Origin of the sequence: Deinococcus arcticus, from assembly GCF_003028415.1 — a bacterium.
In the GTDB taxonomy this organism is placed as follows: domain Bacteria; phylum Deinococcota; class Deinococci; order Deinococcales; family Deinococcaceae; genus Deinococcus; species Deinococcus arcticus.
The window spans coordinates 1-230,686 of record NZ_PYSV01000005.1; the positions used below are offsets into that span (position 1 = coordinate 1).

At 68.2% G+C, this 230,686-nt stretch carries 170 protein-coding genes, 1 tRNA gene and 3 CRISPR repeat arrays (1 of these 174 cut by a window edge); of the genes, 69 read left to right on the forward strand and 102 right to left on the reverse strand.

What is annotated here, in order from left to right:
• Window positions 1-165 precede the first annotated feature (165 nt).
• A CRISPR array of direct repeats spans window positions 166-562; the repeat unit is 37 nt; unit sequence GTCACAGCCCGCCTTCGGGTGGGCTGAGGATTGAAAC.
• 45 nt (window positions 563-607) lie between these two features.
• The 4 genes from kynA to C8263_RS06565 form a co-directional block, all read right to left on the reverse strand.
• Window positions 608-1,450 carry a tryptophan 2,3-dioxygenase gene (kynA, locus tag C8263_RS06555; protein WP_107137332.1) on the reverse strand — a complete coding sequence of 281 codons (843 nt, stop codon included), beginning with the start codon at window positions 1,448-1,450 and terminating at the stop codon, window positions 608-610.
• On the reverse strand, window positions 1,447-2,697 hold the full coding sequence (gene kynU / locus C8263_RS06560; protein ID WP_107137333.1) for a kynureninase: 1,251 nt from the start codon (window positions 2,695-2,697) through the stop codon (window positions 1,447-1,449). Before kynU ends, kynA begins: the two co-directional genes overlap by 4 nt.
• A gap of 52 nt (window positions 2,698-2,749) precedes the next feature.
• The gene (locus tag C8263_RS19250) at window positions 2,750-2,923 is read right to left on the reverse strand and encodes a hypothetical protein (protein ID WP_158263754.1); all 174 of its coding nucleotides are present in this window, start codon (window positions 2,921-2,923) and stop codon (window positions 2,750-2,752) included.
• Between the two features lie 100 nt (window positions 2,924-3,023).
• Window positions 3,024-4,235, reverse strand: coding sequence for a S8 family peptidase (locus tag C8263_RS06565; protein ID WP_107137334.1), 1,212 nt, complete (start codon window positions 4,233-4,235; stop codon window positions 3,024-3,026).
• A gap of 907 nt (window positions 4,236-5,142) precedes the next feature.
• Here C8263_RS06565 and C8263_RS06575 point away from each other — a divergent pair.
• The 4 genes from C8263_RS06575 (at window position 5,143) to C8263_RS06590 (ending at window position 11,086) form a co-directional block, all read left to right on the forward strand.
• The gene (locus C8263_RS06575) at window positions 5,143-6,261 is read left to right on the forward strand and encodes a GGDEF domain-containing protein (protein WP_158263755.1); all 1,119 of its coding nucleotides are present in this window, start codon (window positions 5,143-5,145) and stop codon (window positions 6,259-6,261) included.
• A 394-nt stretch (window positions 6,262-6,655) separates the two neighbouring features.
• Entirely contained in the window at window positions 6,656-8,950 is a 2,295-nt protein-coding gene (locus C8263_RS06580) for a putative bifunctional diguanylate cyclase/phosphodiesterase (RefSeq protein WP_107137337.1), read from the forward strand.
• A 36-nt stretch (window positions 8,951-8,986) separates the two neighbouring features.
• Window positions 8,987-9,616: a hypothetical protein gene (locus C8263_RS06585; RefSeq protein WP_107137338.1), complete on the forward strand. Its 630-nt coding sequence runs from the start codon at window positions 8,987-8,989 to the stop codon at window positions 9,614-9,616.
• Between the two features lie 585 nt (window positions 9,617-10,201).
• The gene (locus C8263_RS06590; protein WP_107137339.1) at window positions 10,202-11,086 is read left to right on the forward strand and encodes an N-acetylglucosamine kinase; all 885 of its coding nucleotides are present in this window, start codon (window positions 10,202-10,204) and stop codon (window positions 11,084-11,086) included.
• 52 nt (window positions 11,087-11,138) lie between these two features.
• Here the strand turns inward: C8263_RS06590 and C8263_RS06595 are convergent, their stop codons facing one another.
• Both C8263_RS06595 and C8263_RS06600 read right to left on the reverse strand, forming a co-directional pair.
• Window positions 11,139-12,275 (reverse strand): HD-GYP domain-containing protein, encoded by a 1,137-nt coding sequence (locus C8263_RS06595; RefSeq protein WP_107137340.1) that lies wholly within the window; start codon window positions 12,273-12,275, stop codon window positions 11,139-11,141.
• Window positions 12,276-12,291: 16 nt separating this feature from the next.
• Window positions 12,292-13,272 carry a sugar-binding transcriptional regulator gene (locus C8263_RS06600; protein WP_107137484.1) on the reverse strand — a complete coding sequence of 327 codons (981 nt, stop codon included), beginning with the start codon at window positions 13,270-13,272 and terminating at the stop codon, window positions 12,292-12,294.
• A gap of 126 nt (window positions 13,273-13,398) precedes the next feature.
• Here C8263_RS06600 and glpK point away from each other — a divergent pair, with 126 nt between their 5' ends.
• On the forward strand, window positions 13,399-14,901 hold the full coding sequence (gene glpK / locus C8263_RS06605) for a glycerol kinase GlpK (protein ID WP_107137341.1): 1,503 nt from the start codon (window positions 13,399-13,401) through the stop codon (window positions 14,899-14,901).
• Entirely contained in the window at window positions 14,898-16,478 is a 1,581-nt protein-coding gene (locus C8263_RS06610) for a glycerol-3-phosphate dehydrogenase/oxidase (RefSeq protein WP_107137342.1), read from the forward strand. Before glpK ends, C8263_RS06610 begins: the two co-directional genes overlap by 4 nt.
• Here C8263_RS06610 and C8263_RS06615 read toward each other — a convergent pair.
• The 11 genes from C8263_RS06615 to C8263_RS19255 all read right to left on the reverse strand — a co-directional run bounded on the left by C8263_RS06615 (window position 16,459) and on the right by C8263_RS19255 (window position 32,347).
• On the reverse strand, window positions 16,459-19,308 hold the full coding sequence (locus C8263_RS06615) for a sensor domain-containing protein (protein WP_107137343.1): 2,850 nt from the start codon (window positions 19,306-19,308) through the stop codon (window positions 16,459-16,461). The two genes, C8263_RS06610 and C8263_RS06615, sit on opposite strands and share 20 nt — an antisense overlap.
• Window positions 19,309-19,431: 123 nt before the next feature.
• Window positions 19,432-20,229 carry a CopD family protein gene (locus tag C8263_RS06620; RefSeq protein WP_107137344.1) on the reverse strand — a complete coding sequence of 266 codons (798 nt, stop codon included), beginning with the start codon at window positions 20,227-20,229 and terminating at the stop codon, window positions 19,432-19,434.
• Window positions 20,230-20,513: 284 nt separating this feature from the next.
• The gene (locus C8263_RS06625) at window positions 20,514-20,912 is read right to left on the reverse strand and encodes a copper resistance CopC family protein (RefSeq protein ID WP_107137345.1); all 399 of its coding nucleotides are present in this window, start codon (window positions 20,910-20,912) and stop codon (window positions 20,514-20,516) included.
• Between the two features lie 57 nt (window positions 20,913-20,969).
• Window positions 20,970-21,416 (reverse strand): DUF1775 domain-containing protein, encoded by a 447-nt coding sequence (locus C8263_RS06630; protein ID WP_107137346.1) that lies wholly within the window; start codon window positions 21,414-21,416, stop codon window positions 20,970-20,972.
• A gap of 721 nt (window positions 21,417-22,137) precedes the next feature.
• The gene (gene pstB / locus C8263_RS06640; protein ID WP_107137347.1) at window positions 22,138-22,896 is read right to left on the reverse strand and encodes a phosphate ABC transporter ATP-binding protein PstB; all 759 of its coding nucleotides are present in this window, start codon (window positions 22,894-22,896) and stop codon (window positions 22,138-22,140) included.
• Window positions 22,897-22,921: 25 nt separating this feature from the next.
• A complete protein-coding gene (pstA, locus tag C8263_RS06645) occupies window positions 22,922-23,839 on the reverse strand; it encodes a phosphate ABC transporter permease PstA (RefSeq protein ID WP_107137348.1) in 918 nt (305 codons plus the stop codon).
• Window positions 23,839-24,855 (reverse strand): phosphate ABC transporter permease subunit PstC, encoded by a 1,017-nt coding sequence (pstC, locus tag C8263_RS06650; RefSeq protein WP_107137349.1) that lies wholly within the window; start codon window positions 24,853-24,855, stop codon window positions 23,839-23,841. Before pstC ends, pstA begins: the two co-directional genes overlap by 1 nt.
• A 195-nt stretch (window positions 24,856-25,050) precedes the next feature.
• Window positions 25,051-26,076, reverse strand: a complete 1,026-nt coding sequence (pstS, locus tag C8263_RS06655; RefSeq protein WP_199188336.1) for a phosphate ABC transporter substrate-binding protein PstS — start codon at window positions 26,074-26,076, stop codon at window positions 25,051-25,053.
• Between the two features lie 558 nt (window positions 26,077-26,634).
• Window positions 26,635-31,212: a beta strand repeat-containing protein gene (locus C8263_RS06660; protein ID WP_107137351.1), complete on the reverse strand. Its 4,578-nt coding sequence runs from the start codon at window positions 31,210-31,212 to the stop codon at window positions 26,635-26,637.
• A complete protein-coding gene (locus tag C8263_RS06665) occupies window positions 31,149-32,057 on the reverse strand; it encodes a hypothetical protein (RefSeq protein WP_107137352.1) in 909 nt (302 codons plus the stop codon). The genes C8263_RS06660 and C8263_RS06665 overlap by 64 nt, the downstream gene beginning before the upstream one ends.
• 131 nt (window positions 32,058-32,188) lie before the next feature.
• Entirely contained in the window at window positions 32,189-32,347 is a 159-nt protein-coding gene (locus tag C8263_RS19255) for a hypothetical protein (RefSeq protein WP_158263756.1), read from the reverse strand.
• A gap of 309 nt (window positions 32,348-32,656) precedes the next feature.
• Here C8263_RS19255 and C8263_RS06670 point away from each other — a divergent pair, with 309 nt between their 5' ends.
• Both C8263_RS06670 and C8263_RS06675 read left to right on the forward strand, forming a co-directional pair.
• Entirely contained in the window at window positions 32,657-33,043 is a 387-nt protein-coding gene (locus C8263_RS06670) for an HU family DNA-binding protein (protein WP_107137353.1), read from the forward strand.
• Window positions 33,044-33,223: 180 nt separating this feature from the next.
• Window positions 33,224-33,427 carry a hypothetical protein gene (locus C8263_RS06675; RefSeq protein ID WP_107137354.1) on the forward strand — a complete coding sequence of 68 codons (204 nt, stop codon included), beginning with the start codon at window positions 33,224-33,226 and terminating at the stop codon, window positions 33,425-33,427.
• A gap of 15 nt (window positions 33,428-33,442) precedes the next feature.
• Here the strand turns inward: C8263_RS06675 and C8263_RS06680 are convergent, their stop codons facing one another.
• The gene (locus C8263_RS06680; protein ID WP_107137355.1) at window positions 33,443-33,874 is read right to left on the reverse strand and encodes a response regulator; all 432 of its coding nucleotides are present in this window, start codon (window positions 33,872-33,874) and stop codon (window positions 33,443-33,445) included.
• Between the two features lie 311 nt (window positions 33,875-34,185).
• Between C8263_RS06680 and pucL the strand changes: the two genes are divergently transcribed.
• Window positions 34,186-35,577, forward strand: a complete 1,392-nt coding sequence (pucL, locus tag C8263_RS06685) for a factor-independent urate hydroxylase (RefSeq protein ID WP_233218683.1) — start codon at window positions 34,186-34,188, stop codon at window positions 35,575-35,577.
• On the forward strand, window positions 35,574-35,924 hold the full coding sequence (gene uraH, locus C8263_RS06690; RefSeq protein WP_107137357.1) for a hydroxyisourate hydrolase: 351 nt from the start codon (window positions 35,574-35,576) through the stop codon (window positions 35,922-35,924). Before pucL ends, uraH begins: the two co-directional genes overlap by 4 nt.
• 236 nt (window positions 35,925-36,160) lie before the next feature.
• Here the strand turns inward: uraH and C8263_RS06695 are convergent, their stop codons facing one another.
• The 4 genes from C8263_RS06695 to C8263_RS06710 are packed head-to-tail and all read right to left on the reverse strand — an operon-like array spanning window position 36,161 to window position 40,089.
• A complete protein-coding gene (locus C8263_RS06695; protein ID WP_107137358.1) occupies window positions 36,161-37,174 on the reverse strand; it encodes a serine hydrolase domain-containing protein in 1,014 nt (337 codons plus the stop codon).
• Window positions 37,162-38,091, reverse strand: a complete 930-nt coding sequence (locus C8263_RS06700; RefSeq protein ID WP_107137359.1) for an N-acetylmuramic acid 6-phosphate etherase — start codon at window positions 38,089-38,091, stop codon at window positions 37,162-37,164. The genes C8263_RS06695 and C8263_RS06700 overlap by 13 nt, the downstream gene beginning before the upstream one ends.
• Window positions 38,088-39,275 (reverse strand): anhydro-N-acetylmuramic acid kinase, encoded by a 1,188-nt coding sequence (locus tag C8263_RS06705; RefSeq protein ID WP_107137360.1) that lies wholly within the window; start codon window positions 39,273-39,275, stop codon window positions 38,088-38,090. The genes C8263_RS06700 and C8263_RS06705 overlap by 4 nt, the downstream gene beginning before the upstream one ends.
• 40 nt (window positions 39,276-39,315) lie before the next feature.
• Complete coding sequence (locus C8263_RS06710; protein WP_107137361.1) at window positions 39,316-40,089, reverse strand: GntR family transcriptional regulator; 774 nt, start codon at window positions 40,087-40,089, stop codon at window positions 39,316-39,318.
• A 152-nt stretch (window positions 40,090-40,241) separates the two neighbouring features.
• On the opposite strand from C8263_RS06710, the gene C8263_RS06715 reads away from it, so the two are divergent.
• From C8263_RS06715 to C8263_RS06725, 3 genes are all read left to right on the forward strand, one after another.
• Complete coding sequence (locus tag C8263_RS06715; protein WP_107137362.1) at window positions 40,242-42,005, forward strand: ABC transporter substrate-binding protein; 1,764 nt, start codon at window positions 40,242-40,244, stop codon at window positions 42,003-42,005.
• 134 nt (window positions 42,006-42,139) lie between these two features.
• Window positions 42,140-43,111, forward strand: coding sequence for an ABC transporter permease (locus C8263_RS06720; protein WP_107137363.1), 972 nt, complete (start codon window positions 42,140-42,142; stop codon window positions 43,109-43,111).
• Entirely contained in the window at window positions 43,111-44,232 is a 1,122-nt protein-coding gene (locus C8263_RS06725) for an ABC transporter permease (RefSeq protein WP_107137364.1), read from the forward strand. The genes C8263_RS06720 and C8263_RS06725 overlap by 1 nt, the downstream gene beginning before the upstream one ends.
• A gap of 74 nt (window positions 44,233-44,306) precedes the next feature.
• Here C8263_RS06725 and C8263_RS06730 read toward each other — a convergent pair whose 3' ends face one another.
• Both C8263_RS06730 and C8263_RS06735 read right to left on the reverse strand, forming a co-directional pair.
• A complete protein-coding gene (locus tag C8263_RS06730; RefSeq protein WP_107137365.1) occupies window positions 44,307-45,176 on the reverse strand; it encodes a ParB/RepB/Spo0J family partition protein in 870 nt (289 codons plus the stop codon).
• Window positions 45,173-45,949 carry a ParA family protein gene (locus tag C8263_RS06735; protein WP_107137366.1) on the reverse strand — a complete coding sequence of 259 codons (777 nt, stop codon included), beginning with the start codon at window positions 45,947-45,949 and terminating at the stop codon, window positions 45,173-45,175. Before C8263_RS06735 ends, C8263_RS06730 begins: the two co-directional genes overlap by 4 nt.
• Before the next feature lie 727 nt (window positions 45,950-46,676).
• Here C8263_RS06735 and C8263_RS06740 point away from each other — a divergent pair.
• The 3 genes from C8263_RS06740 (at window position 46,677) to cobU (ending at window position 50,062) form a co-directional block, all read left to right on the forward strand.
• Window positions 46,677-48,077, forward strand: a complete 1,401-nt coding sequence (locus C8263_RS06740) for a replication initiator protein A (protein ID WP_107137367.1) — start codon at window positions 46,677-46,679, stop codon at window positions 48,075-48,077.
• Between the two features lie 67 nt (window positions 48,078-48,144).
• On the forward strand, window positions 48,145-49,479 hold the full coding sequence (locus C8263_RS06745; RefSeq protein WP_233218684.1) for a cobyrinic acid a,c-diamide synthase CobB: 1,335 nt from the start codon (window positions 48,145-48,147) through the stop codon (window positions 49,477-49,479).
• 73 nt (window positions 49,480-49,552) lie between these two features.
• Entirely contained in the window at window positions 49,553-50,062 is a 510-nt protein-coding gene (gene cobU / locus C8263_RS06750) for a bifunctional adenosylcobinamide kinase/adenosylcobinamide-phosphate guanylyltransferase (protein WP_107137486.1), read from the forward strand.
• A 167-nt stretch (window positions 50,063-50,229) separates the two neighbouring features.
• Window positions 50,230-54,221: a CRISPR direct-repeat array (repeat unit 29 nt; unit sequence CGGAACATCCCCGCCTGCACGGGGAAAAC).
• A 68-nt stretch (window positions 54,222-54,289) separates the two neighbouring features.
• On the opposite strand, the gene cas2e is transcribed toward cobU, so the two are convergent.
• From cas2e to casA, 7 genes are read right to left on the reverse strand one after another with little or no spacing between them, the layout of a single operon-like run.
• Window positions 54,290-54,622, reverse strand: coding sequence for a type I-E CRISPR-associated endoribonuclease Cas2e (gene cas2e, locus C8263_RS06755; RefSeq protein WP_107137368.1), 333 nt, complete (start codon window positions 54,620-54,622; stop codon window positions 54,290-54,292).
• Window positions 54,603-55,550, reverse strand: a complete 948-nt coding sequence (gene cas1e / locus C8263_RS06760; RefSeq protein ID WP_107137369.1) for a type I-E CRISPR-associated endonuclease Cas1e — start codon at window positions 55,548-55,550, stop codon at window positions 54,603-54,605. The genes cas2e and cas1e overlap by 20 nt, the downstream gene beginning before the upstream one ends.
• Window positions 55,551-55,553: 3 nt before the next feature.
• Window positions 55,554-56,201, reverse strand: coding sequence for a type I-E CRISPR-associated protein Cas6/Cse3/CasE (gene cas6e / locus C8263_RS06765; protein WP_107137370.1), 648 nt, complete (start codon window positions 56,199-56,201; stop codon window positions 55,554-55,556).
• Window positions 56,201-56,872, reverse strand: a complete 672-nt coding sequence (cas5e, locus tag C8263_RS06770) for a type I-E CRISPR-associated protein Cas5/CasD (protein ID WP_107137371.1) — start codon at window positions 56,870-56,872, stop codon at window positions 56,201-56,203. Before cas5e ends, cas6e begins: the two co-directional genes overlap by 1 nt.
• Window positions 56,873-56,875: 3 nt before the next feature.
• On the reverse strand, window positions 56,876-58,048 hold the full coding sequence (gene cas7e / locus C8263_RS06775) for a type I-E CRISPR-associated protein Cas7/Cse4/CasC (protein ID WP_107137372.1): 1,173 nt from the start codon (window positions 58,046-58,048) through the stop codon (window positions 56,876-56,878).
• Window positions 58,045-58,659 carry a type I-E CRISPR-associated protein Cse2/CasB gene (gene casB, locus C8263_RS06780; protein ID WP_233218685.1) on the reverse strand — a complete coding sequence of 205 codons (615 nt, stop codon included), beginning with the start codon at window positions 58,657-58,659 and terminating at the stop codon, window positions 58,045-58,047. The genes cas7e and casB overlap by 4 nt, the downstream gene beginning before the upstream one ends.
• A complete protein-coding gene (gene casA, locus C8263_RS06785) occupies window positions 58,634-60,364 on the reverse strand; it encodes a type I-E CRISPR-associated protein Cse1/CasA (RefSeq protein ID WP_107137373.1) in 1,731 nt (576 codons plus the stop codon). The genes casB and casA overlap by 26 nt, the downstream gene beginning before the upstream one ends.
• A gap of 169 nt (window positions 60,365-60,533) precedes the next feature.
• Between casA and C8263_RS06790 the strand changes: the two genes are divergently transcribed.
• The 3 genes from C8263_RS06790 to C8263_RS06800 are packed head-to-tail and all read left to right on the forward strand — an operon-like array spanning window position 60,534 to window position 64,021.
• Window positions 60,534-60,785 carry a type II toxin-antitoxin system Phd/YefM family antitoxin gene (locus C8263_RS06790; protein ID WP_107137374.1) on the forward strand — a complete coding sequence of 84 codons (252 nt, stop codon included), beginning with the start codon at window positions 60,534-60,536 and terminating at the stop codon, window positions 60,783-60,785.
• A gap of 11 nt (window positions 60,786-60,796) precedes the next feature.
• A complete protein-coding gene (locus C8263_RS06795; protein ID WP_269845133.1) occupies window positions 60,797-61,195 on the forward strand; it encodes a PIN domain-containing protein in 399 nt (132 codons plus the stop codon).
• A gap of 24 nt (window positions 61,196-61,219) precedes the next feature.
• Window positions 61,220-64,021, forward strand: coding sequence for a CRISPR-associated helicase/endonuclease Cas3 (locus tag C8263_RS06800; protein WP_107137376.1), 2,802 nt, complete (start codon window positions 61,220-61,222; stop codon window positions 64,019-64,021).
• Here the strand turns inward: C8263_RS06800 and C8263_RS19805 are convergent.
• From C8263_RS19805 to C8263_RS06865, 14 genes are all read right to left on the reverse strand, one after another.
• Entirely contained in the window at window positions 63,994-65,013 is a 1,020-nt protein-coding gene (locus C8263_RS19805) for a helix-turn-helix transcriptional regulator (protein ID WP_107137377.1), read from the reverse strand. The genes C8263_RS06800 and C8263_RS19805 overlap by 28 nt on opposite strands.
• Before the next feature lie 53 nt (window positions 65,014-65,066).
• Entirely contained in the window at window positions 65,067-66,683 is a 1,617-nt protein-coding gene (locus tag C8263_RS06810) for a tetratricopeptide repeat protein (RefSeq protein WP_233218686.1), read from the reverse strand.
• Between the two features lie 924 nt (window positions 66,684-67,607).
• Window positions 67,608-74,408: direct repeats of the CRISPR family, unit length 29 nt; unit sequence GTTTTCCCCGTGTGGGCGGGGATGTTCCG.
• Window positions 74,409-74,709: 301 nt separating this feature from the next.
• Window positions 74,710-75,828 carry a hypothetical protein gene (locus C8263_RS06815; protein WP_107137378.1) on the reverse strand — a complete coding sequence of 373 codons (1,119 nt, stop codon included), beginning with the start codon at window positions 75,826-75,828 and terminating at the stop codon, window positions 74,710-74,712.
• A 40-nt stretch (window positions 75,829-75,868) separates the two neighbouring features.
• Window positions 75,869-76,384, reverse strand: coding sequence for a phage tail protein (locus C8263_RS06820; protein ID WP_107137379.1), 516 nt, complete (start codon window positions 76,382-76,384; stop codon window positions 75,869-75,871).
• Between the two features lie 146 nt (window positions 76,385-76,530).
• On the reverse strand, window positions 76,531-77,055 hold the full coding sequence (locus C8263_RS06825) for a phage tail protein (protein WP_107137380.1): 525 nt from the start codon (window positions 77,053-77,055) through the stop codon (window positions 76,531-76,533).
• A gap of 13 nt (window positions 77,056-77,068) precedes the next feature.
• Complete coding sequence (locus C8263_RS06830) at window positions 77,069-77,578, reverse strand: phage tail protein (protein ID WP_107137381.1); 510 nt, start codon at window positions 77,576-77,578, stop codon at window positions 77,069-77,071.
• A gap of 16 nt (window positions 77,579-77,594) precedes the next feature.
• Window positions 77,595-80,258 carry a VcbS gene (locus C8263_RS06835; protein ID WP_107137382.1) on the reverse strand — a complete coding sequence of 888 codons (2,664 nt, stop codon included), beginning with the start codon at window positions 80,256-80,258 and terminating at the stop codon, window positions 77,595-77,597.
• An 11-nt stretch (window positions 80,259-80,269) separates the two neighbouring features.
• Window positions 80,270-81,286, reverse strand: a complete 1,017-nt coding sequence (locus tag C8263_RS06840; RefSeq protein ID WP_107137383.1) for a hypothetical protein — start codon at window positions 81,284-81,286, stop codon at window positions 80,270-80,272.
• Window positions 81,276-81,449, reverse strand: a complete 174-nt coding sequence (locus tag C8263_RS19260) for a hypothetical protein (RefSeq protein WP_158263758.1) — start codon at window positions 81,447-81,449, stop codon at window positions 81,276-81,278. Before C8263_RS19260 ends, C8263_RS06840 begins: the two co-directional genes overlap by 11 nt.
• 95 nt (window positions 81,450-81,544) lie before the next feature.
• Window positions 81,545-84,952: an efflux RND transporter permease subunit gene (locus C8263_RS06845; RefSeq protein ID WP_107137384.1), complete on the reverse strand. Its 3,408-nt coding sequence runs from the start codon at window positions 84,950-84,952 to the stop codon at window positions 81,545-81,547.
• The gene (locus C8263_RS06850; RefSeq protein WP_107137385.1) at window positions 84,949-86,181 is read right to left on the reverse strand and encodes an efflux RND transporter periplasmic adaptor subunit; all 1,233 of its coding nucleotides are present in this window, start codon (window positions 86,179-86,181) and stop codon (window positions 84,949-84,951) included. Before C8263_RS06850 ends, C8263_RS06845 begins: the two co-directional genes overlap by 4 nt.
• 1 nt (window position 86,182) lies before the next feature.
• Entirely contained in the window at window positions 86,183-87,232 is a 1,050-nt protein-coding gene (locus C8263_RS06855; protein ID WP_107137386.1) for a TolC family protein, read from the reverse strand.
• Window positions 87,229-88,698 (reverse strand): TolC family protein, encoded by a 1,470-nt coding sequence (locus C8263_RS06860; protein WP_233218687.1) that lies wholly within the window; start codon window positions 88,696-88,698, stop codon window positions 87,229-87,231. The genes C8263_RS06855 and C8263_RS06860 overlap by 4 nt, the downstream gene beginning before the upstream one ends.
• A 134-nt stretch (window positions 88,699-88,832) precedes the next feature.
• On the reverse strand, window positions 88,833-89,426 hold the full coding sequence (locus C8263_RS06865; protein ID WP_107137388.1) for a TetR/AcrR family transcriptional regulator: 594 nt from the start codon (window positions 89,424-89,426) through the stop codon (window positions 88,833-88,835).
• A 292-nt stretch (window positions 89,427-89,718) separates the two neighbouring features.
• Here C8263_RS06865 and C8263_RS06870 point away from each other — a divergent pair, with 292 nt between their 5' ends.
• The 6 genes from C8263_RS06870 (at window position 89,719) to C8263_RS18875 (ending at window position 96,322) form a co-directional block, all read left to right on the forward strand.
• Window positions 89,719-90,942 carry a polysaccharide lyase domain-containing protein gene (locus C8263_RS06870; RefSeq protein ID WP_158263759.1) on the forward strand — a complete coding sequence of 408 codons (1,224 nt, stop codon included), beginning with the start codon at window positions 89,719-89,721 and terminating at the stop codon, window positions 90,940-90,942.
• 34 nt (window positions 90,943-90,976) lie between these two features.
• On the forward strand, window positions 90,977-91,816 hold the full coding sequence (locus C8263_RS06875; protein WP_107137489.1) for an alpha/beta fold hydrolase: 840 nt from the start codon (window positions 90,977-90,979) through the stop codon (window positions 91,814-91,816).
• A 432-nt stretch (window positions 91,817-92,248) separates the two neighbouring features.
• A complete protein-coding gene (locus C8263_RS06880; protein ID WP_107137390.1) occupies window positions 92,249-92,536 on the forward strand; it encodes a PAAR domain-containing protein in 288 nt (95 codons plus the stop codon).
• Between the two features lie 137 nt (window positions 92,537-92,673).
• Window positions 92,674-93,375 (forward strand): hypothetical protein, encoded by a 702-nt coding sequence (locus tag C8263_RS19605; RefSeq protein ID WP_233218688.1) that lies wholly within the window; start codon window positions 92,674-92,676, stop codon window positions 93,373-93,375.
• Window positions 93,333-95,789, forward strand: a complete 2,457-nt coding sequence (locus C8263_RS06885) for an eCIS core domain-containing protein (protein WP_233218689.1) — start codon at window positions 93,333-93,335, stop codon at window positions 95,787-95,789. The genes C8263_RS19605 and C8263_RS06885 overlap by 43 nt, the downstream gene beginning before the upstream one ends.
• Complete coding sequence (locus C8263_RS18875; RefSeq protein WP_146160616.1) at window positions 95,786-96,322, forward strand: hypothetical protein; 537 nt, start codon at window positions 95,786-95,788, stop codon at window positions 96,320-96,322. The genes C8263_RS06885 and C8263_RS18875 overlap by 4 nt, the downstream gene beginning before the upstream one ends.
• A gap of 122 nt (window positions 96,323-96,444) precedes the next feature.
• Here the strand turns inward: C8263_RS18875 and C8263_RS06890 are convergent, their stop codons facing one another.
• Together C8263_RS06890 and C8263_RS06895 are read right to left on the reverse strand one after the other, a co-directional pair.
• Window positions 96,445-98,910, reverse strand: coding sequence for a putative bifunctional diguanylate cyclase/phosphodiesterase (locus tag C8263_RS06890; RefSeq protein WP_158263760.1), 2,466 nt, complete (start codon window positions 98,908-98,910; stop codon window positions 96,445-96,447).
• A gap of 567 nt (window positions 98,911-99,477) precedes the next feature.
• Window positions 99,478-100,080, reverse strand: coding sequence for a TetR/AcrR family transcriptional regulator (locus C8263_RS06895; RefSeq protein ID WP_107137392.1), 603 nt, complete (start codon window positions 100,078-100,080; stop codon window positions 99,478-99,480).
• A gap of 95 nt (window positions 100,081-100,175) precedes the next feature.
• On the opposite strand from C8263_RS06895, the gene C8263_RS19810 reads away from it, so the two are divergent.
• Complete coding sequence (locus C8263_RS19810; protein ID WP_269845130.1) at window positions 100,176-102,746, forward strand: YhgE/Pip domain-containing protein; 2,571 nt, start codon at window positions 100,176-100,178, stop codon at window positions 102,744-102,746.
• Window positions 102,747-103,514: 768 nt separating this feature from the next.
• Here C8263_RS19810 and C8263_RS06905 read toward each other — a convergent pair.
• The 3 genes from C8263_RS06905 to C8263_RS06915 all read right to left on the reverse strand — a co-directional run bounded on the left by C8263_RS06905 (window position 103,515) and on the right by C8263_RS06915 (window position 106,853).
• Window positions 103,515-104,531, reverse strand: coding sequence for a GGDEF domain-containing protein (locus C8263_RS06905; protein ID WP_107137394.1), 1,017 nt, complete (start codon window positions 104,529-104,531; stop codon window positions 103,515-103,517).
• Window positions 104,532-104,751: 220 nt separating this feature from the next.
• Window positions 104,752-105,600 (reverse strand): hypothetical protein, encoded by an 849-nt coding sequence (locus C8263_RS06910; RefSeq protein ID WP_146160617.1) that lies wholly within the window; start codon window positions 105,598-105,600, stop codon window positions 104,752-104,754.
• A 389-nt stretch (window positions 105,601-105,989) separates the two neighbouring features.
• Entirely contained in the window at window positions 105,990-106,853 is an 864-nt protein-coding gene (locus C8263_RS06915; RefSeq protein WP_269845131.1) for a DNA repair protein, read from the reverse strand.
• 169 nt (window positions 106,854-107,022) lie between these two features.
• On the opposite strand from C8263_RS06915, the gene nagA reads away from it, so the two are divergent.
• On the forward strand, window positions 107,023-108,144 hold the full coding sequence (gene nagA / locus C8263_RS06920) for an N-acetylglucosamine-6-phosphate deacetylase (RefSeq protein ID WP_107137397.1): 1,122 nt from the start codon (window positions 107,023-107,025) through the stop codon (window positions 108,142-108,144).
• 234 nt (window positions 108,145-108,378) lie between these two features.
• Here nagA and C8263_RS06925 read toward each other — a convergent pair whose 3' ends face one another.
• From C8263_RS06925 to C8263_RS07005, 17 genes are all read right to left on the reverse strand, one after another.
• On the reverse strand, window positions 108,379-110,124 hold the full coding sequence (locus C8263_RS06925; RefSeq protein ID WP_199188337.1) for an NAD-dependent malic enzyme: 1,746 nt from the start codon (window positions 110,122-110,124) through the stop codon (window positions 108,379-108,381).
• Window positions 110,121-110,882 (reverse strand): (S)-ureidoglycine aminohydrolase, encoded by a 762-nt coding sequence (gene allE, locus C8263_RS06930; protein WP_107137398.1) that lies wholly within the window; start codon window positions 110,880-110,882, stop codon window positions 110,121-110,123. Before allE ends, C8263_RS06925 begins: the two co-directional genes overlap by 4 nt.
• Complete coding sequence (locus tag C8263_RS06935) at window positions 110,879-112,270, reverse strand: allantoinase (RefSeq protein ID WP_107137399.1); 1,392 nt, start codon at window positions 112,268-112,270, stop codon at window positions 110,879-110,881. Before C8263_RS06935 ends, allE begins: the two co-directional genes overlap by 4 nt.
• Complete coding sequence (locus C8263_RS06940) at window positions 112,267-113,547, reverse strand: allantoate amidohydrolase (RefSeq protein ID WP_233218690.1); 1,281 nt, start codon at window positions 113,545-113,547, stop codon at window positions 112,267-112,269. Before C8263_RS06940 ends, C8263_RS06935 begins: the two co-directional genes overlap by 4 nt.
• A complete protein-coding gene (locus C8263_RS06945; protein WP_107137492.1) occupies window positions 113,544-114,986 on the reverse strand; it encodes an aldolase/citrate lyase/malate synthase family protein in 1,443 nt (480 codons plus the stop codon). The genes C8263_RS06940 and C8263_RS06945 overlap by 4 nt, the downstream gene beginning before the upstream one ends.
• A 36-nt stretch (window positions 114,987-115,022) precedes the next feature.
• The gene (locus C8263_RS06950; RefSeq protein WP_233218691.1) at window positions 115,023-115,784 is read right to left on the reverse strand and encodes an IclR family transcriptional regulator; all 762 of its coding nucleotides are present in this window, start codon (window positions 115,782-115,784) and stop codon (window positions 115,023-115,025) included.
• 62 nt (window positions 115,785-115,846) lie between these two features.
• Complete coding sequence (gene aceB / locus C8263_RS06955; protein WP_107137401.1) at window positions 115,847-117,409, reverse strand: malate synthase A; 1,563 nt, start codon at window positions 117,407-117,409, stop codon at window positions 115,847-115,849.
• Window positions 117,410-117,751: 342 nt separating this feature from the next.
• Window positions 117,752-118,180, reverse strand: coding sequence for a hypothetical protein (locus tag C8263_RS06960; RefSeq protein ID WP_107137402.1), 429 nt, complete (start codon window positions 118,178-118,180; stop codon window positions 117,752-117,754).
• 36 nt (window positions 118,181-118,216) lie between these two features.
• Window positions 118,217-118,960 carry an MBL fold metallo-hydrolase gene (locus C8263_RS06965; protein ID WP_107137403.1) on the reverse strand — a complete coding sequence of 248 codons (744 nt, stop codon included), beginning with the start codon at window positions 118,958-118,960 and terminating at the stop codon, window positions 118,217-118,219.
• 65 nt (window positions 118,961-119,025) lie between these two features.
• Window positions 119,026-119,415, reverse strand: a complete 390-nt coding sequence (locus C8263_RS06970) for a MerR family transcriptional regulator (protein ID WP_107137404.1) — start codon at window positions 119,413-119,415, stop codon at window positions 119,026-119,028.
• A gap of 152 nt (window positions 119,416-119,567) precedes the next feature.
• Window positions 119,568-120,809, reverse strand: a complete 1,242-nt coding sequence (locus C8263_RS06975; RefSeq protein WP_107137405.1) for an MFS transporter — start codon at window positions 120,807-120,809, stop codon at window positions 119,568-119,570.
• 1 nt (window position 120,810) lies between these two features.
• A complete protein-coding gene (locus C8263_RS06980; RefSeq protein WP_146160618.1) occupies window positions 120,811-121,287 on the reverse strand; it encodes a helix-turn-helix domain-containing protein in 477 nt (158 codons plus the stop codon).
• Complete coding sequence (locus C8263_RS06985; RefSeq protein ID WP_107137407.1) at window positions 121,284-122,531, reverse strand: M16 family metallopeptidase; 1,248 nt, start codon at window positions 122,529-122,531, stop codon at window positions 121,284-121,286. Before C8263_RS06985 ends, C8263_RS06980 begins: the two co-directional genes overlap by 4 nt.
• Window positions 122,532-122,534: 3 nt before the next feature.
• Window positions 122,535-123,215 (reverse strand): lantibiotic dehydratase C-terminal domain-containing protein, encoded by a 681-nt coding sequence (locus C8263_RS06990; RefSeq protein WP_107137408.1) that lies wholly within the window; start codon window positions 123,213-123,215, stop codon window positions 122,535-122,537.
• Entirely contained in the window at window positions 123,212-125,224 is a 2,013-nt protein-coding gene (locus C8263_RS06995; protein WP_158263761.1) for a lantibiotic dehydratase, read from the reverse strand. The genes C8263_RS06990 and C8263_RS06995 overlap by 4 nt, the downstream gene beginning before the upstream one ends.
• A gap of 77 nt (window positions 125,225-125,301) precedes the next feature.
• Complete coding sequence (locus tag C8263_RS07000) at window positions 125,302-125,487, reverse strand: hypothetical protein (protein WP_107137410.1); 186 nt, start codon at window positions 125,485-125,487, stop codon at window positions 125,302-125,304.
• Between the two features lie 56 nt (window positions 125,488-125,543).
• On the reverse strand, window positions 125,544-125,726 hold the full coding sequence (locus tag C8263_RS07005) for a hypothetical protein (protein WP_107137411.1): 183 nt from the start codon (window positions 125,724-125,726) through the stop codon (window positions 125,544-125,546).
• Window positions 125,727-125,843: 117 nt separating this feature from the next.
• Between C8263_RS07005 and C8263_RS07010 the strand changes: the two genes are divergently transcribed.
• The 3 genes from C8263_RS07010 to C8263_RS19265 are packed head-to-tail and all read left to right on the forward strand — an operon-like array spanning window position 125,844 to window position 128,274.
• On the forward strand, window positions 125,844-126,803 hold the full coding sequence (locus C8263_RS07010) for an MsnO8 family LLM class oxidoreductase (protein WP_107137412.1): 960 nt from the start codon (window positions 125,844-125,846) through the stop codon (window positions 126,801-126,803).
• Window positions 126,800-128,125: a radical SAM/SPASM domain-containing protein gene (locus tag C8263_RS07015; RefSeq protein ID WP_107137413.1), complete on the forward strand. Its 1,326-nt coding sequence runs from the start codon at window positions 126,800-126,802 to the stop codon at window positions 128,123-128,125. The genes C8263_RS07010 and C8263_RS07015 overlap by 4 nt, the downstream gene beginning before the upstream one ends.
• On the forward strand, window positions 128,122-128,274 hold the full coding sequence (locus C8263_RS19265; protein ID WP_158263762.1) for a hypothetical protein: 153 nt from the start codon (window positions 128,122-128,124) through the stop codon (window positions 128,272-128,274). The genes C8263_RS07015 and C8263_RS19265 overlap by 4 nt, the downstream gene beginning before the upstream one ends.
• Before the next feature lie 84 nt (window positions 128,275-128,358).
• Here C8263_RS19265 and C8263_RS07020 read toward each other — a convergent pair whose 3' ends face one another.
• The 3 genes from C8263_RS07020 to C8263_RS07030 all read right to left on the reverse strand — a co-directional run bounded on the left by C8263_RS07020 (window position 128,359) and on the right by C8263_RS07030 (window position 132,369).
• Window positions 128,359-130,845 carry a hypothetical protein gene (locus C8263_RS07020; protein WP_146160619.1) on the reverse strand — a complete coding sequence of 829 codons (2,487 nt, stop codon included), beginning with the start codon at window positions 130,843-130,845 and terminating at the stop codon, window positions 128,359-128,361.
• A 434-nt stretch (window positions 130,846-131,279) separates the two neighbouring features.
• The gene (locus C8263_RS07025; protein ID WP_107137415.1) at window positions 131,280-131,828 is read right to left on the reverse strand and encodes a DUF6428 family protein; all 549 of its coding nucleotides are present in this window, start codon (window positions 131,826-131,828) and stop codon (window positions 131,280-131,282) included.
• Between the two features lie 217 nt (window positions 131,829-132,045).
• Entirely contained in the window at window positions 132,046-132,369 is a 324-nt protein-coding gene (locus C8263_RS07030; protein ID WP_107137416.1) for an ArsR/SmtB family transcription factor, read from the reverse strand.
• Window positions 132,370-133,141: 772 nt separating this feature from the next.
• On the opposite strand from C8263_RS07030, the gene C8263_RS07035 reads away from it, so the two are divergent.
• Entirely contained in the window at window positions 133,142-134,995 is a 1,854-nt protein-coding gene (locus C8263_RS07035) for a cellulose binding domain-containing protein (protein WP_107137417.1), read from the forward strand.
• A 94-nt stretch (window positions 134,996-135,089) separates the two neighbouring features.
• Here C8263_RS07035 and C8263_RS07040 read toward each other — a convergent pair whose 3' ends face one another.
• The 3 genes from C8263_RS07040 to uvrA all read right to left on the reverse strand — a co-directional run bounded on the left by C8263_RS07040 (window position 135,090) and on the right by uvrA (window position 139,054).
• The gene (locus C8263_RS07040) at window positions 135,090-135,269 is read right to left on the reverse strand and encodes a hypothetical protein (RefSeq protein WP_107137418.1); all 180 of its coding nucleotides are present in this window, start codon (window positions 135,267-135,269) and stop codon (window positions 135,090-135,092) included.
• Between the two features lie 58 nt (window positions 135,270-135,327).
• Entirely contained in the window at window positions 135,328-135,993 is a 666-nt protein-coding gene (locus C8263_RS07045) for a phosphoribosyltransferase (RefSeq protein ID WP_107137419.1), read from the reverse strand.
• Window positions 135,994-136,519: 526 nt separating this feature from the next.
• Window positions 136,520-139,054 (reverse strand): excinuclease ABC subunit UvrA, encoded by a 2,535-nt coding sequence (gene uvrA, locus C8263_RS07050; RefSeq protein WP_107137420.1) that lies wholly within the window; start codon window positions 139,052-139,054, stop codon window positions 136,520-136,522.
• 128 nt (window positions 139,055-139,182) lie between these two features.
• On the opposite strand from uvrA, the gene C8263_RS07055 reads away from it, so the two are divergent.
• Complete coding sequence (locus C8263_RS07055) at window positions 139,183-140,310, forward strand: M42 family metallopeptidase (RefSeq protein WP_107137421.1); 1,128 nt, start codon at window positions 139,183-139,185, stop codon at window positions 140,308-140,310.
• Window positions 140,311-140,603: 293 nt separating this feature from the next.
• Here C8263_RS07055 and C8263_RS07060 read toward each other — a convergent pair whose 3' ends face one another.
• The 6 genes from C8263_RS07060 to C8263_RS07085 form a co-directional block, all read right to left on the reverse strand.
• Window positions 140,604-141,890: a DUF945 family protein gene (locus C8263_RS07060; RefSeq protein WP_233218692.1), complete on the reverse strand. Its 1,287-nt coding sequence runs from the start codon at window positions 141,888-141,890 to the stop codon at window positions 140,604-140,606.
• An 87-nt stretch (window positions 141,891-141,977) separates the two neighbouring features.
• Window positions 141,978-143,237, reverse strand: coding sequence for a glycerate kinase type-2 family protein (locus tag C8263_RS07065; RefSeq protein WP_107137422.1), 1,260 nt, complete (start codon window positions 143,235-143,237; stop codon window positions 141,978-141,980).
• Window positions 143,238-143,565: 328 nt separating this feature from the next.
• The gene (locus tag C8263_RS07070; protein ID WP_107137423.1) at window positions 143,566-144,801 is read right to left on the reverse strand and encodes a DUF790 family protein; all 1,236 of its coding nucleotides are present in this window, start codon (window positions 144,799-144,801) and stop codon (window positions 143,566-143,568) included.
• Window positions 144,788-146,182 (reverse strand): DEAD/DEAH box helicase family protein, encoded by a 1,395-nt coding sequence (locus C8263_RS07075; RefSeq protein WP_107137424.1) that lies wholly within the window; start codon window positions 146,180-146,182, stop codon window positions 144,788-144,790. The genes C8263_RS07070 and C8263_RS07075 overlap by 14 nt, the downstream gene beginning before the upstream one ends.
• 64 nt (window positions 146,183-146,246) lie before the next feature.
• Window positions 146,247-147,413, reverse strand: coding sequence for an acyl-CoA dehydrogenase family protein (locus C8263_RS07080; protein WP_107137425.1), 1,167 nt, complete (start codon window positions 147,411-147,413; stop codon window positions 146,247-146,249).
• Window positions 147,410-150,583 carry a GAF domain-containing protein gene (locus C8263_RS07085; RefSeq protein WP_107137426.1) on the reverse strand — a complete coding sequence of 1,058 codons (3,174 nt, stop codon included), beginning with the start codon at window positions 150,581-150,583 and terminating at the stop codon, window positions 147,410-147,412. Before C8263_RS07085 ends, C8263_RS07080 begins: the two co-directional genes overlap by 4 nt.
• Window positions 150,584-150,837: 254 nt before the next feature.
• Between C8263_RS07085 and C8263_RS07090 the strand changes: the two genes are divergently transcribed.
• The 4 genes from C8263_RS07090 to C8263_RS07100 all read left to right on the forward strand — a co-directional run bounded on the left by C8263_RS07090 (window position 150,838) and on the right by C8263_RS07100 (window position 154,926).
• Window positions 150,838-151,782: a DUF808 domain-containing protein gene (locus C8263_RS07090; RefSeq protein WP_107137427.1), complete on the forward strand. Its 945-nt coding sequence runs from the start codon at window positions 150,838-150,840 to the stop codon at window positions 151,780-151,782.
• Between the two features lie 157 nt (window positions 151,783-151,939).
• On the forward strand, window positions 151,940-152,182 hold the full coding sequence (locus C8263_RS18895; protein ID WP_146160620.1) for a cupin domain-containing protein: 243 nt from the start codon (window positions 151,940-151,942) through the stop codon (window positions 152,180-152,182).
• A gap of 616 nt (window positions 152,183-152,798) precedes the next feature.
• Complete coding sequence (gene trxA, locus C8263_RS07095; RefSeq protein ID WP_107137428.1) at window positions 152,799-153,212, forward strand: thioredoxin; 414 nt, start codon at window positions 152,799-152,801, stop codon at window positions 153,210-153,212.
• 262 nt (window positions 153,213-153,474) lie between these two features.
• A complete protein-coding gene (locus C8263_RS07100; protein WP_107137429.1) occupies window positions 153,475-154,926 on the forward strand; it encodes a GGDEF domain-containing protein in 1,452 nt (483 codons plus the stop codon).
• A 7-nt stretch (window positions 154,927-154,933) separates the two neighbouring features.
• Here the strand turns inward: C8263_RS07100 and C8263_RS07105 are convergent, their stop codons facing one another.
• Window positions 154,934-155,251: a GNAT family N-acetyltransferase gene (locus tag C8263_RS07105; RefSeq protein WP_107137430.1), complete on the reverse strand. Its 318-nt coding sequence runs from the start codon at window positions 155,249-155,251 to the stop codon at window positions 154,934-154,936.
• A 102-nt stretch (window positions 155,252-155,353) separates the two neighbouring features.
• Between C8263_RS07105 and C8263_RS07110 the strand changes: the two genes are divergently transcribed.
• Window positions 155,354-156,727: a DUF2252 domain-containing protein gene (locus tag C8263_RS07110; RefSeq protein WP_107137494.1), complete on the forward strand. Its 1,374-nt coding sequence runs from the start codon at window positions 155,354-155,356 to the stop codon at window positions 156,725-156,727.
• Window positions 156,728-156,776: 49 nt separating this feature from the next.
• Here the strand turns inward: C8263_RS07110 and C8263_RS07115 are convergent, their stop codons facing one another.
• Both C8263_RS07115 and C8263_RS07120 read right to left on the reverse strand, forming a co-directional pair.
• A complete protein-coding gene (locus tag C8263_RS07115; protein ID WP_107137431.1) occupies window positions 156,777-157,199 on the reverse strand; it encodes a MerR family transcriptional regulator in 423 nt (140 codons plus the stop codon).
• On the reverse strand, window positions 157,196-158,170 hold the full coding sequence (locus tag C8263_RS07120) for an NADPH:quinone oxidoreductase family protein (protein WP_107137432.1): 975 nt from the start codon (window positions 158,168-158,170) through the stop codon (window positions 157,196-157,198). The genes C8263_RS07115 and C8263_RS07120 overlap by 4 nt, the downstream gene beginning before the upstream one ends.
• A 107-nt stretch (window positions 158,171-158,277) precedes the next feature.
• On the opposite strand from C8263_RS07120, the gene C8263_RS07125 reads away from it, so the two are divergent.
• The 3 genes from C8263_RS07125 to C8263_RS07135 all read left to right on the forward strand — a co-directional run bounded on the left by C8263_RS07125 (window position 158,278) and on the right by C8263_RS07135 (window position 162,301).
• The gene (locus C8263_RS07125) at window positions 158,278-160,074 is read left to right on the forward strand and encodes an acyl-CoA dehydrogenase (protein ID WP_107137433.1); all 1,797 of its coding nucleotides are present in this window, start codon (window positions 158,278-158,280) and stop codon (window positions 160,072-160,074) included.
• A gap of 136 nt (window positions 160,075-160,210) precedes the next feature.
• Window positions 160,211-161,206, forward strand: a complete 996-nt coding sequence (locus C8263_RS07130) for a peptidoglycan-binding domain-containing protein (protein ID WP_233218693.1) — start codon at window positions 160,211-160,213, stop codon at window positions 161,204-161,206.
• A 3-nt stretch (window positions 161,207-161,209) separates the two neighbouring features.
• Window positions 161,210-162,301: a peptidoglycan recognition protein family protein gene (locus tag C8263_RS07135; protein WP_107137434.1), complete on the forward strand. Its 1,092-nt coding sequence runs from the start codon at window positions 161,210-161,212 to the stop codon at window positions 162,299-162,301.
• A 118-nt stretch (window positions 162,302-162,419) separates the two neighbouring features.
• Here C8263_RS07135 and C8263_RS07140 read toward each other — a convergent pair whose 3' ends face one another.
• Window positions 162,420-162,764, reverse strand: a complete 345-nt coding sequence (locus C8263_RS07140; RefSeq protein WP_107137435.1) for a hypothetical protein — start codon at window positions 162,762-162,764, stop codon at window positions 162,420-162,422.
• A 396-nt stretch (window positions 162,765-163,160) separates the two neighbouring features.
• On the opposite strand from C8263_RS07140, the gene C8263_RS07145 reads away from it, so the two are divergent.
• The 7 genes from C8263_RS07145 to C8263_RS07175 all read left to right on the forward strand — a co-directional run bounded on the left by C8263_RS07145 (window position 163,161) and on the right by C8263_RS07175 (window position 172,700).
• Window positions 163,161-165,461: an Ig-like domain-containing protein gene (locus C8263_RS07145; protein WP_107137436.1), complete on the forward strand. Its 2,301-nt coding sequence runs from the start codon at window positions 163,161-163,163 to the stop codon at window positions 165,459-165,461.
• A gap of 78 nt (window positions 165,462-165,539) precedes the next feature.
• A complete protein-coding gene (locus C8263_RS07150) occupies window positions 165,540-167,636 on the forward strand; it encodes a S8 family serine peptidase (RefSeq protein WP_107137437.1) in 2,097 nt (698 codons plus the stop codon).
• A 463-nt stretch (window positions 167,637-168,099) separates the two neighbouring features.
• Complete coding sequence (locus C8263_RS07155) at window positions 168,100-168,198, forward strand: aminopeptidase (RefSeq protein WP_332888932.1); 99 nt, start codon at window positions 168,100-168,102, stop codon at window positions 168,196-168,198.
• A gap of 113 nt (window positions 168,199-168,311) precedes the next feature.
• Window positions 168,312-169,310 (forward strand): Gfo/Idh/MocA family protein, encoded by a 999-nt coding sequence (locus C8263_RS07160; RefSeq protein WP_107137438.1) that lies wholly within the window; start codon window positions 168,312-168,314, stop codon window positions 169,308-169,310.
• Window positions 169,311-169,699: 389 nt separating this feature from the next.
• Window positions 169,700-169,770: transfer RNA gene (locus C8263_RS07165), tRNA-Arg, on the forward strand.
• Window positions 169,771-169,931: 161 nt separating this feature from the next.
• Window positions 169,932-171,536, forward strand: a complete 1,605-nt coding sequence (locus tag C8263_RS07170) for a TROVE domain-containing protein (RefSeq protein ID WP_199188338.1) — start codon at window positions 169,932-169,934, stop codon at window positions 171,534-171,536.
• Between the two features lie 399 nt (window positions 171,537-171,935).
• The gene (locus tag C8263_RS07175; RefSeq protein ID WP_107137439.1) at window positions 171,936-172,700 is read left to right on the forward strand and encodes a M90 family metallopeptidase; all 765 of its coding nucleotides are present in this window, start codon (window positions 171,936-171,938) and stop codon (window positions 172,698-172,700) included.
• A 22-nt stretch (window positions 172,701-172,722) separates the two neighbouring features.
• Here the strand turns inward: C8263_RS07175 and C8263_RS07180 are convergent, their stop codons facing one another.
• The 3 genes from C8263_RS07180 to C8263_RS07190 all read right to left on the reverse strand — a co-directional run bounded on the left by C8263_RS07180 (window position 172,723) and on the right by C8263_RS07190 (window position 177,418).
• Window positions 172,723-174,987, reverse strand: a complete 2,265-nt coding sequence (locus C8263_RS07180; protein WP_233218695.1) for a DNA polymerase domain-containing protein — start codon at window positions 174,985-174,987, stop codon at window positions 172,723-172,725.
• A gap of 37 nt (window positions 174,988-175,024) precedes the next feature.
• Window positions 175,025-176,305 (reverse strand): AMP-binding protein, encoded by a 1,281-nt coding sequence (locus tag C8263_RS07185; protein WP_107137441.1) that lies wholly within the window; start codon window positions 176,303-176,305, stop codon window positions 175,025-175,027.
• A 243-nt stretch (window positions 176,306-176,548) separates the two neighbouring features.
• Window positions 176,549-177,418 carry an EamA family transporter gene (locus C8263_RS07190; protein ID WP_442873430.1) on the reverse strand — a complete coding sequence of 290 codons (870 nt, stop codon included), beginning with the start codon at window positions 177,416-177,418 and terminating at the stop codon, window positions 176,549-176,551.
• 274 nt (window positions 177,419-177,692) lie between these two features.
• On the opposite strand from C8263_RS07190, the gene C8263_RS07195 reads away from it, so the two are divergent.
• Window positions 177,693-178,511 carry a GNAT family N-acetyltransferase gene (locus C8263_RS07195; RefSeq protein WP_107137443.1) on the forward strand — a complete coding sequence of 273 codons (819 nt, stop codon included), beginning with the start codon at window positions 177,693-177,695 and terminating at the stop codon, window positions 178,509-178,511.
• Window positions 178,512-178,539: 28 nt separating this feature from the next.
• On the opposite strand, the gene C8263_RS07200 is transcribed toward C8263_RS07195, so the two are convergent.
• The 8 genes from C8263_RS07200 to C8263_RS07240 form a co-directional block, all read right to left on the reverse strand.
• Window positions 178,540-178,749, reverse strand: a complete 210-nt coding sequence (locus C8263_RS07200; RefSeq protein ID WP_107137444.1) for a hypothetical protein — start codon at window positions 178,747-178,749, stop codon at window positions 178,540-178,542.
• Window positions 178,746-179,063, reverse strand: a complete 318-nt coding sequence (locus C8263_RS07205; protein WP_158263763.1) for an ArsR/SmtB family transcription factor — start codon at window positions 179,061-179,063, stop codon at window positions 178,746-178,748. Before C8263_RS07205 ends, C8263_RS07200 begins: the two co-directional genes overlap by 4 nt.
• 579 nt (window positions 179,064-179,642) lie before the next feature.
• Entirely contained in the window at window positions 179,643-181,364 is a 1,722-nt protein-coding gene (locus tag C8263_RS07210; protein ID WP_199188339.1) for a hypothetical protein, read from the reverse strand.
• 368 nt (window positions 181,365-181,732) lie between these two features.
• Complete coding sequence (locus C8263_RS07215; protein ID WP_107137498.1) at window positions 181,733-182,953, reverse strand: MFS transporter; 1,221 nt, start codon at window positions 182,951-182,953, stop codon at window positions 181,733-181,735.
• 493 nt (window positions 182,954-183,446) lie between these two features.
• Complete coding sequence (locus C8263_RS19620; RefSeq protein ID WP_233218696.1) at window positions 183,447-183,881, reverse strand: hypothetical protein; 435 nt, start codon at window positions 183,879-183,881, stop codon at window positions 183,447-183,449.
• Between the two features lie 571 nt (window positions 183,882-184,452).
• On the reverse strand, window positions 184,453-185,709 hold the full coding sequence (locus C8263_RS07230) for a vWA domain-containing protein (protein WP_107137448.1): 1,257 nt from the start codon (window positions 185,707-185,709) through the stop codon (window positions 184,453-184,455).
• A complete protein-coding gene (locus C8263_RS07235; RefSeq protein WP_107137449.1) occupies window positions 185,706-186,302 on the reverse strand; it encodes a MerR family transcriptional regulator in 597 nt (198 codons plus the stop codon). The genes C8263_RS07230 and C8263_RS07235 overlap by 4 nt, the downstream gene beginning before the upstream one ends.
• A 177-nt stretch (window positions 186,303-186,479) precedes the next feature.
• Window positions 186,480-186,728, reverse strand: coding sequence for a hypothetical protein (locus C8263_RS07240; RefSeq protein ID WP_107137450.1), 249 nt, complete (start codon window positions 186,726-186,728; stop codon window positions 186,480-186,482).
• Between the two features lie 399 nt (window positions 186,729-187,127).
• On the opposite strand from C8263_RS07240, the gene C8263_RS07245 reads away from it, so the two are divergent.
• Window positions 187,128-188,126, forward strand: a complete 999-nt coding sequence (locus C8263_RS07245; protein WP_107137451.1) for a helix-turn-helix transcriptional regulator — start codon at window positions 187,128-187,130, stop codon at window positions 188,124-188,126.
• Window positions 188,127-188,316: 190 nt separating this feature from the next.
• Here the strand turns inward: C8263_RS07245 and C8263_RS07250 are convergent, their stop codons facing one another.
• Window positions 188,317-189,576, reverse strand: a complete 1,260-nt coding sequence (locus tag C8263_RS07250) for a GH1 family beta-glucosidase (RefSeq protein ID WP_107137452.1) — start codon at window positions 189,574-189,576, stop codon at window positions 188,317-188,319.
• A 726-nt stretch (window positions 189,577-190,302) separates the two neighbouring features.
• Between C8263_RS07250 and C8263_RS07255 the strand changes: the two genes are divergently transcribed.
• The gene (locus C8263_RS07255; RefSeq protein WP_107137453.1) at window positions 190,303-191,571 is read left to right on the forward strand and encodes an MFS transporter; all 1,269 of its coding nucleotides are present in this window, start codon (window positions 190,303-190,305) and stop codon (window positions 191,569-191,571) included.
• Window positions 191,572-191,737: 166 nt separating this feature from the next.
• On the opposite strand, the gene C8263_RS07260 is transcribed toward C8263_RS07255, so the two are convergent.
• From C8263_RS07260 to C8263_RS19270, 3 genes are all read right to left on the reverse strand, one after another.
• Entirely contained in the window at window positions 191,738-192,181 is a 444-nt protein-coding gene (locus tag C8263_RS07260; protein WP_146160622.1) for a hypothetical protein, read from the reverse strand.
• A 214-nt stretch (window positions 192,182-192,395) separates the two neighbouring features.
• A complete protein-coding gene (locus C8263_RS07265) occupies window positions 192,396-194,069 on the reverse strand; it encodes a tetratricopeptide repeat protein (protein WP_146160623.1) in 1,674 nt (557 codons plus the stop codon).
• Between the two features lie 33 nt (window positions 194,070-194,102).
• On the reverse strand, window positions 194,103-194,252 hold the full coding sequence (locus C8263_RS19270; RefSeq protein ID WP_158263764.1) for a hypothetical protein: 150 nt from the start codon (window positions 194,250-194,252) through the stop codon (window positions 194,103-194,105).
• A gap of 388 nt (window positions 194,253-194,640) precedes the next feature.
• Here C8263_RS19270 and C8263_RS07270 point away from each other — a divergent pair, with 388 nt between their 5' ends.
• The 3 genes from C8263_RS07270 to C8263_RS07280 all read left to right on the forward strand — a co-directional run bounded on the left by C8263_RS07270 (window position 194,641) and on the right by C8263_RS07280 (window position 197,478).
• Complete coding sequence (locus tag C8263_RS07270; protein WP_107137456.1) at window positions 194,641-195,384, forward strand: hypothetical protein; 744 nt, start codon at window positions 194,641-194,643, stop codon at window positions 195,382-195,384.
• 443 nt (window positions 195,385-195,827) lie between these two features.
• Window positions 195,828-196,730, forward strand: coding sequence for a hypothetical protein (locus C8263_RS07275; RefSeq protein WP_146160624.1), 903 nt, complete (start codon window positions 195,828-195,830; stop codon window positions 196,728-196,730).
• A 352-nt stretch (window positions 196,731-197,082) separates the two neighbouring features.
• Entirely contained in the window at window positions 197,083-197,478 is a 396-nt protein-coding gene (locus tag C8263_RS07280) for a hypothetical protein (RefSeq protein ID WP_107137458.1), read from the forward strand.
• Between the two features lie 135 nt (window positions 197,479-197,613).
• On the opposite strand, the gene C8263_RS07285 is transcribed toward C8263_RS07280, so the two are convergent.
• The 4 genes from C8263_RS07285 to C8263_RS07300 are packed head-to-tail and all read right to left on the reverse strand — an operon-like array spanning window position 197,614 to window position 199,600.
• Window positions 197,614-198,108 (reverse strand): hypothetical protein, encoded by a 495-nt coding sequence (locus C8263_RS07285; RefSeq protein WP_146160625.1) that lies wholly within the window; start codon window positions 198,106-198,108, stop codon window positions 197,614-197,616.
• Window positions 198,105-198,500, reverse strand: a complete 396-nt coding sequence (locus tag C8263_RS07290) for a hypothetical protein (RefSeq protein WP_146160626.1) — start codon at window positions 198,498-198,500, stop codon at window positions 198,105-198,107. Before C8263_RS07290 ends, C8263_RS07285 begins: the two co-directional genes overlap by 4 nt.
• A gap of 15 nt (window positions 198,501-198,515) precedes the next feature.
• Complete coding sequence (locus C8263_RS07295; RefSeq protein ID WP_233218698.1) at window positions 198,516-198,959, reverse strand: radical SAM protein; 444 nt, start codon at window positions 198,957-198,959, stop codon at window positions 198,516-198,518.
• Window positions 198,960-198,991: 32 nt separating this feature from the next.
• On the reverse strand, window positions 198,992-199,600 hold the full coding sequence (locus C8263_RS07300) for a hypothetical protein (protein WP_107137462.1): 609 nt from the start codon (window positions 199,598-199,600) through the stop codon (window positions 198,992-198,994).
• Window positions 199,601-200,193: 593 nt separating this feature from the next.
• Between C8263_RS07300 and C8263_RS19885 the strand changes: the two genes are divergently transcribed.
• From C8263_RS19885 to C8263_RS07375, 16 genes are all read left to right on the forward strand, one after another.
• Window positions 200,194-200,610 carry an excalibur calcium-binding domain-containing protein gene (locus C8263_RS19885; RefSeq protein ID WP_107137463.1) on the forward strand — a complete coding sequence of 139 codons (417 nt, stop codon included), beginning with the start codon at window positions 200,194-200,196 and terminating at the stop codon, window positions 200,608-200,610.
• Window positions 200,611-200,884: 274 nt separating this feature from the next.
• Window positions 200,885-202,150 (forward strand): hypothetical protein, encoded by a 1,266-nt coding sequence (locus C8263_RS07310; protein ID WP_233218699.1) that lies wholly within the window; start codon window positions 200,885-200,887, stop codon window positions 202,148-202,150.
• On the forward strand, window positions 202,151-202,480 hold the full coding sequence (locus tag C8263_RS07315) for a hypothetical protein (protein ID WP_107137464.1): 330 nt from the start codon (window positions 202,151-202,153) through the stop codon (window positions 202,478-202,480).
• A complete protein-coding gene (locus tag C8263_RS07320; RefSeq protein WP_107137465.1) occupies window positions 202,481-205,693 on the forward strand; it encodes a tubulin-like doman-containing protein in 3,213 nt (1,070 codons plus the stop codon).
• 2 nt (window positions 205,694-205,695) lie between these two features.
• Window positions 205,696-206,937, forward strand: coding sequence for a MotA/TolQ/ExbB proton channel family protein (locus C8263_RS07325; protein WP_107137466.1), 1,242 nt, complete (start codon window positions 205,696-205,698; stop codon window positions 206,935-206,937).
• A 36-nt stretch (window positions 206,938-206,973) separates the two neighbouring features.
• Window positions 206,974-207,585, forward strand: coding sequence for an OmpA family protein (locus C8263_RS07330; protein ID WP_107137467.1), 612 nt, complete (start codon window positions 206,974-206,976; stop codon window positions 207,583-207,585).
• Complete coding sequence (locus C8263_RS07335) at window positions 207,582-210,152, forward strand: hypothetical protein (RefSeq protein WP_107137468.1); 2,571 nt, start codon at window positions 207,582-207,584, stop codon at window positions 210,150-210,152. Before C8263_RS07330 ends, C8263_RS07335 begins: the two co-directional genes overlap by 4 nt.
• Window positions 210,145-212,751: a right-handed parallel beta-helix repeat-containing protein gene (locus C8263_RS07340; RefSeq protein WP_107137469.1), complete on the forward strand. Its 2,607-nt coding sequence runs from the start codon at window positions 210,145-210,147 to the stop codon at window positions 212,749-212,751. The genes C8263_RS07335 and C8263_RS07340 overlap by 8 nt, the downstream gene beginning before the upstream one ends.
• A 557-nt stretch (window positions 212,752-213,308) precedes the next feature.
• The gene (locus C8263_RS07345) at window positions 213,309-214,337 is read left to right on the forward strand and encodes a replication initiator protein A (protein ID WP_233218700.1); all 1,029 of its coding nucleotides are present in this window, start codon (window positions 213,309-213,311) and stop codon (window positions 214,335-214,337) included.
• A 39-nt stretch (window positions 214,338-214,376) separates the two neighbouring features.
• Complete coding sequence (locus C8263_RS19630; RefSeq protein WP_233218701.1) at window positions 214,377-214,718, forward strand: hypothetical protein; 342 nt, start codon at window positions 214,377-214,379, stop codon at window positions 214,716-214,718.
• A 338-nt stretch (window positions 214,719-215,056) separates the two neighbouring features.
• Window positions 215,057-217,747: a PD-(D/E)XK nuclease family protein gene (locus tag C8263_RS07350; protein ID WP_107137470.1), complete on the forward strand. Its 2,691-nt coding sequence runs from the start codon at window positions 215,057-215,059 to the stop codon at window positions 217,745-217,747.
• The gene (locus tag C8263_RS07355; RefSeq protein ID WP_199188340.1) at window positions 217,744-221,037 is read left to right on the forward strand and encodes a UvrD-helicase domain-containing protein; all 3,294 of its coding nucleotides are present in this window, start codon (window positions 217,744-217,746) and stop codon (window positions 221,035-221,037) included. The genes C8263_RS07350 and C8263_RS07355 overlap by 4 nt, the downstream gene beginning before the upstream one ends.
• A gap of 58 nt (window positions 221,038-221,095) precedes the next feature.
• The gene (locus C8263_RS07360) at window positions 221,096-221,542 is read left to right on the forward strand and encodes a hypothetical protein (RefSeq protein WP_199188341.1); all 447 of its coding nucleotides are present in this window, start codon (window positions 221,096-221,098) and stop codon (window positions 221,540-221,542) included.
• Between the two features lie 2 nt (window positions 221,543-221,544).
• Window positions 221,545-222,498: a helix-turn-helix transcriptional regulator gene (locus tag C8263_RS07365; RefSeq protein ID WP_107137472.1), complete on the forward strand. Its 954-nt coding sequence runs from the start codon at window positions 221,545-221,547 to the stop codon at window positions 222,496-222,498.
• Window positions 222,499-222,579: 81 nt separating this feature from the next.
• Window positions 222,580-229,992, forward strand: a complete 7,413-nt coding sequence (locus C8263_RS07370) for a sacsin N-terminal ATP-binding-like domain-containing protein (protein ID WP_146160627.1) — start codon at window positions 222,580-222,582, stop codon at window positions 229,990-229,992.
• Window positions 229,989-230,686 carry the 5' end (the start) of a DEAD/DEAH box helicase gene (locus C8263_RS07375; protein ID WP_107137474.1) on the forward strand. It continues 1,933 nt past the right edge of the window, so the window shows 698 of its 2,631 coding nt (coding positions 1-698); the start codon lies at window positions 229,989-229,991; the stop codon falls past the right edge of the window. Before C8263_RS07370 ends, C8263_RS07375 begins: the two co-directional genes overlap by 4 nt.

Below are 230,686 nucleotides of genomic sequence, written 5' to 3' on the forward strand. Positions count from 1 at the left end.
GGTGGTCGAATTCTGTAGGACTCAGCCCGACCAGCCGCTCAAAGGAACGTGCTCTGGACGTCAACTTCTCCAGCCGCAACACGCCTCAAGCTACCCACTTCCACTCCTACTGCGCAACAGGTCTTGAAACCTGCATACAGTCCTCCAGGTCCTCCAGATGGCCGGGTCACAGCCCGCCTTCGGGTGGGCTGAGGATTGAAACCCGGCGCCACCCGTGCCTGCTGCCGCGACCGCCGCTGTCACAGCCCGCCTTCGGGTGGGCTGAGGATTGAAACGTAACCGTCTGCACCGTGGGGGAGGGGAGGGTGGGGTCACAGCCCGCCTTCGGGTGGGCTGAGGATTGAAACACCGCGCACTGTCCAGCGCCGCCCGCAGGCCATGTCACAGCCCGCCTTCGGGTGGGCTGAGGATTGAAACCACTGTGAGGGTCAGCAGCCGGTTTCCGCTGCCCCGTCACAGCCCGCCTTCGGGTGGGCTGAGGATTGAAACTGGAAGCAGGCCCTCCGGGAACAGGAGATGGCCGAGGTCACAGCCCGCCTTCGGGTGGGCTGAGGATTGAAACCTGACGGCGGCTGAGGTTACCGACGTCTGCCGCTGTCAATGCCTCTCACAGCCGGGTTCGAATCTCCCACAGCTCCGGGAAGAGCACCGTGTCCAGGGCGCGGCGCAGGTAGGCGGCCCCGCTCGTGCCGCCTGACCCCCGCTTAAAGCCAATCGTGCGCTCCACGGTGGTCATGTGGTTAAAGCGCCAGCGGCGAAAATTGTCTTCCACGTCCAGCAGCTTCTCGGCCAGTTCGTACAGGTCCCAGTAATGCGCGGGGTCGCGGTACACCTGCAGCCACGCGGCCAGGACGTCCTCGTTCAGGACGGGCGGCTGACTCAGGTCGCGGTTCAGGACCGCCTGGGGGATGGACAGGCCACGCGCGGCGACCAGGCGCAGAGTCAGGTCGTACACGCTGGGGGCCTGCATGGCCTCCTGCAGGGGCCCATGCAGGTCGGGGCGGTGCTCGTGCGGCCGCAGCAGGGCCTCAAAGCGGTTGCCCAGCAGAAATTCCACCATGCGGTAGGCAGCACTCTGAAAGCCAGACGCCTGCCCGAAGGCGTGGCGAAACTGCAGGTAGTCCGCCGGGGTCATGGTTTTCAGGACCTCCCAGGCGTTGGTCAGCTGCTCCTGGGCCCGCACCACCCGGGTCAGGCCCTTGAGGGGCGCGTCGGTGATGCCGGCTTCCAGCTGCGCCATGGCGGCGCGCAGCTCACGGATAATTAGCTCCAGCCACACCTCGCTGACATGGTGCACGGCAATAAAGAGGTGCTCGTCGTGCGCTGTCGTCACCGGGCGGTGGGCGCTTTTCAGGGTGTCCAGTTGCAGATAATCGCCGTAGCTGAGGCTGCGGGTAAAGTCCGTGTACGCCTGCTCGGGGGCGTCGGGGTGGTGCTCGGGGCGGCTCATGCGCGGGCCTCCAGGATGGTCTGCACGCCCCGGGCCGCGCGGTACACATCGGCAAACGAGTGATACAGCGGCGTCAACCCAAAGCGCAGGATGTCCGGCGTGCGGAAGTCGCCCACCAGACCCGCCGCAATCAGCTCGGCCATCACCTCGCGCGCCTGGGGGTGGCGGTAACTCACCTGAGAGCCGCGTTCGTGGTGGCCACGCGGCGTGACCAGCTCCAGGGACAGCCGCGCGCACGCGGGGTCCAGCCACCCAATAAAGGCGTCGGTCAGGGCCAGGGACTTGGCGCGCAGGACCTGCAGGTCCACGTCGGCAAAGGCGTCCAGGGCCGCGTCCAGGGCGCTCAGGCTCAGGACCATGGGCGTGCCGGTCACGAAGCGGCGGGCGCCGGGGGCCGGCACGTAGTCGCGCGCCATCTCGAAGGGGTCGGCGTGCCCCATCCAGCCGCTCAGGGCCACCGGGGCGCGGTCATGGTGCCGCCGGGCCACGTACAGAAAGGCTGGGGCCCCGGGACCGCCGTTCAGGTACTTGTAACCGCAGCCCACGGCAAAGTCGGCGCCCGCCGCGTTCAGCTCCACCGGAAAGGCCCCGGCCGAGTGCGCCAGATCCCAGACCGTCAGGACCCCCGCCGCCCGGGCCTGCGCACTGATGGCCGCCAGGTCCAGGCAACGGCCGGTGCGGTAGTCCACCTGGGTCAGCAGCACAGCGGCCACGTCGGCGCCCAGGTGGGCGCCCACCTCGCCGGCCGGCACGCGGCGCAGCTCAAAGCGGCCATCCAGCAGCGCGCTCAGGCCCTGGGCCACATACAGGTCGGTGGGAAAGTTGTCGGCGTCGGTCAGCAGCACGCGCCGTTCGGGGGGCGCCACGCCCAGGGCCGCCGCCAGCGCCTTGAAGGTATTCACGCTGGTGCTGTCGCCCACCGCCACCTCGTCGGGCTGCGCGCCGATCAGGCGGGCGATCTTGGCCGCCACGCGGTCGGGCAGCGCCATCCAGTCCCGGCCCTGGGCCGCCCCCAAGGTCCACGAGCCAATCAGGGCCTCACCCCACTCCTGCTCGGTCACCCCGCGCACGCGCGCTGCCACGCGGCGGCTCAGCGCGCCCAGGCTGTTGCCGTCCAGGTAGATCACGCCTTCTGGCAACAGAAAGTCCCCGCGCTTGTGGGCCAGGGGGTCACGGGCATCTAGGGCCAGCACTTCAGGGGGAACGGGCAGGGTCTGCAGGTCGGCCAGGGCCGTCTGGGTGGTCATGGTTCACTCCTTAGCAACGGTGCAACAGTGGGGCGGCGGGGCGAAATGCGGCCTACAGAGGGGCGCGCATCGGGCGGCCCAGATGCGCGCACCACCACGCATGCAGCACGCAGGCAATGGCGTTGGCCACCGCGTGGCGGCCGTGCCCGGCCAGAAAGAGACGACGTGCCCCTGGCCGGGCGGCCAGGCAGCGGCTTCCCACAGCAGGGGGGCACAGTCGTCTCACGCTGACTTCAGGGTACATGACCCGCCGCCACAGGGCCAGGAAACGGCCCAGGGAAAAGGCCCCCAGCCACAGGGGCCGGGGACCGGGGGCAGAGCTGAATTCAGTTGCCGGTGTAGAGCAGACGGTTGGGGCTGCCGGTGCCCGCGCCCGTCACCTTGCCGGTGGTGGCGGTATTGATGATGGCACTCGTGACGCTGCTGGTGGTGCTGTTGCCAGCGGCCAGCTTCAGGACAGCGGCGCCGGCCACGTGGGGAGAGGCCATGGAGGTGCCGGAGATGGTGTTGGTGGCGGAGGTGGAGCCGATCCAGGTGGAGGTGATGTTGCTGCCGGGGGCGAAGATATCCACGCAGCTGCCGAAGTTCGAGAAGGAGCTGCGGGCGTCCGTGTTCGTGGTGCTGCCCACGGTGATCGCACTGGCGGCACTGGCTGGCGAGACGTTACAGGCGTTCTGGTTCTCGTTGCCTGCGGCCACCACCATCACCAGGTTGCGGCTGGCGGCGTTGTTCACGGCGTCGTTCACAGCCTGACTGTAGCCCCCGCCCAGGCTCATGTTCGCCACGGCCTTGGCCGTGCCCTTGTTATTCAGTGCCCAGTTAACACCGGCAATGACGCCGGAGTTGCTGCCCGAGCCCTGGCAGTTCAGCACTTTGACGGCGACGAGGGTCGCACCCTTGGCCACGCCCCAGGTGCTGCCCCCCACGGTGCCGGCCACGTGCGTGCCGTGCCCCTGGCAGTCGGAGTTGTTGCCGTCCCCGGTGGTGTTCGTACCCCACACCGCGCGCCCACCAAAGTTGCTGTGCGCCGTGTTGATCCCCGTGTCAATGATGTAGGCGCGGATACCGCTGCCCGTGGCGTTGTACACATACGACCCGTTGAGGGGCAGGCTGCGCTGGTCAATGCGGTCCAGGCCCCAGGTGGCGCCGGTCTGGGTGGCGGTGGCGTGCATCACGCCGTCCTGCTCGATGTACTTCACGCGGGGGTCTGCCTGCAGCTTCTGCAGGTTCTCGGGGTTTAACTTGGCCGCAAAGCCGTTCAGAGCCACGCTGTAAAGGTGCTGAATCGTCACGCCCTGGGGGTCAAGGTTCAGACTTCCAATCAGGCCGCTGGCGTCCTGAGCGCTGAGGTCGCTGGCGACGTCATCCTTGAACACCACGATGTACTGCCCAGGAATGGCGTCGGGGTTGGCCGTGCCCAGCACTGGCGTACCGGCATTGGCGGCAGGCTCAGTGGCTTGGGGCGTGGTCGTGCTGGTTCCGCACGCGGCGAGGAGAAGGGTGAGCGCAAGGGCAGAGCTGGCAAGACGTGCGTTCATGGTGAACCTCCTGGGGTATTCCTCGGCCTCGCACAGCCATGTCTGCCCCAGAGACACAGAAACGTGCGCCTGAACAGAAGCATTGAGGTCGATCAGCTGTAGGAACGAAACGAATGATAGTCAGCGCACGATGCTGCCAACATGAGAATATTTTCCTTAGTGCCCAATCACCCCGGGCCAGATATTCAAATGTCAAGTTTTCCTGCACCAAAACGACCATTTTTATCGTCTTTTATAGTGGGACATCTTCCACTGGCAGCAGGGTCAGATGAGGACTGCTTTATCTCCTTCACGCTTTAGGACCGCCTGCATTGAAAGCAGGGGCTGGCAAAACGGGAAGAGATCCAAGGAGGTCAGCACCCCGGACAGGTGGCGTACCCCTCGCAGGAAGCTGCAGGGGCAGCCGCGTGCGTTTTCCTGCTCCCCTTGCCAGGACTGGGACCTCATGGTGAACCTCCTGGGGAATGGGGATGCGGCCCCTCGGTAACGCGCCGTGTTTGCCCGAACTGGCGCCGGGGCCAGCGGTGAGGGGTAAACCACGATCAGGTTGTGAGGTCGCCTTCCATGACAGCCGGCCCTGAGCATCCTTCAGATGAGGTTCAGCCTTGTCCCCTGCCATCTGGCAGGCATGGGACACCCAGGACGGTCCAGTGCGCCTGAAGAGCCCCATGGGCCCCGGCGTTCGGCTCCGCTGTCTGACCGAACAGTGAGGAGGATTGACGTTTCTTCATGAGGAATCTGATGCCCGGGTGCAGATAAAGGTGTGATGTCCCCCCTGCCGGGGGCATCCTGGTTTCCGGCGGTCAGGCTGGGCAAATCTGTCAGAGTACGGCTGACCTTTGTTGTCCACCTGGCCTCCGCTTCCCGTCCGGCGGCTCCCCGTCACGGAGCCTGTGTCCCGCCTGCCTTGAACGCGCTGCTGCACAGCCTATTTGTGAACCTGAGCGTGCTGATCACGTTCGCGTTTCTGCTGAGCCAGACCTACCGGGCGTGGCCGCCGCCCCCGGGCTGGCGCCTGCCCACCCTGCGGCTGCTGCTGACCATGCTGGCCACGGTGACGCTGTACCTGATGGCCACGCCCGAGCCGTCGGGGACCCGCATTGATCTGGCGCTGGTGCCTATTGCGATCATGGCGCTGCGCTACGGGGGCTGGGTGGGGGTGCTGTGCGGCCTGCCCGCCGCGCTGCTGCCGCTGGCCGGGCACGCCAGCGACGCGCTGATCAGCGTGCTGAACCTGCTGGCGGTCGCGGCCCTGGCGCACTCGCTGCGCTGGACCCTGAACATGCACGACGCCCAGGGTTCGCTGCGGCGCTACGGCTGGGCCGGCAGCCTGATCTTTCTGCCCAACGAACTGCCGCTGTGGCTGCTGGGCGACACCGAAACCCTGCTGCGGGTGTACCTGCCGGCCCTGGCTTTCCACATCCTGGGGTTCTGGGCCGTGGCGGTCATGATCACCAGCCGCGTGGCCCTGCTGCAAAGCACAGACCAGTTCCGGTTGCAGGCGCTGCAAGACGCCCTGTGTGGCCTGCCCAACCGCCGCCAGTTTGAACAGGACCTGCCCCTCACGGCCCCCGGAGACGCCCTGCTGCTCATTGATCTGGACCATTTCAAGCGCGTGAACGACGAGTTTGGCCATCCGGTAGGCGACGAGGTGCTGGCCGCCGTGGGCCGGGTGCTGGCCGACACCCTGCGCGGGCGTGACCGCGCCTACCGCTACGGTGGCGAGGAATTTGCCGTGATTCTGCGCCGGGTGCCCGCCGAGCGGCTGCCCCAGATTGCCCAGCGGCTGCGCGAGGCCGTGACCGGGCTGCGCTTTGCTCCGCCCCTGGGCGGCGTGACGGTGTCGATTGGCGGCGCGTCCTTTGGACCGTGGTCCAGCACCCGCACCCTGTGGCAGGCCGACGACGCGCTGTACCGGGTCAAGCAGTCGGGGCGCAATGGCGTGCGCATTGCCGCCCCGGGCGCCGCCCTGCCCGACAGCGGCCCCCTGCAGGCCCTGCTGGAAGCGGCGCCCCCGGTGCGCTGAAGCGGGGCCCACCCCCATCCCCCCCGGCCAGCGCGCGCAGACAGCGCGGGCATTGCAAGCCGGATCAGCTTCGGTACAGAACCTGGGGCTCACAATGGGCCGGTGGCCGAGCTGTGGGGCTGTGGCGCCCCAACCCAGCGCCCCAGATGCCTAAAGCCCAGTCCTCATGCTCCTCATCCAGCGCGAAAGCCCGCGCGGCACCATGACCCTGTTCCTGCCTCTCACCGCGCCTCCCCGTCGTCTTCCCCTGGCCTCTGGTGGGCCATAGCCTGAGCTGCGGTCCCTGGCTCACCCTGCCCCACTGCTGCGCGCCAGCCCCGGACGCGCCAAAGGACGGTGTTTGTCTCTCCGTGGTTCGCCTTCTGTTCGCTCTCGCCGCGTTCGCCCGGCCCATATGACCACGCCCCCGCTGGCACCTTCTCCCAGTGCCCAGCACCTGCAGCCCCAGTCCCTGCGGCTGCAGGTGCTGGGGCTACTGCTGGCGCTGTTTGTGCCGCTGGGCGTCAGTGCCCTGGTCCTGATTCCCGGGGTCATGAACGCCCGCTTTGCCCAGATTGAACGCGCGCAGTTGCAGCAGGCCGCTGAAATTGCCGCCGCCAACCTCAAGGCCGAAGAGGACCGGGTGGGCCTGTTCGTGCTGAATTTCAGCCTCTGGACCGAAACCTTTGAGTTCGCGGCTGGGCGCAATCCGGAGTATCTGGCCGCCAACCTGGTGCCCGGCACCTTCAAGGGTGGGCGGGTGGACTACTGGGGCATACAGGCGCCAGACGGCCGGGTGCTGTCGGCCGCCACGCTGCGCGGCGAACAGGTGGTGCCCGCCACCGGGGTGCTGCGCGCACTGTTTGCCCAGTTGCCCCAGCCGCTGCCGCCAGAGGGCCGCAGCGGCGTGGTGGCGCTGGAGGGGCGCCCGGTGGCGGTGGCCGCGCGGGTGATCACGCGTGACGATGGCCAGGGCCGGGGCGGAGTGATGCTGCTGGCCCGCGAACTGACCCCCGGGGTCCTGAGCGCCCTGATGTACGACCAGCGGGCGTTTGGCGCGCGCCTGAGCCCTGGCCCGCCGGCCCGCGTCACCTACCGCTTTGGCGCCGACCAGAGTCTGGCCCGCGCGCCGCTGGCGGCCCCCAGCGGGCCCCCGCAACTGGCCCTGGAGGTGCGCCAGACGCGCGCCGTATCGCAGGCGGGCGAGGTCACCACGCAGCAGTTGCGGCTGGCCGTTATTCTGGCGAGCCTGCTGACGGGCACGGGGCTGCTGTGGTTTCTGAACCGCCGGGTGCTGAACGTGGTCGAGGGCTACAAGCGCGACGTGCAGCAGATCGCCCGGAACCCGGTCCACCGCCTGGACGGCCGCGACCGCACCGAGCTGGGGCTGCTGGCCGGCACCATCAATGACCTGCTGGACCACCTGCAGGCCCGCGAGGCGCAGCTGCGAACCCGCGCCCAGCAGGACGAGCTGACCGGCGCCTATACCCTGGCGGGGCTGCTGGAAGAGCTGGGCGACCAGACGGTGTGCGGCGCCCTGGTGGTGGAGGTGCCCCGGCTGCAGGAGTGGACCGGGCTGTACGGCGAACACTTTGTGGACACCCTGATTGCGGCCCTGGCCGCCCGGTTGCGCGCCGCCGGACCGCAGCAGCTGTGCGCGCGGCTGTCGACCAGCACCCTGGCCCTGGTCACCCGCGCGCCGCAGGGCCTGGAGCCGGCGGCGCTGCTGGCGCAACTGGAACAGCCCTTCCGGCTGACCGAGGGCGAGGTGATGGTCAAACTCACGGCCGGCTCTGCCGGGGCGCCCGGCGGCCTGCCCGCGCAGACCCTGCTGCGCCACGCCGGCATTGCCCTGCAGCACGCCCTGGACCACCACGAGCCGCTGGGCCTGTTCACCGAAACGCTGCTGCGCCGCAGCCAGGAAGCGCACCTGCTCGAAACGCTGCTGCCGGGCGCAGCGGCCCGGGGCGAACTGTTTCTGGCCTACCAGCCGGTCATGGCCGTGCAGAGTGGCGCCTGGGTGAGTGTGGAGGCCCTGCTGCGCTGGACCCACCCGGTGCATGGCCCGGTATCGCCCGCCACCTTCGTGCCCATCGCCGAGCGCAGCGGACAGATTTACGCGCTGGGCGACTGGGCGCTGCGCGCGGCGGTGCGCGAGGTGTTGCAGGCCCGCGCGGTGTGGCCACAGGCGCGGGTGAACGTGAACGTGAGCCCGGTGCAGCTGCTCACGCCTGACTTCGCGGCGCAGGTCATGGCGGTGCTGGACACCCTGCAGGCCCCGGCTGACCTGCTGACCCTGGAAGTCACCGAATCCACCGTGATGCAGAATGTCTCGCTGGCCTGCACCCACCTGCGCCAGCTGCGCGAGGCGGGCGTGCGCGTGGCGCTGGACGACTTTGGCAGCGGGCATTCCAGTCTGGGCGTGCTGACCGAGCTGCCGCTGGACGTGGTGAAGCTGGACCGCTCGTTTCTGCGCGCCTCCCTGGGCGGCACCCAGCGCGCTGCCCTGCTGCACGGCTCTATTCGCCTGGCCAGCGACCTGGGGCTGGCGGTGGTGGCCGAGGGCGTGGAAGACGAGGCCATGCTGCAGCGCCTGCGTGACCTGGGCTGCACCTACGCGCAGGGCTACCACATCGCGCGCCCGCAGGCGCTGGCCACCCTGCTGGCGCAGCGGCCCGGCGCATCCCTGGGCCGACCGTCAGAGGTCTGAAAGAAAGCTGTGCGAACCGGGGGGTAAGCTGGGACCATGACACAGGTGGTGCCGGCTTCCCCCTCTTCCGCCCACTACGGGGCGTCCAGCCTGTCCGACGCCTGCCCGGCCCTCCTGCACAACGATGAACACCTGTACCGCCTGGGCCAGTCCCTGACGGTGCTGCACGCCCACAAGGGCACGGGCGCGCGCCTGCGCATCCTGATTCTGAAAGATGATCCGGTCAATCCCATGGTGCTGCAGGGCGACCGCCTGCTGCGCCCCAGCGCCACGCTGGGCCTGAAGGCCGAGCTGCGCCACCAGCAGCACCTGCAGGCCCGCTGCGCTGCCCCCCTGGGGGCGGACCCCACCCCGGTGGACCTGCTGGTGCGCGACAATCAGGTGCTGGAACTGCAGCTGGACTCGCTGGGCGACCCCCCCCGCATCAGCAGCGCCACGCTGGCTCTGGCCGCCGCCATTGACAGCGCTGCGCGTGCGCCGGCCCCCCGGGCGGCCTCCGGGCTGGGCCGCCTGTTCCGGCGCAGTCAGGACGAAGCGCCGCTGCACACCGACCAGGGCGCCGTGACCCGCACCATTCAGGAACTGCGCGCGGCCGTGCAGCAGTTGCTGGTCACGCCGTTCGCCACCCTGACGCTGGAGTGGGACGACGTTCCGGACATGACCTGAGCGGCAGCCGGGGAATCCTGGTCCGGGGTCTGATACGGGACGCCTCTGATGCCAAAGCCTCCTGGGAAAAGCGCAGGAGTGCTGTTTCATCGCCGGAGTCCCGACTTTTCTTGCGTTCGCTCTGCGAGGCAACTCTGCGAGTCTGCTCACTCCTCGCCTTCGGCTCACCTGAGTTTCGTGTAATACGGGTTCCGAAAAGTTCCGCAACGTGTTACGGAACTTTTGCGACCAGAGGGAGCAGGAAAGAAGGCGGATTTCCGGGAATTGAAGGAACATCCGGCTCTTTCCCGGATGTGACGGAAATGGACGGCAGTCCGTATAATGTCCCTCTCCGGAACATCCGTTCCTGTTCCTGCCGTGCTCCGCAGCTCCGCAAGGCCCCCGGTTGGCACCATTGCGTCATACGGCTTGCGGAAAGTTCCGTAACGCCTTACGGCATTGTCCGGACCGGAGGGAACGAGGAAAAGAGGATTCAAACCGAACAGCCTGCGGCCGCGGCCCAGCACTGTTGACCGGCGGCAGGCGAGACCGGCCCGCTGTGCCCGGCCGCCGCTGTCAGAATGGGGGCATGACTGCTGGGAACTGGTGGACCGCTTGACCCTGACCCTGGGCCTGGACGCTGGGGGCAGCGCCACCAAATGGGCGCTGTGCCGCGCGGGCGTGCCTGTGGCGGCCGGGCAGGCGCCGCCGCTGACGGCTGGCCTGCTGCGCACCCCCCAGGGCCCGGCCAGCCTGGAAGCCCTGTGTGCGGCGCTGCCGGGGCAGCCGGCGGCCGTCCACGCGGGGCTGCCCGGCCTGGGCAGCGGCACGCCCGCCGCCGAGGCGGTGGCCGACACCCTGGCGCACGCCCTGGGTGTCAGCCGCCGCGCCCTGAGTGTGGAAAGCGACCTGGATCTGGCCTACCGCGCCCACCTCGCGCCCGGCGCGGGCGTGCTGCTGTACGCCGGCACCGGCAGCGTGGCCTACCACGTCACCCGGGGCGGTGAGGTGCTGCGCGCGGGGGGACGGGGCTTTTTAATTGGCGATGACGGCGCGGGCTTCAGCCTGGGGCGCGCGGCGCTGCGGGCGGTCACCGATCAGCTGGACGCCGGGGAGCTGCCCGGCGGCCCCCTGGCCCAGGAAGTCGCGGCCGTGGCTGGCGGCCTGGACTGGGACACGCTGCGGGCCTTTGCCTACGCGGGCCCGGGCGCGGGCGCTGTGGCCCGGCTGGCCCCCGCCGTGGGCCGCGCCGCCGACGCCGGTGACCCGGTGGCCACCGCCCTGCTGTACGAGGCGGCCCAGGCCCTGGCCACCCTGGCGCGGCGGGTGCAGGCCCGCACCGGCCCCCTGCCCGTCACGGCCACGGGCGGCGCGCTGCGCATTTCGCCGCTGTTCACGGCCGCCCTGGGGCGCGCGCTGCCCGGGGTTTCGGTGCAGCAGCGCGACCACGCTCAGGCAGCGGCGCGCTACGCCGAGCGGCACCTGGGCTGAGGAAGGGGAGATGAGCAGGGAAGAGGGGCCGGAGCTCCTTGCCCCGGCCCCTTCAGTTCAGCAGCGCCCGCCCCGCGTCCTCTGGGCCCGCACCCTCGGCGGCCTGGATCACCACCTCCACCAGTTCAGGGTCAAACTGCTGCCCGGCCTGGGCCCGCAGCTCGGCCACGGCGGCCTCGTGGGTCCAGGCGCGCTTGTAGGGCCGCTCACTGGTCAGGGCGTCATACACGTCGCACAGGGCGAACAGCCGCCCCTCCACGCTGATCCTCTCAGCCTGCTTCCCCGCCGGGTAGCCGCGCCCGCTCCAGTGCTCGTGGTGGTCCTGAATGACGTTCAGGGCCACTGGAGGCAAAAAGGCCAGGGCGCGGGCAAAGCGCTCGCCGGCTTCCACATGCGAGCGCATGGTGGCCCACTCCTCATCGGTCAGTCGCCCGGGTTTGAGCAGCACCGCGTCGGGAATGGCAATCTTGCCAATGTCGTGCAGGTAGGCGCCCCAGCGCAGCGCCTCCAGGTGGTCGCCTGCCCAGCCCAGGCTCTGGGCGGCGCGCAGGGCCAGCCGGGTCACGCGGTCGGTGTGGCCGTGGGTTTCGCCGTCGCGCGCTTCGAGCATCAGGCCCAGGGCGCGCAGGGCCGCCTCGCGGGTCTGCCGGGCGTCCTCCTCGGCAGCCAGTCGCCCGGACAGCGCCGCCACCGTGCCCGACACCAGGGTGAACAGCGCCACCTCGGCCGGCTGCCAGCAGTGTGGGCTGAGGGTGTGCATCAGGAACGCGCCCAGCAGCCGGCCATCGCTGGCCCGCACCGGGGCCGCCGCCACACTGGCCACGCCGAGTTCGGGAAAGCCGGCGGTTACGGCGCTGGCCCGCGTGTCGTCCACGAACAGGGGCGCCCCGGCGCGCAGCGCCTGCAGCAGGGGCGTGTCCACCGGCAGGCCGTGGGCGGCAATGGCCTCCATACCGGCCGTGGCAGGCATCTCGCCCGTGGCGGCGCGCACCCGGTACGCCAGATCCAGGCTTTCCAGCTGAAAGTACGCCGAGCCCACAGCGGCCGTGTCGCTGACCAGTTTTTCCAGGGTGGGGGTCACGCCGGCCGCCAGGGTGCGCGCTGCCAGCACCAGCCCGGTCAGGTGAAGCATCTCTTGGGCGGCGCGTTCGCCCGCCGGGGTGTGGTCATAAGCGGCCGGGCCCGTCATGGACAGCAGTTTAGATTCAGCGTTCTTTCAGAACTCCTTCACCTGGGGCCTGCAGCAGGGCCTGCGCCGTGCGGTCATCCACGATCAGGGTGCGCAGCAGCCCGCCCGCCAGCGCCGCGCGCAGCGCCGCCACCTTGCCCAGCCCGCTGACCACGCACAGGCTCTGGGGCGCGCGCCGGATCAGGGTCAGGGCGGGGCCGCTGCTGCGCGCATTGATGGGCAGGCCAGCCGAGGTGCCGTCGGCCCGGAAGAACACGGTGGCAATGTCGCCTGCCACTCCCTGGGCCTGCAGTTCGTGGCGGTCGGCGGCCGTCAGCGCGCCGGCAGCGTACACGTGGCTGGGCACCTGGGCCGCTGGCGAGCCCACCGAGTACAGCAGCACGTCGGCGCGGGCCTGAAGTGCCAGCACATGCTGCACGCTGCGTTCGCGCCACATGGCCGCGCGGGTGGTGGGGTCGTCGAAGAAGGTGGGCACGGGAAACAACCACGCACGCGCTCCAAACGCCCGGGCAAAGCGGGTCATGGTGTCGGTCACCAGGCCATCGTGAAAATCCAGGGCGCTGGCGCTGCCGTTGAGCTGCACAATCTGCAGTTCGGGCACCGGGCGTGGGGTCAGGGCGCGCGACACGGCGCCCACAGTGGTGCCCCAGGCCAGCCCCAGCACCTGCCCCGGGCGCAGGGTCTCTTCCAGTCGCCGCGCGGCGGCCACTGCCACCCGCTCCAGCCACGCGGTTTCGGGGCTCTGCGGCGGCACCGGCACCACCTGCGGGGTCAGGAAGGGGTAGCGTGCGCGCAGCTGCGCCTCCAGGGCCTGCGGCGCGCCCTGTGGGTCGTGAATACGGATCTCCACCAGCCCGCTGCGCCGCGCGTGCGACAGCAGCCGGCTGACCTTGGGGCGTGAAAGCCCCAGCTCACGGGCGATGGCCCCGGTGGTCAGGCCCTGGTGGTAGTACAGCCGCGCCACGCGCACCGCCTGAACCTCCAGCGCATCGGTCATGCCCGGCAGCATACGGCAGCGGACCTCAGGGTGAACAGATGTTCACCAGCATTGACATTCTGTTCAGCCGGTGGTGTGATCGGGCTCTGTTCGCCTGTTGTCTCTCAGTGCTGTCACAGGAGCCGCATGACCCAGTTCATTCTTGCCCTCGACCAGGGCACGACCAGCAGCCGCGCCATCGTCTTTGACCACCAGGGCCAGATTCGCCACCTGGCCCAGAAGGAATTCACCCAGCACTTTCCCCGCCCCGGCTGGGTGGAGCACGACCCGCGCGAGATCTGGAGCACGCAGCTGGGCGTGGTGCAAGAAGCCCTGGCGGGCGCCGGGCTGCGCGCAGGCGACCTGGCCGCCATTGGCATCACCAACCAGCGCGAGACGGTGATCGTGTGGGACCGCGCCAGCGGCGAGCCCATCTATCCGGCCATCGTGTGGCAGGACCGCCGCACCGCCGCCGAATGCGAGGCCCTGCGCGCCGCTGGGCACGAGGACCTGATCCGCGAGAAGACGGGGCTGCTGCTGGACCCCTATTTCAGCGGCACCAAGCTGGCCTGGATTCTGGACCATGTGCCCGGCGCCCGCGTGCGGGCCGAGCGCGGCGAGCTGGCCTGCGGCACCGTGGACAGCTGGCTGCTGTACCACCTGACGGGCGGCGAATGCCACCTGACCGATGTCTCCAACGCCAGCCGCACCCTGCTGCTGAACATCCACACGGGCGAGTGGGACGACGAACTGCTGGCCCTGCTGCGCATTCCGCGCGCGCTGTTGCCCGGGGTGCGGCCCAGCAGCGAGGTCTACGGCGAGACGGCGCCGGGCCTGCTGGGCGCGCGGGTGAAGATTGCGGGCATGGCCGGCGACCAGCAGGCGGCCACCTTCGGGCAGGTGTGCCTGCGGCCCGGCATGGCCAAAAACACCTACGGCACCGGCTGTTTCATGCTCATGAACACGGGCCCGGGAGCGGTGCGCAGCCCCAGCCGCCTGCTGACCACCGTGGCCTGGGACCGGGGGCAGGGGCGCACCTACGCCCTGGAGGGGTCGGTGTTCGTGGCCGGCGCGGTGGTGCAGTGGCTGCGCGACGGCCTGGGCCTGATCCGCGACGCCGCCGAGATTGAAGCCCTGGCCACCGGGGTGCCGGACAGCGGCGGGGTGTATCTGGTGCCCGCCTTTGTGGGCCTGGGCGCCCCGTACTGGGATCCCTACGCGCGCGGCACGGTGGTGGGCCTCACACGCGGCACCACCCGCGCGCACCTGGCCCGCGCGGCGCTGGACAGTGTGGCGTTTCAGGCGGCCGACCTGCTGGGCGCCATGGTGCAGGACAGCGGCGTGACCCTGTCCGAATTGCGGGTGGACGGCGGGGCCAGCCGCAACAATCTGCTGATGCAGGCGCAGGCTGATCTGCTGGGCGTGACGGTCACGCGCCCCAGGGTGACCGAAACCACGGCGCTGGGCGCCGCCTTTCTGGCCGGGCTGGCGGTGGGCTACTGGCAGAGTGAAGCCGAACTGGAAGCCCTGTGGCAGGTGGACCGCTCCTTCGAGCCGGCCCTGGGCGCCGACGAGCGAGAGCGCCGCGTGCGTCAGTGGCGCCGCGCGGTGGAACGTAGCCGCGCCTGGGCCCAGGAGGACGAGGCATGACGGACGTGGTGACGGGCGCGGGCGCCCGCCGGGTGAACCTGCATGCGGCGCTGAATGAAGGCGTGTGGGACCTGCTGGTGATCGGGGGCGGCGCCTCGGGGCTGGGCACGGCGCTGGACGCCGCCACGCGCGGCTACCGGGTACTGCTGCTCGAAGCGCGCGACTACGCCCAGGGCACCAGCAGCCGCTCGACCAAGCTGGTGCACGGGGGCGTGCGCTATCTGGCACAGGGAAACGTGGCCCTGGTGCGCGAGGCGCTGTATGAACGCGGCCTCCTCAAGCGGAACGCGCCCCATCTGGTGCACGATCTGGGCTTTCTGATCGCCGCCTACCACTGGTGGGCCACGCCCTTTTACGGCATCGGGCTCAAGCTGTACGACCTGCTGGCCGGGCGCCTGAACCTGCGCGCCAGCCGCCCGGTGGGGGCCGCCGAGGCCCTGCGCGGCATTCCCACGCTGGTGCGCCCGGGCCTGAAGGGCGGCGTGCTCTACTTCGACGGGCAATTTGACGACGCCCGGCTGGCCATCACGCTGCTGCGCACCCTGCAGAACTTTGGCGGCGTGGCCCTGAACCACGCCCCCGTGCTGGGGCTGGTGCAGGAGGGCGGTCAGGTGCGGGGAGCCCGCTTTCGCGACGAGGAAACCGGGCAGACCCATGAAGTGCGCGCCCGCATGGTGGTCAACGCCACCGGGGTCTTCGTGGACGAGGTGCGGCGCCTGGAGCGCCCCGACGCCCCGGCGCTGCTCTCGCCCAGCCAGGGGGTGCATGTGGTGGTGCCCCGGCGCTTTCTGCCCGGCGGGCACGCCCTGATGGTGCCCCGCACCGATGATGGCCGGGTGCTGTTCGCCGTGCCCTGGCACGACCGCGTGGTGATCGGCACCACCGACACGCCGGTGCCCGGGGTGGGCGCCGAGCCGCGCGCCCTGCCCCAGGAAGTGGACTTTATTCTGGAGACCGCCGCGCGCTACCTCTCGCCCGCGCCCGGGCGCGACGACGTGCTGAGCGTATTTGCTGGCCTGCGCCCGCTGGTGAAAAGTGGCGGGCGCGGCGAGACCAAGAGCCTCTCGCGCGACCATACCCTGCAGCTCAGCGAAGGCGGGCTGCTGACCCTGACAGGCGGCAAGTGGACCACCTACCGCCACATGGCCGAGGACACCGTGAACCGCGCCGCCGCCCACGCCGGACTGCCCGCGCGCCTGAGCCTGACCCGGGGCCTGAAGTTGCACGGCGCCTGCGCCGAACCGCGGCCTGCGCCCTGGCAGGTGTACGGCACCGACGCCGCGCGCGTGCAGGCCCTGCCCGGCGCCGAGGTAAAGCTGCACCCCGATCTGCCGTATGTGGAAGCCCAGGTGCGCTGGGCCGCGCGCATGGAGCAGGCCCGCACCGTGGAGGACGTGCTTTCGCGCCGGTTGCGCGCCCTGCTGCTGGACGCCCGCGCCAGCCTGGAGGCCGCTCCACGTGTGGCCGAACTGCTGGCCGAGGAACTGGGCCAGGACCACGCGTGGCAGGCAGCGCAGGTGGGGACCTACCGCGCGCTGGCCCAGGGTTACCTGCTGCCTAGTCCCTCAGCGAGCTGAGGTCCGCGTCCTCGGCGCTCTGGGCCCGCCAGTCGCGCAGCCACGTCAGCAGTTCAGCCGGGGGCATGGGGCGGGCAAACAGGTAGCCCTGCATGGCGGCGCAGTCCAGGTTCAGCAGGCTGCGGGCCTGCTCGGGCGTTTCCACCCCCTCGGCAATCACGCCCAGGTTCAGGCTGCGGCCCAGGGCCACCACGGCCTCCACCACCGCCAGCGCCTGGGCATCGTCCGGCAGGGTCTTCAGGAACGAGCGGTCAATTTTCAGGGTGTTGACCGGAAAGGCGCGCAGGTAGCTGAGGCTGGAATAGCCGGTGCCGAAGTCGTCAATGGACACGCACACGCCCAGGGCCCGCAGCGCGCCCAGGGTCTGCTGCACCCGTTCCAGGTCGGCCATCAGCATGCTCTCGGTGAGTTCCAGTTCCAGCAGGCGCGGGCTCAGGCCACTGCCCTGCAAGCAGCGCTGCACTGTAGCCAGAAACCCGGGGTCGGTAAATTGCAGCGGCGAGATATTGACTGATACCGGCACGTCGTGGCCGCACTGCTGGGCCCAGGCGCGGCTCTGGGCGCAGGCAGTTTCCAGCACCCAGGCACCCAGCGGCACAATCAGGCCGCTTTCCTCGGCCAGGGGAATGAAGTCCATGGGCGACACCGCCCGGCCGTCCGGGCGCACCCAGCGCAGCAGCGCCTCGGCGCCCAGCACCTCGCGGGTCCAGAGGTTGACCTTGGGCTGATACACCAGCGAGAATTCACGGCGCTCGAAGGCCTGGCGCAGTTCAGTCTGCAGGCTCTGGCGCGCCAGGATGGCCTCGTGCAGCGCGCGCGAGAAGAAGCGGTGGCGCCCGCGTCCCTCGGCCTTGGCGCGGTACATGGCGGCGTCGGCGTGCTGCAGCAGCACGTCGGTGCTCTCGCCGTCGTCGGGGTACAGGGCCACGCCCACGCTGAAGCCAATGTCCAGCTGATGCCCGGCCACGTGGTAGGGCACGGTGAGCGCCTCGGTCAGCTTGGCCAGCACGTTTTCCACATGGTCGGCCTCGCGCATGTCGGGCAGCAGCACGATAAATTCGTCGCCCCCCTGGCGGCTGACCGTGTCCGAGGCCCGCAGCGCTCCGCGCAGGCGCCCGGCGATGGCCCTCAGCAGTTCGTCGCCCACATGGTGGCCCAGCGAATCGTTGACGTTCTTGAAGTGGTCCAGGTCGAGAAACAGCACCGCAAAGCGCGTGCCCTGGCGCTGGGCGCGGCCAATGGCCTGTGACACCCGGTCGCGCAGCAGCACCCGGTTGGGCAGGTCGGTCAGGGCGTCGTGCTGCGCGAGGTGGGTCATGCGCACGGCCATGGCCCGGGCCTCGGAGACATCGTGAAAGACCAGCACGGCGCCCAGCAGCTCGCCCTGCTCGTTCAGGATCGGCGCCGCTGAATCCTCGATGCTGAAATAGGCCCCGCCCTGACTGCGCAGCAGCGTGTTGGCCGCCAGCCCCAGGGTTTCGCGCTCGCTCAGGGCGCGGCGCAGCGGATTGGGCAGCGGCTGGCGCGAGCTTTCTTCCAGCAGCGGCATCACCGTTTCGATGGGCTGCCCCGTCGCCTCGGCCAGCGCCCAGCCGGTCATGCGCTCGGCCGTGGGGTTCAGGAAGGTGACCCGGCCTTCAGGGTCAGTGGTGATGACCCCGTCACCAATCGACGCCAGCGTCACGCGGGCCAGTTCCCGCTGCTCGGTCAGGGCACGCTCGGCGGCCTTGCGCGCGGTGATGTCGGTGCCCAGCGAGAAAAAGCCCCGGACCTCGCCCCCCTGCAGGTCGGGCACGTACACCAGCTCTATGAAGCGCAGCTGGCCGCTGGCCCGGGTCAGCTGGCGCTCAAAGCGCATCGTTTCACCGGCCAGGACCCGCCTGATCATCGGCTGGTTCTGGGCATACAGCGCCTCGCCAATCACGTCCCGGATGTGCTGGCCGCGCACCTGGGCGGGCGTCAGGCCAAACCAGTCCAGGTAGGTGGGGTTGCCAAAGCGGTTGTGCAGCGTGGTGTCCCAGTACCCGATCAGCGCTGGCAGGTTGTCCAGCAGCAGCTGCAGGTCCTGGGTGGTGCGCACCTGCGCAGTGATGTCGGTCTGGGTGCCCACCACACGCCGGGGCTGGCCGGCCTCGTCCCACGCCGTGACCCGCCCGCGCACCTGAAAGACGTGCCACTCGCCGCTGGCGGGCCGGGCGCGGTACTGCGCATGCAGGGGCCGGTCACCAGTCAGGTGGGCGCGGTAAGTGGCCTGCAGCGCCGGCAGATCGTCGGGATGCACCTGTGCCAGCCACGTTGCCAGGCTCACCGGCTCGTGGGCCGCGAGCCCCAGCTGCGCCCGGAAGGTGTCCGAGACAAACAGCTCGCCGCCCGGCAACTGCCAGTCCCAGATGCCGTCCTCGGTGGCGTCCAGCGCCAGTCTCAGCCGCTCGTTGACATCCTGCAGCTGGGCCTCGCGTTCCACCTGCGCCGTGATGTCCTGAATCTGCGAGACAAAAAAGGCCGGCGAGCCGTCCTCGTGCACAATCAGCGAGACGTGCAGTTCTATCCAGATCAGCTGTCCGTCCTTGCGCCAGTAACGTTTGCGCAGTTCGTACTGGTCCAACTCGCGCGCCAGCACGCGCCGCAGCAGCGCCAGGTCGCTGTCCAGATCGTCCGGGTGGGTGATGTCCTGAAAGGTCAGGGCCTGCAATTCGGCGGGGGCGTAGCCCAGCATGCGGCTCAGGGCGTCATTCACCTGCAGGAAACTGCCTTCCAGGGACACCAGCGCAATACCCATGGGTGAGCGCCGGAACATGGCCGCAAACAGCTGGGCCTCGTGCTCAGGCATGACGCCGGTTCCAGATCAGCCCGCAGTGCGCCTGACCAGCGGGCACCAGACCGGCACCGGAAAGCCGGACAGAGACGGCATCCGGAGAAACAGACTGCCCGGACAGACGTAGAGAAGGGGCCATTAAGGAAAGTCTAATCCGGCGGCGGCGTGCGTGGCATGTCCCGCCGGTGGGGGTTGCGTGACCAGGTGGGCCGTGAGCGCCAGCACCACCAGCAGCGCCAGGGCCTCGCGCCGCAGCGGCCAGGTGAGCGGGCGCCCCCGCGCCAGGGCCCGCCTGACGCCCAACGCCAGCAGCAGCGCCAGGGCCACTGTGCCCAGTTTCAGCGCCAGGGCCTGGGTGTAGGGGGTACCGGGCCAGACCAGCGGCCAGCGCAGATGCTCGGCTGCCATTGCCAGCCCCGTCAGGGCCAGGACCGCCACGCACAGCGCCGCCACCCGGGAAAAGCGCCGGGCCAGCCCCGGGGTGCCCCGGCGCAGCAGGCTCAGCACGCCGCCCAGCCACAGGCACATGGCGGCGGCGTGCGCGGCGTGCAGGGCGCGCATGCCCACGCCGTGCCCGGCGCCGTGACCCACGCCTGCCGCGCCCCACAGCACCACCCCCGCCGCCAGCGGCAGGGCCGGCCAGGGCCAGCGCCCCGTCTCGGCGGCCAGCAGCAGCGCCGCGCCCAGCAGGCCCGTCAGGATGGCCCGGCCCGGCCCGGTGCCCGTCAGGTAGGCCAGCACGTCCCCTGGCGCGGTAAAGCCCAGGGCGCCCAGCGTCAGCCCCACCTGCCCGCCCCAGCCCAGCAGCAGCAGCCCGGCCCCCAGGGCAGGCACCCACAGGCGGGGCCAGCCGGGGGTCAGGGCGCGCCGCGACAGCACGCCCCCCAGCAGCAGCACCAGCCCCAGGTGGGCGGCCCCGGTCAGCAGCGCCCGCACGGCTCAAGTCTCTCGCGGTTGCTCTGAAGATCAACCGAGCAGGGCAAGGAGCGAACAAAGGCCCTCGCCCTGGGAATGGGAATAATACGGGTTCCGAAAAGTTCCGTAACACGTTGCGGAACTTTTCCGACCAGAGGGAGCAGGAAAGAAGGCGGATTTCCGGGAATTGGACTGGCACAGCGCCGAAGGCGGGGAACATGCGGCTCTTTCCCGGATGGTACGGAAATGGACGGAATCCGTATGACCTGGCGCGCTTCTGAAGCGTTGACAGAGGAGCGAGGCACCTAGCGCACCCGGAAGGTACTGAGGCCGCTGACCGGGTGCCCGTCCCCGGACAGCAGCTTCCAGGCGATCACGTACAGCCCGGGCCTGAGGCCGGGTTTCAGCGGCACGCTCAGCCGGGCGGCCAGCCCAGAACCGCCCGGGGGGCGGCTGGCCAGCGTGGGGGCGTCCGGGCGCGCGGCCAGGGCCAGCTTCGCGGCGGCCGCCGGGGTCTGGCCCGGGGCCACGGCCATTACGCGCACCGCGCTGAAGCGCAGTTCCACCGGTTCACTGAAGGTCAGGGTCACGGCGCCGGGCGCCGCCACCACCGCGCCCTGGGCCGGCACCACCCGGGTGACCGCCGTGTGGGCCAGGGCCGCGCCCGGCAGCGCCAGCAGGGCCAGTATCAACCATCGTTTCATGTCTCACCTCTCTACAGGATGGAGCGGGGCCCCGCTGGGTGGCCCCGCGCAGGCGGTTTATTTCACGGCTGTTTTGCTGGCCGGGCCCCTTGCCGGGTCTGCGTCGTCCCAGGCCACCACCGAGCCGTCACTGTAGGTCTGGTAGACCTTCCAGCTCAGTTCGCCGGGCGCGGCCGGGTTGCGGGCCTGGAAGAAGAAGCGCGCGTATTCCATGGGCGCCACGCGGCCGGTCCAGAGCACTTCGGTGACCAGACCCGCCTCGTTTTTCTTCACCGTGCGGGTGAAGCCGGGCGTGACCTGAAACCGGGTGATCGTCAGCCCGGCCGGCACCACCAGCCGGATCTGGGTGGTGCTGATCTCCTTCTCGGTGGGCACGTTCAGGCGGTAGGTTTCGCTGGCACCCGCGCGGCTTTCGCTCAGGCCGCTCTCCGTGCGGACGGTGGCGTGGGCGGCGGCGACAGACAGCAGCAGGGCGCTGGTCAGGGCCAGCAGGTGGGTCAACATGGAAGAACCTCGGGTGACGGCTGGGGGCGGTCCCCAGCGCGAAGAAGGACGGTGCGCCGACCGCCAGAACGCGGTGCGGGGCTGGGCTTCCGGTCAACCGGGGAAAAGGGGGGCGCGCGGGCCTGGACATGGCGCACAGGGGCCAGCCAGGGCCCGGCCCAGCGGTCGGCCGGGGCCAGGCGCGCCGCTGCCGCCTGCGCCAACACCAGCGCCCCTTCTGCTTCCAGCGCAAAGGCCGCTGTGAAGCAGAAGGGGCAGTGGGCACCGTGACCGGTGCGGTGAGAATCAGGGCTGTGGGTCGGCCCATGCGGCGGTGCATTGGGGGCGGCCTGGGTCAGCGGGAGGCGGGCGGCCACGGCCGGGCCAGCGGTGTGGGTTTGGACGGGCTGGGGGTCAGCGGTGTGGGCGGGGTGGCCCGGCTGGCTGTGGCCCGGCTGGCTGTGGCCCAACTGGCTGTGGCGCAGGGCCGGGCGGTGGGTGGGCCCCGCCTCCGGAGCCCGGTTCCCCACCAGCCACGCCCCCCACAAAGGCGCCGGCCGCGCGCCGATCCCGCCGGGGCCCGTCGCCCGACCCAGAAACGCGAACGAGGCCAGCAGGCACAGCGCCGCGAGCAGCCACCGCTGCCCTGCCTGTGCCAGCCCCGCGCGCCTTTTCACGCCGGCAGGATAACGGCTGGGGCGTGGCAGGTGTCCCGCCACGCCCCAGGATTCCCGGGTGGCCCTCAGCCGAAGCGGCCCGTCACGTACGCCTCGGTGCGCTCGTCACGCGGGGCGGTGAAAATCTGGTCGGTCACGCCGTGTTCCACGAGGTCGCCGTTCAGGAAGAACGAGGTGGTGTCCGACACGCGCGCGGCCTGGTGCATGTTGTGGGTCACGATGATGATGGTGGTGACCTGCTTGAGGCCGGTCATCAGTTCCTCGATCTTGGCGGTGCTGGCGGGGTCCAGCGCGCTGGTGGGCTCGTCCATCAGCAGGATTTCCGGCTCCACGGCCAGGGCGCGCGCAATGCACAGGCGCTGCTGCTGCCCGCCGGACAGGCCGGTGGCGGGCATCTTCAGGCGGTCCTTGACCTCTTCCCACAGCGCGGCGCCCCGCAGCGAGCGCTCGGCAATCTCCATCAGGCGGCGGCTGTCGCGGATACCCGCCAGCTTCAGGCCCGAAACCACATTGTCGAACACGCTCATGGTGGGAAAGGGGTTGGGCTTCTGGAACACCATGCCCACGCGGCGGCGCATGACCACCGGGTCCACGCCCGGGCCATACACATTCTCGCCGTGCAGCAGGATGGTGCCTTCCACCCGCGCGCCGGGGGTCAGGTCGTGCATGCGGTTGATGGCCCGCAGAAAGGTGGTCTTGCCGCAGCCGGACGGGCCAATCAGGGCGTTGACGGTGCCGCGCTGCACGGTCAGGTCCACGCCGCGCACGGCCTGCTTGTCGCCGTAGTAGATGTTGACGTTCTGGGCACTCAGAATAGGGGTCACGGGGAGCACTCCTTGGGGTTCGGGATCACTTGCGGCGGCTGGCGCGGCGCGCCAGCAGGCTGGTCACAAAAATCAGGATGATCAGCAGCAGCGCGCCCGCCTTGGCGAGGCGCTGGTTCTCGTCGTAGGCGCTGGTGGCCCCCCGGTAGATTTCCAGGGGCAGCGCGCTCATGGGCTTGGTGGGATCCAGGTTAATGGCACTGTTGCCAAAGGCCGTGAACAGCAGCGGCGCCGCCTCGCCGGCCACGCGGGCCAGCGCCAGCATCACGCCGGTCACGATGCCGCCGGCAGCGGCCGGCAGCACAATGCGCAGGGTGACCAGCCACTTGGGCAACCCCAGCGCCAGCCCGGCCTCGCGCACGGTCTGCGGCACCAGTTTCAGCACTTCCTCGGTGGTGCGCACCACGATGGGAATCATCAGAAAGCCCAGGGCCACGGCGCCCGCCAGCCCCGAGAAGCCGAACTGCAGCACGATCAGGCCGTAAGCCACCAGACCCATCACGATGGCGGGAATACCGGCCAGCACGTCACTCACCATGCGAATGGTGGGCATCAGCGGGTGGCGGGGGTATTCGGCCAGGAAGATGCCGCCAGCTACCCCCACCAGCACACCAATCACACTGGCCATCGCCAGCATCTGAATGCTGCCCAGAATGGCGTTGGCCAGGCCGCCGCCCGTCTCGCCCTCGGGGGCCGGGGTCTTGGTGAAGAAATCCAGGTTGGCGCCGCTGAACACCGCGCCCAGCCCTTCCCGGGCCCGCGCGAAGTCCAGGTTGAACATGGCCCCAAAGCCCTCGCGCAGCAGATACAGGAAAATCAGGATCAGGGGCGCGACCACCAGCAGGGTGGACAGCAGAATCAGGCCGCCCATCAGCAGGTTACGCGCGCGGCGGGCCGGACTCAGGCCGTGGCGCCCGGCGGCCGGGGGGGTGGCGGCGCTCATCACTGAATTCCCTTGGGCGTCAGGCGGGCAATAATCACGCGGGCCACGAAGTTCACGGCCACGCTCAGCACAAACAGGGTCAGGCCCAGGGTCACCACGCTGGAACGGTGCAGGGCTTCCTGCGCGTCACCAAACTGGTTGGCAATCACCGAGGCCATGGTGCTGGCGTTGCCCCACAGGCTCTTGAGGATGTCCTGGCTGTCGCCAATCACCATGGCCACCGCCAGCGTTTCACCCAGGGCGCGGCCCAGCGCCAGAATCACGCCGCCCAGAATGCCCGCACGGGCGTACGGCAGGATGGCGCGGGAAATCACTTCCCACTTGGTGGCGCCCAGGGCGTACATGGCCTCGCGCTGGTCCTGGGGCACCAGCCGGATCACGTCGCGCGCCACCGAGGCGGTGTAGGGCAGAATCATGACCGTCAGGATGATGATGGCCAGCGCCAGCCCGCGCCCGCCGCCCGCACTGGGCACGAAAAAGCACTGCAGGGTGGTCTGGTTCTCGGCCCACAGCGCGGCGCATTTGGTGTACAGCTCCACGCGCTCGGGGTGGGTTTCGGGATTGAAGAAGGTCAGCTGCCACTGGCCCAGCATGGGCGCAATCACGAACAGCGCCCACAGGCCGTACACCACGCTGGGCACCGCTGCCAGCAGCTCAATCAGGTAGCCCACCGGGTTGGCCAGCCACTTGGGCGCGTACTCCGCCACAAACAGCGCGCTGGCCACCGCCAGCGGCACGCTGATGGCCAGCGCGACCAGGCTGGTGACCAGGGTACCGGCGATCATGGCGGCGGCGCCAAACACGCCTTCAACCGGGTTCCAGGTGCGTTCGGTGAAAAAGCCCAGGCCAAAGCGCGACAGGGCCGGCCACGATTCGCGCCCCAGCTGAAAGATGCTCAGCACAAAGACCAGCACAATCACGCTGGCCAGCAGCAGAATCAGGCCCTGGAACAGGCGGTCTGACGCGCTGCTCAGGGCAGCGGGGCGTGGGGGACGGGTCTGGGTGGGTTCGCTCATGAGTTCATGACCCCTCCGGGGCCGTAGCGCCCAGTTCACAGGGCGTTTGTCAGTGCGGCGTCAGCTCATGGCTCTTCACGCTGCTGGGGGCCGCCAAAGGAGCGGCGCTGCATAACCGCGCAGCGCCGCCCGTGGAAGAAGAGAGGAAAAGGGGAGAAGGACGAAGGAAAGAGGAGCCCCCTGCCTCAGCCTGTCTTAGAGCTTCTTCCCGTCGAAGGTCATCTTGTTCAGGATGCTCTTGGCCTTGTTCGAGGCGCTGGCCGGCAGCTTGGCGTAGTCCAGCGCCTCGTTGTAGCCCTGACCGGTGGTGACCATCCAGCTCAGCAGGTCCTTCAGGGCCTTGGCCTGGGCCTGGGTACGCCCGGCGTACTTCTGCTCCTGGTAGAAAATCACGTAGGTGAAGCTGGCAATCGGGTAGGCGTCGGCGTTGGCGCTGTTGGTCAGGCTCACGCGGGTGTCGGCGGGAATCACCACGCCCAGGGCGGCGGCGGCGGCGGGGCCGTTGTCGGCCAGCACGAACTTGCCGGCGCGGTTCTGCACGCTGCCAAAGGGCAGTTTGTTCTGCTTGGCGTACACCAGTTCCACGTAGCCAATGGCGCCGGGGGTGCTCTTGACCACGCCCGCCACGCCGTCGTTGCCGCGCGCGCCGGTGCCCACAGGCCACTGCAGCGAGTTGCCCACGCCCACCTTGCTCTTCCACTCACTGCTGACCTTGGCCAGGTAGTCTGAGAACACGAAGGTGGTGCCCGAGCCGTCACTGCGGCGGGCCACCGTGATGGGCAGCGGGGGAATGGTCACGCCGGGGTTCAGGGCGGCAATCGCCTTGTCGTTCCAGGTGCGGATCTTGCCCAGGTAGATGTCGGCCAGCACCTTGCCGGTGAACTTCAGCGGCGTGGTGACGCCGGGCAGGTTGTAGGCGGGCACCACGGCGCCGATGGCCGTGGGAATATGCAGCAGCTTGCCGGGGGCGTCTTTCATGGCCTCGTCGCTCATGGGGTTGTCGCTGCCGGCAAAGTCCACGGTGCGCTCCAGAATCTGCTTCTGGCCGGCGCCGCTGCCCACCGACTGGTAGTTGACGGTGACGCCCTTGTCTTTCTTGTATTCGGCGAACATCTTGCTGTACAGCGGGAAGGGAAAGCTCGCGCCTGCGCCGGTCACAGTGGACTGTGCGGCGGCCGTGGTGACGGCGAGGGCAACAACCAGAGCAAACATCTTCTTCATGCGGGCAGTGTGCCCGGCGATTGTCAGCGCGGCGTCACGCCACCAGCGCAAAGCGTGGCCTGCTTCTGCGCTTCCCGGAGGCCAGGGGCCAGCAGCAGGCCACGCGGCCGTTTGGGACCAGCACCCCCTGACAGCCAGCGAGAACGACTGACGGCGCCTGTAGAACCGCGAGGCCCTCTCTAAGTAACTCGCTGTTGATCTTTAGATCAACCGAGCGGAGCGAGTATCGAAAAAAGTACGTTGCACCGGGAGTGGAGACTTTGCGGTGCTCTCCTGCAAAGTCGTAACGTGAGGTGCAACGTACTTAATCCAGGAGGAAACAGACAGCCGCTCAGCCGGGCTTCAAGCCCACCCTCTGGCACAGCGGCGCAGCAGACCGAGGGGGAGCACCGCGCCCCTCCGGGCATAGCGCAGGCACCTCGGCTTTGTTCCAGCTGATCGTGGTGCAGCAGGCCGGAGTGGAAGACAGGCCGGCAACGAGAGAGGCGGGACACCTGAAAGTCAGATCTCCCGCCTCTCTTTCACTGAAGTTCCAGCTGCCCTGGGGCGCCCAAGTGACTACGGCGTGGGGCAGGCTGCCGTTGCGGCGCGAACAGTGCCCGTGGTCTGCGCCATGATAGGTGCCGGGGTGTTCGTGGTGGCGCGCGCCGATGAACCCAGGAAGGCTTCAATCTGGGCCAGATTGTTCGCGGCGCCGGCGTACCCCTGCAGCTCCACCGTGGGATTGGCCGACGTTCCGCTTCCTGTAAAGCCCGAGGTCACCATGTACACGCCCGCGAAGGTCGAATGACCGACGAAAGCGGTATTGCTCTGCATGTTAACGCACAGGGTCGGGTTATCACCGATATTCGGAATGGTGCCGGCCACCAGTTCCACCCCGGCCAGTGCATTGACTGACGCCGTATTCACCTGGAAATCGTTGCCCGTCAAGGTGAGGTTCAGGCGTGGGCTGGTGGCCGCTGTCGCCGTGCCCTTGGCCACCTGGCCGTAGAACGCCGACTCCTGCTTGATCTGGCGCACCGTGTTCCCACTGACCAGCGCCGTGCTGGTCCCCGCACCCGCCGCTTCAATGAAAATGCCGCGCCCCAGGTCAGACCCCGAGTTCGCAATGGCCGCGTTCCCCACCTGATTGCCCTGCACGGTGCCCCGCATGATGGTGCTCGCGGTTGAGGTTCCGCCCTGGTAGATGTTGATGGAGTTGCTGGAGCCCGCCCTGAACTGCTGACGCGTGGTGTTGTTCAGCACGCTGTAGGTCACGGTTCGGCCTGCACCCTGGTGTGCCAGGGAAATATCCACCACCTGCCCACTCAGCGTGTTCTGTTCCACCGTGACAGCGCCGCCAGAAGCGTCGTTGGTGGCGTACTGAAGGCCCGTGGACGAGTTGTTCAGGATGGAACTGCCCTTGACCGTCAGGTTTGCCGTGGAGGTATTGAAGGCGCTCAGGTTCACGCCGTTGCCTGCCGTGGTCCCACTGACTTCGGCATTCTCAATGTTCAAGGTGCCGGACGCAGCGTTCTTCTGGGACCAGCCAATCGTCATTTCCCGGCTGTTCTGGAACAGGGAATGCTTGAACGATGAGGTGCCGGACAGGTTCTCAAGAGCAACGTTCCAGATGTCTGTGGCCTCGACCCCGGCGGTGGTGGCGTTGTTCTCCCACTGCGAGTGCATGATGGTGATATTGCCGCTGTTCAGCGCACGCAGCCCGAAATTCCCGGCATGGCCAGACACCAGCAGGTTGTCGAGGTCCAGTTGCGGCACACCTTCGGCCCAGATGCCCGCCCGGGTTGCGTCGGCGCCCGCCGAGCCGTTGTTCTGAAGGACCATGTTGCGCAGCACCACGGGCCCCGTGTTGGTCAGTGACACGCCGCGCGTGCTGGCCCCCTGAATGATGCCGCCAGAGCCAGGCGCAAGGGTGCCGCCGCCAGCTGCGGCGGTGATACGCCCACGGGTGGTCGTCGCCGTATTGGACGCGCCGTCACCCAGGACGGTCAGGCCCGCTGTGCTGCCCGTATTGTTCAGCAGGATGCCGTGGGTGCCGCCGGTGGCGTTAATCTGCCGGAAGTTCAGCCCACCGGCGCCAATCGTCGTGTTCTGCACGATCAGTGCAATGCCGCCCGCGCTGGTGATGGTATTGGTGACGCCTGTAACGGCCACCGTTCCGCCACCGGTCACGGCAAGTCCATTTCCGGTGGTGGTCGTGATGGCCAGGCCGCCGTTCGGCATCAGCAGTGTAGCGCCGGTGTTGTTCACCGCTATGACCGCTGGGTTGGCACCGGTATAGAACGACTTGGACGGCCCGCTGAAGGTCACGCTGCCGCCCGTGTTGTTCTGGAGCAGCACCCCCCGGCCGGTGGGCAAGGCGGCGGTGCCACTCGTGACGGTGCCGGAGACCATGACACTGCCTCCCGTAAGGTTTTGCACGGACACCACCCGGCCCGCGTTGTGCGTCAAGGTTCCACGGTAAGTCAAGGTGGGCGCGCCGCCGTTCACATCTAGGGCGATGTTTGCCGTTCCCTGCCCTGTGACGCTTGAGGTGTCCGAGAACAGGACCGTGCCACTTGAACCGTTGACCACATCCACGCCGCTGCCGCCACTCAGGGCCGTGTTGCCTGTGAAGTTCACTGTGCCGTCCATATTTGATAGCAGAATGCCGTCACCGGCTGTGGCAGTCAGGGCTGGGGTAGCACCACCCGTCACCGCGCCGCCGCCAAAGGTGACGGTCCCAGACGGCATGTCGGTGATGTCCACAACCCGGCCCGCACTGGCTTTGGCGATGGGCCCCCGCATGGTCACGGTGGGGGCGCTGCCATTGATCCGGAAGGCCGTGCCGGTGGGATTGGTGATCGCCACTCCCGGGCCGAACGTGAAGGTTCCGGCTGAATCGCTCAGAATGTCAATGCCCGCGTCGCCGCCGTTCAGTGCGGCCGTGCCCGACACCGCATTCAAGAGGTAGGTGCCGTCGGCGTTGTCGAACTGAAGACCAGTGCCCGCCGTGGCGTTGAGGTTCCCGGTGAGACTCAGCGTGCCGGTATGCCCCCCCGAGACGCTCAGCAAGGCGCCAGTGGCCGCTTTGGCCAGGCTGCCGCCGTAGGTCAGGTTCAGCGCGCCACCACTGATATTCAGCCCTGTACCCACCGCGTCCGTCACCGAACCAGACGTGCCTGTCAGCGTGCCGTTCACGGTGGTGAACGTCAGACCCGCCCCCGCACTGGCGGTGCTCGAAAGCGTGCCGATGGTGCCGTTGACCGTGCCGGTGGTCAGATTCAGCGCCGGGCCACCCGTGGTGCTCACAGACAGGTCCGCGACAGTCAGGGTTCCGAAGGTGGTGCCGGCGATGCCCTGGGCGCCCGTTCCGCCCGCATTGATCGTCAGGCCCCGGATCTCGGTGGTGCCCGCAGCGCTGCCCGGAAGGGTTACGGCGGCGCCGGTGGTGTGCCCGATGGTTGGGGCCTGACCGGCAGGCTCAACCGCCGTGCTGCCCACAGTCAAGGGAACCCCCTGACCAATCAGTTTCTGGTTGGCCTTCAGGGTGATGCCCGCGTTCTGGTTGGCCGTGGTGCCGTCTCCCCGGTAGACATAGATGATGTCCCCGTCACCCGAAGCGGTCTGGGCCGCCGCCAGGGTGGCAAAGGGACCAGATCGGCGGCCATCACCGGCTGCGGCGTCATTTTTGACGTACCAGACACGCTGACCAATGTTAATAGTGGTGTTCAGGACTCCGGCAGGGGTGGTGCAGCTGCCGTCCGAGACCGTGCCGGAGATGGTGTCGGCCACCCCGCCGTCCCCGGCTTTGGGGTCAAAGGCCACGCTGCCATCCGGATTGGCCGTGACATTTCCGCCCCGGGCGCTGGTACCCGCCACGGTGGCGCTCAGGGTGGGCGCCGGCTGGCCCTGCGTGGGCACTGCCTGCACCCGGGCCAGCAGCCCCTGACTGGCCGGGACCGTCAGGGCCGTATTGCCGATGGCCGAGACCGCTGGCGCGGCGTACTCGGTGATGATGAAGTCGCCGCCCAGCTTGGCCCGCCGCACGGTATTGCCCGCCGTGGTGACCGAGGGAATGAATTTGAGCCCGGGCCCGGTGGAGGTCGTGCCGCACAGCGCGGCGATCTCGGTGGCATTCAGGGCGGCGGCGCGCGCCGCCGCCTGACTGCCCAGCGCCTGTTCCTCGGCGCTTTCGGTGACGCGGGTCAACGAATCGTCCACCGCTTCAAACATCATGCTGAACGAGAACGGGTCCTCGGCCGGGGTGGCCTGCAGCGGCACCTTCATGGCGAAGGTCACCAGTCCATCAAACTGACCAGCGGCTGGATTGGGCGGCAGGGCCCGGCTGCCCGGCGTGTTCACGTTGCGCACCACGAAGCCGTAGGGAAACAGGCGGGTCACCCCCAGGGCAGCCGGCGTGGTGGGCGTCTGAAAGCGCGCCGGATCCACTTCCTGTTCGGTAAAGATCTGCAGGTCCTCGCCGCCCGGCAGCAGGCGCGCGCCGCCGGACAGGGGATCGGGCGCCATCCCGTGCGTGGGCAGGATGGTGGGCGCAATGGCCGGGTTTGCAGCGGTGCCGTCAAACTTCAGAAACGAGCTCATCGGCGTCTCGCCCACGGTGCCCGGGGTGCTGGCCGCAATGAACGTCAGGTTGGACCGGGCCTGCGGCGAGGCCACCCCGGCACTGGTGGCATTGCGCACACGGAAAGTGGCGTACAGGTGCCGGTGGCCGCCCGCACCCCGCGTACCCGTGGTAAACGAGCCCCGGGAAGCCAGTTCCAGCTGCACCCCACCGGCCGTGGTCAACCCCTGGCCTTGAAGGCCCGAGCGCACCGACTGGGCTGAGGCGGTCATCGTCTCTGCGCCAATGTTCTCGAACCGGATCTCCACCAGTCCCAGGGCATCTCCCAGACCGGGTGTGGGGGCAGGAGCAGGCGTGACCGGAGGGGCCGGCGGCGTGACCACAGGCGCGGCCACTGGCGGCGCTGGGACAGGGAGGACCGGCGCCTCCACTCTGGTGCAGCCGACGAGCAGGCCAAGCCCCAGCAGGGCCGTCAGCGAAGTGCGCCGCATGGTGTTCTGGTAGGTCATCAGCAGGAACTCCCCAGGAAGGTGGTGGGGGCCGCCGCCGTGCCCGCCGTACGGACGCGGCACACCGCTACAGGACTGGCCCCGGCGTAAGTACTGCCCGACAGCGTGGCCACCTGCACCGCTGTGCCGGCAGGAAGGGTGCCCTGCAGCGCGGCGGCGCGCTGGCTGACGGTCTGGGCGCCGGGCGTGGTCTGTTCTTCCAGGCTTTCGCTGACCCGGGGGGTGGTATCTTCTGCCGCCTGCAGCAGGATGCGCACCTGATAGGGATCATCGGCGGCTGCGCTTTGCAGTGGCAGGCGGTAGGCAAAGGTCACCCGGCCGTCAAACTGACTGGCCCCGGGATTTGCCGGCAGCGTGCGGCCCACGCCACTGACATGGCGCACCACGAACCCATACGGAAAGATGGTGCTCACCCCGGCGTCTGTCACGGCGCTGCCCTGAGCCCAAGTGGCCGGATCGGCCTCGGCCTCGGTAAAGAATTGCAGGTCCGCCGCGTGGGGGCGCACCAGGGCCCTGCCCTGCAGGGGGCTGTAATCCATGCCGTGGGTGGGCAACAGGTTCAGCGCAATGGTGGGATCGGCCGGGGAAGTGTCGAAGCGCACGAGCCGGGTGATGGCCGTGCCCTGAAGGTTGCCCGGCGCGCCTGCAGCAAAGAACGTCAGCTGCTGCCGTGCGTCCGGGTAGGCAGCCTGCGCGGTCTGACTGGCATTGCGCACCTCGAAGGTGGCCGAAAGGTAGCGCTGGCCCCCCGCGCCACGCGCACCCACATCAAACGCGCTGCTGGCCAGCGCGCGCACCTGAATGCCCCCAGGCAGGGTGGTGATGGCCTGGGGCGACAGGGCGGCCCCCAAGGGGCGCAGCGACGCCGAAACCGGGCCCGTGCCCAGCCCACTGATCGTCAATTCCATCAAACCCAGAGGCTGCGGCGCCGGGGCGACCGGTGCCGGCACACCCGCGCACCCCGCCAGAAGCGCGGTGGGCAGGAAGAACAGCGTCGTGCGGCCACGGATCAGGACTCGCGCGCCCAAAGACCCGGGCCTTACCACTCCTGCTGTCCAGGGTCAAACAGGCCTGTACCGGTGATGGCCACGCTCTGGGCCAGGGTGACCACTGTCCATGGGCCCAGTTCACGAACCATGGGCGGCTCGTAGGGCATTAGCAGCGGGACGAGGGGCTGCTCATTTTCTAAAGGCTTCATCAATATAACTCTAATCTCCATGCCCTCTCTGAAACCTGACTGCTCACCCAGAAGACAGGCCTTCTGTCTGTCAGAGGCGCCGGTATGGCAGCCGTCCCACTTGCTTGCTGCGCCTGCAAAACCTGCCGGGCGCCTCCCAACCGGTGGCCACAGGGGAGCAATGGCAGTTCTTCCGTGCAGCACGGCATCCATGAGGACTTGATCAAATTGCCGTCCAGGACAACGTTTTTTGGACCCCTCCTTGCGAAAGGGCGTGCTGGTGGGCGTTCCTGGTTCTGGTCCCTCTTCCCAAGCGCAGCGTCATATGTCATGCTGCTCACCATGACGAAAAAGTCTGCGAAAGCCCCCGCCAAGAAGACTGCGGCCAAGGCCGCTCCCGCCGCGAAAGCTGCCGCTCCCAAGCGCGCCGCTGGCGAGAGCAACAAGGTCGCCAAGACCCAGCTCGTGGAAATGGTCGCTGACCGCACCGGTCTGACCAAGAAGCAGAGCGAGGAAGCCGTGAGCGCCATGCTGGACGTTGTGGTGGGCGCCATCAAGGGCGGCCAGAGCGTGGGCCTGCCCGGCCTGGGCACCCTGAGCGTCAAGGCCACCGCCGCGCGCACCGGCGTGCGCCCCGGCACCTCCGAGAAGATCCAGATTCCCGCTGGCAAGAAAGTGGCCTTCAAGGTCGCCAGCACCCTCAAGGGCAACCTGTAATTTCAGGCTCCTTGCCAAGCGCGCCCGTCTGGGCGCGTTTTTTTGGTTCCCCCTGACCCGCAGGTGAGGGGCGCGGCGCGGCCCCGTTCATGGTGCAGGGATGCGGCTGTCATGTCCGGCAGGCACAGTGGGCAGCACGAGGCGTGGGCAGGCCAGCCCCCTTTTTCCCGGAGGTGATCCATGATTTCCATTCGCCGTGACGATGCTGCCGCCCTGACTGGAGAGGTGCTCAGTAGCGACGACCCGCGCCTGCACCCGGGGCAGCCCGTGCGGCTGACGGTGCGCACTCTGGGCGGCAAAACCTGCCTGAAGATGCAGGGCCGCCCTGTGACGCTGGCTCCACCGGCTGACACAGACCAGGCCCTGAATGTGGACCTGAGCTGACCCTCTCTTCTGGGCCTAACGGTGGAGCCGCTTGGGCCAGTTGATGGTGCGGCTCTGGCGCCAGAATCCCACAAAGGCGTCCACCTGTTCCAGAAAGGCTTGAAAACTGCCCGATTTCACCATGTACGAGCTGGCGTGCAGGGTATAGGCCCGCTCAATGTCCCCGGGCTGCGAGGACGTGGAGAGCATCACGACGGGAATGCAGCGCAGCCGCGCGTCTTCCTTGAGGGCTTCCAGCACCTCAAAACCCGACATCCCGGGCATGTTCACGTCCAGCATCACCACGTCGGGCAGCTCGGTGTGCTGGCGCAGGGTGGCCAGGGCCTCGGGGCCACTGCGGCAGGTTTCAATCTGCAGTTCGCCGCTGTGCTCGGCAAAGACTTCCTGGGCCAGCAGCAGGTCGGCAGGGTTGTCGTCCACCAGCAGCACATGAAAGGGGCGCGTCATCGCTGCCAGGTGCGCCGGGGCGGATGGCCAGCGCAAAAGTCAGCGCGGACCGCAGCGCAGAGAAGAGAGACACGGATCATGGCCGCACTATACGCACTGGCCCGATCTCCACTGTGGAAAACCCCACCAGGAAGGGGCAGCGCCCAGCGCTTCCAGCCTTTCGCTGCGTGCCCGGCCCTGCTGCCCGGCCCCGTCGCCCGGCCGGGGCGTTCGTCCGCTATCCTCGGGCCACACAGAACTTGTCCTGTCCTGGTTGCGCGGCCTGCCCTGGTCTGGGGACCGCCCAGCCGACAACTGGAGTGTGCTTTCTGGTGCCCGAAGCCCTGCCCCTGTCCACCCTGAACCGCCTGAGTCCCCAACAATTCGCCGCCCATTTTGCGGGCGTGCTGGAACACTCGCCGCATTACGCCGCGCAGGTGGCGGCCGCACGGCCCTACAGAGACGCCGAGAGCGTGGCCCAGGCTTTTGCCCACGCCGTCCAGGCCAGCGCCCCGGAAGAGCAGCTGGCCCTGATCCGCGCGCACCCCGATCTGGCCGGCAAGGCTGCCCTGGCCGGCGAGCTGACGCCCGAAAGCACCCGCGAACAGGCGGGCGCAGGCCTGGACCGCCTGAGCCCGGAAGAATACGCCGAGTTTCAGGCCCTGAACGCTGCCTACCACGCGCGTTTTGCCCTGCCCTACGTGGTGTGCGTGCGCGAACACACCAAGGCCAGCATCTTTGAGGGGGCCCGGCGCCGCCTGGGCCACACCCCAGAGGAAGAACGCGCGGCGGCCCTGCACGAGATAGGCCGCATTGCCCGGCTGCGGGTGCTGGACCTCGTGGCCCCCGAACCCCCCCACCCCCAAGGAGCCGCCATGACGGTGAAGGTCAAGCTGGGCGAGAACAATTACGGCAAGGCGGACGTGCGCCTGTTCAAGGTTTTCCGGGACGGCCCGCGCCACGACATCAAGGACGTACAGGTGCGTGTGGCCGTCACCGGGGACTTCGAGGCCGCCCACACCGGGGGCGACAACACCGGGCTGGTGGCCACTGACACCATGCGCAACACCGTGTACGCGCTGGCCCGAGACGGCCTGACGGAGAGCGTGGAAGCGTTCGGCAAACACCTGATCCGGCATTTCGTGACCCAGGGGCCCCGGGTGGAGCGCGCGCGCGTGACCTTTACGCAACACACCTGGGCCCGGATGCCCAGTGGCGGGCAGCCCCACGACCACGCCTTTGTACGCCAGATGCCCAAGCACACCGCCTGGGTGGAGGGGGACGGTCAGGGCTTCACGGTGGAAAGCGGCATAGAAGAGCTGTACATCCTGAAAACCACGGAAAGCGGCTGGGCCGGCTTTCACCGCGACGCCTATACCACCCTGCCCGACACGCACGACCGCATTCTGGCCACCGTGGTCAGCGCCCGCTGGACCTACGCCGCGCCCGAGTGCGATTACGACGCGGTGTGGCAGGCGGTGTATACGGCGCTGCTGGACACCTTTCCCGATCACTTTTCGCCCTCCATGCAGCGCACCCTGTACCGCATAGGCGAGGCGGTGCTGACCCGCTGCCCGGAGATTGAGCGCATTCACTTTTCCTTTCCCAACCGCCACCACATCCTGTATCCGCTGGAGCGTTACGGCCTGGACAACCCGGGTACCATCTTTCACGCCGACGCCGAGCCCTACGGCGTGATTGAGGGCTGGGTGGAGCGGGCGTGAGCGGCGCCGGGCTCAGCACCCATGTGCTGGACACCGCGCGGGGCCGCCCAGCGGCAGGCATCCGGCTGGAACTGTTCCGGGTGGGCGAGAGGCGCGAGCGGCTGTGCGGGGCCGTAACCAACGCCGACGGCCGCACCGACGCCCCCCTGATCGCCCGGGGTGCCCTGAGGGCCGGCACCTACGAACTGGTGTTTGAGGTGGCTCCCTATTTTGCCGACCTGACCGGGGGCGACGCGCCCTTTCTGGACGTGGTGACCCTGCGTTTCACCGTGGCGGATGCCGGCGCGCACTACCATGTGCCGCTGCTGGTGTCACCGTGGGCATACAGCACGTACCGGGGAAGTTAAGTCGCTCGCTGTTGATCTTTAGATCAACCGAGCGGTCGGGGACAGCGGCGCCGCAGCGCGAGTCTCGAACAAAGGACGTTGCACCGGGCGTGAAGACTTTTCGGTGCTCTCCTAAACAGTCGCACCATGAGGGGCAACGTCCTTAGGGAGGCAGGCGGGCCAAGAGGTCGAGACAGGCCCCCCCCCGACTTCCCGACCTCCTGACGGTATGCAGGCCCTCGCCCCTCTCACAGGCCCTACGCCACCCCGGCCAGCAGCGTATTCCCCACCGCCCGCCGCACCCCCTGAATGTCGAAGCCGCTGTGGCGCGAAGGGTGCACGCGGTTGGTCAGCAGCACCCAGGCGCGGCCGTGGCCGGGGTCCACCCACAGGCCCGTGCCGGTAAAGCCGGTGTGGCCAGCCGCCTGCGGGCTGCACAGGCTGCCGCCGCTCCAGCCGGGGCAGGCCTGCACAAAGGCCAGCGTGCGTTCGGGGGCCTGGGGCTGCAGGGCCAGGGCCTGCGCCGCGCGCCCCAGCCAGCCGCCGCGCAGCAGCAGTTCGGCCTGTGCCAGCACGCCGTCCAGGGTGCCGAACAGCCCCGCGTGCCCAGCCACGCCGCCCAGGGCCGCCGCGTTCTCGTCGTGGGTCTCGCCGCGCAGCAGGCGCTCGCGCCACAGGCAGTGTTCGGTGGCCACGCTCCGGGCCGGGTCGGGGGTGAAGCTCAGGCCGGGGTCCAGTGGGAACTCGCGCAGGGGCCGGCCGCGCAGCCGTTCCAGCACACGGCCCAGCAGCACATAGCCCAGGTCGGAATACACCACCGCGCCCGGTTCTGTTACCGGCCAGGGTTCCTGCAGGAAGCGGGCGCGGATGGTCGCCGCGTCGCCCCAGGTGTACAGCTTGCTCCAGGGCCCCAGCCCCGCCGTATGGGTGAGCAGCTGGCGCAGGGTGCGCGCCCGCAGCGGCGTGTCCTGCATCCAGGCGAGGTCGGGCAACCAGCGGCCCAGGGGATCATCCAGGTCCAGCAGGCCCTCTTCCAGCGCCCGCAGCACCTCACGGGCAGTCAGCAGCGGTTTGGTCAGGCTGGCAAGGTCCCACCAGCTGTCTTCGGGCAGGGGCTGGGGGTGCGGCTCGCGCTGGGCCAGCCCCAGCACCAGGGTCTCGCGCCGCCCAGTCTGGTCCACCACCCCCAGCGCCGCGCCGGACGGGCCCCCCGGGGTCTGCACGGCGGCAGCCAGCAGGGCGTGGGTGCGCGCCGGAATCAGAGGCCCCATTCCCCTTCTCCCAGGGCGGCGCGGGCGTGGCCTCCAGCGGCCTCCAGGCGACGCTGCGCCTCGGGTACGCCCACCCCCAGCCGCAGGCTCACCACCGCCACCTTCACCTGCCCGCCCGCCTCGCTCAGGGCGGCGCGGGCCACCCCCTCGGCCGCGCCGGTGGCGTGCATGACCAGCCGCAGCGCGCGGGCCTCTAACTTGGCGTTGCCCGCGCGCAGGTCCACCATCAGGTTGCCGTACACCTTGCCCAGGCGCACCATCAGCGTGCTGGACAGGGTGTTCAGCGCGATTTTCTGGGCGGTGCCGGCTTTCAGGCGGGTGGACCCACTGATGAGTTCCGGGCCCGTGTCCAGCAGCACCGGGCAGTCGGTGGCCGTCAGCAGGGGGGTCAGCGGGTTGTTGGCCAGCCCCACGGTCAGGGCGCCGGCCGCGCGCGCCGCCGCCACCGCCCCCAGCACCCAGGGCGTGGTGCCGCTGGCGGCCACGGCAATCAGCACGTCGTCGGGGGCAGGCTGCAGGCCCGCAATGGCCTGCCTGCCCGCCGCCTCATCGTCCTCGGCGCCCTCGGTGGCCTGCCGGATGGCCCGCTCGCCCCCCGCAATCACCGCCAGGGCGCGCTCTGGCGGCCAGGAAAAGGTGGGCGGCAGTTCCGAGGCGTCCAGCACGCCCAGGCGCCCACTGGTGCCGGCCCCGGCATACAGCAGCCGACCGCCGCGCGCCAGCCGGGGCAGGGCGGCGTCGGCGGCGCGGGCCAGCTGGGGCGCGGCGCGGCGCACCGCCTGCACCGCGTCCAGCTGATCGCTTGCGAAGGTCTGGGCCAGTTCCAGGGTGCTCAGGGCGTCCAGATGGGGGTGCAGGGGGTGAAGTCCCTCGGTGCGGCGGGGGTCGGCGCTGGCGGCAGGGGCGGGCTCGGTCATGGCAGGGCTCCGGTGGGCGGGGCGGGGGTCCAGGTGCCGCAGAGGGCCGCGTGGGCCGCGCCCGTGGTGTGCGGCAGGGTATTCGGCCAGCCCTGCGCGCGGGCGTAGCCCAGAAAGGCGAAGGCCGCCGCTTCCCGGCTGGCGTCGGTGAAGCCGTGGTCGTTCCAGCCCAGCTCGGCCGCCGTGCGCAGCGGCACGGGCAGTTCGGCGCGCAGAGCGGCCACCAGCACCGGGTTGCGCGCGCCGCCGCCCAGCACCACCACCTCGTCCAGGCCCCGGGGCAGCACCCAGCGGCGGTAGGCGCCGGCCACCGTGCGGGCGGTCAGGGCCACGGCGGTGGCGGCCAGATCCGGCAGGGACAGCTCGGCCAGTTGGGGCAGGCGGGCCAGCGTCCAGACCTCGCGCCCGGTGGCCTTGGGGGGCGGGGCGCCCAGTTCCGGGTGGGCCAGCCACGCGGCCAGGGTAGGTTCGTGAATGGTGCCCGCCTGGGCCAGCCGCCCGCCCTCGTCGTGTGTGTGGCCCGCCCGGCCAGCCACCTCGTCCAGCAGGCAGTTGGCGGGGCCGGTGTCAAAGGCCAGCACCGCCGCCGCCTCGGTGCCGGGCAGGTACGTGAGGTTGCTGATGCCGCCCAGATTGTGCAGGGCCCGGCGCACTCCGCTCTGGGCAAACAGCGCCCAGTCGGCCAGCGGCACCAGCGGCGCCCCCACCCCCCCGGCGGCCAGATCGGCGGGGCGGAAGTCGGCCACCACGGGCCGGCCGGTGTGGGCGGCAATTACAGCCGGCTCGCCCAGTTGCAGGGTGGCGGGCCGGGCCCAGCCGCGCGCCGGGTCCGGGCGAGGGTGGTGCTGCACTGTCTGGCCGTGGCTGGCGATCAGGTCGGCGTCCCGGGCCAGGGGGGCCGCTGCCCGGGCAAAGGCCTCGCCCAGCGCCCAGTGCAGCTGGGTCAGCTCGGCCGGGGTGCCCTCGTTCTGCGCGGCGCGCAGCACGGCGGCCCGCAGCTCGGGGGGGTAGGGCGTGAAGGTGTGGGCCAGCACCCGGCCACGCGGCGCCGGGCCGGGCAGCGGCGGCCAGGGCCCACCAGCACCCAGCGCGGGCCACCCGGGCAGTTCCAGCAGCGCGGCGTCTATGCCGTCGGCGCTGGTGCCGCTCATCAGGCCCAGCACGCGGGCAGGGCGGCCGGTCATGCACAGGCCCCCGGCCGGAGCGCGGCGCCGGGAACGCGCCTCATGCGCCGCCCTGCAGTTCCATCACGAAGTCGGATCGGTCGCCCCGGTAGTGGGCGCGGGCGTATTCGATGGGCCGCCCGTCTGCCAGCCACGACACCCGGTCGGTGGTCAGCAGCGCGGCGCCCACCGGCACGCCCAGCAGCGGCGCCAGGGTCAGGTCGGCGTTCACGGCGCGCAGGTGCCGGATGGCCCGCGCCGGGCTCAGGGCCCGCGCCCAGAGCAGGGCGTACAGGCTGGCGTCCTGCACGTCGGCCGGACGCAGCTCGCCCACCAGCGCCGCCGGCAGGGCAGAGTCCTCCACGGCCAGCGGCTCGCCATCGGCGGTGCGCACCCGGCGCAGCCGGTACACCCGTTCCCCAGGCGACAGGGCCAGGCTCATAGCCTCCTGGGGGCTGGGGCGCACGCGCTCGAAGCTCAGGACGCGGGCGCCGGGTATCTGCCCCCGGGCGCGCACGTCCTCGGAAAAGGAGGACAGCAGCCCCAGCGAGCGGCTGGGCAGTTCGCCCGGCCGGGGCGGCGGCGTGACGAAGGTGCCGCTGCCGTGGCGCCGGGTCAGCAGCCCCTGCTGCGAGAGCAGCGCCAGCGCCTGGCGCACCGTCACGCGCGACACGCCCAGCCCGGCGGCCAGTTCCCGCTCGGCGGGCAGGGCGCTGCCGGCGCGCAGGTGCCCGCTCTCAATGCGCTGGGTCAGCCCCTGCGCCACCTGGACATACACCGGGGTGGCGCTCGCCGGATCCAGGGGCAGGGCCCAGGGCAGGGAGGACGGAAGCATTGCCTCTGACCGTACCACCTGCAGGCCACTTTGCCCAGAGGTTGCAAGTGGACTGTGATTGGTCTTAGGCTGGGGTGTCTGACAACTTGCTGGCAGCGGTGGCACGCTGCCGGGTCCCCACCTGCCGCTTCACGACTGCCCGGAGGTTTTCCATGCATGTAGGCCGCATTGCCCGTTGTGTTTCCCTGGTCTCGCTGGCCCTGCTCGGCGCGGCCCACGCCGCCCCCAAGAAAATGACGGGCCTGGGCAGCCTGGGCGTGGTGGGCGGCAAGAGTGGAGGCACCTACACCCTGCCACTGGGCGATAGCCCCCAGAGCCTGTTCTATTACGGCGTGATTGACAACAACCTGGGGCTGATCTCGCAGCAGATGTTCGATGGGCTGGTGGAATTCAACCTCGCCACCTACAAGATCGAGCCGGCGCTGGCCGAGAGCTGGACCATCAGCCCGGACGGCAAGGTGTACACCTTCAAGCTCCGGGGCGGGGTCAAGTGGAGCGACGGACAGGCGTTCAACGCCGACGACGTGCTCTTTACCTACCGCAACATGATCATGAACCCGGAAGCGCGCGCCGGCGACCCAGGCAACTTCCGCCTGGGCGGCGAGGCCGTGACCATTGCCAAGGTGGATTCCATGACGGTGCGCTTTACCCTGCCGCGCCCGGCGCCCGCCTTCCTGTTGCAGCAGCGCTACTTCATCATGCCGCAGCACAAGCTGGTCAAGTTTGGCCAGGAGAGCGGCGCCAAACCCGCCGACATCAACGGCGCGTGGCCCACCAACGTGGCGGAAACTGAGGTGGTGGGCACCGGGCCCTTCAAGCTGGCCAACTACACGGCCGGGCAGAAGGTGGCGCTGACCCGCAATCCCAACTACTGGAAGGTGGACGCCGCCGGCACAAGGCTGCCCTACCTTGACCGCCTGGAATTCCTGATTATTCGCGACCCCCAGGCGCAGGTGGCGCAGTTCCTGGCGGGCAACCTGGACCAGCTGAACATCAGCGGCGCGCAGTTTCCCGACCTGAAGCAGAAGGAGGTGGCGGGCGCGCCCTTCAAGGTGATGCGCTCCACAGCGCTGTTCGGGAGCCCGCCCTTCGTGGCCTACAACTTCGACGCCAAGAACCCGGCGCTGGCCAAGGTGTTCAGTGACGTGCGCTTCCGGCGCGCCATGCAGATGGCGGTCAACCGCGAGCGCATCATTGATTCCGTGTACAACGGGCTGGCCAGCCTGCCCGGGCACGGGGTGGCCCCGGCCAACAAGGCGTTTTACGTGAACACCACCCGCCAGCTGGGCGAATTTGATCTGGCGGCGGCGGGGCGCGCACTGGACGCCATGGGCCTGAGCCGAAAGAACGCGGCGGGCATTCGCCTGCTGCCGGGCGGCCAACCCCTGGAAATTGACCTGACTTACGGCACTGACAGCGCCGTATACCCGCCCATGGCGACCATCCTGCAAAGCGACTTTGCCAAGGTGGGCGTGAAGGTGAACCTGAAGGGCATTCTCTCCAGCCGCTTGCTGGCCACCGGGCAGAGCGGCGACTGGGAAATGATCCTGCACGCCTTTGGCGACCAGCCTGACCCCGAACTGCGCCGGCCCATCTGGCAGCCCGGCGGCAGCCTGTACTACTGGCACCGCGCGCCCCAGCCCGCCAGGGACGGCGACGCCGCCAACACCGCGAAAATGGCCGCGTGGGAGCGGGAAATCTACGACATCTTCAACAAGGCGGCTGTGGAGCCCAGCGCCAGCGCCCGCAAGGCCCTGTACACCCGCTGGCAGCTACTGTTCGCCCAGAACCTGCCGGTGACCCCCATCGCCAAGCCTGAAAACATTGGCGCTGTAAGCAACAAATACGGCAACTATGTGTACAACCTGGGCGTAATTCCGGGCTACAACCCGGTGCCGCTGATCTACCAGAAGTAGAGCTTGGAGGGGGTGGGCTGCGGGTTGTGGGCTGAAGTGCTCCACCACCGGGCCACCCCTTTGCGCGTTGTCCCCCAGAAGGAGCTGCCTTTGCTTTTTCCTCCCACCCACCACCCACCTTCCACAACCCCCCCATGCTGACCTACGCCCTGCGCCGCTTGCTGGGCATGATCCCCACGCTGCTGCTGATCAGCGTGGTGTGCTTCGCCGTGATTCAGCTGCAACCCGGCAGCTTTCTGGACCAGTTCCGGGAAGATCCGCGCGTGACCCCGGAGTCGCTGGCCGCCATGACGCGGCAGCTGGGCCTGGACCAGCCGCTGTGGGCGCAGTACCTGAACTGGGTGCGCGGCATCGTCACCGAGGGAGACTTTGGGTATTCCTTTGCTAACGGGCGCCCGGTGGGCAGCCTGATCTGGGAGCGGCTGGGCTGGACCGTCTTTCTGGCCATGCTGACGCTGCTGGTGTCGTGGGTGATTGCAGTGCCGCTGGGCATCTACACCGCCATTCACCAGCACCGCAAGCGGGCCACGATCCTCAACTTTCTGGGCTATATCAGCCTCGCCACGCCAGATTTTCTGGTGGCGTTGCTGCTGATTGCCCTGGTGCTGAACCTGGGCGGCACCAACGTGGGGGGCCTGTTCAGCCCACAGTTCATTGACGCGCCCTGGAGCGGGGCCCGGGTGCTGGACCTGCTCGCGCACCTGTGGATTCCCGTCGTGGCCATCGGCTTAGAAGGCGTGGCAGGCCTGATGCGCCAGATGCGCGCCTCACTGCTGGACGTGCTGCATCAGGATTACGTGCGCACCGCCCACGCCAAGGGACTGGCCGCGCGGCGGGTGCTGTGGGGGCACGCGGCCAGAAACGCGGTCAATCCGCTCATCAGCCTCGCCGGCCTCAGCCTGCCGGGCCTGATCTCGGGGACCATCATCGCCTCCATTGTGCTGAACCTGCCCACCATCGGCCCCTTTCTGTATGACGCCCTGCTGAACAAGGACCAGTTCGTGGCCATGACCCTGCTGATGTTCAGCGCCCTGCTGCTGCTGCTGGGCAACCTGCTGGCAGACCTGGCACTGGCCTGGGCCGACCCGCGCGTGAGGTTCGACTGATGACGGCCGCGCCCGTGTCTGCCCCCGCTCCCACCGCCCGGCGCCAGAGCCCATTCGAGTTGGCTCTGCGCCGCTTTCGCCGCAACCGCGCCGGGGTGCTGAGTGCCTGGGTGCTGGCCGCCCTCTATTTGACCGCGCTGCTGGCCGGCTTTCTGGCGCCGTATTCCATTACTGCGCAGCACGAGGACGCGCCCTATCAGCGGCCCCAGGCCGTGCACGTGGTCCACAACGGCCAGCTCACGCGCCCCTTCGTGTACGGCGTCAAGAAAACCCGCGATCCGGTCACCTTTGCCAGCACCTTCACCGAGGACCGCAGCCGCCCGCTGCCCATCCTGTTCTTCGTGCGTGGGGAGGACCCCGCAGAGTTCGGCTACAACCTCCTGGGCGTGTTTCGCAGCCAGTGGCATCTGTTCGGCGTCCAGGAGGGCACTGTCTTTCTGCTGGGCACCGACCGCTTTGGCCGCGACCTGCTGTCGCGCATGCTGGTGGGCTCGCAGGTCTCCCTGACCGTGGGGCTGGTGGGCATTGTGATCTCGTTTGCTATCGGCATCGTGCTGGGCGGCGTCAGTGGGTACTTCGGCGGCTGGGTGGACAGCGTGATCCAGCGGCTGGTGGAAGTGCTGCTGTCGTTTCCCCGCCTGCCCATTCTGCTGGCCCTCTCCACCGTGATTCCGGCCAAGTGGCCGTCCACCTGGGTGTACCTGGGCATCGTGGCGGTGCTGGCCCTGATCGGCTGGGCGGGGCTGGCGCGCGTGGTGCGCGGGCAGGTGATGGGCGCGCGCGGCGTGGACTATGTGCAGGCGGCCCGCGCCCTGGGCGGCAGCGACCTGCGGGTGATCCTGCGCCACATCATGCCCAACCTGTCGTCTTTCCTCATTGTGACGGCCACCCTGGCCCTGCCCGGCTACATCCTGGGCGAGAGCGCCCTGAGCTTCCTGGGCCTGGGCATCAAGGAACCCATGACCAGCTGGGGCCTGCTGCTCAAGGACGCCCAGAACTTCGAGACCCTGAACCTTTACCCGTGGCTGCTGCTGCCCGGGGCGCTGATCGTGGTATCGGTGCTGGCTTTTAACTTCCTGGGCGACGCCCTTCGCGACGCCGCCGATACGCAGAGCCGGTAGGGGAGAGGCGCACAGTCAACCGGGGGCCTGCTGATTGGCGTCACTCCACCAGCAGGCCCCCGGCGTTCCTTTGCTTACTCCTGGGCCAGCAGCTCCTGCAGCTGTTGCAACAGTTTCTGCACTCTGGCCCGGCGGCGGTCATCCAGCCGGGCCAGAGTGCGGCGATCACGAAGTTGCTGCGCCACCATCTGGGACAGGTCAGGGGCGGCGCCCGGTCCGCGCACCCGCTCCCGGAGCTGCGCCACGGTAGCACCCTCCAGCGCCTCCTGAATCAGCCCAGGGCGTTCAGCGGCCCCGGCGCGGCCGATTACCAGCGCCTTGCGGTAGTCCAGGCCGGCGCGCACCGCTGCCTGCACCTCCTCGGGCAGGTTCAGCACCGCGGCGCGGTTGCGAATGAAGCTGCGCCAGGATTCCCGCCCCAGGGCGCTGAAGGCGGTGTCCAGGGCAGTCACCTGCGCCGGCTCGGCGTCAGGCGCGCGGTCCAGGGCGAACATCCGGGCCACGGCGGCGTCCTCGGGCACGCCCAGGGTCACGGCGGCCACCTGCAGTTTCGCGCGCACCTCTTCCATCACGTTCAGGTCCTCACGCTGCAGATTCTCCACGGCAGCGGCCAGCCGGGCTTCGCGGTCATCCAGCGTGCGAATCAGGACCGGCACTTCACTCAGCCCGGCCTGCTGCGCAGCGCGCCAGCGGCGCTCACCGGCCACGATCTCGTACCCCTCTGCCACGGGGCGCACCAGCAGCGGCTGCAGCACACCCTGTTCCTGAATACTGGCAGTCAGTTCGGCCAGGCTCTGTTCGCTGAAGTGCAGCCGGGGCTGAAAGGTGCCGGGGCGCAACTGGCCTACCGCCAGGGTGGTGGCAGCCGGCTGGGCCAGGGCGTCCACCCCCGCCACCAGCCCGCTCAGGCGTGCGCCAATCACCGGCCGGGTTTTGCGGGTCACGCCGTGGCTCCGGGAATGTCCACCTGCAGGCCAGTGGCGCGGGCAATCTCGGCGCTCACGCGCAGCACGTCGCGGTGAACAGGGCTGCCTGGGGCGTATACCCCCACGGGCTGCCCAGCACTGGCGCTGTCGTTCCACACTGCGCCCCGGTCAGCAATCGGGCTGGCCAGGGGCTGCAGCAATTCCTTCAGGGCCGCGTACGCCTCGCGGTCGTGGGAGCGCCGCGCGTCATAGAGGGTGGGCACATACAGGGCCACCGTGAGGTCCGGGCGCAGTTTGCGGTAGGTGGCCATCGCCTCACCCAGCCCTGCCAGGGCGTTCATGCCCTTCTGCCGGGTGGGCACGGGCACAATCAGGTGGTCGGCGGCCAGAGCCCCCAGAATGGACAGCTGCCCCAGGCTGGGCGGACTGTCAATCAGGACAACGTCGTAGCGCTCCCGCCACTCGGCCAGCGCCTGTCGCAGGTGCAGGTGCGCGCCCACCACGCCCAGCATCTGCCCTTCGGCCAGTGCCAGGGACACATCGCTGGGCAGGATGTCCAGCTCATGCACGCGGATGGGGGTGGGCAGCCCATCGCCGCGCGTGGCGGTGTTGAACACGGTCTGGTCCCGCGTCACGCCACTGACGCCCAGCCAGTCGGTCAGGTTTGCCTGGGGGTCCAGATCAATCAGCAGCACGCGTTGCCCGGCCGCCGCCAGCGTGTGCCCCACATCGCGGGTCAGGCTGGATTTCATGACCCCGCCGGCATGGTTAAAAAGCGTCAGTGTGCGCATTGGGCCCCAGCCTAGCGCGTTCAGAGTCGGGCTGTCGCGTGTCACTGATCCTGTGCTCGTCACATGACGAGCAGACCATGGAGGTATCGGACAACTTGCGCCGTTTCAGGCCAGGAAGTTTGATTGAGGCGACAAGGGTAGGGGCCAAGAAGGGCATGAGGAGGCCCCGACCGCTGGCCAGAGCCGAATGCAGCCGAGATCTAACTGGCTTATCATGTCTATAACATAACGCATACAAAGTATTACGCTAAAATACTTAAATCGACCTATCGGACAACTTGCGCCGTTTTTCAGAAGATCGCTATCGGACAACTTGCGCCGTTTTTTTGCCAGCTCCATCCAGGACGCCAAAAATCAATTTGAAACTGCTGATGCTCGACCTATCGGACAACTTGCGCCGTTTTCCTCCTAACTATCGGACAACTTGCGCCGTTCTGGATGCTGCCTATCGGACAACTTGCGCCGTTTGCAAGATCGACCTATCGGACAACTTGCGCCGAAAGTATCGGACAACTTGCGCCGTTTGCCCCCTCACTATCGGACAACTTGCGCCGAAATAGGGTCAAAACTATCGGACAACTTGCGCCAAACTATCGGACAACTTGCGCCGTTTTGCCCTGAAAATACCGTGCTGACGCGGGAACGGGTGGGGCGCTTGTTGTTGTCAACATATATCTTTTAAACAGAAGAAAAGATCTAAAAGAAAAACAACAACACGGGGGGGGCAGTGGCAGACAAGGGAATCAGACGCTTTGACGAACTCAACATCGCCCGGTTGAGTCTGATCAGCGTGCAAGAGCGCATCCCCGCTGACTACCGCGACTGGAGCGTGGAACTTGAAGACGGGGAGCGGCGCTACCGCGTCACCTGCCAGGCCCTGCCCGAGTACGGCGTGCCCCACGGGATTGACACCGACATCAGCGCTGCCCTGGTCAATCTGTACATTGACCAGGGCTCGCCGCCCGACGGCGTGGTGACCTGCACGCCCTATCAGCTGCTGCAGATGGCGGGTCTGGACACCAGCGGCCGGTACTACAGCGCGCTGGACGAAAGCCTCAAGCGCCTGACCACCACGACCTACTTCATTTCCGAGGGCTGGCGCGACCATCCGCGTGGGCGCTGGACGAATGTGAACTTCCGGTACATTGACCGCATCGCCTTCACCTCTGGGCAGGCCGATCAACTTGACGCCACCAGCGTGCTGCAGATCACGCTACCGCAGGAGATTGCCCGCAGTGTGCGCGCTGGTTACCTCAAGTCGCTGGACCTGTCGTTCATGCAAACTCTGCGCCGCCCGCCTACCCGCGCGCTGTACCGCCTGCTGGATGCCCAGCGCCGCGACCCCGAAAACCCGGACGCCGTGGCCATGGCCTATCAGGTGGGCCTGATGGAGTGGGCCGAAGCTTGCAAGATCGTCACCGACCGCCCCAGCATGGCCCAGCGCACCCTGGACGCCGCGCACGAAGAACTGCTGGAAAAGGGCTTTCTGAAAAGCGTGGAGTACCTGGGGCGCGGCAAGAAAAAAATGCTGCAGTACACCTTTGGTGAGGCGTTCATTCCCCCCGACCCGGCGCTTCTGCAGGACCTGGCTGAACTGGGCGTCACGCAAACCCGGGCGCTGCAACTTGTGCGCGAACATGGCGAGGGCGCTGTGGAAGACGCGGTGGCTCGCTGCCGTACCATTCTGGTCAGCGGGTACAAACCCCGTTCCAAACCTGCCTTCTTTGTGGACGTTTTGAAGAACCCAGGAAAGTATCTGATTCCAGAAGAGCCCATGGTGGCTCAGAAACCGGCCGGCAAGGCGCCGCGCAGAGGTGCACGGGGAAATCCTCAGCCTACTCTCTTCGAGGGCCCTTCTGGGCCGTCTGAGGAGGAAGTTGATGAAGACGCCCGGTTGCGGGCCCAGCCGCGCGAGAAACAGGTGGAGGAAGTGATGCGCACCCTGACCTTCCTGCTGCGCAACGACCTGAAGCTGCAGGAGCTGGACACACTGCGCCTGGCGCTGGACGAGGGCCTGGAAGACCCGCTGGAGATCAAGGCGTGGGCTATCAAGGGCATCAGCAGCGGGCAGAAGGGCGCGGTGGTGCGGGATCTGCGCGCCCGCCTGAGCCTGCAGCGGCCCACATGACAGGGGTGGACCTGCACCCGCTGAAACACGGTTCTGGCGGACCGCGCTGGGTGATGGCGCACGCACCATGGAAGGCCAGTTGAAGCGGCTGGTGATCGCCGCGCCGCATTCAGGCAGTGGCAAGACCACGGTGGCGGCGCTGCTGTGTCTGGCGCTGCGGGCGCGCGGGCTGCGGGTGCAGCCCTTCAAGCTGGGGCCGGATTACCTAGACCCCACCCACCTGGGGCGCGCTGCTGGCCAGCAGACCCGTAACCTGGACTCGTTTCTGCTGGGCCCGACGCGCGCCCGCGACCTGTTTGCCCGCGCCGCTGCGGGAGCCGACATCAGCATTCTGGAGGGCGTGATGGGCCTGTATGACGGCCGCGACCCCAGCAGTGACGAGCACTCCACCGCTGAACTGGCCGCGTTGCTGGACGCCCCGGTGGTGCTGGTGGTTGATGCGGCGGGCATGGCCCGCACCGTGGCAGCGGTGGCGGCGGGTCTGCGTGATTTCCGGCCGGGCCTGCGGGTGGCCGGCGTGATTCTGAACCGGGTGGGCGGCGCCGGGCACGCGGCCCTGTGCGAGGTGGCCCTGGCGCAGGTGGGGTTGCCGGTCCTGGGATTCGTGTCCCAGACCCCGGCGCTGTACCTGCCTGAACGGCACCTGGGCCTGCTGGCCGCCGAGCAGACCCAGTGGGACGAGGGGGCGGCCCTGGGCGCGGCGCAGCACCTGAGGCTGGACGCCCTGCTGGCGGCGGCGCAGGCCCCGGCGCTGCCCCAGGCCCCTGCGGCGTCCTTGCCTGCCCGGCGGGTGCGGCTGGGCTACGCGCTGGACGAGGCGTTTCATTTTTACTACCCCGACGCGCTGGATGAACTGCGGCTGGCCGGCGCTGAACTGGTGCCCTTCAGTCCGCTGCGCGACGCGGGGCTGCCGTCCGGGGTGGGCGGCCTGCTGCTGGGCGGCGGCTACCCCGAGGCCCACGCGGCCGCCCTGAGTGCCAATCTGTCCATGCGGAGCGCCGTGCGGGCGTTTGCGGCCTCCGGGCGCCCAGTGGTGGGGGAGTGCGGCGGCCTGATGTATCTGGGCGAAACACTGGAAGACGGTTCGGGCGCCTGTACCGAGATGTGCGGCGTGATTCCCTACCGCACCCGCATGGCCCCGAACCTGACCCTGGGGTACCGCGAGGCCACCACGCTGGGTGCCTCTGTGCTGGCCCCGGCGGGCACGGCGCTGCGGGGCCACGAATTTCACCATTCGGTGCTGACCCACGCACCCACCCGGCCGGCCTACCGCTGGACCGGGTGGGACGGCCAGGAGGTCACTGAGGGCTATGCGGCTGGCAACGTGCTGGCCAGCTACCTCCATCTGCATCTGGGGGCAGAGCCGCTGCTGGCCGCGCGGCTGGTGGCGGCGTGTTCATGAAGGGCCAGAAGCGGGTGGCCCGCTGCGCGGCCGTGGTTTCTGCTGGCCTGCGGTGGCCTCCGGGGGCAAGGGCATGACGCTGGTGGTGGTGACCGGCGGAGCCCGCAGCGGCAAGAGCGCCTTTGCCGAGCGCCGGGCCCTGGACAGCGGCCTGCCCGTGACCTATCTGGCGACCGCGCAGGCGTTCGACGAGGAGATGGCGGCCCGAATTGCCCGGCATCAGCGCGACCGGCCTGCAGACTGGCCCACCGTGGAAGAGCCCCTGGAGGTGGCCCGGGCACTGGCCGCCTTCCCGACGCCCGCCGCGGTGCTGGACTGCCTGAGCCTGTGGGTGAGCAACCTGATGCTGGCGGGCTGGCCCGACGAGGCGGTGCTGAGCGCTGCAGACGCCCTGCTGGCCGCTGCCCAGGCCCGGGGTGGGCTGACCGTGCTGGTCACGAACGAGGTGGGCTTTGGCATCGTGCCGGAGAATGCCCTGGCGCGGCGTTACCGCGATCTGCTGGGCTGGGTGAATCAGCGGGCAGCAGCCGCCAGTGACGAGGTGTGGCTGCTGGTGAGCGGCCGGCCGCTGCGCCTGCCGTAAGGCACCTTAGCCCGCTACTTTCTGCACACTCCTTAACCACAACACTGGCCGACCAGTCAGTGATGTTTCTCTGAGACAGACTGGTCGTATGTCATTTCATCCTGTAAAGGGGTGGAGATGGTCCTCATCTTCACCCACACGGGCAAAATTCGCTGGTCGCTCGCTGACGAAACATCCCCGCCTGCACGGGGAAAACCCCAGCGGGGTCACGGTGCGCTCGATGTTGGCCGGAACATCCCCGCCTGCACGGGGAAAACGCGGCCGAGGGCATCATCGTGGAACAGTTCGCCGGAACATCCCCGCCTGCACGGGGAAAACGACGTGACCGACCTGCACAGTGCCGCCCAGGACGGAACATCCCCGCCTGCACGGGGAAAACCGTGTCTCCGGGGTGGCCGCCGCGCTGCGCGCCGGAACATCCCCGCCTGCACGGGGAAAACACGGTGCCCACCGTGGGTTTCAAAGAGGCGCACGGAACATCCCCGCCTGCACGGGGAAAACGATGACGTGGTGTGTTATGACGCCGGGAATAACGGAACATCCCCGCCTGCACGGGGAAAACTCGTCATAAACGTAGCCGTCGAGTAGTTCAACCGGAACATCCCCGCCTGCACGGGGAGAACTGCTGCTGACCCTGCAGGCGGCGGGCTGTGACCGGAACATCCCCGCCTGCACGGGGAAAACTTGAGGACGTGCTGCGGGCCGTGGTGCCGGTGCGGAACATCCCCGCCTGCACGGGGAAAACGGCGACGCGCTGCACGCCATGGAGCGCGGCGACGGAACATCCCCGCCTGCACGGGGAAAACCTGTTCAACCCCACGAACGCCAGCTTCTACGACGGAACATCCCCGCCTGCACGGGGAAAACGTGTTTACAATCACCAAGCCCAGCGGCCACGCCGGAACATCCCCGCCTGCACGGGGAAAACGCCAGCCTCGCGGAAGCAGTTGGGCATGCAGTCGGAACATCCCCGCCTGCACGGGGAAAACAAGCTCCGACAAGCGCGTTATTGACGCACAGGCGGAACATCCCCGCCTGCACGGGGAAAACGTCAATCGCGCTCTATGGCAGATCAAACAGGTCGGAACATCCCCGCCTGCACGGGGAAAACCAGGGCGAGCGCGACGCGCCCGCCCGGCCCTGCGGAACATCCCCGCCTGCACGGGGAAAACGGCATCCAGACGGGCCTGGCGCTCCAACTGGCCCGGAACATCCCCGCCTGCACGGGGAAAACAAGCTCAAGCTGAGCAGAAGCTAGCAGTGCTGCGGAACATCCCCGCCTGCACGGGGAAAACCCACCACTTCCAGGCCGGCGCGCAGGGCCAGCCGGAACATCCCCGCCTGCACGGGGAAAACGGCTTGTGCAACTCTCGCAGCGTACTCAAGGCCGGAACATCCCCGCCTGCACGGGGAAAACGATCGAGCAGCTGGTGGCCCTGTTCTGCCTCCCGGAACATCCCCGCCTGCACGGGGAAAACATAGGCGTGAGGTTCGCGCCGTCTGCTGCTGCCGGAACATCCCCGCCTGCACGGGGAAAACAAGGCGTAGGCGCTCAGGTCCGCCTGGGGCACCGGAACATCCCCGCCTGCACGGGGAAAACCAACGCAGGCCGTAATAGTCGTATTCGCGCTCCGGAACATCCCCGCCTGCACGGGGAAAACAACATGCGGGCCAGCTCCGCAATCAGCACCCACGGAACATCCCCGCCTGCACGGGGAAAACGAGGCCACGAAGCGCGAGGCCATGGCCGCTTCCGGAACATCCCCGCCTGCACGGGGAAAACCATTTTCAGCCGCCTCACACCGCCTGCGCTGACGGAACATCCCCGCCTGCACGGGGAAAACGGCCTACCGGCAGTCGGCCGAGAGCCTGGAAGAGGAACATCCCCGCCTGCACGGGGAAAACCGAGGGTGGCGAGTTCATGGGCCACGGCGCACCGGAACATCCCCGCCTGCACGGGGAAAACGCCGGCATCTGGGGGCTGCTGCACCAGCACGGCGGAACATCCCCGCCTGCACGGGGAAAACCACGTTCTGCAATAGCACGGTCCACCTCCTCACGGAACATCCCCGCCTGCACGGGGAAAACCAGGGCGGCGGCTTTTTCTGGGGAAGGTTTTACGGAACATCCCCGCCTGCACGGGGAAAACCGCAGGGAGGCGTGGTGCAGGCTCCGGGCCTTCGGAACATCCCCGCCTGCACGGGGAAAACGGTGATGCCGTCCAGGGCCGCGCCGAGGAGTGCGGAACATCCCCGCCTGCACGGGGAAAACCAGAGTTTGCTCACATAGTCTCGCGCGCCGAACGGAACATCCCCGCCTGCACGGGGAAAACGGCACCCTCAGCCGCGCCGACGCCGACAACCTCGGAACATCCCCGCCTGCACGGGGAAAACGACGCGCCGTTTGTCGTGACCGAACAGGAGGTCGGAACATCCCCGCCTGCACGGGGAAAACGCGCCTGGGAGCACCTACATCAGCCCGGCGGACGGAACATCCCCGCCTGCACGGGGAAAACACCGCGCCAAGCTGGCCGGACCTGCTGCCCAGCGGAACATCCCCGCCTGCACGGGGAAAACACCGCGCCAAGCTGGCCGGACCTGCTGCCCAGCGGAACATCCCCGCCTGCACGGGGAAAACACCACCGCGATCAACGTGGCGCGCTCGGCCGGCGGAACATCCCCGCCTGCACGGGGAAAACTGCACCGAGACTCCGCCTTTGGCCCAGTCTCCCGGAACATCCCCGCCTGCACGGGGAAAACCAGGCCAGCCGGGCCCTCAAGAAGGGCGAGTGCGGAACATCCCCGCCTGCACGGGGAAAACTGGCCCTGGTAGCGGCCAGTCTCGGCATAGGTCGGAACATCCCCGCCTGCACGGGGAAAACGTTCGGTGGCGTGGTCAGCGGTCTGGTCAACGCGGAACATCCCCGCCTGCACGGGGAAAACTGCGCTGAGCGTCAGTGAGGGTCATGGGTGTCCGGAACATCCCCGCCTGCACGGGGAAAACGAGCGCTTTGGGAATCTGGCGCTCGCGCAGCGCGGAACATCCCCGCCTGCACGGGGAAAACTTGTGTTTCTCGTGTTTCAGGGTGCGGGGGTGCGGAACATCCCCGCCTGCACGGGGAAAACAGCGCATCAGACCACTTCAGGGAGAGGGTCCGCGGAACATCCCCGCCTGCACGGGGAAAACCCCCCGTGGCGGGTGAGTGTTGGGGCTGGGTGCGGAACATCCCCGCCTGCACGGGGAAAACGGCTCGGGGGCGGGCTGGGTGGGGGTCTCCACCGGAACATCCCCGCCTGCACGGGGAAAACGCAGTCTCAGCAGGCAGGCCAGGAATGGGCGGAACATCCCCGCCTGCACGGGGAAAACACGGTGTGGCCTGTGACTGGGTGCCCCTGCGCCGGAACATCCCCGCCTGCACGGGGAAAACCCCATAAGGGTAGCGAAACCCGGCATACGTTCCGGAACATCCCCGCCTGCACGGGGAAAACATATTGATGTTGATCTTTGTTGTTGCACCACCCGGAACATCCCCGCCTGCACGGGGAAAACATGCCCGCGATATCAAAGCCGCCGAGCTGGCCCGGAACATCCCCGCCTGCACGGGGAAAACGGAGCTTGCTGAGCGCACTTCCTGGGTGGACGCGGAACATCCCCGCCTGCACGGGGAAAACATCATCGGCGGGCGGGGTCAGGATCTGTAGCACGGAACATCCCCGCCTGCACGGGGAAAACCTCCTGCGGGTCGAGCGGGCTGACGGTCAGGCCGGAACATCCCCGCCTGCACGGGGAAAACGACGCCGGGGGCTACGCCTGGGCGACCCACGGCGGAACATCCCCGCCTGCACGGGGAAAACCACCGGGTCCTGATCGACGGCGTCAAGCGCAGCGGAACATCCCCGCCTGCACGGGGAAAACCGGAGACATGATCTAACAAAGTCAGATCATGTCGGAACATCCCCGCCTGCACGGGGAAAACCGGTGCTGATTCGCCTGGGTATCGCCAAGCAACGGAACATCCCCGCCTGCACGGGGAAAACCGGGTTATCCGGCGCGTATGTTCTCCCCTGCGCGGAACATCCCCGCCTGCACGGGGAAAACCACCAGAGAAGAAGATTGACACCAAGACCGTTCGGAACATCCCCGCCTGCACGGGGAAAACACTCTCAAACGACGCGCTGAACCCACCGTCCTGTCCCCTGAGGTCCCTTCACCCCAGGGTGATACACCTTACAAAGTTTCAAGCTCCTCGGAGAGGCCATGCTCCGCTTTCAGTGTGTCATACCGTGCGTCCTTGACGGCCACGAGGGCGTAGCCTTCCAGGTCCACCAGCGTGCGCCGCCCCTCGCCGTGCATGCGGATTGCAAAGCCCTGCTCATTGGCGCTGCGAAACATCTGGGTGCAGCGGCCCGCGCGGGCGTGCTGAACGGCCTTGTCCCACAGCAGGTCGCGGACGGTGGCGCTGACGTTGCCCACATATACGCCTGTGTGGACCTCGATGAGCCACCGCGTCAGCTCGCCGCGCAGGCTGGGCGGCACCCGTTCAAGGGTCATCACGATCATGGTTGATGCCTCCCTGCACGTTCCCTTCCGGGTCCCACAGCTCGCCCACGTCGTCGTCTTCGGGGTCCGTGGCGTGGCGGTCGTCCAGCAGGGTCAGGAGGTCGTTCGCCATGCGCTCCAGCAGCCGCAGCTGCTTCATGTGGTCGCGCAGGGCCAGGCGCACGCGGCGGTCAATCTCCTCACCGCCCCGCGCCGCTTCCTGAAAGGCGACCGGCATCACGACTTCCATCTTGTAGAGGTCCGCCACGTCATAGACGAAGCTGAGCTGCTTGCCCGTATGTACGAAGCCCAGCGCCGGACTGTACCCGCAGCTCAGGATCGCCGCGTGCGCCAGGCCATACAGGCAGGCCGTGCCGCTGCTGATGGCCTTGTTGATCGGGCTGGCCGCGTCCCAGTTGCCCCGGTTGTACTTGCGCTCCTCCCACTTGACACCGTGCGCCTTGCTGTAGCGGGCGTACAGGTCCCGCACCCGCGCCCCCTCACGCCCGCGAATCTGCTGCAGGGTGAGGTTCTCCGGCAGCCCTTCGGGAAAGCGCATGGTGTACATCTGCCGCACGATCCGCTCACGGCTGCGGGGACTGGCCCACAGCCGGGCCTGCCGCATCAGGCGGTCGGACTTGCGAGACTCGCCCACGCCGCTGGCATACAGCCGCACGCCCTGTTCGCCCACCCACAGCACCGAGCAGCCCGTGTCGGATAAGGCCTTCATGGCGCTGTGGCTCATGCTGGTGCCTGGCCCCAGCAGCAGCACGCCCAGGCTGGCACAGGGAATGGTGACCATCCCTTCGGGGTGAAAGGCTCGAATGCTGCGGCCGTCCTGCTCCAGGGTGCTGTGTTCGAGGTACAGGTAGGACGTGCCGTCCCTGAACTTGGGCAATTCGCGCAGGTTCTGTTTTTTCCAGACCACGGCCTGGCTCTGGTCCGTCATGGCTTACCCCCGCGCGAGGCTCAGCAGGCCAAAACCCAGCGATTTGGCCTTGCCGATGCCCCCCTGAACGGTCTGGGCGAGTTGATCAGCGTTCTCCACCGCCAGCAGGCCCTCGAAGGTCACGGCGAAGAGGGTCATCGGTGCCCCGCCCCGCGCCTTGTACAGGCGGACATTGCCGCTCTGCACGATGTCCGCCCCCAGGACCGTGAAGCCGCCGCGTTCGCCCTGACGGTCCAGCCATTCGAGTTGCTCCCTCGCGCCGCGTAGGGCCTCACGTTTGGTACGGGGGTCCGCCGCGCGGTCCTGGCCGTTGCGGTAACGGCTGACGGTCACGTTGGCCCGCAACCGGAACAGCAGGCGGTCCCCTTCACGCAGGCCCGAGAGGTTCAGGGGTCTGACCTCTACCCCCCGGAAATAGCCCGGCCACCGGTCTTCCAGGGCCGGCCAGTCGGGGCAGGTCACGCTCTGGACCAGCAGGCCCTTGCTGTCGTCGTTGCGCCACAGCAGGCGCTCGCCGTCGGGGAGGGGGCCACCTGCCTCGCCCGCACCTGGAAAGGCCCAGCGAATCGACTGGTGCAGGGCGTAGGGGCTCCGTAAGTCCTGGTTGGCCTGACGGTTTCCCTCGCTCAGAAACAGGCGCGAGAGGTACATCAGCCCACCTCCGGCAACGCGACGGGCGCTTCGCTGAACATCCACACGTCCCGCAGGGCGTAGCGGCGCTCGGCGAAGGGCGCGGTGGGGTCGTCGCGGCGCAGGCCGGGCGAGAGGCGGCGCGTGTCGCCCGGCACCGCGTCCCGGTCGACCACGAAGCGGTAGGGGGCGCTGAGGTCATCCCGCTCGCCGCGCAGGCTGGGGGCCGAGCGCAGCACGTCCAGCAGTGCGCCGTCCCGCACGCCGCCGCCTTGCCAGAGGGCCTCGGCGGGCGGAAAGCTCCTCCGGCCCAGGCACAGGGGCCAGTACGGGTTTCGCAGGGCAGCGTCCACGGCTTCGAGCAGGGGGCGTTCCCCCTCCAGCGCGGCCCAGAAGGCAGCGTCCGCGAGGTAGGCGCGGCGGGTCACGCTGGTGCTCGTCTTGCGCTCGCCGGGAAAGAGTTGCGCGGTGTGGTAGTCGGTCCTCACCACCCCTTCCCGGTCCACCCGCACCCCGAAGCGCAGGGCGGCGAGGTGGTCTATCGGCTCGGCCCGGTCAATGCCCAGGGCCGCCGCGCAGAGGCCCAGCACGCCGCTTTTGCTCGGCTCGGCCTCGGTGTCGCGGTCGTCGAACTGGCTGCGGGTGCCCCACGCCTGCATCGGCCCCACCAGCCGGATGAGCAAGGTCGCCACGTCTCACTGCCCCAACTGGCCCAGCACGGCGCGCACGTCGTCCAGCACGCTGCCGATCAGAGCCTCCACATTCGGCTGCCGCTCGCCCAGGGCGCTCACCTCGGCCTCGTCGTGGGCGTTGACGTACCGCCCGCGTCCACCCTGGCCGAAAATGCGTTCCTGCCGTTCCCACTCGGTCGCCAGCTTCCCGATGCTGGGGGCGACGTAGCCGCCGTCTTTCGCCTTCACTGCTACCTCGAAGGCGTTGGCGAGGTTGCGGGGGCTGGCGTCCTGCCGGATGACGGTCGAAATCAAGCTGGGGAGGTTGTGCGCCGCGAAGGTGTTCTGTTTGCCGGTGGGCGCGGCGTACACGCTGGCGTACAGCAGCGCCTTCAGGCCGCGCAAGACCAGTTCGTCGTCGCCGCCCAGGTTCTCGCGCAGCTTGGCAAGGTCGATGCACAGGTAGCGGTAGAAGGTCGCGCTGCCGAATTCCACCGTGCCCAGCATGTCCGCGCCCGCCGTGTCCCCCGGCTTGAGGTCGTCCACCGCCGTGTAGAAGTCGAACTCGCGGCGGCTCATGGCGTGGGTGCCCAGCGCGTGGGCCACCTGCGCGGCGGCGTCCGCGTTCTTGTCGGGTAGGTCGGCCAGCATCCGCCCAAAGAGGGCGATGTCTACGGCGCGGGAACCGTTGAGCGCGTTCTTGAGCTGCTTGCCGAGGTCGTCGGGCAACTCGGCCTTCTTGCTCGCCTTGCCTTTGCCCTTCTTGCCCTCGTCGCTCCCCGCCTGAAGGCCCGCCGCGAACACGTCCCAGCGGCTCTGCACGATGTCGGCCACCCGCCGCAACTCGTCGCGGCCCAGGAACAGCAGGTACTGGCTCTTGCCGTCTTTCACGGGCAGGCCCAAACCGCCCAGGGCGAGTTCGGCAGCCTTCTCAGCTTCCTCCTCGCCGCGCCCGGCCTCCTTCAGCAGCCCCGCGATGGCCTCGTGCGCCCGCTTGGTGCGCTCGCCGATTTCATCCGGGGTCAGCAGCTGGCGGGCCCTGAAATCCATCCGCATGGCGCGCTTGAAGCTCTGACTGCTTACGCGGGCGCGGCGCACCCCGCCGAAATAGGCGTCCTTGGGGCTGCCCGTGTCGTCGCGGTTGAGGTTGCTGGGGGCGAAGTTCTGGATAAGGTGAAGTTCGAGCAGGGCTTTCATGCTTGGGCCTCCGGGGTGGGGGTGGAGTCGGGGGTATCTTCGGCCTCGGTCTTCTGGCGGGGCGGCAGAGCAGCGCGGTAGAAGTCGTTGGCCCAGCGGCGGCGCACTTCTTCTCCCCAGCCGTCCACACTCCAGCCGCTCACGTCGCGCAGAAGCTGCGCCCAGTCGGGCTTCACGTCGCTGCCCTTCAGCAGGGCCACGGCCTGCCGCAGCTGGTAGGGCAGGGCCTCCTCGTCGGCGTCCAGCAGCGCCAGGAAGCGCTTCTCGGTGCTGGGGCGCTCCTGTTGCTCGCGGTAGAGGGTACCCAGCAGCCAGCCCAGGGATTTGCCTTCACGGGCAGCGCGGTCTGCGGCTTCTTCCTCCGTCTCGTCGTCGTGGGGGCGCTCGATCAAGGCGTATAGGGCCGCCACCAGAAACTGCATCCGGCGGTTGCCCCGCTCCAGCCCCGAAAGGAAGATGTACCGCTGGAGCCACTGCCCGCTGTCGCCGGGCTGATCGTCGGCCAGCGTGCGGCGCAGCTCGGCGAGGGGGCCGCGTTCCAGTCGGCCCAGGCGGGCGAAGAACTCGCGCTCCAGGGTGAGGGGGTCAGGGGGCAGTTGGGACGCGGTCACGGGGTTCCTCCGGTGGGGGGGCGAGGTCTTTCAGGGCCGAGGCGAGCAGGCCGCCCGCGAGGCTGGCCGCCCGCAGCGCGGCTGCGCCCTCGCCCACGCCCTGACAGGCGAATGCCCAGGCGTTCCAGGCGGTGCGGGTGAGGGTACGCCGCCACTCCGCTGCGGCCTCGGTGGGCGAGTCGTCCAGCGCGGCGAGGTACTGCCGGAACGGCGCTTCCAGCCGCGCCCAGAACGTCGCCTCGGCGGGAAGCTGGTCCATCAGCCTGTTTACGTCGTCCTTGTGCGGCTCGCGCTCACCGCCGCGCGCGAGGGTTTCCGTTACGAGGCGGCGAATGGCCTGCTTCAGGCCACCGCCCGCATGCTTGGCCGCTTCCAGGGCAGTGAAGACCTCGTCGGTAAAGCGCTGCGGGTCCTCGACGAAGGCGTGGGGCAGGGTGTAACCCTCCTGCCGGTACGAGTAAACTTTCGTGCCGTCTTTACTGATGAGCTGCCCGAACACACTTACCGGGATAACGGGTTGCGCGTATGCGTAACGGCTAGCTGAGGCGTCATCCAAGGCGTCGAGGTCGAAGCTGCCACCGATACCACTACTTCTGCCCTGTTCCTCCAGCGCTCTCAGCACCTCGCGGGCATGGTAGACGCTGGCGGGAGGCGTGCCCTTCACGCGAATGACCTGACCCGCCGCCTTGCCCTTCTCTACAACTTCCCGTTGGTTTTGCGGCTCGGGCAGTAACGCCAGTACGTCGCGCCAGAACAGTTGCTCCCGGCGCAATTTCTGCGGAAAGGGCAAAGGTTTCTTCGGATTACGGCTTGGCACCGTTGCCACCATCGGGTCCACCGTCTTGCCCGTTTCCTCCAGCGTGTTCTTGAATGGGATGCCTGCCGCGAAGCCGATGAACCGGACAGTGGCGTCCTCCTCGGGGATCAGACGCACCGAGCGGCTGACCCAGGAGTAATGGTCGGTCAGGCCCCGGACCACGCACGAGAGGTCCGCGCCCCCCTCATACAGCTTCTGTACCGTTCCGGCGCTCAGTGGCGGCTGCTCCCAGGCGGGCGCGTCATCGCCGGCAACGTAGGGCACCAGATTGAGGCACAGCGTCTCGTGCAGCGTGCGCCCCTGCGGCAGCGTGAGTGCGGATTCCGCAACTGGAGCATCCTCAGCTCTAAAAGCAAAACGCCTAATTAGTCCCTCAAGCGCGAAGGTCTGATGCTCCAGCAAGCGCCGCGCAGCCTCGGCAGGGGAGATGGCGTCGTTCCGCTCGCCGCCGGGCCGCCCTGCCGGATTGAACAGCGCCGTGGTGTTCGCGCTGCCCACCTCAGTGCCCAGGCGCGTCCAGTGGCTCAGGTATTTGCCGCCGTCCAGTTCAGGCGTCAGGTCCGCCACCTGCATGAAGGGCTGCGTCTCGTGGAACAGATCGAAGCGGTCCGCGTGGGTGTCTAGATATGCCTGAATGGCCTCATAGGGGAAACTACTGCTGTACCACTCTGCGGCCTGCGCCGCGTCCTTTGGGCCTCGCAGCGCCCGGTGAAGCACGGCCAGACACAGGCGATATAGAGCCACCGTTACCAGCGGCGAGGGGTCATCTATGCGCTCGAACGTCCGGGCCTGCATCAGCGCCTCGTGTAGGCCCACGAACCGGACCGCGCCGCCTTCCAGCGGACGAACGGGAATCCAGCCCTCGTCAAGAAGCGAAAAGCCAGCCAAGGTTGCACCTCCTTTGGGAAGTGTGAAGGAGGGGTGTCGCCGGGTTGTCGCAGAGAAGAAGAGCCTCCTGTTACGAGAAGGAAAGCTGAGTCCATTGGCTTCACCTCTCTGCGAGCAAGTTGCTTTTCAGGATGAGTTGCCCAGCTAACATCTTAGCTAAGGAGGAGCCATGACCGTCTTTAACATGCACGACGCCAAAACGCAGCTCAGCAAACTGGTAGACGCCGCCGAGCGTGGGGAAACCGTGGTGATCGCACGGAACGGGAAACCTGCTGTCCAGTTGACGGCCGTGGGCGGGGCAGGGCGTCAATGGTCCCCAGAGGCACTGTCCTTCTTCACTTCTCCGCCTGCCCCCGAACTGGCTGACTTCGAGATTCCTGGCGACGACCTGCGGCCCCTGCCCGAGCGGGACCTCTTCTGATCCGCCTTCTGCTGGACACCGACACCATCAGCCTCGCCGTGCGGGGAGAAGGCGCAGTTCGCCGTCATCTGGCTGCCACACCCCTGACCGAACTGGCCGTCAGCAGCGTGACCCTGATGGAGCTGGAGTTCGGCCTGAGTCTCAAGCCCGCCCGCCGGGCGGCGGTGGAAGCGGCCCTGAGCCTGTGGCTTCCGCAGGTCACAGTGCTGGACTACGGGCCGCAGGACGCACTGATTACGGCGCACATCCGCGTGGCGCTGCGACAACAGGGCCAGCCCACCCAGCCCTATGACCTTCTGAATGCGGGGATGGCTCTGGCGCGGGGCCTCATGCTGGTGACCCACAACACGCGCGAGTACGAGCGGGTGGACGGTCTGCGGCTGGCCGACTGGATGGGCGACACGATTTGACGCACTGGCCTCTTACGCTGAGGCATGGACCGAGCGACACAGCAGGCGTGGTATCTGTGGGCCAAGAGTGACCGTCGGGGCGACGGCAAGCCGGGCGATGGGCGCTACCTGCCCGTCCTGACGCACCTGCTGGACGTGGCCGCCTGCACCTGGGAGATTCTGGAGCTGGAACCGCCGCGTACGCTTGCCCTTCTGGCCGAGGACTACGGGCTGGACGTGGACATGGCCCGCCGCTGGGTCTGTGCGCTGGCCGGGCTCCATGACCTGGGCAAGGCCAGCCCGACCTTTCAGGCCCTCTGGGACATGGCGGAAAAGAGGCCGCTTGCTGGCGTGGAGCGGCTGGTGGCAGGCGCGGGGACCACGAACGTTCCGCACGGGGAGGTCTCGCAACTGCTGCTCTCCGAACTGCTTCAGAAGGTGCGGTGGAGCCGGAGCGTGGCGGAAAGGGTCGCGGATGCCGTCGGGTGTCACCACGGGCGGCCCACCTCCAGGCAGGGCCTCCAGATTCCTACCCACGAGCGCGGTGGGGGCGACTGGGAAATGGCCCAGCGCACGCTGTTCAAGAAGGTCTTGCAGGCGGTGGGGGTAAGAACTGCGCCTGCCCTCACCGACCTCTCGGCCCCCGCGTACATGCGCCTCGCCGGGCTGACCAGCTTCGCCGACTGGGTGGGCAGCAGCTTCGAGGTACCCGCGCAGGTGGACCCGCTTCCCATGCTGGACCCGGCGGCGTATTTCGAAAAGGCACGCGGCAAGGCACGCGACAAGCTGGAGAAGATCGGCTGGACCCGGCGCGAGCCGCTGCAACCTGGAGTTCAGGCGCCTGCCGAGATGTTCGCCTATCTCCCCGGCTTTGTGCCCCGCGCCCTGCAGGAGCAACTGGCCGCCATTCTTCCCACCCTGAGCGCCGAACCCACGCTGATTCTGGTCGAAGCGCCCATGGGCGAGGGCAAAACCGAGGCGGGCCTGCATGCGGCGACGTGGCTGCAAACCAAGCTGGGGCACCGGGGCCTATACGTCGCCCTGCCCACCCAGGCGACCGGAAACGCCATGTACACGCGCTTTCGCCGCTTTCTGCACGAGGCTTCGCAGCGAGACATCGAGCCGGACCTTCAACTGATGCACGGCGGCGCACTTCTGAACGAGGCCTATCAGGAAAGCATCACGCGGACCCTCAACCCGCAGAACGATTCCGCCACCGCCGACGAGGCCCGGCTGAACGTGCGCGCCGAGAGCTGGTTCAGCGCCCGCAAACGCGCGGGCCTCAGCGAGTACGGCGTGGGCACGGTGGACCAGGCGCTGCTGGGCGTGCTGGGCATCCCGCACCAGTTCGTGCGGTTGTGGGGCCTGGGCAACCGCGTGGTGCTGCTGGACGAGATTCACGCCTACGATACGTACACCAGTCACCTCATCTATGCGCTGCTGCGCTGGCTGAAGGCCCTGAGCAGTTCGGTCATCCTGATGAGTGCCACCCTGCCCGCTGCGAGCCGCCGCCAGTTGCTGGACGCCTGGACCACGCGGGAGGAGGGTGAAACGGCCCCCTATCCCCGCCTCACCGTGGCACAGGGTACACAGGCGCGATCTCAGCACATCGCCAGCAGCCGCACCCAAACCCCCATTACCGTGCGGGCGCTTGGCGCTTCGGTGGAGGAGGTGGCGCAGAAGGCGCTGGACCTCGCGGTGGATGGGGGCTGCGTGGCCGTGATCGTCAACACAGTGCAACGGGCGCAGGACGTGTTCAGCGAGATTCAGGCGCGGCATGTTGGGAGGCTCCGAACCGTACTCCAGGGGGGAACGAAGGAAGACCTCTGCGCCATCCTCTTTCACGCCCGCTATCCGGCCGAGGACCGGGGAACACGCGAAACGGCGGTGCTGAGGTACCTTGGCCCGCAGCCCTACGAGAACAGGGAACTGGGCGTCCAGAAGGCGGATTACCGCCCGCGTCGCCTCATTCTGATTGCCACGCAGGTGGCCGAGCAGAGCCTGGACTTCGACGCGGACGTGATGATTTCGGACCTCGCGCCGGTGGACCTGCTGCTTCAGCGGGCCGGACGGCTGCACCGGCACGCGGGGAATGCAGGCCGCAGGCACGGTCACGGCACACCGAACCTGTGGGTGGCGGGGCTGGACACCTGGCCCGCTGCTGCGATGGAAACGCTCAGGTGGCAGTGGGTCTACGCCCCGCACCTGCTCTACCGCACCTGGCTGCGGCTGAAGGACGGGGGCCAGATTCGCCTTCCCGCCGATCTGGACACCCTCGTGCAGGACGTGTACGGGGAAGGCGAGTGGTTCACGCTGGAAGATGACCGGCGGGCGCAACTGGACGCGGCGACAGCGAAGTTTCTGAACCAGCAGGACAATGAGGGACGCTTCGGGGACCTCGCGCACATCGGCAACCCCGAGAGCTTTTTCAACACTGTTCCTGTGGTGCGCCCCGAACCCGACGGTGAACCCGCCCATGACGATGAGTGGCCCCAGACCCGCCTGGGCGAGCAGAATGTTCGCCTGGTGCCTGTGCATGAGATCGGCAGCGGGTACTTTCTGGACCCAGAAGGCAAAAAGCCAGCCCGCATTGGCAGAGGCGTGGGCAAGCTGGACCGGGCGCAGGCCGCCGCCATTTTCAAGCGCAGCCTGCGTGTCTCACGGCGGGAACTGGTTCACCGTGCGCCGGACCTCGCTCCGCCTCATGCGAGCTGGACCGACGATCCCTTGCTGCGCGACAGCGTGCCCCTGCCGCTGGTGAACCGGAAAGTCACCGTCGGCAACCTGGAAGTCGAACTGGACCCGGAATTGGGACTGGTCTACCGTTCTGTTTCTTCCGAGTCATAGCGCCGCAGCGTCTCTCGCAACTCCTGAAGCCAGTGGGCGCGCACGTGCGGCGGGCCCAGCACCTCGGCGCGCGGGCCCCAGCTCAGCAGGAAGGGCATCAGTTCCAGGGGAAAGCCTTTGGCGTCGGTGCCGGCGCTGAATTCCATCTCGACGAAGCCGTCGCGCTTCACGATCTGGGCGTTCGGAAAGCCCCCTTCCAGCACGCGGTATGCCGCTTCGGGGGCAAAGCGGACCAGCACCCGGATACTTTCGCCGCCGCCAATCACGCCCCAGGCGTCGCTCAGGAAGGCTTTGGGCTCGAACCTGGCGTCGGGCTCGTAGGTCTCGGGGTGCAGCTCCAGATTCTGCATGCGTGAAAGCTTGAAGGTGCGAATCTTGCCGCGGTGACGGCGCTCCAGGCCAATCACGTAGGGAGCGAGGTTGGTGCGGCTGATCTCGATGAAGTACACGCACAGCTCATTGCCGCGCTCCAGCAGACCGTTGGGCCGCTGGTAGTCGAAGGTCAGCACCCGCCGGTCCACCCAGGCCTGGGCCACCCGCTCCATTTGCCGCTCGGCAAACTGCGCCGAGCCCGTGTCGCGCACGCTGGCATTCAGGGTGTGGCGAATGTGGTCGGGCAGGGCGCGCGACAGGTACTCCAGGGCCTGGCGGTAATGGTTGGCCAGGGCCGGGGCGTGATGGTGCGCCAGGCGCAGCGCGGCGTAGGCCACCAGCGTCTCTGCCGGGCGCGGCAGGTCCGCCTTCAGGTGAATGAAATAGTGCCCCCGGTCGTCTCTTTGTAGCCCCACCTGCATGGCCTCCAGCACTTCCATGTCGCGCTGAATGCTGCGCTGCCCCACCTCCAACTTCCGGGCCAGTTCGGCGGTGCTGTAGGGCCGGGTCTTGAGCAAGTCCTGAACCCGCACCAGCCGCCTCGCCTTGTCCCAGGTCTTGGCTTCCCGGCGGGCGCGGCGGGGGGGCGCTTCTGGGCTCGGTGGGTCAGCGTCGGCCATGTGAGGCAGCGTAGCGGCGGAGTGTCGCGGGGGTGTCGCTGCGCCGGGAATACCTAGTGATCCAGCCAATCATCTGAGCCGCCCAGTATCAACTGCTGTTCCCGCGCCGCGGCCCAGGGGAGGTGGATGCCGGTGCAGTAGGCCTCAATGCGCTCGCCCCGCTGCAGCGCGTGCAGGACGTCGGAGGTCCACCGCACTGTGTCGTCGAGGTGGTAGGCGCCGCCCCGACTGACCACGCTGGCTTCCCAGCCCAGGGCGCTGCGGAGCTGGCGCATGACGGCCGACACCCGCTGCCCCTTCTGGCGCTCCGTGCGCGCGCTGTCACCCCCGGGCCGCAGTACGTCCATCAATGTTTCTGTGGTCAGGCGGCCGCCGGCCTCCACCAGCGCGCACAGCGCCACCAGTGGGGCCGGCGCCAGAGGGAGGGGCCGGCCCCCCAGCCGCACGTCCGGCACGCCCATCACCCGCAGCGCCACCACCAGCTGCGCGCAGCGGGGCAGGGGTGGGGGGCGCTCGGCTTCAGGCAGCAGCGCAAACAGGTCGGCGAAAGCGTGCGCTTCTTCCCGCATCCACAGCGGCTCGCGCGGCAGGGTACGTAGCAGGGCGCAGGCGGCGTCCGGCTGCCCGGTCCGTCGCAAAACCTCGGCTCGGACCAGGGTGGCCCGGCCCTGGTCTTCCTGGCCCAGGGGTCCGGTGCGTGACAGCAGATCGCCGATCTGGGCCACGTCCAGGTCGGCGTCTCGCTGGGGCCAGTTCACGTACGCCGCTGCCAGATCCACGTTCACCCATGACACGCCAGCCTGCCGGTCGGCGGCCACCGCCACGGCCGCGCTCTGCAAGGGCTCGAGCGCCCGCGGCACCTGACCGGCCAGGCGCCAGGTGTGCCCTAGCCCGCGCAGGGCCTGGCGCAGATCGTCCTCGTCTTCAGCGGTGCGGGCCAGGTCGGCGGCGCGCTCGTACAGCGACGCGGCGCGGGCCCATTCGCCCAGCGCGCGCCGCGCGGCCGCCTGACCGCACAGCGCCCGGCGAGCAAAGGGCGTCTTCAGGCGGCTCGCTCGTCCAAAAAAGGTGTCGGCTTCGGTCAGCCGTCCCAACCGCAGGCACACCATCGCCATATTGTTCAGTCCCCAGTCCAGGTGCTCGGGGACGCGCTCCAGGAGGGGCAGCGCTTCACTGAACAGCCTCATGGCCTGGGCCTCCCGCCCCCGGTGGCTCAGCGCCGCGCCCAGGTCAAGCAGCGTCAGGCCGCGGCTGACGCCTCCCAGGTCACGCAGCGCCTCCTGCGCGGCTTTCTCCCACCCGCCCGCGCCCAGCATCAGGCGCGAGCGGGCCAGCGTCCGGTAGGCCAGGCGGCGCTCGAAGAGGGACAGCTCGGCCGGGTGGGCCAGCGCCTGTGCAGCTGCGGCCTGCGCCTGGTCAAAGTGCTCCCGTTTGGCCAGGGCCCAGGCCTGGTACACCTGCATAAAAGGCTCAAGGGCCGCGGCGCCGCGCACCCACGCCTCTATGCGCCCAGGCCCATCCGGCAGGTTGGCGGCGCACCGCCACTGCCACCGCGTGGCCTCTGGCCCCAGCGCCCAGGCGGCGCCGGCCTGCTCCAGCAGCGCCAGCAGTTCGGCAAACTCGTCCGGCCCACGGGCTTCTTCCACTGCTCGGCGAAAAGTCAGCGTCAACCCGTTTTCAGGCCCTGTCTGAATCAATGCCTGAAGAGACTGCCGCCACGCGGGCCAGGGCAAGAGGGGAGAGTGCACGGGCACAGCTTAAGTATCTCGCTGTTGATCTTGAGATCAACCCAGCAGAGCGAGTGGCGAACAAAGTGCCTCGCACCGGGAATGGAAACGTTTCTGCGCTGTTCTGATACGGATTCCGTTCATTTCCGTAACATCCGGGAAAGAGCCGGATGTTCCTCCAATTCCCGGAACTCCGTCTTTTTTCCTGCTCCCTCTGGTCGAAAAAATTCCGCAACTCGTTACGGAATTTTTCGGAACACGTATGCAACGTTGGAATGGGAGAGGGGCGAGGCACTTAAAGCGCCCCCAACAGGCGAAGCAGGGTGAGGCTGGCCCCCACCCCGCTGCCCTCCGTGCTCGTTTACCCGACCGGCGTCCCCCCCTTTGTGTCGTCTCCGGCAACCAGCTGTCCTCCATGGGCCTGCGGCGCTGCGGCGGCAGACAGCGCCGCGGCCCCCAGGCAGAACACGAGCAACACCGAGCGGAACGTAAAGGCAACTTTCGACATGGCAACCCCTGACATGGCCCCGCGTGGGGTCATGGATGGTGAGGGCTTCCGGGCCACGGCGCGCGTACGTCGCAGCGTGGCCCTGGCAAGCCGGGCGGAGAACAGTGGTCAAACCGCCACCTGATCAGGGGAAAGGTGCCGGGTGTGGCCCTCTCTGGCGATGGATTCAGCTTGCTGGGGCCAGGCGTCAAAACGTGACGTCGGTCCGATGCCGCTGCGCCGCCCTCTGGCCGGCGGCGCCTGCGGGCCCTACACTCCGGGCAGGCTCACGCCGGGATGCATGAAAATGTAAGCTGTATCCGCGCCGGCTGGAGGGACTTCAGGCCAGGTGTGGCCTCTAAACGCTGGCGTTCCAGAGTGTTTTCCCCGTGTGGGCGGGGATGTTCCGATTGTGCTTGAGCCATCCCTGGGCCTGGGCCCGTTTTCCCCGTGTGGGCGGGGATGTTCCGCGCGCCAGGGCCTGGACCTGCTGGGGGGTGGGCGTTTTCCCCGTGTGGGCGGGGATGTTCCGCGGGCGCCGAAGGTCATGGGCGCGCTCAGGACGTTTTCCCCGTGTGGGCGGGGATGTTCCGGTCTGCGGCGCGGCGGCGGTGGGCACGGCCACGTTTTCCCCGTGTGGGCGGGGATGTTCCGACGACCCCGCGCACTTCGCGGTCTGGGGCCAGGTTTTCCCCGTGTGGGCGGGGATGTTCCGTGGTCCTCTGCCTGATCGCACAGGGCAGGTTAGTTTTCCCCGTGTGGGCGGGGATGTTCCGTCGAAGTTGGCGGCCAGCCCCTGGTAGCTGTCGTTTTCCCCGTGTGGGCGGGGATGTTCCTTTGGCCTTGGCCTTCGCCAGCAGCGCGGGGTCGTTTTCCCCGTGTGGGCGGGGATGTTCCGTTCTGCCGACAGGTACTCAACTACTTTGGGGTGTTTTCCCCGTGTGGGCGGGGATGTTCCGCACGCGGCGTTATCGCACTGGAGTGCGAAGAGGTTTTCCCCGTGTGGGCGGGGATGTTCCGCAGCTTGTTGCGCTGGGCCAGCCCCTCGCGGGGTTTTCCCCGTGTGGGCGGGGATGTTCCGCCTTTGCCCTGAAGCGCAACCGTCTGATCGTGGTTTTCCCCGTGTGGGCGGGGATGTTCCGGGGTGCACGGCGTGCCCGAGGGCCTCAGGCCCGTTTTCCCCGTGTGGGCGGGGATGTTCCGGGCCGCTCGCGGTGATTGACCTGCTCGATATAGTTTTCCCCGTGTGGGCGGGGATGTTCCGCGCAGTGGCGTGAACGCCGGGCTGAGCTGGACGTTTTCCCCGTGTGGGCGGGGATGTTCCGAGAGCGGCCCCCGGGCGGCAGCAGCCCTTGAAGTTTTCCCCGTGTGGGCGGGGATGTTCCGCACGGCCAGCATGAACTGCAGGTCATCCAGGCGTTTTCCCCGTGTGGGCGGGGATGTTCCTGTCCAGCGCTTCTTCTGCGGTCGCCAGCCGGGGTTTTCCCCGTGTGGGCGGGGATGTTCCGTGCGGCCACCTCGGCCTGCAACTCCTGCAGGCGTTTTCCCCGTGTGGGCGGGGATGTTCCGGTGGATTTGGGTTGATGCCAGTCAGAGCCAAAGTTTTCCCCGTGTGGGCGGGGATGTTCCGAGTTTCATGGCGCTCCTTTAGTCGATGCGGTAGTTTTCCCCGTGTGGGCGGGGATGTTCCGGACATTGCCCTGGCCCACTGGCTGACGAGTGAGTTTTCCCCGTGTGGGCGGGGATGTTCCGACGACCGGCAGGCGCCCGGCCGCGTGGCCCTGGTTTTCCCCGTGTGGGCGGGGATGTTCCGCGTGACGCGCGCTGTCTACGCCGCCCGCGCCGGTTTTCCCCGTGTGGGCGGGGATGTTCCGAACGCCCGTCGGCAACGCCTGCGCAGATTGCCGTTTTCCCCGTGTGGGCGGGGATGTTCCGCTGACACCGCCGAGAGCATGGCGACGGCGGAAGTTTTCCCCGTGTGGGCGGGGATGTTCCGCCACACCTGTACCCGGCAGCACCTACAGCGGCGTTTTCCCCGTGTGGGCGGGGATGTTCCGTCCTCGCGGATGTGCGTGCGCTCAGCCTGCACGTTTTCCCCGTGTGGGCGGGGATGTTCCGACCGTGGCCAAGATTCAGGAGTACCTGAATCCGTTTTCCCCGTGTGGGCGGGGATGTTCCGGGGAACTGGCCACCGCCATGAGCGGCTGGCTCGTTTTCCCCGTGTGGGCGGGGATGTTCCGACCGGCGTGCCGGGCAGTTCGGTAGCCACCGGGTTTTCCCCGTGTGGGCGGGGATGTTCCGCGTCAGGTCGTGAAGGCCGCGCAGCTGATCAAGTTTTCCCCGTGTGGGCGGGGATGTTCCGAAAGAGATTGCGCGCAACCTGCATTTTGATGCGTTTTCCCCGTGTGGGCGGGGATGTTCCTACGGACATGGACCCAGAAAGGTTCCGACTTGAGTTTTCCCCGTGTGGGCGGGGATGTTCCGGGAATCACTTTGTCAATCATGTCTCACCTCCTGTTTTCCCCGTGTGGGCGGGGATGTTCCGTGGCGAACCACATAGGCCGTTCCCTGATATACGTTTTCCCCGTGTGGGCGGGGATGTTCCGGTGCTGCCGGGCGTTGTACTTCACGCTGCCGTGTTTTCCCCGTGTGGGCGGGGATGTTCCGCGAACACCGCATCTTCACTGTCAGCCAGCAGGGTTTTCCCCGTGTGGGCGGGGATGTTCCGACCACATGATGCGCCTCGCCCTGCAGATGCGCGTTTTCCCCGTGTGGGCGGGGATGTTCCGGGCTGATGATTCTTCAGAGGCAGACCCGCGATGTTTTCCCCGTGTGGGCGGGGATGTTCCGGTGGTAGCGCGGGTATCGAGCCTGCCAGTAGGGTTTTCCCCGTGTGGGCGGGGATGTTCCGCGACGCCGGGGGCCTTCCATCCCCGCCTGAAAGTTTTCCCCGTGTGGGCGGGGATGTTCCGGCTCTGATGGTCAACCTGGGAGCTGCGTTCGCGTTTTCCCCGTGTGGGCGGGGATGTTCCGGCGCGCGCCATGTTTACCACCCGCCAGCGGAAGTTTTCCCCGTGTGGGCGGGGATGTTCCGCCCCTCAGCTGTTCTCTGAGGGGCAATCGGGGGTTTTCCCCGTGTGGGCGGGGATGTTCCGGTCTGAAACGCATAGTCCAGCCATTTGGCTGGGTTTTCCCCGTGTGGGCGGGGATGTTCCGGTCCTCTTTGTTGCCGTTCGTGGCGGTCATCAGTTTTCCCCGTGTGGGCGGGGATGTTCCGCGGGCCGCTACGTGGGGTCAGCTGGGCGGCGTGTTTTCCCCGTGTGGGCGGGGATGTTCCGCCAGCCCAGCGCCGCACTTCTCACCACCAATGGTTTTCCCCGTGTGGGCGGGGATGTTCCGCTGTACGCCTCGCCGTAGGGTGTGCCCGTTCGGTTTTCCCCGTGTGGGCGGGGATGTTCCGTAGGCGTCTCCCTGCACCCCCGTAAAGGTGGCGTTTTCCCCGTGTGGGCGGGGATGTTCCGGCTGGCATTGCCCGGGCGGCCGGGGCGAAACCGTTTTCCCCGTGTGGGCGGGGATGTTCCGGTGTTGCGGCCCCCGCGCCCGATGTTGTCCCCGTTTTCCCCGTGTGGGCGGGGATGTTCCGGCGTGCTGATTGAGGGCAAAACGTTCCATTGGGTTTTCCCCGTGTGGGCGGGGATGTTCCGCGACTGCAGGCGGCCACGTGGGACGCGGCCCAGTTTTCCCCGTGTGGGCGGGGATGTTCCGGTGTGGATGGGGCAGAAAATCGCGCAGGCCCAGTTTTCCCCGTGTGGGCGGGGATGTTCCGCCCTGTCCGAACTCCTGGCCGGATTGCGTGCCGTTTTCCCCGTGTGGGCGGGGATGTTCCGTGATGTCCTCTGGGGTCCAGCCCGCCGACTTGGTTTTCCCCGTGTGGGCGGGGATGTTCCGTTCCGCGCTCATCGGAGCCTCTTCGCTTTCCAGTTTTCCCCGTGTGGGCGGGGATGTTCCGCCCTGGAAGGCTGCGAATGCCTGCGCCTGCAGGTTTTCCCCGTGTGGGCGGGGATGTTCCGCTCTGGACTTCTAACGATTTCACGGGCAAATAGTTTTCCCCGTGTGGGCGGGGATGTTCCGAGGCCAATATTCCCCTGCGCGCCGCCGGGCCAGTTTTCCCCGTGTGGGCGGGGATGTTCCGGCGGGCTTCCAGCCCAGGTCCAGGGCGTGTTTGTTTTCCCCGTGTGGGCGGGGATGTTCCGGAACGGCGCCTTGACCTAGGACTGAATCGTCCGTTTTCCCCGTGTGGGCGGGGATGTTCCGTGTGTAGCCTAGTGAGCCCACTTCTGCTCTGTGTTTTCCCCGTGTGGGCGGGGATGTTCCGGCCGCCTCGAACGTGTCGCGCAGCTCGGGGGGGTTTTCCCCGTGTGGGCGGGGATGTTCCGTCCTGCACGGCCAGCCGGCGGTCGGTGGCCACGTTTTCCCCGTGTGGGCGGGGATGTTCCGGCCGCTGGGCTGAGGGTTTGCAGGCTGGGCGGGTTTTCCCCGTGTGGGCGGGGATGTTCCGGGGGCCTCCTGGGGCTAGGGGTCGTCGGGGGCGTTTTCCCCGTGTGGGCGGGGATGTTCCGGGGGGGCGCCAGATGATGAGGGTGCCCAGGCTGTTTTCCCCGTGTGGGCGGGGATGTTCCGGCCGCGAATTCCTGGGGGTTTTCGACGATTACGTTTTCCCCGTGTGGGCGGGGATGTTCCGGCCTGGGCGGCCTGCTGGTCCACATCATGCTTGTTTTCCCCGTGTGGGCGGGGATGTTCCGGGCGCCGGCCGCCAGCTGGTGACCTGGGGGGAGTTTTCCCCGTGTGGGCGGGGATGTTCCGAACAGATGGTGCGCGCCATGCGCCAGGGCGGCGTTTTCCCCGTGTGGGCGGGGATGTTCCGCGGGCGCAGCAACTTGGGGAACAGCGGGCCGGGTTTTCCCCGTGTGGGCGGGGATGTTCCGCCGCCCAGGAGGCCCGTGAGCGCGGCAGCACAGTTTTCCCCGTGTGGGCGGGGATGTTCCGCCGATTCCGGCCGATGGCCCGGTGACCTTCAGGTTTTCCCCGTGTGGGCGGGGATGTTCCGCTGACTCTGAACTTCAAAGAGATCGTGGCCAAGTTTTCCCCGTGTGGGCGGGGATGTTCCGAACCTGCAGGACCGGGCAGCAGTCAGCCGCACGTTTTCCCCGTGTGGGCGGGGATGTTCCGATGCTGGGTAACGCAGGCGGCAACCTTGCCGCGTTTTCCCCGTGTGGGCGGGGATGTTCCGCCCCTGCCCACAGGCGGCGCAGGCGGAAAAGCGTTTTCCCCGTGTGGGCGGGGATGTTCCGGTGGCCGGCGAACTGGGCATTGACCCCAACGCGTTTTCCCCGTGTGGGCGGGGATGTTCCGAGCGCCCATTTGGTGGGATACAGGCTGTCGGCGTTTTCCCCGTGTGGGCGGGGATGTTCCGCGGTAACCTACCGTCAGAGCAAACTCGGGCAGGTTTTCCCCGTGTGGGCGGGGATGTTCCTCTTGCGAGAGTTTCCAGCCCGTCGTCTTGTACGTTTTCCCCGTGTGGGCGGGGATGTTCCGCCCACGGGGTCGCGCTTGAGCGATTTGTTGAGGTTTTCCCCGTGTGGGCGGGGATGTTCCGCTGATCATGGAAAACGAGTGTCTGACCATTCCGTTTTCCCCGTGTGGGCGGGGATGTTCCGGACGCGCCACCGGAGCAACCGCACCGGAGCGCGTTTTCCCCGTGTGGGCGGGGATGTTCCGGTGTAGGGGCTGACCTCGCCGTGGCCGTCGTCGTTTTCCCCGTGTGGGCGGGGATGTTCCGTGGGTGCTGCTGATCCGAACCGCCATGGGCCGGTTTTCCCCGTGTGGGCGGGGATGTTCCGAGCTGCTGGAGGGCTATGCACAGGACACGGAGGTTTTCCCCGTGTGGGCGGGGATGTTCCGGGTGACGACGCCCGGCGCGGGACCAGCTGCATGTTTTCCCCGTGTGGGCGGGGATGTTCCGCCCGCCAACGTAATGGTGCGCTGGCCGGACGGGTTTTCCCCGTGTGGGCGGGGATGTTCCGGGCCCGGCCGGTGGGCGCACCGCCACCCCTGGGTTTTCCCCGTGTGGGCGGGGATGTTCCGAACAGTGCGACCAACGCCTTCCTCTTTTACCAGTTTTCCCCGTGTGGGCGGGGATGTTCCGCTCAGATTGACCATGTGGGCGCGTCCGGTTTCGTTTTCCCCGTGTGGGCGGGGATGTTCCGAGCAACAGTGGATGCGTCTACCCCGCAGAGCAGTTTTCCCCGTGTGGGCGGGGATGTTCCGCGTTCCTGACCAGCCTCGCCATGCACTACGGGGTTTTCCCCGTGTGGGCGGGGATGTTCCGGTGGGGGCCGGATCAAGTGCAGCCGCGTGGAAGTTTTCCCCGTGTGGGCGGGGATGTTCCGGCACTGGCGGCCGTGCAGCTGGTCCGGCAGAAGTTTTCCCCGTGTGGGCGGGGATGTTCCGACCGGCGCCAGCATGGCTTCACCAGTCACGCGGTTTTCCCCGTGTGGGCGGGGATGTTCCGCGGCCAGCGCCAGGGGCCCGGCGATGAACACCGTTTTCCCCGTGTGGGCGGGGATGTTCCGTTGTAGGTCGCGGCGCCGTTGGTGACCCCGCCGTTTTCCCCGTGTGGGCGGGGATGTTCCGGAGTTCACCGTGGCCACGATCAAGCCCCTCAGGTTTTCCCCGTGTGGGCGGGGATGTTCCGCGGTCTGTCTGGCCGCACTACCAGCGGCATTGGTTTTCCCCGTGTGGGCGGGGATGTTCCGCCTGTGGGCGTCGGGCTGACGCCTGGGCTGACGTTTTCCCCGTGTGGGCGGGGATGTTCCGATTGCGGCTTGAACTATGGCTCTATCGACAAAGTTTTCCCCGTGTGGGCGGGGATGTTCCGCGGTACTTGAACCCACCCCCCACCGGCGGCCAGTTTTCCCCGTGTGGGCGGGGATGTTCCGCTGCCCGGTTCTTCCGGCAGGGCCACGCTGGGGTTTTCCCCGTGTGGGCGGGGATGTTCCGAACCATATGCCTACGGTGGTCGCGGCCCAGGAGTTTTCCCCGTGTGGGCGGGGATGTTCCGACAACACCAGTCAGGGGCAGATGAGCCCCTTCGTTTTCCCCGTGTGGGCGGGGATGTTCCTTTGTGACGGTTCGCCTCCTTTCGCTGCTGCACCTCTTCCCCGTACATGCGGGGATGTTCCAGTTTGAGCCTTGATCAAGGTTTCGGTGGCCAGTCATGTTTGACTCTGGATGACTTCACGTCTGACCTCGCCGGGCGCAGCGCCTGATTCAAAACACAGCCAGCCGCTTTGGCCTTCACCCTTGCCCTCACGGGAGGCCACTCTGCGTCCTGGAGCACGAGCTGGTGTCGCTCCATTCGCCTCAAAGCCGCCCCGAGGTAATCCTGGGGCGGCTTTGGCTTCTGGCTTTGGGTTTCTGCTCTCAGCCCGGCGCCCCTGCGTGTGGAAAGGCATACAGGTGGCCGCTGCGTAGACCCTGGGCATTCAGGGCCGTGTGGGGCAGGCGGCGCAGAGGCTGGGGCGCGTGGCCCGGGGTCTCCAGTACCAGCGGCGCGCGCAGGAGGCCGTCCGGGGTTACCAGCAGTTCGCCGCGCAGGCCCCGCACGGGCCCGGTGCTCAGGGCGGCGGTCAGGCCCAGGGGGGTCAGGTGGGGCAGCTGGGCCGCGCCGCGCGACAGCCACGTGCCCACATCGTGGCCCAGGGCTGCTGCCGGGTGACTCGCCAGGGCGCCAGCGGCGCGCCTCAGGGCGGCAGGAAGGGGCGTGGCCGACGGGGCGGCGCTGCGTACCTGCGCGGCCCCTGTGCCCAGGCTGCCCACACTCACGCTCAGCCCCAGCTGGCGCGCGGCGCGCAGCACGTCAGCGGTCTGTACCTGCGCAGAGTCCTGCAGGTGCAGGTGCCGGGCGCCGGCGGCCTGGGCGGCGGCCACCGCGGCGCGCAGGGCCCCGCCCGCCAGCTGTGGGTCCAGCACCGCGCTGCCCAGCAGTTGCCCGCCGCCGGCCTCCAGACCACTGGCGAACGCAAACGGCAGATCATAGCCGCTGTCCAGCGCCGAGATCAGCAGGAAGGTGGGGGTGCGGCGCGGCGCGAGGTGCTGGCCCATCAGCCACTCGCCTTCCCAGGCGTGCAGGCTGGCCCCCAGCAGGCCCGCGCGGGTAGGCCGGCGGGTGGGCGCGGCGCCGGGCCCGGCGGCAATCACCGGCAGCCCCGCTGGCAGCTCAGTCGCCACCAGCTCGGCCACGCCGTCGCCCAGGGTCACCAGTACATCGGGCCCAGCGCGCAGGGCCACCCCGGCGGCCTGACGCAGCTCAGTGGGGCGCGGCCCACTGCGGGTGACCAGCAGTGCGGCGCCCGGGAGCAGCGCCGTTTCCAGACCGGCCAGAAACGCCGCGGTGAAGCCCGGCAGGGCCTCGTGCTGCGGCACCAGGGCGGCCACGCGCAGGCGCCGCGCCGGAATCGTGGCCGCCTGCGCGCCGCCCAGCAGGGCCGGCAGCGCGGCCACGGCCTTGAGCAGGTTGCGGCGGGAGGGCGTGGGGCTCACAGGGGGCCCCGAACAGAAAACAGAGACATGAAACCTCCGGTCAGGGGCGCGACGGGTAGATGCCCTGAAGCGCAATGATGAACGTGACGGCCAGATAAGGGGGCAGGTTGTTGTGCGGCGCGCTGCCGCCCGCTGGGGCCAGACTCTGGGGTGCCAGGGTGACGCCCGGGGTGCCGGGACCATACGCGTTGCTGTTCACGCTGCGGGCCAGCGAGCGGTCGGTGGGCACGGCGCTGGTGCCCGGTACGTCGAAGGCGTTCACGGCGTGGGTGTGCGGCGGCATCTCCTGGGGGAGCAGGGTCACGCTGGCTGCGCCGCCCTGCTGGCCCAGGGTGCGCGGTGTCAGCCCGGGGCCGGTTCCCGGCGCCATGGGTGAAGTCGCCTGCAGGTTGGGCAGGGCAAAGGTGGTGCGCCCGTCGCCGCCGTAAGTGGTCCCCAGCAGCGAAAACAGGGCCGTGTTCTGCGCAATGGGCAGCAGTTGCCCGTTGCACAGGGCCCACCCGCGCGGCGCAAAGTTGCCCGCGAACATCTGAATCTCTCCGATAAACGGTTCCATGGGGTTGGCCTCGTGGCGGTGCCGGTGGGGCTGGACAGCAGAGCCGCTCTGTCTCTGGCCTCTTCGGGCCGGCCGCATTCAGAAGGGGGGCTTGTGCCGCTGCGGTGGAAGCGGCGCAGGGTGAGCTGGCGCTCCCACCTCGGCCCTCAGTTGCGGGAGGGAAAAATGCCTTCCAGGGCGATAATGAAGTTCACGCACAGGTAAGGCGAGAGGTTCTCGTGGGGCTGCGCGCCCCCACTGGCCGCCACGGCGGCGGCGGCCAGGGTCTGGGGCCGCCGGCCGCTGCCCACGTACAGCTCGCTGCCGTCGGGCTGCGCCAGAAAGGCCCCGGCGCTGACGCCGCCGCCCTGCGGGGCCGTGAGGGTGCTGGCCTGCAGGGCGTGGCTGTGGGCCGGCACCTGCGCGGCGCTGACGGTCACGGTCTCGGTACCGGTGAGCTGCCCCAGGGCCAGCGGCTGGCCACCAGCGGGGGTGCCCACATGCGCCGGCAGGCGCCCACGCATGTCTGGCAGGGCGAAGGTGCTCTGGCCGTCGCCGCCGTAGGTGGTGCCGATCAGGACGAACAGGGCGTCGTACTGCGAAATGGGCAGCAGCTGGCCCTCGCACAGCGCCCAGCCCACGGGGGCAAAGGTGCCGGCGAACATGCGGATTTCACCCAGGTAGGGGGTCATAGGGTCTCCTGGCTCAGTTGCGGGACGGGAAGATGCCCACCAGGGCAATCACGAAATTCAGGGTGGACAGGGGCGGCAGGTTGGGGTGGGGCTGGCTGCCCCCGGCGCTGCCCACCGTGGTGTTGGCCAGGGCTGTCAGGGGGCTGGAGGCGGCGGCGTACAGGGGCGCGCTGGCCAGCAGGGCCCCTGCCGGCAGGCTGGTGCTGCCCGCACTGGCACTGGCGCCCAGCGCGTGGCTGTGGGCGGGCAGCTCGGCCAGCGTGAGGGTGTGCGTCGCCTGACCGCCCGCCTGGCCCAGGTTCATGGGTAGGCCGCCCTGCGTGCCCCAGTGCATGGGCACGCGCCCGCGCAGGTCGGGCAGGGCGAAGTTGGTTTGCCCGTTGCCGCCGTAGGTGGTGCCCAGAATGGAAAACAGCGCCTGATTCTGGTTGATGGGCAGCAGCTGGCCGTCGCAGGTGGCCCAGCCGCGCGGCGCAAAGGGCAGGGCGCAGATCTGAATGGTGCCGATAAAGGGTTCGTCCATGAGGAGCCTCCGGGGTTCAGGGCGCCGGCGTTTCGCAGGTGCCGCCGGTGGGCGTGCCGTCCACGAAGATGCCCACGGTCGCGGGGTTGGCGCTGGCCAGGAAGCTCTGGGCACTGCCGCCCGCAAAGCCCTGCAGCTGCAGGGTATTGCTGCCCACCTTCCAGACGTACAGCCCTTCAATGCCGCTCACGCTGCGCAGGGTGTTGCCCGTCACGCTGGCGCACAGCTGCGCGCTGGTGGCCGGGCCGTCGCCGCTTTGCAGCAGCGCGCCTTCCAGGGCCGTGGAAACCGGCGTGCTCGTCTGGTTGCCCGTCAGGGTGACGTGCAGGCGCGAGGCGTTGTTCAGGGCGGCAAAGCGCAGGCCGTGAGAGGCGAAGTTGTTCACGGTGTTGTTCACGGCGCTGGCGCGCAGTGTGCCCGCGCCCGCCACCACGCCTGAGAGCCCGATAGAGTTGCCGCCGGACAAGGGCTGCAGGGTCAGCGAGTTGCCACTGAGCAGCCACTCGTCGGTCTGGGCGCCCGTATGCGTGGTGTTGATGCTGAACCCGCCCGCCGCAGAGGTCGTGTTGTTCACGGTGTTGCCGCTCAGGACGGTGCGCGAGGCGCTGTTGGCAGCGTGGTCCACCCGCACGGCCGCCAGCCCGTTGTTCGCAAAGGTGCTGCTGCGCACCGTCAGCACGGCGCGCCCGGTTTCGGTGTTCTGGGTGACCACCTCCACGCCCTCGGCGCCGTTGTTCTGCACGTTCAGGCGCTCCAGGGTGGCGGTCAGGGTCTGGTTCTGCGGCACAATCCGCAGTCCCTCGCCGGCGGCGCCCTGCAGGGTGCCCCCGGAACCGGCCGCGCCGCTGCCCGTGACGCTCAGGGTGCCGCCCACGCCGGTCAGCAGGCTGCCGGTGCCCGGCGAGGCGCTGGAATTCAGCGCCGTGATGGTCGCATTCAGGGTGCCGCCCGTGAGGTTCAGGGCCGGACCCGCGCTGGCGCCCACCGTGCCAGCAGTGAGGTCCAGGGTGCCAAAATTACTGCCCGTCACCGCGCTGCTGGTGCCGCTGATGTTCAGGCCGCGCACCACGGTGTTCTGGGCCAGCGTGAGGCCCGCGCCCGCACTGTTGCCGATCTGGGCGTTCTGTGCCCCAGCCGCGATGTAGGTGACGCCGCCCACGGTCAGGGCGGCGCCCTCACCGATCAAGGTCTGGCCTGTTTTCAGCGTCAGGCCGCTGTTCTGCCCGCCTGTGGTGCCGGTGCCGCGCGCCACGTACAGGTGATCCCCCGCCGCCGAGGCCGTCTGGGCCGCCGCCAGGGTGTTGAAGGGGGTGCCCTGCCGGCCGTCGCCATTGGAGCCGCTGTTGTTCACGAACCACACCCGCCCGGCCACGTTCACGTCGGCAGTGGTGTCGGTGCCGCTGCAGCCCTGGTTGTCCGAGACGCGGTAGAGCAGCTGATCAGTCACCGCCGGCTGGCCGTCGCCCACCTTGGAGATGAAGGTGAAGTTGCCGGCTGCGCCCACCGTCGCCGCGCCGCCCCGGCGGGTGCTGCCCCCGCTGAAGCTGAGCGCCGCACCGCCGTAGGTGCTGTAGGCCCCGGCCAGGCCGCTGCCCGCCGGCACCGACAGCTGCACGTGCCCGGGCACGGTATAGGCCAGCGCCACGTTCTTCAGGGCAATATTCCCACCAATTTTGGCCAGGCGCGCCGCGTTGCCTGCCGTGGTGGCCGAGCCGATGAACTGGGTGACGCCCGTGTTCAGCGTGCTGCCGCACAGGGTCATGACCGGGATGTTCACGCCCAGGGCCCCGGCCCGCGCGGCGGCGCTGCTGAAGGCGCCCTGCTCTTCCACACTCTCGGTCACGCGGGTGCGGCTGTCGTCCATGACCGCAAAATTCATGTTGAAGCGGAACGGATCGTCCGCGCTGCTGGCCTGCAGCGGCAGCTTGACGGCAATCGTCACCACGCCGTCGAACTGCCCGGCGGCCGGGTTGCCCGGCAGCAGGCGGCTGGCGCTCACGTTCTTGCGCCGCACCACGTAGCCATAGGGAAAGAGGCGCGTGGCCCCGGCTGGGGTGGCGGCCACCTCGTCCTCGGCGAACACCTGCAGGTCCTCGCTGCCGGCCTTGGGCTGCAGGCGGTCAGCGCCGCTGGTGCGGTCCAGGGTCATGGCGTGGGTGGGCAGGATGCTCTGGGCCATGCCGGCGGGCGCCGCGCTGCCGTCGAAGCGCTGCAGGGCACTGATGGCGGTTTCGCCAATGGTGCTGGCGGTGCTGGCGGCCACCAGCGTGAGGTTCTGCCGCGCCGCCGGGTAGGCGGTGCCCGCCGCGTCGGCGTTGCGCACCCGGAACGAGGCATACAGGTAGCGCATGCCGCCCGCGCCGCGCGTGCCCACGGTGAACGAACTGTTGGCCAGCGGCTCCAGCTGAAGGCCGCCCACGTTGGTCAGCGCCTGGGGCACGAGTTCGGCCCGGAAGCCTTCGGGGTCGTTCAGGCCGGAAAAGGCGATTTCCACGGTGCCCAGCGGGGTCAGGGCGTGGGCGGGGGCTGGGGCCGGCGTGGTGGGGGCCGGTTCGGCGCCGGGTGCGGGGGCGATGGGCGCGGAAGTGGTCGGCGGCGGGGCCGGCTGGGGCGCCGCGCAGGCGCCCAGCAGCAGGGCCAGCGAGAGCGGCGCCAGGGCAGGAAAGGGCAGGGAACGCATGAAACCTCCGCTCAGGGGCACGAGTTGACGAGGTAGGTGGCGCCCGGGGCGCCGGCGGCGTCGGCGGTGCGCACCTGGCAGACCCGGCGCGCGGGGAGGGTGCCCCCCGAGGCGTAGGCGTTGCCGGGCAGCACGTTGACCCCGGTCGCGCCCGCCGCCGCTGCCCGGGTGAGCACCTGGCTGTCGGGCAGGCTCTGTTCTTCCAGGGTCTGCGTGACCCGGGTGGCCGAATCAGTCACGACCAGAAAGGTCATGCGAAAGGCCCAGGGATCGCGCGCGCTGCCGGCAACCGGCGTCTGGGCGTTGTCGTTGGGCTGCAGCGGCACCCGCACACTGATGGCCACCCGGCCGTCGTACTGCCCGGCCGCCGGGTTGGCGCTCAGGGTGCGCCCGCCCGCCGGGGTGCGCACCACGTAACCGTAGGGAAACACGGTGGTCACGCCCAGGTCGCTGTAGCTGGACACCGGCACGCCGCCGCGCGTGAAGCTGCCCGGCGCCACCTCGGATTCCAGAAACACCTGCAGGTCCTCGCCGCCCGCCACGGGGCGCACCTGTTCGGCGGCAGGCTGGTAGTCCAGCGCGTGGGTGGGCAGCACGCTGCGCGCTACCCCGGCGGGGGCCGGCGCGCCGCTGAACACGGTCATGGCGCGCAGGGCGGTGCCGTCCACATTGTCGCTCACCCCGGCGGCCAGCAGCGTGAGGTTGGTGCGCGCCGTCCCCGAGGGCGTGCCGTTACTGGCCGCGTTGCGCACCCGGTAGGTGGCGGTGATGTAGCGTGTGCCGCCGCTGCCGCGCGTCCCCACATCGGTCACGCTCACGCTCAGGGGTGAGAGTTCCAGGCCCGCGCCGCTTTCTTCCAGGGCCAGCGGGCGCACCTGAGAGTGGGCCTGCGTGCTGCCCAGGCCATCGAAGCTGATTTCCAGCAGGCCCAGCGGCGCCAGAGCGGGCGGCGTGGGGGCCCCGCTGGGCGCGCAGCCTGCCAGCAGCAGGGCGCCGGCCAGGGCCCAGCGCGCGCGCCTACCAGGCATCGGGGCCCCCTGGCGCTGGGTCCAGCCCACCGGGCAGCACCGGCACAGAAATCACCAGGGTCAGGGCCTGCCACGCGCCCAGCGGGGTCAGGGTGGGGGGGGCATACGGCGCGTGCGCGCCGGGCAGCGGTCCACCTGAAGGGGCTTCATCTTCTTTGGTCATTGCTCATTGTAGACATATCTCCGGTCAGAAAAGTAAGCGCCCCACCCCTGGTCAGGGGGTGAGGCGCAGTGGGCCAGATAAGGCCCAGATTCTGGTCAGTCGGTGGCGCTCAGGGCAGGGGGCGCCGGGGTGGGGGCACCCAGACGGCGGCGCTCGAACTGCCAGAACACACTGGGGACCACGTAGAAGGTGAGCAGGGTAGAGGTCACCACGCCCCCCAGAATCACGATGCCCAGGCCCCGGCGGAATTCGGCGCCCTCGCCCTGGCCCAGAATCAGCGGCACGCTGATCACCAGCACGGTCAGGGTGGTCATCAGGATGGGCCGGAACCGCAGCTCGGCCGCTTCAATCAGCGCCTCGCGCAGCGGCAGGGTGCGCACCCGCTCGGTCACGAATTCCAGGTACAGAATGGAATTCTTGGTGGACAGCCCCAGCAGGATCACCATGCCCAGCACCGTGATCACGTCCAGGTTCACGCCAAAGAGGTTCAGCGTCCACAGCGCCCCCACGATGGCAATGGGCACCGGCAGCAGCAGGTACACCGGATACCGGAAGGAGTTGAACTGGCTGCCCAGCACGAGGTAGGTGAGCAGGATGGCCACCAGCATCAGAATGGGGCCGTAGAACACAAGGTCCCCGGTCAGGCCCGCGCTGCCAAACGCGCTGGCGTTGCCCAGGGTCACGCCGCCCGAGAGCAGCCCGGCCTTTTGCACGCGGCCCACCAGTTCCTGCTGGTAGGCGAAGGGATTGGGGCCGCCGTCCACGAGGTTGATGTCCAGGGTGGCGGTGTAGGCCTTGTTCAGGCGGCTGAGGGTGGCGGGCGTCTGGGCCAGCTCGAAGGCGCCCAGTTCGCCCAGGGTGAGGTTGGCGCCCAGCCCCTGCGAGTACACCGTCTGACTCAGCAGGCTCTGCTCGCCGCTGATCAGCGCGGGGTCCAGCCGCACCACGATGTCCACGCTGCGGTCGCCGTCGCGCACACGCCCGGCCACCGAGCCGTCGTTGTAGGTGCGCAGGGCCTGGGCCACGTCGCTGGCGCTCAGGCCGGTGCCGCTCAGGCGCGTGGGGTCCGGCACGAAGGTGCGTTCCTGGCGGGTGGCGCTGAGGCTGCTTTCCACCGTGCGCAGGTTGGGGTCCTGCGAGAGCAGGCGCACGACCTCGCGGTTGCGCTGCACCAGCAGGGCCTGGTTGGGGGCGGTGAGCGCCAGGGTGATGTCGGCGCTGCCCCCGGGCCCGCCCTGCTCTGAGGCCACCAGCACCTCGGTGCCCGGCACGGCGGCGGCCACGCGCTCCAGGTCGCGCAGGTAGCGCGCCACCAGGGTTTCAATCCCGGGGCGCTCGCTCTTGGGAATCAGGGTGACGGTCAGGCTGGCGGCGTTGGGGCTGTTGCCCCCGGTCAGGCTGCCCGAGCCCACGCTGGTCTGCACCAGACGCACTTCATCGCGGGCCAGCAGATTCTCTTCCACCTGCCGGGTCAGGCGGTTGGTGGTGGCCAGATCGGTGCCGGTGGGCAGGTCCAGGTCCACGGTCAGCGAGCCGCTGTCGGTCTGGGGGGTAAAGGCGAAGCCCACCCCGCGCATGGCCAGCCCGGCGCTCAGCAAAAACAGCCCTGCCACGCCCATGACCACCCAGGGCCGCGCCAGGGCGCCCCCCAGGCTGCGGGCATAGGCGCGCGCCGTGGCCTGCACGCCCCGGTTGGTCACCCCGTGCAGGGTGCCGGTCAGCGCTTCAAGCACGGCGTACAGCGCGGTCAGCAGGTAGCGGACCACCGCCAGGCCCAGTGGCGCCAGCAGCGCGGCTAGCCCCAGCGCGACGGGCAGGGCCAGCCCCGCGCCGCGCACCGCTGCGGTGAGCGCCGCGCCCGCCAGGGCCAGCCCCAGCCAGCCGCTCAGGGTGCGCACGCCCGCCAGACTCTGGCGCAGCAGCAGCGGAAAGCGGCCCAGCACGGCCGGCACGTCCCGCCACGTGACCGGCTCGGGGTCCTGGGTATAGGCCATGCGTACCGTCAGAAACAGCAGGCTTTCCAGCCACGACAGCGCGATGGCCGCCGCAATCCCCAGTCCGAACTGGCTGAAAAACTGCCCCAGGATGCCCGGCATGAAGCTCAGGGGCAGCAGCACCGCCAGCAGCGAGAAGCTGGCCGCCGTGACGGCCGAGAAGACCTCCGAGCCGCCCAGCAGCACGCTGCGCACCGGGCTGTAGCCCAGGTCGCGGTAGCGCTGTACGTTTTCGGCCACCACAATCGAATCGTCCACCACGATGCCGATGGCCACGATGATCGCCAGCAGCGAGATGATGTTGAAGGTAAAGCCCAGCAGGCTGAAGAGCAGCGGCGCCGCGCTGATGGAGATGGGAATGGCCAGCACCACCGCAAACACGGTGTTCAGCCGCCCCAGAAACAGCAGGCAGATCACGCCCACCGCCGCCACAGCAATCAGGAATTCCTTGAAGGTGTCTTTCACGGTGGCGCGGGTTTCGCGGGTGGTGTCGCTGGCCAGGCTCAGGCGGTAGCCCCTGGGCAGGGGCTGGGCCTGCATGGCCGCGCGCACCCGGTCGGTCACCGCCACCGAGTTCGTGCCGCTGCCCTTGCGCACGCTCAGCAGCACCGCCGGCTGGCCGTTCACCCGGGCCAGCGAGGTGGCGGCGGCGGCCGAGTCACGCACCCGGGCCACGTCACCCACCTGCAGGCCGCTGTCCAGGGGAATGCGCGCCACCTCGGCCGCGCTGCGCGGGGTGTTTCGGGTGGAAAACTGCGTCTGGGTGCCGCCCTGGGCCACCGCGCCGGCCGGCAGGTCCAGCGCACTGGCACTGATGGCGCCCGTGACCCGCGCCGGGGTGAGGTTGTAGGCCTGCAAGCGGGCCGGGTCCAGGAGAACTTGCACCTGCCGCTCCGGGCCGCCCGTCAGGCTGACGTCGGCCACGCCGTCAATGCGCTCCAGGCGGGGCACCAGCACATCCTCGGCCAGGGCGGTCACCTGCGCGGGGGGCGCGCTGCCGCCCAGCAGGGCCAGCGTCAGAATGGGCGTGTCGTTGGGGTCGAACTTCTGCACCACCGGGGCTTCCGAGCCGTCGGGCAGCGCGGCGCGGATGGCCGCCACCGCCTGCGAGACACTGTTGGCGGCGCTGTCCACGTTCGTGTCGTCGGTAAAGGTAATGACCACCGCCGACTGGTTGCTGACCGAGGTGGTGTTGATGTCCACCACGCCTGCCAGCGTGCTCACGGCGTCTTCAATGCGGCGGCTGACCTCGCGGTCCACCTGATCGGGGTTGGCGCCCGGGTAGGCGGTGCTGACGGCCAGCACCGGCACCTCGAAGTTGGGCAGCAGTTCCACGCCCAGCCGGAAGGTGGCCACCAGCCCGGCCAGCACCAGCATCACGAAAATCCCGATGGAAAACACGTAGTTGCGCACGCTGAAGCGCACGAGGGGATGCACCGCCGGTTCGGGCGTGCCGTCGGGCAGCCGCCCGGGCGGGGCGTTGAAGTCGGCGGGTTCGTGGGTGCTCATGGCCGGGCCCCGGCCGGGCGCGTGACCCTCACCCGCGCGCCGTCCTGCAAGCTGGCGGGCAGCGGCGTGATCACGGCCTGCCCGGCGTCCAGGCCCTGCACCGCCACCTGGGCACCGCTCTCAGCCACCACGGTCACCGGCGTGCGCTGCGCCACCCCGGCGGCGGCCACATACACCACGTTCTGGCCCTCTTCCGCCTGCACGGCGCTGGCCGGCACCAGCACGCCCCGGCCCAGCGTGACCCGGTAGCGGGCCTGGGCGGTGGCGCCCACCGGCAGGGCGCCCCCACCCTGCACCCGCGCCGTGACCGGCACGAGGCGGTTGGTGCCCGCAATGCCGGGGGTATCCACCACCGTGGCCACGTAGTTCTGCCCGCCGTAGCCCAGGTTCAGCGGGGTGCCGGGGCGCAGCGTGGCGGCGTCGGCGGCGGGCACGCTGAACTGCGCGCGCAGGCTGCCGGGGTCCACCAGCCGGAACACCGGCGAACCCTGGGCCACAAATTCACCCACCTCCACGCCCAGGTCGGCCACGGTGCCCGCAAAGGGTGCGCGCACGGCGGTGCGGGCCAGATTCTCCTCGGCCTGCCGCACGCCGGCCTGCGCCTGGGCCAGCGTCACGCGGGCCAGCGGCACACTGTTCTGGGCACTCTGGCCGTTCTGCGAGAGGTTGCTTCTGGCCTGGGCCAGCCCACTCTCGGCCTGCGCCAGCGCCGAGCGGGCCGCCTGCAGATCGGCCTGACTCACGCCGCCCAGGGCGTACAGCCGCTCGGCGCTCTGGGCGCTGCTGCGCGCCTGGGCCAGCGTGGCCTCGGCGGCCTGCACGGCGGCGCGCAGGCTGGCTCCTGCACCCTGCGCCGTGCGCTGGGTCTGTTCAAGGCTCAGCTGCGCCTGCTGCAGTTGCAGCCGGGCATTGTCCAGCGCCTGGCGCTGCGGCAGGTCGTCGAGCTGCACCACCACCTGCCCGGGCTGCACCCGCTCGCCTTCCTGCACCGGCACGGCCCGCACGGCGCCGCCCGATTGCGCCGCCACCTGACTGTCGCGCTGGGCCTGCAGCGTGGCGCTGGCGCTGCGCTGGGCCTGCAACGTGCCCGCTGTGGCCGTCACCGTGGTGACCTGCAGGGCCGTGGTCTTGGCGGGCGGCGCGTCAATGTCGTTGGTCGGCCCGGTGCCGCCGGGCGGCGCGCAGGCCGCCAGCAACAGCGGCAAGGTCAGGGGCAACAGGGCGCGCACCTCAGTTCACCAGCCCGGTCACGTCCACGCCGCTGGCCTGTCCCAGCGCCGAGAGGGCCCGCCACACACCGCCCTGCGCCTGGGTGAGGCTGAATTCGGCCTGCGCGACCTGCAGCTGGGCCTGCTGGACCTCCACGGCGGCAGCGGTGCCGGCCTTCAGGCGGGCCTGCGCCTGGGTCAGGGCGGTGCGGGCGTTCTGCAGGGCCCCTTGCGCCAGGGCCACGCGCTCCTGGGCGTCCTGGGCGGCGCGGTAGGCGTCGCGCACGCCGGTCTGGGCGGCGCGCAGGGCGTCGTCCAGGCTGCGCTGGGCGTTCTGCGCGGCCACCCGGGCGTCGTCCAGGGTGCGGGCCGGGGTGTAATCGTTGTCGGCCAGGCGCACCTGCAGCGCGGCAAAGGCGGCGCCGTTCGCCGCCTGCACGAGGCTGGGCAGGCGTTTGTCCAGCCCGCTCTGCAGCGTGGCCAGCGTCACGCTCAGCTTGGGCGCGGCGGGCGGGGCACTCAGTTTCAGGTCGCCCTGCAGGTTCAGGGTGCGCCCCAGCCCCGCTTCCAGCACCGGCAGGGTGGCCCGCGCGCTGGCGAGGTCCTGGCGGTCACTGTTCAGGGCGTTCTGGGCGCGGCTCACGTCCAGGGCGGTGGCGGTGCGCGCGGCGAGCCGGGCCTGGGCAATTTTCAGGTTGCGCTCGCTCAGGCCCACCTGCGCGCCGGCCAGCGTGACCCGGGCAGCGCCCTCGTAGGCCGACAGGTAGCCGCTGATGGCGCTCTGCGCCGCACCCAGCTTGGCGGCGTCCAGCGCGGCGGTCTGGGCGGCCACCTCCTGCTCGGCCTGGGTGAGGGTGGTGATCAGGCTGGTGGGGTCGGCGCGCACCGCGCGCAGGTTGGCCTGGGCTTTTTGCAGGCTGGCGCGGGCGCTTGTCACGTCCACCCCCTGGGCCAGCGCGCGGCTCACCGCCGAGGGCAGGGTCAGGGTGGTGGCGCTCTGGGCGTGGGCGCCGCCCAGGGTGAGCAGCAGAGGGAGCAGCAGGCGCAGGGCGGGCAGGGGGGAACGGGTCATGGTTGGCCTCCGGTGGGCAGGGGGGCGGGGAGAGTAGGCAGGAAGGGGTCAAGGTCGGCGGTGGCCTGTGCCAGGGCCAGACCGGCTAGGGCCACGCTGTCCTGGGCGGCCTGCAGCGCGTGGCGGGCCTGCAACAGGGCCAGTTCGGCCTGGGCCAGGTCCAGCGTGGTGCCCAGGCCAGCGTCCAGGCGGGCGCGGGCATTCTGCAGGGCTGTTTCGGCCGACTGGACACGGGTGCGCGCCCCCGGCAGCGCGGCGCGCTCGTCTTCCAGGGCACTCAAGCGGGTGCGCACGTCCAGCTCGGTGGCCTGCCGGGCACTGGCCAGCGCCAGTTCGGCCTGTTGCAGCCCCAGTTCGGCCTGGGACAGCGCGGCGGCCTGCGGGCGGCCCAGCAGCGGCAGCGCGGCGCTGAGCGACAGGGCCACGCCGCTCACGGCCGAGTCCGTGTCCCGCAGCGGCACGCTGGCCTGCACGCCCAGCACGCCGGCTTTCAGGTTCAGGCTGGCGCCCACGGTGCGCCCGCCGCCGCCCTGGGCGTCGGCCAGTTGCCCGGCGCGCACGCTGGCGCTCACGTCGGGCAGCCGGGCGTCCAGGCGGGCGGCGGCCAGTCCGGCCTGGGCATCGGCCACTGCTGCCTGGGCGCGGGCCACCTCGGGGCGCTGGCGCAGGGCGCGGGCCAGCAGCGTCTCCAGGTCCCCGGCGGGGGTCAGGTCGGGCAGCGGGGGGTTCAGCACCCCGGCGCCCACGCTCACGGGCGTGCCCAGCAGCCGGGTCAGGGCCTGCGCCGCCTGGGTGACGGCGCGTGCGGCACTCTCCTGGCCCGCCACCGCCGCTTCCAGACCCGCGCGGCGGTCCAGGACGCCGGCGTCTGTGGTCAGCCCCGCGGCCCGCTGGGCTTCGGTGATGGCCAGCACCCGCTCGGCCAACGTCCGGCCCGCCTGGGCGGCCTCCAGGCCTGCCTGGGCCCGGCGCAGGCCGCCCAGCGCCTGAAAGAGGGCCGCTGTCTGGGCCGCCCGCGCGGCGCGCAGGTCCAGGGCCGCCGCGCCCAGGGCCCGCTCGGCGCTGCGCACCCCTTCCAGGGCCGGCGACCAGGGCAGCACGGCCACGCTGGCACTCAGGGTCACGGTGGCCGCGCCCTTCCACTCGCCGCCGTTCCAGGGCACGCGGCTCAGCGAACCGTCGGCCCCGGCGCTCAGGCTCAGGCCCGCGCGGGTGCGGGCACTTTGCAGCGCGAGGGCGGCGGCCTGATAGCTCAGGTCTGCCCCCCGCCAGCCCGGCGAGGCGCGCAGGGCCAGCAGCAACTCCGGCAGGGTCAGGGTGGGCGGGGCGGGGGTCAGCGCCGGTGGCGGCGTGGCGGCCGGGGAAGGCGACGTGCTCTGCGCATGTGCGACAGAGAGGGACAGGGCCAGCGCGGCGCAGAGCATAAGCAGCGGCGCCGGGCGGGGACGACTTCGGGGGTGAACCATAACAACCTCGGCGGGAAAGTGGGACGGGGCGAAGCGGTACAGACGGGTTCAGCGTGACGGGAGCAGGGGGCAGCGGTCATCCGACCTTTGGGGTATTCGAGTCTTCACTCAATTACTGCCCACACGCGCCGGCTTCAGGGGGCCAGGCCGGGCCACAGCACATCCAGCAGGCCGCGCACGAAGCGCCCGGCGTCCACAGGGGTGCGCCCAGGCGGCGGCATCACCTGCTCCTGGTGAATGAAATGTGTCAGGGCGCCCACCACCGTCAGAGCCGTCACCTCGGCGTCCAGCGGGCGCACGCGCCCCAGGGCCACCTCGCCCTGCAGGTAACCCGTCAGTGCCCGGGCATCGGCGCGCATGGGGTCGTCCAGGCGGTCAATCATGGGGTTGTGGCTGGGGTCGTGCCCGCGCGAGAACATCACCGTCAGGCGCGGCACCAGGGCCTGGGCCTCGCGCAGCATGCTCAGGGTGGCGCGCTCCAGGTTGCGCCGCACCTCGCCCTGGCCCACCGCTGCAAGCAGCGCCGCGCGCCACTGCCCGTAGTCGGTCAGGCCAATGGCCGCCGCAAACAGGTCCTCCTTGGTGGGAAAGCGGTTAAACAGCGTGCCTTCAGAAACCCCCGCGCGGCGGGCAATCGCAGCGGTGGTGGCCGCAAAACCCTGTTCCAGAAAGACCTCCTGCGCCGCCGCCACAATCTGTTCATCGGTAATCTGCCGGGGGCGTGCCATAACTGAGTGTAAACTCAATTACTCGCCCGGCGTCTGTCGGGCAGCGCACAAAGAAGCGCGGCATGGGGGTGAGGTGGTGGGGGCGCCGGCTCCGGACGCAGGGACCGCTTCCTCCTGAGCAGACGGTCTGTCAAGAAACACTCAAGCCAGCACACGAAGCACGTTTTTCTGTCTCGCACAGCGCTTTTGCTCTTGACCCCCCGCCTCTGCGGCGCAAACCTGTTCCTATGCTGACCCGGATTCATTTAGGGTGGGCTGCATGAGTCCACGCCCTCACCTTCACCCTGCCTGGATGCCCTCTGTCACTCTTCTGGGGGCCGCGCTGCTGGCCCTCAGCGCCTGCGGCCACAGCCCCTCCCCCGCAGCCAGTCAGCTCCACCTGAGCGCGCAGGCGGCGCAGACCTACCGGGTGTCGTGCACCGCCACCAGTGGCCCCCGGACCCTGGCCGACATCAACCGGCTGCCCCTGAACCCAGGCGATCAGGTGCTGCTGCAGCGGGGGTGCACCTTCCCGGCCACCGCCACCTCCGCCCTGCAGGTCACCCGCTCGGGCACCAGTGCGGCGCCCATCACCTTCGGGGCCTACGGCACGGGTGCGGCGCCTGTCATCCGGCAGAGTGGCCAGAATTCCACGGTGCAGATCCGGGGGTCGTGGCTGGTCTTTCAGGACATTGCGCTGGTGGCCGATCCACTGCCAGCGGCCGGGGGCGGCGTGCGCTGCACCGCCCAGCCGGTGGGCTGGCTGGTGGGCTGGGAGGTCTGGGGCACCCGCAACACCCTGAACCGCGTCTCGGCGCGCGGCTACATGACGGGCGCCATGCTGGTGCGCGGCGACGGCACGCTGGGCTTTCACAAGGTGCTGAACAGCAGTTTCTTCAATAATTCGGTGATGCAGACGAACACCCCCGGCGGCGACGACGATTCCGGCGCCTGGGGCATCCTGGTGAACAGCAGCAACAATGAGATCGCCGCCAACCGCTTCACAGGCAATACCGCCTGCAGCGAGGATTATGTCCGCGACGGCGCCAGCGTCGAGATCTACCAGTCCAGCAACAACTGGATTCACCACAACGAAACCCACGAGGACGTGGCCTTTGTGGAACTGGGCGGCACCCCGGACCTGCCCAGCCGCAACAACCGCATTGAGGACAATGTGTACATGCCGGTGCAGACCGGCGGCGCCTTCGTGACGCTGCGCGGCGCCCGCAGCACCTGGGGCGCCAACCCGGGAACGTCGGTGCGGCGCAACACCTCGTACCTGGCTGATCTGGGGATTACCTGCTCTGACGGCTGCTCGGCGCAGATTCTGGTGGCCGAGGACAACCGAATCTGGGAGCGGCAGATCTCCAGCGGCCTGACCAACAAGACTTTTGCCTTCTGGGCCGACGCGCCTGTCTCGGAGCGCCGCAACACCTTCTGGCGCGATGATGGCCGTCCGGTGGCCAGCATTGACGGTAGCCAGCTGGACAGCACCGACCGCACCGCGCCCTTTACGCGGCCCAATCCCACCTTCTAGGCCCGTGGAACCCCAGCCCAGCGAACAGACCCAGATGAGCCTCACGCACCACCACATCGTGGCCGGGGACGTGCGGCTGCACTACGTGGCAGCGGGGCCTGCGGGCGGTCCACCCGTGTTGCTGCTGCACGGCTTCCCGGAGTTCTGGCGGGCCTGGGAGCGGCAGATTGGCCCGCTGGCCCGCGCGGGCTTCCGGGTGATCGTGCCGGACCTGCGGGGCTACAACCTCAGCGAGAAGCCGCCCGGCGTGGAGGCTTACGCGCTGCACACGCTGCAGCAGGACGTGGCCCACCTGATTCGCGCCCTGGGCCACGAGCGGGCGCATGTGGTGGGGCATGACTGGGGCGGCGTCATTGCCTGGGCGCTGGCCATCCGGCAGCCAGCGGTGGTGCACAGACTGGTGATTCTGAACGCGCCGCACCCGGGCGCTGCCCGCCGGGCCATGCGTCAGCCCGCGCAGTGGCGGCGGTCGTGGTACATCCTGTTCTTCCAGCTGCCCTGGCTGCCCGAGCGCCTGCTGGACCGCTTTGGGCAGTGGGCGCTGCGGGGCGTTCACCCGGCCGCCTATACCGCCAAAGACCGCCAGCTGTACCGGCAGGCGTGGCACCAGCCGGGCGCGGCGACCGCCATGCTCAACTATTACCGGGCGCTGCGCCTGGCCGGGCAGGGCCACACCGGGTCGTTGGAGGTGCGCGCGCCCACGCTGGTGCTGTGGGGCGACCGGGACGTGGCCCTGCTGCCCGAACTGGCCGACGGCCTGGAGCGCTGGGTGCCCGGGGTGCGCGTGGTGCGGTTTCCCCGGGCCAGTCACTGGGTCATGCGCGACGAGCCTCTGCGGGTGAACAACCTGATCACCGAGTTTCTTGGGGCGTAGGACCAGCGCTGGCCCTGCCCAGAGCAGCTCAGTACGTTGCACCTCATGGTGCGACTGTTCAGGAGAGCACCGAAAAGGCTCCACGCCCGGTGCAACGTCCTTTTTTCGAGACTCGCTCCACTTGATTGATCCCCCGATCAACCGGGCGGGCGGGGACAGCAGCGCCGCAGAGCGAGTGGCGAAGCGAAGTGCCTCGCCCGGGAATGGACACGTTGCTGCGCCCTTCTGAACCGTTGGCCTGGGGGAGGGGCGAGGCACTTATGGTGGACAGCTGAGAGGCGCGGCCGTTCAGCTGAGGCATTTCGGGCGCTGCATCTGGACGGCCCTGCGCGCCCTGGCCCCGACCCTGCTCTGATCGGTGGCAGAGAACCGGGCGTAGTGGAGGCGGCAAACCGGCTGGGCAGGCCCCAGGCAGCGGGGTACACTGCCCCCATGCCCCCTGCTGCGCGCGTTGGTGACAACCACACCTGCCCCCTGTACGACGGCAAATCGCCGCATGTGGGCGGGCCAGTCAACATGGGCAGCCCCACGGTCATGATTGGCCGCATGCCGGCGGCCCGTGTGGGTGACATGTGCGTGTGTTCGGGTCCGCCTGACACCATTGCCCGGGGCAGCGCCACCGTGTTTATCAACAAGAAGCCGGCTGCCCGTCTGGGCGATATGACCGCCCACGGCGGCGTGATCGTGGCCGGGGCGCCCACCGTGAATATCGGGGGCTGAGCCACAAGCGGGGTCAGGCCAAGGAGCAGCAGACGCGGAGGCTGCGCACTCCTTCGAGGCCGGCGGATTCAAGCTCACGTCGGGTCACCTTCCGGCGCATTCGCTGGCATCATGGGGGCACGTATCCCGGGAGGTCTATGGAGTACGCCCGCAAGCCCACATCCACCCGCAAGGCGCCAGAACAAGCCGCTGAGCGTCACAGCTCTGCCCCTCTCGATCTGGTCCTGCAACGTCACGCCCAGCTGCGCGCCGATCTCACCCGCTTCACCTCGCACGCCCCTGCACTCCAGCGCCGACAGGCAGCCCCAGCCCTGCGCGCCCTGGAACTCCACGCGGGAGAAGTGAGCCGACTTGATGACCAGCGCCAGACCCTGCAACGCCAGCTGGCAGACCTGGGGCCAGTGCGCCCTGATCAGGCGGACCCCACCGTGCAGCGTGAGGCCAGCCCCGATCCACCCGCCCGTCCCCAGAATCCCGCCGACTGGGTGGCCGTGATGCAACGCCACGCCGGGCAGGTTGAAGGCCAGCGCCTGGACTCGCGCCAGTTTGCCCAGCACGCAGCCCTGCAACGGCAGGTGGCCCAAACCCTCGCGCAAGGCTTCAGAACAGATCGTGGCCCGGCACAGGCCCGGTACGACACCTACGGCGAGCATCTGGCCACCCTGCAACGCCACGAGCTCAGCGCGCCGGTCGCTCGGGTCGTGCTGGGCCTAGTGCCCCCCGGTGAGCGGCTGGCCCTGCAGCGCGCGGTGGTGTCGTGCAGAGGCAGAGCGAGCAGCAGGCCCACGCTGATCAGGTGCTGCGCGCAGCCGCCCTGCAACGGCAGCTGGCGGAACTGAACGCCGAAGCCACCCAGCCGGTTTTTCAACGCATCCAGGCCCGGCGGGGTGCTGGGAACCCTCTGCCCGAAGCCATTCAGCGCCATCTGGAACAGGGCTTGAACCACGACCTGAGCCGCGTGCGCATTCACGATGATCCAGAGGCCCACCAGTTGGCGAAAGGCGTCAATGCCCTGGCCTTCACCACCGGCAGCGACATCTTCTTCCAAGCCGGCCAGTTCAACCTGAACAGTCAGAGTGGCCTGGAACTGCTGGCGCATGAAGTGACGCATACCGTCCAGCAGAGTCAGGGCAAGGTCGGCCCTGGCATTGACCCGGATGCCGGCCTTGAAGCGGAAGCCCGGCAGATGGGCCACCGGCTGGCCCGGGGGCCACTCGCGTCCCCTGATCGGGGTCTGCGTCCAGTAGCCACCCCAGCAGCCCGGGGTACTGGGGCGCTGCAGCGGCGGGCCGCACCCACCACGGCCACTCCCGCGCTACTCCAGACCCTGAGTGCCGGTCAGGCGCCACCGGTCCCCTTCGCCTTCGTGTGGCAAACCGAAGACGGCGGCGTGTTTCTCCGCGAGACGCCTGGAGGCAAGGTCCTGGGCAAGGTGCCGAACACCACCCGCCTGCAGCTGCTTCGCCATGACCCGAAGCAGGGCCTGTACGCCGTGCGCACGCCTTCAGGGCTGCAGGGCTGGGTGGCCGCTAGTCACCTCAAGATTCCGCCGCCCAGGCTGGCCGAGGACGCCAACCTGAAGTTCTACGTGCCCAGAAAAGGCGAGGGCATTTTCAAGGTGGTGACCGCCCAATATGGCGCCGCCGAGTTTGGCGAAGATGCCCGGTACTTCACCAACGTGCTGCGGGCGGTGAACCAGCCCAGCGCCTTCAAAGTCACCAATCCCAAGTACAAAAGCTTCCTGGAAGGGGCTTTTGAATCTGCCATCACCGCCATGACCGCTGGACGCGATGCCAATGGCGTCCAGCTGCAGGAAGACGTGCCCTTCTGGTTGCCGAGCCCCAAGGGCGCAGCCGACATCAAGGCGTACAGCGGCAGCTTCACCAAGGGCGTGCTGGAGACCACGAAACAGACTTTCGGCACGGCCGGCGAACAGGCCCTGTACACCGGCTCGTTCATGACGGGGATGCAGCTGGGGGTGCTGCAAAGCATCTGGGACGCCCTGGTGGGGCTGGTTGAGCTGGTGAAGCTGCCCCTGACCATCGTCAAGGCGATCTACGGCGTCATTCAGACCGCGCTGCAGGGCCACCTGCTGGCCAAAATCGGGGAGATCTACGCCTTCCTGGCGGGGGGCGGCCTGAAGCAGATCGCTGAGCTGCTCATTGCAGACTTCAAGGCCGGCTGGAACAACCAGAATCCCCTGAGTGCGTGGACCTTCCGGGGCCGTGTGATCGGCTACGCCGTGACCGAGATCCTGATGACCTTCATCCCGATTGCGGGCCTGGTGCTCAAGGCCGCCAAGGCCGGGAAGGTGGCCTCGTTCCTGGGGGGCAAGTTCAAGTGGATCGGTCAGGCCGGCCAGAAAGCCATGCAGGCCCTCGACAAGGTGCAGATCCAGTGGCCCCCACCTGGGTTTCAGCCTCAGCGAGCTGCTGCTGGTATAGGTGGCATAAGCATCCCTGTTCCCGTTGAGCCGAATAGGAAAATCAGTCTGGGCCAGGTGCTGCGTTCGGTTGGTAATGCTGTAGGAGGGGCTGCTCAGGGAGGTGGGCGGGTCCGTGCGCCTGTTGCAGGACTATATAAGGGGCTGGATGTTGCCAATCCGCCTCAGGGATGGAAGTTTAAAGACAACGTCGTATTTGGCGTCGACGCTAAGTCCATTACAACGGTCGTTACTGGGCCTAAAGGACAGAGTGGGACTTTTACGAGAAAGTATGCTGCGTCTTCAGTCCAGTTGATCTTTGACGTTGCCTTCCTGCAAGATCTCCCCTCCTGGATCCCATCAGCAAGCGGTGAGCTCGCGGCAGGTAAGGGCGTCCCGACGGTTGCCTACGTCTCGATGTATCAGATGAAGCGACTTGGGATTGGCTATGGTTCACTTAAAACGCTAAAAATGAGCACTATTCAGAATTTTGAAACAATTCTTTTTATGGAGAGTAAGAAGCGCCAAGGAATACCCTTGAATAAAAGCGTCTTGCAATCGCACTCCGTGGCTTATGCCGAAACGACAATGATCCAATCAGGACATGAGATTGTTAGCGCCGATGTCTCTGGCGGCCAACTTGAGGAAGTAGGTGATTATATGGCTTTTTATGAGCGGCGGAACCCCGCACTTAAGCAGATACATGATGATCTGCTTAAGAAATACGGCCTGAGCAGAAGAGACCGCATGCTGATCGACTTCAATATTGAGCTGAAACTCAAAGGATTACCGGAAGGCCAGACAGCGTTACCCCTAGGATCAACCAAATGACACAGAAATACACAATTGTTTTTAAAAAACCTGTGCAAGGTATATACACCGACTTGGAACAGCCATTAAGGGAAGGTTTGGGGCTAGAGTGCCGATTCCATGAGGACATAAGAGGATCTATCGACGCGGATGATTCCATCATTATTCTGGTTACGCTGTATATCCGACCCACAGAACTCCACGATAAGCTGGCATCAATCCCGCCGGAAACAATGGCAAGAACAATTATTTTCGGTTACCTGGGGGACGACCAGGAAGAGGTCCTAGAGCACTATAAGCCCCTTGGCCTTGCTACCTCAAAAGCTGTGGAAGGGTGGCTGATGTGTGGTGCCCGTCCCTCACCGATGTTGGGTCATGGGAATGGACTTTATGGTCTTAAGCAATATTTCGATCCCGGGATATTTGATGACATTTTTCTGAAACTAAAGAAAACCGAGAACTATGTCATCTACGAAACCCTAGACGCGGAACCGCTAACCCAGATTGTGCAGCTGTATGTCGCTGCCGTGACAGCAGCCCGCTCTGCGTCTTGATGGCAACAGCTATCTGATTACGTCGATCGAATGCGCGCGCTAAAGACGGCGCCGAAATTTCGGAAGGGTGCGCCGTCCTACCGGTCAACCTTCATGAACACAGGCACCTGAACCCCGGCTGCTCAGGCCCAGTGATCCCCACCTTTCTCCTTACCCCCCTCTCCAGTCCCCTCCCAGTTCAGCTCCTCAGGGGGACCGGGGCGGCCCAGCAAAAAGCCCTGGGTACGCTCCACGCCCAGGTCGCGCACCTGCAGCAGCTGGGCGGGTGTCTCCACGCCCTCAGCCACCACGTCCAGCCCCAGGGCGTGGCCCAGCGCCACAATCGCCTGCACAATGCGGTAGGCGCCCGGCGAATCTTCCAGCGCCTGCACGAAGGTGCGGTCTACCTTCAGCGTCGTGACCGGCAGGGTCATCAGGTAGTTCAGGGCCGAGTTGCCGGTGCCGAAATCGTCAATGCTCAGGCGCACGCCCATGGCGCGCAGTTCGGCCATCTTGCGCGCCACGCCCTTGACATCGCGCAGGATCATGCGCTCGGTCAGCTCCAGTTCCAGGTCGCGGCCCTGCAGGCGCCACGTTTGCAGCGCCCGGCGCACCACATCCACGAAGTCGCCCTGCACAAACTGCGCCGGAGAAACATTCACGCTGATGCGCTCCAGGGCCCGTCCGTCCTCTCGCCACGCGGCCAGCTGGCGGCAGGCCTCATTCAGCACGAAGGTGCCGATGGGAATAATCAGCCCCGTGTCCTCGGCCACCGGAATGAAGGTGGCGGGCGAGACGTTGCCCAGCGCGGCACTCTGCCAGCGCAGCAGGGCCTCGGCGCCGCGCACCTGCCCCGAGAGGTCGTGCAGCGGCTGATACACCACGCGCAGTTCACCCCCTTCCAGGGCGCCGCGCAGGCCCAGCTCCATGCTGGAGCGGGCGGTGCCCGCCGCGTTCATCTCCGGCGCGTAGAAGGTGACGTTGTTCTTGCCGCCCTGCTTGGCGCGGTACATGGCAAGGTCGGCAAAGCGCTGCAGGTCCTGGGCGTCGGCGCCGTCGTCCGGGTACAGGCTAACCCCAATGGAGCCGGTTACGTGGGCCTGCGCGCCCCCCAGGGCGATGGGCTGGCGCAGCCGCTCCAGAATCTTGGCCGCCACCAGCGCGGCGTCCTGGGCGCTGTGAATGCTCAGCAGCATCACCGTGAACTCGTCGCCGCCCAGCCGGGCCACGGTGTCGTTGCGGCGCACGCTGTCTTGCAGCCGCGCGGCCACCTCGCGCAGCAGTTCGTCGCCCGCCGCGTGGCCCAGGGTGTCGTTCACGGCCTTGAAGCCGTCCAGGTCTATAAACAGCACCGCCACCCTGCGCCGTTCGCGCACAGCGGTGGCAATGCCGCGCTCCAGGCGGTCCTGAAACAGCGCGCGGTTGGGCAGGCCAGTCAGCACGTCATGCTGGGCCTGGTGGGCCAGCCGGGCCTGACTGGCTTCCAGTTCGGCGGTGCGTTCGCGCACCTTCTGTTCCAGGTCGCCGGTCAGCTCGCGCAGCGCGGCGTTGGCGCGGTTCAGTTCGGCGGTGCGGCGCTGCACCCGGCCTTCCAGTTCGCCGGACAGCTGGCGCAACTGGGCGGTCAGGCGGGCATTGTCCACAAAGGCCAGCACCTGCCGCACCACGACCAGCGCCGTGACCAGCACCGTGCCCCACAGCACCCCCTGCCCGCCCGGCCCCCCCTGCGTGGCCACCAGCAGCGCAAAGGCCGCCGCCAGGGCCACGTAGGGCAGGAACAGCGCGGCGCGGTGCAGGGCGGCCAGCGGGGCGAACAGGGCGTGGTCCTGCGCCGGGCGGAAGGACGCGGCGGCAAACAGGGTGGCCCCCAGCGCCCAGAACACGTCTGGCCACGACCCTTCCTGGTAGGTGCCGGCGGCGCCCAGCACGATAAATGCCTGATCCGCCACGATCAGCGCCAGCAATCCGGCCGCCAGCAGCGTTTCCCGGGGCCCCGGGCAGGCGCCGCCGCGCAGCGAGATCAGCAGCAGGATGCTCAGCAGCAGCAGGTCGCCCACCGGATAGGTCAGGCCGATCACGGCGGCCAGCGGCTCTCCGGCATACGCAGCCAGCACGCCCCGCAGCACGAAGTGCCACGCGTACACCCCCACGGCGGCCATGATGATGGCCACGTCTACCCCCAGGCGCAGGGTGTCCCAGCGGGTCAGCGCCGCGTGCTCGAAGCGCAGGAAGCCCCAGGCGTACAGCGCCAGCGCCAGCAGAAAGCCAATGTCAGCCACCGAGGGAAACGGCGGGTCCTGGCGCACCAGCAGCAGATAGGCGTACAGGATCTGGCCTGCCCCAAACGAGAGCAGCCCCGCGCCCAGCGTGCGCCACGCCGCCCGTTCGTGGGCGTGGCGCCGGGCGTTCCAGATGCAGCTCAGGCCCGCAAAGACGAAGGTGGGAATGTAGATCAGGCTGCTGACCCACAGCCGGGTCAGGGCGTCGCCCTGGGGAAAGGCCACCCACAGGGCGTGCAGCCCCAGCAGCAGCGCACACAGGGCAAAGGCGACGCGCCCCGGCACCGGGGCAGGAATACGGCTGGGCGAGGGAGGCGGGGACAGTGGCATGAGCTGACCTCGGACACCAGAAGCAACGTGGGCTGAACAAACAGGAGTGAGCTTCACCTTACTCCAGCCGGCGGGCGGGGGAACAGCCGCGTAACTGCGTGCGCCCCCGCTGCGCCTGGCCCCCCGGCAGCGCTGGCGCTGGCCCCGCGCAGTCCCTGGCCGCCGGACTGGCCAATGCCGGCGGCGCGCCGGTCCCATGCTGCGGGTTCGTGCCGGCGAGCCGCCGGTTCAGGGCCCCAGCCTCCCCAGGACGGGAGCCCCGGCGCCGGTTGGGTCAGGGCAGGGTGGACCGCTCAGGCAGGCCCGGGAACAGGGTGTCCTCGCGCCGCTTCCACACTGGACTGGACCTCACCGGGCAGCGCCGCAGCAGGGGAGAGGGGCGCTGATACGGACGGCCAGTTTCGTCACCTCCGGGAAGAAGGGGGATGTTCCCCGTCTTCGGCTGGGGGCGGTCCAATGCCCGGACATCCGTCTCTGCTCCTGCTCTATTCCTGTTCTGCTCCGCCGCTCTGCGAGTCCCTCTGGTCGGAACAATTCTGTTACACATGACAGAACTGTTCGGAAGCCCTACTCCTGTTCAGCGCCGGGCATCTCGCTGGCCGCCGCCAGCACGCCGCCGCGCACGAACGCGCCCAGGGTGCGGGCCAGTTCGTCCGGGTTCAGGGCCGGGTCGCTGATGGCGCGGTGGGCCAGGGCACCCAGCAGCGTGGTCACGATCAGCAGCAGCGTGGCGTGGCCGTGGCCGGGCGTGGCCGGGTCCAGCGGCAGGCGGCGCGCGACCTCCGAGAGAAAGTGCGTCTGACGCGCATGAAACGAGGGGCCCCCGCCACTGTGCAGCAGGGCCAGGGTGTCGCGTTCGGCCAGCAGGAACTGAAACACCGGCTCAATCAGGCCCGGACTGCCCGGCCCTGGGCGGGGCAGATGCGCCAGCAGCGGTTCCAGGCGGCCCAGCAACTGCAGCAGGCGCTCGCCCAGCAGCGCGTCCAGAATGCCCTCCGGCGAGGAAAAGTAGCTGTAGACCGTGGCCCGCGAGGTGCCCAGCGCGGCGGCCAGATCACCCATGCCCACCGCCTCGAAGCCGCGCTCTACAAACAGCGCGGCGGCGGTGTCCAGAATCTGCTGGCGGCGGTCGGCCGACGGCAGGCGTTTGCGGGAATCGGCGGTGGGCATGGGCCGAGTGTAACGTATTCTGACAGTCTGTTATTTGACAAAGTGTCAGATATATGGGCATGATGACAGATGCTGACAGAGTGTCAGTTCCTCCTATGTCCCACGCTGCCATGACCCCTGCCCCGCCCGATCCAGCCGCCCCCAGAGGCGGCGTGTGGGCCGACTACCGCCGCCTCACCCCCAGCGAACGCGCGCTGTGGCGCTTTCCACTGATGTGGGTGGCGGCCCTGGCGATTGCCTTTATTCCGCTGGTGTATGCCGGCACCTATCTGGCCAGTGTGTGGGACCCCTACGGCCGCCTGACCGAGCTGCCGGTGGCGCTGGTGAACGCGGATCAGGGCGCGACCCTGCGGGGCCAGCGCCACCTGCTGGGCCGCGACGTGGTGCGGGAATTGCGCCAGGACCCGCCAGTGCGGCTGATCGCCTACCCCAGCGAGGCGGCGGCGCAGGCGGCCGTGCGCCGGGGCGAGGTGTACTTTGCCCTGACCCTGCCGCGTGATTTCAGCCAGAGGGCCGTGGCCGGCGACAGCCGCCAGCAGGGGCAGCTGCACCTGTACACCGCGCCGGGCAGCAGCTATTTCGCCAGCCGGGTGGGCCGCACGGTGGCCCAGGAGATCGCCACGCGCCTGAACGAAAGGCTGGGCGGCCACCGCTGGGAAGTGGTGCAGCGCTCCTTGAGAGATATGCAGCGGGGCTTCGAGGACCTGCGGGTGGCCACCGGTAGGCTACGTGCCGGCGCCAGCCGCCTGGAAGCCGGCGCCGGCACGCTGAGCAGCGGCGCCGAGACGCTGAACCGGGGTCTGGACACGGCCCAGCAGGGAGCACAGGCGCTGGCGGCCGGGGCCGGGCGGCTTTCCGGGGGCGTGACCACGCTGACCAGCGGCAGCGCCCGGCTGAGCCAGGGGCTGCGGCAGCTGGAAGCGGCGGCCCCTGGGCGCGCGCAACTGGCCCCCCTGCAGCAGGGCGCGGCGGCCCTGAGCAGCGGTGCGGGGCAGCTGGCCGGGGGCCTGGGGGCCCTGGGTCAGGGCGCGGCCCAGCTGACGGCGGGTGCCGGTCGGCTGGCGGAGGGCGCCGAACAGGTGCAGGGCGGCGCCGCGCAGCTGGCGCAGAAGTTGCCGGCCCTGGGCAGCGGCCTGGGAACCCTGCACACCGGGGCGGGGCAGCTGGCCCAGGGCGCGGCGGCCCTGGCCCGGGGCAACGCGGAGGTGGCGGCCGGTGCCCAGGCCCTGGCCGGGGAGCTGCCCACCCTGCACGCAGGCCTGGGCGAACTGGCCGGCGGCGCGGCCGAGCTGCAGGCCGGGGCCGGCACCGTGGCGGCGGGCGCCCGCCAGACCCAGGTGGAAGCCCTGACCGGCCGCGCCGAGCGCCTGAGTAGCGGCGCGGCGGCGCTGGCCCGTGGGCTGCGCGAGGCCCAAGCAGGCACTGCGGCGGCCGTGAAGGGGGCCGGCGCGCTGGCCACCGGGGCCGAGGCGGCGGCCAGCGGGGCCCAGACCGTGGCGCAGGGCGCCGCTACCCTCACCGGGAAGCTGGCGGAGGCCGCCGCCGGGGCCGGTCCTGCTGCCCAGGGGGCCCAGACCCTGGCCGCTGGCACCCGGGCGCTGCAGACGGGCGCGGCCGGGCTGCAGACCGGGGCCGCGACCCTGGCCGGCAAGACCGCCGAGGCAGCGGCCGGCGCCCGGACCGTGGCGACTGGGGCCCGGCGCCTGCAAAGCGGCGTGCAGACCCTGGTGGCGGGCAACCTGCAACTGAAGGCCGCACTGAAAACGGCGACCACCAAGCTGCCGCCCCCACAGGACCTGAAGGAGCTGCAGGGCGGTGCACAGACCCTGGCCCGCAAGACAGACGAACTGGCTGCTGGCCTGGGCGCGCTGTCCGGCGGCGCGGCGCAGCTGACCCAGGGAACGCGCGACCTGCAGGCGGGCGCCGCCGGGCTGCGCGCGGGACTGGCCGAGGTGCAGCGCCGGCTGCCCCGCCGCACGGAAGCCCTGAGTGGTGATCCCCAGGGCCTCGCCGCCAGCGCTGTGGTTGTGGAAACCGTGGCAGCCGAGGTGCCCAGCAACGGCGCGGCCTTTGCGCCCTATTTCATGGCGCTGGGCCTGTGGGTGGGCGCCACCATGACCACCTTTATCTTTCCCTACCTGCTGCTGCCCGAAAGCGGGCGCGGCACCCGCCAGCGGGCCCGGGTGCTGCGCAAATTCGCCCTGCCGGCGGGCTACGTGACTGTGCAGGCGCTGCTGCTGGTGGGCGGGCTGGCGTGGCTGGGCGTGCCCTACGGGCAGCCGGGGCTGGTGGTGCTGACCACGGTGCTGGCCAGCCTGACCTTTATGGCGCTGATTCTGGCCCTGAACCTGCTGCTGGGCGCGGCGGGGCGCCTGCTGGCGCTGGTGCTGCTGGTGGTGCAGCTGGGGGCCTCGGGCGGCAGTTATCCGGTGGAACTGGCCCCGGGCTTCTTCCGGGCCATTCACGCCGCCATGCCCGTGACCGATGTGGTGCAGGCCCTGCGCGCGGCCATGTTTGGGGCCTATGAGGGCCAGTATCTGGCATTTGTGGGGCGCATTCTGCTGGTGGCGCTGCTGGCGGTGGGGCTGGCCCTGGTGGCGCGCTGGCGCTGGCAGTTCACGCCGGACGATCAGTTTCGCTCGCCTATTGTTATGGATGTGGGGTGAGGCGGGTTTCGGCTTGAGGTTGGGGGAATGGGCCACGCTTCCTTCAGGGAAGGACGATGGGCGAGTTCGTTTGCCGGCTTGCCCCACCCCCCAGCCCCCTCCCCCAAAGGGGCAGGGGGAGCAGCGCTGCGCTGGGCAAGAGTTTCTACTGGCGTTGGCGAGCTTGCTCGACTCGCTCACGTATCCGGCTTCGACGCCATCCTGCCGCCCATCGCAATGGCCCGCGCCCTGCGGGCACGACGGCCTCGTCTGGACCCGGGCGGTGCTGGGGCAAGAAGGCTTGGTGAAGCCCAGTAGGTTCTCCTTAAAAGACCACAGTGGGCAAAGGCCGAAGCTGCCTTTCAATAAGGAGCACCTCGCGCGTTAAGCGTCCCTGTCCTGCACATCCAGGGGGCAAGCAACGGAAGCCGTCGAACGTGGCCCCACCCATTCGGGGGCGGCCCCTCTGCGGGGCAGCTCTGCGAGTCACTCATCTTGATTTGGTGACATAGGCTCACTTGCTCCTTGGCGCGCAGCGCGCGGGCGTGGGGTGATGGGCGGAGAAGGGCCACGGCGTACGGTGCGGGGGCGGAGGTTGGCGGCTCTACACCGTCAGTCAACGTTGCCTGGCGCCGCGCTGCTCCCCCTGCCCCTCTGGAGGAGAGGGCTGGGGGGTGGGGCAAGCCGGTAAACGAACTCGCCTCATCCAGTCCCTTCAGCCGCGTCCCTGAACCTGAGCGTTCATCCAAGAGGCCCCATGCGCCAGGCCCTCGGCTGCTGGCCGGGCCCCTACCCCAGCGAAGCAGGGTGCTCCTCCCAGGGCCCACGGGTGCGGGGGCGGCTGCGGGCCGGGTACTTGTGCCGCTTGTGGTGGTACATGCGCCCGTCGGCCAGGCTCAGCAGCCCTTCCGGGGCCGCCGTTTCGGTGCTGCAGGCCACGCCCACGCTGGCGCCCACCTGCGGAAAGCCTGCCTGACGCACATGCGCGGTGGCCGCTTCTATCGCGCGCTGCAGGGCCTCAGCGCCGTGCCTGCTGCACAGGGCCACGTATTCGTCGCCGCCAATGCGGTACAGGCCGTGTGTGGCGGGCAGGTGGGCGCGCAGCCCCTGGGCGAACAGCTGCAGCACCCGGTCCCCGGCGGCGTGGCCGCAGGCGTCGTTCACCGCTTTCAGGCCGTCCACGTCAATCAGCGCCAGGGTCAGGGGCCCCGGGCGGCGGGTCCAGGCGGCCTGCAGGGCTTCTTCAAAGGCCCGCCGGTTGCCCAGGCCGGTCAGCACGTCACGCCGCGCGGCGCTGCCCAGTTGCCGGACCATCTGATCGGTGCAGCCCAGCAGCCACGCCAGCACGCTGCCCACCAGCAGCGCCACCAGCAGAAACCAGGCCATGCCCATCCAGTCCAGGGCGCTGCGCGGAAACCCCAGGGCCGCCACCGCCGTGCCGTACAGCAGAAACAGCGCCACGCCGCGCACCGGAAACCACACTGCGCAAAAGGCACTCAGCAACATCAGCACGGCGCCGTAGCCGGTGACCCCCGGCAGAAAGGTCGTGCCGAAACCCGGCACCTGCAAAAACCACACCAGCCACAGCGGCGTGACCAGCAGAAACAGAACGCTGCCCCAGCCACACCAGCGGTGATTCAGCGCGGCCGTCAGGCCCAGGAGCCCCAGAAACACGGCGGCCTGCGGAGCATTGGCATGAGAGCCGCCCAGGAGGCCCAGCAGCAGGGTCAGCAGCGGCAGGGTGGTCAGCAGCAGGCACAGGGAACGCTGAAGTCGGCTGCGCGGCGAATGAGAGGGAAGCGACATGGTGGCCTCTGGCAATCAGGAAGAAACGGCCCCGGGCCAGAAACCCAGGCGGGCGGCAGACAGCATCCAGATGCAGGGGCCGGCGCGAACCTGTCCCCGGTAGGCCACAGTGTGGGCGCCCCGCCTGATACACAGGTGGCGACAGGACCAAGACCGTTTTTAGGAATCAGTCAGTTTGACGCTGAACGGTTGAAGCTGAGCTGGAGAGAGGAGGCGGCCTTCAGGCAGGTTGCCGCAGCAGTGGAGGCGGGGTGTGGCGCAGGTCGCTGCGGGTGAGGCTCAGGTGCAGCTGCTGGTAGGCCGTGGGATGCCATTCAAAGTCGGTGGGGGGCAGAAGCTGGGGCTCGGGCAGTTCGCCGTCCAGCACGGCTTCCAGAGCCTCGCTGCGCAGGGGCCACGCGCTGACCAGCAGCAGCGGCGGCAGACTTTCGGGGTGCACGCCCTGGGCCCGCAGCGCCTCGTCAGTCTGGGCCATCAGGCGCACGGTGCTGGCGGGTTCGTGGTGGCGCAGCGCAGCCAGGCGCGAGCCACCGTAGAACACGTAATGCTCCAGCGGCAGGCCAAACGGCTGGCGCAGCAGTTCGTGAAACCACACCACCCGCCCGTCCGGGTGCCGGGCGCACAGCAGGGTCAGGTGCTCCACCTCGGTGTGCAGGGTCTGGCCCCGGGTGAGGGTAAAGCCGGCGCTGTCCAGGGCGCTGTGCAGCCCCAGGTGCTCATCGCCGCTGAGGGTCGTGTGGTTGACTGTCTGGCGCAGCAGGTGGCGGTGGTCCGGGGTCAGCAGATTGAAACTGCCGCCCCGCCCAAAGGCGCGCGGGCCATGAATCACGAACGTCTCGCGCCCGGCCGGCCCCGTCAGGGTAAAGAGGTCTGCCCGCCCCAGCGCCTCCAGGCTCTGCTGCGGGTGCAGCGGGCCGGCGGGGGTGCTCAGGCTGTAGGTGTCGCCGCAGGTCTGCAGGTCATTCCAGAGGTGTCGGAAGGGGTTGTGGGGCATGTCGCGCAGCTCCTGAGACAGGACAGAGGGAAAGGACGCGTCCCTGGCCCGGAAGAAGGAAAACGGAATCGTCACGGTGGTGAGAGGGTAATGGGGCGGCTCTTGCAAAGGTGTGGAAGGCCTCCAGATTAACGTCTGCTCCCCTGCTGCGGCGCCGCATCCTGGGCCGGCAGCGCCCGGCGCCAAGCACAAGCTCCCAGGCCGCGTCGGGCGTGGGAGCGTCTGGATACGGGGAGGGTTTAAGTGCCTCGTCCCCTTCCCCCAGGCCAACGGTTCAGAAGGGCGCAGAAACATTTCCATACCCGGGGCGAGGCACTGTGTTCACCACTCGCTTCGCTCGGTTGATCAACCGAGCGGGCTGGAACAGCTGCGCCGCAGAGCGAGTCTCGAAAAAAGGACGTTGCACCGGGAGTGGAGACTTTGCGGTGCTCTCCTGCAAAGTCGTAACGTGAGGTGCAACGTCCTTAACTGCTCTTCAGGCCGTGGCGCAGCACCTCGGCCAGCTGGCGGGTCACCTGGGCCTGCAGGGCGTCCAGTTCCTCGGTGGCCTGGCGCACGGCGGCGCGGTAGTCCTCGGGGTTACGGGCCTGGGGGCCCTGCAGGGTATGCACCGTGGCCTGCACGCTGAAATGGGCCTCGGGCAGGGCGGCCAGATTGGCGCGGGCGCTGGCGTGGCGCGCGCCCAGCAGGGCGCCCAGCATTCCGGCTTCCTCGCTGCGCTGCATCAGTTCGCGCTGAAAGGTGCGGTCCTTGATGCTGGTGATCACGTCCCAGGCGGCGTCCGACAGGGCGGCCTGCGGCGAGGCGGGCCGGGCCACCTCCACGAACAGGGTGTCGCCCGCGCGCCACGTGCGGGTAAAGGCCCCCGCGCGGGCCGGGGACCACTCGGTTTCAAAATCACGGGCGTCCTCAATCAGCACGCGCAGGCGGGCAAACGGGGTATCGCCGGGCACGCGGTGGCCGTCGCCCAGCACGCCCCACAGACTCAGGCCGCGCTCGTCGGCGGCGCCCATGGCCTCCAGGGTGCGGGCCAGGGCGGCGGGGCCCTCGCTGACCAGCGCGGTCGGCCGGCCCCCCTCCAGCAGGGCGATGTCCTGGCCGCCCTCGGTCAGGCGCGCTTCAAAGCGCAGGTGGTGCAGTCCCAGGCCCCAGCGGCGCAGCGCCTGCACCAGGGCGCCCGTCAGCGCGGCATTCATGGTGTCCGGGTCGGTCCCGCTGCCTTGCAGGGCCTGCGCGCCACTGTCCACGGCGGCAGTGGCCATCAGGGCGTCGAAGGCTGCAAAGGGGGAGGTGGTCTGCCGCTCGTCTTTTGTTTTGACTCGTGCCATAGCCCCTCTATTCTGCCCTGAACAGAGCGGCATGTGTGTCGGGTGGGCACCTTATGCGCGCTGGGTGCGGGCCCGGCCCACCTCCACACAGGCAGCCCTGGCCCGGCCGGCGCCTCGGGTAAGCTCGGGGCACTGTGCGCCCTGTTGCCCCCCCGGAGTGCCCCACCCCATGACGCCGCTGACCCTGAGCGGCCAGTTGCTGCTGCCCGGCGGCCCGCAGAGCGGGCGCCTGACGGTGGAGGCGGGGCGCATTGAGCACATTGCGCCGCAGGCAGACGCCCCCACCGACCGCCTGATTCTCCCGGGCTTCGTGGACACGCACGTGCATGGCGGCGCAGGCGGCGACACCATGGACGGCCCGGAAGGCATTGCGGCCCTGGCCCGCCTGCACGCCCGGCACGGCACCACCACGCTGCTGCCCACCACCATCACCAACCCCTGGCCAGAGGTGCTGCGCGCGCTGCGGGCCGTGGCGCAGGTGATGCGGGCGGGCGGCGTGCCCGGCGGCGCCGACCTGCCCGGCGCCCACCTGGAAGGCCCCTTTATCAGCCCCGGGCGTCTGGGCGCGCAGCCGCCCTGCGCCGTAGACCCCACCCCGGAGCGCGTGGCCGAGGTGCTGGCCACGGGCGCCGTGCGCGCCGTGACCCTGGCCCCGGAACTGCCCGGCGCCCTGGCCGCCGCCCGTGCCTTTGCCCAGGCCGGGGTGCGCGTGGGCATCGGGCACACCCGCGCCGACGCTGAGACGGTGCAGGCGGCCCTGGCAGCGGTGCGGGCGACCGGCGGCCAGAGCTGCGCCACCCACCTCTTTAACGCGATGGGCGGCATTGAGGGCCGCGTGCCCGGCCCCCCCGGCGCCCTGATCGCAGACCCCCACGCCACCCTGGAGGTCATTCTGGACGGCCTGCATGTCCACCCCACGGCCTTTCTGCTGGCCCGCGCCGCGGCGCCCGGGCGGGTCGTGCTGATCACCGACGCCATGCGCGCTGCTGGCCTGGGCGACGGCCCCAGCGAACTGGGCGGGCAGTCCGTGACGGTGCAGGGGGGCAGGGCCACACTGCCCGACGGCACCCTGGCGGGTAGCGTGCTGACCCTGGACGCGGCCCTGCGCCGCGCCGCCTCCCTGGGTGTGCCCCTGCCGGAACTCAGCCACATGCTCAGCCTGACCCCGGCCCGCTCGGTGGGCCTGCACGACCGGGGCGAGCTACGCGAGGGCCTGCGCGCCGACCTGGTGGTGTTGAGCCCGGACCTGCAGGTGCAGGCCACCTATGTGGCGGGTGTGGCCGTGGGCTGAAGGGCATGGATTCTGTCCATGCCGGCACATCCGGGAAGAAGGGGGATGTTCCCCACCTTCGGCTGGGGGCGGTCCACTTCCTGGACATCCGCATGTGTTGCTGCTCTGCTGCGCAGAGCGAGCAGGAGAAACCCAGGTTCCGGGCATGGCGCCGACACATCGGCTCTGTTCCGATGTGTCGGCGGAACAGACGGCAGTCCGTATCACACGTGACGGACCTTTTTGAAAGCTGTATCAGTCCCCGGCCACCTCGCCCTCCTCCAGTCGGAAGGGCAGGTATTCGGGCTGCCAGAAAGCGCGACGGACTGTCTCCAGCAGCGCCTCGTCGCTCTGGCCGCGCAGGGCGAATTCGGTGGCCACTCCGTCGCGCAGGGCCTGGGCAATCACGGCGGCGGCCACCTGCACGCTGGCGCCGCGCAGGTCGGCCACCGGGGGATAGATGCGCGCGGGCCAGTGCCGGGCAGTGTAGTCGGCCAGGGCAGCGGCGGCGGCAGCCACCATCTCATCGGTGATTTCGCGCACGCGGGCCAGAATGGCCCCAAAGCCCAGCCCCGGAAAGATAAAGGCGTTGTTGCCCTGCCCGATCTCGTGCGTGACCCCGTTCAGCGTGACGGGCGCGAAGGGACTGCCGGTGGCGACCATCGCCTGCCCGCCGGTCCAGCGCAGCAGGTCTTCGGGCAGGGCCTCACTGTGGGCCGTGGGGTTGGACAGCGGAAAGATCAGCGGGCGTGGCGTATTGGCCTGCGCGGCGCGCACCACGGCTTCGCTGAAGATCCCTGCTTGCCCCGAGAGCCCCAGCAGCACCGTGGCCCCGGTTTCGCGGATCACCGTTTCCAGGTCCAGGCCCGCCCACCCCGCCACCTGCGCCCGGGGCGTGGCCAGCGCCTGCTTGTAGGGTTCCATCGGGCGGTCGTCCACCAGCAGCCCGCGCGAATCCAGCACAAAGACGCGCCGGGCAATCTCGTTGGGGCTCAGCCCCTCAAGGCGCAGGCCGCCCCGCAGGGCAGCGGCCACCCCGGCGCCCCCGGCCCCGGCGCCGTGCACCACCATCACCTGATCGGCCAACCGCTCGCCTTTCAGGCGGCAGGCGCTCTGCACCCCGGCCAACACCACCGCGCCCGTGCCCTGAATGTCGTCGTTGAAGCTGGGCACCACCCGGCGGTAGCGCGAGAGCACCTCGAAAGCCGCGTCCTTGGCAAAGTCTTCCCACTGGATGATCGCCTTGGGGTAGCGCGCCAGCGTGGCTTCCACGAAGCGGTCCAGAAAGCTCAGGTACGCCTCGCCGCTCAGGCGTTCGTGCTTCACGCCCAGGTAGCCAGGATCGGCGCGCAGGTCGGCGCGGGCCGTGCCCACGTCCAGTTCCACGGGCAGGGTCTTGTCGGGGCCCACGCCCCCGGCCACCGTGTACAGCGAGAGTTTGCCAATGCTGATCGCCATGCCGCCAAAGCCCTGGTCGCCAATGCCCAGAATGGCGCTGGAATCGGTGGCCACGATAATCCGCACGTCGTTCAGCGGCACGTTCGCCAGCGCCTGCGCCGCGCGGTCAATGGTGCGCGTGCTCAGGGTCAGGCCGCGCGGGTAGCGGTAGATGCGGCTGAACTCCTGCACCGCCTGCCCCACGGTGGGCGTGTACACAATGGGCAGCATCTCCTCGACATGCCGCGAGAGCAGCGCGTAGAACAGCACCTCGTTGCGGTCTTGCAGGTGCCGCAGAAACACGTGCCGCTCCAGGGGGTCCCCAAGAGCGCGGTACTCGGCATACTGCCGCTCCACCAGTTCATCCAGCGTGTCAATCTGCGGGGCCAGCAGGCCGTCGAGGCCCAGGGCGCGGCGCTCGGCCTCGGTAAAGGCGGTGCCCTTGTTCAGCAGCGGAAAGCGCAGCAGGGAAAAGCCGCGCACCAGGGGCCGCAGGTAGCGCCCGCCGGCAGGGTCGCGGCGCACGTCGTAGTGGTCGGTCAGGGGCAGGGGGGGGCGGGTCACGGGCGGGCCTCCAGGGTCAGGGGATGGCGGTTCATGTCCTTGTACAGCAGATATTTGGTCCAGTCCCGCCCCAGCGCGCCGTACCACTGCGGGCAGTGCGCGCCCATCCAGATCACGTCGCCCGCCGTGACCGGGTAATAGCGGCCTTGCAGCTTGTACAGTCCCTCGCCGGATAGCATCAGCAGGCCGTGCTCCATGTAATGCACCTCGGTGTAGGGCAGGGTGGCGCCGGGCGCAAAGGACATGGTGCTCATCATGAAATCGAAGCGGGGGTCGTCGGGCAGCAGCTTGCGGGCGATCAGGCGCTCGTCGCCTTCAAAGGGGGCGCCGGGGTTCTCCTGCTCGTTGCCCCAGCACACGGGGGGCGGCTCGGTGCCGGGGGCCGCTTCGTACGGCTTTTCAAACACGGCCACCCGGCTGGGGGCCCGGGCGCTGAGGGTATGGAGCACGCCCGCCGGGAAAAACACATGGTCCGAGGGGCCCAGGGTGCGCGTCTCGCCCTCCACCTGCACCTCCAGGGCGCCCTCCAGAACAAATACGAAGCGCTGAAAACCGTACTCGCTCTCCCGGGCCTGCGTGTGGGCGGGCAGTTCAGCGGTGAACTGCACGAAGCGCGCCCCCAGGCCCATCACCGGGGCAATGTGCAGGATGACCGCGCTGCCCGGCCATCCGGCCAGGGCGGTGCGCACAAAGGTGTCGGGGGTCAGGACCGCGTGAGAGGGGTGCAGGGCCGAGCGGGTCATGCCAAGGTGCTTCATGGGCCTCCGGGGGGGATGGGGGATGGAGCGGTGTTCAGTGGGGCCGGGGTCAGGAGGTGCCCGCGCCCGTCGCCAAACCACGCGCCCTGGCTGGTCTGGCGGTACACCGGCTGGCCGCGCAGGTACGTGGCCTGCACGCGGCCCCGGAAACGCTCGCCCCGGTAGGGGTTGCCCCGGTGGCGGTCGTGCAACTCGGTGAGGGTAAAGGGCTCGTCCAGCCGCACCAGCGCGAAGTCGGCGTCGTGGCCCACCCGCAGGGCGCCCTTGCGCGCCAGCCCGAAGCGCCGCGCCGGGTGCAGGGCACTCACGGCGGCCAGCAGGGGCAGGGGCACGCCCCGGCGCCAGTGGCCGTCTTCCAGCAGCACGTTCAGGGTAGACTGCGCGCCGCTGATGCCGCCCCAGACGGCAAAAAAGTCGTCGCCCGTCTTCAGCTCCGGCGGGGCCGGCGAGTGGTCGGAGCCCACGGTGTCAATCTGCCCGGCCTTCAGAGCGGCCCACAGCGCTTCCCGCTCGGCGTCCGTGCGCAGCGGCGGCGCGCACTTGAGCAGCGGCCCGGCGCGCGCCACGTCTTCCTCGGTGAAGTGCAGGTAGTGCGGGCAGGTCTCGGCCGTCACGTCCACGCCCCGGGCGCGCGCCTCGGCGGCCAGCAGCACCGCGCGCGCCGTGCTGAGATGCACCAGATGCAGCGCCGCGCCCGTTTCTGCGGCGAACAGCAGGGCGCGCGACACCGCCTCGGCCTCGGTGATGGGCGGGCGCGAGGCGAGGTAATCGCGCGCGCCGTGGCGGCCCTGGGCCCGCGCGGCCTGCGCCAGCGTGCGGGTAAAGCCGTCGCTCTCGGCGTGGGTGGCCACCACCCGGCCCAGGCGCCGCGCCGCGCGCATGCCCTCGTACAGCGTGGCGTCGTCGGCGGCCGGGAACTCATCCAGGCCGCTGTGGCTCATGAACGCCTTGAAGCCCACCACGCCGCAGGCGGCCAGCTCGTCCAGTTCGCTCAGGTTCAGCGGGGTCAGGCCGCCCCACAGGCCAAAATCCAGCCGCGACTGTGCCTCTCCGGCAGCCCGTTTGGCCTGGAAGGTCGCGCGGTCCAGCACCGGGGGGCTGGAATTGAGCGGCATGTCCAGAAAGCTGGTGGCCCCACCCGCCGCCAGGGCCCGCGTGCCGGTGTCAAAGCCCTCCCAGTGGGTGCGCCCGGGTTCGTTCAGGTGCACGTGGGCGTCCACCACCCCGGGAAAGACGTGCAGGCCCCGGGCGTCCACCTCCTGGCGTGCGGGGGCGTAAACCTCCAGGGCCAGGCTGACGATCTGGCCGCCTGCCACCCCCAGGTCGGCGCGCATGGGGCCGCTGGGCGTGACCAGGGTGCCGCCCCGGATGAGCAGGTCCAGGCTCATGCGCCGTGCTCCCGGGCCCCGTGTTCCTGGGCGCCATGTTCCTGAGCGAGGGCCAGCACCGTGCGCACCGCCACGCGCAGGGCGGTCTCCACGTCCCCTGGCTCCACCGTCTCGTCCGGGTGGTGGCTCAGGGCGTTCGGTGAGCGCAGAAACAGCATGGCGGCGGGCATCCGCGCGGCCAGCACCATGGCGTCGTGGCCCGCGCCGCTGGGCAGATCCGGGGCCACGACGCCCTCGGCCGCCGCCGCGCGGTGCAGGGCCGCGCGCAGGCCAGGGTCCAGGGGCACGGCGGGCTGGGTCATGGTTTCGGTCACGGTCAGGGTCACGCCGCGTTCGGTGGCCAGGGCGTGGGCCTGGGCCAGCAGGGTCTTCAGGGCGGCCTCGCGCACCGCGTCCACCTCATGGCGAAGGTCCAGCGTGGCGTGCGCCGCCCCCGGAATCACGTTAATGGCGCCGGGGCTGGCGTTCAGCACGCCCACGGTGGCCACCAGCCCCGGCGTGGCGCGGGCAAGGTCCTCGGCGGCCACCACAAAGCGCGCGGCGGCGGCCAGAGCATCTCTGCGGTGCGCCATGGGCGTGGTGCCCGCGTGCGCCGCCTGCCCGGCGAAGTCCAGCCGCAGGCGGTGCTGCCCGGCAATTGCCGTGACCACGCCCAGCGGCGCGCCCGCCGCCTGCAGCACCGGCCCCTGTTCAATGTGCAGTTCCACAAAGCCCAGCGCCGGGCCACGCACCTCGGCGGCTGGCAGCTCGGCGGGGTTCAGGCCATACGCCTCCAGGGCCGCGCGCACGCTGACGCCCTGCGCGTCCTGGCGGCCCAGCACTTCGTCCAGCGTGCCCACCAGCGCCCGGCTGCCGATGAACGGCACGCCGTAGCGCACGCCTTCTTCCTCGCTGAAGGCCAGCAGTTCCAGGGCAAAGGGCAGCGGCGTGCGGCGCAGGGCCCCGGCCACGGCGTAGGCCAGGGTCACGCCCAGCACCCCGTCGTAGGCGCCGGCGTTGGGCACGGTATCCACATGCGAGCCCAGGTACAGCGTGGGCGAATCCGGGGCGGGGCCCTCGCGGCGGGCGCGCAGGTTGCCGGCGGCGTCCACGCGCACGCTCAGGCCCAGGTCGTGGGCCCAGGCGCTCAGATACGCCGTGACCTCGCGGCTGGGCGGGCACAGAAAGGTGCGGGTGATCTCGCCGGGGGTTTCGGTGAGGCGGGCCAGTTCGGCGCAGGCGTGCAGGGCCCGCTGCGCCAGGGCGCCCAGGTCAGGAACAGGGGGGTAAGCGGTCAAGGGGAGCCTCCGGGGGCGCGCCGGCCCGGCCCATACAGGCCCAGTTCACAGAGGCCCAGGCGCTGGGCCTCACGGGGAAAGTAGGCGGGGGGCGTGGGCGAGAGCACGAGGTGGTCCAGCAGCCTCGAGGCCCGCTCGTGGTCCGGGGCCAGGCGGCGGCGCAGATCAAGGTAGGCGTCCGGGGTCAGGTGGGTGCCGTCCTGCAGGGGGGCCTCTACCCCCACCCACTGCCCCAGCAGCGCGCGGGCCAGTTCGGCGGTGGCGGTGTCTTCCAGGCGCCCGGCGCGCACGATGACGCCCTGCCCGGCGAACCACGCGCGGAACACGGCCAGGGCCAGTTCGGCCGTGTCGGCCACCTCGGCGGGGTCCAGGGGACCAGGGTCCGGCAGGGCCCGTAGCCGCGCCGGGGTGACAGGCGCTGCCGGAACGCCGGGCGCGGGGTGCGCCAGCCCCGCGCGCACCGCCCCAATCAGGTCGGGGTGCCCGGCCCAGGCGCCCACAAAGCCCTGGGCGGCCTCGCGCGCCTTGTCGGCCTGCACGGCGGCCAGGGCGGGGGCAGGGTCCTGGGGGTCGGGGCTCAGCGCCGCCGTGCCGCCCACCGCCTGTGCGCCGCGCGCGCGGCACACCGCGGCCAGAACCTCGGCATAGGCGCGCATGGCGCCCACGTCCATGCCCAGTGCGCCGCGCGGCGGCAGCGGCCCGGCCCAGGCGGGGCCCAGGGTCTTGACCAGACTGAACACGTAATCCCAGCGCCCGGCGTTCAGGCCATACGCCCAGGCCCGCAGTTCAGACAGCAGGCGGTCAGCGGCCAGCAGGCCCGGCCACGTTTCAATCTGCAGGCACACGCGCAGGGTGCCGGGCTCCAGGTTCAGGTGGTCTTCGGCCGCGCGCAGGGCCGCCGCCCAGGCCTGGGCCTGCGCCACCGTGTCCAGCTTGGGCAGGTACAGGTGGGGCACGCGCCCGGGAACCGCCGTGAGCAGCGCTGCCAGATCGCACAGGGCGGCGCGGGCCGGTTCCCCGCCAAAGGTCAGCCCGTCGGCCAGGGCATACAGCGCCCGGGGCCGCGCCAGCAGGGGCAGCGGCGAGGCCAGCGCCGCCGGCAGCGCGCGGTAGGCGGCGGTCACGTTGGCGCGTGTGGGGGCAAAGGTGTCGTCGAAATCCAGCACCACGGCGTCGGCGTCACTGTTCAGGGCCGCTTGCAGGGCCGCGCCGTCGCTGGCCTCCACGATCAGCTCGGCGCGGCCGGGGCGCAGTTCTGGGGGCGCGGGCGCGGCGCGGTAGGCGGGCGGGGGGGGCGGCGGCTCGCCGGGCGCGGCGGCGTCCACCCCCGGCCAGTGCCCGGCCAGCGCCGCGTGCAGCCGCGCGGCCAGGGCGTGGGCGGCGGGGGGCAGCGGCCCGCTCTGGGGGGAGAGGGGGCCCCGGCGATCAGGCAGGGTCATGCCCCGCAGCATAGGCCCCGCCCTCCCCGGCCCGCCCTAGCCCGTCCAGCCCAGGCGGGTGCCAATGCGCCCGGCCGCCGACAGGGTGGCGTTTAGAAAGACAGGTAGCTGCTCGGGGCTCAGGCGTGACGTGGGGGCCGAGACACTCAGGGCCGCCCAGACCTCACCGCCCGCGCCGTACACGGGCGCGGCCACGCAGCGCACGCCGGGCTCGCGCTCCTGCTCGTCCAGGGCGTAGCCCTCGCGGCGCACCTTGTCCAGTTCGGCCAGCACGGCGTCTGGGGCCGTGAGGGTGTGGGGCGTGTACGCCTTCAGGGGCCCGGCGCCCAGCGCGGCGCGCACCTCGTCTTCCGGCCGGGAGGCCAGCAGCACCTTGCCCACGCCAGAGGCGTGCAGCGGCGCGCTGGCCCCGGGTTGCGTGAACATGCGCACCAGCTGCGGGCCCTCCACCTGATGCACGTAGGCCGCTTCCAGCCGCCCACCCCCCAGCGGTCGCAGCACGGCGAGGTTGGCACTCTCGCCCAGTTCGGCCACCAGCGCGCTCATCTCGGCGCCGGCCGCGCGCACCAGTGACTGCGCGGCGTTAAAGGCCGCGCCCACCTGAAAGGCCCGCAGGCCCACCCGGTAGAGCCCCGAGGCCTCGTCCCAGTCGGCGTAGCCCTGCTGGCGCAGGGTGTCGAGCAGCCGCGAGGCGGTGCTGGCCGACAGCCCGGCGGCGCGGGCGATGGCCGAGAGCGGCGCCTCGCCCAGCTGCGAGAGCGCCCACAGCACGTTCAGGCCGCGTTCCAGCGTGCGCACGCCCCCGGGTGCGTCCGGGCCCCGGGTGCGCCCGGCCCGGCCCCGGTCCGGCGCGTCCCCGCTCAGGGCAGCACCTCGTAGCCCGGCAGGGTCAGGAACTCCACCAGGGGCGTGCGGGTGGCGGCCTCGCGGAACAGGCGCGCGGCGTCCTCAAAGGGCGCGCCCAGCTTGGCGGCCTCGTCGTCGTACAGGGCGTCCCAGAGTTCGGGGGTCAGCTCGCGGCCATCGTCCAGCGTCACGCGGTGCTGGCGCCACTGCCAGAGCTGCGCCCGCGAAATCTCGGCGGTGGCGGCGTCCTCCATCAGGTTGTGCAGGGGCACGGCGCCCGCCCCGCGCAGCCACGCGGCGAGGTACTGCACGCCCACGTTCACGTTCAGTCGCACGCCCGCTTCCGTCACCGTGCCTTCCGGCGGGGTCAGCAGGTCGGCGGCCGTGACGCTCAGGTTGCGCTGCTTGTCGCTGTCCATCTGGTTGGGACCGCTCATCAGGCGGTCAAAGACCTCGGTGGCCAGTTCCACCATGCCGGGGTGCGCCACCCAGGTGCCGTCGTGGCCATTGACGGCCTCGCGTTCCTTGTCGGTGCGCACCTGCTCGAAGGCCGCGCGGTTTTTCTCCTCGTCGCCCTTGACCGGAATAAAGGCGCTCATGCCGCCAATCGCCGGGGCGCCGCGCCGGTGGCAGGTCTGGATGGCCAGTCTGGAGTAGGCGGTCATCATGGGCACAGCCATGGTCACCTTGGCGCGGTCGGGCAGGATACGGTCCGGGTGGGCGCGCAGCTTCTTGATATAGCTGAAGATGTAGTCCCAGCGCCCGCAGTTCAGCCCGGCGGAATGCTCGCGCAGCTCGTACAGGATCTCGTCCATCTCGAAAGCGGCCAGAATCGTTTCAATCAGCACCGTGGCCTTGACCGTGCCGCGCGGCAGGCCCAGCGCGTCCTGGGCATACAGAAACACGTCGTTCCACAGCCGCGCTTCCTGGTGGCTCTCCAGCTTGGGCAGGTAGAAGTACGGCCCGCTGCCGCGCGCCAGCAGTTCGCGCGCGTTGTGCCAGAAATACAGCCCGAAGTCGAAAAACGCGCCGTACAGGGTCTCGCCGTCCACCTGCACGTGCTTCTCTGGCAGGTGCCAGCCGCGCGGGCGCACCAGCAGCACCGCTGTTTTCTCGTTCAGGCGGTAGCTCTTGCCGCCCTGCTCCAGGCTGATCGTGCGGCGCACGGCGTCGCGCAGGTTCAGCTGTCCGCTGAGCACGTTGGCCCAGGTGGGGCTGCTGGCGTCCTCGAAGTCGGCCATGAACACCCGTGCCCCGCTGTTGAGCGCATTGATGATCATCTTGCGGTCCACCGGCCCGGTAATTTCCACCCGGCGGTCATGCAGGTCGGCCGGCAGCGGGGCCACCTGCCAGTCACCCGCGCGGATGTGCGCCGTTTCCGGCAGAAAGTCGGGCAGTTCGCCCGCGTCCAGCCGGGCCTGGCGCGCCTCGCGCTCGGCCAGCAGGGCGCGGCGCCGGCCCTCGAAGCGGCGGTGCAGTTCCGCTACAAAAGCCAGCGCCTCGGCGGTCAGCACCTCTTGCTGGGCGCCTTGCAGGGGGGCGGAAATGGTCAGGCCGGCGGGCAGGGTCTGGGTCATGGGGGCTCCTGGGACGACTGGGGATTTTTCAGCAGATGAAGTCTGGTTTTCAGCCTACGAAAAATGCCCCGCCGATGCCAGCGCCCGCCGTTCCTGGCTGGGGAACACCGGGCGCAGGGTCTTCCGGGACGGCGCCAGGGTGTTCGCGGCCCAGACGCAGCCCCCATACGGACGGCCGTCCAGGTCCGTCACATCCAGGAAGAAGGGGGAGGTTCCCTGTTTTCGGCTGGGCGCAGCCCAATGCCCGGAACTCCGACCCTGTTCCTGCTCTGCTCCGCCGCTCTGCGAGTCCCTCCGGCTGGAAAACTCCGCAAGACGTGACGGAATGTTTCGGAGGCCGTATCAGATGGTGTTGACCCCAGACCCCGCCTGCACCGAGACGCCCTCCAGCACAAACTCACGCGCAGCTCCATCGGCCCGGAAGCCCAGGTGGGCCCCAGGCGCGAACGTCAGGCTCTGAACCCCGTGCAGGTCAAACAGCGTGCCCACCGCGCGCACAAACGGTGCGATGTCCTGATCCGTTCTGGGCTGGCCGGTCAGGCGGCACTGGTCGGTGGGAATGCCGTACGCCTGCGCCGCCGAGCGGTGCTCTGCGGGCGACAGGAAGTCAAACGTCAGGTCGCGCGTCATGAAGTGGCCAGGGCCGCTCAGCCCCAGGTGCCCGCCGTCGGCCCCTGCTCTCAGGCTGCTCAGGCCATGCTGCACCATCAGATTCAGCAGGTCCTGCACGAAGCGCGTGGCCTGGGCGGGAGTCAGTGAGGAAGCCGTCATCCTGACAGCCTACGGCAGCGGGCCTGGGCAGGCGGATCAGGGCCACTCCAGCGTCTCGCCGTCCCCGGGCACCAGCAGGCGCCTGCCCAGGCCCGCCTGCTGCGCGGCGGCGCGCAGCGTCTGGCGCGTAACGGTCATGTGGTCATAGGCGTCCAGGTGCACGGCCACCACGGTGGCCTGGGGCGCAGCCGCCGCCAGTGCCAGGGTCTGCGCGGTGTCCATGATGATCAGCGTGTCCTGCAGGCGGGCGCCGCCCGAATGCGTCACGATCACATCGGGCGCATGGGTTTCGATCTGGGCGCGCACCTCATCGGTCCAGATGGTGTCGCCCGCAAGGTACAGCGTGGGTTCGCCCGGGGCCCGCAGCACGAAGCCGCTCACCTCACCCATGGCCTGCCCCACCCGGCCGGTGCCGTGGGTGCCGCCCGTGCGGCTCAGGTGGATGCTGCTCCAGATCGTGTCCCGGTCCAGGCCCTGGACCGCCGTGAAGCCAGCCGCCCGCAACGCGGCCACGTCTCCTGGCTGGGCCAGCAGCGGCAGGTGCGGGGGCAGACGCGGCGGCGTCAGGTCTATATGGTCCAGGTGCAGGTGCGACACCAGCGCCAGTTCCGCGCCGCGCACCACCTCGTCGGCAGGCAGGGGCAGGGCCACGGTGGGGTTCAGGCTGCGGCCCGCGAGGCTGGGCTGGGTGTGAATGTCGGCCAGAAAGGGGTCCACCAGCAGGGTGTGCCCGGCGTAGGTCAGGCGGAGGGTGGCGTTGCGAATCAGTTGCACACGCATGAAAAGCTCCAGGGAAAGGGCCGCCCACACCGGACAGGCCCGGGTAAGGTCGCCGGCAGGGGGGTTCAGGGGTGCGGGGTGGGGGCCGGTGTGTGCGCTTCAAAGGCACTCGCCTGCTGCGCCAGCTGGTCGCGCACACGCTGCAGGGCCAGCAGTTGGGCGTCCAGGGCCGCCAGTTTGCGGGTATAAAAGGCCGCCATGTCCTCCCGGGGCGGGCCGAGTGTGGGGACGGCGCCCGCAAAACAGGGGGCTCCGCGCCGGATCTCGTCCAGGGTAAAGCCCACGCTCAAAAACAGCTGGATCAAGCGGACCCGTTCAATGTCGGCCGGGGCAAACAGCCGGTACTGATTGTCGGCCCGCTCGGCGGTGAGCAGCCCCAGCTGGTCGTAGTGGCGCACCGCGCGCACACTCACGCCCGCTGCGCGCGCCACCTGACCAATGCGGAGCCTCTGCACCCGCCCAGCCTAAACCCTGACATTGGTGTCAGGGTCAAGGGGGGCGGGTGGGGAAGAGGGCGACCATGCGGCTGACCCAGAGGCCGCAACGGGGCCCTGGTGGGGGCCCCGTCTGTGGTCCTGCCGCTGGTTTCACTCTTGGCGCTGGCCCCTCAATCGGTGGCGGGCGACACCATGGGTTTCTCAAAACCCACCTTCAGGGTGGGGTGCAGCCACGCAGCGGCGGCCAGGGCCAGCAGACCACCAATAATCAGAAAGATGCTCTGCAGCGGCAGCCACGCCAGCAGGGCGGCGGCGCCCGCATACCCCAGCGGCTGCACCGCGCTGGACACCGAGGTCATCACCCCGAACGCCCGGCCCATCACGGCATGCGGGATGTGCAGCTGCGCCACCACGCTCAGCTGCACGTTCATCACGGCGGCGCTCAGGCCCGCCAGGGCCAGCAGCGCCAGCGCCTGCTCCAGTGTGGCCGCCACACTCAGGCCCGCAATGGCCGCCGCAATGCCGAAGGTGCCGCCCACCAGTGCCAGCCAGGGGCGCGGTACCCGGTAGGTGCTGAGCAGCAGCATGCCCACCAGCTGCCCCACCGAGATGCTGGCACTCAGGAAGCCGAATTCCCGCGCCCCTACACCCAGGCTGCGGGCAAAGGGCGCCAGGGTCACCTCCAGCGGAATCAGCACGAAGTTCAGCAGCAGGCTCACGGCGAAGGTCCAGAACAGCAGCGGATTGCTCCAGATCACGCGCAGCCCGGCGCGCAGGCCCTCGCTGGGGGGCGCCTCGCCCTCGGCCGTTGCGGTGGGCGCCACCGTGGGTTCCGGCACCGTGGCCAGGGTCACGATGGCCCCCACCAGCAGTCCCGCACCAATCAGCAGCGCGCCGTGCACGCCCACGAAGCCGGTGGCCGCCCCGGCCAGTGCGTAGCCACTCAGGCTGGCGAGGCTGCCGGTCAGGCTCATCATGGCGTTGCCCTGCTGGTAGACCTCACGCGGAATGGTCAGCGGCACCAGCACCGAGGAAGCCGGGCCCCGCAGCGCCGCCACGAAACTGGTCACCGCCAGCAGCGGAAACACGTACGCCACCTGTAACTGCCCGCTCAGCACCAGCGCGGCCATCAGCACCAGCAGCAGGGCGTCCACCACATAGGTTGCCTGAATGAGCAGGCGCTTGCGCCAGCGGTCGGCCAGCACCCCGCCGATGGGCGCGGCGATCAGGCCGGCCAGCGCACTGACCAGTCCCACGGAAGCGATCATGGCCCCCGAACCAGTTTCTTCCAGCACCCACCACATGATGGGCACGTTGTAAAAGCCGCCCGTCAGGGCCGAGAAGAGGCGCGTGAGCAAAATGGCGCGGAAACGCGCGTTGCGGATGGGGTGCGCCGGTGCTGTGCCTGTCATGTCAGTCCTCCGTCCAGCCCGCCAGAAAAAATGAGAGCTTCACGTCGCCGCCTTCCTGCTGCAGGTTCTCGATCTCCTCGCGCAGCGCCTGCAGCCGGTCCATAATTCCGGCGGCCCGCTCGCGCGGCACGCATACGCTGACCATGCCCGCCGCGCTGGGCAGTCCGTTGTAGGCGGCCAGCGTCAGGCCGCGCTCGGTTTCATGAAAGGCCAGTCCCAGGGCGCGTTCGTCGCGCACCCGCACGGCGCCTTCGGGCAGGCGGTAGACCCGCTCGATGTGGTGGCCCACCCGGTCGGTGCCGGTTTCGCACACCAGGCCGTGTTCCTGCAGGTGGTTGAGGTTGCGCACGATGGTGGCCACCGGGCGCCCCAGCCGCGTGGCCACCGCGCGCGCCGTACTGGGGCCGTCCAGCAGCGAGGTAAAGGTGCGCCACAGCCCCTCTTCCATCTGAAGTCCGCCTGCTGCCATGCTCGTCACGCGACCACCTCCAACAGTTCTGCGAGTTCCGTGTCGTTCATGCCAATGCCCACCAGCGCCATCTGCTGGGTGCTCAGGTAGCCGGCCGCCGCCTGCACGTCCTGCGCGCTGACCTGCCGGTACATGCGCGCGGCGCGGGTGGGGAAATACACCTCGTCGTTCAGCCAGTGCTGCGCCAGCTTGGTGGCCAGCCCCGGACCCTCGGATTCCTGCAGCGCGCGCAGGGCAAAGGATTCACGCGTTTCATCGGTTTCGTCGTGGTCGGGTGGGTGCGTCTGCAGTTCGCGCATCAGGGCGCTCAGCTGCCCAAACGCCTCATTCACCCGGTCGCGCGCCAGGTCCATGGCCATGAACAGGTAGCCGCTGCGCCGCCAGTGCGAACTGCCGCCCTGCGCGGCGTACACCAGCCCCAATTCCTCACGCAGGCGCTGAAACATCCGCGAGCGCAGCCCGCCGCCCAGCAGCGCGGCAAAAACCTCGGTGGCCGGGCGGTCGGGGTCGCCCAGGGCCGGGCCCGGAAACGACAGGTACAGGGTCACGCGTTCGCTGCGGCTGGGCACCCCGATCAGGCGCGGCACGATTTCCACCGGGCGGTACTCGTGGTGCAGCGGCGCCGCATACCAGTCTTCAAAGTGCTCTTCAATCAGGCGCACGGCCGCGCTGTCCACCTTGCCGGCGATCACCAGCCGGGTGCGCTCCGGGGTGCAGGCGTCCAGGGCGCGCTGCTTCATCTGCTTGAGATTCAGCCCCGAGACGATCTCCGGCGAGCCCAGAATGGACATGCCGTAGGGCGGCGCGTATAGCGCCTCTTCCACCAGGGTCCACAGGAATTCCGGGCGGTGACGCTTGCGGTGAATCTCGTCCAGCACGATCTTGCGCTCGTGTTCCAGGGCCTGCTTGGTCACCTTGGGATTGCGCAGTACATCCGCCACAAAAGCCATCACCCTGGGCAGGTCGCGCGGCAGGCACGACAGGCCCAGCCGGGTGTGCTCCTTGCCGGTCCAGGCTTCCATGCGCGCGCCGCTCTTGGCCAGCGCCTCCCACTGCTTGCCCTGCGTGCCCGTCAGGTTGTTGGGGTTGAACAGCAGGTGCTCCAGCAGGTGGCTGATGCCGTTTTCGGCTTCGTGTTCGTCCTTGACGCCGTGGTCCAGATACGCCGCCAGATGCACCAGATGGGCCCCCGGACGCGGCGCGATCAGAAACCCCAGGCCATTGTCCAGATAGCCCGTCGTGTACAGTTCCATGCCTCAGTCTTCGGGCGCAGGGGTTGCCGGGAGGTTGCCGGCGGCCGCCCGGTACACCAGCGCTTCCCCGTGCAGGCTCAGCCCCAGGCGGTTGAGGTGCAGATGGAGCAGCTGCAGGGCGCCGGCAAGCGGGTCGTGGTGCGCTGTGGCGGGCGGCAGGACAGGCTGCCACGCGGACGTCACGGGCGGCGCCCAGCTGCCGGCCGGGTCGCGGTGTGCGCCCAGCCGCATATGGGCGTAGGCCAGCAGCGCGGTCCGGGCGGCGTGCTGCTGGCCGGGCGTGAAGGTGCCGAGCACCCCGGTGACATCGGCCAGTGCGGCGCGCAGCGGTGCCAGTGGGTCCGGTTGCGCCAGGGCCAGAGCCGCGCGCTCGCTGCTGGCCTCAAACAGCGCCTCGTAGTGCGGATAGACCTGCGCGCCGCCAAACTTCTGCAGGTCGCGCACATACCGGCCCTCGCTGACCTGCGCCGCGCACCCCTGCAGCTGCCGGAGCACGCGGGCGCGTGACCCGGCGCCCCGGGCGCACACCCGCACCCGCAGGTGCAGGCCGCCCTCGGCGTGCCACAGGTAATGCCAGCGGCGCACCTCCGGGCTGAGGTCGTGCAGGGCGCGGCGCACTGCCCCCACCTGCCTGGGCTTGGGCAGGGCCTCCCAGCGCAGGTGCGCGGTCAGCCAGCCGCTCATGGCCGGACCGTGAACACGCCTTCAAACAGGTGCCGCTCGCCGCTGGGTCCGGCAAACCACGCCTGATCGGGCGTGGCCAGCGCCTCGCTGACCCCGGCGGCGCCGGCCCGCCACTCGGCGCGGATCAGGTCCCGGTGGCCGGCATGCTGCCAGTCCAGCGTGAGCTGGCGGTCACCCCGCCCCACCCGCACGAGAACCGGGGCGTCCACGTCACAGAGCCAGCGGCGCAGGGTGTCGTCGCTCAGGTCCCGCCCCTCGCGCCACCACTCTGGAAAGCGCCAGTGGGCGGCGCTGAGCACACACCGGCCGCGCACCACGCGCGGCAGAAACGCCCGCCCGGCCAGTGGGCCCCAGCGCCAGCGCGGCGGGGTGCGCCCGTACAGAGCCAGGGCCGCCAGGAACTGGGCGGCGGGCCCCAGGCCGTCGGCGCGGGTCAGGGTGGGCAGGGTCAGGTGCAGGGGGCGGCCCCGCTGGGCACACCACAGTTCGGGGCGGCCCTGGTGGACCCCCACTTCCAGGTCCGTCAGGTTTACCCGCCGCGCCGCCGGCACCGCCGGATGGCCGGGCACATGCAGTTCCAGGGCGCTGTCCGGGCGGCAGCGGGCGGTGTCATTGGCCAGGGCGTGCGGGTGCTGCAGGCACAGCGCTGTGGGCAGGGTGTGCGCCGGGGCGTGCAGGCGGGGGCCGGGCAGGTTCGGGTGGGCCGCGCGCAGCCGGGCCGTGCTTTGCCCGGGGTCGGGCGTGCTGCCCCCCAGCAGCGCCAGGGTGTACTGGCCCCGGCTCAGGGCGGCGTGGTCCGGCGCCAGCACCCAGGCCAGCAGATCAAAGGGCTGGGTCCAGGGCGGGGCCGTGTCGGGCAGGGCCGCCAGCAGGGCGTCGGTCAGGGTCAGTACGGGGCCGCTGCGCTCCAGCAGGGCCGGCCACCCTGCCCAGGGGGCCGGCGGCGCTCCCGGGGACGGCAGCGCTTCAAACAGGGCCACGGCTTCGCGCAGGGGCAGGCGGCCATCTCCTGCCTGGGCGCGCAGCGCCGTCACGAAGGCGCGCCAGGGCACCGGCTCGGGCGCAGCCTCCGGGCTCACGCGCAGGGCCAGCAGGCCGCCGCGCAGCTCGTTGAGCACCTGTGGGGGCAGCGCCGCGCGCCCGCTCAGCGCGGCGTCCACACTCAGGGCGCGCTGCACCTCGCCGTCCTGGCCCCGCGCGCCCAGGGCTTCCCGCAGAACGGCCATGCGGGCGGCGCTGCTCTGGGCGGACCGGTAGGCCCGGCGAACCGGCGCCGGGTCGGGGGCGCCCAGGGCGCGCAGGCGGGTTTCGTGGGCAGGGTCAGCGCTCAGGTAGGGGTGCAGTTCACTTAGCAGCAGGTCAGCCTCCAGCAGGGCGCGCAGCAGGTCGCCGGACAGGTGGGGGCGCAGGGTCCGCAGCGGCTGCGGCGCCTGACAGCGGGCCAGCAGCGTCCACAGGGCGCCGCCCAGGGGGGCCTGCCGCTCGGGGCCACCGGTTACTGGTTGCCAGCGCACCCCCTCAGGGCGCAGGGCCGCTGTGGGGTTCAGCATCACCTGCAGGCCGGCGGGCAACGCACCTTCCAGAGCTGGCCGCGCCGCATGGACCGGCCCGGTCAGCGCCGAGGCCTCCACGTGCAGGCTGGGGGCCTCGGGCGGCGCCGTCTCCGAGCAGACCCCCGCACCCACGGCGGCAAACAGCCCGAACGGCACGCTGCGGGTGCTGGCGCGGCTCAGGTAACGGTGCAGGCTGCGGGTCAGGTGCCGGGCCGTCTTGGCGCGGCGCACCGGGCGTTCACATTCCCGCGCCAGGGTGGGCGAGGCCACCAGCAGGGCCTCGGGCCCCAGGGGCCATGCCCCCAGGACCGCCAGCGTGTCGTCCAGGGTGGTGGCGCGGCGCAGCGCGTCAAACAGGGCGGCCGGGGCCAGCGGCACCCGGTACAGAAATTCAGCGTCCAGCTGCAGGGTGGGGTGGGCCGGCAGGGCGGTGGGGGGCGCGGCAATGGGTGGCACGGGGCTCCTCTGGAATGGAAACAGGGGATTTCGCGGCGCTTGGCCGACGAAACCCCCTGGGGCAAGAGCCCGCGCGCTTAGAGCGCGGCGGACCCGCACTTGTAGATGTTGATGTCGGTGATGCCTTCCTCGTCCATCTGGCCGGTGGCTTTCAGGTCGCTCAGGGCGGCAAACAGCTCGGGATCGTCAATCACTACCTTGCCGTCGTCGGTCAGTTCCAGGGCCTGCAGGTCCAGCTTCGCCTTCTTGCTTTCGTTCGCCATGATGATCACCTCAGGAAACTACGGAGAGAACGGGTGCGGGCAGCGAGCGGTGTGGCTCAGCCCTTGCACATGATGTCGATCAGGATGCCTTCCTCATCGAGTCCGGGCTCGACGATGCCCAGGCCGGGACCCAGATCCGGCAGCAGGGGGGCCTCCTGCGGACGTGGGGCAGGCGACGGGGCGCGCTCTTCGGGGCGGCGCTCGTCCGGGCGCTTTGACCCTTTGGGGCCTTGACTCACGGTGCTTCACCTCCTGCGCTTCAGTGAAGCCGGCTGCCGGTTGCCGGGGGGTTGCGGGCCGCCCCACAACCCCCCGGCAACCCCCAGACAGGTGAACTCTGGCTCAAGGAGGGACGCATGACGCTGCAACTCAGTGTGCTTGATCCGGTGCCGCTGTCGGCTGGTCAGACCCCGCGTGAGGCGCTGCGCGGCGCCCTGGAACTGGCCGCCGCTGCCGAAGCGGCCGGGTACCGGCGAATCTGGTACGCCGAGCACCACCTGCCCGGCGCCAGCGCCTGCCCGGCGCCGGCGGTGCTGGTCTCGGCGGTGGCCGCGCAGACCTCCCGGCTGCGGGTGGGGGCCGGGGGTGTGGCCCTGCGGCACCACGCGCCCTGGCACGTGGCCGAGACCTTCGCCACCCTGGACGCGCTGTATCCCGGCCGCATTGACCTGGGCATTGCCGGCGGCGTGGGCGCCGACGAGGCGACAGCCGCCCGCCTGGAAGGCCGCGCCGCGCCGCTGCCGGAGCGCCTGCAGGAACTGGACGGCGCCCTGCGCACCCTGGGCGCCGGCGTGGAGGGCTGGCTGCTGGGCAGCAGTGAACGCAGCGCTGCCCAGGCCGCGCGGCTGGGCTGGCACTACGGCAGCGGCAACGTGGTGGGCACCCCTGAACCCCTGGCGGCGTACCGCGCGGCGCACAGCGGGGCCCGGCACCCGGGGCCCCGGGTGGCCCTGGCCGTGGCGGTGGTGTGCGCTGAAACAGCTGCCCAGGCCCTGCAGCTGGCCGGCAGCCACCGGGCCTATCTGGCCGGGCAGGGGTTGGCGCCCGGGGGCCAGCCGGTGCCGCCGCCCAGCCCTCAGGCGGCCCTGCCGGGGGTACTGGACGCCTATCCCCGGCTGGTGGTGGGCGACCCGGGCACGGTGCGCGCCGCCCTGAGCGCCCTGGCCCGCCGCTACGGCGCCGACGAACTCGTGCTGCTCACCATCACGCACTGCCCGGCCGCCCGGCGCCGCTCCTATGAGCTGGTGGCCCAGGCGCTGGCCGCCCAGCCTGTGCCGCTTCCTGCTCCCGCTCCTCAGCCCGGAGGTTACGCATGACCGCCCCCCTGCTTAAACGCTCGCGCTACACCCTGCAGGCCCGGCACGAGCGCGGTGTGTATCTGCACAACACCTTCACGGGCAAGGGCGCGCTGTACCCGGCGCGGGCGCTGGAGTTGCTGCGGCGTACCCAGCCCGACCCGGCCGATGCGCTGACCAAGCGCCTGCGCGAAGAGGGCCACCTGATTGCCCACGACACCGACGAGTTTGCCCTGGCCAAACGCCAGCAGCTCTCGGCATTTTTCCGCGACGACGTGTTGCACCTGATTCTGTTTTCCACCGAGCAGTGCAATTTCCGCTGCACCTACTGCTACGAGAAATTTCTGCACGGACAGATGCGCCCAGAGGTGCGCGAGGGGGTCAAGGCGCTCGTCAGCCGCCGCGCGCCAGGTCTGAAGCTGCTGTCCATCTCGTGGTTTGGCGGCGAGCCGCTGCACGCGCACGAGGTGGTGCAGGAGCTCTCTGCGCACTTCACGGCCCTGAGTGCCGAGCACGGTTTCAAGTACATGGCCCACGCCACCACCAACGGCTTTTACCTGACCCCGGAACTGGCCCCGCAGCTCATCGAAAACGGCCTGCGCGACTTTCAGATCACGCTGGACGGCCCGCAGGACATTCATGACCGCACCCGGCAGTTGCAGGGCGGCGGCGGCTCGTTCGACACCATCTGGGCCAACCTGCTGTTCCTCAAAGCCTCGGCGCTGGATTTCACCTGTACCCTGCGCATCAACTTCAGCCCGGACAACTATGACCAGACGCCCGCCTTTATCTCGCTGCTGGGCGAGACCTTCGGGCACGATCCGCGGTTTCAGCTGCACACCCACCCGGTGGGCCGCTGGGGCGGCGAGGGGGACGACGAGCTGAACGTCTATGAGCAGGACGACGGCTTTGACCGCGCCATTCCGCTGTACGAGCACGCGCGCAGCTGCGGCCTGGGCATGCGCCACGCCAACCTGAATCCTTTTGGCAGCGTGTGCTACGCCGCACGCGGCAATTCCTTTGCCATTCGCACCTCCGGGCAGGTGGTCAAATGCACGGTGGCCCTGGACGACGAACGCAACCACGTGGGCCAGCTGCACGCCGACGGCACCCTGCAGCTGGATCAGGCCCGGCTGCTGCCCTGGGTGCAGGACAATGCCCTGACCGATACCACCTGTCAGTCCTGCGCCATTCGCCCCTCGTGCCACGGCGCGGCGTGCCCGCTGGAAAAGATGGACCACGGCCGCCAGCCCTGCCCGGACATCAAGCGCAATTTCAAGAAGTTCCTGCCCCTCATGCTCGAGCCCATCCCCGACTTCCTCCATCTCGAGGTGCTGTCATGAACCGACTTCCACGCGCGCTGCTGGCCCTGCTGTTGATCCTGTGCTCTGCTGCCCACGCCGAAAGTGGCGGGGCGGGCCTGCCTGGCGGCGGCACCCATCTGGACCTGAACCCGCCCTGCGCGCCGCCGCTGACCTGTCCGGTGCGCTAAGTCCCTCGCGGTTGATCGGGGGCTTGGCAGCGAGGGGCTGAAGTGGCCTGCGCGGCCGGCCCCGGGCCTGCGGCCCTGCGGCCCTCAGGCGTAGGCGGCACGCAGCTGGCGCACGCGCGAGGCGGCCAGGGCGCGCCGGGGGTGGTCCTCGTCCAGCCGGGCCAGGGCCGCTTCCCACACTTCCAGGTCGTCGTGTAGCTTGACCGCCAGTTCATCCAGCAGCGCCGGGTCACGCCAGCCCAGCACCGCCTGCCGCAGTGATTCCTGCAGCAGTTCGCGGTACTCCACGATGCCCGGCGCGTCCGAGGCCGGCAGCAGTGGGCCGCCGTAGCGCCGCAGCGCCTCGGGCACCCGACCGGCCTGCAGCAGCGCCATCACTTCCAGGTAGTCGGCACTCACCGGCACCAGCAGCCGGTAGGGCTGCGAAGCCACCGGCACCAGGTCCCGCAGGCGTGAGAGCCCCGCTTTCAGGGACGAGCGCGCCACACCCTCGTCGCGGTAGAGCAGGGTGGCAAAGCGCTCGCCGCTCAGTCCCTCGGGAGACAGGCTGAGCAGCACCAGCATTTCCAGGTGGCGCGGCTGCACCTTCAGCGACTGCTCGGCCCAGCGCACCTCGGCGGCGCCCAGCAGCTGCAAACCCAGGGTGCGCGGCGGGGCCAGCAGGTTCCACACCGGCGCAAAATGCCGCGCGGGCCCGCCCAGCAGCAGTCGCCCCGAGTCGCCCAGTTCCCGGGTCAGCGGCTCCACCCGCCCCATGGTGGCGCGCGCCTGATCGGCTGCGCCCAGGCTCAGCTGCGCGCAGGCCAGGTAGGCGGCGGCCCGCACCAGCGTGTCGGCTTTCAGGGGCTGCTCAAAAGCCCGCAGGGCATCTTCCAGCAGGGGCGCGGCCTGCTGGGGGGCCAGGGCCGCCTGCGCCATGCCCAGCGCCAGGGTGGACCAGCGGGCGTAGGTGTGCGCTTCATGCTGCGTGAGCGCGTACGCTTCTTCGGCTTCACGCAGGGCCTGTTCGGGCCGGTCCAGTTCCAGCAGGGCGCGCACCACCTGGGTGCTGTGCCAGCCCTGGTGGGTGCGCGGCTGGCCCTGCCGCGCCTGTTCGTAGGCGTGCAGGGCCCGCACGGGGTCGCCACTGACCAGGGCGTGGTCGGCCAGCGTGGTGGTAAACAGCGACAGAACCTGCGCCGCCCCGGTGGCCAGTTGCGCCTCGGCCTCGGCCAGGATGCCCGCCAGGCCGTCCAGGCGCCCACTGAGCAGACTGGTATAGGTCCACTCGTTCAGTACGGCCAGGCGGCGCTGCCAGTCACCCAGGCGGTTGTTGTCGTACTGGCGCAGCGCGTAGCCGGTCCAGTGCAAGGCGTGAATGTACTGCCCGGTCTGCGTGTAGGTGGCCGCCAGCGCCTGGGCATTGCGCACGATCTCGTGCGGGGTGCCGTCGCGCTCGGCGCAGTCCACGGCTTCACGCAGCAGTGGCAGGGCCGCCGTGGGCTCCTCCTCGGCCAGGGTCAGTCCCTGGTAATACAGGGTCAGCGGGGTCCGGGCCGCCCCGGCGGCGCGTTCCACCTCACGGCGCCGGGCGTCCAGCTTCAGGGCGGTGCCGGCATACAGGGCGCGCAGTTCCGGGGCCTCGTGCGCGGCGAGGTGGGCAATCACGCGCGGCTGCACGGTACGAACGGCGCCCGTGCGCAGGGCCGCCGAGTACAGCCAGCGCAGCACGCTTTCGGTGTCCGCCACCTCGCCGTCCACGGTGCCCAGCAGCTCATAGAGGCGGTGGTGCAGGCCACGTTCGTGGAAGTAGGGCCCTGCCTGGGCCAGCAGTGAGGGCACCCGCTGCGGCTCCAGGCGCACCGCCAGTGGCAGGGCTTCGGGCCAGCGCCCGCGCTGAATCAGGGCGTCCAGCAGGCGGCCCGGTTCTACCTGGACTTCCTCGCCGGGGGCAAAGCGCGGCCCATCGGGCGAGGGCTCCGGGGGCACCGGCACGCCCAGGTGCCCGGCCATCGCTGCCAGCACGGGCCGCAGCAGTCCCTCGCCCTTGGCGTGCAGTTCCAGCAGGGCTGCGCGCCCGGGCGGCGCCTGGGGAAACCACGCCAGCAGTTCAGCCGGGCGGACGGCCAGTTCCGCCGGCCCCAGGGCGCTCACCTGCCGGTACAGCGCCGCGGGCGACAGCGGCCCGGGGGCCTGCAGCACCGTGACTGTCTGCCCGTCGTGCAGGGCCAGCAGGGCGCGGGCCAGTTCGGGGGCATGCTGGGCGCCGCCCAAGGCCAGAACCCATGGCCCCAGGCGGTCCACGCAGCGCCGCAGTACCTCCACGCCGTAGGTCCAGGGCATGCCGTACCCGAACAGCTGTGCTCCCAGGGCGCGGTACACCGCTTCAGCCAGTTTGTTGCCCAGCAGGTGGGCCTGGGCACTGTCGCCCTCGGTGGCTTCCAGCCAGATCAGGGGCCGGGCGGGTGTGCCCGCCGCCTCAATGAAAAAGGCCCCCCCCGCGCGCCCATCGTCCCACAGGCACACCGGATGGGCGAATGCGCCGCTGCGAGCCGCCATCCAGCGCTGCAGGTGAGGGCGTGGGATGACCATGCTCAATTAAAGCCTGAGTCTGGACAGATTGAAAGCTGGGGTCCGGGTGCGGGGGCAGGGCGCCGGGTCGCTCTGGGCCAGCAGCCCGGTTCGTTGAATGCCTTAGGCCAGCGGCAGCGAGCAATCACCCTCTGAACCCCTCTGCTGGCCGGGCGCCCGGCCAGATCTGCACGGGGAGAACAGCGCCGGATTGTCAGCGCTTCCGGCCTGGAACAGTGCAGGGTCCACTCCGGTGGAGAGCAGCGCGGCTATGAGCGCGAACCCTGCTTGCCTCCGCGCCCGCAGGTTTTAAGTCGCTCGCTGTTGATCTTTAGATCAACCGAGCGGGCTGGAACAGCTGCGCCGCAGAGCGAGTCTCGAAAAAAGGACGTTGCACCGGGAGTGGAGACTTTGCGGTGCTCTCCTGCAAAGTCGTAACGTGAGGTGCAACGTCCTTAGCCGCCAAGCGACACCCGAGCCGGGGGCGCGCAGCAGCTCCCTTCCGGCGCACATGCCTTGGCGGAGGCCCCGGCAGGCGCCCCGCAACGGGCCCCAGCCTTGCACTCCACCCCAGGCGCACGCAGATGCACCGTCATCTGCTCTGCGGCCACGTCAACGTGCGTCACGTGGTACTGCAGCGCTGGGGTTGCGGCGTTCCCATATTCAAAGCGCACTTCGGCGTCAGGGCGCACGGGAATGTGCTTCACCACGCGGTCGTAGATGGCCAGGAATTTGCGGTTCGTCATGAAGCCGGCCACCCTTTCTTCGGCCGAGCCGTCCATCAGCTGAATCACCGTCTCGCGCCACGCACTGGCGTGGCCGCCGCAGTCCATCGCCTCGATGGTCACGGCCTTGACTTCCGTCACGTGGTAGCCCGCCGGGACCAGCTGTTCGCCGTGCAGGTGAAACCGCAGCGGGCGCTGGGGCAGGGTGCGCAGGGCCGTGATCAGCGCCTCGGTGGTGAGGGGCCCACTCAGGCCAGGAACGGGAAAGGGCTGGGACATGGCAATCTCCTTATTGATGTTCTTCGATGGGGAAAGGCAAACGGCAGCAGGCGGGGCAGGGCTCAGGCGGTAAAACAGGACAAGGTGGGCCCATGGGAAAGAACAGCCCTGGGCGGCGCCGAAGGCTGCTGGGCCAGATGGGCGCAGCGCCGTTGCCCGGCCGCCCGGAGCAGCTGCTGATGATGGCTGGGGACAGGGGCCTGCAGAGTGACAGGATTCATATGGCCTCCTGGGCGGACGGCGCCGCTGCCAGTAGCCCATCCAGCGCTGTGCGGGCAACCAACAGGCCCCGGGGACTGAGCGTGTAATACGTCCATTTGCTGCGTTTTTCAGCGTGCACCAGACCGGCCTCCACAAGCAGCTTCATGTGGTGACTGGTTGTGGGCTGGCTCAGGCCCAGCTGCTGCTGCACATCGCAGGTACAGACCCCCTGTCCAGTCGAGCAGCAGCCGGCATCTGCAGTGGCCAGGAAATGCAGCGCCCGGAGGCGGTGCGCGTCTCCCAGCGCCTTGAATACAGTTGCTGTTCCATCGAAATCCATGGATGTAAAATAAGAGATACATAGAAGATTGTCAATGGGATATTGGCTGCCTGACTCTGGAGCGGCAGGTGTGGAGGACCTTACCGCTGCGGCGCTGCAGGGCCGCCGGTTGTGGCTCCTCGGCCCGTATGGCCGCAGTCGCTGCTGCCGGCATCTCCTGCCGTATCTCTGTCTCCGCGGTTCGGCAGCTCTGAGACGGACGGCCGTTCATGTCCGGAACATCCGGGAAGAAGGGGGATGTTCCCCGCCTTCGGCTGGGGGCGGTCCAAGGCCCGGACAGCCGTCTCTGTTCCTGCTCCGCCGCGCTGCGAGTTCCTCCAGTCGGAACCATTACGTCATGTGTTCCGGAATTGTTCGGAACTCGTAGCACCTCTCTGGGCTGAACCAGGGGCCCACAAAGATCAGGGTGGACCGCAGCCGCCGCCTTGCGACAGGCCACGACCAGCCCGCGCAAAGTTCAGTGCCGGGCAGGGGAATGGCGGGCAGGGGAATGGCGGGCAGGGGAATGGACTGTGGAAATAATTTTCAACATATTTAGTCCAGAGTCTGAAATTTTTGGAATAGACCGCAGAAGCGAAGCCTCCTGTCTGGAGCGAAAGTGGCTATTAGAGGTCTTTTCTGAAGACCATTCCATTTCACCTGTCTAGGGAAGGGAAATTAATTTTCATCTTTGCCATCTGTCATGGCGTATGAATAGGACGTTCCCCCAATCCAGTGGCTGGCCGGCCCCGTGTCGGCTTCCCTTCCACCGCCTTGTTCCGAAGGAGGGCCTATGTTCCGATTTCCACGTATCCGTCCACAGTTGCTGTTGACTGCGCTGCTCTCGCTGGCGGCGTGTTCTCAGGGACCTGAACCGGGGTCGCCCCAGACCACCCGCTCTGCGCTGCAGGGGCAGGCGACGGGATTGACGGCGACGTTTGACAGCACGGGGGCGTGGGACACGGGCTTTACCGGCCGCATTACCCTGCGCAACCCTGGCCCCAGCGCCATCCAGGGCTGGACCCTGAAGTTCAAGTTCAATGGCACTGCCGCTGCGGGCAGTTCGGTCTGGGGCGCCGGCGGCGCCATCAGCCGGGACAGCAGCGGGCTGTACACCGTCACTCCCAACAGCTGGGGCGGGGCCACCATTCCGGCGGGCGGCAGTGTCACCATCGGCTATGACGGCAGCGGGCAGCTCAGTGGGGTGAACACCTGCACCCTGAACGGCGCCAGTTGCAGTGGCACGGTGACGCCCCCGCCCGGGGGCGACACCACGGCCCCCACGGTGAGCCTGAGTGCGAGCCCAGGTGCGGTGACCAGTGCCGGTGCAGTGAGTTTGAGTGCCAGTGCGGGCGATAACGTGGGGGTGACGAAGGTGGAGTTCTATCAGGGCTCGACCTTGCTGGGGACAGATACGACGGCGCCGTATACGGCAAGTGAGAACGTGACGAGTGCCCACAATGGCACGCGGACGTACACGGCCAGAGCGTTTGATGCGGCGGGGAACAGCACTTCCGCGTCCGCCTCGGTCACTGTCTCCATCGGCACCACGCCCCCACCACCCACGGGGAAAGCCATTTACGTGGGTTACGCCGGGACCTGGCAGACGAGCGTCAACGACCTCACGACCAGCACTGTTCCGCCCTATTACACCGACCTGAACCTGTCGTTCGCGCGGCCAGATACGACGTATGTGAGGGGCAGCTACGCCTTCGATCAGGCGGTGGCGGGCTTCGAGTTTGCCGAAGGGGCCAGCACACCCAATGGGCAGCGCAAGTTCACAGCCGCCCAGGCCCAGACGCTGCGCAACAACATTGCCGCTCTGAAGGCGCGCGGCACCCGGGTGTGGGTGAGTGTGGGGGGCTGGTCGTACAGCCAGGGCAGCCAGTGGAGCAACTTCAGCGCCGCGCGCGTGGTGGACCTTGCGCAGGACCTGGGCGCCAGTGGCGTGGATATTGACTGGGAATCCAGCGGCAGCACCTGCAACAAGCTGGACGCCGCGCAGTTTGCCTGCACCAAGGACGCCGAGATCAAGAACATCATCAATACCCTGGACGCCGAGATTGCCGCGCGCGGTCTGAACCTGCAGATCAGCATTGCGGGCTGGAGCACGGGGGCCTACTACGTGAAGGGCACCCCCTGGGAGGAGGGCAAGGTGCAGTGGGGCAGTCCCTTCGGGGGCACCATGTACCGCGTGGTGCGCGATCTGGGCGCCAAGATTGACCGCGTGAACCTCATGTCCTACGACGGCGGCACCTACTACGACCCGCGTGAGGGGTACGAGAGCTACCGCGCCATTTACAGCGGCCCCATTGCCATGGGTCTGGAGGTGGCTCCTGAAGGCAGCGGCGGCGCCGTGCTGAAACTGAATGCCGAACCTGGGACCGTCTACGACGCCGAGATGAATACCGGCACCAACAACGAGGCCACCCGCTATTACAACGTGGAAACCCTGGCCACCTACATGAAGAACAGGGGCCGCCCCGGCGATGGCATGATGCTGTGGCAGATCTGGAAAGAGCGTGTGTATGCCAAGCCGCCTGCCGGCGCAGCAGGCGTGAACGCCACCGGGCAGAAGGTCTGCCAGATTCTGGCCGTGACCCCCACCTGCACCGGTACTGTGCCGGACCTGCCGCCCACGCAGTAAGGCAGCAGAGAGAAGAGGCGCCCCAAGATCGTATGCCTGGGGCGCCTCTCAATGGCCTGGACTCATGGTCTGGAGAAGGGGCGATTACCGCCAACTACTTGTCATTGCCCCCACGCTGGCCGCCGCCACTTTCACTGCCATTGCGGCGGCCGTCGCCGTTCTTCTCGTCAGCGCTGGACTGGCCGTTGCCGGGGTCGCGCTGTCCGCCGGGTTTGGGGTCGTTGTCACGGTCGTGCTTGTGGTTGGGGTCGTTCTTTTTCTCGGCCTGCGTCATAGAGCCTCCTGAAGGTGGGAACCCCGGCGAGGGTGCCGAGGTGCGGAAGGGTGCGGGCTCAGGGCCCAGCCAGCAGGGCCAGCACCTCGTCGTCGGTCGTCTGCGTGAAATCGCCGTAGAACTGGCCCACAGCCTGAAAGTGGGGCGGCGTGTGCAGGCACACCACCTCGTCGGCCTCGGCGCGCAGGTCGGCACAGGTCTCGGGTGGGGCCACCGGCACCGCCACCACGATCCGCTCCGCGCCCAGGAACCGCCCGGCCTGCACCGCCGCGCGCATGGTGGCGCCTGTGGCCAGGCCGTCGTCCACCAGCAGGGCCGTGTGGCCCGTGAGGTTCAGGGGACTCCGGCCAGCGCGGTACAGGGCCTCGCGGCGGGCCAGTTCCTGTGCCTCGCGGGCCTGCACCTGCGCCAGCGCGCCGACCGAGACACTCAGGCGGGCCATCAGCGCCTCGTTCAGCCACTTCACCCCTCCGGAGGCCAGCGCGCCCATCGCCACTTCCGGGGCCGTGGGCAGCCCCAATTTGCGCACCAGAACTACGTCCAGTGGTGCCTGCAGCGCCTGCGCCACCTCAGCCGCCACCGGCACGCCACCCCGCGGTAGGGCCAGGACCACGGCGCTGGGCCAGGGGCCACGGGCCGCCAGAACTGCGCCCAGCAGCTGCCCAGCTTCTGTCCGGTCCTGAAAAACCTTGGGGAGGTGAGGCCACGAGAGGCTGGTGGTCACAGAATCTCCTCTGCGGCAAAGCGCGCGGGCGGCGGCTTCCCACCTGACCAGTGAACGCCCTGGCCCTGGCGATCACATGACAGCCGGCTTAAAGCGGGTTCGGAATTGACCACTGCCTGTGCAGGAGCGTTGCGATGACCCACCGCCAAGGTGCCCTGGCACCCACATCACGCCCTTGAGCCGACCCTCAGGGCCTCATGCACCGCGCCGCCCGGTCGGTGGGGCAGCAGGGCGGACGACGACCGCACCAGGGTCGCCACAGACAGCGGGCCTCTCGCTCCCTCGGTCCGCCACCTTGCGGGTGCTGGTGGCGCGGTGCCGAGCCCAGTCGCTGGGTTCGGCGCGCCTTGGGCCACGAGGCCGCCACTGTGCAAGGAAGCGAACTGGAAGCCCCCCGACCTTCCAGCGCTCCGCCACTTGGCCCTCGGGCACCGCTGGCCGTCCGAACGGGGGTTCGTTCAGCAGTCAGGCCCGCGAGCGCAGGCGGCTGAACACTGCCTCTGGAGCCGTCCGCTTCTGCTGCACCTCAGGTGGGGTGGCCGCTGGCGCCACCCTGGGCCTGAAGCGCGCGGGCAAGGTAAGGCGCCGTGCGGCTCTCCGCCACCAGCGCCACCTCCTGCGGGGTGCCCTGGGCCACGATCTGCCCTCCCTGGTCCCCAGCACCCGGCCCGATGTCAATCACCCAGTCGCTGGCGGTCACAAGCTGCATGTCGTGCTCCACGGCAATCACCGTGTGACCCGCCTCGATCAGCCGGAACAGCTGGCGGCGCAGCCGCTCCACATCGGCGGGGTGCAGGCCGGTGGTGGGTTCGTCCAGCACGTACACCGTGTGGCCGCGCCCGGCACGCTGCAGTTCGGTGGCCAGTTTGATGCGCTGCGCCTCTCCGCCGGAGAGTTCGGTGGCGGGCTGCCCCAGGCGCAGGTACCCCAGCCCCACTTCCCGCAGGGTGTCCAGCGCGCGGAACACGGCCGCGTCCTCCTGAAAAAAGGTCCAGGCGGCGTCCACAGTCAGGTTCAGCACCTGGGCAATGGTCTTGCCCCGGTACTCTACTTCCAGTGTCTGGGCGTTGTAGCGGGCGCCGTGACACACCGGGCAGGGGGCGTACACGCTGGGCAGGAACAGCAATTCAACCGTCACCCAGCCTTCGCCCTGACAGTGTTCGCAGCGGCCTCCTTTCACGTTGAACGAGAAGCGCCCGGCGCTGTAGCGGCGCTGCCGGGCCAGGGGTGTCTGGGCGAACAGCTTGCGCACGTCGTCGAACAGGCCGGTGTACGTGGCCAGGTTACTGCGCGGCGTGCGCCCAATAGGCCGCTGATCCACCCGCACCAGCCGCGACAGGGTGTGCACGTCGCCGCCCAGCTGCGCGGTCACGGCGGCTGGGGTCTGCAGATTCTCCTCGTCTTCGGCGGGTGGGCTCTGGCCCAGCTGGGCAGCCAGGGTGTCCACCAGCACCTGACTCACCAGGGTGGACTTCCCAGAGCCGGACACGCCGGTGACGCTGGTCAGCACACCCAGCGGAAAGCGCACCTGCAGGTCGCGCAGATTGTGCCGCGTCACGCCGCTCAGCTCTATCCAGCCCAATGGCACGCGGGCTGGCCGGGCAACGCGCTGAGGCCCAGCGAAGAGGTAGCGCGCTGTCTGGGAGGCCGCCACCGCCTGCAGGCCGCTGGGCGGGCCACTGTACAGAATCTCGCCGCCCTGTTCCCCTGCGCCGGGGCCCACGTCCACCAGCCAGTCGGCGCGGCGCACCACGTCCAGATCATGCTCCACCACGAACAGTGAGTTGCCGGCGGCCTTCAGGCGGTCCAGGGCGCCCAGCAGCGCCTCGGTGTCGGCGGGGTGCAGGCCGGCGGAAGGTTCATCCAGGACGTACACCACGCCGAACAGGTGCGAATACAGCTGCGTGGCCAGCCGCAGGCGCTGCAACTCGCCGGGCGACAGGGTGGGGGTGGAGCGGTCCAGCCCCAGGTAGCCCAGCCCCAGGTCCAGCAGCACCTCCAGGCGGGCGCACAGGTCGGCGGCCATCCGCTCCTGCGCGGCGGCCTGCTCCGGACGGGTGGCCTGCAGCTGGGCGTGGCCCCGTTCCTCCCCGTTGGCAAATGGGCGCAGCAGTGTTGAAAGCGCCTGAAGCGGCAGCCGCGAAAACTCGGTGATGTCGTGCCCGGCAAACCGCACCGCCAGGGCTTCGGGGCGCAGGCGCTTGCCCTGACACACCGGGCACGGCGCCGACACCATATACGCCTGCACCCGCCGTTTCATGGCGGCACTCTCACTGTTGGCAAACGTGTGCAGTACGTGCCGGCGCGCACTGCTGAAGGTGCCCATGTACCCGGGGGTCAGTTTGCGCTTCACCGCCCGGCGGGTGTCTTCCGGCGTGAAGCCTGGATACACCGGCACCACTGGCTGCTCCTCGGTGAACAGAATCCAGTCGCGGGTGTCCTGCGGCAGATCGCGCCACGGCACGTCCACATTGGTGCCCAGGCTGACCAGAATGTCGCGCTGGTTCTGCCCGCCCCAGGCCTGCGGCCACGCTGCCACGGCCCGCTCCCGGATGGTGAGCGAGGGGTCCGGCACCATGGACGCTTCTGTGACCTCGTACACCTGTCCCAGACCGTGACAGTGGGCACAGGCCCCTTCCGGGGTGTTGGGCGAAAAGCCCTCGGCGTAAATGATGCCCTGCCCTTCGGGGTAGTCGCCGGCCCGGGAATACAGCATGCGCACCAGATTGGACAGGGTGGTCACGCTGCCCACCGAGGAGCGGCTGGTGGGCGCGCCGCGCTGCTGCTGCAGGGCCACGGCAGGCGGCAGGCCGTCAATGGCGTCGACATCCGGCGCGCCCACCTGGTGAAACAGTCGCCGGGCGTAGGGCGAGACCGATTCGAGGTAGCGCCGCTGCGCCTCGGCGTACAGCGTGCCAAACGCCAGCGACGACTTGCCAGAGCCCGAGACCCCGGTAAACACCACCAGGGCGTCTCTGGGCAGCTGCAGGGACACGTCCTTGAGGTTGTGTTCCCGCGCGCCGCGCACCTGCACGAAGCCAAGGGGTTCGGGAAGCGTCATCGCCCCGCAGTATGTGGGGCCCGCCCACCCGGGCGCCGGGACTCACAAGGTTGACTGAATGCGGGCCTCTGGCCGCGCCTAAGGGCTTGCTCAAGGGGCCGGGGTCCCGCGTGCGGTCTAATGGCGGGATGTCAGACCACCCACTGTCTCTGGCCCCGGACCGGGAGCGCAGTGAGCCCCCTGTGATTGCCCATCTGCGCCAGTTGGTTCGCCTGACCGGGCCCAGCGGCAGCGAAGGAGACGTGGTGCGCGCGGTGTACCGCGCGGCCTCCGCCCTGGCCGACGAGGTGCGCGTGGACGCCTTTGGCAATGTGATTGCCGTGCGCCGCGCCGCCGCCGAAGGCGCCCGGCGCCTGCTGCTGGCCGCCCACATGGACGAGGTGGGTTTCCGGGTGCGGCAGATTACCCCGGGCGGCTTTTTGCGGCTGGACAAGGTGGGCGGCACCGATGACCGCATTCTGCCGGCCCAGCGCGTGTGGGTGCGCACCCAGCAGTCACGGCTGCTGGGCGTGATTGGCACCAAGAGCGCCCACCTGCTTACCGACGCCGACCGCCAGCGCGTGGTGCCGCACCCCGAGCTGTACGTGGACATCGGCGCGCGCAGTGCGGACGAGGCGGTGGGCATGGGCGTGCAACTGGGCGACCCGGTGGGCTTTGTGGGCATCCTGACCGAACTGGGGGTGAACACCGGGCGCTACACCGCGCACGCGGTGGATGACCGCGCCGGGTGCGCCGTGCTGCTGGCGCTGCTTGAGCACTATCAGGACACGCCGCCCCCCGTGACCGTGATTTTTGCGTTCACTGTGCAGGAAGAGGTAGGCCTGCGCGGGGCCCAGGCGGTGGCCCAGGCCCACGTTGCCGACGCGGCCCTGGCCCTGGACATGACGGCCGCCGACGACACCCCGGAGTTTGGTGCCTGTCACCTGGGGCTGGGCAGCGGTCCAGCAGTCAAGGTCATGGACTTTTCCGCGCTGGCCCACCCGGCCATCCGGCGGGGGCTGATCGCCGCCGCCGATGCCAGCGGTGTGCCCATTCAGCACGAACTGCTGCGCGGCATCGGGACTGATGCGGGCGCGCTGCAGTACAGCGGCCACGGGATTCCTGCCGGTACCGTGTCCGTGGCCAACCGCTACACCCACAGCCCCGTAGAGGTGGTGGATGAACGCGACCTTGTCGGCGCCCTGCATCTGCTGGACACCTTTATTCAGCGTCTGCCCGGCCTGGACCTGCGCTTTGTGGCGTTGGACGAGGGCTGAGCCCCGGAGGGCGGCTGCAGCGAAAAAGCAAGTCGTTGCAGAGAATAGCGGCGCGGGCGACATTGAAGGGCGGTGGGCCCGGGCGTCGCGCTGGGTTGTGGGCTGATTCAAAGGGGAATAGGCCGCTGCCACCCAGCGGCCGATCCCGCCGGTTCCAAGCCCCGCCCGTGCGAAATGGCGCGAGCAGGCCCTGTGCGTTCTGTGCCCGGTTGCCCAGGTCCGCTGTCAGACGGGTCCAGACACAGCGGCGCCCAGCCAGGCTCAACCGGCTGGGCGCGCCTTGGGAAGAGCGCTTACTGCAGCGGCTGACCGTTCACCTTCAGGCCCGCCTGATCCATGTTCAGGTCGGTGACCAGACGAGAGCCCCGGCGCACCAGCAGGCCGTTCTCCTCGCCGGCCTGTATAAGCCCCTGGGCCATGCTGGGATCGGGCGCCAGGGTGGCCGCCAGGGTGTTCAGAGCCTGCGCCTCGCCCTCGCCGTGCAGGCGCACATCCAGCAGGCCCATCAGCAGTTCGGGACTGTCCAGCACGGCCGCCCAGTCGGTGGTGGCTGCACCCTTGAACCCCACCTGCCCGTTGAATTTCACCTCGTCCTTACCCTGTCCCACCGACAGACGGTCCAGCACCAGGGTGGGCCCGGCCTTCAGCAGCGCGGTGATCAGGGTATTGACCGCCGCGTCATCTGGCGTCTTCCTGGTTCGGGTCAGGGCGCTCAGCTGCTCCATGGCCTTGCGGTCCAGGTTGTTCAGGGTCATGTTCAGCTGCAGCTTGTCCAGCGTCTTGCCGGCCACTTCCAGGCGCTCGGCGCCGTAGCCCACCGCCGAACTCATCAGCGGGCCCTGGCTGCGGGTCGTGGAGGTCACGGTCAGGCGGTCGAGTTTCAGGACCTGCCCGCCCGGGGCGCCGGCCTCCAGGCTGGCCAGGGTGAACTGCCCCTTGCCGTCGCCCAGCGTGTCTGGCTGCTGACTGGCATTCATCTGCCAGCTGGCAGAACCCAGGGTCATCCGCATATCCTGGTCTTCAATCACCAGCCCTGGCCACTGCCCGGCCGAGAACACCTCGCGTTCGGTGGCACGCACCGTGCCGCTGGCCGCCTGCCAGCGCGTGGTGGTTCCCTCGGCCGTGATGGTGCCGGCCGGCACGTTGAACGTCGTCACGCTGTGGCCGCCAAACTGAATGTCGGTGCGCAGCGAGATTTTCTGGCCGCCAAACGCCCGGTCCAGCTGGGCCTGCACCCCCGGCTCGAACTGCACGTCGGTGATCACGGTGGCGGCCCCAAAGCGTTTGCCCTGCGGGAACGGACCGTTGTACACGCGGCTGTTCAGCTTGATCACCATAGGATCGGCGGTTTCAGGCATCAGGGTAATGGTCGTGACCTGGGTGCCGCCAAAGGCCGTGCCCTGGTAGGGCTCACTGACCATGCGCGCCAGGCCGCTTTCAGTAAGGGCTTTCTGGGTGCGGCCCAGTTGGGCCTGCACGTCCTTCTGGGTCTGCTGGGCCGCCACGACGGCCACCGTGGCGCCGCCCAGCAGCAGGGCCGCGCTCAGGGCGGCGATGGTCAGTGCGCGTTTCTTCATCATCCTGTCAGGGTAGGGGGTGAACCGAACGAGCCGGGCCGCAGGTGAGGCACAGAATCCTGGACAGGGCGGGGCTGTACCTGTGCGGGGTTACGCCAGTCCAGGGCCCGGCACCAGCACCATCCGCAGATCATTCAGGTTTTGTCCGGTGGGGCCGGTGACCACCAAGTCGCCCAGCGCGCCAAAAAATGAGCCGGCGTCGTTCTCGCGCAGCGCCCGCTGGGGGTCCAGTCCCAGGGCTCCGGCGCGGGCCAGCGTGTTGGGCGTGACCAGAGCGCCTGCGCCGCCGCTGGTGCCATCCACCCCGTCCGAGCCTGCCGAGAGGGCATACACCCCCGGGCCAGCCAGCGCCAGGGCCAGCGCAAATTCGGTGTTCCGCCCGCCGTGGCCGCTGCCCCGCACTGTCACGGTGGCCTCACCGCCCGAGAGGAGGGCCACCGGGGCAGGCCAGGGCGTGCCGTGCGCCTGCACGCTGCGGACCAGGGCTCCATGAAAGGCGGCCAGCTCGCGCGCCTCGCCCGTGAAGGTGTCGCCCAGGATCATAGCCGGGAAGCCCCGGGCCTGCAGGGCTGCCTGCGCCGCTCGCAGCAGGTCGCGGTTTCCACCGATTACCTGGGCGTGGGCATGGGGCAGAGCCGTGGGGGTGTCCTCGTGTTCACCCCGGGCGCCCGCCTCCAGAACAGCCCGGGCCTCCGGCGCCGCCACCCCAAAGCGGTCCAGCACCCCCAGGGCGTCGGCAAAGGTGCTGGGGTCGGGCACCGTGGGCCCGCTGGCGATGGTGGCCGGATCGTCGCCCACCACGTCGCTGAGCAGCCACGCGCGCACCCGGGCTCGGGTGGCCGCCGCCAGCTGGCCCCCCTTCACGCGCGACAGGTGGCGGCGCACGGTGTTCAGGGCGTGAATATCGGCCCCGGCACGCATCAGTTCAGCGCTCAGGGCCGCTTTCTGGGCCAGGGTGACCCCGCGTGGCGCACACAGCAGGGCGCTGCCCCCACCAGACAGCAGGACCAGCGCCTCGGTCCCAGGTTTCAGCGCTGCCAGCAGCCCCAGGGCTTCCCGGGCCGCCGCCACACTGCGGTGATCCGGGTGCGGGTGGCCAGCGCGGCGGACCGTGACATTTGGGGGCCACGGCGGCGCAGCGGCTCCGTCAGGTAGCACGACCAGCCCGGGCACGCCTGGGTAAGCGGCCAGCGCGGCCGACATCATGGGGGCCGCCGCCTTGCCCACCGCCAGCACGACGGCAGGCGGCGGCGCCTGCAGGTATGGCGCCAGCAGACGCCCCGGCGCGGTGGCCGCCAGCGCCTCCTGAAAGCAGGCCAGCAGCAGCGCCCGCGCCTCGTCCGGGGTCATGCGCCCAGTGTACGGTGCGGGCAGAATGTAACGCCATGCACGACGAAAATTCCACCCCGTCAGCTTGCTGATCTCAGCCTGAAGCTCCGCTCTATGCCCGCTCAAGGGCCGCTCCAGACTGACTGAAGGTCACGTCATCTGCGCGCGCTGCCCCCGGGGCACACTGCAGGTATGGAACTGCTGTTTGCCCTGGCCGCGATTGCCCTGCCCCTGATTTCCATTCCGGTGATGTACCCGGGCCGCGTGCCCCAGGACGGAACACAGGAGTGAGCTTCCCCACCGATGACTTGAGCCGGGCACCCTCCCATGGGTGCCCGCTTCCATTGGGTCATTCGCCTTCGCGCACGGCGTAGCGCTCGGCCAGGGCCAGCACGTCCCTGGGGTTCAGCACGCCCTTGAACCACACCACGCGGTCGCCAAAATCGCTGGGGTCCACCCCGGCGCGTTCCAGGTTCAGGCGCTCGCTCACGCACACGATCACGTCACGGCGCCCGGCTTTGCGCAGCAGCTCGAATTTCTTGCGCAGGTACTCCGGGCGCCAGTAGCCCACGATTTCCACCAGCACCGAGCGCTCGCCCTGCACCAGCCGGAAGTCCGGCAGAATTACCCCGCCCGGCACCGGCACAAGGTCCACCTCACGCTCCAGCTGCCAGGGCGTATCCAGCTTGGCAAAGCGCTCGGCAAAGCCGGATTCCAGGGCGCTGTCGTGCTCCTGTGGGGGAGCGTAGTGGCTGACGTAGCCGTCTTCACTCGTGAGCTGAAACGACCATTCGGTGTCGGCGGGGTCCACCCACGCGAGGTCGCGCCGGGGCCTCAAGGTGGCGCTCAGGTCCCACTTTGTCACGTGCAGCAGGGCCGGCAGAAACTTGGCCATGCTCAGGCCATAGCGGGTGGTCTGCCCGAAGAGGCTGGCCGGGCCGTCCAGCGTGAGGGTAAAGCCCAGGTTGGCGTCGCCTTCCACGGTGGCCATCAGGCCAAAGAACTTCAGGTATTTCAGCAGCTGCTTGTAGCGCGCCGGTTCGTTGCGCCGCGCGGTGATCACCAGTTCGGACGCCCGGTAGAGGGTGCCCTGCGCCTGCGCCAGATCGTAGCGGTGAATCAGTTCCAGCGGGGCAGGCGGCTCAAAGGCCACCAGGGTCTGCTGGTCCGGCAGGTCAGCGTACAGGGCGGCCGTCAGTTCGTCCGGGCTCAGGGGCCGTTCCAGGCCCAGCGAGCGGCCTGCCTGCTCCAGCACCAGCGTGGTGGTTCGGCGGCTGGGCACCCCCGCCTGGGCCAGTTCGAACACGCGGGCGCGCACCACGCCCGGCTCCACGGGCCCGGCGGCCTCGAAGGTGCCCAGGTTGGTCAGCAGGTGCGCCAGCCCGCGCAGCACCTTGAAGTCCTGGCGCCCCGCTTCCAGGGTGCGCAGTTCATCGTCCAGTTCAAAGCGCCGTTTGCCGATGTGGGCTTCAAAGGCGCCGATCAGGGTCTGCGCCAGCGCGAGGTTCTGGGTGGTGGGCTTCAGGCGCCGGGGCTCCACCAGGCCGGCCTTGACCCGGAAGATCAGCAGCTCAGTCGGAAGCATTCAGCACCCCAAAATCGTCCTCGGCGGGGGCCTTCCACTGCCCCCGGCGCTGCTGGCTCACGCGCTCCTCGCTGGTGCCCTGGGTAATCACCTCGTACAGCACCGCCTGTTTGCCGGGCGCGCGGCGCAGAATGCGGCCCAGCCGCTGAATATGCTCGCGCTCGGTGGCGGTGCCGGACAGCACCACCGCCACGCTGGCTTCCGGCACGTCCACGCCCTCGTTCAGCACCCGGCTGGTCACCAGAAGGCGGTACGCCCCAGAGCGGAACTTGTCCAGCAGGGCGTGGCGCTCCTTCACGGGCGTCTGGTGCGTGATTGCCGGAATCAGGAATTCGCGGCTGATGCGGTAGACGGTGGCGTTGTCGTCGGTAAAGATCAGGGTGCGCGCCTGGGGGTGGTTGGCCAGCACCTCTTCCAGCACGCGCAGTTTGCCGCCCGTGCCGTAGGCCAGCGAGCGGGCCTCGCGGTGGGCCAGCATGGCGCGGCGGCCATGGGGGGTGCCGCTGCTCATCACGAACTGTTTCCAGCCCTCAATGGACCCCAGCCGGATGCCGCTCAGGCGCAGGAATTCGTTGCGCTGCGCGATCAGGTCGTCGTAGCGGCGCTGCTCAAAGGGACTCAGCGACACCCGGATCACCACTTCCTTGTAGGGCGCCAGCGTGTCGCCCGAGAGGTCTTCGGGGGCGGCGTGGAACACCACCGGGCCAATCAGGGTGTCCAGGTCACGCTCGCGGCCGTCGCTGCGTTTGGGCGTGGCGGTCAGGCCCAGGCGGTAGGGCGCGAGCCCCATCTCGGCAATCACGCGGGTAAAGTCGCCCGGCAGGTGGTGGGCTTCATCGAAAATCTGCAGGGCGTAGCGCCCGGCCAGCGTCTCGGCGTGAATGGCCGCCGAATCGTAGGTGCTGACCAGCAGCGGCGTCTCGTCGTGGCTGCCGCCGCCCAGCAGGCCCACCTGCCCGTCGGGGAAGGCGGCCACCAGCCCGGCATACCACTGGTGCAGCAGGTCCAGCGTGGGCACGCAGATCAGGGCGCTGCGGGGCGTATCGCGCAGCGCCAGTTGTGCCACCAGCGTCTTGCCGGCCCCCGTGGGCAGCACCACCACCCCCCGGCGCCCGGCCCGTTTCCAGGCGTTCAGGGCGCGGGTCTGGTGCACGTAGGGGGTCACGTCGCGCGCAAAGCCCAGTTCCAGCTTCTCGAAGGCGGCGGCGCTGTCGCGGAAGGGCACGCCAGCTTCGCGCAGGGCCTCCACCACCGCGCGGTAGGCCCGGCCCGGCGCCCGCCACGACTGGCTGCGCGCGTCCCACAGAAACTGGTCACGCACGGGCCCGGGCACCTCGGTCATCACGAGGGTCCCCCGGTCCAGGCGCAGGGCAGGCGTCATCCTGCGGGGCATCGTACCCGCCGCTGGGCAGGGGGCGCCGTGCGCCGGGGCGCATTTCGCGCGCTTACGGGGTGGGGGACGGGGGCGGCGCGTCTGCGGCCAGCAGGGCCACACCCAGGCCTGCAAAGGCCCGGTCATCGGCCGGGGGGTGGGTCAGGCCCGCGCGCGCGTCGCGCAGCAGCCGCTCCAGGGGCAGGGCCGGCGTCAGCGCGGCGCCGCCCGCCAGCCGCAGGGCCTGATCGGTGGCGTCCACGGCGGCATTCGTACACAGCGCCTTCGCCGCGCCCAGCAGGGGCAGGGCGGCGGCCCCCGGGGCCGCGTCCCAGCCGGCCGCCGCCTGCCAGAGCAGCGCCCGCGCCGCCAGCAGCCCGGTGCCCAGGCGCCCCACGCCCTCCTGCAGCTGGGGCAGGGTGGCCAGTGGAGCGCCCAGCGCGGTGGGCACGCGCTTGTGGGCGTAGGCCGTCAATGCCTTCAAGGCCGCAAACCCCACCCCCAGGTAGGTGGCGGCCACCGCCGTCCAGAACCACGCGCTGCTTGCCGCATGGGGTTCGGCGGGGGCCCACAGCCCGGCTGGCGCCCCCTGAAACACCACGTCGTGGCTGCCGCTGCCGCGCAGGGCCAGGGCGCCGTGCCACGTGGGTTCAAGGTGCACGCCGTTTCCCCGCAGGTCCACCCAGAATCGCCCCACGCCGCCGTCTGGCAGGGCCGCCTGCACCAGCGCCCAGTGCAGGGCCCGCGCGCCCGTGCTCCAGGTTTTGCGCCCGCTGACGCGCCAGCCGGCGCCGTCCGGCGTGGCGGCCGTGCGAGGCTGGCCCCCGCGCGACGGGCTGCCCAGTTCCGGTTCGCTGGCCAGGGCGTTGACCAGCTCGCCGCGTCTGCACGCCCCCGCCAGGGCCAAGAGCAGTTCGTCCGGCAGCGTGCGGCCCTGAAGCGCGGCGCCCGTCACGTGCCCGTGCATGGCCAGCACCAGCGCGAGGCTGGCCCCCTGCTCGCCCAGGGTCAGCTGCGCCTGGGCAAAGCCGCTCAGCGTGGCCCCCAGGCCACCCGCAGAAGAGGGCAGGGTCAGGCGGGTGTAGCCGCTGGCCCGCAGCGCCTGGGCGGCCTCCGGGGTCACGTCCTGCGCGGCCTCGCAGGCGGGCGTATGGGTGCGGACCGCCTCGGCGGCACGCGCCACCACGGCCCGCTGCTCGGCGTTCAGGGGGGCAGCGGGCCAGTGGGTGGGCGCCGTCATGCGGGCGGCTCGGCAGCGCCGGGCGCCGCCTGCAGCGTGAACGTAAAGGTGCTGCCCTGCCCCGGCACCGACGAGGCCCAGATCTGCCCGCCGTGGTGGTCCAGAATCTTGCGCACGATGGCCAGCCCCATGCCGGTGCCTTCAAAGCGGTCGCGGCCGTGCAGGCGCTGGAACATCTCGAAAATTCGCTCGGCGTACTGGACTTCAAAGCCAATGCCGTTGTCGCGCACCTCGATCTGCCAGCCGCCATTCTCGGCGGGACGGGCCTGCACCTCAATCTGGGGAGAGGCCCCCTCGCGGCGGAACTTGATGGCGTTGCCCAGCAGATTCTGAAACAGCTGCGCCAGTTCGGAGCGCACGCCCAGCACCTCGGGCAAGGCGCCCCAGGTCACGCGGGCCCCGCTGCGCTCGGCGGCGCCGTGCAGGCTGTCCAGGGCGTCTTGCAGTGGGCCCGCCAGCGCCAGAGGCACCAGCGGCTCACGCACCACGTTCAGGCGCGAGAACACCAGCAGATCGTCAATCAGGACCTTCATGCGTTCGGCGCCGCGCGTAACAAACTGCAGATACTGCCGCCCCCGGTCGTCCAGCCGCTCGCCGTAGCGGCGCTCGATCAACTCGGCAAAACTGGCAATGGTGCGCAGCGGTTCTTGCAGGTCGTGGCTGGCCACGTAGGCAAAGCGTTCCAGGTCGGCGTTGGAGCGTTCCAGGTCGCGGGTGCGTTCCTGCAGCGCGCGGGCATGCTCGGCGCCCTCCAGGGTCAGGCCCACACTGCGCATCACGGTGGCCAGCACCGCCCGGTCGGTGGCCGTCCAGCGCCGGGCGCCAAACAGGCCCACCACAATCACGCCCTGTACCCGGTCCCCCACCCGCACCGGCAGCGAGGCTGTGGCGCTGATGTGCGCCACGGTGCTGTCCAGGCCGTCGTTGGTGCGGTCGTACTCGTCCTGATACAGCGGCTCGCCGGTTTCAAAGGGCAGGCGGACAGTGCGGGTGGTCTCATAGGGAAAGCCGGCGTCCACCTGCCGCTGCAACTCGGCGCTGTGCAGGTCGCCCAGCTGGGTTCTGGCCTGCCAGGTGTCGCCCTCGCGTTCCCAGTAGATCGAGTACCCCTCGGGCAACAGCGAGAGCATGATGTGCTGGGCGCGCGTGATCAGGCTGTAGGAGTCGGCTTCCAGGGTCAGGTTGCGCGTCAGGCCCTCGAAGGCTTCCAGGGCCTGGGTGCGGGCCTGCAGGGCGTCGCGCTGCTTTTGCAGCTGCAGCGATACGGCGGCGCGCTCCAGCGACAGGTTCAGGCTGCGCCCGGTGGAGCGCACCACCGCCCGGCTGTGCTCACCCCACTGCCGGGTGTTCTTGAGCCCCACGGCCAGCAGTCCCACCACCTCATCCTCCACCACCATGGGGTACAGCGCCACGGTGCCGTAGGCCTCGGTGGCCGCCACCTGTTCGTGCGCCGGATCCCAGCCGTCCACGAAGACCGGGGCGCGGGTGCGCGCGGCGTCGGCAAAGGTGGGGGCTTCTGCGGGCACGCCCGCCGTGATGCTCTGAATCACGGCCGGTTCCAGGTCCTCAGTCCACACCTGGGCGCGCCAGAGCTCGCCGTCGCGCTCGTAATAGGCCGCGCTGCACTGGGCAAAGAAGCGGCGAAACACGCCCATGGCCTCACGCGCCAGGGTCAGGACCTCGGTGGTGGTGCCGGCGGCCTCGGTAAAGCGCACGAACGCCTCCAGGGCCGCCGCCTGCGCTTCCAGTTCGTGGGTGCGCGCCTCCACCCGCGCCTCCAGCAGCCGGTGGCTGTCTTGCAGCTGCTGGTACAGCCGGGCGTTGTCCATGCCCACCGCTGCCTGCGCCGCCAGGGCCTGCAGCAGTTCCTCGGCGCGCGCCGTGAACACCCCGGTCTCGGCGTGCCCGAAAAACAGCCCGCCCAGTACCTCGCCAGAACGCGACACCACCGGCACGGCGAGGTAGCTGCGCACTGGCAGGTGCCCGGCAGGCATGCCGTGGTGCGGGGCGCTGTGCCCATAGCGCGGGTCCTGCGTGATGTCGTCCGAGCGCACCACTCCCTGCGCAGTGAAGGTGGGGGCGAAAATCTGGGTGTTGCGCGGCATGGGAAACCGGTCAAACGCCTCCCTGGGCACGCCGGAGAGGGTATAGAGCATGTAGCTCTCCTGTCCCTCGCCCACAACGTTGTAAAAAAAGGCCCCGAACTGCGCGCCGCTGAGCTCCACCCCCGCGTCGGTGACCGCCTGCACCATGCGGCCCAGGTCCAGCTCGGCCGCCACCAGCTGCCCGCTGTGGTTGAGGCGCCGCAGGGCTTCGGCCTCTTCCTGCAGCTGGGCCTGGGCGCGCACGCGGCTGAGCGCCTGGGCACACTGGCCCAGGAGCGCCTCAAAGAACTCGCGCTCGTGGGGGTGAAACTGCCGCAGGTCCCGGAAGCTCAGGGCCAGCACACCCCACAGCTGCCCGTCCACCGAGAGCGGCAGCGCCGCCATGCTGCGCGTCTGCGCGGCGCGTACCCCCACCGAGCCCGGATACCGCGCGTCGAAGGTGTCGCCCTCCACATAGGTGGCCTGCCCGCTGCGGGCCACCTCACAGGGGGGAATATCCAGACTCAGGGGAAAGCGGGCAAAGCGCGCGCGCAGTTCGGGCGGATACCCGGTGTCGCCCACCAGTTCCAGGTGCTCGCCGTCGGCGGTGGGGCGCACCAGGGCCGCCATGGCCGCGCCGGCCGCCGCCGCCGTCTCGCGCAGCGTGACCTGCACCACCTCGGCCAGGGTGCCCGCCTGGGCCAGGGCCGCCGTGATCTGCTGCAGGGCAGCGGAGCGGTACTGGGCGCTCACGTCGCGCAGCTGCACGGCGAGGTGACTCCCGTGCGGCGTCACCTGCACCCGCACCCACCCACCCAGCGCCGGATTAAAGGCGTCGTACTCCACCCGGCGGCCCTCAGCGCGCGCCCGGCGGCTTTCGCTGAGCCAGCGCGGGCTGAAGGCGTGGGCGAAATCGGTTTCCAGTGACAGCCCGCTCAGATCAGCGCCCCGGCGCCCCACCACGGCGCCTGCCGCGTCGTTGGCGTACACAAAACGTCCGTGTTCATCCAGCACAAACAGCGCGTCGTCGCTGGCGGCCAGCAGGCTGGCCAGGGCCGACAGGGACAGCTCGTGGACCGGGGTCACAGGGGCACAACAGCGGAGAGGGCGGCAGACTCGGGCAAGGGAACGCCATTCTAGCAAGGCAAGGGGGGCACCTCAGACGGTCGCAGGGCCAGGGGCAGGCCCAGCAGTGAGGACAGGCGCCGCTCTTCTCAAGGATGCCTAAGCCCCGCGCCGCCGCGCCCTGCCCCCGTCCCCCCCGGGCCATGCTTTAGGCTGAGCAGGATGCGTGTTCTTTCTGTTCTGTTCCTGGCCCCCCACACCCCCGGAGGCCCCCGATGAGCGGCGGGCTGGTGGCCCTGCTGGACGATGTGGCGGCCATTGCGCGGCTGGCGGCGGCGTCCATTGACGACATCGGCGCGGCGGCGGCCAAGGCCGGCACCAAGGCCATTGGCGTGGTGGTGGACGACACCGCCGTGACCCCGCGCTATGTCACCGGGTTCCGGCCCGAGCGCGAACTGCCGATCATCTGGCGCATCGCGCGCGGCTCGCTGCGCAACAAGGTGCTGTTTATCCTGCCTGTGGCGCTGCTGCTCAGCCAGTTTCTGCCCTGGGCCATCACGCCCATTCTGATGGTGGGCGGGGCGTACCTGTGCTTTGAGGGTGCTGAGAAGGTCATTGAAGCCTTTGGCGGCCACCACGAGAGCGCCGCCGAGTCCGAGGCCAAGCTGAGTAGCGAGGCCCACGAGCAGCAGATGGTGGCCGGGGCGATCCGCACCGACTTCATTCTGTCGGCGGAAATCATGGCCATTGCCCTGGCCGAGGTGGCGAACGAGCCCTTCGCGCTGCGCGCCGTGATTCTGCTGGTGGTGGCGCTGATCATCACCGCGCTGGTGTACGGCGTGGTGGGACTGATTGTGAAGATGGACGACTTCGGCCTGCGCCTGGCGCAAAGCGGCTCCGGCGCTGCCCGTGCACTGGGGCGCGGCCTGGTCAAGGGTATGCCGGTGGTGCTGGGGGCCCTGTCGGTCATTGGCACGGCAGCCATGCTGTGGGTGGGCGGTCACATCGTGCTTGACGGCCTGGCGAAGTTTGGCCTGGGCGGCCCCGCGCACTTCCTGCACGATCTGGCAGTGGCGGCCGGGCACGCGGTGCCCTTTGCCGAGGGCTTCGTGGAGTGGCTGGTCGAGACGCTGGGTTCCGGGCTGGTGGGGCTGGTGCTGGGCGGGTTGATCGCCGGGCTGCTGCACCTGCGCCCTGGTAAGAGCAAAGCGGCCCACTGAAAGCAGCCCTTCCGGCCGCGCTGCGCCTGAACCCGCGCTTTCAGGGCCGGGTGTGGGGCGGCGCCCGGCCGGCCCCACCGGGTCCGGACAGCGTGCCCACTGGCAAGGCGTGGCTGGCCGATGGCCAGCGTGTGGCAGCCCCTTTGAGGACAGGACCGTGCAGCGCCTGTGCGACACCTTTCCCCACGAGATGCTGGGTCAGGCGCACCTGCAGCCCTTTACCCTTGCTGGTAAAACTGCTGGACTGCCAGGACTGGCTGAGCCTGCAGGTGTGCATCCGGACGACGGGCAGGTCCGTGCCCTGGTAGGCCCGCAGGAACGTGGCAAGACCGGGAGCTGGCATGTGCTAGAGGCGGCCGGGGGCACCGAACTACGGGCGGGCCCGGCGCCCGGACCCTGACGCGCGCGATCCGGGCGGGCGCGGTGCTGGGCTGCTGCGCCCGGCTGACCCCGCGCCCCGGCGACACCCTCTCCATTCCGGCTTCATTCCGGCCGGCACCCTGCACGCGCTGGGCCCAGGCCTGCTGACCTACAAACTGCAGCAGGCGTCAGACACGACCTGCCGCGTCTTCCACTGGGACCGGCCCCAGAGTGCCGGGCGAGCCGGTGGGCTGCGAGCATTTCATACGGACTGCCGTTCATTTCCGTAACATCCGGGAAGGAGCCGGATGTTCCGCTCCTACGGAGCCTTTCAGGTCCAATTCCCGGAAATCCGCATCTGTTCCTTCTTCCTCCGGTCGGAAAAATTCCGTAATATGTTACGGAATTTTTCGGAATCCGTATCACCCTGCGGGCCCAGCGTGGCGGGGCAGGGCTGGCACCGGGGGCCGCCCCGCTGTAGTCACCGCTGTGGACGGCGAGGTGACGCTGGGCACGGGCACCGAAACGCTGACGCTGTCTCCCCGCACGACACTCGCCCTGATTCCGGCCGCTATCCTGGCGCTGCAGCTGGGGGGCGCGGGGCGCTCAAGAAAGCGTCAAGGACACCCTTCTTCCTGTCCGGGCACACTGAAGCCATGACGCCTCTGTCCTGTTCCCAGTGCGGCGCGCGCAACCGCGTGGCCGCTGTTCCCCAGGGCCAGGTGCCGGTCTGCGCCCGTTGCGGCGCGGCCCTGCCCTGGCTGCACGACGGCACCGACGACTCTCTGGACACGGACGTTCAGGCGGCGGTGCCGGTGATCGTGGATTTCTGGGCGCCGTGGTGCGGGCCCTGCCGGGTGGTGGGCCCGGTGCTCGAAGAGATTGCCCGGGAGCGGGCCGGCCGGGTCCGGGTGGTCAAGGTGAACGTGGACGAACATGGCCGCCACGCCTCGGCGCTGGGCGTGCAGGGCATTCCCACCCTGCTGCTCTACCGCCAGGGGCAGCTGACTGGCCGCCTGGTGGGCGCCCAGCCCAAGGGCGTGCTGCTGAGCTGGCTGGACGGAGCCTGATACGCATTCCGTCCATTTCCGTAACATCCGGGAAAGAGCCGGATGTTCCTCCAATTCCCGGAAATCCGTATTTTTTCTTTCTTCCGCTGGTCGGAAAAATTCCGTAACACGTTACGGAATTTTTCGGAACCCGTATGAAAGACTGGCCCAGCGCGGCGCGTTGCTGCCCTGCGCACTCCACGCAACCCGTTCAGGGCCGCCGCTCAAGAGTTCTGTGAGGCCGCCTGTGGCAAACTGACCCGACGTTAACATCGGGGGCCAGATGGCAGGAGTCGCACAACATGCAGAGCAGTGGACGGCGCTGCTGCGCGCCGCGCGGGCGGTGCGCGGCACCGACGAGCTGCTGGCGCTGATGCTGGGCGCCCTGCGGCGTGGTTCAGCTCTGGGCGACGCGGCTCTGGATGAAGCCGCCCTCCTGGCCCTGCAGGGCGGCGTGTTCGCGCTGCGCGGCGCGGGGCCAGCGCGGCCCCTGCCCGCGCCCCTGTTGGCTGCAGAATGGCAGATTTTCGCCCGGGGCGAGGCTGTGCGGCGCGGCGACGGCCTGCTGGTGCCGGTGCAGGGCCGGGCCTTTCCCCGGCTGGCCGCGTGGCTGCCCGGTCAGGCTGGGCTGGCGGGCGAGGCGCTGGCCCACGTGGAGGCGGTCATGGCGCTGCTGGGCCTGGAACTGGAACAGCTGGAACTGCGTGGGCGCCTGCAGAGCCTGCTGGACCTGCAGCACGAGCTCATCAGCCGCCCGCCCGACGAGCTGTATCAACCGCTGCTGGAAGCGGCGGTGGCCCTGGTGCCCGGCGCCGAGGGCGGCTCACTGCTGCTGCGCCGGGAGGACCGGTTTGATTACGCGGCCCTGGTCAACCACGACTGGGCCGAACTGCGGGGCGTGTCGTTCAGTGTGGAAGACACGCGCGACACCTGGTATGGCGCGGGGCAGGCCCTCTGGGACGAGGGTATTCCCCGGGTCATGACCCAAGGGGCGGCGGCGGTGCACCGCACCGATTACCTGATGGGCGGCCTGACCTACACCAGCCTGCTGCCCTCCATGGACCATATCCGGGCCACCATCACCGTGCCGATTCTGTACGGGGGCGACGTGTACGCCCTGATGAATCTGGACTCCTTTACCAGCGAATTTGCTTTCGCGGCCGACTCGGTGGAAACCATGGGGTCGTTCTGCGTGCAGGCGGCGGTGCTGATGCACGGTAGCCGGCAGCGGGAACTGGTGGAGCGTTCGGCGCGCACCGACGTGCTGACTGGGCTGTACAACCGCCGCCACTTCAACGACGTGCTGGCCGGGCACCTCGCGGCGGCCGAGCGGCATGGACAGCCGCTGGCGCTGCTGCTTGCCGACCTGACGAACTTCAAGGCCATCAACGACACCCTGGGCCACGCGGCGGGGGACGCCGCGCTGGTGACCGTGGCCGACATTCTGCGGCGCAGCGTGCGCGCCTCGGACACGGTGTTCCGCTGGGGCGGCGACGAGTTCGCGGTGATCCTGCCCCACACCGACGGCGAGGGCGCCGCGCAACTGGCCGCGCGTTTTGTCCGCGAACTGGGCCGCGCGCCCATTCAGGGGGTCAGGGTGGGGGCCAGTCTGGGTGTGGGCTGGGGCCAGGGGCGCATGGACGCCGGGGCCCTGCTGCACCAGGCCGATCAGGCCATGTACGCCGCCAAGGCGCGCGGCGCCGCCCGGGGGGCGGCAGACGAGGCCAGGAGCTGAGCTTGCCCTACAGCCCAAAGACCCCGCGCTGCTGCGGGTGCACCAGGTCGGTGTATTCGGGGTGGCGCTGAATGTAGGCGGCGATAAACGGGCACATGGGCACCACCCGCTGGCCCTGCGCGCGAACGTCGTCCAGGGCGCCCCGGGCCAGCAGGCTGCCCAGGCCCTGGCCTTCGTACCTTTCTTCCACCACCGTGTGGGGCAGCATCACCGCGCCCTCACCGGCGGGCCGGAACTCGGCGTAGCCCAGCACCTCGGTGCCCCGGCGCAGTTCATAGCGGGCGGCTTCGTCATTGCGAATCACTTCAGTCTGTGTGTCGGTCATGGGGCCTCCGTGCGCTCCATCATGCCGGGTGGGCCCCTGGCAGCGCCACGCCCGGAAGTCTTTACCCTGCGCCGCAGCAGACATGACACGATGGGTGGCGCCATGCATGATCCTTTTTCGCCCACCCCGCTGCCCCCCCGGTCCGAGCGCCGCGCCCAGGGCCGGGCGCTGCGCGCCGTGTTGCCGCGCCGTGCCCACGCCACCTTCGAGGCCCCGGGCGACCGCCCCGAGCACGTGTTGCAGGCCCTACAGGCCAGCGCCAGCGGCTGCATGCCGCACCTGCTGCCGCTGCGCTACGGGCGCATGGTGGCCAGCCCCTTCGCCTTTTTCCGGGGCACCGCCGCCCTGATGGCCGCCGATCTGGCCACCACGCCGGTGACCGGCGAGCGGGTACAGACCTGCGGCGACGCCCACTGCGCCAATTTCGGCGCCTTTGCCACGGGTGAGCGCAACCTGGTGTTCGACCTGAATGACTTTGATGAAACCCTGCGCGCCCCCTGGGAGTGGGACGTGCGCCGCCTCTCGGCCAGTCTGGTGCTGGCGGCGCGCGAGGCAGGCCACAGCGCGGCTGACGCCCAGTTTGCCGCCCGCAGCGCCGCCCGCGCTTACCGCCTGCATCTGCGCGCCTATGCCCGGCAGCCGCACATTGACGTGTGGTACGACCGCATTGACGCTTCTGAAGCGCTGGCCGACATGGCCGCCGACGCCCGCGCCCACGGGCAGGCCATGTTTGCCAAGGCCAGTACCCGCACCCACCTGCATACCCTGAAAAAGCTGGCGGTCCACACCCCCGCCGGCTGGCGCCTGCGCGACGATCCCCCGCTGCTGGTGCACACCAGCGATCCCCAGGCCGAGGCGATGCTCGAAGGTGTCAAGGCGTGCTACCTCGACAGCGTGGCGCCGGACCGCCGCATGCTGCTCTCGCGCTATCACCTGGCCGACTGGGCGCTGAAGGTGACGGGTGTGGGCAGCTGCGGGCGCCGGGTGCTGGTGCTGCTGCTGGCCGCCGACGGCGACGACGTGTTGTTCCTGCAGGTCAAAGAGGCCCGCCCCAGTGTGCTGGAGCCCCACGCCGGGCCGACCGTGGCCAAGAACGCTGCCCACCGCATCGTGCGCGGGCAGCAGCTCATGCAGGCGGCCAGCGATCCCTTCCTGGGCTGGTGCTCGGGCGGCCACCACTTTGCCTATGTGCGGCAGCTGCGCGACCTCAAGGGCCGCTTTGACCTGCAGGCCGTCAGTCCCCGCACCCTGGAGGAGATTGCCGAGCTGTGCGGCTGGGCCCTGGCCCGTGCCCACGCCCGCACCGGAGACGCCGTGGCTCTGGGCGCCTACCTGGGCGGCGGCGAGAACTTCGATGAAGCCACCGGCGACTTCGGGGTGGCCTACGCCGATCAGGCCGAGCGCGACCACGCGGCCCTGGCCCGCGCCGTGGCGCGCGGTGACATAGAAACCGAGGCCGACCCGGACGACGACTAAAGGCGGGCGGGAGAAGGCTGTGGCGAACCGGCCCAACTGGGCGCCCCGCCTAGGTCTCTGGCGTGCCGGTAAAGCGCTTGGTCAGCCAGCGGTCAAAGCGGGCCAGATTCTCGGCCTGCCGCTCGTAGGCGCTCTGAATGGCGCGCAGGCGGCCCTGCAGCGCCTGCAGCCGCTCGTCGTCAAGAGGCACGTCGGCCCGGGTCCAGTCGTGGCGGTAGGCGCCGCTGACATCGTGGGTGGCGCGGCGCAGGGTCACCATGTCGCGCGCCTCTTCCAGAGTCATGCCCAGGGCGCGCAGGTCCAGCAGGTCGCGCAGCAGCCGCAGGGCGTAGGGCCCGTACAGCGACCGCCCCGAGGCCGTGACCTGATCGGGGGTCAGCAGGCCCAGTTCGGCGTAGTGCATCACGGTGCGCCGGGTCACTCCGGCGGCGCGCGCCAGTTCAGCCGTGGTGTAGAAGGTGGGACCGGTCAAGGCACCACCACCACCTTGCCGGTCACCCGGCGTTCCAGCAGGTCCCGCAGGGCGCGCGGCGCCTCGGCCAGGGGGTAGCGGGCGCTGACCAACGGGCGAACGGTGCCGGCCGCAATCCACTCGGCCAGCTGCGCCAGATGGGCCGCGTTCCCGGCCGGGTTGCGCCGGGCGTATTCGCCCCAGAACACGCCCACCACGCCCGCGCCCTTCAGCAGCGGCAGGTTCAGCGGCAGGCGCGGAATCTCCCCGCCGGCAAAGCCCACCACCAGGTAGCGCCCGCCCCAGCCCAGGCTGCGAAAGGCGTCCTCGGCCCAGCGGCCCCCCACCGGGTCCAGCACGGCGTCCACGCCCGCGCGGCCGGTCAGGGCTTTGAGGGCGGCCTTCAGGTCCTCCGTTTCGTAGTTGACCGTTTCATCTGCGCCGTGGGCCCGCGCCAGGGCGAGGCGTTCCTCGCTGCCCGCCGCGGCGATCACCCGCGCGCCCAGCGCCTTGCCGATCATCACGGCCGCCAGCCCCACGCCCCCGGCGGCCCCCAGCACCAGCAGCGTTTCGCCGGGCTGCACCTTCCCCCGGTCCAGCAGCGCGTGCATGGCCGTGCCGTAGGCCAGTGGCAGGGTGGCCGCCACCTCAAAGTTCAGGTGCTCGGGCAGCGGAAAGACCGCGCCCGCCGCAGCGGTCAGGTGCGTGGCAAAGGCGCCGGTGCCGGTAAAGGCGGCCACGCGCTCACCCACCTGCAGGCCGCGTACCCCCTCGCCCAGCGCCGTGATCACCCCGGCGGCCTCGGCGCCGGGGGTAAAGGGCAGGGGCGGGCGCACCTGATACAGCCCCTGCACCATCAGGGCGTCGGGGTAATTCACGCTGGCGGCGCGGACCTCCAGCGTCACCTCGCCGGGGCCGGGCAGCGGATCGGGGCGGTCTTGCAGGGTCAGGGCTTCGGGCGGGGCAAAGGCCGTACAGGTCAGGGCGCGCATGGAAACACCTCCGTATAGGTGGCCCCATCTTAACGCAGGCGTTCATACTGTACGTCTACGGACACCTTCCGCTCTGGCCCCATCTTTCGCCTCCAAGGAGACCTGCCATGCCCCCTGTGCTCAGCCGCCGCGACCTGAATTTCCAGCTGTTCGAGGTGCTTGATACCGCCGCCCTGACCGCCCGCGCGCGCTTTTCCAGTCATACCCGCGAGGACTACGAGGCGGTGCTGACCCTGGCCTTGGACGTGGCCGAGCGTCACTTTGCGCCGTATGCCCGCGAGGCCGACGAGCACGAGCCCACGCTGCGTGAAGGCCGGGTGGTGCTGCCCCTCTCCGCGCAGGCGGCCATGCAGGCATTCCGGGAAGCCGGCTTTTTCAGCGCCCACCACGACGAGGAACTGGGTGGGCTGGCCCTGCCCTGGGTGGTCATGCAGGCGGCCATGGCGCATTTTCAGGCTGCCAACATCGGTTACAGCGGCTACCCCTTCCTGACCATCGGCAACGCCAACCTGCAGCGGCAGTTCGCCTCGCCGGAGCAGCAGCGGCGGTACATGATGCCGCTGCTGGAGGGCCGCTGGTTCGGCACCATGGCGCTGTCTGAACCGCAGGCGGGCTCCGGGCTGGCGGACATTTCCACCACTGCCACGCCACGCCCCGACGGCACCTACGCCATTCGCGGCACCAAGATGTGGATTTCGGGCGGCGAACACGAACTCACCGAGAACATCGTGCATCTGGTGCTGGCGCGCATGGCGGGGGGCGAGGCAGGTGTGCGCGGCATCAGCCTGTTTCTGGTGCCCCGCTTTCGCCTGCGCCAGGACGGCTCGCCCGGAGAGACCAACCATGTGGTGCTGGCGGGCCTGAACCACAAACTGGGTTACCGGGGCACCGTGAACACGCTGCTGAACTTTGGCGAGGGCGGCGAAACGGTGGGCGAACTGGTGGGGGCGCCGGGGCAGGGCTTGGCGCAGATGTTCCACATGATGAACGAGGCCCGCATTGGCGTGGGTCTGGGCGCAGTCATGCTGGGCAGTGCCGGCTACCAGCACAGCCTCGCCTACGCCCGTGAACGCCGGCAGGGGCGGCGCCCGGGCGCGCGTGATCCGCTCTCGCCCCCGGTGCCCATCATTGAACACGCCGATGTGCGCCGCCTGCTGCTGCGCCAGAAGGCCACCGTGGAAGGGGGGCTGGCCCTGGGGCTGTATGCCTGCGCACTGGTGGACGACCTGCACACCGGGCCCCAGGAGGCGCGCGCGGACACAGGGCTGCTGCTGGACCTGCTCACGCCCATCGTCAAAAGCTGGCCCAGCCGCCATGTTCAGGCCGCCCTCAGCGACGCCATTCAGGTGATGGGCGGCGCGGGCTATACCCGGGATTTCCCTGTCGAGATGTACTACCGTGACAACCGCCTCAACCCTATCCACGAGGGCACGGAAGGCATTCAGGCCGCCGATCTGCTGGGCCGCAAGCTCACGCAGGCGGGCGGGCGGGGCCTGAGCGTGCTGCTGACGCGCCTGGAGGCGGACCTGGCGGCCAGTGAGCCCCTGACTGGCCTGGATGAGATTCGTTCAGGCGTGCGCGGGGCGGCGCAGGCGGGCCCGGCGGCCCTGGGGGCCCTGCTGGCCCGCGCCGCCGACCTGGGCCCGGAACGGGTGCTGGCCGGGGCCCACAGCGCCCTGGAACTGCTGGGCGGCGTGGTGTTGGGCTGGATGTGGCTGCGGCAGGCGGCGGCAGCGGCCCGCGCCCTGCCCACCGCGCGCGGAGAAGACACTGCTTTTTACCAGGGCAAGCTGCAGGCTGCCCGATTCTTTGCGTTGCATGAACTGCCCAGAATTCGCGTGCACATCGAACTGCTGGCCGCCGCCGACACCACCGCTCTAGACATGTCGCCCGAGTGGTTCTGACCACCTGTCGCCACCTGTCCGGCGGGCTGGGGTAGGGTGAGGCCACACGACAATTCAGCGCCCCTGTGACCGGTTCCAACCATCGGCCCCAGCGCTGGATTCGCGTGCTGGCGCGCGGTTTGCGCCCGGAGGTGACATGACGAACGCCCGTCTGCTGGTCCTCTTGCCTGCGCTGCTGGCTGCCTGTAGCGCTCCGTCCTCTCCCCAGCTGGCGTCCGGCCCAGAAGCCGCCCGGCTGAGTGCACAGTCAGTGCTGACGTGGCAGGCGCTGCGCCAGGGTGACAGTGGCCGCGATGTGGTCACGCTGCAGTATCTGCTGCGCCACCGGGGCCAGACCCTGAGTGTGGACGGGGCTTTTGGCGCCGGCACCGACACCGCCGTGCGCAACTTCCAGCGGGCGAGCGGCCTGACGGTGGATGGCATCGTGGGGGGCAACACCTGGGAAAAACTGATCGCCACGGTGCGCCAGGGTGACAGCAACAACGCCGTGCGCGCCGTGCAGGACCAGCTGCGCAGCGGTTACGGCTACGGCAGCGTGACCGTGGACGGCGTGTTTGGCGCGGGCACCAATACCGCCGTGCGCGACTTCCAGAGCAAACGTGGCCTCAGCGCCGACGGCGTGGTGGGTCTGAACACCTGGCACGCGCTGGTGACGGGCAGCAGCACCGGCGGCACCGGCACCACCGCCAGCCTCGCCAGCCAGATTCTGAACAACAGCCGTATCACGCTGGGCACCAGCAGCTCCACGGTAAACGGCAATCCCCGGCAGAACATCGTGGACACGGCGGCCGGTCGCCTCGCCACGCGCGGCTGCGCCAGCAACGCCAACTGCGGCCTGACCGTGGCCCTGAAGCGGTCCATGCTGCAGGGGCTGGCCAGCATGGGCGCGAACAATTCCATGTACATCACGTCCATTGCGGGCGGCGTGCATTCCACCTATTCCGACCACTACGCCGGGCTGGCCCTGGACATCGGCACCTGGAACGGCGTGAGCCTCGCCAGCCCCAACAGCGCCCACACGGCCGCGCGCAACGCCTGCATTGCGGCGGGCAGCGACCCCAGCCAGACCTTCAACGCCTACTACGATCCGCCCGGCGGGCACAGCAACCACGTGCACTGCGCCTGGAACTGACAGATGGCGGCCAAAAATGTCTTGACCCGGCGCGACCTGCTGCGCCTGGGGGCCCTGGTGGGCGGTGGCGCTTTTCTGGCCAGCTGCGGCGTGAAGGTCGCCAGCCCGGCCCTGCCCCAGACCCCCCTGAATGCCCTGGCGGTCGCCTCACCTTCGGTGGCGGGCACAGCCGCCTGGGCCGCTCAGGCCCCCAGGTCGCCCATTGTGTTGCTCTCGGCGCGGCCCACGCGCCTGATTGTGCACCACACCGCCAGTGCCAACACCAGCGACCTCTCGCGCGCCCAGGCGTACAGCCTCGCCCGCTCCATTCAGCAAAGCCACTTCTCTCGTGGCTGGATTGATTCGGGCCAGCAGTTCACCATCAGCCGGGGCGGCTATGTGCTCGAAGGCCGCCACCGCAGCCTCGAAGCGGCCCAGGGTGGGCAGCAGCACGTGCAGGGCGCCCACTGCGACGGCTTCAATGACGTCTCGGTGGGCATTGAGAACGAGGGCACCTACATGACCGTCTCGCCCCCGGGCGGGCAGTACAGCGCCCTGGTGGGCCTGTGCGCGTGGCTGTGCCAGCAGTACGGCATTCCCGCCAGCGAGCTGTACGGCCACCGCGATTTCAACAACACCGACTGCCCCGGCGACGTGCTGTACGCCAAACTGCCGCAGTTGCGCGCCGATGTGGCGGCCCGGCTGGGCGTGAGTCTGCGCCTGTGGCCCACCACCCGCGCCCCCATGACCGGTGAGCGGGTGCGCAGTGCCCAGCGCCTGTTGCTGGCTGCCGGGCAGAGCCTGACTGCCGACGGCACCTACGGCAGTGGCACGGCGAGTGCGGTGCGCGCCTTTCAGAGCGGCGTGGGCCTGACCCCTGACGGCGTGATCGGTTCGGCCACCTGGGAGCGCCTGATCCGCACCGTGCGGCGGGGCGACAGCGGGCCGGCGGTGCAGGCAGCCCAGGGCCAGCTGGCGGCGCGCGGCTACAGCGTGGCGGTGGACGGCGTGTTCGGGGCCGGCACCGAAACAGCGGTCCGGAACTTTCAGACCAGCCGGGGCCTGGGTGCCGACGGCGTGGTGGGCCCCAACACCTGGCACGCCCTGCAAAGTTAAGTCACTCCGCTGCTGGTCCCCAGATCAACCGAGCGAAGCGAGTATCGAAATAAGCGCAGCCTGAAAGCCGCCGCCCGGAGCATTTTCCTGGGCGGCGGCTTTCAGGTTGCGGGCAGACTCAGCTGGGCTTGTAACCGCAGCTCAGGCTGCCCAGATACAGCGCGTCGCGGTGCTGGCGGCCGCCGCCCGCGTTCTTGTGCTCGTGGGCAAGGTGGGCTTCGAGCGCCGCCGCCGAGATGCTGATGACCACGTAAGCGTTGTTGTCCACAGCGCTCGTGGCGTGGCAGACGAGCACCTTGTTGTCATGTCCTTCGTACGAGCCGCCGTTGCCCCGCAGGTAACCCGGCATCACGTCCTTGACCACCACGCCTGAGGGAAGGGTGACTGGCGCGTTGGCAGAGGGCGTGGCCGAGGCCAGCGAGGCGGCGCCCAGCAGGGCCAGCAGGAGTGCGCTTCGTTTCATAGTTCCTCCCGGTACAGGCTGAAATGGCGCTGTACGGTGTACCGGCCAGTGTAAGGTTTTTCACGTCTACACGAAAGCGCCCCGGTGGGGAGGGTCCCTGAAGTCAGGCACACCCCAGTGAAAAGAGCGAAAGACAGGCACGTTAAGCCAGAAAATGTGATTTTAGACATGATGCAAAGTTGTCTAGACAATATGGATTCATTCAATGGGGGAAAGTGAGCTGCGTTCATTGACCTTCTCCAGAGCGCGCTCTAAGATTCCTTTCACGAGCTACATCTCAATTTCATCTGCACTCGTTGTTTCTGCATGAACGGTGGCCCCCACGTCTCTGCGCAATTGGTGTCGTCTGGTCACCTGTTCTCCGCCTGCTCTCTTCGTAAGGAGTCACTTTCACCCATGGCCCTGAAACCCCTGTCTATCGGCTCCGCCTTCGTGCTCGGCACCCTTCTGATCGGCTGCAACCCGCCGACCACGCCTGCAGACACCACGGCGCCCACCATTGCCCTCAGCGCCACCCCCAATCCCGTGACCGCCAACGGCACCTTCACCCTGAAGGCCGCCGTCAGTGACGATGTGGGCGTGACCAAGGTTGAGTTCTATGACGGCGCGACCAAGCTGGGCGAGGACACCACGGCCCCCTACGAATTGCCTGTGGCAGTCACCATTGCCAACAACGGCAAGAAGACCTATACCGCCACTGCCTACGACGCGGCCGGTAACAAAGCCAGCGCCAATACCGAAGTCAATGTGACGATTACCGACGTCACCGCTCCCACCGTGTCACTGACGGCTACTCCCAACCCCGTGACCGCAGCGGGCACTGTTACCCTCAGAGCCACTGCTGCGGATAACGTGGGCGTGACCAAGGTGGAGTTCTTTGAAGGCACCACCAAGCTGGGTGAGGACACCACCGCACCCTTTGAAATGACGGTCAGCCTGAACGCCGTGCAAAACGGCAAAAAGACCTACACAGCGACTGCCTACGACGCCGCCGGCAACAAGACCAGCGCCAGCACCGAGGTGACCGTGGCAATCACGGCCGCCACCGCGCCTCTGCGCGGCACCGTGGTGGACCAGAACATCGGCGCCCCCGTGGCTGGCAGCACCATCACCGTGATGCAGGGCGGCACCACCCTGGGCACCGTGACCACAGACGCCAACGGTCAGTTCACCCTGAACGGCCTGAGCGCCGGCACCTATGACCTCAAGGCGCGCAAGACCGGCATGGCCGGCTCTGACCTGTACGGCGTGATGGTGGGCACCGATACCCCCAGCGTGCAGCTGGTGCAGCGCCCAGCCTTCGACACGGCCGTGAGCCCTGAGCCCGCCCAGATCAGCTTCACGCGCGCCGACGGCACGACCCCTCTGGCCGGGTCCACCTTCACCAACAGCGTGGACTTCAAGATCAAGACGGACGCCAACTACACCGGACCCATTCGCATCATGTACGCCCAGCTGGGCCGTACCCCGGGCTCGGGCGTCATCACGGCGTCCAATACCGCCAACAACTGGAACTTTTCGCCGCCCCAGGACCAGCAGGGCGTCATTGAGAGTCCGGGGGTCACGGTGCCCAATGCGAGCTCGCCCAACTTCATCGCGGGCTTTGGCACCGCGGCGGGCGAGACGGTCTACCTGCAGATCATGGTGGTGGACTTCAACTTCAACTACTCGCGCTACATCGTGCCGATCAAGCTGATCAACACGAACGCCAGCCAGAACGTGACGGTGACGGCCCCCACGGCCGCTGCCGCCACCGCCTTCACCCTGAAGCAGGAAGGTTCGTGGACCACGCCCTACAACACCCCCAACCCCGACGCCGCCCCCAACGGTTCGGGCGTGTTCGTGGAAGTGCGCTGGTGCTACACCAACACGGCCGCCGTGCCCTTCGCCTTCGACATCGAGCGCTCCGAGAACGGCACCACCTTCACCAAGGTGGGCACGGTGGGCGGCGGCGCCAACGCCAGCTGCAGCGCCACCAACCAGGCGTCCCGTCCCTACAACTTCCGTGACACCAGCGCCGATCTGACGGTGGGCAAGACCTTTACCTACCGCGTGATGGCGCGCGGTGCCAACAGCGTCGCCAGCAACACCACCCAGACCACGCCGCTGGCGCAGTTCCAGCCCACCTTTATCGCGCCCGCCGATGAAAGCACCGGCGTGAGCCTCAATCCCACCTTCGTGATGGGCCAGAATCAGACGGAGATCGGCGCAGACGGCGCGGCCTACAACCTGCGCCTGCGCGACCTGATGACGCTGAGCGGGTACAACCTGCCTGGATCGGCCGCCAACGCTCTGATCCGTGTGGAAGAAGGCACGGGGCCCACGGGCAACGGCATTGCTGTGGGTCAGAGTGCCGTGTTCACCAGCACGGGCGCCGTTCTGGGTGCCCCGGCCACCGCCGCCAACGTGCTGACCGACACCAGCGGCAAGTTCGGTGCAGCCAAGAGCCTGGCCCCTGTCAACACCACCGCCCATACGGTCAGCCTGCCCCTGAATGTGCTGGGCGCCCCGGCTCTGCAGCCCCTGCGCCCCTACAAGTGGGAGATGTACTCGGGCTTTGCGTACAAGTACGCGCCCAGCGAAGGCAACCGGATCTCGGCCTACTCGGTCTTCACCTGGCCCGCCGGTACCGACGCGCCCATCCTGCAGACCCGCGGCACCAACATCAACTGGGACTTCATCACGGGCGAGAAGTAAACCCGGCCTGGGGCCTGACCCCAGGCCCTGGCACCTCCGCTCCAGCTGACCCTTTCTTTCCACAGTGAGGCTTCAAAAATGCGCAAGAACCTTCCGCTGACCCTGGGCGTGCTCGGCCTGACCGCCCTGCTCGCCGCCTGCTCCAACCAGTCTGCTCCCGTTGCTGCCGCCCCGGCCCCCGCCGAGCAGCAGATCGCCCGCAGCGGCAACCTGCAGTACGTGCAGAACGAAGTCGTGGTGGGCTACACCACCGAAGCGGGGCTGGCCGCTGCCGCCAAGGCCATGGGCGGCGAAGTGGTCCGTACCATTCCTGAAATCAAAACCGCGCTGGTGCGGGTCTCGGGCGACGCCCTGAAACTCGCCAGTCGCGCCAAGGTGGACGGTGTGCGCTACGCCAGTGCCAACGCAGTGGTCGTGCCGGACCGCGGTACCCCCACCATCACCAACAGCAGCCTTGCTCCGCAGGCCGCCAACGCGGACCAGATCTTCGACGTGCTGCCCCAGTACGCCCTGGACCCCCGTCACCTGAACGCCAAGGTCGCCTGGGACAAGGGCCTGACCGGTAAGGGCGTGATTGTGGCCGTGATTGACGATCCGGGCGACGTGACCCACCCCGACCTGGCGCCCAACTGGGCCGGCAAGGCCTTTGACCCCCGCCAGAACAAGACCTACACCTCTGGGACTGAGTGGAGCAATTACTTCAAGAAGCCCGAGAACTCGCACGGCACCTACGTGGCCTCCAGCATCATTGCGGCCAAGAACGGCAAGGGCATCGTGGGTCTGGCCTACGAAGCCAAGTGGATGCCCGTGACCATGTTCAACCCCGGCGGCTACTCCAGCTTTGAAATCGCGCTGGGCGCCGTGTGGGCCACCAACAACGGTGCGCGCGCCATCAACAACTCCTGGGGCGGCGGCGTGAGCTTCGGCCCGGTCAAGGACGCCTTCGACTACGCCATGGCCAACGGCACGACCATCGTGGCGTCCATGGGGAACTCCTACCACGACGAGTTCCAGTACCCGGCAGCCCTGCCCGGCGTGATTGCCTCCGGCGCGCTGGATGCCAGTAACCGCAGGGTGACCTTCAGCACCCACGGCCGTCACATCTCGACGACGGCGCCGGGTCAGGACACCATGCTGGCCAGCCCCACCTGGCTGGACTCGACCGTCAAGCCGGACGGCGGCTACGCCCTGATCTCGGGCACCTCGTTCTCCTCGCCCTACACCACGGCTGTGGCCGCGCTGATTCTGCAGAAATGCCCCGCCGCCACGCCCTACCAGGTGCGCCGCGTGATGGAAATGAACGCGGACAGCTCTATTGGCACCAACCCCAACGGCTTTGACCGGGAAACCGGCTGGGGCCGCCTGGACGCGGGCAAGATTGCCCAGAACCTGACCGACTGCGCCGCGCTGCCCGCCAAGGGCGCCAACGTGCTGATCGAAGTGAAGTACACCAGCAACTCCAACGGCGTGCAGACCGGCATTCTGGGCGACGTGATTCTGCGCGGCCAGGGCACGCGCGCCGGCGCCACCGACGATCCCACCCCGCTGTACCTGAGCCCCACCGACAACAACGGCGAGGCCCGCTTCAGCGAGATTGCCCCTGGCACCTACGACATCTACGTGGCCGGCCCCGACCTGAGCACCACCGGCGGCAAGACCGAGGACCGGGGCACCTTTATCGGCACCCTGACGGCCACCAGCGGCTCGACCTACTACCGCCCCGATGAAAAGCGCGTCATCGTGCCGGCCGGCGTGGTCAACCTGAACCCCGCTGACCCCTACGAGCCCAACGATGACATGGCCAGCGCCAAGGCCATCGCCTACGGCCAGACCACCCAGACCGCCTACATCTTCGGCAAGCCCCGCGACTTTGATTACTTCAAGTTCACGGGCGCCGCGAACGATCAGATCAAGGCCGAGATGCTGGCGGCCGCGCAGATCGGCGGTCAGCTGGACGCCTTCCTGTACCTGGTTGACAGCACGGGCAAGGTCCTGGCCAGCAACGATGACCGTGGCACTCCCCGCATTGACAGCGACTCGGAAGTGACCTTCACGCTGCCCGCTGCCGGCACCTACTACCTGGTGGCCACCAGCTACGAGATCGCCAGCAGCGCCACGACCACCGATGACAGCCCCTTCAACAAGTACCAGCTGAAGCTGAGCAAGACGAACTAAGCCTCCGCTGATCAGGAGTGACCCCACATGTTGGGGTCACTTTTTTTCGCTGGTGGGACGTGAGGCCTGGAAGGCGCGCGTGTGCAGCGAAAGGGCAACGCCGGAGGCCCCGGACGAATCAGCAAGGCTTATCCAAACCCAGCGCGCACCGCTGACCGCTGGTGCCAGCACGATGTAACGGCGTTGCGTTTCCTCCGGGCAGCGGGCGCCGGGTCGGTTTGCGACCGCTTGTGGCCTCGCAGCGCTTGACCGGCCAGCTGCTCATTTGCCCATGCCGCAGAGATACAGCTAAGTAACTCGCTGTTGATTTTTAGATCATCCGAGCGGAGCGAGTGGCGAACAAAGTGCCTCGCACCGGGAATGGACACGTTGCTGCGCCCTTCTGAACCGTTGGAATGGGGGAGGGGCGAGGGACTTAGCCTTCGGCTTCAGCGAGAACTTTGCGCGGGGATGGGTTGCGCACGTGGACTTCATGATCGGCAGCGCGGAGGTGGACGTGGACGGTATCACCGAGAACGGCGCGCGTGAGCCGCTGCTGCGGAGCGGAGGCTGGACGTTCTGAGTGACCCGGGCTCCGCGCGGCTGGAGCGCCCGCCTGCATCGGCCCCGCGAGTGGTCCCGCCGATCCGAGCGGCCAGGTGGCGCAGGAACGCCCCGGACGGTACAACAGGCCCCATGACCCGTGCCGTGCAAGTTGGTGTGATTGGCCTGGGGGCCATCGGCCAGAGCCTGCTAAAAGTGTTCACTGCCCATCCCGACGTGCAGGTTGCGGCGGTGTGCGATGTAAACGCGGACCTCGCCGCCCAGACCGCCGGGCCTCTGGGGGCCTCGGCGTGGACGGATGACCGCGAGCTGCTCAATGGGGCAGATCTTGACCTGGTGTATGTGGCGGTGCCGCCGCAGCACCACGCATCGATTGCCCTGGAGGTGCTGCGCGCGGGCCGGCATCTGCTGTGCGAGAAGCCCCTGGCGCTCACGCTGAACGAAGCCCAGACCATGCACCGCGCGGCGCAGGCTGCGGGGGTCATTCACGCGCTGAATCTGCCGCTGCACGCCGATCCTGGCATTGACACCTTTCACCGGCTCGTCCGGGACGGCTCGCTGGGGGCGGTGCGCCGCGCCGAGCTGAATCTGGTGTTTCCGCAGTGGCCACGGCCGTGGCAGCACAATCCCTGGATCGGTGGGCGGGCGCAGGGCGGCCCTATCCGCGAGGTGGGCCCGCACCTGTTCCATGTGATCCTCACGGCCCTTGGCCCCGTCACCCGGGTCTGGGCCAACGCGGCGTATCCGGCAGAGGACGCAGCCGCCTGCGAAACGGCCGCGCTGGGCCTGCTGGAACTGGAAGGTGGCGTGCAGGTTGTGGTGTCCTGCCTGACCAACGTGCCCCGGCCGGAGCAGGTAAGCCTGACGGTGTACGGAACGGCGGGCACCGCCGGTCTGGTGAACTGGGCGGTGCCGGTGGCGGCCGTGGGGGCTGGACCACTGGAAGCTGTGCCCGTGGACACGCCCCGAACGGCGGGCGGAACCCGGCTGGTCGGCGCCCTGGTGAGCCGCGTGCGGGGCGGCCCGGGCGACCTGGTGGATTTCGGGATGGGGGTCCGCATTCAGGCGGTGCTGGAGGCCTGGGAGCGCTCGACGGCCAGTGGCACCTGGGTCGATACCGTGCCTGCCTGAACGGGCCTATTGCGGCGCAAGAAGCCACGGCGGAGGAGCGCAGCGGAGACGGCACTTGCATCCAGTTGGCGAAGATGGAGCCGTGGGCCTCGTGGGTCGGGCTGGACGAACCAGGGGCTCAGCCCTCCAACGGTCCAGACGGATTCAGTGTTCTGCTGCCCATGCAGAAGGAGGCCTGCGCCCCTTGAAAGCGTTCAGCGTTTCTGACCAGCGGTGGTCAGGTCCACTCTGGGGCGAAAAACGGCTCCTCCAGACCCCCGGTCTCCGTTCTGAAACCCAGGTGGTGCGCCCCGCCCCACGCTGTCACCGGTGCGCCAATCCACCTACCCCGCCTGGGTGAAACAGCGAATAGAGCCAGACCACCCGTTCCCGCCATACTGCCCTTCGCCCGGGAGTGAGAGCGGCGGTTCCTTCGACTCCGGATCGAGAGGTCGCGGGTTCAAGTCCCGCCACCTGGCCACAGGTGTAGCTCAGCTGGTGAGAGCGCTTTGTGTCCCGCCGCAATATGTTCTCCGGGCGTCCAATTGTGCCAGTGGGCAGTGAGTTCTCCGGTTCCTTCTTCGGAAAAGAAACCGCGCCGGGGAAGTGACGTTCTCCCACTGGCCTTTTTCCTGTACCGCCATGACGAAGGAGGTCATGCCCATGGGTTTCCTCAACCGCAAAAAGAACCGCGCTGCTTCGCCGCATCTCAACTTCATGGGCGGCCCGTCCTACGACCTCACTGATCCGCTTCAGACCTTGCGCGTCACGGCTGCCAGCTGCTTTTTCGGTGAGCCGATGTACTACGCGCGGGACGTGCAGGACACCCGCCCGCAGCGTGTGCGCCGGGGCCGCCTGGACGACCTGCACATGGCGCACCTGCAGGCCACCCTGGGTACCCTTGATTCTGGCGAGAACCGCACCCTGACGCCTGCGCAGCGCCTGGAACGCGCCATTGACGCCGCCCTGAATGTCGACCCGGCCGGAACCCTGGCCCTGGCCGCTGAACTGCGCGGTGAATGGAACATCCGCGTGACCCCGCAGGTGATTCTGGTTCGCGCGGCCAATCACGCCGCCGTGCGGGGCACAGGCCTGATTCGCGAGCACGCGCCCGGGATCATCCGTCGGGCCGACGAACCGGCCACGGGGCTGGCCTATCAGCTGAGCGCCTACGGCAAGCCGGTTCCCAACAGCCTGAAAAAGGCCTGGAAGCGTGCGCTGGAACAGGTGCCGCCCACTGCCCTGGCGAAATACCGCCTGGAGGGCCACGACGTGAAGACGCTGGACGTCGTGAATATGGTGCACGCGTGCAGCCCAGCGATTGACGCCCTGATGCGCGGCGAGGCGAAACTGGACGGCGAGACCTGGGAGAGCCTGATCAGTGCCAGGGGCAGCGGGCAGGCGCAGTGGACGGAGGCGGTGCAGGTGATGGGTCACATGGCCCTGCTGCGCAACCTGCGCAATCTGGTCAAGCATGGTGTGGCGCTGGAACTGTTCACGGAGAAACTCGTGGCGGGCGCCGCCAGGGGCAGGCAGCTGCCCTTCCGCTACTACAGCGCCTACCGGGCGGTGAAGGACGCCAGTGCGCCGCGTGCGGTGCTGAGCGCTGTGGAGGAGGCCCTGGAGGTCAGCCTGGGTGAACTGCCGCACTTCCCGGGCCGGGTGATGAGCCTGTGTGACAACAGCGGCAGCGCGCAGGGCACGGCGACCTCCAGCATGGGCCAGATGCAGGTCAGCACCATTGCCAACCTCAGCGCGGTGCTCACGGCGCGCCGGGCGGACGAGGGGCATGTGGGCGTGTTTGGGGACCGTCTGGAGACTTTCCGGGTCCAGGGCCGGGTCATGCCGAACCTGGAGCGGGCCGAGCGGCTGGCCCAGACCATTGGCGGCGCCACGGAAAACGGCATCTGGCTCTTCTGGGACCGCGCCATCCGGGAGCGGCAGCACTGGGATCAGGTGTTCGTGTACAGCGACATGCAGGCCGGGCACGGGGGCCTGTATGGCACGGATGTGGGGGCTTACAAGGCCTATGTCTGGCCCGGCGGCGGGCACTACATTGACGTCCCGAAGTTGATTCAGACCTACCGGCAGGAGGTCAACCCCCAGGTGATGGTCTATCTCGTACAGGTGGCGGGGTACAGCGACACCATCGTGCCCGAAACGTACCGCGGCACCTTCATCCTGGGCGGGTGGGGCGACGGCCTCCTGCGGTACGCCCACGCGATGAGTCAGCAGTTCAGAGCTTGAAAAGGCGCCCCACGCGGGGCGCTTTTTCGTGGACGTTGCTGGTTTTGCCCTGTCATACGGATTCCGAAAAATTCCGTAATGTGTTCCGGAATTTTTTCGACCGGAGGGACTCGAAGAGCTGCGCAGCAGAGAAGGAACAAATGCGGATTTCCGGGAATTGGGCTGGAACAGCGCCGAAGGCGGGGAACATCCGGCTCCTTCCCAGATGGTACGGAAATGGACGGCCGTCCGTATCACGGCGCAGGCTTCTGTGGTTGCGCCGGTGTTCGGTGCGAACAGGGCCGCTGGCTCTTGTGGTCAAGAAAGGCGAAACCTTGCGCACAATCATTCATGCTATGTTTTTTAAAGCAGTTTACTGATTGACTATTCTGCGTCGCCGGCCCGGTCCAAGGAGGCCCTATGTTCACCTTTTTCCGTCGTCACGCCCTTCGTAAGCGGCTCTTTCCTGCCGCGTGGCTGGAGGTGCTGCGGCGCCGCCTGCCCTGGTACCACCGCCTCACACCCGAACTGCAACGGCGCCTGCAGGGGCGCATCCAGATTTTCCTGGCGGAAAAGACTTTCGAAGGCTGCGGCGGTCTGGACGTCACTGACACCATGCGCGTGATCGTCGCGGCGCAGGCCTGCCGGCTGGAACTGCAGCACGACCCCACCCATTTCCCGCACTGCACCACGATCTACCTTTATCCCGACGCGTTTGTCTCTCCCGTTCCCCAGCTGCTGCCCGGTGGCGTGATCGGCGAGATACCGACTGTGCGCATCGGTGAATCGTGGCACCGGGGCAGCGTGGTGCTGGCCTGGCGTGCGGTAGAAGCCAGCACCTGGGCCGCCTGGACCGGGCGGAACGTTGTGCTGCACGAATTTGCCCATCAGCTCGACAGTGGCAGCGGCGCGGTGGACGGCGCACCGGCGCTGCGTAGCAGCGCTGCCTACACCCGCTGGGCGCAGGTGGTGAACGGCGCCCTGACCCGGCTGCGCGCCCACCTCGCCTGGGGCGAGGCCCCCATTGATCCGTACGCCGCGCAGAACCCCGCCGAATTCTTTGCGGTTGCTACCGAACTGTACTTTGAAGCCCCGCAGCGCCTGCGCGCCTTTGACCCGGCGCTGCACCAGCTTCTGGAAGACTATTACGGCGCCTTTCCCAGCGCTGGCGCAGAGGCCGCCTGAATCGCCGGCAGGCCACCAGTCCTCAGAGGGTGGCCCAGCGCGGCGTCATGCTCTCGAACGGGCGGTCAAACAACCCCGGCTGGGCCGCGTGGTTGAACACCTGCTGAAAGTCCCCTGGGGTCAGGCCCTTGCGCAGCCGGGCGGCGTAGGTGCTGACCAGCGCCGCGGCGTAGTGCCGCACGTCGTAATCGTGGCCGTCCGGGTTCACGTCCAGGGGCGTCAGGCCGTGCCCCTGGCGGTGGTACAGGGTCACGCGCTCGCCCGCCGTCCACGCGCGGCCCAGGTTGCACAGCGCCTCATAGGCCGCCTCCCGGCGCGCCGCGCGCGTGCGGGCGTACTGCTCTGGTGATTTGGTCAGGCGCACCCGGCTGGCCACCTCTGCGTTGGTGCAGGCACGTGTTTCAAGCGCGTGCAGGGTATCCAGGTATGTCTGCCTCACCCCCGCCACGTCGCCGGACAGCAGGCACCGCAGCGCCCGCTGCAAGAAGGCCCGCCCGTACGCTTCGGTGCGGCTGGATTCGAACGCGGCGCCGCGCACGTCCAGGCGCCCGTCGTATCGCAACAGCGCGTAATTCTTGATCTCGTGGCTGAGCATCGCCTGCGCCCGGCCGTCGAATTCCAGTGAGATGCCGCTCGGCAGCGCCGCGTCCACCGCCGCGATCAGCTGCCGCTCCTGCGTTTCGGTCCAGGCACCCGGCGTGGCAAAGAACACCCCGTCGGTGTCCGCTTCGATCAGGGTGACGCCCTGGGCCCGCAGGGCCTGCACGACGCCGCCCAGCAGGTCGCGCCCCCGCGCGGTGATGCGGTCGGCGGCGGCGGCGTCAGCGAAGAGCGCCATGCGCCCGGCCCCCAGGTACCCGTACCCGGAGTTCACCACGAGTTTCATCGCGCTCTGCATGGCTTCGTGCTCGCCCCGGTCACCGCGCCGGGCAGCCGTCTTGTGGTGAAGTCGCAGCGCGGTCAGGTGATCCATCAGGTGCAGGAACGCGCCCAGGGGATCACCCGCCGGGCCAATCCGGTCGTGGCGGATGATGCTGGGGTACATGCTGGCCACATCCGCTTTCACCACATGCGGCAGTATCCCCTCGGCGTACAGGTGCACGGCGCCGCCCTGATGGGGACTGGTGGACCGCTCTGACGGGCCGGGCAGCGCGTGACCCGCCCGGAGATACGCCCGGATGAGCATGGGTTCCAGCATGCCGGTGGCGGTGCCGGCGTACGGCAACCGGTGGTACGGCCGCGGCGCCATCTGTGCCAGCGCAAACGCCGGGGCCAGCACCCGCCGGGCCAGCGCGTCCACTTCCTCCACGTCCTGCAGGGCGTAGCGCCGCACCCGCGCTGGGTCAGTCTGGTACGTCTGCGCCACCAGCGCCCCCTCCAGGTACACGCGGTCAGGCGGGGCCAGCCCCAGGTGCTGCGAGACGGCCTTCAGGCCCATGCTGGGCAGGTCCAGGCGGCGCACAGCGTCCAGGGTGTCCACGATCTCACGTCCGGCGCACGCCCAGTGGGGGGAACTGCGGCCGTCCTGCACGGGCCACAGCCCGGCCGGCCCCCCGGGGCGGCTGAAATTGAGGGTCAGGCCATGGGTCTGCGCGCGGCCCACGAGGAAGGGCAGATCGAAGCGCATGATGTTGTGGTTCTCTATGACATCCGGGTCGCGCGCGGCCACCAGTTGCAGCAGTGCCCGGATCAGGGCGGGCTCATCTTCTGGCTGCGGCGCTTCGAGCACCTGCTCGAAGCCGCGGTTGTCCCGCACCGCCACCATGAAGATGCGGCCCATGTCGGGTTTGAGGCTGGTGGTTTCCAGATCAAACTGCAGGCGGTGCACGTCATCGAAGGTCAGACCCTTGAAGGAGGTGCGGCCGGACGCCATCAGGTACTGCTCGGCCGGGCCCACACTGACATACTCCGGCAGGTCGTGCAGGCTCGTGACGCGCCGCCCCAGTCGCCTTTGGGCGCCATTCAGGACCGCCTGCCGCAGGGCCCGGCCATCCTGCGCGCTCAGCAGGTAGCGCAGCGTGCCTGAGCCGCCCGGCAGTTCACGCGCGCTGAATGGCGCGGCGTCATCCCCCAGCACCAGCCGGGGCCCCAGATGCTCGACGTCCGCGAGGTCGCGGGCGTACAGCCAGGGCCGGAAGCGGGCCCGCTCCAGCGTGACCTGCGCCCCCGCGCGGCGCCAGACCAGCGCGCGGCCGGACAGGTCCGCGTGCACCGACACGATCCCCGGCGTGGGGTCGTGCCCGAACACCACCGGGTCCAGGTCAGGGAAAGGGGAGTCGGGGTTCACCGGTGACGCACTCCTGTCGCCCGGAGGTCCCGCGCCCTCAACGGGTCCCGCGCCCATCCACGACGCGCGGCAGTTTGCCGCCCTGGCTGCGGGGCAGGCTGCCTGCCTCACACAGTTCGCACTCGATGGTCACGCCCACCTGCGCTTTGACGAGGCGGATGACTTCAAGCCGCAGGGCGTGGTCAAGCCGCGTGCTTTCCACCCGCAGCCGCAGCTCGTCCAGGCTTCCGCTGCGCGACAGCACCAGTTGGTAGTGGGGGCTCAGCTCCGTCAGGTGGGTCAGCACCGCTTCAATCTGGGTGGGGTACACGTTCACGCCGCGCAGAATCAACATGTCGTCGCTGCGCCCGCGAATGCGGTCCATGCGTCGCATGGTGCGTCCGGTGCGGTTGTCACCCGGCAACAGGCGGGTGATGTCGCCCGTCCAGTAGCGCAGAAGCGGCATGGCCGTGCGGGACATGCTCGTCAGAACCAGCACGCCGTCCTCTCCGTCCGGCAGGTGCTCCCCGGTGACCGGGTCCACGATCTCCGGGTAGAAGTGATCCTCCCACAGGTAGGCGCCGTTCTGTTCCTGCGCGTCCTCGCAGCTCACCCCCGGGCCGATGATCTCGGACAGGCCGTAGATGTTGGTGGCGCGCAGGCCCAGGCGCGTCTGCACGTCCTGCCGCATGGTGTCTGACCAGGGTTCGGCGCCCAGAACCGCATACTGCAGGCTGATGGTCCCGGGCGTGTGGCCCCGCCGCGCGAGGGCGTCGGCCAGCACCAGCGCGTAACTGGGCGTGCACGCGACCACCTCCGGTTCCAGGTCCTCGATCAGCTGCACCTGACGCTCTGTGCCGCCGCCCGACACGGGAACGACGCCCAGTCCCAGCCGCTCCGCGCCGGCGTGCGCGCCCAGGCCGCCGGTAAACAGCCCGTACCCGTACGCGTTGTGAAAGAGCATGCCGGGCCGGGCACCCCCCGCGTACAGGCTGCGGGCCACCACTTCCGCAAAGACATTCAGGTCGTTGTCGTCGTATCCCACGACCGTCGCCTTCCCGCTGGTGCCGCTGGACGCGTGGACCCGCCGCAGCTGCGCGCGGTCCACGGCGCACAGGCCAAACGGAGAGTGGTCCCGCAGGTCGTTTTTGCGGGTGAAGGGAAAGCGGCGCAGGTCATCCAGCGAGGTCAGGTCGCTGGGGCCGAGGCCCGCCTGGGCAAATTTCTCCCGGTAGGCAGGCACGCGCTCGTACAGGCACGCGGCCGTGGCTTGCAGGCGGTCCAGTTGCAGGGCGCGCAGGGCAGGGAGGGGCATGGCTTCGGCAGACGGGTTGAACATCGGTGTTCTCCCTTGAGGATGGGCGGTGGGGGTAGAGGGCTGCACTTCCGTTCCCCACCAGAATGCCTGAACTGAAAAGGAGCCGGCGCACACCGCATGGAACTGGGCGTGGGTGAACAGCGGTGCCAGCTGCGGCGCCGTGGGGCGCCCCACCGTGCAGCAGGCCCCATCGCCGGCCGGCCAGTCAGCGTGGCCCCAGGATCCCCACAGCGGCGTGACTGGGCAGCTGGTGCGTTCAACTGCCTACTCGCGGCGCCACCACCGCCCGCCAAACACGTGCAGCACCAGCCCGGCAAAGACCAGCGCGGCGCCCAGCGCCTTGCCCGGCGGAAACGCCTCCTGGTAGGCCAGGGCGCTGGCGACCAGGCCAAAGACCGGCACCAGCAGCGACAGGGGCGCCACGCGGGCCGCGCCGTGCCGCTGAATCAGCGCGGCCCAGACCCCGAACCCCAGCACGGTGTTCGCCAGCCCCATGAACAGCACGGCGGCCCAGAACGCAGCGCCGCTGTGCGTGAAGGTGCGCGCCACGGCGTCCCAGCCGCTGGTGAACCCGGCCAGCAGTGCCAGCGGCACAGGCGGAATCAGGGCGCTCCAGACCACCAGCGAGAACATGTTCACGTCGCCCGACGCCCGGACCAGCAGGTTGCTGACCGCCCAGCCCAGCGCGGCCAGCAGGGTCAGGATCAGGCTGGGCAGCGTGAGATCCCCACCGGACAGGGCCCCGATGACGCCCATGCCACTGAACGCCAGGATGATGCCCAGCACCTGCCAGGGCTGCACGCGCTCGCCCAGCACGCGCGCGGCCAGCAGCGCCGTGAAGAAGGCCTGCATCTGCATGAGCAGGGAACCCAGCCCGGCGCTCATACCCAGCTGAATGGCGAGGTACAGCAGCCCGAACTGCACCACGCCCACCGCCAGCCCGTAGCCCCACAGCAGGCGGGCCGACAGGCGCGGCCGGGGCACGAAAAACACGGCTGGCAGGGCCGCTGCCAGAAAGCGCAGGGCCGCCACCAGCAGGGGCGGGGCGTCCGCGACGCTCCATTTGATCACGATGAAGTTCACGCCCCAGATGCCAGTAATCAGAAGCGCCAGAAGCAGCGCTCGGGTGTTCAGCGGAGCAGGCACACCCGTCATGCGCGGGAGTATACGCCCACGTTCTGGTCGCCTCGTCCGGGCTGGCGGAACGTGGCACGCTCTGGGCCGCAGAGCTGTATCAGGGCGCCGCACACCGGGGACATCCGCCGCCTTTCTGGTTCTGCTGCGCAGCTCTGCGGGTCTCCCTGGTTGCAAAAACCCCGTTACACAGGGCGGCGGGTTTCAGAAGCCGGTTCCGCTGAGCAGGGGGCAGCGTTGATCTCCAGGGCGCACATTGCCTAAGCTGCCGTGGATGCTCCCTGAATCGTCTGCGACTGCCCGCGCGCTCCTTGACGCCTATGACGCCCAGCTTCGGGAAGAGGCCGAGATGGGGTCGGCAACAGAGGTGGACCGCCACGGACCGCTGTGGCGCGGGAAGTTCGGGGCACGGGGTTTCGTTTCATACCGCGATCTGGGGGGCCTGAGCGGCGCCGCCCTCGACGACCTTATTGCCCAGACACTTGACCACTACATCAGGGACGAGCGCGTCACGTCCTTCGAGTGGAAAACGCGGGGGCACGACGCGCCAGCCGATCTTCCCGAACGTCTTCTGGCCCACGGCTTGCAGGCCGAAGAGGCGGAAACCGTGATGCTGGGCGAGGCGCAGCGGCTGGCGGTGGACGTGCCGCTGCCACCCGGCGTGCGGCTGCGGCGCATTGATGATCAGGCGGACCCGCTACCGGATCTGAGGCGGGCGGCGGCGGCGCAGGAACGGGCGTTCGGCTTTCCGTTCGGCGTGGAGGACTTCGTGCGGCGGCTGGAGAGCAGGCGCGGCCTGATCGAGATCTGGGTGGCCGAAGCGCAGGGTGAGGTGGTCTGTACGGGGCGCCTGGAAGTGGTGCCGGGCACCGATTTCGCGGGCATCTGGGGCGGCGGCACGGTGCCGCAGTGGCGGGGGCAGGGCATCTACCGGGCCCTTACCGCCGAGCGGGCGAAGTCGGCCCTGGCGCGCGGCGTGCGTTTTTTATACAGCGATTCCACAGCCTTTTCGCGGCCGATCCTGCAGCGCAGCGGCCTGCTGCCGGTCACCACCACAACCCCGTATGTCTGGCCCCGCGAGGCGACCGGGTAAGGACCGGGGCCGGCAGCGCTGCTGGCCCTCAGCGGGCAGGGCGGTGAGGCGTAGGCAGCGCGGCGGCGCAGTGGTCAATCCGGTCGGCCAGGTGGCGCAGGGCGGCGGCCAGCTGCGCCCGGGGGCCCGGTTGCCGCAGGCGGCGCCGGACGTCAGCTTCGGCGAGGTGCTGGGCGATGCGCTGCTCGTAGGCCTCGTGGGTGGGCGCGTGCAGCTGAAGGAACAGGTGGTCGTTCATGAGGTCTCCTGTGGGTCTGCGGTGGCGTCAAGGTAGGGGGCAAGGTGGACCTGCAGCGCCTGAAAGCCCTGGTGGCCCAGGCTGTAGTACACCGTGGTGCCTTTTTTCTCGGCGGTAACCAGCCCCGCGTCAACCAGAATTTTCATGTGGTGGCTGACGGTGGGCTGGCTGACGCCGAGCCGCTGGCTGATGCTGCCAGCGAAGCATTCGCCGCGCCGCCGGGCTTCCGCAGCCAGCAGCAGTACCTCGAGAATCTGCTGCCGGGTGGGGTCAGCGAGGGCGCGGAGGACGTCGTGGTGAACAGCAGGACTCACACCATCAATGTACATCTAAATAGATAAATGTCAATATAGATAAGCGTAGATGCTTAGAGCCTGAGGAAAGCCTGCACGCTGGGCGGGGTCTGATACGGATTCCGAAAAAGTCCGTAATCCATTACGGACTTTTTCCGACCGGAGGGAGAAGGAAAAGTGACGGAGTTCCAGGAATTGGGCTGGAACAGCGCCGAAGGCGGGGAACATCCAGTTCTTTTCTGGATGTTACGGAAATGGACGGCAGTCCGTATGAGCCCCAAGTGCCCTCCGGCCAAGGGCGGCAGGGCCCCAGGTTTGCGGGCTGAAGCCCTCACCTCTGCCGGCCAGAAGACAGGAGCTGCGGGTACCGCAAGGCCAGTGGTCTTTGGCCGAGACAGTGGTATGGCCACCGGTGGGACTTCTGGTGAACCGCTCAAGCGCCCTGGCGGGGGCGGCTTCCCGCTTCTTCGGCTGTCGTCCCCACGGCAGCGCCATGGTCCCTGTCAGCGGATCAGGGGCGGCTGGCCAGCCTTCTGTGCTGGCACAGGCCGCCTTCCGCCTCCGTGGAGTCGCCGCTGGTCTGCCCCGCAAAGCTCCGGCTCAGGGCCGGGCGTCACCTGGAAGCGGATACAGCACCAGCGAAACCGGCAGAAACGACCCGCCCGCCGGAATAAAGGACAGCCGGACAGTGCGGGCGGCGCTGCGCCACAGCAGCAGCGGCTGGTCTCCATTGGTCAGGACGCCAGAGCCCGGAATGCGGACCACCTGCCGGTCCAGGCCGTCGTCGAGCACCACGCCGCCCCGGTACACCCCCCCGCGCGGAGCAAAGGCAATGACCACGCGGTTGCCCGGCACCGTGTTCTCAACGGTCAGTTCATACAGCAGCCCGTAGTTGCCGCTCAGGCGCTGCGGCGTGCCAGTCAGGGCGTCGGTGCCGAGCAGCGGCAGATCGCTGACTGCGTCGCCCAGCGGTACCTGCACGGGCGCCCCGCCCACCGGCACGGTCAGGCGCCGCACGGCCTGGGGAAAGGTGCCCCGCTGGTGTTTGCCGTCGGGGGGGAGAACCGGCAGCGCGGCCAGGGTCTCGTTGGTCGGCTGCCGCCCATCTTCCAGCATGACCACGCTGAGTTCGGCCTCGCCACTGATGTCCAGATCAAGCAGGACAGTGGCGCCCTGCTCGGGCGTGAGCAGGGGGCTGATGTACAGGGCCGTGGGCTCCTGGGCTCCCAGCAGCTGGCGGGCACGGCCCGCACTGGTCAGGAAGTCCAGCACACTCACCTGTCCCAGCACACTTTCCAGGCGGGTGCCTCCGGCACTGCCTTCGCGCAGGACTTCTACCGATGTGTTGGCGGCCGTGGGCCGGGCCAGGACCAGCAGCCGCGCGGGTCTAGGCAGCCGGTTCAGGTGATAGGCCACCACCCGCACCCGCCCGGCCGCGCGGTCCCGGTACAGCACCCCACTTTGCGCAGGCGCTTCCGGAGAGTCGCTGAACAGCAGGGGAAATGAGGGGCTCGGCGTCACGGTGGCCGCCGCCGGGTAGGCCGGGTTGCGGGTATCCGGGAAGGTCGCGCCGACCGGCGTGTGCCTCAGCGCGTACGACAGGGGCGTATTGAGCGCGGCGCCCTCCACGCGAATGGTGCGGGTGTAGGGGGCACTCACCTGGCCCTTGGTATTCGTCACCACCAGGGTGATCTGGTGCTCGCCCGGGGTAAAGAACACGTCCTGCTGTCCCTCCCATTTCCGGGCCAGATTCAGGCCGTCCGGGTCAAAGGAGAACTCGGTGTAGGTGACCCGCTCGCCCGGGGCGTACACCGCCTTGTTGGTGGCAAAGCGCGCTTCTGGCAGGCCAGTGGCCGGGGCTGCTGTGCCCTGGACAGGGGCAACGACTGCAGGCTGGGGCGGCTGGGCCGGCGTCTGCGCGGTGGCCGGTCCCGAGAAGGCCAGCACCCCCCCCGGCTGAACGGTGAGCTGGGCATCCAGGGCGTAGGCGAGCAAGCGGGCCTCGACCAGCGGCTCGCCCCCCGGGGTCAGGACGAGTTTGCCGGCGTAGGGCACCCCGTCAATCGTCATGCTGCGGTTGCTCGTCTGCACCACCAGGCGGCCGGCCTGAAAGAGGGTGCCGCTGACCTGGGCGGGCCGGCCCAGCAGGGCCGCCGTTTCCCGCAGCGGCACAAGCACGGTGCCGTCCACCACCTGGGCAGGGGTCCGCAGCTGCAGGCGCTGCCCGGCCACTGTGACCTCGCCGGTCGGGGAGATCAGCAGAGGACTGGCCGCGCTGGCAGACGCGGTCAGGAGCGCCAGCAGCAGGGCGCTTCGGAACATGCGGGGAAACGTCACACGGATTCCGAAAAATTCCGTAATATGTTCCAGAATTTTTCCGACCGGAGGGAGCAGGAAAGAATGCGGATTTCCGGGAATTGGGCTGGAACAGCGCCGAAGGCGGGGAACATCCGGCTCTTTCCCGGATGGGACGGAAATGGACGGAATCCGTATCACACGGCCAAGTATGGAGAGGCCGCCGAGCAACTTTCTGCACTGAAGCGCAGGGGTCTTTATGGTTCGTTGAGCATTGGCGTCCCCGGCACCCGCCTTCCCGCCCACGCCCTGCAGTGTTCACGTGCGTGGGGCAGCAGGTGCCGCGACCACCGCCCCGAGCAGGCCGGCCCAGAGAAACGGCCCAGTGGACCGGTTCAGCCGCGCCCGCCGGCGATGCGGGCGGCCTCAGGCGTGCGGGCCAGGCGGCGCATGGCGACTGTTCCCAGGAGCGGTCCAGCCGCGAGCACCACAAAGGCCAGTGGCCAGCCCCCCACCCGCACCAGCACGGGCACCAGGGCAATACTGGCCGCCGTCAGGGTGAACCCCAGGGCCAGCTGCGCGGTCAGGGCCGTCCCGATATACGCCGGATCGGCAATTTCACTCACGATGGTGGAAAACTGGGCAGAGTCGGCAATGATCCAGAACCCCCAGAGCAGGCTGAGGGCAAGCACCACCCCCGGCGCGGCGTCCGCCAGACCGGCCAGCGCCAGTGCGCAGGCCCCGGAGAGCCCCATGGCGAGCGTGGTCAGCTGGGTGCGTCCCCAGCGGTCCCCCAGCAGGCCCCCCACCCAGCAGCCCACGGCGCCCACCCCCACAACCGCAAAGGTGGCCAGGGCGGCGCCGCGCGCCGGATCGGCTGCTCCGGCCGTCCTCAACACCTCGCTGAAAAAGGCGGCAAACCACGCCCACATCGCGTACAACTCCCACATATGCCCCAGGTAGCCCAGGGTGGCGAGGCCCGCGCCTTGCCCGGTCAGCACCTGCCACGCCTGGCCGGGGCGGAAGGGAGCGGCTGGAAAGCGATGAGGTCCGTCCTCCACGCGCGACGCGATCAGTCCACCCAGCGCGGCGAGCCCGCTGGTGATGAGAATCACGCTGCGCCAGTCGGCGCCCCCCAGCCCGTTGACGAGGTGCGGCAGGGCCGACCCCAGCGTGAGGGCCCCCACCATGACCCCCAGCGCGGTGCCGCGCCCGCTGCGAAACCACGCCGACATGGCCTTGAGGGCCGGCGGATACACCAGGGCGAGCGCCGCGCCGGTCAGCCCCCGCAGGCCCGCTGCCGGCCCCGGCCCCCCGGCCCACAGCAGACCCAGGTTGGCACCAGCGGCCAGCAACGCGCCGGCCAGGATCAGCCGCCGGGGCGGCACGCGGTCCGCGAGATTCAGGGCGGCGCTGAGCACCGCGCCTGCCACGAATCCCAGTTGCACGGCCAGGGTCAGCCCGGACGCCGCCGCGTCGGTCAGGGTCCAGACCCCACGCAGCTGTGGCAGCACCGCCGCCGCCGAGAACCACGGCGCCATCGCGAGAACAACTGCGAATGCCAGCGCGCCCAGCGCAGACCAGCGCCCGGCGGCTTCCGGGAAGGAGGGGGCCATGAGACGCAGCATAGGGGGACAGCAGCAGTAGCGTCGCCCCAGCCGGTGGAGGCAACGGGTGGAGGCTCAGGAAGGAGCCCAGACGGCGTCCGAACCATTCCGGACCACATGACCGAATGTTTCCCAGCGGAGAGCTTTGCAGGGCTAAGGACGTTGCACCTCACGTTACGACTTTGCAGGAGAGCACCGGAAAGTCTCCACGCCCGGTGCAACGTCCTTTTTTCGAGACTCGCTCTGCGGCGCAGCTGTTCCAGCCCGCTCGGTTGATCTCAAGATCAACAGCGAGCGACTTAAGTAGTAAAGAGGGGACAGGTACGGCTTGCCGAGAATTGAACCTGCAAAGCTTCGCGGAGGAGAAACGTTCCCCTTCTCTTCCAGATGTGACGGAAAAGGATGGCAGGCCGTCTTACGGCGCCTCGCGGCTCACTCCAGTGCTCATCAGCTCAAGGAAAACGCAGGGCCTGGTCTGGCCCTGCGTCCGGACGCGGTTGGTTTAGATGCGGGCCAGCAGAACCGTGGTCACACCGTACGCCTGATACACGGTCAGCCGGATCTGTTCCCCGTTGCGCTCCAGGACCATCACCTGACGTGTCCGGCCACTGGCCGGCGCAGCGGCTGCAGGCTGGTCGGCTCCTGGGGCTGCCGGTTCAGTGTCGGCGGCTGTATCAGAAGTGCCGGGCGCCGCGCTGCCGTCTGCGGGGGGCGTTGTGGCTGCTGGGGCCGTGGTCGCCGCCGCCCCGCCTGCCGCATCTGCGCTGCCCGCCGCCGAGTCGCCGTCTGCGGGCGTTTCAGTGTCCGCAGCACCGGCGGTTGCAGAGGCGCCCAGGGGCGTGGAGGTGCTGGACACCACAGTGAACCCGGCGCTGGTCAGGGCCTCAGCGTAGCGTTCAAAGGCGTCGTTCACTGCGCCGCGGTAGAGCACAGCCACACCCGACACGGTGTCCACACTGCTGATTGGCGTCGCGCCACTGAGGTAAGGGAGGGTAATGGGCCCGGACGCCACTGTGAAGGTGGTTTGCTCGGGGAGCGAGGCGCCGGAAGTGCCAGAGGCTGGCGTGTCTGTTGCTGGAGTCTCGGGCGTCGCTGGAGACGGCGTCTCAGTGGGCGGCGTCTCTGTTGGTGGAGCCGGTGTGGTGGGGGGTGCGGGTGTGGTCGGTGGAGCAGGTGGGGCTGTCTGGGCGCTGGCCACGCCCAGGGTGAGAAGAAGAGCAGTCGTCAACAGGGTCGAACGGGAAAAGATCACCTTCATCTGGTCTCCAGGAGTGAAGCGAGAATGAAACGGCCTGCGCGCTGGCCCGGTGCCTGCCCGTTCAGCGTAGAAGGCCCAGGTGTGGACCAGGAGGCAATTTGCCCTGCCGCCTTGAGCGAGGCTTCAGAATGTCTGCTGCAACACGCGCAATGGTCTCTAGGACAGTGGATGGCCGCGGCCTGGCGGCACGGTGGCAGCGTACCGAGGCTGAAGCAAGTGGAGGGTCTCTCCACCGTGAAAAAAGGCCGGGCTATTCTCGCCGTTTGCTGCGCGAGCGGTCGTGTGACTGACTCAGCGCCCGCTTGCGGGAAAGAGCGGCGTTTCCGGCATTCAGGGCGTCTTCAAGCAGGGTCATGTCCTCAAGCTCCTGGGCCAGCATGGGGGCCGACATCGGCGCGGCCATGGCGACGAGGCGGGCGCTGTTGAAATGCGCCCGGGCCTGGTCATGCTGGCCCTGATCCATCGCCTGCACCGCTTCCCGTTTCAGCCGCGCGGTGTCAAGCAGCGCTTTGGCTTCAAGCACTGCCGGGTCCTCAGGCAGGGCCAGGACGGCCTCACCCGTGAGCACCGGAAGGTTCAGCTGTGCGCGGAGCCGGTGGCGCTGTCCGTCCCGGGCGGTCCAGGCGAGGCGCACGCGGGTGACGCCGACGGTGTCGCCGGGTCGCTGCGTCAGGCCCGGAACCTTCAGATTCACCACGATGTCCACCGGCTGTCCGTCCACCAGATTGGGCAGGTGCAGGCGACCGAACGAGTTGCGGGCGAAGTCGTTCAGGACCGATGCCACCTGGACGCCGAATTCCGGGTTGGGTTCCAGGCCCAGGCTGACGATGCGGCCCGTGGTGCGGGTCAGCCCCTGCAGTTCTTCCTCGAAGAGGGTCGGCAGGCGGCCTGGATCCTCGACGTGCTCGAAGTTGCCGTCACCTGCGTTTGCGATGGCCAGGAGCAGCTCCTCGTCATAGTCTTGGCCCAGCCCGATGGAAGAGGTGCTGACGCCACGCTGGGTCAGGCCCTGGACGTGCCTGGCGATCTCGGTGCGGTCCACCACGCCGGCATTGACCTGACCGTCGCTGAGAAGCACCACGCGGTTCAGGGCCTGCGGGTCGAGGTGCGCGGCCACCTGGGTGGCGCCTTCCAGCCAGCCGCCCTGCAGGTTGGTCATGCCGCCCGCCTCGATGGTGTCAATGGCGCGGATGATGCCGTCCGGGTCTGTGACGGCCCGGCTCGGCACGACGACCTTGACCTCGTCGTCAAACGCGACGACGCTGACACGATCATTCGGCCCCATCTGACGCACGGCCGCGCCCGCCGCCTGCCTGGCCATGTGCAGCGGGTGGCCGCCCATCGAGCCGCTGCGGTCAATGACGAGGGCGAGGTTGAGGGGCGGGCGCCGCGCCGTGTGGGTGGGCACCGGGGCAGGGTGAACGCGGATCAGCAGGGTAAGGTGGGCGGTCTGGCCAGCGGGCAGGGCGGGGCGCAGGGGGCGCAGTTCGAGGGTGGGGGTTGTCATCGTGATCTCCTCAGCCCGTCAAGGGCGGCCAGCAGGGTGTGAGCGAGTTGGTCCTGTTCCAGGCGGCTGCTGGGCAGGCGGGCGTCAGCGCGGACGAGCAGTTCGAGGCCAGGCGCCAGGGTCAGGCGCGTCAGGGGTTCGGGATTGGGCAGAGCGCGGGGAGTGGGGGCCGGAGCTGCGGGCGCGGCGGCCCGGGTGGGGGCACCGGCGCTCAGGTGTTTGAGGTACTCCAGGGCGGGATTGCTGGGCTGCAGGTCCAGCTGTTCACCGGTCAGCAGGGCCTCCAGGTCGGGGTCGGCCCGGGCCTGCAGGGTGTCGCGCAGGGCGGCGGCGCCGTGTCCGGCGGCCATCAGTTTTCGCAGGACCAGCAGTTGCAGCAGGTGCCGGCGAATGTAGCGGGCCTCGCGACCTTCCCGCAGAGGTTCGTCAAGCAGGCGCTCGGTGGTGTAGTGGCGAACCAGGCGGGCGTTGACGTCCTCCTTGGCGCGGCCAGCCTTGTCAAGGGGCAGCAGGTGAGGGAGGTACGTGTTAGCGGTGCTGACCAGGGCGTCAAGATTGCCTGACCAGCTTTGGGGGAGGAACGGCGCTGACATAACCGAGCGTAACGGCGACAACTCAGATTGTCAATATCAATTCCGTCTGTTGAAGACGCCGGGGCGAGATCCTGCGGCCTGCTTGGCTCACGCCCCAGTACACCTGGTCAGCAGAATCGCGCGGCGTCGCCAGCCAGGGCGGCTCTCTCAAACGCGATTGGCGCTTCCCGCCACACATCACAGGTCATCCGTCGGCGGCGCCGACACGTTCTGCCCCCGGTACACCGTGACCAGGCGGCCGTCCTGCACCACGAAGCGTATGTCGCCAAGGGTATACAGCCGGGCCTTGCCGGCACACATCCGCGGGAAGCGTGCCCGGCGCATCAGCCGGGCGAGGCGCCAGGCCGCCGCCGACCAGCTGAGATTGCCTGCAAAGCGTTCCTGGAACCCTGCGATGGCGTGTCCGGTCAAGCTGACGTGGGTCATCGTCGTTCCTCCTGCGCCGCAGTGTCAGCCACCAGTGCGACGTTCAGTGACGTGCATCAACGCGGGCGGGAACGTCACTCCCTGACGCTGGCGCCGTGCACGCTGAGAGACGCCGCCGCGAGTTGTGCGCCCTGAACGCCACAAGGCGACCTGTATGACGGCTCTGACTGCCCCCCCATCACTTAGACCGCCCACCTCGCTGGCTGGACGGAAACGCGGGTGATCGAGCGGCCGCCGCAGGCAGCCCGTCTCACGCCGCTCAGTGCGTTGCCCACCGGCCCTGACTTTCACCCTTTGCGTTCAGGATTCTGAGTCTATTCGTCTTATATAAATTGACAAATATGAACTCTTTCATATCCCTGTGCTGGGGAGGCGTCAGCACAGTCATACCGTCTGCGCATGACCGCTCGCCGTTCTTCCGAAACCGCGACAGCGCCCCGCAGCTGGCAGAAATCGCACCGCCTCACCGACTTGGTCGCTGAACTTCAGGCGCGACCTCAATCCACTGCCGAACTCGCCCGCCAGTTCGGTGTGGGACAACGCAGCGTTCAGCGAGACCTGGAAGCGCTCCGGGCCATGGGGTATCCCGTGCAGGAAGGCCCGCCCGGGCAGTACTACATTCCCCGCAACGGCACCCTCCTGCGCCCCGCAGAAGTCCTGGCCGCTTATACGGCCCTGCGGCTGGCCCACCACCACTCTCCAGCGCTGGGCGGCCATTACCGCCGCGCCCTGCACAGCCTGTCACTGGCGCTGCCAGAGCGCGTGCGCCACACCCTGAATGCCAGCATCCGCACGGGCAGCCAGGGCCTGTTCACCGACCGCCAGATGGAGGTGATTGCCGCCGCGTGGCTCGACGGGCAGGTGATGCGGTTCGACCACCGGGAGCGCAGCGGCATTCTGCGTGCGGGTCTGGAACTGTGCGTGTACTTCGTGGAGCTCAGCCGCACCAACCTTGCGCCGTTCGTGATTGGCCTGAACAGGCAGTCCGGCACCATTGAGACCTACAAGCTCGCGCGCATGAGCAACCTGCACCTGTTGGCCGAACGGTACGAGATGGATCCTGACTTTGACCCGCAGGCGTACCTGTCTGATGCCTGGGGCGTCATTGGCGGTGAGGACACCGTGACCGTCACTGTACGCTTCGAGCCAGACGCCGCCTACCGGGTGCTGGAGGGTGGGTTTCCGCAGTCCACCCTGATTCGGGGAGACGGCTTCGTGGACCTTGAATTCCGCGCGGGCATAGACGAAACCGGGCTGCCCTGCGAACTGATGCCGTTCCTGCTCAGCTGGGGCGCACGGGCCGAGGTGCTCTCCCCGCCGGAAGTGCGCCGCGCCTGGCTGGCCGAACTGCGTGACGCGCTGGACCGGTTTGACCGGACGGCCCAGGCCGCCTGTTGAAGGTCCTCAGGGGGGAGCCGCCCTGGATGGCTCGAAAAGCAGGGCAGAGGGGCAGGGAGCCGTCCCTCTGCTCTTCCATGATGGCGCCACGCTGGGCGCACCCGGAGGATGACAGGGTGATCGCAACGCAAGGCCCTCATGCCAGAGAGGGATACGGCTGGCACATAGACCGGGGCCAACCTCCAACGCCCTAGCGCCGCTGCTGCATGAACGCCCGGTACCACTTGGCACTGTCTTTTAGGTTTCGCTGCTGCGTGGCGTCATCCACGTGAACGATGCCGAACCGCTTGCTGTACCCAAACGCCCACTCGTCATTGTCCATCAGGCTCCAGGCAAAGTAGCCCTTCACGGGCACGCCGTCCTGCATCGCCCGGCGCAGGGCCTGCAGATGCGTCTGAAGAAACCGCACGCGCGCTTCATCGTGCACCTCGCCGCTCACCAGCTGGTCCTCAAACGCGCCGCCATTCTCCGTGATGTAGTACTTGGGGACTTGGTACGTCCGGTGCAGGTCGGTGAGCAGGCCATACAGCCCTTCCGGGTAGACCTCCCAGTCCATGGCCGTCCGTTGAATGTCCGGGGAGGGGGGCCCGGCGCGGCTGGCGCCTTCGCGGCTGACCCATTGCCGGAAGTAGTAATTCGCGCCCAGAAAATCGAGCGGCTCTTTCACGCCCTGCAGGGCAGCAGGCTCGATCTCGGGCATGTACGCGCCGTACTGTTCGGCCGCGAGCGCCGGAAACGTGCCCCGCAACACCGGGTCGAGGTACCACCCGTTGATCTTCTCGTCCGCCAGCTGCGCGGCCAGCAGGTCCTCCGGTTGATCTGTCGCGGCGTCCACCGGGTACAGGTTCAGCACGGTGCCCAGTTCGGCTTTTGTGTTCTGCGCCCGCAGCGCCCGAACCGCGCTGCCATGCGCGAGTTGAATGTGGTACGACGCTGAGAGCGCCGCGCGCAGATCCTGCTGGCCTGGGGCATGCCGGCCCACGTGGTAGCCCAGCTCGGCGGTGCACCAGGGCTCATTGAAGGTGGCGTAGCTGGCCACCCGGTCGCCGAGCCGGGCGTGGACGGTCAGCGCGTACTCGGTAAACCAATGAACGATGTCCGGGTTGGGCCAGCCGCCCCGGTCCTGCAGGGCCTGCGGCAGATCCCAGTGGTACAGCGTGACATGAGGTTGCAGGCCCCTGGCCAGGGCGCCGCCCACCAGGCGGTCGTCGAAGTCCAGGCCCTGCACGTTTACCGGCCCCGTGCCGCGCGGCAGGACCCGGGGCCACGCCACACTGAAGCGGTACGCGTTGAGGTCCAGGGCCGCAATCAGATCCAGGTCGGACGCCCAGCGGTGGTAGAGATCGCAGGCCACGTCACCCGAAGTGCCGTCCAGGATCTTGCCCGGCACCCGGCTGTAGGTGTCCCAGATGGACGGGCCACGGCCGTCGTCCTGCGCGGCCCCCTCAATCTATTGATTCCTGCCGAGCTTGGTCACGCCTCGAGGGTTTGGCTCTCTGCAGAGGAAAGCGGAAATCGCGCTGTCTGTCGCCACGTCCCTCCTCATGATCTGGATGTTCACTGTTCCCGATCTCCGCAGGTCTCAATAATAGGCGCTGCTGGCCACGCCCCACACGAAATCCTTGGGAAAGCGGGCTTCCGGCAGAGGGGTCATTCTGGACATGGGTGCTCCCCGTGTGCGGGCTTTAGGTCGGGGGCAGCAGCGTGAGGCGCGGGGGCCTGCTGCTGGGTGACGGGTGAGGTCTGCTGCGGCCTGTGCCCTCAGAGGCCTGGGCGAATGGACCACCCTGACAAGACCTTAGGCGCCGCAGGTGGGGGCCGGTCTGCCCTAGCCCACTCCAGGACGGGCACCTGAAGCGGGTCGGCTCTGGCGTGGGGCTTCGGCGCCGCTGGACTGGATTGGCGTAAACGGGCCGGGCAGTCACCGTCCCTGCCAGCGCTTCCTTCGCACCCAGGGACACCCTCGGACTTGCCGGCAGGTCATGAATCTGCCATGTTTTGTGGTTCCTACGTCCCCTGCTTGCCCAGCAGGACCTGCGCCCCCTCCATTCCTCAGGGGGCATAACTGCCGGGAAGAAACGCCTCGCGGGGTATGCCGGCCCGGCCTGGGCTCAGAAGGTGGTCGAGGCAGTCGCCGCCCGCCGGCTGTCCGTTACACTACCCCGGTTCTCTGCGTATGACGACCCCTTCCTCGCCTCCAGATGCCTTCGCTGCCCTGCGATTCCCGGATTTCCGGCGCTTGCTGGTGGCCTCCGCCAGCGCCTCGTTTGCCGGCACGGCCTTTGCCGTGGTCATCGGTTATCAGGTGTATGCCCTGACCAGAAGCCCACTGATGCTGGGCCTGCTGGGGGTTGCCACGGCCCTGCCCACCCTGAGCCTCGCGCTACTGGGCGGCCACTATGCCGACCGCCTGGACCGCCGCCGCATTCTGCTGGTGACGCGCGCCCTGCTGGTGCTGGGCGGCCTGGCGTTCGCCGCGCTCTCCCAGGCCGGTCCGGCCACCAGTGTGGCGGGACTGTTTCTGCTGGTGGTGATGCTGGGCTTCGCGCGGGGCTTCGGTGACCCGGCCGCCAGCGCCTTTGAAACGCGCATTGTGCCGCCCAGCGTCTACGTCAATGCCTCCGCGTGGCTGGGCAGCGTGGGGCAGGTGGCAGGCATTCTGGGCCCCACACTGGCGGGCCTGTTCCTGGCGCGGTTTGAGGCGAGCGGCACCTACCTGCTGATGGCCGCCCTGTATGCCGCGTCCTGGCTGGCCCTGAGGCAGATGCCGCGCCTGCCGCCCACGGTGTCCAGTCGGGAAGAGGGGGTCCGGGCCAGCATTCAGGCGGGGCTGCGCTTCGTGCGGCGGGATCAGGTGCTGTTTGGATCCATGGCCCTGGACCTCCTGGCGGTGCTGTTTGGCGGCGCTCTTGCTCTGCTGCCGGTCTTTGCGACCGACATTCTGAACGTCGGTCCAGGGGGCCTGGGTGTCCTGATGGCCGCGCCGTCTGTGGGCGCCCTGCTGGTCATGCTCTGGATGACGCGTCAGCCGCCCCTGAACCGCACCGGTGTGTGGCTGGTGCTGAGCATTGCCGGTTTTGGCCTCAGCATGCTGCTCTTCGGCGTCTCTCGGGTGTTCTGGCTCTCGTGGCTGGCCCTGGCGCTCAGCGGCGTGTTCGACGGCGTCAACATGCTCATTCGCCGCGCCATTGTGCGGACACGCACCCCTGACCATATGCGCGGCCGGGTCGGTGCCGTCAGTCTGGTGTTTATCGGGACAAGCAACGAAATCGGCGCGCTGGAAAGTGGGGTTGCCTCACATTATCTGGGCGTGGTGCGCGCCACGGTGCTGGGCGGCCTGCTGACTGTGGCACTCGCCGGAGGCGCCGCGTGGCGCTGGCGGGCCCTGATGACCTGGGAACTCCGGCATGAGCAGGGGCAGCAGGACCCTCCACCCGCAGCGTAGGGGCGCGGTGCGCTGGGGGGCTGCCGGCAAGCCCTGTGAGAAGAGGCCGGCGTCGGAACAGGCTGGGGCGCCTGAACGGGCCTCAGGTCTGTTCCGATGCGGCGGGTCATCAGGGCCGGTACTGAAGCTTCCAGAGACCAGTCACTCTGAAGCGGAAGCCCGCTGCTTAGGCCGGCGTGGTGGGCAGTGCGCAGCCTTTCATCTCAGGTAGGCTGCGCACGAACGCCACAAGTTCTTGCGTCTCGGGTGAATCGGGTGCCCACGTGATCACCTCTGCCAGCAGGGCCGGCACACAGGCGTCGCGCGTGAAGATCAGGGTTAGCGGGGCCTGCCGCCTGACGGCGATGGACCGTTCGGAGCGCACGAGGTCCAGCAGCAGGGGCACAGTGGAGGTGCCTGCCCAGCCATTAACCGACCAGCAGACTTCCGCCAGCAGGGCGTCGGACCCGCCCGCCGCCAGGACTCGGTTGGCAAAGGGCACCGGCCGCTCAGCGGCGACGGCCCGCCCCACCTGGTACGGCAGGACCTGTTGGTCTGGGTCTACGGTCCTGAGCCGCTCAAATACAATGTTCAGAACGCTTGCGCGGCGCTCATCCGACCAGGTGGCCATGGGCCCAGTGTAGTCACCGAGCCGATTCGCCCATCGAGCGGCCAGCAGGGTCTCCACAAGTGCGGCGTCGGGCATGTCCTTCTGCACAGAGGGGTCTGCCGATGGTCGTGCCGCCTTCGGCGTGCCAGCGCTGTTCCCATCGCGCTGGAGGCCCACCTCCTGCCCTGACATGGCTTGTGCATTTGCCTCGTCATGACCCTCCTGCTCGTGGTGACTACAGCTGGTCTTCGCCCAGCATCAGGGCCTGCTCCCGTTCCATCACCCAGGGGAAGGCATGAACGCCGCGCAGGAAGGTCTCGGTGGGCGTGCCCGCCCGGCGCAGGTTCAGGATGTCATACGCCCAGTCCACGCCGGCGTCGAGGGCGTAGCGGCCCGCGTGGTGGGTCACGCTGCCGGGCCAGCCCAGCGCGTCACGCAGCTGCTTGACGGCGCGCGTGGCCCGCTGCGCGGCCTGACGGCGGTCCCGGGCCTGGCCGTCCCTCACGGCCGCGGCCAGTGATTCGGCGTCCAGCGTGCCGCCCGCGTCCAGCAGCGCCACCAGAGTCACGAGGGGCAGCAGGGGCATGGCCAGCAGGCGGTCATTCAGGCGCACCTCCCCGTAGCCCGCGGCGCGCACCTCCACCCGCACGCGGTCCTGCCGGGGCAGCGGCTCAGGCCGGGGCCCTTCCAGGAGGCCAAACAGTTCTGGCAGGGCCATGGCTTCCTCCCGGACCCACAACATGCGGGGGTTCAGGGGCCTAAGCCGCGCGGCGGCTTCCGCCAGACGGCCCTGCCGGCGGGCCAGTTCCGCCTGGACGATCACGGCGCGGTCAGCGTCCTCCCCGAAAAGCGGGCCGGTGCGGGCCAGCAGGTCCAGAACCCGCTCGGCGTCCACGCGCGGCAGGGAGACGTGGGCCGCCGCGAGGTCGACGTTCACCCACGACGTGCCGCTCTCCCGGTCGGCGGGCACAGTGACCACGGCCTGCGAGAGCCACTCGATGGCCCGCAGGGGCTGACCGCGCATGCGGGCTGTGTGCCCCAGGCCGCGGCGCGATTGCCGTTCCCGCTCCGCGTGGCCCTGCCGCTCGGCCAGCGCGATGGCCTGGTGGTAGAGCGTCTCGGCGCGGTCCCACTCGCCCCGGGCGCGCAGCACCGCCGCCAGGCCGCTCTGACTGTGGGGGCGGAAGCGCTCGCCGAGCACGATGCCCGTTTCAAATGCGGTCTGCGCGTCATCAAGCTCGGCGTGATGCAGGTGCGCGTAGCCTTTGCTGCTGTGCGCCCAGGCTTCCAGGTCGTCGCCCCGCAGCGCCAGGGTCGCTTCCCCCAGCGCTTCCATGCCGCGGGCGTGCCCGTCGGTGAACAGCAGGAGGCTGCCGTACTCCATCAGGGTGATGCCCCGCACGCGGCCTTCGCTGAGCTGCGCGGCGCGCTGGTAGTCGGCCTCCCAGCCGCGGCGCCCGAGGCGTTGCCCTGCCATGCCCCGGGCCCGCAGGGCGAGGGCCAGGTCGAAGGGCGTGAGGGCTCCCTCGGCCTGCAGGGCGGCGTCTGCGCTCTTCAGTCCCGCCTGCAGGTGGTCGCGCTGCACCAGCGTCCAGGCCAGGAAGGCGTGTGCGACGGGCGCCGTTATGGGATCGCCGGCGTAGGCGCGCGCGGTCTGTTCCAGCTGCGGCTCGCCGGGCGTGTTGCCCAGCAGCCGCAAATGTAGCCGGGCGGCGGCGACCCCCGACCGGGCCGGCGGGGGAATCTGCTCGAACCAGGTCAGCAGCTGCGCAAAGCGCTCACCCTGACGGGCGTGCGTGAAAGCCTGTTCGATGGTGCGCACCGCCATGTCCCACTGCTCACCGGCGAGCAGCGCGGTGATGGACTCGTCCCAGGATGATGCGCGCTGCGCAGAAGGTCGTGCGGCCACGCGCGCATCCTAGAGTGGGCAGAGGCCCTTCATTCAACCTGTTCCCCCGCCAGTGCCGGGGGTATCGCCGGCCATCAGGGCAGGTGCGGGCAGGGGAGAGGGCCAGCTGGGAGCCTGCAGGTCCGTGGGCAGGCTGGCGAGCAGGAGAAGCAGGGCAGCGGTGAAGCGGAAAGTCCAGGGCATAAGCGCTCCTTTCCGACGACAGGCGTGAGAACACCGTCCACCCCGGTCGGGGGCGGCTGGAGAACAAGGAAAAAAGATGTGGTGTGCGGCGTGTGGTCGGCATCGCCGCCGGCCTCACGGTCTCGGGGGGCCCGGCGATGTGAGGCTTACTGTCGGGGCGCGCCCTGACAGTGGCTGACGCGGCGCAGGGGCGCGCGGCGGTGGCAGCGGCTGTCGCGGCGCGGCGCTTTGCTGAAGGATTCACCCTGGGGCGGGACCAGGCAGTCTGGAGCAGCCCGTACTTCGCTGGCCACGCTCGGCCATTTGGCGCAATGTCAGCCCGTCAGGCAGCCGCTACAGTGGCGCTCCTGACGGCCATACGGCTCCACGCTTCTGCCCAGAGGTGCTTATGACGCGCAAAACCACCCGCTCCAAGGCTGCGGCCCTGGACGCCCGCACTGGTCTACTGCAAACCATCACCATTACCCACGCCCTCAAGGAGCTCAAGCTGCTGGACAGCCGCATCAGCGCGCGTATCGGCAGCCTGAACGCCATCCGCGTCCGGCGTCACAACGAACCCCTGGTGGCCGGCCTGAGCAAAGAGCAGTTTGAAACGCAGGCGCGCGGCGCATACCAGGCCATCCGGGCCCTCATTACCCGCCGCGAAGCCATCAAGGCGGCGCTGGTGCAGAGCAACGCCACCACGCTGGTGACGGTTGGGAATGAACGCATGACCGTCGCAGCGGTGGTGGAGCGCAGGCGCAGCCTGGAAGTCCGCCGGGGCCGGGATGGCCTGGTGGACCACGCGCCGACCCTGGACGCGCTGGTGGCAGTGCTGAGCGCGCAGTACACGCAGGCCGTGAATGAGGAAGCTACCCTGCGCGCGCAGATCACGCGGGACAGTGAAGCGCGCGTGGCGGCCTTTCTCTCCAAGGATCAGGGCAAGGACAAAGGCGGCCCCAGCGACAGCAACACGCAGGAGATGGAGCGGCTGTACCGGGAGGCGAACGCGCCGGTGATGGACGATCCCCTGAACCTGTTGAGCGAGATGACAGCCATGCGTGAAGCGGCGGAAACCTTCGCTGCTGAAGTGGACCGCGTCCTGGACGAGACCAACGCCACGACGACCATCCGCGTGCCGGCTTCGGTTTAAACTTTCTGGGGTTGTCTGCGTGAATGCCGTTCAAGCGCGTTCCTCTTTTGCCTGCCCGGCGAAAACATCCTTCTCGGATGAGGTCTCGAAAACCTCCCATACCCCGCAGGGCTCACGGCTCAGAGGTCAGGGATCAGGGCTCAGGCTTCAGGCACCGCAGGGTTCAGGGCGCAGGACGCAGGACTCGATCAAATCCCGGATCAATGGTGTGCCCATGGGCACAGAAGAGTGGAACCCTCTTCGCGGTCACCGCCGGGCTGCGCAGCCAACCCCCCCATCCCCCGCTCCGGCGGGGGTTTTGCTTGCGCTGCGGTGGAGCGGGGGTCGGGTGGTCAGGGTGCAGGTGGGCGTGGACAGGCATGACGGGGCACGGGTGGGCATCGCCAGGATGGACCAGTGCCAACGACCTTCAGTGCCGTGTGAGCGCGGTCTATGATGCGGCCATGACGTTTCCCGTGCTCCGGCACACCGCGGTTCGGCAGCTGGTGCACGTCCTGGTTGATGGCCCCAGCGGGTACCGAACCGCTAGAGACCTGGAAGCGTTGTTCAGGGACCTGGGTCACGCCTCTGCCCTGCTCAAGACCGAATCCAGAATCGATTACGTCACCCGTGTCATTGAGGAAGCTCAACACCGCGGGCAGAGTGAACGGTTGTTGGAAGCGGTGATCCAGGCTGAAGCGGCCAGGGACACGCGCGCGGCCTTGCAGCGTCTGATCAGCGACATCCTCTCGCCGTACGGCTGGACAGTCCACCATGACCCAGTGGCCGGGTTCAGGGTGCAGCCTCTGGTGATTCAGGCCGCGCCCCTCACCCCAGACGTCCTGGACACACCTGACTTTGGGCACGTGTTCCTGACCGACGCCGAGGGCCAGCTGTTGCAAGACCGGTGGGCGGAGGCGGTGCTGCACCACGCGGGCACCTGGCGCATGGGGTCAATCGCCCTGAGCACGATGCTGGAACACGTGCTGGTGGCCTGCCTGCAGGCGTATCCCCAGCAGGCGCGGGCGTCGAGTGAGGCGCCTCAACATCTCGGGGCGATTCGGGAGTGGCGCCTGGAGGTGCTGCTCGCCGTCGCCCATGAACGTGGGTGGATAACGCTCACCGCCGCTGACTTTCCGTATCGGGTGCGGCATTACCGGCACTACATCACGCCCGCCCATGAGCTGCGGGAGGGCGACGTCTGGAATGACGCCCTGATGGGTGATACCTGGCGAAAAGTCAAACGCACCATGGATGAGCTTCGCGACCGCACACAGGCGATGCCGCCCGCCGTCACGAAAGCAGATGGCATGAACGCCTTTCAGCGGGCACAGCTGAACGCTAAATACCAGAAAAGACGCGTTTAGCGCGCGCCATATGGCGCACTCGGCCAGGCGGCCTGGGTTGATCGACGCGCCTCTTGAGCGCGGGAGGGAGGCCTCGGGCGAGGCGGCGCAGTGGTAAGGGGCTTAGGCGGCAGGAAACCACCGTCCAGGCGAAGCCAAACCGCAAGCAGGGACGTGGGCGCTGTTCCCTGCTTCGAAGCGTCGGATGCGGCCTTGGGGACGTCCAGCCTCCTGAGCCTGGGCCGCTTTCTGTCTCCAACCTGGCGTTGATCGGCTGGATTGCCGGTGACACAGTCGTTGCAAGGGACGATAGAGGGCGCCGCTGCGGTCATCTGGTGAGTCATGGCCTCGCCTCAGGCCGTATGGTGACCGCATGAACCGTCTTCACGCTGCGCTGTCCGGTGTCCTGCTCCTGTCGCTTGCCTCCTGCGCGCCGGAACGCATCGGTGAAGCGGCCGGACAACTCAATGAAGCGCGCGCCCGGGCGGTCAACACGGCCGCGCAGGCGTATATCCGTCAGTGCATGGTGGGCATTGAGGTCAAAAAAGTCGAGTCCGGCGGGAAGGACTATGCGTTTCTTCCCGAAACCAGCAGCTGTGCCGACGGCGTGCTGGGCCAGACGGCCCTGCCGGGTGCCGAGAATGTTGCCCAGTCGGAAATCGTCCCCAATGCCGACAAGACCGGTTACGTCCTGACCGTCGAAGCGGCGTCCGGGAAAACGTACCGTCACGACTCCCTGGCGGGGCCTGGTATCAAAGAGGTTGAGTAACGCGGCGCTGCACCGCAGCCAGCGGAAGGTTCAGAAGAGGGTGTGGCCTTGATCGGCAGCTCCAGTGGTCACGCGATGAATCTGGCCTGCGGTGAAAGCGTCACGCCCTCCTGCGAGGCTTCCTGCAGCAGCCGTTCAGGCTTCAGCGGCCAGGAGTTCCCGAATGGTGCTCAGCAGGTTGTGCTCCTCCAGGTCCATCAGGGCTTCAATGGTCGACCGGCGGGGCTGCGCCATCAAGGCCAGGGCCGCCGGCATCGTGCGCCGCGCCGCTTCAAAGGTGGCCCACTCATCGGCCGCCCACCAGGTCAGGGCACGCCGCACGATGCTGGGCGGCAGTGCGCCGATGGCCTCCAGGCACTGCCCAAAGGCGCGGTGGCCCTCCCGGATATAGACGGCCAGCAGACTCAGGCGTTCATCCGCTGACCAGCTTGGGAGCGGAACGTTCAACAGGCGCGCGGCTTCATCCACCAGGAACGCGTCCTCATTGGCGTCCAGGCTCCACCTCACGTCGTCCATCACTATCCGGTTCACTGCGCGCAGGGACGCGCCGCCCTCCAGGAGCCGCCTCGCAAGACGCGCGCCGCGTGGGCCGCGCACCCGGGCGATGATCTCGAACATCCGGTCGTTCATGCCCCGCTCCGGACGAAGCCTGGAGCGGCGAACGCGGTCAACCAGGCCGCGTCGAAGGGAAAGACCGGGCCACTGTGGTAAGTCGACGGCGCGAGGGTCATCTGGACAGCGTCCACATACGCGCTGAAGCGGCCTTCCTCCACGTGGTAGCTCCCAGGCTGCAGAAGGCAGGCGAGCTCCGCTTCGTGCTGCGCGGCGAGTGCGGTGTCAATGCTGACCGCGGTGTGCCGCACGTACTGGGGCAGATCCTCCAGCCACCAGTCGTAGGGTCGGGGCGTGGCATACACGCCCCGCCCGACTGCCTTGCAGCCCAGCAGGGTAACGCGCAGACGGTGATGCCCCGCCCGGCGGATCAGATCAAGGGTGACGGGGCGGGATAACGTCCCCATCACGAGATGCAGATTTACTTACCCGTCCCGCCGCGCGTGGAGGGGAAACAACCGGCCGACCTCCTCCACTTCATGGGCGGTCGCCACAGACACCGCGAAACCGCCCGCCAGGTCACGCAGGCTGGCCCAGCGTTCCGCCACCCAGGCGGGCCTGCGTGTGGTGAAATTGGGAACGACGCCGGCCTGACGGAACAGCCGCAAAGTTTCCAGGAAGTGAGGGTACTCGCTGACCTCGCCGCCCCCGAGCGCCACTTCGAAGACGCCCGCCTGTCCGGCCTGGTGCGCCACGAACGCCACATTGTCCAGCTGGGCGTGGGCCCGGTCCGGGCGGGAGTCCTGGTAGCAGAAGGTGCAGCCCAAGGAGCAGCGGTCTGTGAGCTTGACGTCCAGCAGCTCTGGCGCCCGCAGGCGATCAGGCACTGGTCCGAAAGAGACGCGGTGGCCGGTCAGCGGATCAAACACTGTGACGTGACCACTCTCCGACCGGACCTTCATCAGTCCTCGCCCCGCAGGGGCTCCATGAGGGTCTGATCGGTGCTGCCCAGCGTCAGGTGACGGTCCTCGTCCCAGCGGGAGTGCTCACTGCCATCATCGGCCCCGAACACTGCCACGTCCTGGGTGAGAAGCAGATCGCGGTACCGCGCGAACGCCTCGGGATCTGGCCCCCAGCCACTGGCGGCGCGTGGGAAGTGGTGGGCACTCTGGTGGTCGACGGTGTGCTCCAGCAGGTCCGTGTCCGCTGGGAGGCCACACAGTTCGCGGATCGCCGCAGCGACGTTTTCCCACTGGCGCCACACGTGCCGGAGGGTGTTCTGCGCCTCTGGTGAGTTGGAGGGCGCGAAGCGTTCCGTCCGGAGTTGTTCCAGGTCTGTCCAGGGAAAGTCGTACAGCGACATGACGCTTGACATGAGTTGGGCGGCGAGGAAGTGTCGCCGGGCCTCCTGGGTAATGAGCGTGAACTCCGTGCGTCCGTACTGTCCACGCTGCGGTTCATCCTCGGTCTCAGGCGCCTGTAGCAGCACCAGCGAATGGGAGGAGCTGGAATTGGTGGCGAGGCCCAACCGCACGCGCGTGATGTGGAAAGCGTCGTCTTGCGGGGCCATACAGTGATTGTAAGGTGGTTGGACCAGCGCTCTTGCCGTAGACCAACCGCCGGTTGCAGAGGTCGTACTTAACCTCCTGATCGTGGGGAGCAGCACTACCTGTGCGTTGTTACGGCGATCTGCCAGACCAGTTGCGCCGAGAGTTGTAGGGGACTTGAACTAACAAGTGGGCTGAAATTAGTGGTGTCCTTGTTGCTCAACATTCAGCAGCGCGATGTGGGTTGCGCACGTGACCATGGTGGTTGGTAGGGAGATTTCCTGTCGCAGAAGAGGGCTCAACGTACAAATCTACCCGGCCTGTGTCGGCACTTGCGCTGCGGCACGTCACAGGTTGACGCGGCCGTGCGTGAGACTTCAGGTGGAGGTTAGAACATGAATGACGGGATCAGGCGAAGGCCCAGGGCTAGCGGTGCCTTAAAGCATATGACGATGGGCTCTGGCAAAAGGTGCACGGATGTCTCTGAGTGCCCTGCTTTTCCTTTTCCTGTCAGTCAGCCCTCCTTGAGCCTTTGACAGCTGTATAGGCAGCTCCCTGTCAGTGGGCCTAAGAGTGGCCTGAGAAAATCGTAAAAAGTATGACAGTCTGATGTTGTATGAATTTCAAGAATTGGGGTTTTAGCGCTTTGCTATGGGGCATTCTGGCGGTGAGTGGAGCAGCGACTGCGGCGCAGGCAGTTACAACATCGAAAGTCAATCTCCGGCAGTACCTGGGGTCTGTGTCACGCGTAATTGCTGTACTTCCAGCCAATGCAGCATTGACTGTTCAGTTCTGTACTGGCGGATGGTGCAAGGTGACATACGGGCGTTTCTACGGTTATGTTGCTCAGACTTACTTGCGGATGATGCCAAGCGGCCCGCGCCTTAACAGCGTGCCGTCCGCCTCGCGGTCAGCGCTTTATTTCGCCAACTGCGGTGCGGCGCGGGCTGCTGGCAAAGCGCCCTTGTTCCGGGGTTCTCCGGGCTACCGTGCGGCTCTCGATCGGGATGGCGATGGAAGAGCATGTGAGTAACATCTCTAGCTTGGCTCGCAGGAAAGCCCAAAAGTTCTGAGACCAGCAGAACATGCAGTATCTGAACAGACTGCAGTGTTGTGACGAAACTGTCAGACCTTTGAAAGGTGAGTTGAGTGAGTATAGCCTTTAGGTTTTTTGGGAGCTTTTCGCGCCTCGGGCCCGTATTTAGCACAGGGCTTGCATGTGCTGGTCACCCCGCCCACGAACCACGCATCTTGCTCATTCTCTCATTCGGGCTGCGCCTGACCAGAGATCCTCGGAGGAACCGCACTTGATCTTCAGACTAAGCCTTATTCTCACTTTCTCTCTGCTCAGTGCCGCGTCTGCGCAGGCCACCAAGGGGAAAACGGAGCTGGACCGCAGCAGTCTCACTGCGGGTGTTGACCGCCTTGTAGGCACTGTTCAGGAGGCAGTCACCGCGTCCGGCGGGGATCTGGAACGCCAGCAGGCCCATTGGGTGTTCGCTTTCAGCACAGGACATTACAAAGCCGATCCACTTGGGGCGCAGGCCGCACGGGAGGTGGCAACCCAGTTCGTTCAGCGCATGGCTGTAACTGGCGATCAGGTGACCGCGCGGGCCTGGGAAATGACGACCTGGGAATACCGGAACCCTACCGCCCTGACGCTGAAACTCGGCAACGACCTTGCGGCGGATAAAGCCCGCGTGACCAACCTCTGGCCGACCACTCCGGCGGTCGGGAGTGCAGGTGGACATGACACCGAGCAGGCAGCGGTGGAGCTGACTCAGGTGTTTGCCAACGATGCAGGTACCGTGCTTATTCTGCTGACCAACACAGCGGCAAGTGTAGGTGCTGGCGGCTCAAAGCTGCTCGGCACCAATGCGCCAGCCTATCAGGGGCTCCTTGACCGCTGGACCAGAGTGGACGGTACGCAGGACGGCGCCACTCTCAATCTGCCTTACGTGGTTACCAGTCCCAATGGCGACGTGCAGGGGCAAATGCAAGCTGTCGTGTTCGTTCCCAAAACCTTTACCAGTGCGCAACTGACAGCGAGCACGCGAAGCGTGCAGCTCCAAGACAAAGCCGCCGCAAAGCCCTCAGGCCAGAAAGGCGCCAGCGTCGTTCCGTTGCTTGCTCTGCTCGTGCTTGGAGGCGCAGGCTTCGCGGCTTGGAAACTCTTTGCCTCAGGGGGCGGTGGACGCGGCTCAGTGCGCATTGCTGAAACGACGTTTGCGCTGCGCGACCTGCCCAAAGGCAAACCATTCTGCGTTCTGGCCGGTCCAGGGTACTCAGGTGAGGACGACATTGCCGTGGTTCCGGTTCAGGGCTTTCCATCCGCGCGCATTGCCGATATCTCCTGGGACGGTAAAGCCCTTAAAGTTCGTGGCGTTCATGACGATGTCAAGCTCAACAGCGTGAGTGGCCGGGTCGTGGCGTCCGACTCCGCCACACTGCCCCTACGGCTGGATGAACCTGACATGCCACTGGAATTTTCTGGCGAAGTCAGTGGCGCCGGCGGCGTTCCCCGGACCATCAACAAGACCGTCAATGTTTCGTTCTCTCAGGGAGACGCGTAAATGGATTTCAACAGTATTTTCGGTCAGGTCGTTCCGATGTACACCCAAGTGAACTTCTGGGTCACACTGGCAGTCACACTCGTCGTCTGGTATGCCGCTGCAGTCGGCTTTGCTCACGTGCTGTTCGGGGGCGGCGCCCGCACACCGGTGAATTCAGCGAAACAAGGCATGCTTTTGGCCCTGCTTCTGGTGCTCACTGCGCTCGCGGCCGGCACGTACTACCTCTTCATGCCTGCGGATTTGATTTACATGGTGACGGTGAGTGTAACGTTTCTGCTGCTCTCCTTGATCCTATCGGCGCTTTTCTCGAAGATGGGGGCGGAAAAGTAAATGGCGGACAACATGCGGGTTTTCAAGACGCTGGTCATTGGCCTTGGCAGCACCGGCACAGAAATTCTGGAAGCGCTGGCCGAGCGAATTGACTGGGAGGTCGGTGGCCTGAGCCGCGCACCCTGGGTGCAGTTCCTAGCCATCGAAACTGATGTGGCGCACCAGAACCGGTTCAACGGCACAGACGATTTTAAAACCCTGAGTGTGCCGGCCACAGCTTGGCGTGACATGCTGCGGAACCCTGAAAACTATGAGTCCAGCATCGCGCTGGAGAAATGGGCTGACTTGGACACGTTGGCGCAACTGCCAGCACAGAGCATCGACTCCGGCGCCGGGCACATTCGCATGGTGGGCCGCCTGGCCCTGCTCTACCCACCGAATTACAACGAGATCAAAAACGCCATCAACCAGCGCCTGGCACGCCTGCGCAATCTGACCGACGCCCAGGCGAAGACGGCGCTGAACACCAACAACGCCGGTCTCGAGATGAACGTGCAGTTCGCTGTGAACGAAGCCAGTGGTCAGACGGGCGTGCGCGTGATCGTCGTTGGCACACTCTGCGGCGGTACCTGCAGCGGAACCGCGAACGACGTTGGCATTCTGCTGCGGACCATCCTGGAAGAGGAAGAAAAGACGCTTGGCATGTTCACGTTGCCCCATCCGGGCCTGGGCATCGCGCAGAAACCAGACGCCGAGATCTGGAAGACAAACGCCTATCACGCCCTGGCGGAAATGAACCAGTACCATCTGCACAACGACAAGGAACGGTACGTCACGATCAAGTACCCGGACAAACCCGACGGCGCCAGCATCCTGCCGCACGATGCGATGCCGTTTGACCTCGTCTACCTGCTTCGTCCAAACAGCACCGAAAGCACAGATCTCGCGCGCCTCTCGAATGCCATTGCGGACCGGATGTTCCTGAACGTCTTTGTGCCAGAAACCGATCCAATGGCGTACATGGTGAATGCCGGTCCAGTTAGTGTGCAGCAGGGCCGGGCATTTGCGTTTTCTACGTTCGGGCTGTCGACCATTGAATATCCGATGCGGCGCATTCTGGAAGCGCTGAAGTACCGGACGCTCGTGCACGCTGTGGACCGGTGGAAGGACCGGAAGTACGAAGGTCGGCTGGATGAAGATCTTGATGCGTTGGGACTGACAGTCCCTGCACTCACGGAGTCATTGCTGCTTGACAGCTCAGGGGCCACCATTCGCGCGAGTCTGGACGCGAAGAAGAACGAGGTCATGCGTGCGGCGCGGTCTGGGAACCCCCAGGCGGCGCGCAAAGCCGTTGAGGAACTGCGCTCAGCTTTCAACAAAGAAACGGGAGAAGGCCTGCGCGGACTGGTGCACAGCACCGTGCACGACAACCGGCGCCGCGCGGCCGAGAGCATCCTGGAGAATGTGCGGGGACTGGTCAGCCGGCGGCTGCTGGACTACGACCAGGGGCCGAACGCGCTGATGGAAGTGATGCAGGCCGTGCAGCCGCGCCTGGGCGAACTGCGTGGCTGGGAGCCGGGCGAAGGCAAGTCCGGCGGCGCCAACGGTGTCCTGGATCAGATGGAAGCCATCCGGACCAACACCCTGCTGGGCCTCTTTTTCCTCAAGGGCAAGGCCAATCAACAGCAGTTGCCGGCCTTGAGCCGAGCGCTGGATGACGAGGTGAAGTCAAGAATCAACAACAAAATTCGGGAAGCCCTGCAGGACCGGGGGTCCGGGCAACGCGCTGAAGCGGGCACGCTGAGCATCATCGAAGAGGACACCCAGAAAATTGCCCGGCGGCTGATGAGTCTGCGCAAGCGCCTGACCAACCAGGCAGATCATTGGCGCGCCGCACGCGCCAAACTGGAGAACGATACGGCCGCCGTGAACGGACTGTCGCTGTTTGAGCCTTCCCCGAACGGCACGGTCGATAAGGAAGAGGAACTGGCCATCAACGACCGGCAGAAAGAAGCGCATGCGGCGCGACTGATTCGTTCGTGGGAGGCGCTCAACCGGGGCGTCATGCCAGGTGTTAATGACCCGGACTGGTTGCTTGGTCCGTGGGCCATTGGGCAGGACAATTTTGAGCGTGCACAGCTGAACGCGCTGGAGCAGATGGCTGTGGAGCCGTTTGAAGCCACGCTGCGCAGCAGTGGCAAGGACGTCGTCCGCCGTCTGTATGACCAGCGCAGCCCCAGCTTCGACCCGAAGAGTCAGGCCATGCACGCTGCGTCTCACGCGGAGTTGTTCTTGCAGCTGAATGAGCCTCTCGGACAGACGGATCCCATGAGTCCGCTGCCGCGCCGCAAGCTCCTTGTTGGGATGAACATGACCGACGAGTTCAAGCAGGCCATCCAGCCCTGGGTGAACAAGTCCCCTGAGGCGAAAACGGTGACCGGCATCGATCCGTACCGGGTGGTCATGCTTGAGGAGTGGTACCGGTTTGCCTTGCGCGGGGCAAACGACGTGCGTGACCTGTCCTACAGCCAACCCAAGCGCTTCAATACCTACTTCACCCGCAAGAGGAGCGACATTGACTGGACGCCCATCAATGACGCGGAAATCCGCAAACTGGAGGATGCCGAGCACCTCATGGTGCTCTCGGCCCTTCACGGCGTCACCCGACTGAGCGGTGGCCACCTCGTGATGGATTGGCCGCAACAGCCTGGCGAGCCGAACGAAGCTGAAAAGCGTGTGCGAAAACTGCCGGGTAAATTTGGCAAAGCTGCGCGGAAACTCGCGTTTGAAACCCACGATAGCTCCCGACCCGGCAAGAGCTTGACCAACGCCGCCACCTACCTCAAAAGCGAGATGGCCGCGCGAACAAAAGCCCTTGTGAACCGGTACGCCACCCCGCAGGAGGGACGCCGGGCCTACGTAGAATGGCTGCACAACGAGATGAAGACAGGCGCGGCGCGCGCCGTTCAAGATTGGAACGACATGGCGGCCCAGGCCACCCTGATGCGGCACCTGACGGCGGATGACGAGCTCAGGCAGGCCCTGCTGGAGACCTTCCCGCCGGACGAGAATCTTGTGTCTGGGCTGTACAAGGAAAAAGGCGAGCGCCTTCCCCGGGGCCGCAGTGCACCTCGGGATGGGTATTACTGCAAAGAGTGCGGCGGTCCGGTGGGCGAGACCTTTGATGAAGTCATCAAAAATGGCTTGCTGTGCAGCTATCACCCCGACGGCACGAACCATCCCTTCGGCATGCCCTACAGCCCGCTTGGTTGACGATGAACGAACTTCTGATTTCCATGATTCGCCTTCGGCCCGAAGGCTGGTTGACTGTCGTCCTGGTCATGCTGCCCCTGTTGGTGTATTTCGTGCTGGCCCTGGCCCGGGCAGCCGCCACACAACGCCGCGAGCGGCAGCGGTTGCGGCTGGTCCGGCAGGCCATCAGCGCGGCGCTCGACACGGACGATCCACCTGAGTCGGATGAGGTTGCAGAAGACGCGCTGGGAACCGTGCGTGACTTCCCGGCGTCCAGCGCTGTGAGGCAGGCCGTTGTGGCCGTGGCGCGCTCCCGCACCCTGGCCACACCTGACCTGCAGGCCGCCACTGTGGCCGTGACGGCCGCCAGTGAAGGCGAACTGGCCAGTGTCCGCAACGTGCCGAACCTCTTGATGTTGACCGGGCTCCTGGGTACCGTGATGGGGCTGGCGGGCTCGCTTGGCACCCTCGTTAAACCTATCCGCAACGCAGCAAAAGCCACTGAACCTGGGCAACTGGCCGGCGCACTTGCGGACACCATGGGCGTGATGCAAGGTGCGTTCGGGGCAAGCCTGTGGGGCATTCTGCTGAGCCTGCTGGCCGGCATTGCCTACGCGCTGGCGGCCCGCAAGCAAGAAGCGTTTCAGGACGAACTGTCGTCCTTTGTGCACGCCGAACTTGTGCCGGCCACATTTCCCAGAACCATCACGTCACAAATGGAACGCATGGGACGGTACCTGCGGGATGCAGGCAACAGTTTTCAGGACATTCATAAGCGCCTACAGGAGGTGGCGGGTCAGCTGGAGACGGTGCTCGGTCAGGCCGGCACAACCCTGGGGCAAAGCCTTGAGCAGCTGTCGAGCACCAGTACGCAGATTGAGAAGGTGTTCGGCAGTATGGACGAGTCCGTCCAGCAACTGACTGCGGGCTTAAACCAGGGGGTCAGTGACCTCGTTCAGGCGCAGGAAAGTGCCGCAACCTCCCTGCGGGCCAGCAGCCGAGAGATGGAAGCCCACCTGACAGCACAGGCCACCAGCATCAGCCGCCTGCAGGACACGGTGACCTCACAGACCAGCACCCTACTTGAACGGGTCGGCACGGTCGGCGACGCGCTTGGGCGAGCCAGTGGGAAGTTCGAGCAGGCGGGCGAGGTGTTTCAGACTGAGCAGAGCAACTACGCTGCCCGGCTGGACCGGAATTTTGAGCAGCTCACCAAGGCATTGACCCAAAGGAAGCTCGACCCGGCTGGAGTCAGTGGTGACTGAGCTGCGGCGGCTTGGGCGTTTGGCGAGCGGTGAACCATGACCCGCTCACGCCTCCAGGCAGAGGCCAATCCTTACATTGCGTTCAGCGATTTGGCGCTTAACCTCGTGTTTGTTCTTATTTTTTTCGTGGGCGGCATTCTGGCCGTCGGTCAGGCCGGCTGGGAGCAGGTGCGGTACCGGAATGCGCAGGAAAGCGTTGTTCGGGCCGTGAAACAGGCGCCCCTGACCGTCCGGCCAGTCCTGCTGTCTCCTGCGCAGCGCAACGACCCACCAGGCGCGCAACGCTGGGTATACCGGTCTCAAGGGATGTTCGTTGGCGACACGGCGACATTGTCCCCGGCCGGTCAGGCAACGCTGATCAGTTTCGCGCGCGTGCTCAGGGCGCAGGGTAAGCACTGGAAACGCGTGCGTATTGAAGGGCATACACAAACGTCAAAACCGAACGATCCTGAACGTTGGGATCTGTCCGCGGCGCGTGCGAGTGCCGTAGCGCAGGCGTTCTACCGACTTGGCGGTGTGCCGCCAAATCGGCTCGCAGTGGCGGCTCGCGGTGGGCAGACGCCCTACGCAGGTCGGAAGTTTGAGCCACGAAACGAGCGCGTCGAGATTGTAGTTGAATACGCGCAGAAAAGCGTGCCCTCCCCATGAACCGCGCGGGCCTCCTTCTTGAAGCTCAGCAGCCTGAAACGTCTCCTGAGCGGCTCCTCTGGCTGGCCACGGAAAAGGACCGCGAGGTGCGGCGCCTGGCACGCGCCAATCCCCGCTTTCCCGCGGCTCACCGGGCAGCGCTGGACCTCGCGGATTCGGTGCCGGGCCTCCTGGATCCCCTCCAGCTCAACCTCCTGGCGCGCCTTGGCCCGTGGGCGGCGCGGATTGCCGCTCGGCATGACCAGACCACGGACGATACCCTCGTTGAGCTTGTGCTGGCTGGGTACGCTCAGCAAGTCTTACTGTTCCAACCGAAACGCAGAACGCCGTGGCTGCTGGAGCAGGCCCGGCATCGCCCTGCACTGCTGACATTCCTGTGCGAAGGGCGACGCGTGCCGTGGCCTCTGCGCCACGCCGCCCAGCGACTGCGCCAAAGTGGCGTGTCAGGGGCGCACGCCGCACCGGCGCCGTCCGGTGAGGAACAGGACCCTGTGGCGCGCCTGCGCGCCACGCTGCTCGACCGCACCACAGGGCCTTTCCTCAGTGCCGAAGACATTGCGCTGATTCAGGGGAACCGCCGCCTTCAGAGCCTTGCCGCTCGGCATCCGTTTTTCCCGCTGGCGTTGTTACAGTGGCTTGACGGTCAGCAACCAGATGGGCAGGCCAGAGAAACCATTCTGCGTCAACTGGAGCATCTCGCACTCGCCTCGAAGCTGCTGACGGGCTACGCCGAACACGGGACATGGGAGGAGCGGGCCGCTGTGGCCCGCAATCCTCATCTGCCTGGAGACAGCCTTGACCGGCTGACCAGAGATGAAGACTGGTGGGTCAGGGCGGCGTCCGCAGAAAATCCTAATGCCACGCCCGAGGCGCTCGAACGGCTGGCCGGTGATCCTGAGCATGTCACGGTCCGTGAATGTGTCGCGGCCCACCCGCACACCCCAGGACCAGTTTTAGTCGTGCTCGCTCAGGATGGCGAGCCAACTGTGCGCGCTGCTGTGGCCCGCAACCCCAGTACACCGCCAGAAGCACTCGACCGCTTGTCTTGCGACACGAAGTTTGGTACTCGGGAAGCTGTCGCGGCTCACGCTCTGACCAGCCCCGACACCCTTCAGGTTCTCGCGCAGGATGCAAACGAGCGGGTGCGTCTGGTGGCGAGGACGCGTTCGGGTGCGTTGAATGAGGCCCAGGTTCAAGCTGCGCTCGCCACCCGCCGGCGGAACGTCAAGTTGGCCCTGGGTCTCACGCCGGCCCCACCACCGAGTCTCCTGGTCACGCTGGCCCATGACCGTCATCCCCGCGTCCGCGCCCAAACAGCCTGGAATCCGCATCTTCCTACAGAGCTTCTCAAGACTTTGACAGCTGACCCTGAGCTTGAGGTCCGGCGGGTGGCAAGTGCATTAAATCCAGACACACCTGCAGATCAACTGGCGTTCTTGCCGCGGTATGACGCCCGTGTCCGGCAGGCCCTCAGCCGCAATCTGAGTGCACCGGCCCCTGTTCTGGAGGAACTCAGTGACGACGCGCTGCTGGACGTACGCCTGGGCGTCGTGCTTAATGTCAGCGCGCCAGGGGGCGCGCTGGAGCGCCGCCTGCCGGAACAGCCGTTGCGCCCAGATATCCGTAGGCACCCCCGGTACGCCGGCCGGGTGCAGCGCAAACTCCATGAGTTGGAGCTGCACGAGGCCGAGCAGCCCGATGCGTCGCCAGACAGCCTGCAGGCCCTGAGTCAGAGTGACGCCGTGAAAGTTCGCAGGGCTGTGGCCATTCACGCGCACTCAAGCACAGAAACCCTGCTCGGCCTCGCCGCTGATGACAACGAGAAGATCCGCTTGGCCGTCGTATCCCGAGAGGCGGAGTTGGCGGTTTCTGTTCAGCAGCTGCTGGCCGCCGACCGAAGCGAAGATGTCCGCCTCCGTCTTGTGAGGCGCCTGGACCTTCACCTGGACGTGTTGCTGATGATTGCCCGGAACATTGACGAAGGTGAGACCGTACTCACTGAGGTGGCCCAGCATCCGGCGGTGACGCCGGATGCCCTTGGCATGCTCGCGGTTCACCGGTTCTGGCGGGTCCGGCAGATCGTCGCCCGGCACCCTGCCACGCCACTGCCAACCCTGCTGGCACTCGCGCAGGATCCTCAAGAGGAAGTGTTGAAGGGAATTCTGCGCAATCCCATGTGTACACCTGCCGTCATGCACCGCATGGTTCACCAACCGAAGATGAGGCTGGAGCTTGCCCATCATAGCCTGGCCGATCACACGGTTCTGGAAGCCCTGGCGTTTGATGGCCAGTATGAACGGTTCCTGCGCGTGCACAGTTGGACCAAGCGCTTGCCGCCCAGGATCAGCAGCGCGCCCCTTCTTGATCGCTGGCGGGCTTGGAGCCGCCAGCAGGCCAGCCGGCGCGCTGCCAAGGACCTCCATGTGCTGATCGCCGTGATTGAGCATCCAGCCGCAAGTCCGAAAGCGGTGCAGTTCGCACGTCGGCTGGACCATGTTGAGATTCACGCGGCCGTTGAACGCCGCCAGCTAACCCTGCAAGCGGGCCGTGAGGAACCCCATGACTGAGATTTATCCCGAAGGCACACGTCTGGCTGACAAGTACACCATTCGAGAGGTCGTCTGGCAGGGTCCACACGAAGTGCTGTACCGGGCGCAGACGGATTGGGGGCAGCCGGCGCTGATCTCCACCTTCGTGATCCCGAACGCCGACGCGCCCTCTGGGCAGCGGCTCAAACAGGCATTTATCCGAAACGCACGGTTGCTGGCGCAAGTTCAGCACCGGCATGTGGTTCGCGTTTTGGATCTGATAAACGAACCGCATGGCCCCGCGGTCGTGTTTGAAGATCGGCTTCAGACCACCCTACGCAGCACACTGGGCGTCCCACTTCGGCCGGAGGCTGTTGGCCCCATCACGCGAACCCTGTTTGAAGCGCTGGCGGCTGCGCACAGCCAGGCGCTGCTTCACGCCCGGATTTCACCTGACACGGTCTGGCTTGACGCGCAGGGTGAGCCAGTGCTGGGGCATTTTGGCCTGGTCACCATCGCCCTACAAGAAGGCCGCCAGGCTGTTGCCTCTGATCCACGTTACGCCGCGCCTGAACGGCTGGCGGGTGGACAGCTAACGCCCCAGACGGATATCTATGCCCTTGGTGCCACCCTCCTCGAAGTGGCCACTGGAATGACCCTTCCCCCCGCCAGTGCCCGGCAGCAGGGTGTGCCCCTACCGGTGTTGCCGGCCCATGTGCCTGGACCAGTTGCTCAAGCGCTCCAGGAAGCCCTTGTGCTGGAAGCGTCCTCCCGGGCTGTCAGTGCCAGCGAGGTACTGGAGCATCTCGACCGTCAAGTTCAAAGTGCTCAAGTTGCAGAGGAGGATACGGTTCCGGTGCAGCCCGAGCCACCGGTCGAGACCAGGCCCCATGCACCTCCCACCGGGCGGAGTCTGCCTGCCCAAACCCCACGCAAAACGATTCCCCCAGGTCTGGTGTGGGGCGTCCTGACCGGGTTGCTGCTCGTTGGTGGGACGGCCGCCGTCCTGTCCCGCACCGCGTCAGGCTTCAGGAGTACAACAGGTCCGGCAACTGTTACCAGCGCCGCAGAGCCGGCCATGGTCGCCGACCCAGCAGCCCTTTCGTCTGCGCCGGCAATGCCGGCCGAAGCGGCCGATCAGGTGCTCCGTACGGAAGTGGTGAATACCACCACACTCAACCTCCGTGCGGAAGGAAACAACACCGCTGCAGTGCTGGCCACCCTCAACCGCGGAGCTTCTGTCGAGGTGTATGAAGTCCAAGGGGAGTGGCTCCGTGTTCAGACGTCGACAGGAACACGCGGCTGGGTGAACGGCACCCTTACCCTGCCACTGATCAGTGCAGAGGACACCGCCGTGGTTGTCAACGCGATGCAGCGGGGCGGCACGGTGGAGCTGGCCCGGGGCGCGTATCGCCTTGAAGCGCCGTTGCTGCTGAACCGGTCAGTGACTGTGACGGGCGCCGGTGCAAAGGCCTCTGTCCTGTTCAGCAGCGCGCCTGAAGACACAGTCATTCTGCAGCAGGCCGACGTGACCCTGATGGCGCTGGGGGTCACGCATATTGGTGGCACACCCGCCAGAACCCTCCTTCAGGACGGCGGCACCCTCACCCTGCAGAGCGTGCTGCTCAGCGGCGCGGTTCGCGACAGTGACGCTGCCGAATACGGTAGTGGGCTATGGGTCAAAGGCGGCGGTGAGGCCGAGATTGACCGCGCGACCTTTACCGACAATGCCTTCGGGCTGTATGTCACCGACACCAGCACGGTGCAGGTACATGCGTCGAGTTTCACCGCCAACCGCGAAGGAGGTCTACTCTTCAAGGATGACAGCAGCGGTGAAGTGACCACCAGCGCCATTGAGGGGAATCTGGCGCACGGCGTCCATGTGTTCGGGGCGGCGTCACCGTCGTTTACGGAAAATCAGATCCGTCGTAACCGTGGACGGGGCATGACCGTGTATGGCGAGGGTACGCCCACTGTTACGCGAAATACGTTCGAGGAAAATGGCCTGCAGGGAATCGGCGTGCAGGACACAGCCGAGCCTATCATGATCAAAAACACCATCCAGGGCAACAAGGAGAGTGGCATCACCTACTTCGACAACTCAGGCGGCGTGGCGCAGAACAACACGATTCAGGCCAACCTGACAGCCGGCGTCCGAGTAACCCAGTATGCGGCGCCCACCCTGGACGGCAACACCATCACCCGCAATAAGGAAAACGGCATTGGTTACTCCGATTTCGCTTCTGGCGACGCGACTGGAAATACCATCACCAATAATGAAAAACCGGGGATCTCTGCATGGGGCGATGCATTGCCTCTCCTCCAGAACAACGTGGTGGCGGATAACCGGCAAAGCGGCATTATCATGGCCGAACGCAGTACCGGGCGAGTGGTCGGCAATGAAATCACCGGTAACCTGCTTTACGGGTTAATCGTGACTGGCCAGGCTGCCCCTGAGGTGGTGCAAAACACTGTTACAGGCAACCGGAAAGGCGGCATTTTCTACAAACAGCAAGCGGCAGGTTCTGGCTACGGCAACAGCTGCTATGACAACGGTGGCGGTGATCTGCTCGCAGAGCTTGATCAGGACAATGAGGGCCCTGAATTCAGTCAGGACGGCTGCAGCGTGTCTTATTGATTGGCGGATGGTCTATGGTGACGCCGGTGCCCGGTGAAGGGCGCAAGCTGGGGCGTGAATGGATTCGGCCTCCGCTACAGATCTGGGCGAGTGGCGGCCTGAACGAACCACGTTAAAGATGCCCTGATGGAGCTGTCAGGAGCGCTGGGGCGCACAGCTGTTGGCCGTGCGCCGGTTCGTTGCGCAGGCGCGTCCGGCTTGTCTCTGTGGCAACCATTGGTCCTCCAGTGACACACCCGTTGCAAAGCGGTTCAGGTGGGTGACACACCCGTTGTTTGCAGGGCTCATCTCGGTGACACACCCGTTGTTTTCTATGGGCGTCGCCAGTGACATACCCGTTGGAGATGGCCTCCTTGTGAGTGACATACCTATGGTTTGAGCCGTGACACACCTGTTGGCACCCCAATGATCCACCCGTTGCATTCAACAGCTCCCGAGTGACACACCCGTTGTATTCGTTCGTCAGCACGGTGACATACTGGTTGCTTCCTCGGTGACACACCCGTTGGCATCACGAGGATTTCACCGTCCTGGGAGAGAATTTTCCATTCGCACTGATGATGTCATCACTTCATTTCTTTTTCTTCTTTTTCAATCAGTCCGGTAAAATCATCATCAAGCCCTTGAAGATCCTGCCGCGCCACCACGATGACCTGAATCTCTCACGCCTCAACCTGATCGTGGCTCTCGACCAGGTGGAAATGCAGGAGTGGAGCGTGACCTCCGAATTCCGGGGACGAATCGTCCGCATCAGCTGCGAGTCGGGTGTGAAACACGCGGTTCCGCACGGCCTGGACAGTGACGTGAGCGCGGCGCTGATCAATCTCTACATTGAAGAAGGCATGCCTGAAGACGGCCGCCTGACGGTAGCGGCCACCGCCCTGTTGCAGCTGTGTGGCTGGCACAAGTCCGGCAAGTACCTGGGATTGCTCCGAGGATGTCTGGAACGCCTTCACCAGGCGAGCTACACGGTGTCCGGCGGCTGGCGTGATCACCCGAACCGCCGCTGGACGCACGCCAAGTTTCACTTTATCGAGTCCCTGAATTTCACCACCCTCGATGGTGTGGGGCGGTTTGACGAGCGGTCGATGATTGTTCTGCGCCTGGCCGATGACGTGGTGTCGAGCATCCGCAGTGGGTACGTCAAACCGCTTGACTCGGAATTCATGTCCACCCTTTCGCGGCCGCGGACGCGGGTACTCTACCGCGTGCTGGACGCCGCCCGGATTGATCCCGAAGATCCAGAGCGGCAGGTCGACACGCTGACTTTCCCTGTGCTCGTCTGGGGCGACCAGTGCAAGATCCCCAGTGACGCGCAGGCGTGGCGGGTCATCCGTGCGCTCAGTGCCCCGCACGAGGAACTGATCAAGCGGGGGTACCTTGCCGATGTGGTGCTGTCGGGGCGGGGCAAGGACCAGACCGTGCGGTATGAATTCGCGCGTGACTTCACCCGCGTCGACCCGGCCCTGATGCGCAAGTTCCGGGAGTACGGTGTGGCCGACGGCATGGTGCGTAAACTCGTCAGGGACCACGGCGAGCCGTTCCTGGCGGAAACGGTGGCCCGCTTTGCAGCTCTGATCGCCTAAGGTGTACTGGTCGTGCGCAAAACCAGGGCGGCGGCCCTGATGCACCTGATTGCGCATCCGGATGATTATCTCTACCCGGCGTCACCGTCCAGACTCACGGTCAAGGCGCAGCGCCCAAGGTCAGAACCGTTACAAGCAGAACCTTCGCTGGCAGACGACTTTGCCGGCCTCACGCCGGAACGCGCGGCGGAGCGGCTGATCCGGCGCCTTGATCTTCATTACCGCAAGCTGCTGAAGGCCTCGGATTACGATTCCCTGCGGTTCCAGGTGCAGAGTGGTCAGCAGTCCCCCGCGGAGCTCCTAAAGGCGGGTATTGCCGCCGCAGCGGCGGGGCGGCGAGAGCAGTTCGTGGCTGAATTGCGGCAAGGCGCTCCTGATTAACAGCGGTGCTGCAGGGCAGGCTTGAGACGCCGGTTGCCAGCCATACCAGCAGAAATCACGTGGCCTTCAGTGTGTCTCACACGTGGCACCGGCGTCATTCCCTGTGCTGAGCAGGAACTGAGCGCCAGCTGTTCTCAACAGTAGGCGTGAAGGCCAGCTGGACCTGCACCGGCATGGTGGCCGCGTCACTGCTTGACGCGGCCGGGCGTGACACTGCTGTCAGGAGAGCCACGCATGAATGAGACGGTGAGCACCAGACACGCTGCCCAACAGCTCCAGGAGCGGGCCAACAGACACCTGAAACCGGTGGGCACGCTTCAGCGGCCCGGAGCCAGCGCGTGAACCGGACCCTGCTCACCCATCCCTACCCCAGCGTGCTGCTTACAGGTGCCGCTGAGCGCTTCACGCCCGACATGCGCCTGATCGTGCCGAACCTGCAGGCCGGGCGAGACCTGCGCGGAGTTCTGCGGGGCGCGGGCGCGGCCATTACCCTTACCCAGGCCGCGCGCGAGGCCCTGCGGGACGCGGGCTGGACGCCCCTCACGCCTGGGGCGCGGGAAGCGTTTGTGCGGGCCGCCCTGGCAGAGGTGCCGCTGGGTTACCTGGCGCCGCTGCGCAGTCGGCCGGGAACAGTGTTTGGCCTTCAGAAGCTGATGGGCGAACTCATGCGCGCGAATGTGGAGCCGGCGGCGCTGCTGTCGGCGGCGGCCCCGGGCCGGGAGCAGGACGTGGCGCAGGCGTACGCGGCGTTCGTGGCCCACAGTGAAGCGTCGCGGACGTTTGATGCGGCGGGTGCCGAGTTCTTCGCGGCCCGCTGGGGTCACGTGCAGGCGCGGCGAACCCTCATGCACGGGTTCGCGTATCTCGACGCGGCGCAGACCGCGCTGGTGGACCGCCTGCTGGCGCCGGGTTCCGTGGTCACGCTTCCCTTCGCTGAGGACGCCCGTGGCTTGAAACGAATTCAGGACACCCGCGACGCCCTTGAGTGCCTGGGATTTTTGTCTGAGCCGCTGGCCGGAACCGCGCAGCGCTCAGGGGATCAGGTGGTGGCCGCTTACGTGGGTGGCCGCCCCGCGGCCCAGGCATTTCGCCGTGAGGAGTTTCCAGATATTGAGTCGGAAGTCCGCGCGTGCTTGCGGCAGGTTCAGGCGTGGCTGGCCGAAGGCATCCGCCCGGAGCGGCTCGCCGTAATCGTGCGCAGCGAAGGTGCTTACATCGGTGCGATCGCAGATGTCGCCCGCGAGTATGACCTTCCCGTCGTGAGTGGGCAGCAGATGCCACTGGTGCAAACTCCGCTGGGCGGCCTCGTGCAGGCCTGGGTGGATGCCCACGCCCGGGACTGGCGGTACAGCGCGGCCCGCCGGGTGCTCACGCATCCCTTGGTTACCCTGCCGTTTGACGCCCTCGCGCAGGCACGGGCCCTGCAGCCCGGCTGTCCCCGTGGCCTGGCCGCGTGGCATGAAACCCTCACCTGGCTGGAGGTGCCGCCGCACACCACGTGGCGTGATGGACTAGGCATCCTGCAGCGCCTGTTGGTTGATCTGAGCGTGCGGGGCCGTTGCGTGGCCGACCCAGCGCTGAACGTGGCGCTGACCCTGCTACTTGACCAGTTGCAGGCCGAGTCCCGCTGGACGGGCGAGTGTTCACGCGAGGCCCTGCTGACCCTGGTGGCGCACGTGCTGAAGACCGCCACGGTACCCGTGCTGCTGGGCCGCAGCGGCGTGCGGGTGGCCAACCCCCTGGCCGCCCTGGGTCGCCGGTTTGACGCGGTGTGGGTGCTGGGCTTGGCTGACACCCTCTTCCCAGTGCGGTCGGTGGACCATCCCCTGATCGACAGCGTCACGCGGCGCCGTTGGGCGGATCAGGGCGTATCCCTGCCCGACGCGTCTGCCCTGGCCACGGTGGAAGAAGCGCTGTTTCTGGGCGCCCTGGCAGGTGCCGGCCTGGGATTGGTGGTAAGCCGTCCGCGCCGGGGGCCTGACGGCCGGGAGCTGCGCCCCAGCCTTTTCTGGGACCGGGTGGGGCCCGGTGCGTCTGCAGCGGCCCATACGCTGCCACTGGGCTCAGAAGGGGAGCGCCGGTTGGCGCTGGCCCTGGGGGGCCAGGTGTTGCCTGACGCCGTGCAGGCCAAGGTGCAGGTGGAACGCGACCGGGACGCCGGTCTTCCCGGGCCTCATGCGGGGCAGCTGGGAACCCCCATCTGGGCCAGCGAGCGCCGCTGGAGTCCTTCCCAGCTGCACGCGGCGGGCGCGTGCCGCTACCGCTGGTTTGCCCAGAAGCTCCTGCAGTTGGGGGAGGTGCAGGATCCTGACCAGAGTGAAGATCGCCGCGTGGTGGGCACGCTGCTGCACGCCGCGTTGGAAGGGGCCCTGCAGGGGGAGCAGCCGGGGGACCGCGCCGAGCAGCGCCTTGAGCGCGCCGAAGCGGCCCTCAAACGCCAGGAGCGGGCCCTGTGGGCCACTGGTGACCTGCGGGGCGGGCCGCTGTGGCCTGTGCAGCGCGAGGAGATTCGCCGGGCCGCCGCGCGCGCCATTCAGAGCCCAGCGTTTCTTCCCCCCGGCTGGACCCCCGTGCAACTGGAAGAGCGCCGGGAATTTACCGTACAGGCTGTCGGGCACACATTTGCCCTGGTGGGCATCGTGGACCGCCTGGACCGGACGCCGGACGGCCTGACTGTGACGGACTACAAGACGGGATCGTATGTCAGCAAGGTGGTGCGCGGCGGTGTGCTGAACCTGGAAGTGCAGCTGCCACTGTACATGGCGGCGCTGGGCGCAGTCAGCGGCCGGTACTACAGCATCGAGAAGGCCAGGACTTTGCCGGATGGGGCTGGCCCAGGCGCCGAGGCGCCGCGCCGCAAGTACCGCTGGGACGAGCATCAGGCGAATGTCAACGTCTTCCTGACCGAGTTGGGGGACGCGCTCGCGCAGGGCAACGTCGCGCCCAGCCCGGACCGGAAACGCGAGGCATGCGGGTACTGCGCCGTGCGCCCTGTGTGCCGGGACCGTGGTGTGGAGGTGGGCGCATGACTGTGGCCGCGCCCGCAGACCAGGGCAGGCCACAATTCACGCCCGCGCAGGAAGCGGCCGTGTTCTCGCCCAGCAGCGTGGCCATCTCTGCTGGGGCAGGCAGCGGTAAGACGCGGGTGCTCGCGGAACGGATCCTCAACCTGCTGCGTCAGGGCGTGACGCCTGGCCAGATCGTGGCCGTCACCTTCACGGAAGCGGCGGCTGCTGAACTGCGCGAACGCATCACCCGCTACGTGGAGCAGCGGGCGGATACTGAAGGCCCGGCCTGGCAGACGGTCCTCGCGGGGCTGCCCCTGATGCAGGTGAGCACCATTCACGGCCTGTGCGGGCGCGTGGCGCGCGAGCACCCGGTGGAAAGCGGCGCCGGCCTGAGTTTTGAAGTGCTGGATGAAACGGACGCCCAGGCCTGGTTGGACGAGCACCTGTTCCCGGTGCTGGCGGAGTTGCCGGTCGACACCTTGCTGGCCGTGCCGGGCAAGATCCGGTCGGACGTGATCCGCACGCTGCTGGATGACCCCACAACCGCCCGGGACGCCTTGGAGGTCGCCGCCAGCCTCGCGGCGCTGGCGCCGCAGGAACGGGCGCGGCGGGCGTGGCAGACCGTCACTGGCCCCTGGAATGCGGCGATGCAGACCCTGCAGGGCGTGCAGGGTCCGGCGGGGGATGACCTGGAGCAGATCCGGCGCGCGGTGCTGGCGGTAGCGTCTGCCGCGCCCGTGCAGGGGGCCGCGCTGCGTGCCGTGCGGGCCGCCCTGCAGCCCCACAAAGGCACCATCGGGAGGGGCTGGACAAAGGACGCCAAAGCGGCGGCCCACACGGCCCTGAAAACCCTCAAGGTGTTGGCGGCCCGCGACGACCTGCTGGGCGAGGCAACCGACGCGGCCCTGACGCATGACCGCGCGGTGCTCGCGCTGCGGGAAATCTTCACGCATGTCCGGACGCGCTTCTCGCACCTGAAGGCCGAGCAGGAAGTCGCAACATTCGCGGACCTTGAAGCGTACGCGGACGCCGCCCTGGCGCATGACGCGGTCCGGTCGTACTACGCCGCGCGCTGGACGCACCTGCTGATCGACGAGGCGCAGGACACCAACCCCGTGCAGTGGCGCATTCTGTCTGCCCTGGCCGGGGACAGCGTGAACCTCACGGTGGTGGGCGATGAGAAGCAGAGCATCTACGCGTTCCGCCGGGCGGACGTGAAGGTCTTCCGCGCCGCGCAGGACGCGGTGCTTCGGCGTGGGGGCGCCGTGATTCCCATGGGCACGTCCTTCCGCACGCACGCTGGATTGGTGGCGGCCGTGAATACGTACTTCAAGGGCCTCATGCGCGGCCCGGATGAGGCCCGGCCCACCGCCGCGCGGTTCGAGCCGCTGAACGCCCACCGGCGGGCCCATCCGGACGGTGAGGACGCGCCCAGCGTGGAGCTGCACGTGATCCAGGGGGAAGACACCTCCAGCCTGCGCCAAGCGGAGGCCACCTACCTCGCCGGGCGCATCCAGGCGCTGCTGCTCGCCGGTCCCGCCGTGTACGACCGGGCGCTTGAGGGCACGCGGGCGCTGCGGCTCTCGGACATCGCCCTGCTGTTCCGCGCCCGCACGGACCTCAAGGTGTACGAGGACGCCCTGACGCGCGCGGGACTGCCGTTCGTGGTGCACGGCGGCCGGGGCCTGTACGACCGACCAGAGGTGCAGGACGCCGCGAACCTCCTGCAGGCGGTGGCGAATCCGGCAGAGGACATGTATCTGGCGGCGGTGCTGCGCGGCCCGCACGTGCAGGTGACGGACGACACGCTGCTGGCCCTGGCCCAGGCGCGCGGGGCAGGGGAGAGCCTGTGGCAGGCGGCGCGGCGCAGCGCGCATCCGGCGGTTCAGGCGGCTGTCACGCTGCTGCTCAGCCTGCGGGAGGCCGGAGCGACCCTGAGCGCCTCACAGCTGCTCGCGGAGGCCGACGGGCGGACCGGGGCGCTGCTGGTGCACGCCGCGCAGCCGGACGGCCTCAGACGTGTGGAGAACCTGAGGCGCTTCCACGCGCTGCTGCGTCAGTGGGCCGGGGACGGCGTGCGGGACGCCGCGAGTGTGGCTGATCACCTCACGCGGCTCGCCCGGCTGGGCGCGCAGGAAGCCGAGGCGATCAGTCCGCACCCGGACGCCGCGCAGCTCATGACCATTCACGGCAGCAAGGGCCTGGAGTTTCCCGTGGTGATCGTGGCGGACGCGCTGCGCAGAGGAGGCGGACTGGCCCCAAGCGTGCGGTTTGACGCGGCGCTCGGCGTGGCCCTGAGATTGCCGGATCTGGAGGAGGACCTGCCCGAGTGGGAGGCACTGGAACGCCTCGCGCAGGAGCGGGACCTCAGTGAAGCCGAGCGGGTGGCGTACGTGGCGTTTACGCGCGCGGCAGACCTGTTGATCCTGAGTCTGACCGGGGGAGACTCTGGCAAAGCCCAGGAGCGCTTCGAGGCCTTCGTTGCCCACCTGCCGGAGGAGGGGGTCGAGCGGCATTACCTCTCGCCTGAGGAGGTGCCGCCGGTCGAGCCGCTGGGGCTGGTGCACGCAGGCGGGCAGCCCCACCTGGAGGTCCGCAGTGGCCCCGGGGTCATGCTGCCCAGCAGCCTGCCGGTCACCAGCCTTGCGGCGTACCTGGCGTGCCCGCGCCGCTTCGCATATCAGTACCTGGAAGGCCGCCTGCCGCTGGCCAGCCTGTGGAGTGAACGCCTGCAGGCGCAAGAGCGCAACCCACACCAACGCGCCGCCGGCCGGCAGATCGGGGACGCGGTGCACCGCGCGTTCGAGCATGGCTGGACACCTGCAGAGCTCCCGGAACGCCTCGCGTACCTCGCGCCGGTCGACCAGAAGCTGGTGGCCGATTGCGTGCAGGCTTTTCAGGGCGAGCTGTTCGCGGAGGTCAACCGGCGGCCCTACCGGCGGGAGATGGCCATTCAGGTGCCCGTCGGCCCGCTGCTGTTTGAAGGCGTTGTGGACGCCTTTGATGAAGCGGACCGGTTCGTGCTGGATTACAAGACGGACCGCGCCTTTCACCCGGAGCATCACCTGCCGCAGCTGGCCCTGTACGCGCATCACCTGAACGCTGAGCGCGCGGCGCTGGCGTACCTCAAGGACGTCAAAGCCCTTCATGTCTTTCGGGAAGAAGACCTGGCCCGGGGCATGCAGCTGGTCGGGGGGGCGGTGGAACAGATGACCGCCCTGGACTTTGCCCCCACACCGGGTGCTGGCACCTGCCGGACCTGTGCCTTCCGGGGCGTCTGTGACGCCGCCGTTCTGGTGGAAACCCTGTGAGACCCGCCTGTCAGGCCCGTACGCCTGCCCCCTGTGCTGCCCCCTTGCAGGAGAGCCCATGAGCGACACCGAAAACACATCAGCCACCCAACTCGCCCCGCCTGTGCCCACCGCGTACGCCGCTGCGGTTCTCAACTTCCTGACGGACGAAGGCTTCCGCCCGAAGCTGGATGACGACGGGGACGTGCACTTCAAGTACGAGGGCGGCACGTACTTCGTCCTGACCGCCGGGAACGATCCCACGCACCTCGCGCTGCTCTACCCGTTCTTCTGGCCGCTGGAGGACGCCGCCGAGCGGGCGCGGGCTCTGGAAGCGGCCATGCACGCCCAGCGGCAGGTGCGGGTGGGCCGGATTCTGGTGCTCGAGCACGACGTGAGCGCAAATGTCAGCGCCTACCTGCCGGACGAGCAGAGTTTCCGCGCGGTGCTTCTCCGAAGCCTGGAGGGGCTGAAGTACCTGGTCCTGAAGTTCCAGGAGCATATGCGCGCGCAGCTGGAGAACTGACGATGGGTGTTCCAGAGACGAAAACCCAGCGTGTCCGGGCCGTGCTTGACCTGCTCTCGCGCGGTGAATACAGCGCCCGCGACCTGACCGCCCGGCTGGGCCTGCCGCCCAACAAGCTCCGCAGTGTGCAGCGCGACCTGGGTGACCTCATCCTAAACGGTGAGGTGGAGACGCTCCCGAGTGGGAAGTACCGCTGCCCCCCTCCGGCGACGACCCTCAACCCCGTGGAGGCCCTGGCGGTCTACTCGGCGGCCAGAATGCTGTACCACCACGCGGCGGAATACAGCGAGCACTACCTCTCGGCACTGGAGAAGCTCACGGTGCAGCTGCCGGCCCCAGCCCGGCGGGTCGCGGAACAGGCCAATCAGGCCTACCACCAGCGGCGCGGCGCTGGTGGAGGCAGCTCCCGAACCTTCGAGCTGGTCGCGCGGGCCTGGCTGGAAGGCCGGGTGCTCCGGTTCGAGTACCACTCCCTGCATAAGGTCTCAACAGTTGAACTGAACATCTATTTTATTGAGCTCAACCCGCACAACCGTCAGGCCTACGCGATCGGAGTCAACCGGCTGAAAACAGGCGACCGGCCATTTGTGTTTCGCCTTGCCCGGATGCGGGACGTCACGCTGCTCAGCGATGAGTGCGTGATTCCAGAAGATTTCCAGCCGCTGAATTACCTCTCTGGCGCCTGGGGCATCATGACTGGCGATCCAGTCCGAGTGGAGCTGTTCTTCACTCCGGCGGTGAGAGAGCGAGTGCGGGAAATCCACCTGGGGCCAGAGGCTGAATGTCTGACCCTGGCCAGCGGCTTTACCCGCGTGTGCCTGAAGGTTGGGGGTTGGAAAGAGTTGGTGCCGTGGATCCTGGGATGGGGAGGTGAGGTCGAGGTGGCCAGTCCGCCTGAACTGCGCGCGCATGTGGCGCATGCGCACCAGCAGGCTGCAGCCATGTACTTGACCTAACCGTTGGTATGAGGCTTCCAGCGGCACCATACATCACGCTCTGGCTGAGAACAAAGAGCCCAGAACAAACAGGAGTTAGCAGTGGCCGGGTTTAAAAGAAGCAACTTAACAGACATCAAATTCCTGCGTAATCTCTTTAATGAGGCGACAGATCACTTTCTGGTACTCAAAGAACTGATTCAAAATGCTGACGACTCTGGAAGTGACGGCCAGGGCACTGCCAGTTTTGTGGCTCTCGGCTGCTCGATGGGGCTGCCAGACGCTGACCATCCCTTATTGTCTGCGCCAGCAATTTTTGCTGTCAATGACGGCGTGCTGAGTCCTCCAGACGCAGAAGCCATCGTCAGTCTGGGGCTCAGCACCAAGGGTGGGGATTCCAGCACCGTTGGGAAGTTTGGCCTGGGGTTAAAAAGCGTGTTTTACCTCGCTGAAGCACTCTTCTTCATGGACGCAAGGCTCTCGCCTGATGACCGGTGGGCGTCGCCGCATTTCGATGTCTTATCACCGTGGCTGAGTGGCGATTCACCTATTCGTCCAGAGTGGTTGCAGTTCGGGACGGCTGACCGGGCGCGCATTCTGACCCACCTGAAAGAACTGGGCATTCCAGAAGGGTTCGTCGTCTGGGTGCCCCTGCGGCGGAAATCCGACTGCCTGGTGCCAGGGCATGAGTTACCCGTGCAGGTGATGTCGAACTACTTTGGAGACCAGCCCTTTTCGATCAGTGACCAAACCATTCAGGATGTACAGGACCTGATGCCGATGCTGGGGCGGGTGCGCCGCATCATTGTCAAATCCCGCCCGGAAGTCGATGCGCCCCTGCTGGTGCTGAATCAGGTGGGCTCACAGCGAACCTCAAACTTCAGGCATCAGGCGCCGTTTCAACGCACCTTCGCTGGGGCCATTACGTCCACGATGAAAGCGCCGACGGTCTACGTCGGGCATGAGGTTCTGGTTGAGCACGAGTGGCTGACCAGCCTGAACCAAAGTGAGCACTGGCCGTCCACAGAGGTGGTGACGCTTTATGGCAACATGCAGAAGAAAGATCCGTCCGTGCCACACGGCGCCGCCGTGTGGCAGAGGTCCAGTGGTCAGGAGGGGCGGCTGCGGGCGTTGTGGTCCGTCTTCCTGCCGGTAGAAGAAGCGTTGAACGAGGTCCTGAACACGTCCTCGACCTACACCCTGACGCTCCATGGGTACTTCTTCCTTAAAGAAGACCGAAAAGCCATCTACGACCTTGACCCCACACCTGACGGAAGGCTTCCGGCCAACGTGAGTGAACTTCGGCGGCACTGGAATGGGCTGCTCGCCGTCCAGGCCACCCTGCCGGTTGTTCTTCAAGGTCTGGCGGAAATTACATCAGACGCCACCGACGATGAGCGGACCGAGGTCAGTCGTGCGCTGCGCCGATCTGGCTTTGCCAAACAGCATATGGAAGCCCTGACCAGCCGGTACCAATGGGCGTGCGTGCTCCGAAACGCGACCTTTCAATGGACGCTGACCAGCGCGGTTCAGACCTTCTTGCCTGTTCAGCGCCACCCAGCCCTGCTTGATCTCTGGCCCGAACTGCCTGCCCTGGCTGGCGAGCATGCGCTGTTAGATGCTGGTAGCCCCAATTTTGTGGCGCGCACATTGTGCGCGCCAATCTGGCCGCTTGACCTGGCGCGCCAGCTGGTGGCTCACCTGGACTTCGTGGCCCTGCTGGGCCGACCCGACCAGATGCAGGGCCTGCGTATGACCCTGCGTTTTCTGCCTTTGAGTGAGCTGCGTGACGTTCTGCTTCAGGCTGTTCGGCAGGCCTGGCCCCTCTGTGAAACGGCACGGCTCTCCAAGCACCGCAGTGAGGTGGCCGCCCTGCTGGCGGAGCTCTTTCCAGAGCAGGTGCTGGCTTTATCGGAATCCTTTCCAGCTGAACTTGCTGAGCGCGTGCGATTGGTCGCCTGCAGGGTTTTGATCGTTCCTTTCGGGTACGCGCCGGCCAGCAAAGAGCGTCTCCTGAACGAGCGCGACGCGCAACTCCTGTTGGACACGATCCAGGTTGAGGATGACATTGCCCCGGTGCTTCGCTTGATCAAAGACCGTTTGCCGGAAACTGTGGAGCTCGCGGCCGTTTGCGGGAGCCGGAAACTGCTGCCTACATCCCGCGGCTCGCAGGGAACCGGTCCCTGGTTGACCCTCCAGGAAGCGGCAGGTCTGGCAGGCACAGGTCGGATTTTTCGGCAGTACGGTGACGACGCGGCGTTACTGGGTCACCTGCAGGATGTTCTTGGGAATGAGCAGCTGTTTTTGGTGCCCAACCGGCTCGTTGACCTGTTGGAACTGGACATTCCGCGGTTGAGTGTCACGGCCGTGCTCAATACCGTGCGGCACGCGGCGACTGCCGCTCCTGCCCGGGACCGACTGGCGTTGGTCAGGAAACTGATTGAGTCAAGTCCTACCGTGCTTGAGCGTACCGAAAACCGTCCGGTACTGCGCAGTCTCCTCCACGGCAGCAGTGCTCACGCAGCGGACGAGAGTACGCCACTTCTCATTTCAGAGGGCAGCGGTACCCTCTGGGGCAAAGTGGCGCGTCTGGCCGCCGAGTCGTCTCCACTGGGCTGGACTGTGATCCGGGACCCCGTGGAATTCTTGAACGCCCGGGCCAAACGCTTCCTGGGCGTCGACGTGGCTTCACCCGCGTCCCTGGGCCCCTTGTTGACTGGCGCTCCCCATGCATTTCCAGGCGCCAAGTTAACGCCCGAGGAACGTGAGACCCTGATTCTGGAATGGAAGGATGACACCCTCCTCAAGAAGCTGCCCCTCTTCAAGACGCTCAGAGGCCCCCTGACGGCCATAACGCCTGGCGTTCACTTGGACGGCGGTCTGGCCGTCAGCGACGCCTTGAGTGGAAAAGTCATCTTACTGGCACGGCCTGAATCTGAACTCTTAAAGAAACGCCTCGCGGCCCTCGCGCCGGTCCTGACGCCGTCGGACGTCTGGGAGTACCTTCGCAACGAGCCAGATGTCTGGCAACACTGGCAGGCCCTGCTGGACGCATTGAAGAAGATGCCGGGTACTGTTACGCCACAAAGGGCCAGCGAACTGCCCTGGTGGCCACTCCAAGCTGGCAGCGGCGCGGCGCCCAAGGACGTTCTGTTCTTTCCTCGGATGGCAGATAGCCACGAAGAGATTCAGAAATTGCGTGAGATCGGAACGTTCACGCCGGATCGTCGGCCAGTGATTGAAGCCGATCTTCTGCCTGAGTTCCGAGCTGAGGCCGGCACCACGATCCTGCGTTTGCTCCGAAGTGAAGAACAGCAGTTGGAGGAACTTTGCGCGCTGGTGTCGCAGACGCCGCTGTACCACGTCGGCAGCATCACCGGGCGGGCCAGAGCCTGGATGACCGCTTTTGGCGCCATGGACGTTCGACGACTTCCACTGCTGGGTTTGCTGCACGCTTTTGAGCGTGAAGAAATATGGTTAACCAGGCTGCTCAAGGCCGCATCCCGGCCGCTCATGCCGGAGCGGTTGAGCGAACAACTTCTTCATCTTTATGGGCAGATCACGGGCGCGGCGGATCAAGAGGTGCGCACAGCCGCGACAGACGCTTACCTGGCGTTGCTGGCGGACGTGCGGGATGCGGGAAGGCCCCTCAGCGTTCTGACGAATTTGCATCTTCTCAATGGGGTCGGCGAATGGCGCAAGCCTGATGATCTGACGGTGGTTGGCGCCCAGTATGACCCACGCTACGTGCTTCATGAGAATCACCGCAGAGCGCTGTACGGTGAGGGGCTTTCCAGCAGCAGCGATTTGCCAGTAGGCCCAGCCCCTTCCATGGACGTGCCGCTTGACATTGCCCTGAAAAACGGTGGGCAGAGCCTGCGTGCGTTCGTGCGGGAGTGTGAAAAGGCCGATATTGCCCGTGAGCAACTGGGAGCCTTCCTGGGTCTGCTGGACGGCAACCCGGAGCTCCATAAAACTGCTGCGGGTTATCTGGCCAACTTCGATTTTGGTGTGTTCCGCGAACAGGCCCTGCGTGACGTGCCCTCGGATAAGCTGCCGCACGGCTTCAGAACGTATAAGGAGCTGCTCGACCAGACCAGGTTGCTGATCACTGTGAATAAAGGGCGTACCCAGAAAGTGGCCAATCTCCTGGGTGACGCTCTTGAAGTGCCTTTTCAGGAAGACAGCCAACTCACCAGCATCTTTTCCCACCGGCACGGCCTGAAACCGTTCCGGCATAGCGGCTTCTACGTCTATCCGGTGGAGCTCAAGTGGGTCGATCTTCAGCGCAGTGACCTGAACCTCAGTGAACTGTTGCTGCACTCCGTGCGTTGGGTGCTCTCCGCCTACCATTCCTATTTACCTCCCCATGTTGCGGCCGAGTACTTCAAAGTCGTCAACAGCAGCCAGGCGACAGTGAAAGCCACGCAAAGCCGTCTGATCAAAGCAGCGGCGCAAACCTGGGGCCGGCAGTTGGGCCTGAGCCGGGACAGCCGTGTCAGGTTGCTGCTGAGCCAGATTGATCAAGCGGACCGTGCAGCGGAGCAGGCGCGTGAGCAGGGGGCGCCGGCGCGTGAGCGTGAGGCTCTCGCTCAGGTCCATGACCATCAGGTGCGACTTCGTAAACTGGTGGAGGACGACGCAGACACACAGAAAACGCTGCTGGCAGGAGTTCGGAAAAAGGTGCAAGATCAGCAGTATGTGCCAGCGAGCGTTCCGTTTGAGCTGCTGCAGAATGCCGATGACGCCCTGATCGAGTGGCAGGAAATGACGCGCGAGATGGATGAGCGCCGGCAGACTTTTACCCTTGCACTGCAAGGACAAACCTTGCGGGCCGTACACCATGGCCGACCCGTCAATTTCTACGCGTACGGTGACTTTGATGGACGAAGCCGGAGCTTTGACGCTGATCTTGAAAAGATGCTGACGCTGCTTTCCTCCGATAAGGGGGCAGGCGTGACCGGTCAATTTGGTCTCGGTTTTAAAAGCGTGTTTCTTCTTTCAGACCGGCCCACCGTGAAAAGCGGCCGACTGGCCTTCACGGTATTGGGCGGCGTTTATCCAGTGGTGCCCACTGAAAAAGAAGTGACGGCGCTGCGGAAATTCACGGAGAGCGTCTCTCCTCCTGAAGTGGCAGACGGCACCTTGATTGAGCTGCCGCTCCGCGACGTCACTCAGGCCAAGAATGTCATGGCGCGCTTTGGTGACCTTGCGCCCTACACGCTGGCGTTTACCCGCGCGATTCGGACACTGCAACTGCACGTGGAGGGGGATAAGAGCCGCTGGACCTGGCATGCCCAGGCCATCAGGCGCGGCGTGCAACTCGTCCGCGCTCAGCCCAGTGGCGCCCGGCATAAGCCATTAACGGCCCTTGTTCTGCACACAGGGCAGGTGGATCTCTTGATTCCGTTGCAGGACGGCGGTTTTGGTTCGCTTCCGGTGACCATTCCTAACCTGTGGGTGACGGCGCCCACAGAGGAGGCCCTGAAGCTGCCTTTTCTGGTGAACGCTGCGTTTCCCCTGGATCCCGGCCGTGCCCAGCTGGCGCGTAATGAGGAGCAGGTCAGTGCTTTTGTCCGGAGCCTGGTCCCGGATCTACGAGACGCATTGACCCAGTTGTTCCTCTCGACGGCAGAGGCACAGTGGAGCCAGGTGAAAGGCTGGGCTCCGCCTTTGGCCCCTGACTTCCTCCGTGGTCTATGGAAGGTGCTTGCTGAATCCATTGCACAGGCAGCGCCGACGCCTGCCCTGGACGCTGTTCGGGCGCTGCTCTGGGGCACCACAGGCGCGTACGGCGCGCTGACCCTTGAGCAGCGGCTGATTCCGAGCCTTCTGCCTGAGGAGTACGACACCCTGGTAAAGGCCGGGGATCCCGCGCTGTCCATCCTGGAGGTCGAATCCAAAGCGGCGAAGGTGCTGCTTAAACAGCCGGGGTTCCGCAAGAAATTTCCGCCTGGCACGCTGATCAGCGAACAGACGGCACGCACCCTACGCGCGCTGGGTCTCCCAGTCCCGCAGAAGCGGATCAACCTGATCGACGCACTGACGCTGCTGTTTCCAGAGCAGCAGGTATCACCCGCCGCAGCCCTTTGGCTGACCGCTGTACTGAGCGACGAACAACTGCGGCACCTGCGAGAGGATGAAGCCACAGACAAGTGGCTTGACGGCCTGACTTTCCTTGCACAGGACCGCGCGTATCATCTGCCGGCTCACCTGTTGGTGGGCACCTCCAAGACCGAGTCAGATGAAGCGGCGCGCTTTCCCTTCGCACCAGACAGCGCCCGTCTGTCTGAAGAGTATCCGCCGGCAGCCCTGGCTCTCTTCCGCAGACTCAGAGGTGACGCGCCAAAACTCTCGACGGTCACCTGGCTGCTGCACGCTACGCCGGACAAACGGCTGGCTGCTCTGAAGTACCTGTCAGCCCTGGGCGCCAAGGATCCGGTCGCTGTGGACTTGCGTCAGCAGATCGCTGGTACCTGGCTTCTTCATGACCGTATGGTTTCGTCTGCCGTGTGGGCCAAGCTGACGGAGGAGGAGCAGATTGACGTCTTAAACGTTCTGCGCCAAGCCCGTCAAATGCTCGCGCCCCCGGAAATCTCAACTGTGAACGTCGGGGCTGAGGAGGAGGACGACGATGTCGGTGACCTCCCACAGTTGCCTTCCGACGCGGTACGCCGCTTGGCTGCCTGGTGGGCCCGCGAGGGGCAAGCGTACGCGAGCCGTTACAATGCCCGGCTTTATCCGGGTGGCGTTCCGCTGGTCACGAGCAGCGACGTTGATCTGGACTCGGCCCATGACCGTCAGGCGTGGCTCTCATTGCTGCTGCTCAGCAGCCTTCAATCCATGGGCCGGGTCAAACCAGAAGCGCACCGCGGCTTCCTGACCCTGCTTCAGAGTAAAGAGTGGATTGGCACCTACAGTGACCCGTTCACAAGCGATGAGGCTTGGCTTGGCACAGTTCGGGATTTCCTAACCTCCAATCCTGAAGTGCTGAAATTCGCGCACTGGATGCGAGGTTTCGTGGGTTTCTACCAACTCGGGCGCTGGCTGCCCCAATACGTGGAGCTGATTTTGAATTTTGAACACATGCCAACCACTTCCCTGCGTACCCTGCTGGCCCCTGACGTGAATCCGCTGCTGTCTGGCAGTGGGCTGAGTGCACCGCCTCTGGGCCGCACCCTGGGTATTGGCGGGCCTTTTCTGATCCGCGAGTTGCTGCGCGCGGGCGTCCTGATCAACCCAGCCCTACAGCCCCTGGCCTATGTACCCACCCGTCGGGTCTGCCGGGTGGTTGAGCAACTCACTGGAATCACTCTGTCTGAGGAGCAACCAGAGCAGAACTCGCGTGCAATTCACGCTTACCTGATGAAGGAGCTCGGAGCCACTGGCGCCACCTTCGGAGGTCACTTTGATCTTCCCCTGCAGGCGCTTGCGGGGACTGGCCGGGATGATCAGGATGCCCGCGCACTTCAGCAACGGCTGTTTGGCCATACGCTGGCCGGGAGTCTGGCATGACCCTGCAGTCCGGCGATCAGGTCGCGCACCGAACGCTTGGGGTCGGCCGAATCATGATGCTGGCCGAAGGCACCGCAGTCGTTCGCTTCGATTCTGGCATTCAGGAAGTCCTGCTCGCAGAGTTAAGCGCCCAAACCACCGTGCTGCAGGCCTTGCGCACCGGGCAGCAGCACGCACCGCAGCAGGCGCAGCAGCGGATCCAGGCCGAGCTGATCAGTTCCCTCAACGATACCTGGGGCGTGTTCTCGCGCTCGCGCATTGCCCTGCTGCCTCATCAGCTGTGGGTGTGTAAACAGGTGCTCGACAGCTGGCCGCCCCGCTGGCTGATTGCCGATGACGTGGGGCTCGGGAAGACGGTTGAAGCGGGATTGATCCTCTGGCCGCTCCTCAGCCGGCGTCAGGTGGTTCGATTGCTGGTGATTGCGCCCGCGTCACTGACTGGCCAGTGGCAACACCGAATGAAGAAGATGTTCGATCTGAACCTCACGGTGTATGACCCCTCGCAGGACCGGGAAGACGCCCGGGAAGGCACCACCTACTGGGACATTCACAATCAGGTCATCGCGTCGCTGCAGACCCTCCGCGACAACCACAAGGGCCGGCATGAGCGTCTGCTCGCCGCTGACGCGTGGGACTTGATTCTGGTGGACGAAGCGCACCACCTCAATGTGGATGAGGCCACCGGCGCCACGCT

Excerpts from the sequence above, each read along its gene's own strand:
- C8263_RS07090 (WP_107137427.1), top strand. The coding sequence starts at position 150,838 with ATGAGCGGCGGGCTGGTGGCCCTGCTGGACGATGTGGCGGCCATTGCG.
- C8263_RS06565 (WP_107137334.1), bottom strand. The coding sequence starts at position 4,235 with ATGAACGCACGTCTTGCCAGCTCTGCCCTTGCGCTCACCCTTCTCCTC.
- C8263_RS07340 (WP_107137469.1), top strand. The coding sequence starts at position 210,145 with ATGACTGAGATTTATCCCGAAGGCACACGTCTGGCTGACAAGTACACC.
- C8263_RS06870 (WP_158263759.1), top strand. The coding sequence starts at position 89,719 with ATGCCCTCTGTCACTCTTCTGGGGGCCGCGCTGCTGGCCCTCAGCGCC.
- C8263_RS07215 (WP_107137498.1), bottom strand. The coding sequence starts at position 182,953 with ATGGCCCCCTCCTTCCCGGAAGCCGCCGGGCGCTGGTCTGCGCTGGGC.
- C8263_RS07300 (WP_107137462.1), bottom strand. The coding sequence starts at position 199,600 with ATGGCCCCGCAAGACGACGCTTTCCACATCACGCGCGTGCGGTTGGGC.
- C8263_RS07200 (WP_107137444.1), bottom strand. The coding sequence starts at position 178,749 with ATGAACGACCACCTGTTCCTTCAGCTGCACGCGCCCACCCACGAGGCC.
- C8263_RS19885 (WP_107137463.1), top strand. The coding sequence starts at position 200,194 with ATGAATTTCAAGAATTGGGGTTTTAGCGCTTTGCTATGGGGCATTCTG.
- C8263_RS07345 (WP_233218700.1), top strand. The coding sequence starts at position 213,309 with ATGATGTCATCACTTCATTTCTTTTTCTTCTTTTTCAATCAGTCCGGT.
- C8263_RS07325 (WP_107137466.1), top strand. The coding sequence starts at position 205,696 with ATGAACGAACTTCTGATTTCCATGATTCGCCTTCGGCCCGAAGGCTGG.
- C8263_RS07015 (WP_107137413.1), top strand. The coding sequence starts at position 126,800 with ATGACCGCCCCCCTGCTTAAACGCTCGCGCTACACCCTGCAGGCCCGG.
- C8263_RS07175 (WP_107137439.1), top strand. The coding sequence starts at position 171,936 with ATGTTCACCTTTTTCCGTCGTCACGCCCTTCGTAAGCGGCTCTTTCCT.
- C8263_RS06790 (WP_107137374.1), top strand. The coding sequence starts at position 60,534 with ATGACCGTCTTTAACATGCACGACGCCAAAACGCAGCTCAGCAAACTG.
- C8263_RS06840 (WP_107137383.1), bottom strand. The coding sequence starts at position 81,286 with ATGCCTGGTAGGCGCGCGCGCTGGGCCCTGGCCGGCGCCCTGCTGCTG.
- C8263_RS06835 (WP_107137382.1), bottom strand. The coding sequence starts at position 80,258 with ATGCGTTCCCTGCCCTTTCCTGCCCTGGCGCCGCTCTCGCTGGCCCTG.
- C8263_RS07355 (WP_199188340.1), top strand. The coding sequence starts at position 217,744 with ATGACTGTGGCCGCGCCCGCAGACCAGGGCAGGCCACAATTCACGCCC.
- uvrA (WP_107137420.1), bottom strand. The coding sequence starts at position 139,054 with ATGACGCTTCCCGAACCCCTTGGCTTCGTGCAGGTGCGCGGCGCGCGG.
- C8263_RS07135 (WP_107137434.1), top strand. The coding sequence starts at position 161,210 with ATGGCGGCCAAAAATGTCTTGACCCGGCGCGACCTGCTGCGCCTGGGG.
- C8263_RS07275 (WP_146160624.1), top strand. The coding sequence starts at position 195,828 with ATGACGTTTCCCGTGCTCCGGCACACCGCGGTTCGGCAGCTGGTGCAC.
- C8263_RS07285 (WP_146160625.1), bottom strand. The coding sequence starts at position 198,108 with ATGAACGACCGGATGTTCGAGATCATCGCCCGGGTGCGCGGCCCACGC.
- C8263_RS06705 (WP_107137360.1), bottom strand. The coding sequence starts at position 39,275 with ATGACCGGCCGCCCTGCCCGCGTGCTGGGCCTGATGAGCGGCACCAGC.
- C8263_RS06825 (WP_107137380.1), bottom strand. The coding sequence starts at position 77,055 with ATGACCCCCTACCTGGGTGAAATCCGCATGTTCGCCGGCACCTTTGCC.
- C8263_RS06830 (WP_107137381.1), bottom strand. The coding sequence starts at position 77,578 with ATGGACGAACCCTTTATCGGCACCATTCAGATCTGCGCCCTGCCCTTT.
- cas1e (WP_107137369.1), bottom strand. The coding sequence starts at position 55,550 with ATGACGGACCAGAGCCAGGCCGTGGTCTGGAAAAAACAGAACCTGCGC.
- C8263_RS07010 (WP_107137412.1), top strand. The coding sequence starts at position 125,844 with ATGACGCTGCAACTCAGTGTGCTTGATCCGGTGCCGCTGTCGGCTGGT.
- C8263_RS19630 (WP_233218701.1), top strand. The coding sequence starts at position 214,377 with ATGCACCTGATTGCGCATCCGGATGATTATCTCTACCCGGCGTCACCG.
- cobU (WP_107137486.1), top strand. The coding sequence starts at position 49,553 with ATGACGCTGGTGGTGGTGACCGGCGGAGCCCGCAGCGGCAAGAGCGCC.
- C8263_RS06600 (WP_107137484.1), bottom strand. The coding sequence starts at position 13,272 with ATGACCGATGCGCTGGAGGTTCAGGCGGTGCGCGTGGCGCGGCTGTAC.
- C8263_RS06905 (WP_107137394.1), bottom strand. The coding sequence starts at position 104,531 with ATGTCGCTTCCCTCTCATTCGCCGCGCAGCCGACTTCAGCGTTCCCTG.
- C8263_RS07120 (WP_107137432.1), bottom strand. The coding sequence starts at position 158,170 with ATGCGCGCCCTGACCTGTACGGCCTTTGCCCCGCCCGAAGCCCTGACC.
- C8263_RS07365 (WP_107137472.1), top strand. The coding sequence starts at position 221,545 with ATGGGTGTTCCAGAGACGAAAACCCAGCGTGTCCGGGCCGTGCTTGAC.
- C8263_RS19605 (WP_233218688.1), top strand. The coding sequence starts at position 92,674 with ATGGAGTACGCCCGCAAGCCCACATCCACCCGCAAGGCGCCAGAACAA.
- C8263_RS06580 (WP_107137337.1), top strand. The coding sequence starts at position 6,656 with ATGACCACGCCCCCGCTGGCACCTTCTCCCAGTGCCCAGCACCTGCAG.
- C8263_RS06935 (WP_107137399.1), bottom strand. The coding sequence starts at position 112,270 with ATGAGCCTGGACCTGCTCATCCGGGGCGGCACCCTGGTCACGCCCAGC.
- C8263_RS07255 (WP_107137453.1), top strand. The coding sequence starts at position 190,303 with ATGACGACCCCTTCCTCGCCTCCAGATGCCTTCGCTGCCCTGCGATTC.
- C8263_RS07125 (WP_107137433.1), top strand. The coding sequence starts at position 158,278 with ATGCCCCCTGTGCTCAGCCGCCGCGACCTGAATTTCCAGCTGTTCGAG.
- C8263_RS07060 (WP_233218692.1), bottom strand. The coding sequence starts at position 141,890 with ATGATGAAGAAACGCGCACTGACCATCGCCGCCCTGAGCGCGGCCCTG.
- C8263_RS07230 (WP_107137448.1), bottom strand. The coding sequence starts at position 185,709 with ATGACAACCCCCACCCTCGAACTGCGCCCCCTGCGCCCCGCCCTGCCC.
- C8263_RS06585 (WP_107137338.1), top strand. The coding sequence starts at position 8,987 with ATGACACAGGTGGTGCCGGCTTCCCCCTCTTCCGCCCACTACGGGGCG.
- C8263_RS06710 (WP_107137361.1), bottom strand. The coding sequence starts at position 40,089 with ATGCTTCCGTCCTCCCTGCCCTGGGCCCTGCCCCTGGATCCGGCGAGC.
- C8263_RS07360 (WP_199188341.1), top strand. The coding sequence starts at position 221,096 with ATGAGCGACACCGAAAACACATCAGCCACCCAACTCGCCCCGCCTGTG.
- C8263_RS06990 (WP_107137408.1), bottom strand. The coding sequence starts at position 123,215 with ATGAGCGGCTGGCTGACCGCGCACCTGCGCTGGGAGGCCCTGCCCAAG.
- cas7e (WP_107137372.1), bottom strand. The coding sequence starts at position 58,048 with ATGAAAGCCCTGCTCGAACTTCACCTTATCCAGAACTTCGCCCCCAGC.
- C8263_RS07330 (WP_107137467.1), top strand. The coding sequence starts at position 206,974 with ATGACCCGCTCACGCCTCCAGGCAGAGGCCAATCCTTACATTGCGTTC.
- C8263_RS06875 (WP_107137489.1), top strand. The coding sequence starts at position 90,977 with ATGAGCCTCACGCACCACCACATCGTGGCCGGGGACGTGCGGCTGCAC.
- C8263_RS06855 (WP_107137386.1), bottom strand. The coding sequence starts at position 87,232 with ATGACCCGTTCCCCCCTGCCCGCCCTGCGCCTGCTGCTCCCTCTGCTG.
- pstA (WP_107137348.1), bottom strand. The coding sequence starts at position 23,839 with ATGAGCGCCGCCACCCCCCCGGCCGCCGGGCGCCACGGCCTGAGTCCG.
- C8263_RS07270 (WP_107137456.1), top strand. The coding sequence starts at position 194,641 with ATGACGCGCAAAACCACCCGCTCCAAGGCTGCGGCCCTGGACGCCCGC.
- C8263_RS06665 (WP_107137352.1), bottom strand. The coding sequence starts at position 32,057 with ATGGAATTGACGATCAGTGGGCTGGGCACGGGCCCGGTTTCGGCGTCG.
- C8263_RS06725 (WP_107137364.1), top strand. The coding sequence starts at position 43,111 with ATGACGGCCGCGCCCGTGTCTGCCCCCGCTCCCACCGCCCGGCGCCAG.
- C8263_RS07260 (WP_146160622.1), bottom strand. The coding sequence starts at position 192,181 with ATGGCCACCTGGTCGGATGAGCGCCGCGCAAGCGTTCTGAACATTGTA.
- C8263_RS19265 (WP_158263762.1), top strand. The coding sequence starts at position 128,122 with ATGAACCGACTTCCACGCGCGCTGCTGGCCCTGCTGTTGATCCTGTGC.
- C8263_RS07170 (WP_199188338.1), top strand. The coding sequence starts at position 169,932 with ATGACGAAGGAGGTCATGCCCATGGGTTTCCTCAACCGCAAAAAGAAC.
- C8263_RS07075 (WP_107137424.1), bottom strand. The coding sequence starts at position 146,182 with ATGACGCCTGCCCTGCGCCTGGACCGGGGGACCCTCGTGATGACCGAG.
- C8263_RS07130 (WP_233218693.1), top strand. The coding sequence starts at position 160,211 with ATGACGAACGCCCGTCTGCTGGTCCTCTTGCCTGCGCTGCTGGCTGCC.
- C8263_RS06595 (WP_107137340.1), bottom strand. The coding sequence starts at position 12,275 with ATGACGGGCCCGGCCGCTTATGACCACACCCCGGCGGGCGAACGCGCC.
- C8263_RS06745 (WP_233218684.1), top strand. The coding sequence starts at position 48,145 with ATGGAAGGCCAGTTGAAGCGGCTGGTGATCGCCGCGCCGCATTCAGGC.
- C8263_RS19255 (WP_158263756.1), bottom strand. The coding sequence starts at position 32,347 with ATGAAGCCTTTAGAAAATGAGCAGCCCCTCGTCCCGCTGCTAATGCCC.
- cas6e (WP_107137370.1), bottom strand. The coding sequence starts at position 56,201 with ATGTACCTCTCGCGCCTGTTTCTGAGCGAGGGAAACCGTCAGGCCAAC.
- C8263_RS06965 (WP_107137403.1), bottom strand. The coding sequence starts at position 118,960 with ATGCGTGTGCAACTGATTCGCAACGCCACCCTCCGCCTGACCTACGCC.
- pstS (WP_199188336.1), bottom strand. The coding sequence starts at position 26,076 with ATGAAGAAGATGTTTGCTCTGGTTGTTGCCCTCGCCGTCACCACGGCC.
- C8263_RS06915 (WP_269845131.1), bottom strand. The coding sequence starts at position 106,853 with ATGGCACGAGTCAAAACAAAAGACGAGCGGCAGACCACCTCCCCCTTT.
- C8263_RS07280 (WP_107137458.1), top strand. The coding sequence starts at position 197,083 with ATGAACCGTCTTCACGCTGCGCTGTCCGGTGTCCTGCTCCTGTCGCTT.
- allE (WP_107137398.1), bottom strand. The coding sequence starts at position 110,882 with ATGAAGCACCTTGGCATGACCCGCTCGGCCCTGCACCCCTCTCACGCG.
- C8263_RS07080 (WP_107137425.1), bottom strand. The coding sequence starts at position 147,413 with ATGACGGCGCCCACCCACTGGCCCGCTGCCCCCCTGAACGCCGAGCAG.
- cas2e (WP_107137368.1), bottom strand. The coding sequence starts at position 54,622 with ATGATCGTGATGACCCTTGAACGGGTGCCGCCCAGCCTGCGCGGCGAG.
- C8263_RS06680 (WP_107137355.1), bottom strand. The coding sequence starts at position 33,874 with ATGACGCGCCCCTTTCATGTGCTGCTGGTGGACGACAACCCTGCCGAC.
- C8263_RS07235 (WP_107137449.1), bottom strand. The coding sequence starts at position 186,302 with ATGTCAGCGCCGTTCCTCCCCCAAAGCTGGTCAGGCAATCTTGACGCC.
- C8263_RS07065 (WP_107137422.1), bottom strand. The coding sequence starts at position 143,237 with ATGACCCCGGACGAGGCGCGGGCGCTGCTGCTGGCCTGCTTTCAGGAG.
- C8263_RS19270 (WP_158263764.1), bottom strand. The coding sequence starts at position 194,252 with ATGCCCTGGACTTTCCGCTTCACCGCTGCCCTGCTTCTCCTGCTCGCC.
- C8263_RS06800 (WP_107137376.1), top strand. The coding sequence starts at position 61,220 with ATGGACCGAGCGACACAGCAGGCGTGGTATCTGTGGGCCAAGAGTGAC.
- C8263_RS07185 (WP_107137441.1), bottom strand. The coding sequence starts at position 176,305 with ATGTTCAACCCGTCTGCCGAAGCCATGCCCCTCCCTGCCCTGCGCGCC.
- C8263_RS07030 (WP_107137416.1), bottom strand. The coding sequence starts at position 132,369 with ATGGATTTCGATGGAACAGCAACTGTATTCAAGGCGCTGGGAGACGCG.
- C8263_RS07315 (WP_107137464.1), top strand. The coding sequence starts at position 202,151 with ATGGATTTCAACAGTATTTTCGGTCAGGTCGTTCCGATGTACACCCAA.
- C8263_RS06715 (WP_107137362.1), top strand. The coding sequence starts at position 40,242 with ATGCATGTAGGCCGCATTGCCCGTTGTGTTTCCCTGGTCTCGCTGGCC.
- C8263_RS07335 (WP_107137468.1), top strand. The coding sequence starts at position 207,582 with ATGAACCGCGCGGGCCTCCTTCTTGAAGCTCAGCAGCCTGAAACGTCT.
- C8263_RS06615 (WP_107137343.1), bottom strand. The coding sequence starts at position 19,308 with ATGCCTGAGCACGAGGCCCAGCTGTTTGCGGCCATGTTCCGGCGCTCA.
- C8263_RS07020 (WP_146160619.1), bottom strand. The coding sequence starts at position 130,845 with ATGGTCATCCCACGCCCTCACCTGCAGCGCTGGATGGCGGCTCGCAGC.
- C8263_RS07105 (WP_107137430.1), bottom strand. The coding sequence starts at position 155,251 with ATGACCGACACACAGACTGAAGTGATTCGCAATGACGAAGCCGCCCGC.
- C8263_RS07195 (WP_107137443.1), top strand. The coding sequence starts at position 177,693 with ATGCTCCCTGAATCGTCTGCGACTGCCCGCGCGCTCCTTGACGCCTAT.
- C8263_RS06890 (WP_158263760.1), bottom strand. The coding sequence starts at position 98,910 with ATGCCACTGTCCCCGCCTCCCTCGCCCAGCCGTATTCCTGCCCCGGTG.
- C8263_RS06695 (WP_107137358.1), bottom strand. The coding sequence starts at position 37,174 with ATGGGGCCTCTGATTCCGGCGCGCACCCACGCCCTGCTGGCTGCCGCC.
- nagA (WP_107137397.1), top strand. The coding sequence starts at position 107,023 with ATGACGCCGCTGACCCTGAGCGGCCAGTTGCTGCTGCCCGGCGGCCCG.
- C8263_RS06610 (WP_107137342.1), top strand. The coding sequence starts at position 14,898 with ATGACGGACGTGGTGACGGGCGCGGGCGCCCGCCGGGTGAACCTGCAT.
- C8263_RS07240 (WP_107137450.1), bottom strand. The coding sequence starts at position 186,728 with ATGACCCACGTCAGCTTGACCGGACACGCCATCGCAGGGTTCCAGGAA.
- C8263_RS06670 (WP_107137353.1), top strand. The coding sequence starts at position 32,657 with ATGCTGCTCACCATGACGAAAAAGTCTGCGAAAGCCCCCGCCAAGAAG.
- C8263_RS07160 (WP_107137438.1), top strand. The coding sequence starts at position 168,312 with ATGACCCGTGCCGTGCAAGTTGGTGTGATTGGCCTGGGGGCCATCGGC.
- C8263_RS06975 (WP_107137405.1), bottom strand. The coding sequence starts at position 120,809 with ATGACAGGCACAGCACCGGCGCACCCCATCCGCAACGCGCGTTTCCGC.
- C8263_RS06985 (WP_107137407.1), bottom strand. The coding sequence starts at position 122,531 with ATGGAACTGTACACGACGGGCTATCTGGACAATGGCCTGGGGTTTCTG.
- C8263_RS06820 (WP_107137379.1), bottom strand. The coding sequence starts at position 76,384 with ATGGAACCGTTTATCGGAGAGATTCAGATGTTCGCGGGCAACTTTGCG.
- pstC (WP_107137349.1), bottom strand. The coding sequence starts at position 24,855 with ATGAGCGAACCCACCCAGACCCGTCCCCCACGCCCCGCTGCCCTGAGC.
- kynA (WP_107137332.1), bottom strand. The coding sequence starts at position 1,450 with ATGAGCCGCCCCGAGCACCACCCCGACGCCCCCGAGCAGGCGTACACG.
- aceB (WP_107137401.1), bottom strand. The coding sequence starts at position 117,409 with ATGACCCAGACCCTGCCCGCCGGCCTGACCATTTCCGCCCCCCTGCAA.
- C8263_RS19260 (WP_158263758.1), bottom strand. The coding sequence starts at position 81,449 with ATGACCAAAGAAGATGAAGCCCCTTCAGGTGGACCGCTGCCCGGCGCG.
- C8263_RS06845 (WP_107137384.1), bottom strand. The coding sequence starts at position 84,952 with ATGAGCACCCACGAACCCGCCGACTTCAACGCCCCGCCCGGGCGGCTG.
- C8263_RS07040 (WP_107137418.1), bottom strand. The coding sequence starts at position 135,269 with ATGACGCAGGCCGAGAAAAAGAACGACCCCAACCACAAGCACGACCGT.
- C8263_RS07210 (WP_199188339.1), bottom strand. The coding sequence starts at position 181,364 with ATGTTCCGAAGCGCCCTGCTGCTGGCGCTCCTGACCGCGTCTGCCAGC.
- glpK (WP_107137341.1), top strand. The coding sequence starts at position 13,399 with ATGACCCAGTTCATTCTTGCCCTCGACCAGGGCACGACCAGCAGCCGC.
- C8263_RS06720 (WP_107137363.1), top strand. The coding sequence starts at position 42,140 with ATGCTGACCTACGCCCTGCGCCGCTTGCTGGGCATGATCCCCACGCTG.
- C8263_RS07000 (WP_107137410.1), bottom strand. The coding sequence starts at position 125,487 with ATGGCGAACGAAAGCAAGAAGGCGAAGCTGGACCTGCAGGCCCTGGAA.
- C8263_RS06630 (WP_107137346.1), bottom strand. The coding sequence starts at position 21,416 with ATGTTGACCCACCTGCTGGCCCTGACCAGCGCCCTGCTGCTGTCTGTC.
- C8263_RS07035 (WP_107137417.1), top strand. The coding sequence starts at position 133,142 with ATGTTCCGATTTCCACGTATCCGTCCACAGTTGCTGTTGACTGCGCTG.
- C8263_RS06700 (WP_107137359.1), bottom strand. The coding sequence starts at position 38,091 with ATGACCGAGCCCGCCCCTGCCGCCAGCGCCGACCCCCGCCGCACCGAG.
- C8263_RS07110 (WP_107137494.1), top strand. The coding sequence starts at position 155,354 with ATGCATGATCCTTTTTCGCCCACCCCGCTGCCCCCCCGGTCCGAGCGC.
- C8263_RS07245 (WP_107137451.1), top strand. The coding sequence starts at position 187,128 with ATGACCGCTCGCCGTTCTTCCGAAACCGCGACAGCGCCCCGCAGCTGG.
- C8263_RS06945 (WP_107137492.1), bottom strand. The coding sequence starts at position 114,986 with ATGACCCTGCCTGATCGCCGGGGCCCCCTCTCCCCCCAGAGCGGGCCG.
- C8263_RS07055 (WP_107137421.1), top strand. The coding sequence starts at position 139,183 with ATGTCAGACCACCCACTGTCTCTGGCCCCGGACCGGGAGCGCAGTGAG.
- C8263_RS07100 (WP_107137429.1), top strand. The coding sequence starts at position 153,475 with ATGGCAGGAGTCGCACAACATGCAGAGCAGTGGACGGCGCTGCTGCGC.
- C8263_RS06860 (WP_233218687.1), bottom strand. The coding sequence starts at position 88,698 with ATGGTTCACCCCCGAAGTCGTCCCCGCCCGGCGCCGCTGCTTATGCTC.
- C8263_RS19805 (WP_107137377.1), bottom strand. The coding sequence starts at position 65,013 with ATGGCCGACGCTGACCCACCGAGCCCAGAAGCGCCCCCCCGCCGCGCC.
- C8263_RS18875 (WP_146160616.1), top strand. The coding sequence starts at position 95,786 with ATGACACAGAAATACACAATTGTTTTTAAAAAACCTGTGCAAGGTATA.
- C8263_RS07140 (WP_107137435.1), bottom strand. The coding sequence starts at position 162,764 with ATGAAACGAAGCGCACTCCTGCTGGCCCTGCTGGGCGCCGCCTCGCTG.
- C8263_RS06895 (WP_107137392.1), bottom strand. The coding sequence starts at position 100,080 with ATGCCCACCGCCGATTCCCGCAAACGCCTGCCGTCGGCCGACCGCCGC.
- C8263_RS06865 (WP_107137388.1), bottom strand. The coding sequence starts at position 89,426 with ATGGCACGCCCCCGGCAGATTACCGATGAACAGATTGTGGCGGCGGCG.
- C8263_RS06960 (WP_107137402.1), bottom strand. The coding sequence starts at position 118,180 with ATGACGGCTTCCTCACTGACTCCCGCCCAGGCCACGCGCTTCGTGCAG.
- trxA (WP_107137428.1), top strand. The coding sequence starts at position 152,799 with ATGACGCCTCTGTCCTGTTCCCAGTGCGGCGCGCGCAACCGCGTGGCC.
- C8263_RS07150 (WP_107137437.1), top strand. The coding sequence starts at position 165,540 with ATGCGCAAGAACCTTCCGCTGACCCTGGGCGTGCTCGGCCTGACCGCC.
- C8263_RS07070 (WP_107137423.1), bottom strand. The coding sequence starts at position 144,801 with ATGCTTCCGACTGAGCTGCTGATCTTCCGGGTCAAGGCCGGCCTGGTG.
- C8263_RS06880 (WP_107137390.1), top strand. The coding sequence starts at position 92,249 with ATGCCCCCTGCTGCGCGCGTTGGTGACAACCACACCTGCCCCCTGTAC.
- C8263_RS07145 (WP_107137436.1), top strand. The coding sequence starts at position 163,161 with ATGGCCCTGAAACCCCTGTCTATCGGCTCCGCCTTCGTGCTCGGCACC.
- C8263_RS07025 (WP_107137415.1), bottom strand. The coding sequence starts at position 131,828 with ATGTCCCAGCCCTTTCCCGTTCCTGGCCTGAGTGGGCCCCTCACCACC.
- C8263_RS07320 (WP_107137465.1), top strand. The coding sequence starts at position 202,481 with ATGGCGGACAACATGCGGGTTTTCAAGACGCTGGTCATTGGCCTTGGC.
- C8263_RS06625 (WP_107137345.1), bottom strand. The coding sequence starts at position 20,912 with ATGAAACGATGGTTGATACTGGCCCTGCTGGCGCTGCCGGGCGCGGCC.
- kynU (WP_107137333.1), bottom strand. The coding sequence starts at position 2,697 with ATGACCACCCAGACGGCCCTGGCCGACCTGCAGACCCTGCCCGTTCCC.
- C8263_RS06675 (WP_107137354.1), top strand. The coding sequence starts at position 33,224 with ATGATTTCCATTCGCCGTGACGATGCTGCCGCCCTGACTGGAGAGGTG.
- C8263_RS06735 (WP_107137366.1), bottom strand. The coding sequence starts at position 45,949 with ATGCGCACACTGACGCTTTTTAACCATGCCGGCGGGGTCATGAAATCC.
- C8263_RS19810 (WP_269845130.1), top strand. The coding sequence starts at position 100,176 with ATGTCCCACGCTGCCATGACCCCTGCCCCGCCCGATCCAGCCGCCCCC.